The following is a 173,207-nucleotide window of genomic DNA, read 5'->3' on the forward strand; positions in this document are numbered from 1 at the left end:
GAACCGCCCGGCCCCTCGGACCGCCCGGCCCCCCGAACCGCGCGTTGATCATGAAGTTATTGCTCCGACACGCGCCGCGCCGGAAGGCAATAACTTCATGATCAACCGGGGGGACCCGGTGGGACCGGGGGGACCCGGTGGGGGGTTGGGACCCGGGGGGGGTGGGACCCGGGGGGGTGGGACCCGGGGGGGTCCGGGTTAGGGGATGGTGAGGGTGAACTCGGCGGTGTGGACCGTTGCGGCTACCTGGAAGTCGAGGTAGAGGCGGTAGCGGCCGGGGCCGGGGGTGGTCAGCCAGAACTTGACCTGGCCGTCCACGAGTTCCGGTTCGGGGTGCACGTGCAGGTAGCCCAGGTCGCCCTCGCGCAGCGCCACCAGGTGCCCGTACGCCCCGAGGTAGCGCTCCAGCGACGCGGCGCCTCGCGCGGTGTCGACCCGGAACGTCAGCGGCACGGTCGCCCCGGCCTGCGGGCTGCCCTGGTAGTCGACGGTGAACCCGTCCACCGTCGTCGAGGTCGCCGGCGCCTGGAGCGGCCGGGGCTGGTAGCCGCCGGGCGCGACGAGGTCCGCGCCGAGGGTCACCGCGGTCTGGCCGCCGTCGTCGGCGACCACGGTGAAGTCGGCGTACGCCCGCCAGACGCCGGGCTGCGCGAGGGTCAACGGCACCGACCAGGTGCCGTCCGGCGTCATGGTCGGGTGCAGGTGCTGGTAGCCGGCCAGGTCCCGGCGGACCACGACGAGGTGCATCGGCTTGTCGTGCACGACGGCGAAGCGGGTGACCGGCCGGCGCTGCGCGTCGCGCACCTGGAACCGGAGCTGCTCCGGGCGGCCCGCCGGGAACTCGGTGGCCAGTGGAGCCAGGGTGTACCCGGCGGAGCTGACCGACAGGCCGCCCGGCTCCGCGCCCGCGCCCTGGTCCGTACCGGTGGCGTTGCCGTGGTCGTGCGGCTCCGTGCCCGGCGGGTGGGTGTGGTCCGCGGCCAGCGCCGCGCCGCCGGTGCTGGTGGCGCCGCCGGCGTTCATCCGGCCGAGGCCGAAGCCGAGCAGCACCGCGAGCACCAGCCCGCCGACCACCAGCGCCAGCCGGAGCGTGCTCCGGTCCGGCGCGGCGGAGATCCGGTCAGGCACCGCCGGCGTCCAGCGCACAGCCGGCCTCGCCGACGGCCGCCCGCACGGAGTGCTCGCAGGTCATCCCGGAGATGGCGTACGCGCGGGTGGCGGGCGGTTGATCGGTCATGCCGCCCACGGTACCGCCGCGCCGGGCCGGTCCCGGCCGATGCCCGGGCGGCGTGGCGACCGTCGCAATCCGCCCCGCCCGGGAACTTTTCCGTCACCACGGGAAGCGGGCGGATCGGCCAGCGCCACCGCCAGCGATGAACGGACCGTTCCGGACGCCAGCGGAAGCGGAGCGCCCCGGCGGGCGGAGGACGGCGCGGGCGTGCTCAGCCGGCCACGGCGAGGGCGAGCGGGAGCACGTCCGGCGCGCCGGCCCGGCGCAGTGCGCGGGTCACCATCGTCATCGTCCAGCCCGAGTCGACCAGGTCGTCGACGAGCAGCACCGGGCCGGCCAGCCCGGCCAGCGCGTCGGCCAGCTCGGCCGGCACGGTGAACGCGTCATGCAGCGCGCGGACCCGCTGGGCGCTGTTGCCACGCGGCCCGCCGGCGCCACCGGGACCGGTCGGGGAAACCTCGCCGAGCAGCGGCAGTCGCCCCACGGCGGCGATCCGCTCGGCCAGCGAGCCGACCAGTCGGGGCCGCCGCCGGGAACCGACCGCGACCACCGCCACCGGGCGGCGGGGCCACGGGTCGTCGCCGTGCGCCCACGCCTTCAGCACCTCCACCACCGCACCGGCCACGTCGTCGGGCACCGGCGCGTCGGCAGCCTCCGGGCCGACCAGGTCGCGCAGCCGACCACCCCAGCCCAGGTCGGAGAGGCGCCCGACGGCCCGGCCCGGCAGCGCCTGCTCCGCCGGGGGGATCCGGCCCTTCAGGGGTACGCCCACCGCGTCCAGCCCGGTCGGCCAGAGCTTCTTCGGCGCGATCTCCACGCCGGGCCGCCCCAGGAACGTCTGCGCGGCGGTGAGCGCGGCCGTCGAGACGTCCGAGCCGAAGAGCGGGTCGGCGCACCGGTCGCACCGGCCGCAGTCGGCCGCCCCGGTGTCGTCCAGGCACTCGCGTAGATACCGCATCCGGCAGCCGGACGTGGTCGCGTACTCCCGCATGGCCTGCTGCTCGACGGTGCGCGCCTCGGCGACGCGCCGCAACCGTGCCTCGTCATAGACCCAGGGCTCGCCGGTGGCGAGCCAGCCACCGCGCACCCGGCGGACCGCGCCGTCCACGTCGAGCACCTTGAGCATCAGCTCCAACCGGGCCCGCCGCAGGTCGACCAGCGGCTCCAGGGCCTGGGTGGAGAGCGGGCGGTCGGTGTGCAGGGCGGCCAGCACGGCCCGGACCTGCTGCTCGGGCGGGAACGCGAGCGAGGCGAAGTAGCGCCAGATGGCGGCGTCCTCGGCGCCGGGCAGCAGCAGCACCTCGGCGTGTTCGACGGCGCGGCCGGCGCGGCCGACCTGCTGGTAGTAGGCGATCGGCGAGGGCGGCGCACCGAGGTGGACGACGAAGCCCAGGTCGGGCTTGTCGAAGCCCATGCCGAGCGCGCTGGTGGCGACCAGAGCCTTGATCTTGTTGTCCAGCAGGTCCTGTTCGGCGGCCCGCCGGTCGGCGTCGTCGGCCTGCCCCGTGTACGAGGCGACCGGGTAGCCCCGGGTGCGCAGGAACTCGGCGGTCTCCCCCGCCGCCGCGACGGTCAGGGTGTAGACGATGCCGGAGCCGGGCAACTGGTCCAGGTGGTCGGCGAGCCAGGCCAGCCGGTGCGCCGGGCTGGGCAGGCCGAGCACGCCGAGGCGCAGCGACTCGCGGTCCAGCGTGCCGCGCAGGACCAGGGCGTCGCTGCCGTCGCCCGTGCTGAGCTGCTCGGCGACGTCGGTGGTGACCCGGGCGTTGGCGGTGGCGGTGGTGGCCAGCACCGGAGTCCGCTCGGGCAGGTTGCCGAGGAAGGTGCGCAGCCGCCGGTAGTCCGGCCGGAAGTCGTGCCCCCAGTCGGAGACGCAGTGCGCCTCGTCGACCACCAGCAGCCCGGTGGTCGCGGCCAGCTTCGGCAGCACCCCGTCGCGGAAGTCCGGGTTGTTGAGCCGCTCCGGGCTGATCAGCAGCACGTCCACGGCGCCGGCCTGGATCTCGGCGGTGATCTGGTCCCACTCGTCCAGGTTGGCCGAGTTGATGGTGCGGGCTCGGATGCCGGCTCGCGCGGCCGCCTCGACCTGGTTGCGCATCAGCGCCAGCAGCGGCGACACGATGACCGTCGGACCCGCGGGCTCGTCGACGCCGTCGGCCCCGGCGGGGTCGGTACGCCCCCGTAGCAGCGCGGTGGCCACGAAGTAGACCGCCGACTTGCCCCAGCCGGTGCGCTGCACGCAGAGCACCCGCCGCCGGTCGACGACCAGCGCCTCGATCGCCCGCCACTGGTCCTCGCGCAGCCGGGCGTGCTCACCGGCCAGCCGGCGCAGCACCGCCTCGGCCCGCTCCCGTACCGCCGCCCGCTCGTCGCCCATCCGGCATTTCTACCAGCGCCGGGCGTCATTACCCCGGTTCGCACGGGAGGTTCCAGTCACGATCCGGCGGCCCGCCACCGCCAACCTCATGATCGGCTCGGAGGGTGACCCGGGGTCAGCGGCGGGAGGGTGGGAGCAGGGAGCGGCGGAGGAGGGTCAGGCGGGAGGTCAGGCTGGCCAGGCCACCGGGGAAGAAGTAGACGGCCAGGATGAAGAGGGTGCCGAGCACGAAGAGGGGCTGGGAGAGCGGCCGGCTGAGCACGGCGGGCAGGCTCTCCACCGCGTCGGAGCTGCCGAACGCGGTGAGCCGGTGGTCCAGGTACATGTAGAGCACGCCGCCGAGCACCGGGCCCCACCGCGTGCCCGGTCCGCCGAGCACCACCATCACCAGCATCGACAGGGTCAGCTCGGACGAGGTGATGTGTGGCGAGGCGCCACCGACGATCAGGCAGTAGACCCCTCCCCCGGCCGCCGCGAGCCCGCCGGCCAGGGTGAACGCCACCAGCTTGTAGCGGTACGGGTCGAGCCCGAGCACGCCGATCCGGCGCTCGTCGTCGCGCAACCCGGCCAGTACCCGCCCGGTCGGCGAGCTGGAGACCCGGTGCACCACGAAGACCACCAGGGCCAGGTACGCCAGCGCCAACCAGTAGAGGTTGACCGTGTTGGTCACCCCGACCAGCCCGGCGGGCAGCCCGGAGACGTCCAGCGGCAGGCCCTCCTCGCCTCCGGTGAAGCCGCCGAAGTCCCGGGCCACCAGGATCGCCCCGACCTGGGCGAAGGCCAGCGTCACCATGGCGAACGCGATGCCGACCGTACGCAGCGCCACCGCGCCGAGCAGCGCGGCCAGGATCGTCCCGCCGGTGACGGTCAGCAGCGCCGCCTGCCAGAGCGGCAGCCCGGCCTTGGTGACCAGGATGTCCGTGCCGTACACCCCGGCGGCGAAGTAGAGCGCGTGCCCGAAGGAGAGCATCCCGGTCCGGCCGAAGAGCAGGTCGTAACCGGCGGCGAGGCCACCGAAGACCAGGCAGACGGCGAGCACCTGCAGGGTGCCGGGCGAGTTCAGCGGCCCCTCGAAGATCCCCGGCAGGGGCAGCGTCGAGTACGGCACGATCACCGCGAGCACCAGCGCGACCAGTGGCAGGAACGGTCGTACCCGATGCCACCGCCCGCGCTCGGGGGTCAGCTCCGCCGGTACCGCCGCCGGCGGGGCGGGCACCTCGGGACTCTTGACCTCGGTCATGCCGTTGCCACCTTTCCGGCGATGCCCTGGGGACGCAGCAGCAGCACCACGGCCAGCAGCCCGACCACGCACACGTCGCCGAGACCGGAGGGGCCGTAGTAGTTGACGAACTGTTGCAGCAGCCCGACCGCGACCGCCGCGTACGCGGAGCCGACCACCGAGCCCATTCCGCCGATCACCACCACGATGAACGCGAAGATCAGCAGTGAGCCGCCCTGCCCCGGCGAGACCGTGCCGAAGTAGACACCGCCGAGCGCACCGGCCAGCGCCGCGGCGGCCCCACCGATCGCGAAGACCAGGGTGAACGCCTTGCGCACGTCGATGCCGAGCGCGGTGACCATCTCCCGGTTCTCCACCCCGGCCCGGATCACCAGGCCGTAGCGGGTCCAGCGGAGGAAGGCGAGCAGCGCGCCGAGCACCAGCACCGCGGCGATGATCAGCAGCAGACCGCCGTTGGGCACCTGCGCGCCGAGGATCCCGGTCACCTGCCGGGTCCAGTCCGGCCGCGGGAACGGCCGGGCGTCGGCGCCCCAGGTGGCCTGGAGCAGCGCCACCCCGGCGAGCGAGAGACCGACGGTGACCAGCACCTGCTCGATGGTGCGCGAGTAGAGCGGCCGGATCAGCACCAGCTCGACCAGCACCGCGACCAGCGTGCCGGCGGCCACCCCGAAGACGACCGCGAGCACGAAACCGAACCCGTCCGACCCGGCGCCCGGCAGGTTGGCCGCCGCCCACCAGGTCGCGTACGCGCCGACGCCGAGGAACAGCCCGTGCGCGAAGTTGAGCACGTCGGCCAGGCCGAAGACCAGCGACAGCCCGGAGGCGACCAGGAAGTACAGCGCCGCCAGGCCGAGCCCGGTCAACGTCAACAGGATCACGGTGCCCATCAGTGCCCGTCCTTCCCCGCCGCGGCACGACCCGGCTCGGCCGGGTGCTGCGATTCGCCGCTGCCCACGCCCAGCAGGGACCTGGTCAGCGCCGTCTCCAGCAGCAGCTCCTGCGCGTCACCGGTCCAGGCCACCTTGCCGGCGGCGAGCACCACCGCGTCCCTGGCGAGCCGCCGGACCACCGCCAGGTTCTGCTCGACGAGCAGCACCGGCACCGACTCCGCGACCCGTTCCAGCACCTCGGCCACCTCGGTCACCACTTTCGGCGCCAACCCCTTGGTCGGCTCGTCGACCAGCAGCAGCCGGTTGTCGTTGAGCAGCACCCGGCCGATCGCGAGCATCTGCTGCTGCCCGCCGGAGAGCGACCCGGCCCGTTGCCGTCCGCGCCGGTCCAGCTCCGGGAAGAGCGCGAAGACCTTGTCGTACGCGGGGCTGACGCCGCGCCGCTCGGCCAGCCGCAGGTTCTCCGCGACGGTCAGGCCGGCGAACACGCAGCGGTCCTCCGGCACGTACCCGAGCCCGCCGCGGACCAGCCGGTGGGTGGGGCGGGCCAGCAGGCTCTGCGCGCCCATCCGGATGGTGCCGCGGACCTCCCCGGCGGGCGGGGTGAGGCCGACGATCGCGCGCAGCGTGGTGGTCTTGCCGACGCCGTTGCGGCCGAGCAGGACGGTCACGCCCGTGGGGGCGACCGTGAAGGACACCCCCTGGAGGATGTGCAGCCCGGAGATCCGGACCGACAGATCCTCCACGTTCAGGATCGGCTCGGTCATAGCGATTCCCCCAGGTAGGCCTCTTGCACCGTGGGGTTGGCCATCACCGTCTCCGGGGTGTCGCAGGCCAGCAGCGCGCCGTGGTGCATGACGGCGATCCGGTCGGCCAGTTCCAGGATGACGTCCATGTGGTGCTCGACCATCAACACCGCCCGGCCGCTGTCCCCGGTCAACGACTTGATCACCGAGACCAGCTCGGGCACGTCCTCGGCGCTGACCCCGGCCATCGGTTCGTCCAGCAGCATCACCCGCGGTTCGCCGGCGAGCAGCAGGGCGATCTCCAGCTTGCGCTTCTCGCCGTGTGCCAGGGTGCCGGCCAGCGCCGTACCCCGGTGGGCGAGGCCGACCCGGTCGAGCGCCGCGTCGGCGGCGGCGGCCACCTCCCGGTCGGCCGCCGCCCGCCGCCACAGTTTCATCGAGCCCCCGCGGTACGCCTGCACGGCGAGCCGGACGTTCTCCCGCACGCTGAGCGAGCCGAAGACCGACGACGCCTGGAAGGTACGGCCCAGCCCGAGGCGGGCCCGCCGGTGCGGCGGAAGCGCCCCGATGTCCTGCCCGTCCAGGGTGATCCGGCCCTCCGTGGCCCGGCGCAGGCCGGTGATCAGGTTGAACAGTGAGGTCTTGCCGGCGCCGTTCGGCCCGATCACGCCCAGGAACTCCCCGGGCGCCAGGTCGAGGTAGACGCTGTCGACGATGGCGACCTCACCGATCCGCCAGGTCAGACCGCGGGTGGCGAGCATGGGTCAGCCCTTCATGGCCACGGCCGGCGGCGCGGACTCGTCACCGGTGAGGCTCTTCTGCGCGGTCGCCGTGAAGGCGGTGCCGCTGCCGGTCAGCTTGGCCTGGAACATCGGCTGGAGCAGCGCGTGGTCCGCGGCCCGGATGGTCATCTTGCCCTTGACCCCGTCGAAGCTCCAGCCCTCCAGGGCGGTGACCATCTTGTCGACGTCGTCCCCACCCTCCTGCACCGCGCGAACCACCATCTGGGCGGCGGCGAAGCCGTCCGGGTGGAACAGGTCGAGCGTGCCGCCGGGGATCTTCGCCTTCGCGGCCTTGGACGCCTCGGTGTCGCTGGCCCCGTCGAAGTAGTGCGACAGGAAGGAAATCTTCGTGCCGGCGGCGCCGAACGTCGGCCAGGAGGCGCGGATGTCCAGGCCGGTGACGACCGTGGTGGAGGAGAGCACGCCCTGCTGGTCGAGGCTCTGCCACATGGCCGGGGCGGTGGTGCCGGCCCAGGCGACGAAGAGCAGATCCGGCTTGGCCGTTTTGATCTGGCTGGCGAACGGGGTGAACTCGGTGGCGCTGGCCGGGGCCCGGACGCTGCTCACAGTGGCGCCCGCGCCACCGATGACCGTCTTGACCGCCGCCTCGTTCGCGTCGCCGAACGCGCCGTCCTGGGCGAAGACCACGACCTTCTTACCGGCCGGGTCGCCGATGAACGACCTGGCGGTCACCACGTCCTGGTAGGACTGGCGGCCGGAGCGGAAGGTGTACTTGTTCGACCCGGTCACGGCGTCGGTGGCGGCCGGCCCGGAGATGAACAGCACCTTGTTCTGCGCCGCGATCGGCGCGACCTGGAGCGCCACGCCGGAGGCGGTGGAGCCGGCAATGATCTTCGTACCCTTGCCGATCAGGTCCTTCGCCGCGGAGACCGCCTTGGCCGGGTCGCCCGCGTCGTCGACCTCGGTCAGCTCGATCTTGCGGTCACCGACCTTGCCGGTGCCCTGGGTGGCGAAGTCGAGCCCCGCCTTGAACCCCTCGATGTACTGCTTTCCGTAGCTGGCCAGGGCACCCGACTGGGAGTACACCAGGCCGACCTTGACCGGCGCGGCGCTGTCGCCGCCGCCGGTGGCGGTGTCCTGCGGGCTGCCACAGGCCGTGGCGGCCAACGCCGCGGCCATCATCGTGGCGGCGGAGAGGAACACCCGCCGCGTCGTCCGGACCGTCATTGCGACTCCACATGAGGACTCGGAGGGAGAGAACTTCTTCGTGTCGGCTCACGCTAGAAGTGACGTCACCCACGGGCTATGTGGCGGAAACACACAAGTAACAGGAAGGGGGTGGCCGGACGTTACAACCGGCCGCACTACCACCCGAGGGTCCGGCCTCCCGATGGCCCGTACCCCCACGGACCACCCGGCCCCTGTGTCGTCCCGCGCCATCCGCCCTTCGCTCCCGCACTCACCCACCCGAACGACCGCAGGGCCCGTCGTGGCCCGCCGGGCGCGGGCACCGCCGGCGACCGTCGAGCAGGTTGTCGCAGAAGGCCCGATGGCGTACGCACTGCGCATCCTCCTCGGAGACCGTCGTCTCGGCCCGGTCCACGTCGGCGAGGAAGCCCAGCGCCCGGGTGATCGCTCGCGCGAATCGCAGCGCCCCCGGCAGGTCCGCTGCCGTCACCGGCAGGTGCACCACGAACCGCTCCCGACCGCCGCCCAGCACGTCGCCCATGACCACCGTCCTCCGCGCCGATCGGACGGCGCATCCTCGGTCCGCCGCCGTGGAAGGCGGCCCGGCGTGCGGGTAGGGACGCCCACCGGACCGCCCGGCCCCACGCCCGCAGCCCTTGTCGGCGGCGGTACGAACGCGGGACCCACCTCAGGCCCGTACTCCGAGGGTTTGCCGAACCGACCGGAGTCCTCACCATGCCCACAGCAGAAGCCCCATATCGTCGCATCGCCAACGACATCGCCGCGAAGATCAAGAGCGGGGAGCTGAGATCGGGTGACAAGCTGCCATCCACTCGGGAAGTCGCGGAGACCTACGCCGTACACATGAACACGGCCTCGCGGGCGCTCACTGCTCCACGACCGCGAGCTGATCACCGGCCATCCCGGACGCGGCACCTACGTGGCGGACCGCCCCGGGCGGTAGCGTTTCCCGCCTGGTCGACCGACCGCGTCGCGACGGCGACGCCAACGCTCCAGCGAAGATCGGCACAATATCCCTGATGTTGCTGCCTCATGCCGCATCGAGGCAGCAACATCCCCGAAGTTGTCGGACGTCCCGCGAGACCACTACATCCAGGATGAAGCGCGATCTTGGGCGGGCGGGCGGGCGTGCGCCGCCGAGCGACGGTGGATGAACCTCCGGAATGGGCGTTCCCACTCCCACCATGGCGCGAAAACGGAAGATTGTCTGGTGCACCGGTTTTTCCGCAACCCCGTACGGCTGGTGCCGTTGGGGTTCCTGGTGCCGATCCTGCTCGGCACCGGGCTGCTGATGGCCCGTTCGGCGACCGTGGACCACCAGCGCCCGCCCCTGGTCACCGCACTCTTCACCGCCACCTCGGCCGTGTCGGTCACCGGTATGGCCGTCACCGACACCCCCAACTACTGGTCCGCCTGGGGACTGGTGGTGATCACCCTGCTCACGCAGCTCGGTGGCCTCGGCATCCTCACCGTCGCGGCACTGGTCATCCTGGTGGTCGCCCGCCAGCTCGGGCTGCGCAACCGGCTGCTGGTGCAGGCCGAGTCGGCGGACTTCGGCATCGGTGACGTCGCTCGGCTGCTGCGCCGGATCGCCATCACCGTCTTCGCCTGCGAGGCGGTGATGACCGCGCTGGTCGCGGGCCGGCTCTGGCTGGTCTACGACTATCCACCCGGGCGAGCTCTCTGGTCCGGTCTCTTTCACGCCGTCCAGGCCTTCAACAACGGTGGCTTCGCGCTCTACTCCAAGGGCCTGCTGGCGTTCGACCGCGACCCGTGGGTGTCGCTGCCGCTGGCGTTCGGCGCGATCGTCGGTGGGCTCGGGTTTCCCGCCCTGTTCGAGGCGGCCCGCGAGTGGCGCCGGCCGGTGCGCTGGGCGGTGGCCACCAAGCTGACCATCTGGGGCAGTGCCGCGCTGCTGCTGATCGGCTTCGCCGGCCTGCTCGCCGCCGAGTGGACCAACGTCGACACCATCGGCTCGTACGACGTCGGCGGCAAGGTGCTCGCGTCGTTCGCCCAGATCGCGTTGAGCCGCACCGGTGGCTTCAGCGTCCTGGACATCGCCGCCCTGCAGGAGGAGAGCTACCCGCTGCTGATCGTGCTGATGTTCATCGGCGGCGGCAGCGCCAGCACGGCCGGCGGGATCAAGGTCTCCACGTTCTTCCTGCTGGCGTTCACCATCTGGGCGGAGCTCCGCGGCGAGCCCGACGTGACGGTCGGGCGCCGCCGGGTGGCCACCGCCAGCCAGCGGCAGGCCATCACCGTGGCGCTGCTCAGCGTCGCGCTGGTCACGGCCGGAACGATGACCCTGCTGCTGCTCACCGAGGGCCTCCGGTTCGTCGCCGCCCTCTTCGAGGTCACGTCCGCGTTCAGCACCACCGGCCTGACCGTCGGCCTGGCCGGCACACTGCCGGCCAGCGGTCAGCTGGTCCTGACCCTGCTGATGTTCATCGGCCGCGTCGGGCCGCTCACCCTCGGTTCGGCGATCGCGTTGAACACCCGACGCCGGCTCTACCGCTATCCCCAGGAACAACCCATTGTCGGCTAGCAAGGAGGGTCGAGGTGTCGGCTAGGCGAGCGGACGGCAACGGCGTCGTGGTGGTCGGGCTGGGTCGGTTCGGTAGCCACCTGGCCGGGTCGCTGACCCGGATGGAACGCGAGGTGCTGGCCATCGACCGCAACCCGGACCGGGTGCAGCGCTGGTCGGCCCAGCTCGACCAGGTGGTCCAGGCCGACTCGACCGAGGAGGGGGCGCTGCGGCAGCTCGGCGTCGCCAGCTTCGGGCGGGCGGTGGTGGCCATCGGCGCCTCGGTGGAGGCGAGCGTGCTCACCGTACTGGCGCTGGCCGAGCTGGGCCTGTCGCAGATCTGGGCCCGGGCGACCTCGCAGAAGCACGCCAAGATTCTCTCATCGGTGGGCGCGCACCACGTGATCTTCCCGGAGGCGGAGACGGGCGAACGGGTGGCACACCTCATCGTCAGCCGGCTGCTCGACTTCATCGAGTTCGACGACGACTTCGCGATCGCCACCGTCCGCGTGCCGGAGTCCCTGGTTGGGCGCACCGTGCTCGACCTGCGCCCGGACGATCGCTACGGGGTCCGGGTGATCGGCGCCAAGCTGCCGGGCGAGCGCTTCCGGTACGCGTCGGACAGCACGAAACTCCCCCACGGTGGGCTGCTGGTGGTGGAGGGCGGGATCGACCAGGTGCAACGGTTCGCGGGGCTCCGCTGAGCCGCCTCACTTCTTCCCGCCGCCGTGCCCCCTCCCCTCACCCTTGGTCACTTTCCCCCTTTTCCCGAACCACCACCCGGTCCCTTGCCTTTGCCGGGCTTCTCGGGCTTGGCCTTCGTCGGGGCGCCGCCCGAACCGGAGCCGCCCGACCCGGAGCCGCCGGAGCCGCTGCGGACCGTCGCCGCCTTGGGCGGGGCCTTCGTCGTGGCGGCCTTGCTCGGCGGGGCGGTGGACGGCATGCTGCCGGCCACCCCGGAGACCCGTACTCCGCAGCTCGCGTCGCCGAGCCGGAACTCCACCGGCAGCGGGTTCGCCCCGCTGTACTTCCCCACCAGGGTGAGCTTCTCGGCCTCGCCGGGCGCCAGGGTGGTGCGATCAGCCGCCGGCCGGATCAGCACCGTCCGCCCCTGCTGGTGCACCGGGGTCGGCTCCGCCTTCGTCACCCTCTGCTGACCGGGGAAGGTGAAGCTCATCGTCCAGTCACGCAGCGCGCTGCCCCCGGTGTTGGTCAGGGTCAGCTCGGCGGCGAAGTCCTTGCCGGAGTCTGTGCGCAGCGCGTACGCCACCTCGCAGGGCGCCGCCTTCGGCGGACCCATCCGGGCCTCGGTCGGCGGCTGGTCCCCGCCACTGGCCGGGCTGCGCGAGGTGAACCCCCACAGAGCCCCGGTGACCGCGAGCAGGCTGGCGGCGGCCACCCCGGCCTCGATCCGCCGACGTCTGGTCGCCCGCCTGCTTCGGTTGCGGGTGCGCGACAGCGGCAACGCGTCGGTCTCCGCCGACCACGGCAGGATCGTGGTGCCGGCGCAGGCCAGCGCGGCCGGGTCCAGTGGCCCGGCGGCCGGCGAGACCGGCACCGCCGCCAACATTCCGGCCGTCTCGGCGAGGGTCCGGGCCAGCTCGGCGGTGGCCGGCCGTTCCCCGGGCTGCTTGGCCAGGCAGCGCCGCACCAGGTCGGTCACCTCGTCGGGCAGCCCCGACACCTCCGGCATCGGATCGGGGTCGTTGTACATGTGCGCGCGCAGCATCTGGGTGGTCGTGCTGGCCTGCCAGGGCAGCCGGCCGGTGAGCATCCGGTAGAGCAGCAGCCCGACGGCGTACACGTCGGTGGCCGGGGAGACCTGGCCGTTGTCCAGCCGCTCCGGAGCGAGGTACGCGGGCGTGCCCAGCAGCGCCCCGTCCGGCCCCTTCTCACTTTCCCCCACCAGCGCGGAGATGCCGAAGTCGACCACCTTGACCCCGGTCGACGTGAGCATCACGTTGCCCGGGGTGACGTCCCGGTGCACCACGCCCCGGGCGTGCGCGGTGGCCAGCGCCGAGCTGACCTCCGCGCCGACGGTCACCGCCTCCCGCCACGGCAGCCGCCCCTCCCGGCCCAGCCTGCCGGCCAGGGAACCGCCGTCGACAAGCTCCATCACCACGTACGGCACGGTCACGCCGGCCTGCACAGACTCGCCGTAGTCGTACACGTTGGTGATGTTCGGGTGGCAGAGCCGCGCGGCGGCCTGCGCCTCGATGCGGATCCGGTGCCGGAAGGCCCGGTCGGTGGCCAGCCGCGAGGCGAGCACCTTCACCGCGACCTGCCGGCCGAGCACCTCGTCGTAGCCCCGCCAGACCACCGACATGCCGCCCGCGCCGAGCTGCTCGACGAGCCGGTACCGCTCATCGAGGAGTTGCGCGCCGTTCCGGTCCCCACCACCCATGGTGGCCGATGTTGCCCAGGTACGGCCCGACTACACCTCGGGTATCGGAATCGGTCAGGAATGTCACCCGATCAGGCGGTCGCCAGCAGCTGATCCACCGGGGCGTAGTCGTCGGTCAGGACCAGCGCGTCCCCGGTGAAGTCCGTCAGGTCCGCGCCGGACAGCAGGCTGACCCGCCGGTCGACCTCGTCGAGCCGGGCACGGACCGCGGCCAGCGGCAGCGGCGCGTCGGAGGCGACGATGAGGAAGTTCGCGCCCTGCTCCTCGGCGAGCGCTTCCGGCGGGGCGATCAACGCGACGTGCGCGAACTCGGCGGCCACCGTGGCCAGCTCGGCGCGGATGAACCGCAGCGGCGGGTAGTCGATGACGTTCTGCACGTACACCCCGCCGGGGCGGGTCACCCGCCGAACCTCGGCAGCCATCTCCCGGGTGGCCAGGTGCCAGGGCACCACCAGGTGGCCGAACGCGTCACCGACCACCAGGTCGCGACTGTCCGTCGGCTCGCCGACGACCAGCATCCGGGCGTCGCCCACCACCGCCCGCAGCCCCGGCCCCGGGCGTACGCCCAGCTCCCGCTCGCCCAGCTCGACCAGCCCGCCGTCGATCTCGAACACCACGTTGTCGGTGCCCGGGCGGGTCGCGGTCAGGTAGGTCGGCACGGTGAACCCGCCGCCGCCCAGGTGCAGCGCGTCCAGCCGCTGCCCGGCGGGCGCGGCCACGTCCGCGACGGCGCCGATCCACTTGGTGTACGAGTACTCCAGGTGCTTCGGGTCGGCCAAATCGACGTACGAGTGCTGGGCCGAGTTGAGCAGCAGGGTCCGCCCGCTGGGCCGGTCCGGGTCCGACGTCACCCGGGCACAGTGGTACGCCGTCTCGATGTCGCACGGGTTCGGTGCCACGGTGGTCAGCCCCGCCCCGACCAGGCCGAGCACCGCCAGCGCGGCCCGGGTCCGGGCCGGACCGGGCAGCTCGGTGTGCGCCTGCCGGCGCAGGTACCAGCCGAGGCCGATGCCGGCCAGCCCGAGCGCCACCGCAAGCGCCAGCAGGATCACCGTGCTGGGCAGCGCGGCGACCAGCACGAAGCCGGTGAGCAGGGTGGCGGTGATGCCACCCAGGGTGCCGATCCCGGAGAGCCGACCGACCACCTGGCCGGTCCGGCGCAGGTCGGCGAGCTGAAGCTTCACGACCAGCGGGGTGACCGCGGCCAGCAACGCCGCCGGCACGAACACGGCCAGCGCCACCAGCAGCAGGATGGCGCTGGCGGCACCGCCGCGCAGCACCTCACCGGCGTACCGGACCACGGGCAGGGTGACTGCGGTGGCGATGCCGGCCAGCACCAGCGCCGGCGCCAGCAGGCCCCGCGGGTCGCGCCGGTCAGCCAGCCAGCCGCCGGACCACGCCCCGTACGCGATCGCGGCCAGCGCGATGCCGATCACCGAACTGGTCACCTGGAGGGTCACCCCGACGTACGGGCCGACCAGTCGCAGCGCGACCGTCTCCAGCACCAGCACGGCGCCGCTGGAGAAGAAGACCAGGAACGCGGCGAGGCCGTTGGGCAGCGCCCGGCCGGTGACCGGCACGGACGGGACCGGAGAAGACGGCGGCGCCGCTACATCGGACGGTGGGGAGCTCATCGTCGCGATGGTACGCAGCCAAGCTGGTGCTGCGGGTCAGTACATCGAGAGATGAACATGGTTCGTGTGGCTCGCGGCCGGGCTGCCGCTGCCGCTGTACGAGCGCCACCCGGTGCCGGGGTGCCAGATCTGCCTGTACCAGATCACGTAGAGCACGCCCAGCCGATCGGCGTTGCGCACGTGCCAGGAGGCCAGGCTGTCCCCGTACGCCTTGTCGCCGCCGGTCGCGTTGCGGTCCTCGAAGCCATCGGTGGCGGCCGCGAAGTCGCAGGCCCGTCCCTTCGGGTGCTCGCCACCGCCGCCGCTGCGTTTGCAGGAGACGTGCCGCTTGTAGCCGGCCGCCTGGGTCTGCTTGAGCGCGTTGAGAGTGCGCGGGGTGATGCAACCGGACGTGGTCGGGTCCTTCACGGAGCAGGATTCCGACGGCCAGGATCCGTCCGAGTTACGCGGCGCCGGCTTGGCCGAGGCGGAGCTGCCGCCGCTGAAGCCGTTGCTGCTGCCCGAGCTGACCTCGGCGAGCGCCGCCTCGGCCTCCTTCTTCTTCTTCGCCATCACGGCGAGCTGCTTCCGCTGCTCGCGGACCTCCGCGTCGATGGCGAGCTTGGCCTGCTGCGCCTGCTGCCGGGCGTCGGTCAGCGTGCGGAGCCGTTTGCCGTCCCGCTGGGCCATCAGGTCCAGGTCTGCCGCACGTTGCAGGAACATCTGCGGGTCGGCGGAGTTGAGCAGCATCGACACCGGGGTGAGCCGACCCGCGCGGTACGACTGCGCGGCCACCTCGCCGACCTGGGCGGTGAGCTCGACCAGCCGGCCCTCGACGCTCTTCAGCTCGCCGGTGAGCGCCGTCTGCCGACGCTTGGAGTTGTCCAGCTTGGCCTTCGCCTCGATGTGCCCCTTGGCGGTCAGCTCCAGCGCGTCCTGCAATTTCTTGCTGCCGCCCTCACCGGGCTCCGCGTACGCGGGCACCGCGCCACCGGCGAGCACCAGCGCAACGGCGGCGACGAGAGCGAGCAGTGCGCGGCGACCGCGCCGCTGGCTGAGCCTGGTCCTGGGCACGAAAGCGTCCTTCCGTCGACCGCCGGCCCCCGGTGAACCCACTGCGCGGCGGCGTCCCCGCCGGCGCCGATCGGCGGCCTGCTGGCGGAGAACGCCGTCACGATACCGGAAGCCGCCCCGGTGACCAGCCCCGTGAGTGCCCGACGGCTTCGATGTCGACGCAGGGTGCCACCACCGTCGCGGAGTGCGCGGTTCAGGTGCCGAGCAGGGCGTCGTGCACCTCGGCCCAAACCTGCTCGTTGGCCGCGACGAGCAGGCCGTGGCCCTGGTCGGCCGGGTGGTAGTCGACGCCGTCGAACCGGCGGGCGACACCGCCGGCCGCGCGGACCAGCAGGGTGCCCGGGGCGTGGTCCCACGGCAGGGTGCGCCAGAAGAGGGTGAACTGCTGCTCACCGGTGAGGATGTCCAGGTACTCCCGGCCGGCGCAGTGCTGGCCGGGCAGCAACTCACCGAGCCGCCGGCCGCCGGCACGGACCCGGTCCCGCGTCTCCGGCGGCAGGAACCGGGTCATCGCGGCGCCGCGCAGCTCGCCCAGCCCCGGCCCGGAGCCGGTGTCGCCCACCGGCCGGCCGTTGAGCAGGGTGCCGTCGTCGGCCCGGCCGGTGGCCAGGATCCCGGCCAGCGGGTCGAGGATCCAGCCGGCGATCGGCCGCCCGTCGGTCAGCAGCGCCACCATCAGCGCGAACGGCTGGCGGCCGGCGGCGAAGTTGGCGGTGCCGTCGACCGGGTCGACCAGCCACACGTCCCCGCCGTCGCGCAGGTGCCGCAGCAGCCCCGGATCGTCGGCGACGCCCTCCTCGCCGACCACCATCGAGCCGGGCCGCAGCCGGCGCAGCCCCGCGGAGATCAGCTCCTCGGCGCGGCGGTCCGCGACGGTGACGATCTCGCCGGGCGCCTTCTCCGACACGTCGGCTTCGTCGAGCTTGCGGAACAGCGGCACCACGACCTGGTCGGCGGCCTCCCGGAGCAGGTCACCGACGTCGTCGAGCAGAGCGTCAGCCACGCGGCGGCAGCTTGACCACGCTGACGAAGAACTCGTCGATCTGGCGGACCACCGAGATGAAGCGCTCGAAGTCCACCGGCTTGGTCACGTAGGCGTTGGCGTGCAGCTGGTAGCTGCGCAGGATGTCCTCGTCGGCCTGCGAGGTGGTGAGCACCACGACCGGGATCCGACGCAGCTCCTCGTCCTTCTTGATCTCTTCCAGCACCTCCCGGCCGTCCCGACGGGGCAGGTTGAGGTCGAGCAGGATCAGGTCGGGCGTCACCGCGTCGGCGTACTGGCCCTCATGCCGCAGGTAGGCGAGCGCCTCGGCGCCGTCGGACACGACGGTGAGCCGGTTGCGCAGCTTGTGCTCCTCGAACGCCTCCTGGGTCATCAACACGTCACCCGGATCGTCCTCCACGAGCAGGACCTCGATCGGGCTCTTGCCGTCCGCTGGCGCGGTCATCCCACCGTCTCCCTCATGTCACCCGTTCTACCGCCTTCCGGGGATCCGTCGGCCCGGTCCGGCCGGTCCGCCCCGGCGGACTGCTCCGGGGGCGTTGCCGGCGTCTCGTTCGCGGGCGCGGCGTCGCCGCTCGCGGCACCGGCCGCGGGGGCCTGCGGCGGCTCCGGCGAGTCGGTGGCAGCGGCTGCTGCCGCCTCGACGTCCTCGGGCAGCGCCGGCAGGGTGAACCGGATCGCCGTGCCTTCCGGTACGTCCGTGTCCACCCAGACCCGGCCGCCGTGATATTCCACGATCTTCTTGACGATGGCCAACCCGATGCCGGTGCCCGGGTACGCGTCCTTCGAGTGCAGCCGCTGGAAGATCACGAAGATCTTGTCGGCGAACTCCGGCTCGATCCCGATGCCGTTGTCCTGGCAGCTGATCTCCCACTCGGAGCCGACCAGCCGGGCCGAGATGTGCACCTTCGGCGGGGCGTCCGGGCGGCGGAACTTGATCGAGTTGCTGACCAGGTTGGCCATCAGGTTGGTGAGCAGCGGCTCCTCGCCCCGGATCACCGGCAGCTCGGTCCAGGTCAGCTCGGCGTCGGCGTACTGCCGGGCCGCCTCGGTCTGGCCGGCCACGTCGCCCATCACCTTGTTCAGGTCGACCTCGACGAAACCGTTGGTGAGCCGCCCGATCCGGGAGAACGCGAGCAGGTCGTTGATCAACCGCTGCATCCGCTGCGCACCGTCCACCGCGAAGGCGATGTACTGGTCGGCCCGCTCGTCGAGCTGACCGGCGTAGCGGCGCTGCAGCAGCTGGCAGAAGCTGGCGACCTTGCGCAGCGGCTCCTGAAGGTCGTGCGAGGCCACGTACGCGAACTGCTCCAGGTCACGGTTGGATCGGGTCAGCTCCTCGGCCTGCTTCTGCAGCTGACTGTTGACCCACTCGATGCGCTCGCGGGCCTCCCGCACCTCGGCCAGGTCGGAGGCGATCTTCTGGCGCATCGCGTCCACGTCCGCGCCGAGTTGGACGAACTCCGGCGGGCCGGTGGTGGCGATGCCGTGCTGGTAGTCGCCCTTGGCGACCTCGCGGACCTGGTCGGCGAGCCCGATCAGCGGCCGGACCACCATCCGGTCCAGGGAGAGCAGCAGCACCGCACCGGCGACGACCACCACCAGCGCGGCGATGATCAAGAGTGCGACCAGCAGGTTGCTGCTGTTGCGTACGTCAGCTGCGGACTGCTCCCGGGCCGCCAGGATCTCCTCCTGGAGGTCGTCGATCGCCGACCGGACCTCGTCGAACTGCTGCCGGGCCCCTTCGGTGACCAACGCCTGGCCCGCGCTGGTGCCGCTCTGCTCGGTGGTGGTGATGACCGGCACCGCCACCGACTGCCGCCACTGCTCGGCCCGCTCCTCGACGATCCGCAGTTCCTGGCCGATCTCCGGGTAGTTGTCGAGCAGGGCCCGCATCGCGGCGACGACGCTCTTCTCCTGATCGAGTCCCGCCTGGTACGGGCTCAGGTCGTTCGGATCGCCGCTGACCGCGTACCCGCGGACCGCCGTCTCCTGGTCGAGCACCGCGTTGAGCAGTTCCTGCGACTGCACCCGAAGCGGGCCGGTCTCGTTCAGGATGGCGTCGATCTGCGTGCGGTTGCGCGCGGCCATCGCCGCCTCGGCCCCGGCCAGGGCGATCAGCAGCACGCCCACGACGGTGAGCAGGGTGATGACCCGACGGCGCAGACTCCAGCCGCCGACCACCGGCCTCACCGGCCACCGCCACGGCTGACCAGCAGCATGGCCACGTCGTCAGCGAGCGGGCCACCGTTGATCTGCTCGGCCCGGCCGACCAGCCAGGCCGGCAGATCAGGCAGTGCGACCTCGCGGTTGGCCGGCTCGTCGAGCAGCCCGTTCAGACCCGGCACGTCGAGCCGTTCGTCGCCGGCGCCCACCCGCCCCTCGATCAGGCCGTCGGTGTACATCAGCAGGGACCAGTCATCGGTGTCGAACTCCAGGTCGTAGGCGATCGGCCGGCGGGGTCGTACGCCCAGCAGCCGGCCACCGGGCGCGGGCACCGGGGCGACCCGGCCGTTGGCGAGCAGCAGCGGCGGCGGGTGCCCGGCGAGCCGGACGGTGGCCCGGTTGGCGTCCAGGTCCAGGCGGGTGGTGGCCACCGTCGCGAAGATCTCCTGGAGACGGCGCTCGCTCATCAGCACCTGCTCCAGCGCCGGCAGCACCTCGTCGTCCGGCACCTTGGCCAGCGCCAGGGCCCGCCAGGCCACCCGCAGCTCCACGCCGAGCGCGGCCTCGTCCACGCCGTGCCCGCAGACGTCCCCGACGATCAGGTCGAGACGGTCCGGACGGGTCTGCACCACGTCGAAGAAGTCCCCGCCGATCAGCGCGGCGTGCCGGCCCGGCCGGTAGAAGGTGTGCACGGCGACCTGGTCGGTCGTCATCAGCGGCTGGGGCAGCAGGCCGCGTTCGAGCCGAGCAGACTCGGCCTGGCGCAGCTCGACCTCGCGCAACCGGCGGGCGTTCACGTCGGCGCGCTTGCGCTCCACCGCGTAGCGCAGCGCCCGGGTCAGCAGCACCCCGTCCACCTGGCCCTTGACCAGGTAGTCCTGCGCACCCTCGGCGACCGCCACGATGCCCAGGTGCTCGTCTGACCGGCCGGTCAGCACGCAGACCGCGGCGCCACTGGACATCTCCAGCACCTGGCGCAGCCCGTCCAGCCCCTGCGCGTCCGGCAGGCCCAGATCGAGCAGGACGCAGTCGACGTCGGTCATCCGCCGCCGCGCCTCGCTGAGGCTGCTGGCGATCAGCAGGTCGATCATCGAGTTCGTTTCGGCTAGCAGCTCACCGACCAGGAAGGCGTCGCCCTCGTCGTCCTCCACCAGCAGCACTCGCAACCGCTCACCGGGCGGCAGGTTGGCGTGCCGCGCCAGGCCGCCGTGCGGGTAGGGCACCACGGGGGAACCGGTCATGCCGACTCCCCGGTGCGGCCGGGTCACCGCCGCGAGGCGCGGGAGATCGCTGGTGATGTCGGGCTCCTTCCGAGTGCCCTGCTGATCCTGTATTAGACAACGGTCGCACACAACACGACGGCCTCGGCGCGGCCGGGGATGGGCCGCATCACTGTCCCGCCGAAGGACAAACCGGGCGTGCTCAAGGCTCTGGCGTCCGGCCGTCCCACCCGACCAGCCATCCCACCCAGGGGCCGCCGGGAGGCAGGATGATGCCACCCCAGGCCCCACCATCCCCGAGGAGTTCCCGTGGGCGCACCCCCCACCCCCGCCACGACCGGCGTGCCGGTCCGCCCGGGTCCGGGCGTACCCGCCGCCGACCGCGCGCTGGCCCGGCCCCGCCGGCGACTCGCGGCCGCCACGGCCGCCCTCGCCGCGCTGGTCGCCGTCGGCGCCGGCAGCCTGCTCGACCTGCGCACCCCGGCCCCGACGCCGGCCGGCGCGCCCGTCGACGAGTTCAGCGCCAGCCGAGCGTACGAGGACGTCCAGGTCATCGCGGCCCGGTCGCACGTCGCCGGCAGCCCGGCCAACGACCAGGTCCGCGCGCACATCGAGCAGCGGCTACGCGGGCTGGGCCTGGAGACCGGGGTGCAGGACACCGTCGCCCCGGAAGCCGGCCAGCTCAGCGGAGCGGCGGGCGGGGCCACCCTGGCCCGGGTCCGCAACGTGGTGGCCCGGCTGCCCGGCACCGACCCGACCGGCCGGGTCTTCCTGGTCGCCCACTACGACTCGGTGCAGACCGGCGCGGGCGGCAACGACGACGCGGCCGGCACCTCCGCCATTCTGGAGGTCGCCCGGGCGCTGGCCGCCGGTCCCCGACCGCGCAACGACATCGTCTTCGTGCTGACCGACGCCGAGGAGGCGTGCCTCTGCGGCGCGTCCGCGTTCGCCGCCAGCCACCCGCTGGCTGCCGACGGTGGAGTGGTGCTCAACCTGGAGGCGCGTGGCTCCACCGGCCCGGTGATCATGTTTGAGACGTCGCGGAACAACGCGAAGCTGGTGGACGTCTTCGGCCGCGCCGCCCCGCACCCGGTCGGCACCTCGTTCGCGGTGGAGATCTACCGTGCGCTGCCCAACGACACCGACTTCACCGCGTTCCTGGACCAGAGGTTCGTCGGGCTGAACTCGGCGTACATCGACGGTGGCGCGATCTACCACACGCCGCTGGACACCCCCGCGGCCATGGACCGGGGCAGCCTCCAGTAGCACGGGGACAACGCGCTGGGCCTGGCCCGGGAGTTCGGTCGCACCGACCTGACCGACCTGCGCTCCGGGCACGACGCCACCTACTTCCCGGTCCCCGGCGGGCTGGTCCGCTACCCCGGCTGGCTCACCCTGCCGCTGGCACTGCTCGCGGTGCTCGCGGTGGCCGCGCTGGGCTGGTTGACCCGGCGCCGGGGCCGGGCCGGCACCGGCCGGCTCGCCGCCGGCTTCGGGCTGGCCCTGGTGCCGATCGTGGCCGCGCCGCTGGCCGCGCAACTGCTCTGGATGGCGATCACCGCGATCCGGCCGGGGTACGCCGAACTACTCGACCCGTACCGGCCGATCTGGTACCGGCTGGCCGTGCTGGCGCTCGCCGCCGCCATCCTGTTCACCTGGTACGCGCTGACCCGCCGCCGGATCGGGCCGGCCGCGCTCGCCGTCGGTGGGCTCGCCTGGCTGGCCCTGCTCGGGGTGCTGCTCGCTGTCGCGGTGCCCGGCGGCGCGTACCTCACCACCCTGCCGGCGCTCGCCGGCGCCATCGGCGGCCTGCTCGCGCTGCGTACCCGGCAGACCGGGCCGTGGCCGGTGGTGGCGGTGACCGCCGCCGGAGCGGTCGGCGTGGTCATCCTGCTGCCCACCGTGGTGCTGCTCTTCCCCGCGCTCGGGATGGCGATGGGCGGGGTGGCCGCGCTGGTCGCGGTGCTGCTCGGCCTGACCGCGCTTCCGGTGGTCGACCTGCTGCACCCGCAGGCCGGCGGCCAGCGCGGGCTTGTCGCGCTGCGGGCCCGGCGGCTCGCGGTGCTGCCGGCCGGGGCCGCCGCCCTGGCGGCGGCGGTGCTCGCCGGGGTCGGGCTGGCCGTCGACCGGTTCGACGCCGCCCACCCCGCGCCCACCCACCTGATGTACGCGATGGACGCGGGCACCGGCCAGGCCCGCTGGCTGAGCCACGAGAGCGACCCGCAGCCGTGGACGGACGGCTACGTGGACGGGGTGACCAACGTCGGCGACGACTTCCCCGGGCTGGGCGACGGTGAGCTACGGACCGGCCCGGCGCAGCCGGCGAGCCTGCCGGCGCCGAAGCTGGAGGTGCTGGCCGACTCCGGTTCCGGCGGCGAACGGACGCTCCGGCTGCGGCTCACCCCGCAGCGGGCGGTCCGGCTCGCCACCCTGCACGTCGACACGTCGACCGCCACCGTGCTGCGGGCCGAGGTGGCCGGCCGTTCGGTGCCGGTGGAGCCCCGCGAGGGCAAGTGGGGCTTCGGGCTGGTCTTCCACGCCCCGCCAGCGGAGGGGATCGAGGTCACGCTGACCCTGCGGCCGATCGCCGGGCAGGTGGCGCTGCGGGCGATGGACGCCAGTGACGGGCTGGACGCGCTGCCCGGCTTCCGCCCCCGGCCACCGGCCGTCGGCATCGTCGGCTCGCACAGCTCGGAGATGCTGGCGGTCGCCCGCACCTACCCCATCTGACGAGTGGTCCGGTGGTCCGGCGGGCATTTCGCCTCCGCCGGACCACCGGCTCCGCGTACCGACCGGAAATGCCGCGCGCCGTTCCGGTTCGCACGGTGAAATGCGCTCAGCCCACCGCTTCGGGTTGGCCGGCGCCGCTACGGCGCCAGCGGTTTCCGTCGTGATCGGTGAAAGTGAGATCCACCAGAACGGCGTCGGCGGCCGCGCGTAACCGATGCTCCGCCGTGACGGTGACGAACAGTTCGTGACTCTCCCGCCCATGTATCCGGCGGACCTGTTTCGCCCCGGCCAGGTCCGTCGGTGTGCCGTCCGGATCGTCGGACGGGACGAGCCGCGGCAGCACCGACACGTCGAGGACCGGGGCGTCGCTCTCGTTGGCCACGACGACCCGCAGCACCGAGTTGCCGCGGATCTCGGCGACCGCCGAGACCAGCCGGGCCTGGGTGGCCCGGACCCGCAGCTCGTCGGTGCGGCGGGCGCGGATCTCCCGGCGCAGCCCGAGGTAGACGAACAGGACGCTGGCGATGGAGCCGACCGCGCCGAACCAGTCCGGCACGGAACCCCAGTCGGCGGTGTCCTGGTATGGCAACCAGTTCATGCGTCCATCGTGGAGGTACCGCGCGACTGACGAGCACGGCGGATCGGCCCGAATCAACGGCGAAATGGAAATCGCGGCACCGATTCCGGTCGCCCGCGTGGCCTAAACGGAGAGTGTGCAAGCCAGTACGGGCGTGGATACCCTTGCGGTTGACGTGGCGCGGGTGCCAACCCCTCCGACCGTCCACTAGCTGGACCTGATCTATTCGTCGCCCGCCCCGCAGCAATTTCGCCACCGAAGGGGGGTCGCATTGACTGCGGACGTTCCACCCGAGGACCACGGCGTGCCCCGGCCGGCCTACGACCGGCCGAGTCGCGTCTCCGTCGACCCGCCCCTCGGGCGGCTGGACTGCCCTCTGCACGGGCGGGACGACCTGATCGACGACATCATGCAGCCACGACAGGCCGCCGGCGACCGGCCTTCGGTGCACATCCTGTGCGGCATGGGCGGCTCCGGCAAGAGCCACGTCGCGCTGGAGATCGCCCGCCGGGCCCGGGCGGACGGCCGGACCGTCTGGTGGGTGCAGGCGGGCCGACTCAACTCCGGCATGCGTGAGGTGGTCAGCCAGCTCGGCGCCTCGGAGACCCAGGTCGACCAGGCCTGGGCCGGAATGATCAGCGCTACCGACCTGGTCTGGCGCTACCTCAACCAGGCGGGGCAACCCTGGCTGCTGATCTTCGACAGCGTGGACGAGCCCGGCACGCTCGGCCCCACCGACGGGGTGCTCGCCGACGGCACGGGCTGGCTGCGCTCCCCGGAGGCCGAGGACGGCATGGTCCTGGTGACCACCCGGGACGGCAACCGGGCCACCTGGGGCACCTGGTCGACGCTGCACCAGGTGCGCCCACTCGACGCCGACGCGGGCGCGCAGGTGCTGATCGACCGGGCCGGCGCCGGGGCCGGTGACCTGGCCGACGCCCGTGAGCTGGCCCGGGAGCTGGGCGGGTTGCCGCTCGCCCTGCGCGCCGCCGGCAACTACCTGCGATCGGTCAACGCCAGCCCGGTCTGGCGCGGCTCCTCCACCATCACCACGTTCGTCGACTACCGGGCCGCGGTGGAGCGCCGGTTCCGCTCCCCGCGCGACGCCGCCGACGTCGACCTCGACGAGTCGCTCGGCCTGGAGATCGTCCGCGAGGTCGACGACATCTCGCTGGACCTGCTGGCCCGCCGCCAGCTCCAGCAGAGCCGGCCGCTGCTCAACGTGCTGGCCTGCCTGAGTGTCTCCCCGGTGCCCTACGAGGTGGTGCTCAAGCCGGCCATCCTCGCCGGGTCGCCACTCTTCGAGGGGCTCACCGGCCGACAGCGGGTGAAGGTGCTGGAGGGCATCGGCGACCTCGCCCTGGTCGACTTCGACGTCCGGGAGGACGTCACCGACCCGGCCTTCGCGCACGTGCTGTCGCTGCACCCACTGGTGCACGCGATGTTCCGCGACCGGGACGAGGTCCGTGAGCAGATCGCCGAGTACCACCGGGTGGTCATGCAACTTCTGCTCGCCGCCACCGAAGGGCTGAGCCCGGACGACTCGGCCGCCTGGGCCAACTGGGACGTGCTGGTGCCCCACCTGGTCGAGGCGGTGCGGGAATACCTCGCGCCGCAGAAGCAGAAGCACGACCCCGAGACGGTACGCCGAGCGCTGGAGCTGGCCCGGCTCACCGCCCGCTACCTCATCGCGGTCGGCCTGCCCGGCTCGGCCTTCGACATCCTGGACCCGATCGTCCGCGGCTGCGGCGCGTACGACCACGACCTGGACCGGCCGCAGATCCTGGCGCTGCGCCACGAGCTGGGCCGCACCTGGCTGGAGCGCAACCAGCCGGAGATGGCCGAGCGGGTGCTCCGCGACGTGATCGCGGACCGGACCAGGGTGCTGGGCAGCGACGACGCCGACACGTTGGCAAGCCGGCACAAGCTGACCAAGGCGATCATGGCCCAGCGCCAGTGGCCGGAGGCCGAGTTGGAGCTTCGGCAGATCGTCGCCGCGGAGGACCAGGTCCGCGGCCCGGAGCACTGGGACACCATGGTCGTGCGGCACAGCCTCGCGCTGGCCGTGCTCGCCCAGCACCGGGCGGAGGAGGCCGAGGAGATGCTGCACGCGATCCTCGAGGTCCGCTACCGCACCTGGCCGCTCAACCAGCCGGAGACCTGGCAGGCCCGGCACACGCTGGCCCGCTGCATGCAGGCACAGGGGCGGCTCGCCGAGGCGGAGGCCGAGCTGCGGGCCACCCTGGCGACCGTGGAGCCCCGGCACGCCGACCGCAGCGAGGTGCTCGCCATCCGGGCCACCCTGGCCGCGGTGCTGCTGCTCGACGGGCGGCTCGACCCGGCCATCGAGGCGTACGAGCAGCTCCTGGCCGACCGGCGGCGGCTGCTCGGGGACACCCACCTGGACACGCTCCAGGTGGAGCACGCACTGCGCCGCCTGCGCAACGGCGACTGACGGGTCAGTGCGGCGCGGCCGGGCCCAGGTCGCTCGGGTCGGTGTTGCCACCACAGATGATCACGGCGACCCGCTCCCCCGGCTGCGGCACGTACGCTCCGCCGACCAACGCGGCCAGCGCCGCAGCACCGCCCAGCTCGGCCGCGACCCGCAGCTCCGACCAGAGCAGTCGGCGCGCCCGCACCAGATCCTCGTCGCGGACCAGCACGGAGACCACCCCGGTCCGGCGGGCGGTGTCGAAGGCGATCTCGCCGATCCGCCGCGCACCCAGCGAGTCCGTGGCGATGCCACCCACCTCGATGTCGACCGGCCGACCCGCCTTCAGGGCGGAGTGCAGGGTGGGGATCTGCTCGGGCTCGACGGCGACGACGCGCACCGACCCGTCGAACCAACTGGCGATGCCGGACACCAACCCACCACCGCCGACCGCCACCAGCACGGTGTCGATCCCGTCCACCTGCCGCTCCAGCTCCCGGCCGACGGTGCCCTGACCGGCCACCACCTCCGGCTGGTCGTACGCGTGCACGACCAACGCGCCGGTTTCCCCGGCCCGCTGCGTGCTCGCCGCCAACGCCTCGGCGTAGTGCTGACCGACCTGGCGGACCTGTGCGCCCAGCCCGGCCAACCGCTGCACCTTCACCGGCGAGGCGGTGACCGGCACGAAGACCTCCGCCGGAACGCCCAGCGACCGGGCCGCGTAGGCGACGGCGAGGCCGTGGTTGCCGCCCGACGCGGCGATCACCCCGGCTGCCGGCAACGCCCCCTGGAGCATCCGGTTGAACACGCCGCGCGGCTTGAACGAGCCGGTGTGCTGGTGCAACTCCAGTTTGAGGCTGAGCCGCCCTGGCACGCCCAGATCGGCACCGTCGATGGTCAGCACCGGGGTTTCCCGGACCCGCCCCTCGACCAGTGCCGCAGCCGCCTCGACGTCGCTTCTGTCCACCATGGGGAAAACGCCCTTCGCTACGACCAGAGGGCCAGTCGACCGTCGTCGGTGAGCCCGACGAAACATCCTATGGAGATCCGCCGGCCATCCGTCGCCGGACGCACCGTGTGATAGTGCCGAGGATCGAACAGAAAGCCCTCCCCGAGCGTGGGCCGCAACGTCAGGGACTGCGTGTCGGCGGCCACCGACTCGTCGAAGCCGTACCCGCCAGGTATCCGCAGGTCCTCGTCGCTCGGCTGCCAGCGCCGCCGCCACAGCACCGTCTCACCACCGGCGGGTGGCACCCGGATGTAGATGTTGAACGCCAACTGCGCCACCACGTCACCGTCGAGCAGCCGGCCGGCGTACTCCCGGACCGCGTCGTCGAAGTGCACCTGGAGGCCGGCGTTGATCTCGCGGACGATGCCGACGTGCATCTCCCGACCCTGCCGCCGCCCCGGTGCGACGTCCGGCCAGGCGGACCGGAACGCGGCCAGGCACAGCTCCCGTGGCGAATCCGGCAGGCCCAGCGTGGACCAGGTCTTCTCTGCCGCGCGGGCCGCGTCCCAGTAGTCCTCGCGGAGTTCACCAGCGGACCGGTGGTCGTTGATGGCCGGACCGAACTTGGCGACGACGGGAAAGACCCGGCTCTCGTCGTAGCGGTCCATCGGCGCGTTGGCGAGGGCGGCGGTGATCGCCTGGCAGCGGGCCGCGGAGAGCAACCCCGGCACCCGAACGGCGGCCAGCCGCCCCGCGATGAGCCCGGCGACATCCGCCCGGGTGATCGATTCTGATTCGACGGCGACGAACAACGGATCGGTCCTGCTCGAATGCTGCACGGCGGTCCTCCCGTAGCGAAGATCCCTCACCGGACATGTCGCGCCCCCCGATCCGCGCACCGTGCAATGTACAAACCGCCGGCAAGGCCGGGTTTCCGCAGTTCCGGGCGGAGTGGCGTGGCCGTCGCTACCATCGGCGCAACCGGGGTACGCGACACCGAGCCGTACGGCGGGAGCTTTCCACCGATCGGAGAATGGTGACGTTTCCCGGCCCGACGGATGATGCGACTAGTTCGAACGCTGACGAGGAGTTCGATATGGCAGGCGCCGGCCCGACGGATCTTGACATGCACGCCGACCGCCTGGAAATGGCGCGTCGAATAGCCTGGGAAATGATCGAGTCCGATCATCAGGCTCTGGAGCTCGCCGTCCGGCAGCGCCCGCAGTGCTGGTCCCGCCGCCCCGCCGGCCACGGCTCCCGCCCGGAAGCTCTCGCGGGCTGACGTCGCTGTTGCGACAGCGGATACTCCGGCGATGACTCCGTCACCGCCACGCACCGACCTCGCGAACACCGACAAGGCCGACGCGCGCTCCTCGTTCCTGGTGCTGGCCGGCTGGTACGTAGCAGTCGTCGTGTCCTTCGGCCTGTTCCTCAGCACGCTCTCCGACTCGGTCCCGGCGGACTGCGGCGAGGTGTGCGACTCCGAACGATCGGACATGCTGATGTTCGGGCTCTACGTGGCCCTGCCAGCGCTGTTCCTCGCGCTGCTGTTCAGCCTGGCGACGCTCGCGGTCCTCATCTCCCGCACCCGGATCCGCTCGTCGGCCCTGGTGGGCACCCTGTCTGCGGTGCTTCCGCTGGTCGTGTGCGGCCTCCTCGCCGCCAGCCTCTGACCACTGAAAGACCGTTACTGCCCGTAGCTGTACTGCGGACATCAGATCAGCCGCTGGAAAGCCGGGGCTCTTACTTCCAGCGGAAGTGCACGAAGAGGCGGCCGAAGTTCTTCGAGTCCTTCTCCACCCGGTGATAGAGCTGCTTGACGTCCTTCTGGTCGAGGAACCGCAGCACCCGCTTCTTGAGCTGGCCTGACCCCTTGCCAGGGATGATCTCCACGAGGGTGGCCTTCTTCGCCACCGCCTCGTCCATGATCCCGCGCAACGCGCGGTCGATGTCCTGGCCCTTGTTGAAGATCTCGTGCAGATCCAGCTTGAGCTTCATGCCGCAGCCCCCGGCCGGTCAGGTCCCATGTCCGCCATCCTAGGCATGCCCGGCGGCGCGCCCGCCGGACGACGGCGGGGCGGCCCCGAAGGGCCGCCCCGTACACGTCACCGGTCCGCGTTCAGCGCGTGCCGCCCAGGCGGGTCTCCACCCGCTCCAGAGCGACCCGGTAGTCGTCGTTGGCCGCGTACATCGCGGCGGCGATCCGCAGGTGCCGCAGCGCGTCCGAGTGCCGGTTGAGCCGCTCCAGCGTCCGACCCAGCACGTGGTGCGCGTAGTGGTCGCTCGGGTCCCGGTCGACCAGCTCCCGCAGCTGCTCCTCGGCCCGGTTGAGCTGGGCCGACTGGAAGTACGCCCGGGCCAGCAGCTGCCGGGCCGCCGCGTTGCCGGGTTCGGCGTCCACGATCGGCTCCAGCAGTCGGGCCGCTCCGCTCGGGTCACCGGTCTCGAAGAACATGGTCGCCCGCCGGTAGTCCGCCAGAAGATCCATCTGCCCACCTCCTCGGGTCGCGCCGTCACCTGTTCCGACGCTGGCACAACAACGGCCGTTTAGCGACTGTTCCCGGGCGGGATCGCGTCGATTTCGACCCTCGGCGGGTCAGGTGCGGGCGTCCCGGCGCCCGACGGCCAGCTCCCAGGCGCGGACGCCACCGACGATACCCGCGGTGTTGGGCACCACCACGACGTCGTCGCCCATCCGGGCCAGCTGCTCGGGCCGGATCAGCCGGGAGTTGCCCCCGCCCAGGTAGAGCCGGTCCCAGCGGAACACCGGGCGGAGCCCGTCCACCACCTGCCGGATCCGGCGGGACCAGAAGGCGTCGCCGAGCCGGCGGCGCTCCGGCTCGCCCACGTACGTGTCGTAGGTGGTGCCCCACCGCACCGGCGCATGGGACAACTCCAGGTGCGGGGCGAGCACCCCGCCGTCGAAGAGGGCGCTACCCAGCCCGGTGCCCAGGGTCAGAACCAGCTCGCAGCCGGTGCCGGCGACCACCCCGGCACCGTGCACCTCCGCGTCGTTCAGCACCAGCGCCGGCACCCCGAACGCGTCGGCCAGCGCGCCCCGCGCGTCCCAGCCGGACCACTCGGCGAGCAGGGCCGGGTCGACCCGGCTGCGTGGTCCGCTACGGGTCACGTAGTGCGGTGTGGTCACCACCACTCCGTGCCGGATCATCCCGGGCACGCCCACCGTCACCCGGTCGGCAGCCGGCAGCCGCCCGCCCAGGTCGAGCAGGGTCCGGACGAACAGCGCAGGCGGCAGCGGGTACGGGGTCGGCACCCGCAGCGGCCGGGCCCGCATCGTCCCGGCCTCGTCGAGCACCGACGCCTTGATGCCCCCGCCACCGCAGTCGATCGCCAGTGTGGTCACCACGCCGTTGAGTCTGCCCGCTGCCGCCCGGCCGTATGCCGGCGGCCGGATAGGCTGCCGTCCTGATGAGCGCCACGATGATCGTCAAGGACCTGGCCGCCGGGCACGGCGACCGCCCACTCTTCGCCGGGTTGGACCTGGTGGTCGCTCCCGGCGACGTGGTCGGCCTGGTCGGGCCGAACGGCGCCGGCAAGTCGACGCTGCTGCGTACCCTCGCCGGGTTGCTGCCGGTGGAAGCCGGCAGCGTCCGGCTCAGCCCGCCCACCGCGAGCGTCGGACACCTGCCGCAGGAGCCGGACCGGCGGCCCGGCGAGACGGTACGCGGGTTCCTGGCCCGACGGACCGGGGTGACCGCCGCGCAGGCGGCGCTGGACGCCGCGACCGAGGCGCTGACCGCCGGGGCCGCGGGCGCGGACGACGCGTACGGCGACGCGCTGGAGCGCTGGCTCGCCCTCGGCGGCGCGGACCTGGACGAGCGCGCCGAGCAGGTGAGCGCCGACCTGGGGCTCGCCGTCGACCTGGACCACCCGACGACCGGGCTCTCCGGCGGCCAGGCGGCCCGGGCCGGGCTGGCCTCCCTGCTGCTCAGCCGCTACGACGTGTTCCTGCTCGACGAGCCGACCAACGATCTGGACCTGGCGGGGCTGGAGCGGCTGGAGGAGTTCGTCACCGGGCTGCGGGCCGGCACGGTGCTGGTCAGCCACGACCGGGAGTTCCTCACCCGCACGGTGACCCGGGTGCTGGAGCTGGACCTGCCGCAGCAGCAGGTGCACCACTACGGCGGCGGTTACGCGGCCTACCTGGAGGAGCGCGAGGTGGCCCGCCGGCACGCCCGCGCCGACTTCGAGGAGTACGCCGACACCCGGGCCGGGCTGGAGGCGCGGGCCCGCACCCAGCGCGCCTGGATGGAGAAGGGCGTCAAGAACGCCCGGCGCAAGGCCACCGACAACGACAAGATCGGTCGCAAGTTCCGCAGCGAGGCCACCGAGAAACAGGCGGCCAAGGCCAAGCAGACCGAGCGGCTGATCGACCGGCTCGAGGTGGTCGAGGAGCCCCGCAAGGAGTGGGAGCTGCGGATGGAGATCGCGGCCGCACCCCGCGCCGGCGCGGTCGTGGCCACGCTGCGCGGCGCGGTGGTACGCCGCAGCGGGTTCACCCTCGGCCCGGTGGACCTCCAGATCGACTGGGCGGACCGGGTCGCGGTGACCGGGGCGAACGGCTCGGGCAAGTCGACCCTGCTGGCCGCGTTGCTCGGTCGGCTGCCGCTGGACGCCGGCACCGCCTCACTCGGGCCCGGGGTGGTGATCGGTGAGGTGGACCAGGCCCGCGGGCTGTTCCTCGGTGACGCGCCGCTGATCGACGCGTTCCAGGCGGCCGTACCGGAGATGTCGCCGGCGGACGCGCGGACCCTGCTGGCCAAGTTCGGGCTACGCGCGGCGCACGTGCCACGACCGGCGGCCACCCTCTCCCCCGGCGAGCGGACGCGGGCGGCGTTGGCTCTGCTCCAGGGGCGCGGGGTCAACCTGCTGGTACTCGACGAGCCCACCAACCACCTGGACCTGCCGGCGATCGAGCAGCTCGAATCGGCCCTGGCCAGCTACCCGGGCACGCTGCTGCTGGTCACCCACGACCGGCGCATGCTGGCCGCCATCGAGACGAACCGCCGGCTGCGGGTCGACGCCGGGCGGATCGCCGAGGATTGATCCGTGCCGGCGGGCCACCGCAGGGTGAGAATGACGCCATGCTCAAGTGGGAGTACGCGCTGCTGATCCGCCGTCGCCAGGCCGCGACCAACGATCTGGGCTGGGAGGTCGTCTTCGTCTGGTACGGCCCGGAAGGCTCGATGGTCGACGTGACGCCGTACGGCGACACGGCGCTGGCCCACCTGAACCGGGCCGGCGACCAGGGCTGGGAGTTGGTCGCGATGAGCGAGGACCCGTCCCTGCCCGGCAACAACGAGTTGCACCGCTATCACCTCAAGAGGCCGAAGCCGGCCACTCCGCCACCCCGCCAGCGAATGCGTGGCGGCGGTCGGCCGGGCCGCCGCACCCTCTCCGGCTGACCGGCGCGACCGCTGGGCGAACTGACCTCGTTCCGGCCTTGCGGGTCGGTTCCGGCTCGATTGCGCCCGGCCACGCGGGTCCGGCTCGACCCGGCCCCGCCGGGAACGGGTCGCAGTTGAGCCTTATACCTCCGGGTCATCTTTATGACTCTGAGGTATAAGGCTCGCCGCAGTCTCGCCTCGAACACCGCGACACCCGCCGATCGAGCGGCACGCCGACCTGCCGACACGGTAGAACGAGCGGGCATACCGGGCGCGGATCCGGGTAACGCGCGGCGGGAGGTGGCCCGAATGGTCGCTTTGGCACAGACTCCGCCCTCGGCCGACCGGCTGCGGGCGATCGACGGGTTCCTCGCTGAGGCATGGGCGGACCAGGTCCAGCACGACGACCGACTGCGTGGCCTGGCGGTCGAGGTGCGGTTCGACCGGGGTGTCGCCCACCTGAGCGGGGAGGTGACCGACCCCGCCGAGCTGCGGCTGGTCCGGGACCTGGTGGGGCGGTTGGCCGGGGTCTACGGCGTGTGGTGCCGGGTCAGCGTGGGCGGGCGTGAACCTGTGGTGGTGGACCTCGGCTGCGGACCGACCAAGCAGTGGCCGGGCAACCTGGGGCTGGACATCTTTCCGGCACCCGGGGTGGACGCGGTGGCGGACCTCTCCGGCTCGCTGCCGCTGGCCGACAACTCGGTGGACGTCCTCTTCGCGGTGCACATCCTGGAGCACCTGATCGACTTCCTGCCGCTCGTGGACGAGTGCCACCGGGTGCTCCGCCCGGGCGGTGTGCTGCACGTGATGAGCCCCTGGTGGGGGCATGTGAACGCGGTCGCGGACCCGACCCACGTCCGGCTGATGGACGTCCAGACGTTCAAGGGGATCTGTCAACTCCGGCCGCCCGGCACCCCGCGCTGGTACCCACTGCACGCCGGCTGCGACGGCGCCTCCATCTTCGCCGACCTGACCCCGCTACCACCCGACGCCAGCCCCGCCGCCCAAACCCACCTGGCCCGCTTCTTCGACTGACCCCCAGCCACCCCACGCGTTGATCTCATGATCGACGGGGCAGTCCGGCCGGGGGTGGTCCGGCCGGGGGCAGAGGTTAGGGGAGTTGGGTTGATTCGCGGAGTTCGAGGCGGTAGGGGGCGGAGAGTTCGCGGGCGGGGGCGGTGCGGTCGCCGTCGAGGCGTTCGGCGAGCAGTTCGACGGCGAGCCGGGCGATCTGCGCCTTGTCCGGGGCGACGGTTGTCAGCGTCGGGATCGAGAACCGGCCGTCCTCGATGTCGTCGAAGCCGACCACCGCCACGTCCTCGGGCACCCGAAGGCCGGCCTCGTGCAGGGCACGCAGGGCACCCAGGGCGAGCGTGTCGTTGAAGCAGAAGACGGCGTCGGGGCGTACGCCGGAGGTGAGCAGGCCGCGCATGGCGGCCGCGCCGTCCGCGCGGTGCCAGGCCGGCGCGGGCGCCACCAGGGCCTCGTCGTAGTCCAGGCCGGCGGCGCGCAGTGCGTCGGCGTAGCCGGTCAGGCGCAGTCGGGCGCTGGCGCCCTCGGGGGTGCGCTGGGAGCCGATGGCCGCGATCCGGCGCCGGCCGAGCCCGATCAGGTGGCTGGTGATCTCCCGCGCCGCGCCCACGTTGTCGATCACCACATGATCCGCAGGGCCGTGGTCGACGCGTTCGCCGAGCAGCACCATCGGCCTGTTGTCCAGGCCGGTCAGATCCTCCGCCGTGAGCGCCAACGGGCTGAAGATCAGCCCGTCGATCAGGTGGTCGGTGATGCCGGAGGCGACCACCCGTTCCTGCTCGCGCCCACCGCCGGTCTGGTCGATCAGCACCGTCCAGCCAAAGTCGGCGGCTGCGGTGACCACGTAGCGGGCCAGCTCGGCGAAGTACGGGATGTCCAGTTCCGGCACCGCCAGCGCGATCACGCCGGTGCGCCCCTTGCGCAGGTGGCGGGCGGAGAGGTTGGGCCGGTAGTTCAGTTCGGCGATCGCCTCCTCGACCCGGGCCCGGGTGTCCGGCCGGACGTGCACGTAGCCGTTCACCACGTTGGAGACCGTCTTCACCGACACGCCGGCCCGTTCGGCCACATCCTTGAGCCTGTGTCGCACTCCGCAACCTCCCCGATGTAACACTCCGCACCCTACCCCGTCATCAGCCCTTTACAACGTTGCCTACAACGTTGTAGAAAGCAGGGAGGCCGGGTGGGCGGTGACTGCGGTCACCCGGCACCGGCAATGAGGAAAGGTGGCACCCCTTGCGGACCGCGCAGCTGACGATCGACCCAGCCTTCGCGATCGGCCCGGCCGACCGACGTCTCTTCGGCTCCTTCGTCGAGCACATGGGGCGATGCGTCTACGGCGGGATCTACGAGCCAGGCCACCCCAGCGCCGACTCGCGCGGCCTGCGCGGCGACGTGCTGGAGCTGACCCGGGAGCTGGGTGTCTCGGTGGTCCGTTACCCGGGCGGCAACTTCGTTTCCGGCTACCGCTGGGAGGACGGGGTGGGCCCGGTCGGCGACCGGCCGCGCCGGCTCGACCTGGCCTGGAAGACGATCGAGACGAACGCGTTCGGGCTGGACGAGTTCATGACCTGGGCCGCCGAGGCCGATGTCGAGCCGATGATGGCGGTGAACCTCGGCACCCGCGGCGTGCAGGAGGCGCTGGACCTGCTGGAGTACGCCAACCACCCGGGCGGCACGCAGCTCTCCGACCTGCGGCGCAAGCACGGCGCGGAGGACCCGTACGGGGTGCGGCTGTGGTGCCTGGGCAACGAGATGGACGGCCCGTGGCAGGTCGGCCACAAGACCGCTGACGAGTACGGCCGGCTGGCCGCCGAGGCCGCCAGGGCGATGAAGATGATCGACCCGTCGATCAGCCTGATCGCCTGCGGCAGCTCCAACCGGCGGATGCCCACGTTCGCCTCGTGGGAGGCGACCGTGCTGGAGCACACCTACGAGCACGTCGACTACATCTCGGCGCACACCTACTACGACCCGTCCGACGGCGACCAGGCCAGCATTCTGGCCTCGGCCGTCGACATGGACAACTTCATCACGGAGGTGGTCGCGACCGCCGACCACGTGGCCGCCAAGCAGCGGCACAAGCGCAAGCTGAAGATCTCGTTCGACGAGTGGAACGTCTGGTACGAGTCCCGCCTCCAGGCCGACCTGGACCGGCGCGGCTGGGTCGAGGCCCCGGCGCTGATCGAGGACAACTTCACCGCGGTTGACGCGGTCGTCGTCGGTGACCTGCTGATCACTCTGCTCCGCCACGCCGACCGCGTCGGGGTGGCCGCCCAGGCCCAGCTGGCCAACGTGATCGCGCCGATCCGCACCCGCAACGGCGGCCCGGCCTGGCGGCAGAGCATCTTCCACCCGTTCGCGCTGACCGCCCGGTACGCCCGCGGCACCGTGCTGCGCACCGAGCCGGTGTCGCCGCGCTACGACACGAAAAAGTACGGGGACGTGCCGGTGCTCGACACGGTCGCCGTGCACGACGAGGAGACCGGCGAGCTGACCGTCTTCGCGGTCAACCGCGGCTCCACGGACCTCCCGTTGGAGATGGACCTGCGCGGGCTGCCGGGCATGTCCGGTCTGTCCTTCCTGAGCCTCGCTGCCGGGTCTGACCCGTCGGCGATGAACACCGAGGCCGAGCCCGACCGGGTGACGCCCCGGGAAATGCCCACCCCCACCCCCGACGGCGGCCGGTGCACCGTGCGCCTGCCCGCCGTGTCCTGGAGCGTGCTGCGCTTCGGCCCGGCAAACGCCTGAGGTCGCACCGAGTTTGACCGGGCACAATTCATTCCGTCCCCCCTTCAAGGAGATACCAGCATGATCCAGAACGACATGAGCCGGCGCCGCCTGCTCGGCCTCGGTCTCGGACTCGGTGCCGCAGCCTCGCTGACCCTCGCCGGCTGCGGCGGCGGTGACAGCAGCTCCGGCCCGGCCGCCGGCAACGGCGGCAAGGAGTACACCGGTCCCAAGGTCGACCTGAAGCTGTGGAACGGCTTCACCGGCGGCGACGGCGACATCTTCAAGACGCTGGTGAACCAGTTCAACACCGAGCACAAGAACATCGCCGTCTCGGTCGCCACGTACCAGTGGGAGGACTACTACAACAAGCTCCCCGGCGCGGCCTCCAGCGGCAACGGCCCGGACATCGCGGTCATGCACATGGACCAGCTCGCCACCTTCGCCGCCCGCGGTGTGATCACCGAGCTGGACGACGTGGCCAAGAACCTGGAACTCGCCGAGGGCGACTTCGCCCCCACGGTGTGGAAGGGCGGGCTCTACAACAACAAGCGGTACGGCATCCCGCTGGACATGCACCCGCTGGGCTTCTACTACAACAAGGCCGTCATGCAGAAGGCCGGCCTGGACCCGAACAAGCCGCCGACGACCAAGGACGAGTACGTCGCGGCGCTCGCCGAGCTCAAGAAGGCCGGCGTGCAGGGCTTCTGGGTCAGCCCGTTCCAGTTCACCGGCGGCATGACGTTCTACTCCCTGCTCAACCAGTGGGGTGGCACGCTCTTCGACGCCGACGTGGCCAAGGCCACCTTCAACTCCGACCCGGCCGTCGAGGCGTGCACCTGGCTGGTCGACATGATCAAGCAGGGCTACTCGCCGGCCAACGTCGGCCAGGACGCCGACTACCTGGCGTTCAAGAGCGGCAAGAACGCCTTCACCTGGAACGGCATCTGGCAGATCAACGATCTGAAGAAGAGCCCCGAGGTGCAGTGGGGCGTCGCGCCGCTGCCCCAGATCGGCAGCAAGCCGGCGGCGTGGGCCAACTCGCACAACTTCACCATCGTGAAGCAGAGGGCCAACGACGCCAACAAGGTCTCCGGCGCGAAGGTCTTCATCAACTGGCTCAGCGAGCACTCGCTGGACTGGGCGAAGGGCGGCCAGGTGCCGGCCCGTAAGGCGGTCCGTGAGGGCGCCGAGTTCAAGGCGCTGCCGGAGATCTCGTCGCTCGCCCCCGAGCTGGAGTACGCGGCCTTCCCGCCAGCGGCCCCGGGGCTGGGCGAGGTCATGACGACCTTCTACAACTCGTTCAACGAGGCCGCGCTGGGCAAGAAGTCGCCCAAGCAGGCGCTGGACGACGGTGTGGCCAAGGCCAACAAGCAGCTCGAGGACAACCGCAAGAAGTACGGGAGCTGATAGCCCGTGGCGGACGTGATCGAGGTCGGGGCGGCGCGCGATGACGCGCCGCCCCCGGCGGCCAACGCAGCCCGCCGGGGCGCCTCGGCCGGCCGGACCGGACGGGCGACGCCATACCTGTTCCTCGCCCCCTACCTGGTCCTGTTCGGGGTCTTCGGCCTGCTGCCGATCGTCCTCGGCATCTGGCTCAGCGTGCACCAGTGGGACTTCCAGCTGCCCAACCGGCCGTTCATCGGGTTGGACAACTACAAGGACCTGTTCTCCAGCGACTCCGCCATCTACGGCGACTGGTGGGAGAGCGTCCGGGCCACCGCGATCTTCACGGTGCTGTCGGTGCCGCTGCTGGTGGTCGTACCGCTCGGGTTGGCGCTGCTGCTGAACCGCTCCTTCCCGGGCCGGACCTTCTTCCGGGCGATCTACTTCGCGCCGTACGTGCTGGGCGTGGCGGTGATCGGCCTGCTCTGGCGGTTCCTGCTCGACGCCAACCTGGGCCTGGTCAACCGGCTCGCCGGGGCCGTCGGGCTGCCCGCGGACACCCCCTGGGTGACCAACATGCCGTGGGCGTGGATCTCGCTGGTCGGTGTCACGGTCTGGTGGACCTCCGGCTTCAACGCGGTGATCTACCTGGCCGGTCTGCAGGACATCTCGCCGGAGCTGTACGAGGCCGCCCGGATGGACGGCGCCAACGCGTGGCAGCGGTTCCGCAACGTGACCCTGCCCGGGTTGCGCCCGGTGCTGCTCTTCGTGATCACGACGACCGTGCTCGCCTCGGCGAACATGTTCGGCCAGTCGTTCCTGATCACCCAGGGAGCGCCCGGCACGGAGACGCGCACGGTGGTCTGGTTCATCGTCGAGGAGGGTCTGCGGGACAACGACGCCGGTCGCGCCGCCGCGATGAGCATCGTGTTCGCCCTGATGCTGGCCGTCGTGAGCATCGCCAACTTCCGCCTCTTCCGCTACAAGGAAGACTGAGGGGACCGCCATGACGACGCCCACGCCGACCACCCGCGGTTCGGCCACCGCGCTGCGCCGGGTCGTGCTCTACGCCACCCTGCTGGCACTGGCCCTGATCTTCCTGATGCCGCTGGTGTGGATGGTCATCACCTCGCTGAAGACCTACACCGCCGCCCAGCAGATCCCGCCGAGCTGGCTGCCCAACCCGCTGGCGGGCTACGGCTACGAGCAGATCCTCAACAACTCGGCGAACCCGGTGCTGCGCTGGTTCCTCAACAGCATGCTGGCTGCCACGCTGCACTCGCTGCTGGTGCTGGTGACCGCCTCGATGGCGGCGTACGCGCTGGCTCGGCTGAGGTTCCGGGGGCGCGGGGTGAGTTTCGCGTTGATCGTCGGGACGCTGTTCATCCCGCCGACCTCGCTGATCATCCCGAACTTCCTGATCGTCGACCAGCTCAACTGGATCGACACCCTCGCGGTGGTCGTGGTGCCCGGGGCGGCCAGCGCGTTCGGGGTGTTCTTCCTGCGGCAGTTCTTCCTCTCGCTCCCCAACGAGCTGGAGGAGGCCGCCACACTCGACGGCGCCAACCAGTGGCAGATCTTCTTCCGGGTGGTGCTGCCGTTGTCCAAGCCGGCGCTGGCCACTCTGGCCGTGCTGTCGTTCCTCACCAACTGGAACGACTTCCTCTGGCCGATCTTCGTACTGTTCAGCCCGGACAAGCTCACCCTGCCGCCGGGCCTGGGCCTGCTCCAGGGTTCGTACGTCACCGACTACCCGGTGATCATGGCGGGTGCGGTGCTGGCCAGCCTGCCGGTGCTGATCCTCTTCGTGCTGGCCCAGCGGCACATCATCCAGGGTGTCTCGCGCAGCGGTCTGAAGGGATGACCCGCACGACCACGCGGCGACGCGGCGCGGCGGCGACCATCATCGCCGCCGCGTTGCTCGTCGCGGGCTGCACCGACGGCAGCGAACCCACCCCCACGAGCAGCGGGAGCGACCCGAGCATGTTCACCAACCCGGTCGTACGCACCGACGCCCCGGACCCGCAGGCGATCCAGGTGGGCGACACCTGGTACCTGTTCCACACCAACTCCGGGGGCCGCAACGTCCCGGTGCTCACCTCCCCGGACCTGGTCGACTGGACCGAGGCCGGGGACGCCCTGCCGACCCTGCCGGACTGGGCGGACGCCGGCAGGACCTGGGCGCCGGAGGCGATCCAGCTGGCACCGGACCGGTTCCTGCTCTACTACACCGTCGCCGGTCGGGAATCCGGGCGGCAGTGCGTCGGGCGGGCGGTGGCCAGCGCGCCGCGGGGGCCGTACCGGGACGATTCAGCCGGCCCGCTGATCTGCCAGGCCGAGCTGGGCGGGGCGATCGACGCCAGCCCGTTCCGGGACACCGACGGCAGCCTCTGGCTGCTGTGGAAGAACGACGGCAACGCGATCGGGGTGGACACCTGGCTCTGGTCGCAGCGCCTCGCCGAGGACGGCCTGACCCTGGTCGGGGCGCCGACGAAGCTGCTCAAGCAGACCGAGCCGTGGGAGGGCACCCTCGTCGAGGGGCCGTTCTTCCACCGCCAGGACGACCGCCTGCACCTCTTCTTCGCGGCGAACGCCTACGACCGGGCCGAGTACGCCGAGGGCTACGCGGTCTGCGAGAGCCCGACGGGGCCGTGCGTGAAGGCCGCCGAGAACCCGATCCTGAAGAGCAACGAGGCCGCCTCCGGCCCCGGCCACGCCTCGATGGTGGTCAAGGACGGCCGGACCTGGCTGCTGTACCACGCCTGGCCGCCCGGCCAGGAGAGCAGCGTCGAGCCCGGCCGCCAGCTCTGGCTGGACGAGGTCGTCTGGGAGAACGGCAAGCCGGTCGTGAGGGGCCCGAACGGCAAGCCCCAGCCGCGTCCGTGACGTGCCAGGAAGGGCCCCTTGCAATCGCCGGGCGATTGCAGGGGGCCCTTCCTAACGTCCGGTCAGCTGTCTGCGGCCGGTTCGCGGGGGGCCGGAGCGACGGCGGGCTCGTGCCGGGCCAGCCGGTTGCGGCGGTGGCCGTAGCCGAAGTAGATCAGCCCGCCGAGCAGCATCCAGGCCAGGAACCGCAGCCAGGTCTCCACCGACAGGTTGAGCATCAGGTAGAAGCAGGCCAGCGCGGAGACGATCGGCAGCACCGGGGAGAACGGCACCCGGAACGGTCGGTCCAGGTCCGGGCGCTTGCGGCGCAGGATCGGCACCGCGACCGAGACCAGCACGAACGCGCAGAGCGCGCCGATGCTGACCAGGTCGGCCAGGGCGGAGAGCGGCAACAGGCCGGCCAGCAGCGCGACCGCGACCGTCATGATCGCCGAAATCCGGTACGGGGTGCCCCAGCGCGGGTGCACCGTCGCGATCGACGGCGGGATCAGCCCGTCCCGGGCGATGGCGAAGCCGATCCGACCCATCGCCACCAGGTCGACCAGGATGACGCTGGTCAGGCCGGCGACGGCGGCGATGGAGACCAGCACGGCCGCCCAGCCGGCGCCGACCGCCTCGAAGGCCGACGCGATCGGGGCGCCGCGGTCGATCTCGGTGTACGGCACCATGCCGACCACCACCAGCGAGACGCCGATGTAGAGCACCGTGGAGATCAGCAGCGTGCCGAGCAGGCCCAGCGTGAGGTCCCGGCGCGGCTTGCGGGTCTCCTCACCCAGGTTGGCCACCGCCTCGAAGCCGGTGTACGCGAAGAAGACCACCGCGGCGGCGCTGAGCACCCCGACGAAGCCGAAGACCGACGGTTCCAGCCCGAAGAGCGCCTGGGTGACCGGCTGCTTGATGCCGTCGTCGCCGGCTCCGGCGGGTTCGGCCGGCGGGATGAACGGGCTGAGGTTGGCGGCCTTGACGAAGAAGAGTCCGGCGACCACCACGAAGAAGCAGATGGCCACCTTGACCAGCACCAGCAGGTTGGTGATCCGCGCGGACTCGCGGATGCCGACGATCGCCACGATGCCGAGGATCAGCACGATCGCGATCGCGCCGACGTTGACCGTGCTGCCCTCCTCGCCGAACCACCGGGTGGGCAGGTCGAGCAGCTCGGCCAGGTAGCCGGACCACCCGCGGGCCACCACGGCCGCGCCGAGCGCGAACTCCAGCAGCAGGTCCCAGCCGATGATCCAGGCGACGATCTCGCCCATCGTGGCGTACGCGTAGGTGTAGGCGCTGCCGGCGGTCGGCACGCTGCTGGCCAGTTCGGCGTAGCAGAGCGCGGCGAGCAGGGCGACCACGCCGGCGATGGCGAAGGAGATCACCACTCCCGGCCCGGCGCTGTCCCGAGCCTCGATGCCGGTGAGCGTGAAGATGCCGGTGCCGATCACGATGCCGATACCGAAGCCGGTGAGGTCGAGTGCGCCGAGCCGTCTCTTCAGCCCGGGTCGGCCGTCGGTGCCGTCCGCCCCGCTCTGGGCTACCACGTCCTTGATCGGTTTGGTCCGCAGCACGGACACCCGCTCACCCCTCCCGCCGTGCGACCACCACCGTGGCGGCCGGTGACCGGCGTTGCTACCCAGCGGCGCGAGCTGCCAATCGCGCCAACCAACCGGCACGCGGAGTGCGATCCTCGTCACGGCGTGCAACCTGACGATCGACGCGCGGAACGACCCGATACCCGGCGGCCGAATCCAGCGCCTGCGAACCCTTGCGATAACGACCCGAGTGTGAAAATTTCCTTCCAGCGGCAGATAGGCAGCGGCGAATCTTGCCGGGAGTGCCGCGCTGAACACCCGGGAGCCCCAACGAAGGGACACACCGCATGAAGGCAACTCGGCTCGGAACCGCCGGGCTGGTCGCAGCCTTGCTCGGCACGCTCGTCACCGCCACCCCCGCGAGCGCCGCGCCCGGCGCCGCCGGCACCGCCTCCACCGCCACCTGCACCACCGACCCGGCCACCCCGAAGCGGCAGTTCCGGGCGATGTGGATCTCATCGGTGGTCAACATCGACTGGCCCAGCAAGGGTTCGCAGACCGCCCCGGACCGGGTCGCCGCCCAGCAGGCCGAGTACCGCGGCCTGCTCGACCTCGCCGAGCGGCTGAACCACAACGCCGTCGTGGTGCAGGTCCGCCCGACCGCCGACGCGCTCTGGCCGTCGCCGTACGAGCCCTGGTCGGAGTACCTGACCGGAGTACGCGGCCAGGACCCGGGCTGGGATCCGCTGGCCTTCCTGGTCGACGAGGCGCACCGGCGCAACCTGGAGTTCCACGCCTGGTTCAACCCGTACCGCGTCTCCATGCCGGCTCCCGGCGGAGCCGGCGCGGATCTCACCCAGCTCGCTCCCGGCCACCCGGCCCGGCAGCATCCGGACTGGACCTTCGCCTACCCGCCGGCCGGTGTGGCCGGCAGCCGGCTCTACTACAACCCCGGCATCCCGGAGGTCCGCGAGTTCGTGCAGACCGCGATGATGGACGCGGTCAGCCGGTACGACATCGACGGCGTGCACTTCGACGACTACTTCTACCCCTACCCCAGCGGCACCCACCAGGTGCCGGACGACGCCACCTTCGCGGCGTACAACCGGGGCTTCACCGACCGGGCGGACTGGCGGCGGGACAACATCAACCTGCTGATCCAGGAGATGAACGGCAGGATCAAGGCCGCGAAGCCGTGGGTGAAGTTCGGGGTCAGCCCGTTCGGCATCTGGCGCAACAAGGCGGCCGACCCGCTCGGCTCGGACACCACCGGCAGCCAGTCGTACGACATCATCTCCGCCGACACCCGCAAGTGGGTCAAGCAGGAGTGGATCGACTACGTGGTGCCGCAGCTCTACTGGTACATCGGCCAGTACCCGGCGGCCGACTACGCCCGGCTGGTGCCGTGGTGGGCCGAGACGGTGCGCGGCACCCGCGTCCAGCTCTACATCGGCCAGGCCGACTACAAGAGCGGCGAGCCGGCGTACGGGCCGTTCTGGCAGAACCCGCGGGAACTGTCCGACCATCTGACGCTCAACCGGGCGTACCCGGAGGTGCAGGGCAACGTGCACTTCTCCGCCGTCCAGGTGCGGGCCAACCGGCTCGGCGCCACCGACATCTACGCCGCCGAGCACTACTCGCGCCCGGCGCTGGTGCCGGCCATGCCGCACCTGCCGGCCATGCCGCTGCTCTTCCCGGTGGTCACCAAGGCCGCCCGGGAGGCCGACGGAGTGCGGCTGACCTGGCGTCAGCCGGCCGACGGCGTCGGGCCGTTCGGCACTGCCACCTCGTACGCGATCTACCGGTTCGACGGCACCACGCTGCCCAGTCGATGCGGCACCGCGGACGCCGCGCACCTGGTCGACACCGTCCGTGCCACGGCCGGTGGGACGCAGTCCTGGGTGGACACCTCGGCCGAGCCCGGCCGGCGGTACACCTACCAGATGACCGCGCTGGACCGGTTGGCCAACGAGAGCCGGGTCAGCCCGCCGGCCTTCGTCCTGCGCTGACCGTACGACCCTCGCCGGATGCCCCGGGTGCCACCGAGCACCCGGGGCATTCGTCTGTTTCAACGTATGTAACCAATAGTTGGCGAGAGACATACCGATGAGTTGATCAGTTGATTGACACTGATCGACATCCGGTAACCCGCCGGTAACTTACCGCCCCGCCCGCTCACCCCCGCGGAGGTAACCCGTGCCCCGACGTCTCGCCACCCTGCTCGCCTCGGGCGCGCTCGCGCTGCTCGCCACCCTCGCCATCGCCTCCCCCGCCGCCGCCGTCACCCCCCAGCAGCGACTCTCGGTGCTCTCCAGCTGGACCCAGACCAGCGCGAGCAGCTACAACTCCTGGAACAGCGCCCGGGTCAACCGGGCTCCCTGGGCTGAGTACAACTTCAACTGGTCCACCGACTACTGCTCGTCGAGCCCCGACAACCCGCTCGGGTTCACCTTCAACCTGGGCTGCTACCGGCACGACTTCGGCTACCGCAACTACAAGTCGGTCGGTCAGTTCTCCGCCAACAAGTCCCGGCTCGACAGCGCCTTCTACGCGGACCTGAAGCGGGTCTGCGCCACGTACAACGCGGTGGTCCGGCCCGCCTGCCTCAGCCTGGCCTGGACCTACTACCAGGCGGTCAGCATCTTCGGTTCGGTGGCGGCCGTGCAGCAGGCCGACATCGACCGTGCCGCCCGAATGAAGGCCGACGCCGAGCGCCGAGCGGCCGCAAGCTAATCCCAGCCCCTGGCCCCTGGCCGCGTTGATCAAGAGGTTCCGGTCATCGGAAGCCCGCTTCCTGACGCGAACCTCTTGATCAACAAGGCTGTGGGCTCAGGCCCGTTCGGTCCTGGTGGCCGGGTGCCGGTCCGGGTTGGCGGGACGGCGCGGCCCAGGCCGGGACAGCCCGGTGCTGAACCGGGTCGAATCCGCTGCCAGGTCCGGGTGCTCCACGTCCAACGCCAGCGCCGCCGCCTCGTCCAACCCCAGCTCGGCGCCCTCTCCGTACGCGTCGTCGAAGGCCGCGTCACCCAGTACCCCACGCAGCTCCGCCTGCTGGTCGTCCCAGTAGCCGCCGTAGATGCCCGGTGTGGATCGCATACTGGCCCGGGTGGCCTGCGCCGCCCCGAACAGCCGGGCGGCAGTCAACCGGTCCCCACCGGCCGCGCAGCGCACCGCGATCGCGTTCAACGTGTCGCACGCCCGGCCGTGGTAGCCGTGGCCCATCCGGGAGCGCAGCGCCACCAGCAGGTGCTCGTGCGCTGCGATCACGTCCTCCCGGGCCAGCGCGACCATGCCGAGCAGCATGTCCACCGAGCGTCGGCCCCGCTCCACCGGCCGGGCCGCCTCCACCGGACGGACCGCACCCAGCAGGTCCGCCGCCTCCTCCAGCGCGCCCCTTCGCCACAGCAGCTCAGCCAGGCTGAACACCGCGAACAGCGCCTCGCCGACCACGTCCTGCCCGTGCGCCCAGTCGATGACCTCCCGGCACACCCGTTCGGCCTCGACGAACTGTCCCATGTCGACCAGCGGCGCGGCCCGCCCGGCGAGTACCCGGGCCAGCAGACCAGCGTCACCGGCCTGCCGGGCGGCCGCCTCCGCCCGCTGGGAGAAGCGCAGCTCCTCGGCGAACTCGCCGTCCGCGCCGGCGTGCAGCGAATGCATGTGGTACGCCGCCGCCAGCTCAGCCTCCGGGATCCGCTCCCCGGTCTCGGCGATCCGCCCGTACAGCCGGAACAGCCAGAGCCGCCCCTCCCGGGCCAGCCCACGCTCACGCCACCACTGGTCCAGGCCGCCGGCCAGGCGGAGGCCGGCGCGCGCGCTGCCGCCGGTGGTGCACCACCGCAGCGCGGCCCGAAGCTCTCCGGCCAGCGGGTCGAGGGCGTAGAGCGACAGCGTCACCGGCCGGCCGTCCGGGCCCAGGTGAGCCCGCTCCAGCGCGTGCGCCGACCAGGCCACGTGCCGGTCCCGGGCGGCCTGCTCCTCACCCGCCTCGGCCAGCCGCCGCGCGGCGTACGCCCGGATCGGGTCGAGCATCCGGTACGTGCTGCCGGCGGCACGCGGCTCGGCCAGCACCATCGACTTGTCCACCAGCACCGACAGCGGATCCAACGGGTCGTCACCCAGCAGCCACTCCACCGTCGCCAGGTCCACCGGCCCGGCGAAGACGGCCAGCCAGCGCAGCAGCCGGGCGGCCCGAGGCCCCAACGTGCGGTACGACCAGGTGACGGTGGCCTGCATGGTCAGGTGCCGTTCGGTGGCCGAGCGCTGCACCGCCCTGCTCGCCGGGGTGGGCGGCGACGCGCCGGCCGCCGCGGCCACCAGGTCCACGGTGTCCTGCTGGTTACCCGACCAGCCCCGCTCCACCGGCGGCGGCTCCGGGTCCTCCCGGCCGGCGTCCAGCGTGCCGAGCACGTCGTCGAGCCGCTCGGCGAGCTGCCCGACGGAGAGCACCCGCAACCGGGCGGCGGCCAGCTCGATGGCCAGCGGCAGACCGTCCAGCCGCTGCACCACACGACGCAGATCGGCGGACTCGGCCGGATCCGGTTGCCGCCCACCACGCGCAGCCGCCGTACGGTCCAGCAACAGCGCCACCGCGTCGCTCGCCGCGCCGTCCGCCCCCGGATCGACCGAGAGCGGCGGGATCCGCCACACCACCTCACCGGGCAGGCTGAACGACTCGCGGCTGGTGGCCAGCACCCGCACGCCGCCCCCGCCGGAGAGCAGGCGCGAGATGACCTCCGCGCAGGCGGAAGGCTGCGTGTCGCAGGTGTCCAGCACGACCAGCATCCGACGGCCGGCGGCGTATTCGACCAGGGTGTCCAGCATCGGCCGGCCCGGCTCGGGTCGCAGCCCGAGCACCGCGGCGATGGCGAACGCCACCAACCCCGGGTCGGTCACCGCGGCGATGTCGACGAACCAGACCCCGTCCGGGTACGTCTCGACCACCCCGCTGGCCAACTCCACGGCGAGCCGGGTCTTGCCCGCGCCACCCGCGCCCAGCACGGTGACCAGCCGGTGCTCCTTCACCAGCCGGCCCAGCTCGGCCCGCTCGGCCTGCCGGCCGACGAACGAGGTCACCTGGGTCGGCAGGTTGTGCGCCACCGCGTCGGCGGTGCGGGGTCGGGGGAACTGCCGCTCCAGTCCGGGCGCGACCAGCTGGAACAGTCGTTCCCGGTCGTCGAAGCCGCGCAGCCGGTGCAGGCCCAGGTCGAGCAGGGTGGCACCGGGTGGCAGCGGCTCCGCCCGGCGGGCGGTGGGCGCCGAACAGAGCACCTGCCCGCCGTGCGCGGCGGCGGCCACCCGGGCCGCCCGGTGCACCTCGGGGCTGGCGTACTCCCCGTCGCGCGGCTCGGCGTAGCCGGTGTGCAGGCCCATCCGGACCCGAGGCGCCGCTTCCGCGGTCGGCCAGTCATGGCTCGCCAGCGCGCGCTGGGCGGTCAGGCAGGCGGTCAACGCCGCTGCGGCGTCGTCGAAGGCCAGGAAGAACGAGTCGCCCTCGGTCAGCAGCTCCGCGCCACCGGTGCTCGCCAGCGTCCGGCGTAGCAGCCGTCGGTGCTCGGCGAGCACCGGGCGGTAGTCCGGGCCGAGCAGCTGGGCCAGCCGGGTCGAGCCCTCGATGTCGGTGAACACGAAGGTCACCCAACCGCTCGGGAGCTGGATCCGTGGCGACATGCGTGGAACCTCCGCCCGTGACGTCGGGTTCATGCTGCCTGAGTCCGAACGGTCACGCATCGTGAGAACGGCCGGGCAGGTGCCGCCTCAAGGTGCCACTCGGACCCGTTCCCGGCAAGGGCGGCCCACCAAGCGGCCGCGAATTGGCCGGATCAGCAGCCGCAGGCGCCGCCGCAGCAGCCGCCCCCGGTGGCCGCCGGGGCCCCGCCACCCGCGCCCCGGCCGGTGATCGCAATCGCGGAGAGCAGCTTGACCGTGTCGGCGTGTCCCTGCGGGCAGCTGGCGGGCGCGCCAGCCGCCGCCATTGGACGGTTGACCTCGAACGTGTCGCCGCAGGCGCGGCAGCGGAACTCGTACCTGGGCATGGCAACCAGGGTACGTGGACCTGACGTCCAACGGGGCATGGGTGATACTCGACGGGTGGCGGACGGCGAGGACAAAACGCGTGTGCAACCGTTGCGACCGGCCGCGCCGCTGGACGGGCCGCTCCAAGGATCGGGGGCCGCGCCGGATCCGGTGCCACGGGCCGTGCCCCGCCCCCGCCGGCCCTGGCTGAGCGGCAGGGCCGCCGGTGCGCCCAACCCACCGACGGGCACGGCGCCCGCGGCCCCGACCGCCCCCGAACCTGCGGCCGCCAGCCCTGCCGGTGCACCCGAGGCCGACGTCCCCGTCGCGGCCACGAAGGCCGACGCCCCGGCCGGAGACACGAAGGCCGACTCCCCTGCCGGGGGTACGGAGGCTGACGCCCCGGCCGGAGACACGAAAGCCGACGCGCCCGCTGGCGACCTGACCGCGCCGAGCCCGGCCACCGGATCGGACGCGGCGACCACGCCGGCCGGGCCGGATGCCGGGACGTCGGCTGGCGATGCGAAGCCGGTGCCTCTGGCCGGTGCCGCCACGGCAGGCCAGGCTTCGACCACTGTGGACGACCCTGCCAGCGCTCCGAAGTCCGACCCCGGCCGACGGCGGCGGGTCCCGTTCGCGCACGCGCTTCGCCTGCCGCCACGCCAGGCGGCGGTGACCGCGGCCCGGGCGACCCGAGCCTGGGCCCGCCGACCCAGCGGTCGGCTCACCCTGCCCGGGGTCTTCCTGCTCGCCCTGGTGGCCGCGACCGCCGCGGCGGGCGCGCTGCTCGTCCCGGCTGCCATCCGCGCGTCCCGGCCGGTCGCGGTCGACGCCTCCGTCACGCCGACCGCGGCCGTTCCGCCCCCGGTGCTGCCGTCCGGGGTGCCCACCGGCCCGCTGCCGACCGGGTCCCTTCCCACCGGCCCGCTGCCGACCGGGCCACTCCCCAGCGGCGGCGTGCCGACCGGGCCGGTGATCGGTGGGCGCCCCTCGGACGCCCTGGCCGGCTGGGCGCAGCAGGTTGGCGCCAAGGTCGGTGTCCCGCCGGCCGCGATGCAGGCGTACGGCTACGCCGAGCTGGTGCTCGCCCAGACCAACCGCAGCTGTGCGCTGAGCTGGACCACGCTGGCCGCGATCGGTCAGGTCGAGTCCGGGCACGGCGCGGCCAACGGCGCCCGGTTGGGGCAGGACGGCAAGGCCCTGCCGCAGATCATCGGCCTGCCGCTGGACGGGCGCGACGGCCGGATGCGGATCATCGACACGGACCGAGGGCTGCTCGACCAGGACACCTCGTTCGACCGTGCGATCGGGCCGATGCAGTTCATCCCGACGACCTGGCAGGAGATCGGCGCGGACGCGGACAACGACGGCGTCAAGGACCCGCACGACCTGGACGACGCCGCCCTGGCGGCGGGAAACTACCTGTGCAAGAACAACCGCAACCTGAGCATTCCGGGCGACTGGTGGAACGCGATCCTGTCGTACAACGACGTGCGCCGGTACGCCCAGGACGTCTACGACACCGCGAACCGGTACGGACGGGCCAGCCGCACGTGAAGTGATCGTCCGCATACATTGGAGAACTGGACACTTCCCCCGGGCAGCTGTTAGCGGCAAGCTAGACGGGTGATGGTGCGCGAGTGGGACCCCAGGACCGCGTCGTCCGCCGAGATCGCGTCGCTGCTGGAGACGCTGAACGCGGTTCTGGCGGTCGATCTCCCGCAGGATCCGCCGTGGCGGGAGGACTCCCTGCGGGAATACCTCGCCGAGGTGATGCCAGGTGAGCGGCGGATCTCCTGGATCGCCCAGGCCGAGCCGACCGCCCCAGGCGGTCCGGGCGCGGTGCTCGGGCAGGTCCACGTGCTGCTCCTGGGCGACATCGGCGTGCTCGAGGTGCTGGTGCACCCGTCCGCGCGGCGCACCGGGCTCGGCCGCGACCTGGTGCTGCGCGCCGCCCGCCGGGTCTACCAGGAGGGCTTCCGGTCGATCGGGGTCGAGGTGGTCGGCGACACGCCGGCGGTGGGCTTCTACGAGGCGCTCGGTTTCACCCGGGAGTACGTGGAGACGCGCAGCGTGCTCGACCTCGCCACGGTCGACTGGACCGAGCTGGCCGGGATGGCCACCGGCATCGGGGCGGGCTACCACCTGGAGTTCTTCCCCGGCGGGCCGCCGGACGACCTGATCGAGGCGTACGCGCGGGCCAAGGCGGAGGTGCGCGACGTCGACGACGGCGAGCTGCGCCCCAGCTCCTACGACCCGCAGCGGCTGCGGGACAGCCTGGACACGCTCCACCGGCGGGGCATGAAGCCGTACATCGTGCTGGCTCGGCACGAGCAGAGCGGCGAGGTGGCCGGCCTGACCGAGGTGGTGGTGCCGGCACAGCACCCCACCCGAGCCGACCAGTACGACACGATCGTGGCGCAGGACCACCGGGGCTACGGCATCGATCGGGCGATCAAGGCCCGGATGCTGCTGGAGCTGCGCTCCGCCGAGCCGGCGCTGGCCGAGGTGCAGACCTGGAACGCCCAGGCCAACGAGGCGATGCTCAAGGTCAACGCGGAGCTGGGCTACCGGCCCGACCGGGACTGGTGCGAATACAGCGTCGACATCGCCGAGCTGGTGCACCGCGTCGACGCACCACGCTGAGGGAATTCACGAAAGTGTCCAATGGGGGATGGACGATGGACAGCCGGGCACCTTAACGTGCGTTGACTCCCATCCACCCATCGTGGAGGCCCTATGCGCCCGCGCCGCACAATCGCCGCGCTCGCGACCGCCACCGTCGCCGTGACCGTCACGGCCCTCGGCGTCGCACCCACCGCGGCCAGCGCCGCGCCAACCGACCTGTTCATCTCGGAGTACGTCGAAGGTTCGTCGAACAACAAGGCGATCGAGCTGTTCAACGGCACCGGTGGCGCCGTCGACCTCAGCGCCGGCGGCTACCAGCTCCAGCTCTTCTTCAACGGCTCCGGCACGGCGACCACCATCGCGCTGACCGGGACGGTGGCCGCTGGCGACGCGTTCGTGTTCGCCAGCGCCTCGGCCGGGTCCGCCATCCTCGCCCAGGCCGACCAGACGACCGGGGCGAGCTTGTTCAACGGCGACGACGCGATCGTGCTGCGCCGGGGCACCACCGTGCTCGACTCGATCGGCCAGGTGGGCGTCGACCCGGGCACCGAGTGGGGCACCGGAGCCACCAGCACGGCCGACAACACCCTGCGCCGGCTGCCCACCGTGACCGCCGGTGACACCGACCCGTCGGACCCGTTCGATCCCGCCGTGCAGTGGGCCGGCTTCCCGGTCGACACCTTCGACGGGCTCGGCACGCACACCGTGGACGGCGGTGGCCCGGTCGACGCGCCAGCCGCGCTGACCTGCGGCGGGCCAATGGTCACCGCCGCGGGCACGGCGGCGACCCGCGAGGTCACCGCCACCGACCCGGACGACACGATCGTCGACCTGGCGGTGACCGCGGTCAGCCCGGCACCGGCCACCGGCTCGATCACGCGCACCGCGCTCACCCCGGCCGAAGGGGTGGGTGGCACCGCCCGTGCCACGGTCGGCGCGAGCGCCGACCTCGCCGCCGGGGCGTACACCGTCACGGTCACCGCGACCGACGCGGGCGGCGGCACCGCCAGCTGCGCGCTGGTCGTGCAGGTGACGCGGGAGCTGACCGTCGGCGAGGTGCAGGGCCCGACCACCGACGACGAGTCCGGCCCGGCCGACCGGTCGCCGCTCGCACCGGCGAGCGGCAACGGCACCAGCAGCACGCTGTACGACGTACGTGGCGTGATCACCCAGCTGACCCTGGCTCTTACCTCGGCCGGCGCGGAGCAGCACGGGTTCTTCCTGCAGAGCCGCACCGGCGACACCGACGGCGACCCGACCAGCTCCGACGGCGTCTTCGTGTTCATGGGCACCTTCACCTCACTGATCGGCGGTTACGTGCCGACGGTCAGCGACGAGGTGGTGCTCCGGGCCCGGGTGTCGGAGTACTTCAACTTCACCCAGCTCTCCGGCGCCTCGCTGGTCCGGCGGATCGCGACCGGCCTGGCCGTGGACACCACGGTCGCGGTGACCGACGCGGCGCCGCCGGCCGAGCTGACCGACGCGCAGCGCTTCTGGGAGCGGCACGAGGGCGCCCGCCTGCGCGTCCGCGCGGGTAGCGGTGCGGTGAGCGGTCGGGACGTCTTCTCGTCCACGGCCGACGCCGAGCTGTGGGTGGTCGACCGGGACGACCCGCTGCTGGACCGCGCCGACCCGTACGCCCGGCGGGTGTTCCGGGACTCCCACCCGCTGGACAACGACCCGACCCGCCGCTTCGACGACGGCAACGGCCAGCGGGTGCTGCTCGGCAGCATGGGCGTGAAGGGCACCGCCGGGGACAGCACCGCGCTGCTCCCGCCGGCGCACACCTTCGACACGCTGCGCACCGACGCGGTGGGCGGCGTCTACTACTCGTTCGAGAAGTACGGCGTCCAGGTCGAGCGGGCGGAGTTCGCCGCCGGGGCCGACCCGTCGAAGAACAACCCGCCGAAGCCGGCGGACCGGTCGCAGGAGGTGGCTGTGGCCACCTACAACGTGGAGAACCTGTACGACTACCGCGACGACCCCTTCGACGGCTGCGACTTCGCCGGCAACGCCGGCTGCACCGGGGTCAGCCCGCCCTTCGACTACGTCCCGGGCAGCGAGGCGGAGTACCGCGAGCAGCTGGCCGCGCTCGCCGACCAGATCGTCAAGGACCTGCACGCACCGGACCTGATCCTGGTGCAGGAGGCCGAGGACCAGGACATCTGCACGGTCTCCGGGGCTGCGCTGAGCTGCGGCGACACCAACAACGCCGATGGCGCTCCGGACAGCATCCAGGAGTTGGCGCTCACGGTGGCGGCGGCCGGTGGGCCCACGTACGCCGCCGCCTACGACCGGACCGGCGCGGACGCCCGCGGCATCACCGCCGCCTTCCTGTACCGCACCGACCGGGTGTCGCTGGCGGCCGCGACGGCGACCGACCCGCTGCTGGGTTCGGCGCCGACCGTCCAGTACCGGGCTCCGGGTCTGCCGGCCAACGCCGACGTGCAGAACCCGAAGGCGCTCAACGCGGTGCTGCCGTCCGACGTGGACACCTCGACGGGCCGGGACGGTAACAACGTCTTCACCCGGGCTCCCCAGCTGGGCAGGTTCAGCGTGGCCGCGACGCCCGGCTCGACCGAGCGGTTCACCCTGTACGCGCTCAGCAACCACTACTCCTCCGGCCCGGACAGCCGGGTCGGGCAGCGGCGGGAGCAGGCGCGTTACGGCGCGGCGATCGTCACCGCGATCGAGGCGGCCGACCAGACCGCCCGGGTGGTCTACGGCGGGGACCTGAACGTCTTCCCCCGCCCGGACGATCCGATCGCCACCGGCGACCAGCCCACGCCGTCGGACCAGCTCGCCCCGCTGTACGAGGCGGGCCTGCACAACCTGTGGGACAACCTCGTCGCGGACGTGCCGGCCTCCGCCTACTCGTACAGCTTCGAGGGGCAGGCGCAGACGCTCGACCACCTGTTCGTCAACGACGCGCTCTACGGCGACCTGGTGCAGGTGCGGGCGGCGCACATCAATGCCGACTGGCCGGCCGAGTTCAGCGGCGACGGGTCGCGGGGGTCCAGCGACCACGACCCGCAGGTGGCCCGGTTCCGGTCCCGCGCGTCGCTGACCGTCGCCGACACGACGGTGGTCGAGGGCGACAAGGGCACGCGCCAGCTCACCTTCACCGCCACCGTGTCCCGGCCGCTGTCCCGGCCGGTGCTGCTCTGCGCCGCCACCCTCGGGGGTACGGCGCAGGCCGGCTCGGACTTCGACCCGTACGCCGGCTGCCGCACCCTGTCCGCCGGGCAGACCTCAGTGGCCTTCCCGGTCACGGTGCGCGGTGACCGGAAGCGGGAGGCGGACGAGAAGCTGACGCTGGTGGTGGCCGGCGTGCCCGGCCTGCGGCTGGCCGACCCGCTCGGAACAGGCACCATCACGAACGACGACTGATCCTCCGGGCGCCGTGTCAGCGGCCCGTCTTCCAGGTTCACGCTCGGACGGCGGGCCGCTGTCGTTGCCGCCGCCGTCGGTGGCGTCAGTGGTAGTCGTGGACGATCGGTGGGGGTGGCAGGTGGCGGTGTTTCGCGACCCGTACCTCCCACTGGCTACGCCGTCGCCGCGCCTCCCGATCCGCCGAGCTTCGGTGATAGGTCTCGGGCGGTCGGGCCAGCCCGTAGATGTCCCCCCACCACTCCCCCGGCTCGGGGTCGAGGATGGTGTCCAGGTGTGAGGGGTAGCGACGGCCAGCACCGTCGTGGACATCCTCCCGGTCGGCCATCGGCTGGACCAGCTGGGGATCAGGCTGCCCGCTTCGACCCGCCCCACCGTCGATGGCGAAACCTTGGCGAAGCGGGCCATCTGGTGCTTGCTCAGCCGGACGATCCGACGTGCCCGGCGGACGAGACCAGCAATGGGAAACCGACCGACGGTGGGACCGGTGGGAGGAGGAGGATCGAGCGCCGACGCCATTCGACCACAGTCCCCGTAGTGTCACCCAGGCTCAATACCTGTGGATAAACCTGTGGATACCCGACGTGGGCGAGGGGGCGGGGGCGTAGTTGCCGCCCTTTGCGAAGGGGTATCAGGTCTCCCCGAGCGAGTGGTGGGGCTGCCCCCAAGCGGCTACCGCGGCCCCGGCTCCGACTGTGCGGCCTGCTACGGGCCGCTCAGTAGCGCTGGCGGAGCAGTCCGGCGGCCTCGACGGCCCAGTAGGTGAGGATGATCTGTGCGCCGGCCCGCTTGATCGAGGTGAGCGTCTCCAGCATCACCCGCTCCCGGTCGATCCAGCCGTTCGCGGCGGCCGCCTCGACCATCGCGTACTCACCGGAGACCTGGTAGGCGGCGACCGGGACATCCACCGCGGCCCGCACCGCCGACACCACGTCGAGGTAGGGCAGCGCCGGCTTGACCATCACCATGTCGGCGCCCTCGGCGACATCCAGCGCCACCTCGCGCAGCGACTCGCGCAGGTTGGCCGGGTCCTGCTGGTAGGTGCGCCGGTCACCCTCCAGCGCCGACTCCACCGCGTCCCGGAACGGGCCGTAGAAGGCCGAGGCGTACTTCACGGCGTACGCCAGCACCGCCACGTCGGTGTGCCCGGCCGCGTCGAGCGCCCGGCGTGCCACGCCGACCTGGCCGTCCATCATCCCGGACGGTCCGACCACGTCGACCCCGGCGGCGGCCTGGGCCACCGCCATCTCGGCGTACGCGTCCAGGGTGGCGTCGTTGTCCACGTCGCCGCCGGGGGTGAGCAGCCCGCAGTGCCCGTGCGAGGTGAACTCGTCCAGGCACAGGTCGCTCATCACCACCGTGGCGTCGCCCACCTCGGTCACCACGTCCCGGATGGCGACGTTCAGGATGCCGTTCGGGTCGATGCCACCGGACCCGGTCGGGTCCCGATGCTCCGGCACACCGAAGAGCATGATCCCGCCGACACCGGCCTGGACCGCCTCGACCGCCGCCTTGCGTAGCGAGTCCCGGGAGTGCTGGAGCACCCCCGGGAGCGACGCGATGGCCCGGGGCTCGGTCAGCCCCTCCTTGACGAACATCGGCACGATCAGCTCGGCCGGGTCGACCCGCGTCTCGGAGACCAGCCGGCGGATCGCCGGGGTGCGGCGGAGCCGGCGGGGCCGGATCTCGGGGTACGACATGGGAGCCCCTCCTGAAGACGACTACCGGAAGCGCAGGGCGGTCGGCCCCTGCACCTTCGAGCCGCGACGCTGCTTCGCCGGCATGGCGGCGAGCTTCTCGCGCAGCTCGACGGCGTAGGCGGCGAGCGCCTCCACCAGGTCGGGCACCGAGGCGTGCGGCGGCTGGACGTCGACCCGCAGCCCGAACTCCGTCGCGGTCTCCGCCGTCTTGGGCCCGATGACGGCAACAACGGTACGCGCGTGCGGCTTCCCCGCGATGCCGACCAGGTTCCGCACCGTGGAGGACGAGGTGAAGAGCACCGCGTCGAACCCGCCCGACTTGATCGCGTCCCGGATCTCGGCCGGCGGCGGCGCGGCCCGGACCGTCCGGTACGCGGTGACGTCGTCGACCTCCCAGCCGCGCTCGGTGAGCCCGGCGGCGAGCGTCTCGGTGGCGATGTCGGCGCGCGGCAGCAGCACCCGGCCCACCGGGTCGAGGATCTCGTCGTGCGGCGAGAACTCGGCCAGCAGCCCCTCGGAGGACTGTTCCCCGGCGGGGATCAGCTCCGGCTGGATGCCGAACGCGCGAACCGCGTCCGCCGTCGCCTCACCGATGCAGGCGATCTTGACGCCACCGAAGTGCCGGGCGTCCAGCCCGTGCTCGGCGAACTTCTCCCAGACCGCGCGGACCGCGTTCACGGAGGTGAAGATGACCCAGGCGTAGCGGCCGTCGACCAGGCCCTTGACCGCCCGCTCCATCTGCGCCGGGGTACGCGGCGGCTCGACCGCGATGGTCGGCACCTCGCACGGGATCGCCCCGTACGCGCGCAGCCGGGCGCTCATCACGCCGGCCTGCTCCTTGGTCCGCGGTACCAGCACCTTCCAGCCGTACAGCGGGCGGTTCTCCCACCAGCTCAGCTTGTCCCGCTGGCCCACGCCGGCGCCGACGGTGAGCACCACCCGGCCGGTGAAGCCGAGCGCGGCGGCCACGAAGCTGTCGACGGTCGACGTGGTCGTGTACTGGGTCTCGCCGGTGCCGTCGCCGGTCACCCCGACGCCGGTCGTGCCGTCGACCCCGGCGGCCAGCAACCCGTCCCGGACGGCGGCGAGGTCACCGGCGTCCACGGCGACGGCGAGCGAGCCCCGGCCGACGGCTGCGGCCAGCGCCTCGAAGTCCAGCGCGCTGACGTCCTCGACGTCGGCGGCGGTACGCACGCCCGGCAACGGGACCCCCGCGTAGGTGGCCACGCCCTCGGCCTGACCGACCCCGGGCACCACCTCGAAGTGAGCGGCGGTGCGGGCCACCGCCTGCACCTCCTTGACCACCGAGTCGTGGCCGAACGGGTCGCCGGCGACCAGGTGCACCGCGTTCAGCCCGGACCGGGCCGCGGAGATCAGCACCTTCGCCACGTCCCCCGGCGCGCCTTCGGCCGGGGTGAACTCGGCGTCGTCCCTGGCCTCGGCGCGTACGACGGCGAGCAACGACTCCGGGACTCCCCGGTCGTAGATCACCTGGTCGGCGTCGACCAGGGCGTCGTGCGCCCGACGGGTCAGCAGGCCCGGGTCGCCGGGGCCAGCCCCGACGAACGCGATACGGCCGACGGGCTTACGGGTGCGGGTCATTCTGTGCTCCCAAATTGCTGGGTCCCCGAGCCGGTGTGTCCTTCGTGGCCGAGGATCGAGTCGGCGCCGAGGTCGAGGAGTTCGGCGGCGAGTGCCTTACCGATCTCCGCCGCGTCGGCGGGCGTTCCGGTGCGGGACAGCCGGAGGTCACGAGTGCCGTCCGGGCTGATCACCGCCCCGCGCAGGTAGATCTCATCGCCGGCGTCACCTTCGGCGAGTTCCGCATAGGCGGCGACGGGTGCGCTGCACCCGGCCTCCAGGGTGGCCAGCAACGCGCGCTCCGCGGTGACGGCGGCGTGCGACGGTGCGTGGTCGAGCACCGCGAGCAGCTCGACCAGGTCCTGGTCGTCGACCCGGCACTCCACGGCCAGCGCACCCTGGGCGGGCGCGGGCAGCATCAGCATCGGGTCCAGCGTCTCGGTGATCACGTCGGCCCGGCCCAGTCGGGCCAGCCCGGCCCGGGCCAGCACGACGGCGTCGAGGTCGGCCTCGGGGCCGAGCACCCGCGCCAGGCGGGTGTCCACGTTGCCCCGGATGGGGGTGACCTCCAGCTGCAGGCCGAGCGCGTGCAGCTGGGCGATCCGACGCAGCGCGCCGGTGCCCACGGTGGCCCCGGGCGGCAGCTCGGTGAGCATCCGGGCATCCCGGGCGATCAACGCGTCGCGTGGGTCCTGCCGGGCCGGTACCGCCGCGATGTGCAGCCCGCCGGCGGCGGCCGTGGGGAGATCCTTGTAGGAGTGCACCGCGAAGTCGATGGTCCGGGCGGCCAACGCGTCACGCAGCGCGGAGACGAACACCCCGACGCCGAGCCGGTGCACCGGCGCGCTGGAACGGTCGCCAGCGGTGATCACCTCGACCAGCTCGACCGGACGGCCGGTGGCGGCGGTCAACGCCTCGGCGACCTGGCCGGACTGGGCCATCGCCAGGGCGCTGCCCCGGGTGCCGAGGCGTAGGGGGGCGGTCATCGCGCACCTCCGGTGGGCGGGGTCGGGTCGGTGGAGTCCGCGCCGAACAGCGGATCGGTGCCGGTGAACGCCGCACCGAGGTCGGGGGCCAGCACGTCGGGGACGGTGTCCACCGGCGAGGTCTGCGGCACCTGGAGGTCGAACAGCTCGCGCAGCAGGGCCGCGTACTGGTCGCCGCCGGGCTCCGCGGCCAGCTGGCGGACCTTGACGGTGGGCTGGTGCAGCAGCCGCTGCACCACGCGGTGCACCGTGCGGGCCACCTCGGCCCGCAGGTCGTCACCGAGGTCGGGGCGGCGCTGGGCCAGCCGGCGCAGCTCGGCGGTGACCACGTCGTCGGCCCGGCCGCGTAGCGCGGCCACGGTGGGCGCCACATCGGCGCCGCGCAGCCAGGAGAGGAAGCTCTCCACCTCGCCGAGCACGATCCGCTCGACGGCGGCGGCGTCCGCGGCGGCCGGACCGTCGGCGAGCAGCGCCGCCATCCGGTCGATGTCGATCACCTCGACGCCGGAGAGGTCGGCGACGCCCTCCTCGACGTCGCGCGGGACGGCGAGGTCGAGCAGGACCAGCGGGCCCCGGGCCGGGGCCCGCTCGGCCAGCGCCGCGCCGACCACCGCTCGGGTGAGGACCGGTTCGGTGGAGGCGGTGGCGGCCACTACGATGTCCACTGTGGAGAGCGTGTCGGCCAGCTCGACCATCGGCACGGCGCCCGCCCCGTACGACTCGGCGAGCCGCACGGCCCGGTCGGCGCCCCGGTTGGTGACGGTGAGCGGCCCGGCACCCAGCCGGGACAGCGTGGCCACCCCGAGCGAGCCCATCGCGCCGGCCCCGACAACCAGGGCCGGGCGGCCGGCGAGATCACCGTCGAGGTGCCCGGCGGCCAGCTCCAGCGCGGCCGTGACCACGCTCTGGCCGGCCCGGTCGATGCCGGTCTCGGCGTGGGCCCGCTTGCCGACCCGCAGCGCCTGCTGCATCAGCTCGTGCAGCAGCCGGCCGGCCGAGTCCGCGCCGGTGGCCCAGTGGTACGCGTCGCGCAACTGCCCGAGGATCTGCGCCTCGCCGACCACCATCGAGTCCAGCCCGGTGGCGACCCGGAAGACGTGGTCCACGGCGGCGGCGTCGTAGTGCACGTACAGGTGGCTGGCGAGCGCCGCCGGCGAGTTTCCGGCCTGCTCGGCCAGGACGGCGCAGATGTCACCGAGCCCGCCGTGGAAACCGGACACGGCGGCGTAGACCTCCACCCGGTTGCAGGTGGAGACGAGCACCGCCTCGGCCACGTACGGCTGGGCGACCAGGCGGTCCAGGGTGCGGGTGAGGTCCGCGGGAGGCACGGCCAGTTGCTCCAGCGTGGCGACCGGGGCGGTCCGGTAGGACGCGCCGACGACGAGCAGTTTCACGTGCCGATCGCCTCCTGGGTGTCGGTGGCCGCGAGCCCGCCGGGCAGGGCGGTGAGAGCGGACCCGCCGGTGGCGGGAAGCGCGGTCAGTGACGCCTTGCGGTGCTCGTGGAAGGACAGAATCTGCAGCTCGATGGCGAGGTCGACCTTGCGCACGTCGACCCCCTCCGGAACCGAGAGTACGCACGGCGCGAAGTTGAGGATGCTCGTCACGCCGACCGCGACCAGCTGGTCGGCGACCCGCTGGGCGGCGCCGGCCGGGGTGGCGATCACACCGATCGCGATGGACTCCTCCGCGGCGACCGCCGGCAGCTCGTCGACATGCCGGACCACCAGGCCGTTGATCTCTTCGCCGACCCGGGACGGATCGGCGTCGAGCAGTGCGGCGATCCGGAAGCCCCGGCTGGCGAAGCCGTCGTAACCGGCCAGGGCGTGACCGAGATTACCCACGCCGACCAGGGCGACCGCCCTGCGCTGGGTGAGCCCGAGCACGTACTCGATCTGCTCGATCAGCAGCGCGACGTCGTAGCCGACGCCCCGCGTGCCGTACGAGCCGAGGTGGGAGAGGTCCTTGCGGAGCTTGGCGGAGTTGACCCCGGCGGCGGCGGACAGGCCCTCGCTGGAGACGGTCTCGTGGCCGGCGTCGGCGAGGTTGTGCAGCGCGCGCAGGTACTCCGGGAGCCGCGCGACGGTCGCCTCGGGCAGGTCCGGGAGCACCGGTACGGCACCGGCGCGGCCGGGCGCGCCTGGGTGACGATGCTGACTCATGAGACTCCGTGCGGTGCGATCCTCGGCCAACTCCGCTGGTCGGCCGCTTATGGACTCCCGCTGGCGACCGAGATTGCCGGCTGTGCTAGCAGGGCGCGTCGGAACTAGAGAGTAGGCGCTTGTGAAGACGTGCACAAATCGCGATCTTGTCGCTGCGCGGCGCGACCCCACCAGCACCTCCATTCCGCAAGATCGATCCAGCGGCGTACGCCCGCACCGCCCGGCCAATTATTGCTCAATCCCGACTTCTCTGACCAATCCCGCGCCCATGCCGCACAGACGTGCCGGGACGGGTAGGGACAGCACTACGGGGGAGAGGCAGGGCTTCGGGATGGGCTGGCGGACCGGGGCTGCCTAGCCTTTGGGCATGACCGCCGTTGCCGCCACCAGCGACCAGCCGACGCTGGCACCGAGCATCCCCCGCCAGCTCTTCGTCGACTCCGGGTATGTGCTGCTCGGGCTACCCCTGGCCCTGACCAGCTTCATCGTCCTCGTCGTGGGCCTCGCGGTCGGCGTCGGGCTGGTGGTCACCGTGATCGGCCTGCCGATCATCAGCGGCACCCTGTACGCCGCCCGCGGGCTGGCCGACATCGAGCGGCTGCGGCTGCCCGCGGTGCTCCATCAACCCCGGATCCGGCCGCACTACCGGCTGCCGGAAGTGGGAGCGAACGCCTGGCGGCGGATCTTCGTGCCGATGCGGGACGCCCAGTCCTGGCTCGACGTGGCACACGGCGTGCTGCGTCTGATCGTGTCGGTGATCACGTTCGTGGTGGCGCTGGTCTGGTGGGCCGCCGCGGTCACCGGCTCGCTCTACTGGGCGTACGACTGGACGCTGCCGCGCGGCGAGGGCGACAGCGACCTCGCCCAGTTGCTCGGCCTGGGCGACTCGACCACCGCGCGGATCGGGCTGACCACCGCGATCGGAGTGTTCTTCCTGATCACCCTGCCGATCGTGGTCCGGGGCTGCGCGCTGCTCCAGGCCAGCTTCGCCCGGGCCATGCTGACCGGGGTGGCCGAGATGCGGGACCGGATCACCGTGCTGGAGGAGCAGAAGCGCGCCGCCGTCTCCGCCGAGGCGTCCGCGCTGCGCCGGCTGGAACGCGACATTCACGACGGCCCCCAGCAGCGCCTGGTCCGGCTGGCGATGGACCTCAGTCGGGCCCGGCAGCAGCTCGCCTCCGACCCGGAGGCGGCCGGCCGGACCATCGACGAGGCGGTCACCCAGACCCGGGACACGTTGGCCGAGCTGCGGGCGCTGTCCCGGGGCATCGCCCCACCCGTCCTGGTCGACCGGGGCCTGCCCAGCGCCCTGGCCGCGCTCGCCGGCCGGGGGCTGATCCCGATCGAGCTCCAGGTGGACCCGCAGCTCGGCACGCCGGGCGGGCGACTCGACCCGGCGGTGGAGAACACCGCGTACTTCATGGTGGCCGAGGCGTTGACCAACGTCGCCAAGCACAGCCGGGCCACCGAAGCCAGCGTCGCCCTGGCCCGGCAGGGCAGCCGTCTCCTGGTGCGGGTGGGTGACGACGGGCAGGGTGGCGCGCACCTGGCCAAGGGGCACGGGCTGGTCGGCATCGCCGACCGGGTGCGGGCCGCCGGCGGCGAACTGGCCGTCGTCAGCCCGGTCGGCGGGCCCACCGAGATCCGCGCGGAGCTTCCGCTGTGAGCCGGCGAATGCCGCGACGAGCCCTCCCGGCCGGCCGGACGTGGTAGACAACACAGCCATGCGCATCGTGATCGCCGACGACGCCGTCCTGCTCCGGGAAGGGCTGGTGCGGCTGCTCACCGAGAGCGGGCACCAGGTGGTGGCCGCCGTCGGGGATGGCGACGCGCTGGTCGAGGCGGTGGTGGAGCACCGGCCGGACGTGTCGATCGTCGACGTCCGGATGCCCCCGTCGCACACCGACGAGGGGCTGCGGGCGGCGGTGGAGGCCCGCCGGCTGGTGCCGCGTACCCCCATCCTGGTGTTGTCCCAGTACGTCGAGGTCTCGTACGCCGACGACCTGCTGGCCACCACCGGTGGCGCGGGCGGCGGGATCGGCTACCTGCTCAAGGACCGGGTGGCCGCGATCGACGAGTTCCTGGACGCCCTGCGCCGGGTGGCCGCCGGTGGCACCGTGCTCGACCCGGAGGTGGTCGGCCAGCTCTTCGCCCGGCGCCGCCGGGACGACCCGCTGCGCGAGCTGACCCCGCGCGAGCGCGAGGTGCTCGCCCTGATGGCCGAGGGACGCTCGAACACCGCCATCGCCCGCGCCCTGGTGGTCAGCGACGGCGCGGTGGAGAAGCACGTGCGCAACATCTTCACCAAGCTCACCCTGCCGCCGGACACCGAGCAGCACCGGCGGGTGCTGGCCGTTCTCACCTACCTGCGGAACTGACCTCCCGGGCCAGGGTCACGGCGTCGGTGAGGGTGTCGGCCACCGGGTGACCGGAGGCGCGCAGCCGGGCCGGGTCGGTGAAACCGCCGGTGTAGAGCACCGCACGACCACCCACCGTGAGCGCCGCGTCGGCGTCGTCGATGGAGTCGCCGATCAGCACCACCGAGGTGCCGTCCACGCCCAGCTCGGCCAGGTGCCGCTCGAGCGACTCGGCCTTGCGGCCACCGCCGACGGTGGCACGCAGCCCGTCCACCCGGGTGAAGTGGCCGGTCAGCCCGTAGGTGTGCACGGTGGGCACCAGCTCCTCGTGGAACCACATGGAGAGCAGGCTCTGGCTGCCCGGCCAGGCGGCCATCGCGGTCCGCGCGTCGGCGGCCAGCTCGCAGGTGGTCAACCCGCTGCGGTACGCGTCGTGGAAGATCCGGTCCAGCCGGCCGAACTCATCGTCGTCCACGGCCTGGCCGAGCACCTCGGCGTAGTACTCGGCGATCGGCCGACGGAACCGCACCCGGTGCTCGTCGGAGGTGACCACCGGCCCGCCCACGCTGGCGAACGCCGCGTTGGTGGCCGCAACCACGAGGCTTAGGTCGTTGAGCAGGGTGCCGTTCCAGTCCCACACCAGGTGGGGGCGTGCAGGGGTCATCAGAGCACCATAGGCACCGCTCAGAGCTGCGGCGTGGTCAGGTCCCGCAGCAGCCGTTCCTCCTCCACCCGCCAGTAACCGTGCTCCTTACCGTCGAGCATCACCACCGGCAGCCGGTCCCCGTACTCCCGCTCCAGTTCCTCGTCGCCGGTGACGTCCCACTCGACCCACTTGTCCCCGGTGACCGCCACCACCCGTTCGAGCGCCGCCTTTGCGTCGTCGCACAGGTGGCAGCCGGGGCGGGTGATCAGGGCGAGCCGGGCGTCAGTGGACATCGGTTACCTCCGTGCGCGTGTCGGCGTTCGCCGGCGGGTCGGCCGGCGTCGCCGACCGGAGCTGGGTCTTGCGTACCTTGCCGATCGCCGAGTGCGGCAGGGCGTCGACGAACTCGACGGCGGACGGGCACTTGAACCGGGCCAGGTTCCGCGCGCAGTGGGCGAGCAGCTCCTCGCCGGTCACCTGCCGCCCCGGCGCCGGCACAACGTACGCCCGGACAGTCTCGCCGGTCCGGGGATGCGGCACACCCAGTACCGCCGACTCGGCCACCCCGGGATGCCCGGCGAGCACCAGCTCGACCTCGTGCGGATAGACGTTGAACCCGTTGACCAGGATCAGCTCGCCGAGCCGGTCGACCAGGAAGAGGTCGCCGTCCTCGTCGGCGTAGGCCACGTCGCCGGTCCCCCACCAGCCGTCGGTGTCCGGGCCGTCCCGGCCGTCCGGCCAGTAGCCGGTGAAGAGGTTGGGGCCGCCCACGACGATCTGCCCCGGGTCGGTGCCCGGCGCCGCGTCGGAGATGTCCAGCTCATCCGGGTCGTCGTCGGGGACGGCCAGGCCGTCGCGCCAGAGGTCGGCGCCGTCCGCGCCGACCAGGCGCAGCCGCACACCGGGCAGCGGCCGACCGATCGAGCCGGTCTTGACCACCCCGCCGACCAGGGTGGAGGTGAGCACCGGCGCGGTCTCGGTGAGGCCGTACCCGATGTGCACCGGATGCCCGGTGACCTCGGTGAAGCGCGCCGCGACCGACGGCTCCAGCGGTGCCGCGCCACAGACCGCCACCCGGACGGAGGCGGTCGCCGCGCGGGCCTCCGCCGCGCCGGACCAGGCCAGGAACATCGACGGTACGCCGACCAGCACGCTGACCCGGTGCCGGGCGATCTCGTCGAGCCCCGCCGTGGGCCCCAACTCGTCAAGCAGCACGCCGGTCGCGCCATGGTGGACGACCGCGCCGAGCCCCGAGTTGAGCCCGTACGCGTGGAACAGCGGCAGGGCCAGGAGCACGGTGTCCCCCGGGCCGACCACCGGCGGCTCGATCCGGCCAACCTGCTCGTGGTTCGCCAGCAGCGCGTGGTGCGAGAGCATGGCGCCCTTGGGCCGACCCTCGGTCCCGGACGTGTAGAGCAGTACGGCCAGGTCGGCGCCGCCCCGGTGCGGGCGGGTCGGCGGTTCCGGTGCGTCGGCGGCCGACCCTGGCGGCGCGCCGTGCACGGCGGTGAGCGCGGGCAGTTCGCCGGCCACCTCGGCGACCAGGCCCCGGACCCGCTCGGTGCCGATCAACACTGACGCGCCGGAGTCGGCCAGCACGTGCCGCAGCTCCGGGGCGGTGAAGCCGGGGTTGACCGGCACCGCGACCAGCCCGGCGCGCAGGGCACCGAGCCAGCTGACCACGAAGTCAACGGTGTTGGGCAGCGCGATCGCGACACGTGGTGGCGTACCGCCCGGGTCGCTGGGCGGCGCGGTGGCGGTCAGCGCGTACGCGGTGGAGTCCACCGCGGCGTCCAGTTCGGACCAGCTGAGCGTCCGGTCGCGCCAGTGCAGCGCGGCCCGGTCGCCGTGGTCGAGAGCCGCCCGGTGGACCCGGTCGGCGAGGTTCGGCGCGGGGTTTGCCGATGCGTCCTGCACGGTGATCGAGTCTGGCACAGCGGGCGTCGCCAGGCCACGCCCGACGGCCGGGGCAACGGCCGGAGCGCGGTATCGCGAAAGTCCCGTGGGCGGGACCGGCCACTGTGCCACCGGCGATCCGATCAGATCCTGTCGATGGGACGGGTGACGCCACCGTCCGACGATTTGGCCGGGCTCCACCGACCACCCGACGGGACGGGGCATCCGAACGGGCAATGCGCCCTCAACCAGGGAATCCATCCTGGATCATCGCGCCGCTCCAAAGTCAATCGCACACGACGGACAACCGGTCCGCCGACGGCGTGATGGAGCGGGAAATACTTCCGCCCTGTGTAACGGACTTGCCACGCGCGGGTGACGTTGGCCCTATCATCACTCGGGTCGGCTCACCCCATTTGCCGTGAGTCGACACCCCTCAGCCCGAGGAGGCCCCCGTGCCTGTGAGCGCATTGGACCAGCACCTCAAGGGGAACTGCCGCCCGTCGGCACACCCCGGAACCCTTCTGCCCGACCGGAAGCCCGGTCGGTCCGCACCGACGACCCGCAGACCGGCCCGCCCGGCGACCGACGGGACGGGGGCGACGCGGTGACCACCTTCGGTTACGCGGAACGCCCGGCCGGCCTGACCGGTCAGACAACTCGCGCCCAGGTCAACGAGCGTCCGGCGGCCCGCGCTCCGCTGGACGAACCGCACGGCACCGCCCTGCGGGGCGACGGCACGGCGAAACGGATTCGCAACCGGCCACACCACAACGAGCCGCCACCACGACCGGCGGTGCCCGGCGGTAACGCGAAGCCGGCCGGCGGCCGGGTCGCCGTACCGGCCCGACCGACCATGCCGGCCCAGGGCCGACGGGTCAGCGACACACCGGCGGCGACCACCGACCCGTCCGCGGGCGAGACGGCGGTGATCCCGGCGGTGCCGGCCACCACCACCCCGACCGGCTTTCCGAGCCGACCGGACCCGTCCGACCCGGCCACCGAGGTCTGGACGCTGATCGAGCGGGCCCAGGCCGGCGAGTCCGAGGCGTTCGGCCTGATCTACGACCGGTACGTGGACACCGTGTTCCGGTTCGTATACTTCCGGGTCGGCAACCGGCAGCTCGCCGAGGATCTGACCTCGGACACCTTCCTCCGCGCGCTCAAGCGGATCAGCAGCTTCACCTGGCAGGGCCGCGACCTCGGCGCCTGGCTGGTGACCATCGCCCGCAACCTGGTCGCGGACCACTTCAAGTCCGGTCGGTACCGGCTGGAGGTCACCACCGGCGACGTGCTCGACGCCGACCGGGAGGACCGGGGTCCGGAGGGCAGCCCGGAGGCGGCGGTGGTCGAGCACATCACCAACGTCGCCCTGCTCACCGCCGTGAAGCAGCTCAACCCGGAGCAGCAGGAGTGCATCGTGCTCCGCTTCCTCCAGGGCTTCTCGGTCGCCGAGACGGCCCGGGCGATGGGCAAGAACGAGGGCGCCATCAAGGCCCTCCAGTACCGGGCGGTCCGCGCGCTGGCCCGGCTCCTGCCCGACGGCTTCCAGCCGTAGTTTCTTCCAGCGGGACCGATGGGCGTCGATCGACGTCCGGGCAGCTCAGTCGGTCCCGCTCGGTGACGACGATCACTTTCTGTGATTTCCGGCCCGCCGGGCCCGTAACCCGTGCCCGGTCCACGGCGTTTCTCCGGGTGCGACCGGTGGTTGCCCCGGCAGGCCCGGGTCACCGAGGTCCGACCGGCATGCCGGACGGGGCCTCACCTCCGTGGTGTCACACTGCCGCCCGGTCGCTGGCAACGACGGCGGCCGACCGGCCGTGACCAGCGAGAGGAGGTGCCTGCGGTGGACAACATCCTCTTCTCCCGCCGGCGTGCCGAGCGCTTCGCGCAGCTTCTCGACGAGGCCAACGGTGGCCGGCGGCACCACGTCCGGTCCCGGGTGGATGGCCAGCTCGCGCCGCTCGTCGCAGTGGGCCAGCGGCTCAGCGTCGATCCACCGGCGGTCGAGGTCGACCCCGACTTCCGCACCGGCCTGCGGGCGATGCTGCTCGCCACCGCCGTGCGGGACGGTCTGGGCACCACCCCGCCGGCCGGCGAACCGGCCACCGTGCGTCCGGCCGCCACCACCCGCGGTTCGCTGCTCCCGGCGGTCACCGCCCGCCGGGCCCGTGCCCGGGGCGCGATCCTGATCGGCATCGCGGCCGGCGCCATCGCCGTCTCCGGCATCTCCGCCGCCAGCGAGAACGCGGTCCCCGGCGACGCGCTGTACGGCATGAAGCGCTCGACCGAGCGGGCCCAGCTCGCCCTGGCCAGCTCGGACATCAGCCGTGGTCAGCTCTTCCTGGACTTCGCCCGGACCCGGCTCGGCGAGGCCGCCGAGCTGCGCGGTGACCGGATCGGCTACAGCGCCGTCCTCGACGACATGGACGCCGACACCCGCCAGGGTGTCCGCCTGCTCACCGCCGCCGCCGTGCAGCGGGCCGAGCCGGGCAGCCTGGACACCGTCAACACCTTCGTCGCCGGTCAGCGCCGAGCGGTGGGCAACCTGCTCGACGGGACCACCCGGGCCGACCGGGAGCGGACCCGGCGTTCGCTGGTGCTGCTGGACAACATCCGGGAACGCTCGGACGCGCTGCGCGCGGCGATCGCCTGCGGCCTACCGGCGCCGACGGCCAGCGACGCCCTCGGCCCCGCCCCGTCCGCCTGCCCCGGCACCCGCTGACCCGCCCGGGGCGGCCAGCCGCCCCGGCCCACTCCCATACCGCAGGTCCGGCCGGTTGCGCCACAGTTCGCTGTCTGCCCGGCCGGGCGACCATGCTCGCCGGCTACCCTCGCTGGAGGCATCCGTCGCACCCGGCGAGGAAGGGAGACGCGTGACGCGCAGCCGCAAGGTGACGGTCAGCACCGACGCCCATGGTCACACCGCCGGCTGGACGGAGACCGAACTGGCGCCGGCGACCGCGCCAGACCCGACCGCAGCGGCCTTCTTCGACGTGGACAACACGATGATGCAGGGCGCATCGATCTACTGGTTCGCCCGCGGCCTCGCCGCCCGGAACTACTTCACCACCGCCGACCTGGCCCGCTTCGCCTGGCAGCAGCTCCGGTTCCGGTTGCTCGCCCGGGAGCACGCGGGTGACATGTCCCAGGCCAAGGAGGCCGCGCTGGCCTTCGTCGAGGGCTGGCGGGTGGATGACGTGGAACGCCTCACCGAGGAGATCTTCGACGAGCTGATGGCTCCCCGGATCTGGTCCGGCACGCACCAGCTCGCCCAGCGCCACCTGGAGGCCGGCCAGCGGGTCTGGCTGGTCAGCGCCGCCCCGGTGGAGATCGGTCGGGTGATCGCCGCCCGGCTCGGCCTGACCGGCGCCATCGGCACGGTGGCCGAGGTGGTGGACGGGGCGTACACCGGGCGGCTGGTGGGCGACCTGATGCACGGGCCGGCGAAGGCCGAGGCGGTCACCCAGCTCGCGGCCGTGGAGCGGCTGGACCTGGCCCGCTGCGCGGCCTACAGCGACTCGGCCAACGACCTGCCGCTGCTCTCCGCCGTGGGGCGGGCGGTAGCGGTCAATCCGGACGGCACCCTGTTGCGGCAGGCCCGGCAGCGCGGCTGGGAGGTGCGGGACTTCCGCACCGGCCGCCGAGCCGTCAAGATCGCCGTACCGTCGACCGCGGCGGCCGGGCTGGTCGCCGGCGCGGTCACCGCCGGCCTGGCGTTGCAGCGCCGCCGCCGCAGCGGCTGACCGGCGGCAGGCTCAGGGGCCGAACGGGTCCGGCCGACGCTCCAAGAGCGTGTGCAGGGTCTGCTGGATGGTCTCCCGCACCTGGTCAGCGAGGTTGAAGACCACCAGCGGGTCGTCCGCCGAGTCGGTCAGGTGCGCGGTCGGGATCGGTGGGCAGAACTGGATCAGCCACTTGCTGGGCAGCGGCACCATGCCCAGCGGCCCGAGCCACGGGAAGGTCGGTGTGACCGGGAAGTACGGCAGCTTGAGGAGCCGCGCGAGGGGCTTGATGTCGGCGAGCATCGGATAGATCTCCTCGCCGCCGACGATGGCGACCGGCACGATCGGGGTGCCGGTGCGCAGCGCCGCCGAGACGAAGCCGCCCCGGCCGAACCGTTGCAGCTTGTACCGGTCGGCGTAGAGCTTGCCGATGCCCTTGAAACCCTCGGGGAAGACACCGACCAGATCGCCGCCGCCGAGCAGCCTCTCGGCGTCCGGGTTGCAGGCCACCGTGCCACCGGTCTTGCGGGCGATCTCCGACACCACCGGCATTCGGAAGACCAGGTCCGCGCCGAGCAGGCGCAGGTAGCGATGAGCGGGATGCTTGTCGTGCAGTGCCGCCGAGAGGATCAACGCGTCCAGCGCCACCGTGCCCGAGTGGTTGCCGACCACCAGGGCGGGCCCGTCGACGGGCACGTGCTCCACCCCGCTGACCTCGGTGCGGAACCAGTCCCGGTAGAGCAGCCGCAGCAGCGGGTGGAAGACCGCGTCGGTCAGCTCCGGGTCGAAGCCGAACTCGTCGACCTCGTAGTCGCCGGAGAGCCGCCGACGCAGGAACGCGAGGCCGTTCGCGACCTTCCGGTCCCAGTGGTCACCCGGCCGATCCGGAACGGCCGGCTCGGTGCCACCACGCTCGCCGTCGGTGACCGGAGCGCCCGCGCCGGCCCGCTCGTCGGTGACCGGGTCGCCCATCTCGGCCGGCTCGTCGGTGGCCGCGGTGTCGACCTCGTCGGCCGGCGCCGGGGTCGGCGCGACCCGGGCCGTCGGCCGGTGTCCGTTGTGCCGCGCCGGCTCCGCCGCCGGTCCGGTCGGCCCCTGCGGTACGTCGAACCGCCCGCCGCCCGCTGGGTCACGCCCCTCCCCCGGCCCGGTCACGACCGCTCCCGCATCGCGGAGCGGACCTGCCGGATGCCGTCCAGGACGAGTTGCTCAGCGGTGGCCAGGTGGTCCCGGGTGACCACCACCCCTCCGTGGTGGGCGCGGATGAAGTCGTCGAAGGCCGCGGCGGTGGAGCGGGGCGTGAAGCCGTACTCCCGCTCCAGTCGGGTGGTGTCGACCACCCGGCCGTGCACGAAGAGGTCGACCTGGTCCAGGCCGTAGCGGCCGAAGCCCATGCTGCGGGCCAGCGCGGCGGCGCCGGAGAGGCCCGGCTCCAGCACCGGGACGGCCACACGACCGGCGCGCCGGATCGCCTGTGACAGCGAGAGCACCCCCGGCCCGGCGACGTTGTAGGTGCCGGGGTGGTCCTCCACGATCGACCGGTGCAGCACCTCCAGCGCGTCGTCGAAGTGCAGGAACTGCAAGCGGGGATCGCGGCCGAAGACGGTGGGCACCAGCGGCTGCGCGAAGTAGCGGGTCAACGTCGTGTCGGCGGTCGAGCCGATGAACGGCGCGAAGCGCAGCACCGTCGCGGTGACGTCGGATCGACGACGCCGGAAACCGCGGACGTACCCCTCGACGTCGAGGATGTCCCGGCCGAAACCGCCGCGCGGCACCTCGCGTGGCTCGGTCTCCTCGGTGAACACCGCCGGATCCCGGAACGACACGCCGTACGCGGCGGTCGACGAGCGGACCACCAGCTTGCGCAGCCTGGGAGCCCGTTGGCAGGCGGCGAGCAGCTGCATGGTGCCGATGACGTTCTGGTCCTTCATGGCCGACCGGCCACCGTGCTGCGGGTCGGGGGCGCTGACCAGCGCGAGGTGCACCACCGCGTCGACGTCCAGGTCGGCGAGGAGCCCGCCGAGCGAGCCGGCGTCGACGCGGATCCGTTCGACGCGGTCCAGCAGGTCGGTGAACTCGGCGCCGGGGTCCGGCGCGTCCACCCCGATGACCCGCTCGATGCGCGGGTCGGCGGCCAGCCGGGCCGCCACGTGGGCGCCGAGGTAACGACCGACCCCGGTGACGACGACGACCCCCGGAGCACCTGAGGTGCTACCGGGGGTCATCTGACACACCTACCCCGGCAGGAGTGATCGAGCCGGGACGACCACGGCCTGATCACCTGAGCCTCCGGAGGTCGACAGGTGGCAAGTGACGCCGGATGCCGGGCCGTGAGCCCGGCGGCGATCACTTGCCGAGACGGCGACGCTGGACGCGGGTCTTGCGCAGCAGCTTGCGGTGCTTCTTCTTAGCCATGCGCTTGCGGCGCTTCTTGACCACCGAGCCCATACGACAGCCTTTCGATACAACGTGCGGGGCGGACCGGATGACACCACGCAGGTGGCGACGGCGACCGCTTGCGGACAACGGACCGGACCAGTCTGGGCGGCGGGGCGCACCGGTGGGGTCTCGGTCGGGCTCCAGGGTAGCCGGAGAGCGTCAGCAGGACCAACGCGCCCCCGTCGATGCCGCTTTCCGGGCGTGGCCGCGGGGCCCGCGAGCTTTCGCTACGTCGCGCTCGGTGAGCGCGGCGGTGGCTCAGGCGGTCTCCTGAAACGCACCCCGGAGATATTCGTGCACCGCGTGCTCAGGCACCCGGAACGACCGACCGACCCGGACCGCGGTGAGCTCACCGCTGTGCACCAGGCGATAGACCGTCATCTTCGACACCCGCATCACCGTCGCCACCTCGGCAACGGTGAGGAACTTGACCTCCGACAGCCGTCCGTCGGACTGCGACCCGGCCATGGCTCACCGACCCATCCCATGCCCGGCGCGTGCCAACCCGACGGATGCTCCGGGCCGGGCCGGCGACGCGCGTGTTACCAGTACGGTAGCGGGGCGGCTGTGACCGGCGCGATCCCTTCGTACAACTGATCATGTCCCGGTCGCCGGTTCACCCGATCCGCGCTCCCGGTATCTCCCCGCCTGCGCCCGACGTCCGGTTGCGGCGGTCCGGCGCGGTCGTGGCTCACTCCGCGCGCAGCGCGACCACCGGGTCGAGCCGGCCGGCGCGCTGCGCGGGAACCACCCCGAAGACGATGCCCACCGCCGCCGACACGCCGAATGCGAGCGCCAACGACCACCAGGTGATCGCCGCCGGGATCGGTGACAGCGCGTCCACCAGCAGTGCCGTACCCACGCCGAGCGCCATCCCGGTCAACCCGCCGATCGTGGTGAGCAGCACCGCCTCCAACAGGAACTGCACACCGATGTCACGGGGGCGGGCACCGACGGCCTTGCGCAGCCCGATCTCCCGCGTCCGCTCCCGGACGCTGACCAGCATGATGTTGGAGACGCCGACCCCGCCGACGAGCAGCGAGATGCCGGCGATGGCCGCCAGCACGCCGGTGAGCACACCGAGGATGTCGCCGAGCACGCCGAGGATCTGCTGCTGGGTGACCGCGCTGAACTCGGTGTCCGGATGCCGGCGGTTGAGCTCGGCGACGATCCGCTCGCCCAGCTCGTCGATGCGCTCCCGGTCGGGCGCCTTCACCGCGATGCCGTCCACCCGCTGGGTGCCCCAGAGCCGCTGCGCGGCGGTCACCGGCACGTGCACCTCGTCGTCCCGGTCGACGCCGAGGCTCTGCCCGAGCGGCGCGAAGACGCCGATCACCCGGAACCGCACACCGGCCAGCGTCACCTGCTGCCCGAGCGGGTCCCGGTCGGGAAAGAGAGCGCGGGCCACCGAGTCGCCGAGCACGGCCACCCGCCGGCTGGTGTCGACGTCGGTGCCGGTGAGATAGCGGCCGCGGACCAGCGACCGGGTGAACACCGCCGGGGTGGTCTCCAGTACGCCCTGCACGGTGGTGAAGTCGGAGCGGGCACCGGCCCGCGCGGTCGCCCCGGAGGCGATGGTGACCGCCACCCGATCGGGATCTCCCACCACCCGGGTGACCGCGTCCACGTCCTTGAGCGTCAGAGGCGAGACCACCGGCGCGGTGCCCACCTCGATCCTGCCGGGGACGACCAGCAGCAGGTTGGAGCCGAGCCCCTCGACCTGCTGCTCCACCTTCTGTTTGGTGCCGGTGCCGATGGCCACCAGCAGCACCACCGAGGCCACCCCGATGATCACCCCGAGCATGGTCAGCGCACTGCGCAACCGGTTGGCCCGTAACGCGTCCAGCGCCACCCGCCATGCCTCGGCGACCCTCACGACCCGCTCCCGTCGCCGGTCACCACGCCGGCGTCACCGGTCCCACGGTCGTTGACCGGTGGGTGCGGAAGGCGCCCGGTGGCTCCGGCGGCGCCACCAGAGCCACCGGACGGGTGCCCCGGGCCGCTTCCGGACACGGACCGGGGCTCCGCGCTGGGAGCGGGGACCAGTGTCGCAGGTCGACCATGATCAACGGACAGCGGTCGATCATGCAGGTGGGTGGCATCGTCGTCGGTCGCGCTGTCCGCCACCACCACACCGTCGCGCATGGTGATCCGGCGGCGGGCCCGAGCCGCGACCTCCTGGTCGTGGGTGACCATCACCAGCGCCACCCCGGACTCGGCGTTCAGCCGCTCCAGCAGCTCCAGCACCGCCGCGCCCGTGACGCTGTCCAGGTTGCCGGTGGGTTCATCGGCGAGCAGCACCGTCGGCTCGGTGACCAGCGCGCGGGCGATGGCCACCCGCTGCTGCTCGCCGCCCGACATCTGGTTGGGCCGGTGGTCCAGCCGGTGCCCGAGGCCGACCCGGCCGAGCATCGCCGCGGCCCGCTCCCGGCGCTGCCGGGCTGGCACGCCCCGGTAGACCAGCGGCAACGCCACGTTCTCCACCGCCGAGGTACGCGGCAGCAGGTGGAACGCCTGGAAGACGAAGCCGATCGTCTCGTTGCGCAGGGTGGCCATCTCCGGCGGAGACAGGGCGTTGACGTCCCGACCGCCGATCACCAGCCGGCCACCGGTGGGCCGGTCGAGCCCGCCGAGGAGGTGCATGAGAGTGGACTTGCCCGACCCGGACGGCCCGACCAGCGCCACGTGGTCACCCGGCTGCACGACCAGCGACACGCCGCGCAGCGCCTCGACCGACACCCCGTCCAGCTGGTACGTCCGGGACACGTCCACCGCCTCGATCGCCGGCGGGGAGCCGGTCACCGCACCTCCTGGCCGTCGCGGACCTGGTCGGCGCCGCGTACCACGACCCGGTCGCCGGCCTGCACACCGTTGAGGATCTGCACCAGGTCCGATCCTTGGACGCCGACGGTCACCGGTGCCCGGTCCGCCCTGCCGTCGCGGACGACCCAGACGGCGTCCCGGCCGTCGGCCGAGAAGACCGCCGAGGCGGGGACGGTCACCGCGTCGGCGGCCTCGCGCACCCGCAGGTGGACGATCGCGTTCATGCCGGGGCGCGGCATCGGGGCCGGCTCGTCCTCGGCCAGCTTTCCGGCGCCCAGCGTCAGTCGTACCCGGTAGGTGACACCGCCCTGGGCGGAGTTGGTGGGGAGCACGTCGACCGAGCGGACCGTGGCGTCGTAGCTGGCACCGGTGACGGCGTCCAGCTCGACCGTCGCGGTCACGCCGGCCCTGACCAGCAGCACGTCGGTCTCGTCCACCTCAGCCAGCAGGCCCAGCTGCCCGGTGTCCACCACGGTGAGCACCGGCGTGCCGGCGCCGACCTGGCCGCCCACCGCGACCGCGTCGTCCACCCCTGCGGGCGGCCCACCCTGATCGGGCGCCAGCACCGACGGGTCGATCCCGGCCGACTGGGCACCACCAGCCTGCTCGAGCAGCCCGGCGAGGCCACCGGTCGGACTGCCGCCGGCCCGGGTGCCGCCCGGCTGCACCACCCCGGCGATCGGGGCGCGCAGGGTCAGCGCGTCGACGGTCGCCTTCGCCAGGTCGTACGCCTGCTGGGCCTGCAGCCGTTGGGCCGCGGAGAGCGCGCCGACGGCCGAGTTCAGCCCGCTGATCCCCCGCTGCACCGCGCGGACGGCCTGGTCGGCGGTGCGCGCGGCGGCGGCGTACTGCCGCTGGGCGGAGGTCACCTGGGTGAGCAGCGCGTCCCGCAGCCGTGGGTCGGCGATCTTGTCGGCGGCCTTCCGGGCGGCGTCGAACGCGTCGTCGGCAGCCTTGTCGGTGCCGCGCCGGCTGCCGGTCAGATCGCCGGTGGAGACACCCCGGCCGGCGCGCCTGGCGGCGTCCAGCGCTTCCCGGGCCTGGCGCAGCCGGGCCTGCGCCGACGGGGAGGCGACCACGGCGAGCACCTGGCCTCGCTTCACCCGCTGTCCAGGCTCGACGCGCAGGCTGGCCAGGGTGCCGTCGGCGGGGGCGGTCAGGGTGGCGGCGGCGCGGGCGGTCACCGTCGCCGGCGCGTCGATCACCTCGGTGACCGGGTTGCGCGCGGCCGAGGCGAGCGTGACGGACGGCTGGTCGTCGCCGCACGAGGCGGCGGTGGTGGCGGTGAGGACGGCGACGGCGGTCAGGGCGGTGAGCAGGCGGGGCCGCGTGACGTGGGTAGGCCGCGGCGACTGGGTGCGGCGCACCCATCGATCGTACGGCTCACCGTCACGACCCCCACGACCCGCTCGACGCGTGCGCAGCGGCCACCGGCGGTGCCGTGGCGGCGTGGCCGTCAGGCGGCGGCGGCGCGGACGTACGCCACGCACTCGTCGTGCAACGTCGACCACTGCTCGCCGAACGCCTGCTCGGCGGCGACCGGGAACGCCTTGCGCTCGTGCACCACGGCCTTGAAGAAGGCGAGCAGCCGCTGCGGCCCGTACCGGTCGACGAGATGCCGGACGGCGAGGTAGCCGACGCCGTAGCTGCCGCCGACCCGATCGGCGGGGGCGTCGTCGGCGGGGGTGATGCCCTCCAGCCGGCCGTCCCAACTGCTCCGGACCAGCTTCCGTACCTGGGCGAGCCCCTCGTACCGGTCGACCGGCTGGCCACCGGCGCCCGCGTACTCGGCCAGCCCCTCCACCAGCCACCAGGTCGTCTTGCCCGGATAGCCGCGCTCCGGCAGCGACGCTGCGTGGGTCAGCTCGTGCCGGAGCAGGTCGTCGGCGCCGCCGCTGGGCAGCCCGTCGGCGTTGAGCACCACCTCGTGGTGGCCACCGCCCACCGTCACCGCGTAGCCGCCGGTCCACTGTGGCCGGTCGCCGCCGTACCAGCGCTGCCACTCGCTGCGCCCGGCATAGAAGATCCGGTACCGGTCCGGTGGCGACCCGGCCACCACGTACCCGTCGGCGACCCTGGCCGCCGCCTCGGCCTGCGCGAGCAGGCCGGGCAACTTGCCGCGCAGCGCCGGAGTGGTCGCCACGATGGTCCGCGGGCCGATCGCCACGGCCAGCTCGCTAATCTCCCAGGGCCGGGTGCCGGTCTCCGCCGACTTGGACTCCTCCAGGGCGACCAGCAGGGGCTGGGCGCCGTTCTCCCGCCAGCGGGTGCCGATCAGCACCGGGCTGGGGCGGCAGTCCGGGGCCACGAAGCAGTACTGGAAGCGCACCAGGAACCGCCACTCGCCCGGTTTGCCGACGACCGGCACCGGCAGGCCGCTCGGCTCAGCCCGCCAGACCGTGACCTTGAGCGCGCGCAGCGCGGCGAAGCGGCGGCGCAGGTCGGTCTGCGCGGCGGGCTCGGCGACGGCGAGGAAGCCGGCCCGGTCCCCGCCGAGCAGCGCCGTGGACTGCCGCTGGAGTTGGGCGGTCATCCGGTCGGTCAGCCCTCGGGCGACCGCGGTGGCCGGATCCTCGGTCGCCGAGGCGCCGATGCGTCCGACGGTGGCCCGGCCGCCGGCCTCCCGCACCACTCCCACCACGAGCAGCGCCGGCACGCCGCAGCCCAGCAGGAGGACGAACACCACGAGCCCGGTCCACAGTGGCCAGAGCCGCCGCAGTGATGGCTGATGCACCCCGTCGGTCACCCGGCGAAGGGTACGACCTGTCGGCCGATCGGGCGAGGCCGGCACGGCCCCGGCCCACCCCGCGGACCACGGCCAGGGACGCCGGGCCCGGCCAGGGACGCCACTCAGGCCGGGCGGCCGGCGGTGGGTGCGTCCAGGGACCAGCCCCAGCGGGCACCGATGGCCAGGACGGCCAACTTCAGCAGGCAGAGCAGGAGCAGCCCGAACGCCCGGATCACGGCTGGTCCGCCTGGTCGGCGGTGCCCCGAGCGCGCGGCCAGGACTGGAAGGCGAGATCCATCCCGGCGACCAGTCGGTGGTACGAGCGATCCACCTCCCGGGACAGGCCGAAGCCGCCCGCGGCCTCCAGGGAGACGAACCCGTGCAGGGCACTGCGCAGCGCCCGGGTGGCGTCCACCGCGTCGTCGCCGGTGAGCCCGTACCCGCGCAGCACCGCGTAGATGGCACCGACCGCCCGCTCGCCCGCCACGACGTGCTCCGGGTCGGCCGGGTCGGGCACCTGCTGCGTGGCCGGGTAGCGGCCGGGGTGCCGGCGGGCGTAGTCGCGGTAGGCGTCGGCCATCGCCCGGAGCGCGTCGCCGCCGGCCCGGCCGGCGGCGGCGGTGGTCAACTCGGTGGCCAACTCGGCGGTGGCCAGAGCGGAGAGCTTCCGGGCCAGCGCGTCCGCCCCCCGGACGTGCTTGTAGAGGCTGGGCAGCGCGACGCCGAGCCGGCCGGCGAGCGCGGCGAGGGTGAGCTGCTGGTAGCCGACCTCGTCGGCCAGCCGGGCCGCCTCCCGCACCACGGTCTGCTGGTTGAGGCCGACCCTAGGCACCGGCGCACACCGCCAGGAACCCGAGCATCTCGTCGGCGGTGCGCTGCGGCCGGTCGGCGTGCGGGTAGTGGCCGGACTCCTCGATCATCCGGGCCTCGGCGGTGCGGAACAGCCGGCGGGCCGCCCGCGCCTCGGCACCCGGGTCGGGGAAGTCCGGGTCCTTCGCACCCATCAGCACCAGCACCGGTTGCCGGACCTGCGGGGCGCGGGCGGTCCAGTGCGGCTCGACCGGGACCACCACGCCGCGCACCGCGGCCATCCGCCCGGGCTCGCGCAGGTTCGCCACCATCGACCGGCGGTATGCCGCGTCGTCGGCGGGCCGGTGCACCGGGAAGAGCGCCTTGTGGAACATCCCGAACAGTCGGGGCCTGCGCAGCACCAACGCCAGCGCCACCCGCATCACCGGGTTGAGCTTCGGCTGACCGACGAACGCGCCGATCTGCACGATGCCGACGACCAGGTCGGGCGCGGCGGTCGCGGCGAAGACCACCGCCGCCGCGCTCGATGAGCTGCCGACCAGCACGGCCGGCCCGGCGTCGAGGTCGCGGACCACAGCCAGCAGGTCGGCGCCGACCTCCGCCGGGGCGTACGTCGGCCAGCCGACGCTGGACTCCCCGTGCCCCCGGACGTCGACCGAGGCGACCCGGTGACCGGCGGCGACCAGCAGTGGCACCAGGTGCCGGAAGCTCGCCCTGTTCTCGCCCATGCCGTGTGAGAAGACGACCAGCGGACCTTCCCCGTGCACCTCGTACGCGATGTGTCCGCCGTCCCGCCGCACCCGGCTAGTTCTCATAGCCATAAAGCTAATCCCATTAGCCGCGATCGTCAACCCGGATACGCGAACGGGCCGGCGGGACCACAGGGGTCACCGCCGGCCCGTCGGCCGGTCCGTCCGGGGTTACTTCTTGGAGATCAGGGAGCGGCAGAAGAAGACCAGGTTGGCCGGGCGCTCGGCGAGCCGGCGCATCAGGTAGCCGTACCACTCGTCGCCGTAGGGGACGTAGGTGCGCACGGTGTAGCCATCGTCGACCAGCCGCTTCTGCTCCTCCGGACGGATGCCGTAGAGCATCTGGAACTCGAAGCGCTCCGGCCCCCGGTCGAACCAGCGGGCCCGGTCCTCGCCGATGGCGATCATGCGGGGGTCGTGGGTGGCCAGCATCGGGTAGCCGTCGCCGGACATCAGGATGTTCATGCAGCGGACGTATGACTTGTCCACCTCCCGGGCCGACTGGTACGCCACCGACTCCGGCTCCTTGTAGGCGCCCTTGCACAGCCGTACCCGCGACCCCGCCGAGGACAGCTCCCGGCAGTCCGACTCGGTCCGGCGCAGGTACGCCTGGAGCACCGCGCCCGTCGACGGGAAGTCCTTGCGCAGTTTCTCCAGCACCTCCAGCGTCGAGTCGGTGGTGGTGTGGTCCTCCATGTCCAGGGTGACCGTGGTGCCCGCCGCGTCGGCGGCCGCGCAGATCGCCCGCGCGTTGTCGTACGCCAGCTGCTCGTCGAACAGCTGGCCGAGAGCGGAGAGCTTCACGCTCACCTCGGCGGCCGGGGTCAGCCCGGCGCCGCCGAGCATCTTCAGCAGCTTCAGGTATTCGTCCCGGGTGGCGGTGGCATGCTCGGGAGTGACGGTGTCCTCACCGAGATGGTCGAGGGTGACCGCCAGACCGTCGTCGACGAGTCCGCGGGTCGCGCGCAACGCGTCGTCGGTGGCGGCGCCGGCGACGAACCGGCGGACGACGTCCCGGGTGAACGGGGCGGTCGCGACGAGCCGCTCGACCTGGGATGACCGGGAGGCGGCGAGGATGACGGAACGGAGCATGAGCCGAGCGTAACGCCCCTGCCAGGGCCCCCGCCGAGGGGCAGCCGGGGCTGCAGCGGTGGCGTCGATCGGCTACAACGATGCCGTGGACCAACGCCCCCGCCGCCGGCTCCGGTCGGCCTCCGTGCAGCTCGGCGCGCTCACCGCTCTCGCGCTCGCCCTTTCCGGCTGCAACATGACCTCGGACGACGATGATGACGACGACTGCGCCCTCGGGCCGGTCGGCGGCGGCGACACGGTCGCGCTCGCGATGCGGGTCGCCGACCCGGCCGCCGGCCGCGCCGCCCCGGAGCCGACGGCCGCGGCCCTGCCCGAGCGTGGTGGGTTCGGCACCCACCTCGCTGCCTGCGGCGGCTGAGGTGCGCCGCGAGCAGGTCGCGCCGCGACCCGACTGGGACGCCACCATCCGCGCTCAGGGGCTGGTCTACGTCGACACCGAGCTGCCCGACGGCGGCATCATGTCGTACTGGGACGAGACCGCCGCGTACGCCTTCGACCTGGACGAGGTGCTGCGGCTGGAGGAGGCCACCGAGGAGCTGCACCGGATGTCGGTGGCCGCCGCCGAGCACGTGGTGGCGCACCGCCGGTACGCCGAGTTCGGCATCCCGGCCTGGGCGGCCGAGGCGGTGGCCCGCTCGCTGCGCGAGGCGCCACCCACCCTCTACGGGCGCTTCGACCTCGCCTACGACGGTGTCTGGCCGCCGAAGCTGCTGGAGTACAACGCGGACACGCCGACCGCACTGGTCGAGGCGAGCATCATCCAGTGGTACTGGCTGGAGCAGACCCGGCCGGAGCTGGATCAGTGGAACAGCCTGCACGAGCGTCTGGTCGGCGCCTGGGCGAAGATCGGGGCCGGGCTGCACGACCCCCGGGTGCACGTGCTCTGGTCGAACGAGGAGGAGTCCGGCGAGGACCACATGACCGCCGGCTACCTGGCCGAGACCGCCCGGCAGGCCGGCCTGGCCGTCGAACTGCTGCCGATCCAGGAGATCGGCTGGGACGGTCGGCGCTTCGTCGACGCCGCCGACCGCCCGGTGACCACCTGCTTCAAGCTCTATCCGTGGGAGTGGATGCTGGCCGAGCCGTACGGGCCGCCCGCGCTGGCCCCGGGCACCCCCACGACCTGGATCGAGCCGGCCTGGAAGCTGCTGCTGTCCAACAAGGCGCTGCTCGCGGTCCTGTGGGAGCTGTACCCCGGCCACGAGTACCTGCTGCCGGCGTACCTCGACTCGCCGCGTGACATGCCGGAGTACGTGGCCAAGCCGCTGCTGGGCCGGGAGGGCGGCTCGGTACGCATCGTCACCGCCGAGCAGGAGATCACCAACCCGGGAATCTACGGCGACGAGGGCTGGTGCTATCAGGAGTTCCGGGCGTTGCCGCAGTTCGATGGCCATCGGATGGTGCTGGGCAGCTGGATCGTCGACGGCGAATCGGCGGGGGTGGGGGTACGGGAGAGCGCGAGTCTGATCACCGACGGCTACGCGCGGTTTCTGCCGCACTACATCGACGCGCCGCGCACCCCGTGAGTCGTCTACCGTTGGGGGCGTGAACTTCGACGCGTACGCCCGGACCGGCGTTGACCTGGTCAACGCCCGCCTGGACGACCTCGACGACCTGCGGGCCATCTTCCCCGACGAGAACGCCTGGATGCGCGACGAGGTCGCGGAACGGGATGTCGTGATTTTCCGGCGGGCACAGAAGCGGTTGCGCGACGTCTTCGAGTACGGCACCTCGGGGCGGGACGGCCAGGCGGTCACGGAGCTGAACGCGCTGCTCGAGGCGTTCCCGGTCCAGCCGCGCATCTCCGGGCACGACTCCAGCGACTGGCACATGCACGTGACCAGCCGGGGCGCGTCGGTCAGCGCCGAATACCTGGCCGGCGCGGTCTGGGGGCTGTCGGTCTGGCTCTGCGAGTACGGCAGCGCCCGGTTCGGCGTCTGCGCTGACGAGCGGTGCGGCAACGTCTACCTGGACACGTCGTCCAACTGCTGCCGGCGGTTCTGCTCCGAGCGCTGTGCCACCCGCTCCCACGTGGCGGCGCACCGGGCCCGCAAGCGGGCCGCGGTCGGCGAGCAGGTGACGGTCGCCGCGCAGCCGACGGCGGGCGCCGACTCGCTCACCCCGGTCAGCTGACGTCGTACCGGTCGACGCCCCCCGACGGGGTCAGGCGTCGACCGGGGACGGCGCGGTCAGGTGCTGGCGGGCGAACTCCAACGCGGCGCGCAGGTCCGCCTCGCGCACCGCGCGGCTCTTCGCGCCCCGGGTCGCCACCTCCACCGCCACCGCACCGGTGAAGCCCCGACCGGCCAGCGAGGAGAGCAGCTCCCCGCAGGGTTGGGTGCCGCGCCCGGGCACCAGGTGCTCGTCGCGGCCCTCGCCGGTGCCGTCGCCGAGGTGCACGTGGGCCAGCCCGGCGCCCATCCGGTCGGCCATCTCCAGCGGGTCGCTGTGCGAGGCCGCGCAGTGCGAGAGATCCAGGGTGTACGACGGGTAGCCGGTGTCGGTGGGATCCCAGCCGGGCACGTACGGGACGAACCGCCGGCCCGCCATCCGCACCGGGTACATGTTCTCCACCGCGAACCGCAGCCCGGTGAACCGGTCCGCCACGGCGGCGAGCCCCTCGGTGAACCGGCGCGCGTAGTCGCGCTGCCAGGTGAACGGTGGGTGCACCACGACGGTCGGGGCCTCCAGCGTCTCGGCCAGCTCGGCGGCCTTGCGCAGCCGCTCCCACGGGTCCGGGCTCCACACCCGCTGGGTGACCAGCAGGCAGGGCGCGTGCACCGAGAGCACCGGCACGTCGTAGTGCGTGGAGAGGCCGCGCAGCGCGCCCGCGTCCTGGCTGACCACGTCGGTCCAGACCATCACCTCGACGCCGTCGTAGCCGAGCGCCGCGGCCAGCTGGAACGCCGCCGCGGTCGGCTCGGGGAAGACCGACGAGCTGGACAGGAGCACCGGAACGCGGGAAGTCACATCAGCCAGGGTAGCCCGGCGACGCCGACGCCATCGTGACGAGCGCCGGCAAACCACCCGTAACCACCCGCCCCGGTCAGATCGGTTCGAGTTGATCGAGCCGGCGGAGGATGACCCCCTCCCGCAGCGCCCAGGGGCAGATGTCCAGCGACTCCAGATCCAGACGGCGCATCACCGCCTCGGCGACCACCGCGCCGGCCAGCAGCTGGTGGGCGCGGCCCGCGCTGACCCCTTCCAGCTCCATCAGTTGGGCCGGCGGGATGTGCCGGATGAAGCCGATGACCTGCCGCAACCCGGCGCGGGGCAGGCTGCGCCGCGTCCAGAGCCCGGCACCGGACGGCGCCGCCCCGGCCAGCCGGGCCAGGGTGCGGAACGTCTTCGACGTGGCCACCGCCCGGTCCCAGCCCACCTCGGTCATCTGGTCGACCACCTTGTCCAGCCGGTCGTCCACGTACTCCCGCAGTTTGTCGACGGCCTCCGCGGACGGCGGCGCCGCGCTGGTCGGGTCGACCCGCAGCCGCTCCCGGGTCAGCCGGCCGGCGCCGAGAGGCAGTGAGATCGCGGCGTCCGGGTCCTCGTCGATCCCGGCGGCGATCTCCAGCGAGCCGCCCCCGATGTCCAGCACCAGCAGCCGCCCCGCCGACCAGCCGAACCAGCGCCGCACGGCCAGGAAGGTCATCCGCGCCTCGTCCGCACCGGAGAGCACCGCCAGACGTACGCCGGTCTCGTCGCGGACACGGGCCAGCACCTCGGCCGCGTTGGTGGCGTCACGTACCGCGGAGGTGGCGAACGCGATCAGGTCGTCGGCCTCCAGCCCGGCCGCCGCCGCCTTCGCCATGCCGACCGCCTTGACCAGACCGTCCGCGCCCGCGTCGGTCAGCGCACCGTCGGGGCCGATCTGCTCGGCCAGCCGGAGCACCACCTTCTCCGAGTGCGCCGGCCACGGGTGCGCGCCGTGGTGGGCGTCGACCACCAGCAGGTGCACCGTGTTGGATCCGACGTCGAGGACACCCAGTCGCATGATGAAGACCCTAGGTGCAACACGTTTGCGCGGCTCGCCGGCCCGCGGAGGGGACCGCGCGTACGCTGGGCCGGGTGACGATGGAGCTCCGCGTACTGGTGGACGATCCGGGTGACCCGCGCAGCCGCGAGGTGCCGCTGGACTTTCCCCGGGAGTGGATCGAGTTCGCCGACCCCGCGGACGAGACCCACCTGATCCGGGCCGACCTGACCTGGTTGCTCTCCCGCTGGACCTGCATCTTCGGCCGGGGCTGCCACGGCATCATCGCCGGCCGGTCCGCCGACGGCTGCTGCTCCCACGGAGCGTTCTTCACCGACTCTGACGACGAGAAGCGGGTCCGCAACGCCGTCAAACTGCTCACCCCGTCGACCTGGCAGCACTTCCGGCGCGGGGTCAAGAACTGGACCGACAACGACACCATCGACGGCAAGAACCCGGCCCGCCGGACCGCCACTCAGGGTGCCGATGGGCCGTGCGTCTTCCTCAACGACGCCGACTTCGCCGGCGGGGGTGGCTGCGCGCTGCACGCCCAGGCGCTGCGCGACGGAGTGCACCCACTGGAGTACAAGCCGGACGTCTGCTGGCAGCTGCCGATCCGACGGGACCAGGACTGGGTCAAGCGTCCGGACAACAGCAAGGTGCTGGTCTCCACCCTGTCAGAGTTCGACCGGCGGGGCTGGGGTGCCGGCGGGCACGACCTCGACTGGTGGTGCACCTCCTCGACGGATGCGCACGTCGGCACCGAGCCGATGTACCTCTCGTACGGGCCCGAGTTGACCGCGCTGATCGGCGCCGCGGCGTACGAGCGGCTGGCCGAGCTGTGCGCGGCGCGCATCAAGCAGGGCCTGGTCGCCCCGCACCCCGCCGATCAGCTGTGATGCTCCCACCCGACGACGACCCGGCACAGCGAGACGCCACGGATTTCGGCGGCCTCGCGGACGAGATCATCGGACGCCACGCCACACTGCTCACTCGCCTACAGAGCGACGCCACGACGGCTGCGGACCAGGAGCCGGGGGCATCGGGTGGGACGCCTTTGGAGCTGACTCGTTTACGACATCGGCGGATGACTCGTTTGTGACATCAGCTCCAAAGGCACTCCAGCCGACTCCCATGCCCCGGCGCGCAGCGTCGCCGTCAGCTCTCGGAACTGGCTCGCTGAGCAGGCGCGGACAGCCCGAAGGGGGCCTGCGTCGAACGCAGACCCCCTTCGGGTACGCCGATCACGGCTCGAACTTGTAGCCCAGGCCCCGGACGGTGACGATGAAGCGCGGCGCGGACGGCTCCGGCTCGATCTTGGAGCGCAGCCGCTTGACGTGCACGTCCAGCGTCTTGGTGTCACCGACGTAGTCGGCGCCCCAGACCCGGTCGATCAGCTGACCCCGGGTCAGCACCCGGCCGGCGTTACGGAGCAGCAGCTCCAACAGCTCGAACTCCTTGAGCGGCAGCTGTACGGCACCACCGTCGACGGTCACCACGTGCCGCTCGATGTCCATCCGCACCGGGCCGGCGGCCAGGGTCGGCGCACCCGAGTCGGTCACCTCCGGGCTCTGCCGGCGCAGCACCGCCCGGATCCGGGCCACCAGCTCGCGGGGCGAGTACGGCTTGGTGACGTAGTCGTCGGCGCCGATCTCCAGGCCGACCACCTTGTCGATCTCGCTGTCGCGGGCGGTGACCATGATGATCGGAACGGCCGACCGCTGCCGGAGCTGCCGGCAGACCTCGGTCCCCGACATCTCGGGCAGCATCAGGTCGAGCAGCACGATGTCAGCGCCGGTTCGGTCGAACTCGGTGAGGGCGTCGGTGCCGGTCGCGGCGACCGAGACCTCAAAGCCCTCCTTACGGAGCATGTACGACAGGGCGTCGGAGAACGACTCCTCGTCCTCGACCACCAGAACGCGGCTCAACGGGGATTTCCTTTCCATTGCTGTCAGACCTGCCGTAGCTCGGCCGGACCGGCCTCGATCCCAGCCGGCGGCAGTGTCGCCAGCAGGTCGTCCGGTGGACGGGCGGGCAGCCGGAGGGTGAACGTCGATCCACCACCAAGAGTGCTCGACACCTCCACCCGTCCGCCATGGTTGCTCGCGATGTGTTTGACAATGGCCAGGCCGAGCCCGGTGCCGCCGGTGGCACGCGAGCGGGCCTGGTCGGCCCGGTAGAACCGCTCGAAGATCCGGTCCACGTCCGTCGGGGCGATGCCGATGCCCTGGTCAGCGACGGCGATCTCGATGTGTTCGTCGTCGCCGTGGATGGTGACCCGGACCGTGGTGTCCGCACCCGAGTAGTTGATGGCGTTCTCCACCAGGTTCGCCACCGCGGTGGCGAGTTGGGTGTCGCTGCCGTACGTGGTGAGGCCGCGCTCCCCGGCCACCGACACCTCGACGCCCCGGGCGGAGGCCGTGGTGCGGGTCCGGTCGACCACCTCGGCGATCACCCAGTCCAGCGCGACCGGTTCCGCGGGCGGCTGCGGCTCGGCGCCCTGCAACCGGGTCAGCTCCAGCAACTCCTGCACCAGCCGACCCAGTCGGGTCGACTCGTGCTGGATCCGTTCGGCGAACCGGCGGGCGGCGACCAGGTCCTCGGAGAGGTCAGGTGCCGCGGCCTCGGCCGGCTCGGTGGCGTCGAGCAGCGCCTCGGCGAGCAGCTGAAGCGCCCCGATCGGTGTCTTGAGCTCGTGGCTCACGTTGGCCACGAAGTCACGTCGTACCCGGGTCAGGCGGTGCGACTCGGTCACGTCGACCGCTTCCACGGCGATGAAGCCGTTGCCGAGGCCCATCGCCCGCAGGTGCACGCCGAGCGGGTTCTCCCCCGCGCTGTCGCGACCCCGGGGCAGGTCCAGCTCGATCTCGCGCCGCACCCCGGTGCGCCGCACCTGACCGGCGAGGGTACGGATCAGCGGGTGCGCGGCGATCGAGCCCGGGGTGCTGCCGGTACGCAGCAGACCCATCGCGCGGGCGGCCGGGTTGATCAGCACGGGCACGTCGTCGTTGTCCAGCACCACGACACCGGCCCGGAGCGAGTCGATCGTCCGGCGGCCGAGCCCGGTCTGCTGCTCGTCGGCTATCGCGGGCCTCCCCCTGCTCCAGCGGGAGCCTGCGCTCCCCGTCGAGGTGGAGAGGCCCTCTCGCGCCGGCCGGAACCGGGACAGCAGGAAACCGGCGGCCAACCCGGCCACCAACGCCACGGCTACCACGACCGCCACCGCCCACTCCACCCGGCGATCGTAGGGTCATTGTTAACCTGGCTACCACACAGACCGGGACGAATCACCCTCACTTTCGCAGATGTTCACCCCTGCGTCTGGCGTCGTTCACCGGAGTTCATCAGGGGTCCGCCCGCGCCACCTACCGTTGGCGGCGCACCTGCTCAACCCCTGCGCCGGCACCCGTCGGCGGCGACCGACCACAGGACGTGATGATGCGCGACGAGTTCCGGGCCGACCTCCAGATCGTCAGCCAACTGCTGGTGGACATGGCGGAGGGCGTCCGCGCCGCCATGCGCCAGGCCACCCGGGCCCTGCTCACCGCCGACCGGCAGGCCGCCGAGACGGTCATCGAGCGGGACGCCGAGATCGACGACCTCTACCGGCACGTTGAGGAGCGGGTCTGTGACCTGCTCGCCCGGCAGGCTCCGGTCGCCTCCGACCTCAGGGCCATGATCACCGCACTGCACGTGGCCGCCGACCTGGAGCGGATGGGCGACCTCGCCGACCACGTGGCGAAGACCGCGCTGCGCCGGCACCCCTCGCCGGCCGTACCGGCGGAGCTGCGGACGATCTTCACCGAGATGGCGGACATCGCCGACCGGATGGCGGTGAAGATCGGCTCGGTGCTGGCGAAGCCCGACGCCGACCTCGCGGGCGAGCTGGACCGCGACGACGACGCGATGGACGAGCTGCACAAGAACCTGTTCGCGGTGCTGCTCGGCGACGACTGGCCGTACGGGGTGGAGACCGCTATCGACGCCACCCTGCTGGGCCGCTTCTACGAGCGCTTCGCCGACCACGCGGTCAACGCTGGTGAGCACGTGGTCTACCTGATCACCGGGGAGACCTCCCCCACCAGCAGCTGACCTGCAAGGAAGGGCCCCTTGTTATCGCACAGCGATAACAAGGGGCCCTTCCTAACGTCTAGCGGCCCTGGTTGGCCACCGCGGCGGCGGCCGCCTTGGCGGCGGTCGGGTCGAGGTAGGTGCCGCCCAGGGTGAGCGGGCGCAGCTGCGGGTCGAGGTCGTAGCGCAGCGGGATGCCGGTCGGGATGTTCAGCTTGGCGATCGCCTCGTCGGAGATCTGGTCGAGGTGCTTGACCAGGGCCCGCAGCGAGTTGCCGTGCGCGGCCACCAGCACCGTCCGGCCAGCCAGGACGTCCGGCACGATCGAGTCGTACCAGTAGGGCAGCATCCGCTCGACGACGTCCTTGAGGCACTCGGTACGCGGCATCAGCTCGGTCGGCAGCAGCGCGTACCGCGGATCGCCCACCTGCGACCACTCGTCATCGTCGGCGATCGGCGGCGGCGGGGTGTCGTACGACCGGCGCCAGAGCATGAACTGCTCCTCGCCGTACTCGTCCAGGGTCTGCTTCTTGTCCTTGCCCTGCAGGGCGCCGTAGTGCCGCTCGTTGAGCCGCCACGACCGGCGCACCGCGATCCAGTGCCGATCGGCGGCGTTCAGCGCCAGCTCGGCGGTGCGGATCGCCCGGCGCATCACGCTGGTGTGCACGACGTCCGGCAGCAGGCTGTGCTCGCGCATCAGCTCGCCGCCGCGCCGCGCCTCACCCTCGCCCTTCTCGGTCAGGTCGACGTCCACCCAACCGGTGAAGAGGTTCTTGGCGTTCCAGTCGCTCTCGCCGTGCCGCAGCAGGACCAGCGTCCCGACGGTGGGCCCCTCGCTCGCAGTCATGCGGATCATCCTGCCTCAACCGCCGCCGGGACACGCAGGCACCCGTCGTGACGACCACCACGTGAAAAAGCTGGTGACCAGCGACTCCGCGCCCGACTAGTTTGTAAGGCGCTGAAGTCACATCGGTCATTACTTGCAAGCGGGGGCGTCACGTGCGGACGATGCGGAGCTGGTTCCGGGACACCACCGGCGGCCTGCCAACCACTTTCTGGTACCTGTGGACCGGCACGCTGATCAATCGGCTCGGCTCGTTCGTCCTCGTCTTCCTCGCCATCTACCTGACCCAGGAGCGCGGCTTCTCCGCCTCCCAGGCCGGTCTGGTGCTGGGCCTGTGGGGCGTGGGCGGCGCGGTCGGCACCACTGCCGGCGGCACCCTCGCCGACCGGTGGGGGCGGCGACCCACCTTGCTCACCGCACACGTGGGCGCGGCCGCCATGATGCTCGCCCTCGGGCTCGCCAAGGACCTCTGGGCCGTGGCGTTGGGTGCTCTCCTGCTCGGCATGTTCGCCGAGGCGGCCCGGCCCGCGTTCGGGGCCATGATGATCGACGTGGTGCCGGCGAAGGACCGGCTGCGCGCCTTCTCCCTCAACTACTGGGCGATCAACCTGGGCTTCGCCTGCGCCGCCATCCTCGCCGGCCTCGCCGCGCAGGCCGACTACCTGCTGCTGTTCGTGGTCGACGCGGCCACCATGCTGATCACCGCGCTGATCATCTTCACCCGGGTGCCGGAGACCCGGCAGAGCGGCCGTGCGGCCGCCGCGGCGAAGGCGCCGCGCGGCGCCCTGCGGACGATCCTCACCGACCGGGTCTACCTCGGCTTCGTGGCACTGAACCTGTTGGCCGCCCTGGTGTTCCTCCAGCACATCTCGATGCTGCCGATCGCCATGAGCGACGACGGCCTCAGCCCCGCCACCTACGGCTCGGTGATCGCGCTCAACGGCGTCCTGATCGTGATCGGCCAACTCTTCGTCCCCCGGCTGATCCGGGGCCGCAGCCGCTCGCACGTGCTCGCCCTGGCCGCCGTGGTGATGGGCGCCGGGTTCGGGCTGACCGCGTTCGCCGGCACCGTCTGGCTCTACGGGCTGACCGTGTTGATCTGGACGGTCGGCGAGATGCTGAACTCGCCGTCCAACTCCACCCTGATCGCCGAACTTTCCCCAGCGGAGCTGCGCGGGCGCTACCAGGGCGTGTTCTCCCTCTCGTGGCAGATCGCCGGCGCCTGTGCGCCGATCCTCGGCGGCCTGGTGCGCGAGCACGCCGGCAACGCCACGCTCTGGCTCGCCTGTGCCGGGATCGGCATCGTCACCGCGGTCGCACATCTGGTGTCCGGCCCGGCCCGGGAGCGGCGCGCCACCGCCCTGCGCCGCACCGGCGAGGCGCTGGCACCGGTCGGCGCCACCCCATCGCCAGCGGCGCAGCCCGAGGCGGCGTCCGCCTGACCGTGGCCTGATCGCCGCGCCGCAGGGCCCATGATCAGGTAATCGAGTGGCGGGACCCGCCGTGGTTTCCTACCGTTCAGGGGAAACAGTTAGGAAACCGAAGTGTCGGGAGGTCGGGTGCACGCCCTGCGGCGCTGGTGGCACGACACCGCGGGTGGACTTCCCGCCACCTTCTGGTACCTCTGGGCCGGCCTGCTCATCAACCGAGCGGGCGCGTTCGCCATGCTCTTCCTGTCGCTGTACCTCACCAACGCGCGAGGAGCCAGCGAAGCGCTCGCCGGCACGGTGGTCGGCGCGTACGGGGCCGGCGGGGCGGCCGGCGTGCTGCTCGGCGGGGTGCTGGCCGACCGGTGGGGCCGTCGGGCCACCCTGCTCGCCGCGCACCTGGCCACCGCCGTCCTGATGGTGGCGCTGGCCTTCAGCCAGCCCCTGCTGTTGATCGCGGTGCTCTCGGCGCTGGTCGGCGTGGTGCACTCCATGCCGAGCCCGGCCTTCGTCGCGGCGATCGTGGACGTGGTGCCCGCGCAGCGCCGCTCACGCGCGTTCAACCTCCAGTTCTGGGCGTTCAATCTGGGCATGGCGGTCGCCTCGGTGCTCGCCGGCGTGCTGGCCGAGGCGAGCTTCACCGCGCTGTTCCTGGTCGACGCGGCCGCCACCCTCGCCGCCGCCGCCGTGATCGGCTGGAAGGTGCCGGAAACCTTGCGGCGGAGCGCGCCGCCGCCCGCGCCGCCGACGAAGAGCCCCGTCCGGACCCGGGGACCGGGACTGCACACCGCACTCACCGACCGGACCTTCCTGGTCTTCGTCGGGCTCACGTTCGTGCTGGCCGTGCTCACCCTGCAAACCCAGACGATCATGCCGCTGGCGATGCGCGCGGACGGCCTGGGCCCCTCGGCGTACGGGCTGGTCGTGGCGCTCGGTGGCGCGCTCATCGTGCTCGGGCAACTGTTCGTGCCCCGGCTGATCGACCGGCACCGCAAGGACGTCGTGCTGGCGGCCTCCACCGCCCTGCTCGCGGTCGGCTTCGGCGTGCTCGCGGTCGCCGACGAGCTGGCCGTCTACCTGGGCGCCGCAGTGGTCTGGACGGCCGGCTCGATGCTCGCCGCCCCGCCCAACGCGCAGATCAACGCGGACCTGGCACCGCCGCAGCTGCGCGCGCGGTACCAGTCGGTCTTCTACCTGACGTTCCCGGCCGCGGCGTTCGTCGCACCCACGCTCGGCGGGGTGAGCCTCCAGTACCTCGGCGACCGGCACTGGCTGATCGTGGGCGGGCTCGGCCTGCTGGCCGCTATCGGGCACCTGCTGGCCGGGCCGCCCCGGGAGCGGCACGTCGCCGCGCTGCGCCGGGCCGCCGACCGGGAGCCGACACCGCCCGCGGATCGCGTGCCGGCCGCCTGACCGCCAACCCACCACGGGGTACGACATACGCAAAGCGCCCACCACGGCCGAATGGTCGTGGTGGGCGCCTGCCGGCGGGGCCGGCGGCGGCGGGCAACACTCACCCCCGTAAGCGTCGCCCGCTCGCGCCGCCGGTCCAAACAGGTGGGCACCGTCCCCCAACGGTTGATCCACCCGTCCCCTCGCGCCTCGCCTGGTGCGCGGATCTGTTCGATCCGCCGCTCCCCCGAACGTTTCCAAGCGTGGCGCGGTGCAATAAAGTTAGTTCGCCCGGATTCTGGATTCAACTCAGACCGCTGTCTCGCCGGTCACAACTCGCGAGTATCCGCAGTTCGGGCCTCGGTGTGTGGCAACAGCCGCATACCCCTCGCGCATTCCCGCAAACACCTCAACCGTCCTCCCGATCGGGTGATTCGGTCCGGAAAAAGTTGCTCTGCCGGCCGTCGCGCATCTGCTCCTGGTAGATCAGGTTCAGCCGGCGCAGGTCGAAGGTGTGGAACCACTCATCCCAGGTGATCTCACGAATCCGGCTGCTCTCCCGGTAACCGGGGATGTTGAAGGTCAGAACCCCCGCGCGGCCCTCCCGCTCGGTGCCGGTGATGGTCGCCGGCTTCGCCCCGCGCTCCCGTGCCCAGCGCTGGATGACCTCGTGATTCGCGGTGATCAGGCTCCGTCCCGGGCGCTCCGGCCGGTCCGCGATCGACGAGATCACCTGCGAGCTGCGAACCGACCGTCCGGTACCCCGGCCCGTCCGGATCCCGCCAGCCGCCGTACCGCCGCCGGCCGGCCGGGTCGTCGCCGCCGGCTTGGCGGGCGCCGCCCGCTTCGCCGCCGACGGCCGGGCCGGGGCCTTCTTGGCCGGCGCCTTCCGCGCGGGGGCGGTCCGGGCCGTCGTCGTCTTCCGCGCCGTCGTCGACTTACGCGCGGCCGTCGCCTTGCGGGCCGCCGCTGTCTTGCGGGCGGCCGTCGACTTCGCCGCTGTCGTCTTCTTCGCCGGCGCCGTCGTCCTCTTCGCGGCGGTCGTCTTCTTCGCGGCCGTCGTCTTCTTCGCGGCGGTCGTCTTCTTGGCCGCCGCAGTCGTTCTCTTCGCGGCGGTCGTCTTCTTGGCCGCCGCAGTCGTCCTCTTCGCGGCGGTCGTCTTCTTGGCCGCCGCACGCTTCGCGGGGGCGCTCTTGTTCGCCGGCGCGGCCTTCGCGCGGCTCGGCGCCGCCCGCGTCGCCGACTTCTTCGTCGCGGCGGCACGACCCGCCGACGCCCGGGTGCCGGCGGCCCGACCTGCCGGACCGGTGCTGTGTCGGCCCGCGCCACCGCTCTCGGCGCGCAGCGAGCGCACCAACTGTTTCACCAGGTCGGGCTTGCGCAGTGCGGAGATCCCGGAGACCCCGCGTTTGCGCAGTTGCCCCCGGATGTCGTCCACCCGCATTCCGGAGATCTCCGACTCGGAGATTCCCGGAGTATTCGGCGTCTGGTTGCCGGTCTGTCGTTTCGTCCTGGTCGCAGTCCCGCCGCGACCTGAGCTGTTCCGCTGAGCCATGGGACGCTCACGCTCCTCGACACTCCGTCCTCGGCGCGCGGGGGTCCCTTGCCGCACCGCGCGGTGCGGCATACCCGTCAGGACCGCTCCGAACCACCAGCCGGCAACCCGCCTCGGGCGCCAGCGGTCAGGCCGGGGTACGACGACGGGCGGTCAGGCCGGGTCGGAGCCGGAGCCGGAGGGCTCGAAGAGGTGCGCGAAGGCGGCCAGGTTGGCGGTCGACTCGCCGCGCTTGACCCGCCACTCGTACTCCCGCCGGATGGAGCTGCCGAAGCCGATCTCCAGCATGGTGTCGAAGGACTCGTCGGCGTACGTGAGCACCGCACCGAGAAGGCGGTCCAGCTCGTCGGCGTCCACCCCGGCCGGGTTGACCCGCCCGGTCAGGTACACGTCGCCGACCGCGTCCGTGGAGAAGGAGACTCCGTACATCCGTGCGTTGCGCTGCAACAGCCAGGCCCACAGCTCCTCACGCCGCTCGTCCGGCTGGCGCATCACGAACGCCTCGATCCGCAGCGCGTGCTCGCCGACGATCAGGTTGCAGACCGTCTTGAGCTTGTGGATGCCCGGCAGGGTCACCGCGTACGAGCCCGGCCCGGTCGACTCGCAGGCCAGCTCGCGCTCGGCACAGACGGACTCGATCAGACTCGCAAGATCGCTCTTTGGGCTCACCGGACCCACTCTACGACCGGCCCGGCCGGAGCACCGGGTGGCGACCAGCGCCTCCGATCACCAGGAGCAGGAGAGCGCGGGGTTGCCCGCGAGGTCGGCGACGAGGCGGGCGCGGTGCGCAGCGGTCGCCTCGCCGTAGACGGCGAGCAGGCCGGCGACCGTGCGGTCCCAGGAGAAGTGCCGGGCGTGCTGCTCGGCGCCTCGGGCCAGCGCCGCCCGCCGGGCCTGATCGGGCAGCAGGCGGGCCAATGCGACGGCCCAGTCCGCCGGGTCGTGCCCGTCGATCAGCACCCCGCTCACCTGGTCCCGTACGGCGGTGACCAGCCCGCCGACGGCGGCGGCCAGCACCGGCGTACCGCAGGCCTGCGCCTCCAGGGCGACCAGCCCGAACGACTCGTTGTGCGACGGCACCGCGACCAGGTCGGCGGCCCGGTACAGGGCCGGCAGGTCGTCCCCGGTGAGCGGCGGCAGGAAGCGCACCCGGTCGGCTACCCCGAGCGTGGCGGCCAGCTCGATGAGCGCGGTCGGCCGGTCCAGCCCGCTGCCGCTGGGCCCGCCGCAGATGGCCACGGTCACCTGGTCGGCCAGCGCCGGATCGCGCTCCCGCAGTGCGGCGACCGCGCGAATCAGCACGTCGGGTGCCTTGAGCGGCTGGATCCGACCGACGAAGGCCACCACGTACCCGTCGACCGGCAGCCCCAGCCGCTGGCGGGTGGCCCGGGCGACCACGGACCGGTCGCCCGGCGCGGGCCGGAACCGGTCCAGGTCGACGCCCGGCTGCACGACGGCGACCTGGTTGGGGTCGGCGTCGTACCGCTCGACGAGGTCGCGGGCCTCCACCCGTGTGTTGGCGACCAGCCGGTCCGCCTCGGCGACCACCTGCTCCTCGCCGATCACCCGGGCCTTGGGCTCCGGCCGGTCACCGGCCGCGAGCTGAGCGTTCTTGACCTTTGCCAGGGTGTGCGCGGTGTGCACCAGCGGCACCCCCCAGCGCTCCTTGGCCAGCCAGCCGACCTGTCCGGAGAGCCAGTAGTGGGAGTGGATCAGGTCGTAGTGCCCGGGCGGGCGGGACGCCTCGGCGCGCAGCACACCGGCGGTGAAGGCGCAGAGCTGACCGGGCAGCTCCTCCTTGGTCAGCCCCTCCAGCGGGCCGGAGGTGATGTGCCGGACCTGCACGCCGGGGGCCATCTCAACCACCGGGGGCAGGTCGCCGGAGGTGGCGCGGGTGAAGATCTCCACCTCGACGTTGGCCTCGGCGAGCCGCCGGGCGACCTCCAGGATGTAGACGTTCATCCCACCCGCGTCGCCCGTGCCGGGCTGGTGCAGCGGGGAGGTGTGCACCGACAGGGTGGCGATGCGGCGGGGCCGGGGCCACGGTTGGGCACCTCGCTGACGACCGACGCCGGTGTGCAGTTCCGCCACGTCCGCTCCTCTTGTCACGGTGATGCCGTCTCGCACGACCGGCGCTTCTCGGTCAACCCGTACGCCGGATCTCATCTTCCCCATCGGCCTACGGAAATTCTTCGCCGCGGCCCCCCGGCGTGACGGACCTCATCACCGCCGACCCTCCCGCCCGCTGGCGGCGGCCCGCCACGCCCGCCCGGATCGGGTCGGAGTGCCGGGGTGACAATGACGGGATGACCTCTGTCGCCATCGTGACCGGAGCCTCCAGCGGGATCGGCGCGGCCACCGCCCGCCGGCTCGCCGCCGAGGGTTTCCACGTGCTCGCCGCCGCCCGCCGCGCCGACCGGCTCGCCGGTCTGGTCGCCGAGATCGCCGCCGCCGGCGGGCAGGCCACCGCGGTGACCTGCGACGTCACCTCGGACGAGTCGGTGGCCGGGCTGGTCGAGGCCGCCACGCGGGCGCCGGGGCCGGTCACCCTGCTGGTCAACAACGCCGGCGGCGCGCGCGGACTGGACCCGGTGGAGTCCGGTTCGATCGACGACTGGCAGTGGATGTACGACGTCAACGTGCTCGGCACGCTGCGGGTGACCCAGGCGCTGCTGCCGGCGCTGGAGGCGTCCGGTGCGGGCACGATCGTGGTGGTCTCCTCCACCGCCGGCCTGACCGTCTACGAGGGCGGGGGCGGCTACACCGCCGCGAAGCACGCGCAGACCGCGATCGCCGGCACGCTCCGGCTGGAGCTGTGCGGGCGACCGCTGCGGGTGATCGAGATCGATCCGGGCATGGTGAAGACCGACGAGTTCGGGCTGATCCGCTTCGACGGCGACGCGGATCGGGCCGCCGCCGTCTACGCCGGCGTGCCCGGGCCGCTGGTCGCCGAGGACGTGGCGGACTGCATCGCCTGGTGCGCCACCCGCCCTGAGCACGTCAACGTGGACCGGCTGGTGGTCCGGCCCCGGGCGCAGGCCGCCCAGCACAAGGTGCACCGGGTCGGGCAGTGAAGCGGGAGGAGTGAGCCAGTTTTGCGAGCCCCGCGGTCGCGAACCGAGGGCCACAGTGAAGCGGGAGGAGTGAGCGGGGCGGCGCGACGTCGGCCGCTCGGCGTGGTCACCCGGGGCACGACCAACCCGAACCGACTCCGCCGGGTGGACAACTGGATCGTCTCCACCTGTGCCGACCGGCTACGGACGGCGGCCGTTCCGCTGGTGGTCGACCTCGGCTACGGCGCCACCCCGGTGACCGCGGTGGAGCTGCGGGCCCGGCTGGCCGCCGGGGTCCGCCGGGACGTACGGCTGGTCGGGCTGGAGATCGCCCCGGAGCGGGTGGCAGCCGCGACCCCGGCCGCCGACCCACCCGGGCTGACCTTCGCCCGGGGCGGATTCGAGCTGGCCGGGCTCCAGCCGGTGCTGGTCCGCGCGTTCAACGTGCTGCGCCAGTACGACGAGCGCGAGGTGCCGGACGCCTGGCGGACGATGACCGCCGCCCTCGCCCCCGGCGGGGCGCTCATCGAGGGCACCTGCGACGAGCTGGGCCGCCTCGCCGGCTGGCTGCTGATCGACGCGGACGGGCCCCGGACGCTGACCCTGGCCGCGAAACTCACCACCCTGGGCAGCCCCGCCGAGCTGGCCGAGCGGCTACCCAAGGCGCTGATCCACCGCAACGTCCCCGGCGAGCCGGTGCACGAGCTGATCCGGGCGCTGGAGGGCGCCTGGCAGGCCGCCGCTCCGTACGCCACCTTCGGCCCCCGTCAACGCTGGCTACGCGCCGTGACCCAGCTCAGGGACACCGGCTGGCCTGTCCTCGACCGCCCGCACCGCTGGCGCCACGGCGAACTGACCCTGCCCTGGCTTAGCGTCGCCCCCCGCCCCTGACCGGGCCGGGCCGGGGTCAGAGGGCGCAGTTGATGAGCACGGGTTCGGGGTGGAGGGTCACGCCGAAGCGGGTGTGCACGGTGTCGCGGATGTCGCCAGCGAGGGTGAGCAGGTCCGCCGTACTGGCTGTGCCGCTGCGGTTGGTGAGGGCCAGGGTGTGCTTGCCGGAGATCGCCACGCCGTCCGGGCCGGGGTGGCCCTTGGTGAAACCGGCCTTGTCGATCAGCCAGGCCGCGCTCACCTTGACCGTGTCGTCGTGGCCGGGCCAGGCCGGCGGCTCGCCCAGCTCGGCGGCGCGCTCCCGGAGCAGCTCGTATTCCGCCCGGTCGAGCACGGGGTTGGTGAAGAAGGAGCCGACCGAGCGCGTGTCCGGGTCGGTGGCGTCGAGCACCATGCCCTTCCCGGCGCGCAGCCGCAGCACCGCCGCTCGGGCAGCGGCCAGCGACACCTGCTCGCCCACCTCGACACCGAGCGCCCGAGCCAGTTCGGCGTAGCGCACCGGGCCGGAAAGCGGGGATCGGGCGAGCCGGAAGTCGACGGAGAGCACCACCATCCGGTCCCGGTACTTGAAGATGCTGCCCCGGTAGGCGAACCCGCAGTCGGCGGCGGGGATGAACTGGCGGGTGTCCTCGGCCCGGTCGTACACCTCGACGCCGGTGATGGTCTCGGCGACCTCCTGGCCGTACGCGCCGACGTTCTGGATCGGGGTGGCACCGGTCGAGCCGGGAATGCCGGACAGGCACTCCAGCCCGGCCCAGCCGTTGGCCACCGTCGCGGCGACGAGGTCGTCCCACGGCTCGCCGGCCTCGACCCGTACCGTGACCGAATCAACGTCCTCGGCGACGATCCGCAGGCCGCGGGAGCGCACCAGGACGACCGTTCCGGGGAAGCCGGCGTCGCCGATCACCACATTGCTGCCGCCCGCCAGGATCAGGAGCGGGTCGTCCGCGGCCCGAATGGCCCGGACGATCTCGTCGGCACTGCCCGCGGCCACGATCCGCCCGGCCGGCCCACCCATCCGCAGCGTGGTGTAGCTGGCCAGTGGACCAGGGATGGCACGATCGGCTTCGGTTGTCGGCTGGGCGTAGGCGTCTGACACGTCTTTCACCTTAGGCTGAGGGGCAGCCGTGGCACCCACTGGTGGCCCGGCACCCCCGGGAGGATGGCGATGAGCAGACTGCAGGGCAGCAAGGATTTCTGGATCGGTGCGCTCCGGACGGAGGGCCCGGCCTTCGCCTCGGCGGTGGCCGAAGCGCCGCCGGAGACGCCGGTGTTGTCCTGTCCGGGCTGGACGGTCAACGATCTCACTCTGCACCTCGCCGGCATCTACCACTGGGTTTCTTCGTTTGTCGGCTCCGGCCTGACCACCGCGCCGGCCGGCCGGGAACGGTTCGAGGCGGACCCGGGCCGGAGCCCCCTCCAGCTCTGGCAGCAGGGGTACGACCAGCTGATGACCCTATTCGACGGGCTCGACGCGGAGGCCCCGGCGTGGAACTGGGCCCCGCAGCCGAAGAAGGCGGGTTTCTGGCCGCGCCGGATGGCGCACGAGACGGCGGTGCACCGCTGGGACGCCCAGCTCGCCATCGCCGCCGGTGAGCCGGTGGAGGCGAAGCTCGCCGCCGACGGGGTGAGCGAGGTGCTGGACACCTGGCTGCCCGCCGGCCGTCGACGGGGCCCGGGCGAGTGGCACGGGGTGGTGCAGCTCTCCGCGACCGACGCGGCGCAGGAGTGGTATCTGCGGCTGCGCGGCGAGGGCGTGGCGCTGCTCGACACGGCGACGATCTTCGACCACGACGACCACCACGCGCGGGCACAGGTCAGCGGCAGCGCGAGCGACCTGCTGCTGGCGCTCTGGGGCCGGGTCAGCTTCGAGACGCTGGACGTCACCGGCGACCGCAACCTGCTGGACGGCCTGCGCACCCACTGACCACCACCCGGCCTTCCCGGGACGACACGACCGAGGGCGTCACCCCAGGGGTGGCGCCCTCGGTCGTGTCGGCGTCTCACATCGCGATCGGATATCGACGAGAGAGCGCTCTCTTGACAGCGCGGGGACGGCCCACCACCCTGTCGTGAGAGCGCTCTCTTGGCCATCCGCCACCACCCGACCACCTTGAGAGGGGTCCGAATCCCATGGCTGTCTTCCCGCGCCGCCGCCTCGCCGCGGTGGCCCTCGCCGCCGCCACCGCCCTGCTCGTCACCGCCGGCTGCGGTGGCGGCGACGAGGCGGACGGGGACGGGCCGGTCACGCTGACCGTCGACGTCTTCGGCCAGTTCGGCTACGAGCAGCTCTACCAGGAGTACATGGCCGCGCACCCCGACGTGAAGATCGTCGAGCGCGGCACCGGCACCAACCTCGACGAGTACTCACCGAAGCTGACCCAGTGGCTCGCCGCCGGCCGAGGCGCCGGCGACGTGGTGGCCATCGAGGAAGGCCTGATGGTCGAGTACAAGGCGAACCCCGGCAACTTCGTCAACCTGCTGGATCACGGCGCCGCCGACCTCAAGGGCAACTTCCTCGAATGGAAGTGGAACGCCGGGCTGACCGCCGACGGCAAGCAGCTGATCGGCCTCGGCACCGACGTCGGCGGCATCGCCATCTGCTACCGCAAGGACCTCTTCGCCAAGGCCGGCCTGCCCACCGAACGGGACGCGGTCTCCCAGCTCTGGCCCACCTGGCAGGACTACATCGCCACCGGTGAACGGTTCGTCGCGGCCAAGACCGGGGCGTCCTTCCTCGACGCGGCGACCAACACCTTCAACACCATCCTGCTGCAGACCGCCGGCAACACGAGCGGCTACAGCTACTACGACACCAGCGGCAACCTGGTCGTCGACAGCAACCCGGCCGTACGGCAGGCCTGGGACACCACCATGGACATCATCGACTCGGGCCTCTCCGGAAAGTACGGCTCCTGGTCCGAGGAGTGGGTCTCCGCCTTCAAGCAGTCGAAGTTCGCCACCATCGCCTGCCCCGCCTGGATGACCGGGGTCATCGAGGGCAACGCCGGCCCGGCCGCCAAGGGCAAGTGGGACATCGCCAAGGTGCCCGGCAACGGCGGCAACTGGGGTGGATCGCACCTCGCCGTACCCAAGCAGAGCAAGCACCAGGCCGAGGCGATCGAGCTGGCCAAGTTCCTGACCAGCGCCAAGGGCCAGATCGGCGCGTTCAAGGCCAAGGGTCCGCTGCCCTCCTCGCCGCAGGCGCTCGACGATGTGGCTATCACCGGAGCCACCAACGCGTACTTCTCGGGGGCCCCGGTCGGCGCCATCTTCGGCACCGGGGCGAAGAGCCTGAAGCCGGTCTACATGGGCCCAAAGAACCAGGCCGTCCGCACCGAGGTGGAGAACGCCGTACGAACGGTGGAGCTAGGCCAGCGCAACCCCGAGCAGGGCTGGACCGACGCGGTGACCAACGCGAAGAAGGCCGCCGCCAAGTAGCCCCTTCCCTCTCCCCGCCGATCTAGGGCGAATCGCCGTGCTCAGAGATCGACTGACCACGACATGCCCTAGATCGGCGCGGGAGGGGAGGGCGGGAAGGAGTCCTCGCGCATGACCGTCCAGCTCGACGCCCGACCGCCGGTCGTACCGACGACCGGTGGCCACCGCCGATTTTCGGGTCGGCTCAGCCGGCTTGACACCCGGCTCTCGCCGTACCTCTACATCGCCCCGTTCTTCGTGCTCTTCGCGGTCTTCGGGGTCTACCCGCTGGTGTACACCTTCTGGGTCTCGCTGCACGACTGGGATCTGCTGGGCACCGACCACCCGTTCGTCGGCGCGGAGAACTACACCCGGCTGCTGGCCGACGTCGACTTCTGGCACGCGGTGGTCAACACGCTGGGCATCTTCGTCATCTCCACCGTCCCGCAGCTGCTCGCCGCGCTCTGGCTGGCCAACCTGCTCAACCGGGGGCTGCGGGCGCGCACCGGCTGGCGGATGGCGGTGCTCGTCCCGAACGTGACCTCCACGGCCGCCGTCGCGATCGTGTTCGGGGTGCTCTTCGGTCGCGAGTTCGGCATGGTCAACTGGCTGCTCGACCTGGTCGGGCTGGACGCGGTCCAGTGGAAGTCCGACCGGGTCGCCTCCTGGGTGGCCATCTCGGCCATGGTCGACTGGCGGTGGACCGGCTACAACGCGCTGATCCTTCTGGCCGCGATGCAGGCCATCCCCCGCGACCTGTACGAGTCGGCGGCGATCGACGGCGCCAACCGGGTCCGGCAGTTCTGGTCGATCACCGTGCCGCTGCTCAAGCCGACGATCATCTTCTGCGTCATCATCGCCACCATCGGCGGGTTGCAGCTGTTCACCGAGCCCAGGCTGTTCCACTCCGGCACCAACCCGATCCGGGGCGGACCGCTCCGCGAATCACAGACAGTGACCATGTACATGTTCGAGAACGCCTTCGCCCCGCACTACAACTTCGGGTACGGCTCGGCGGTGGCCTGGCTGCTCTTCGCGCTCATCGCCATCGTCGCGGCCGTCAACGTCCTGGTCCTGCGTCGGCTGGGCGGCGGACCGGACGCCAGGAAGGGAGCGGCCCGATGAGCCGGCTCTGGCGGGCCAGCCCGCTCACCTACCTGGCCCTGGTGGTCGCCGCCGGGATGTCGATCTTCCCGATCTGGTGGATGTTCGTGGTGGCCAGCCGCTCCAGCGACGCGATGGGTCAGCTGCCGCCGCCGATCACCCCCGGCGGCAACCTGGGTGCCAACATCTCGCGACTGTTCGACAACACCGACGCGTACTTCCTGACCGGTCTGATCAACTCGACGATCGTGGCCGGCACGGTGACCGTCTCCGTGGTGTTCTTCGCCAGCCTGGCCGGCTTCGCCTTCGCGAAGCTGCGGTTCCGCGGCCGCAACGCCCTGCTGCTCGTGGTCATCGCGACCATGATGGTGCCGACGCAGCTCGGTGTGATCCCGCTGTACATGCTGATGACCCGACTGCAGTGGAACGACCGGCTGCCAGCGGTGATCGTGCCGGCGCTGGTCACCGGGTTCGGGGTGTTCATGATGCGGCAGTACGCCGGCCAGGCGGTCAGCGACGAGCTGATCGAGGCCGCCCGGATGGACGGCTGCGGCACCGCCCGGGTCTTCTGGCACGTGGTGGTGCCCGCGCTGCGCCCGGCCGCCGCCGTGCTCGGCCTGCTCACGTTCATGACCACCTGGAACGACTTCCTGTGGCCGTACGCTGTACTGAACGACCCGGCGAACCCGACCGTGCAGCTCTCCCTGCGGGCGCTGTCGGACGGGTACTACCAGGACATGTCGCAGGTGTTCACCGGGACGGCCATCGCGACGCTGCCCCTGCTGCTGGTCTTCGTGCTGTTCGGCCGGCAGATCATCGGCGGGATCATGGAAGGTGCGGTCAAGGCGTGAGCGAGCGGAGCGAGCGAACCAGCAGGCACAGCAGCGAGGCGCTCGCGCCGCCGCCAAGCGGCGGCGCGGGTGAACTCCGGTTTCCCGAGCACTTCCTCTGGGGAGCGGCCACCGCCGCGTACCAGATCGAGGGCGCGGCCCGCGACGACGGACGCGGCCCGTCCATCTGGGACACCTTCAGCCGGACGCCGGGCAAGGTGTACCAGGGCCACACCGGCGACGTGGCCTGCGACCACTACCACCGGTACCCCGACGACGTGGCGCTGATGGCCGAGCTGGGGCTGCGGGCGTACCGGTTCTCGGTCGCCTGGCCGCGGATCCAGCCGGACGGCACGGGCCCGGCCAACCCGCGCGGGCTGGACTTCTACGACCGGCTCACCGACACGCTGCTCGACCGGGGCATCGACCCGATCGTCACCCTCTACCACTGGGACCTGCCGCAGGCGTTGGGCGACCGGGGCGGCTGGACCAACCGGGAGACCGCCGAGCACTTCGCCACGTACGCCACGGCGGTGTACGCCCGGTTGGGCGACCGGGTGGACGTCTGGACCACGCTCAACGAGCCCTGGTGCTCGGCGTACCTCGGCTACGGCAACGGGGTGCACGCCCCGGGCGAGCAGGACCCGGCGGCGGCCTTCACCGCCGTACACCACCTGCTTCTCGGGCACGGCCTGGCGGCGCGGGCGCTGCGCGCGGCCGGCGCGCGCAACGTGGGCATCACCCTCAACCCCGCCGACGTGCGGCCGGCCGATCCGCAGAGCGCGGCCGACGCGGCCGCGGTCCGCCTGGTCGACGGCCTGCACAACCGGATCTTCCTCGACCCGCTGCTGGCCGGCGGCTACCCGGACGACGTGCGGGAACACGTGGCGCGCATCGTCGAGCCGACGTTCATCCGGGACGGCGACGAGAAGCTGATCGCCGCCCCGATCGACCTGCTCGGGATCAACTACTACTCCCCCAGTTACGTCGCCGGCCGGCCCGACGGTGCCGGCAACGGCGCGTACCCGGGCACCGAGGGCGCCGTGCAGTTCCTGCCAGCGGCCGGGCCGCTCACCGACATGGGTTGGATGATCGAGCCGGCCGGGCTGACCCGGCTACTGGAGCGGATCGCGACCGACTACCCCGGCGTGCCGCTGCTGATCACCGAGAACGGCGCGGCGTTCCCCGACAAGCCGGGTGCGGACTCGCCCGACGGGCCGGGGCAGGTGATCGACACCGACCGGATCGCCTACCTCGACGGACACCTGCGGGCCGCGCACGAGGCGATCTCCCGGGGCGTGGACCTGCGCGGCTATCTCGTATGGTCGTTCCTGGACAACTTCGAGTGGGCGGAGGGCTACCGCAAGCGGTTCGGGATCGTGCACGTCGACTACCTGACCCAGCGGCGCACACCGAAGGCCAGCGCCCGGTGGTACCAGGAGGTGATCTCCCGGAACGGGCTGTGACGAGCGGGGGGAAGTCGCGATGACGACGGCGCAACGGCCGACGCTCGAGGCGGTGGCGGCGCGGGCCGGGGTGTCCCGGGCCACCGTTTCCCGCGTGGTCAACGGCTCCACCACCGTCGCCCAGCCGATCCGCGAGGCGGTCAACCGGGCGGTCGCCGAGCTGGGGTACGTGCCCAACCTGGCCGCCCGCAGCCTGGTCACCCAACGCACCGACTCGATCGCCCTGGTCATGCCGGAGGCGGCCACCCGGGTCTTCTCCGACGACCAGGTCTTCCCCGGCATCATCCGTGGGGTCAGCCAGGAGCTGGAGGCGGCCGACAAGCAGCTGGTGCTGATGCTGGCCGGCTCACCGGCCGGGCACCACCGGGTCGAGCGGTTCACCACCGGACGGCACGTCGACGGGGTGCTCTTCGCCTCGCTGCACGGCGCCGACCCGCTGCCCGGCACCCTCGCCCGGCTCGGCATCCCGGTCGTGTGCAGCGGTCGGCCACTCGGAGACGTGCCCGTGCCGTACGTCGACGTCGACCACGTCGGCGGGGTGACCGCGGCCGTCCAGCACCTGATAGACAGCGGTCGCCGGCGGATCGCAACCATCGCGGGGCCGCAGGACATGGTGGCCGGGATCGAACGGCTCACCGGCTACCGGACCACGATGGCCGCCGCGGGGATGCCCGAGCTGGTCGCGATCGGGGACTTCACCCGGGAGTCCGGGGCGGCGGCGATGCACCGGCTGCTCACCGAGCATCCCGACCTGGACGCGGTCTTCGCCGCCTCCGACCTGATGGCGCACGCCGCCCTGCGAACCCTGCGCGAGGCCGGCCGGCGGGTGCCGGAGGACGTCGCGGTGGTCGGCTTCGACGACATCGAGACCGCCGCCTACACCGAGCCGCCGCTGACCACCGTCCGGCAGCCGATCGTGGAGATCGGCCGGCGGATGACCCGGCAGCTGCTCCGGCTGGCCGCCGGCGAGACCATCGAGCCGGCGGTCATGCTCCCCACCGAGCTGATCCTGCGCGACTCGGCCTGACCCGTCACGCCGGCGCCGCGCCGCACCGCACCCCGCTGGCAAGATCCGCGCAACATCAGGGAAAGAGTGCCCTCACGGTGCCCGGAGGCCACTCTTTCCCTGATGTTGCTGCCTGCCGCGGTTAATGCGTCGCCCCGGCACCCGATCCCCGTTAGCGTCGCCGACATGCCGGATCCCGTCGCGCTGCTGCACGTTCCCGCCCTCTCCGATGTCGCCGAGTACGCGTACGCGGCCACCGTCGACCCGCCCGCCCGGCTGGTGTTCACCGCCGGCGCGTGCCCGCTCGACGCGGAGGGACGTACCGTTGCGCCGGGCGACCACGCGGCGCAGGCCCGGCAGGTGATGACGAACCTGGAGACCGCACTCGGGGCCGCCGGCGCCCGGCTGACCGACGTGGTCAAGACGACGGTGTACGTGGCGTCGTCCGAGCAGGCCGATCTCGTGAAGGCCTGGGAGGTGGTCCGGGACTCCTTCGGCGACCACGACCCGCCCAGCACCCTGCTCGGGGTGGCCGTGCTCGGATACACCGACCAGCTCGTCGAGGTCGAGGCCGTCGCCGCCGTACGGATGGCGGCTTGACATGCGGATCCGTGTGGCGCAGCCCGACGACGCCCCGGCCGTGGTGGCGTTGCGGGCGATGGTCTACCCGTACCTGGTGCGCGGGGTCGAGTCGACCCGGAAGATGATCGCCGAACCGCCACCGGAGGAGGGCTGGACCGCCTTCGTGGCCGAGGTGGACGCCCGGGTGGTCGGCTGGGTGTCAGCGCAGTGCGCGGGTTGGACCTCCACGCCGGACTTCGGCGACATCTCACTGCTGCACGTGCATCCGGAGCACCGCCGACGCGGAATCGGCACTGCGCTGCTGACGGCCGCGACCGACCATCTCACCCCGCTGGGGGTTCGCCGGGTACGCGCCTGGGCGCAGCCGGACGCGCTGCCGTTCGCCCGTCGGCACGGCTTCGAGCCCAGCCGCGAGCTGCGCTACTCCGCGCTCGACCTGGATCCGGCGCCCGTGCTGCCCGACCCACCGCCGGGCGTACGACTGCGCCCGATCGCCGAGCTGGACCCGCACCTGCTACACGAGGCGGACGCCGCCTCGGCCGTCGACGAGCCCGGCGACGTGCCGGTCGACACGATCAGCTACGAGAGCTGGCAGTACGACGTCTGGGACAACCTGGGCCTGGACAAGACGGCGAGCACCGCCGCCGAGGTCGACGGGGAGATCGCCGCGTTCAGCCTGGTAAAGCGGGACGGGGACCGGATGTGGTCGGACTACACCGGCACCGTCCCCGCATACCGGGGTCGGGGGCTGGCCGGGCTGGTCAAGACGGCGGCGCTGCACTGGGCCGCCGCCGGCGGCGTCCGCGTCGCGTACACCTCGAACGACGAGGCGAACGGGCCGATGCTGGCGATCAACACCAAGCTGGGCTACCGGCCGGTCGCGGCCCAGTGGTCCTGCCTGGCCGAACTGACCTGAGCGGCGTCAGCCGACGCGGGGAAGGACCCAGACGAGGAACCGTTCGACGTACGCCACCGGGTCGGGTGTGAGGCCGAGCTTCACCGCGTCGGCGAACGCCTCGTCGAGGAGCATCGTCAGCATCAGCACCATGCCGGCCCGGTCGCCTCTCCAACGGGAGAGCAGCGACAGCCGTGCCGGGGAGCACGGCCACGGGGCGCCGCACCGGGTGCAGCGCCAGTGCGGTGCGCCGGGATGATGCGGGGGTACGCCGCGACTCACGCCCCCGCCCTCACCGGTGTGCGTCCGACGGGCCGACGGGTGGCCGACTGTGCCGTGTTCGTCGGGGCCGGGGTCAGTACCCGGACTCCCTCACGCAGCAGGAACAGCTCCCGCTTCGCCAGCGCCATTCCGTTCCGGCCCAGCTCATAGCCTTCGACCCAGACCCATCCGTGGTACGTGTGCCGGTCGGCCAACTCGCGGATGACCCGGATCATCAACGGGCGCACGAACTGCGGACTGGCGGCACGGGTCAACCTGATCACGTCGCCGGCCCTCAACGCCCCGATCACCGCGACACCCAGCGGTGCGCGGGGACGAGTTTCCCGGCGAGGCGACCCGGCGCCACGGAAGGGCGGGATGAAGGCCCTGTCCGACCCGGGACAACAGCCCGAGCCGACGGTGTCGGTGCCGGGCGCGTCGACTTCGGCTCCGGTGGCACTGGTTTCGGTCGCTCCTCGGACATCTCTCCCCCTCCTGTCGGCTGGGAGGGGCCGCCCGTCCCCTTTTACCCGGTGCGACCCCGCGGCTAGCACCACCACCGGGCATGCCTCCACCAGCGGCGCCACCCCATCGGACGGTCGCAGGGAGTAGCAGACGTCTGCACCGTCCGGATGCAACCATCAAGGGACGTCTAGGAAAGGTCCCCTACGATGTCGCGGAACGACGCCCTTAGACACGCCCTCCGATCGGCAGGGCTGACCGTTGCTGAACTTGCCGAGAAATGCGATGTGGACGCGAAGACGGTTGAGCGGTGGCTCAGCCGGGGCCGCGTTCCTCACCCCCGCTCTCGGATGCGGGCAGCCGGGGTGCTGGGGCAGGATGTAGAAGTGCTATGGCCGGAAGTCGTCCGCCGCGCTGTCAAGGTCGGTTCAGACCGTGAGCTGGTCGGCGTGTACGCACGCCGCTCCGACCTTCCCCGTTCGCTGTTCCGCGAGTTGATCGACCAGGCCGGCACGCGGTTGTGGTTCGGCGGGTACACGAGTTACTTCGTGTGGCTTGAGGTGCCCAATGCCGCCGCCACGCTCGGCGCGAAGGCCCAGGTCGGTGCCGATGTGCGTTTCCTGCTCGGTGACCCGGGCAGCGCCGGCACCACGGCGCGGGAGCGTATCGAGGCAACGCCCCTCACGCTCGCGACCCGTATAGCCATGAGTCAGGCGGAGATCGCGAAGTCACCGGAACCCCTCGCTGTCCGGCTGTCAGACCGGCACATCGCCATGTCGGTCTGGGTCTTCGATGACGAGGCGATTGTGGCGACGCACATCGGCGCGGGGCTGGGGCAGGATTCGGTGACGATGCACCTGCAACGCCGGGAGGCCGGCGGCCCGTTCGATCGTTACGTGGAGCACTTCGAGTCACTATGGGCTGACGCGCGGGCGGCATAGCCCGGGGAGACCCGACGCAGCCATGGAACGGTCGGTGATGGCGCCGTCGACCCCGCCGCCACCGAGCAGGGACGAGTTCGCGGCGTTCACCATCGCGTCCAGCGGCGGCAGGCCGGACCCTTCGTCATCGCCATCACCGAGGACGGCGATGTGCGTACCTCGATGCCAGGCGGCCGGCAGATTGACCAATGAGACAGCCGCCCTCTGGTCCATCTGGGATACGCTCCGGTCGGTGGCTTTCCACGCGCCAGACCATCGACTTCCTTAGAAGGCAAGATCATGGCTGACCTGAGCGGCGCCGAATGGCGCACCAGCACCCGCAGCAGCTCCAACGGCGGCGACTGCGTCGAGGTCGCCGACAACCTGCCCGGCGTCGTCGCGGTGCGCGACTCGAAGAACCCGGATGGCGGCACGCTGCGGTTCGACCCCCAGGTGTGGCACGGGTTCATTGACCTGGTGAAGTCCACCAGCTGACCGCTACAACGCCAAAGCCCCCGGCGCTCCGGGGGCTTTTCGCTATGCCGAGGCGTCGGCGTCGAAAACCCGGCGCGCGGTGGAGTGGGTGTCGGCGCCGAAGAGCACCAGGCGGGCCTCGGTGACCGTGGCCGGCGTAGCCGCGCGCAGCACCGACAGCGCCTGGCGGACCGCATCCTCGACCGGCCAGCCGTAGATACCGGCGGAGATCAGCGGGAACGCCACGGTGGCCGCGCCCAACTCGTCGGCCACTCGGAGGCTGTTGGCGTAGCAGTCGCGCAGCAGCGCCGAGCGGTCCTCGGTGGCCGACCAGACCGGCCCGACGGTGTGGATCACCCAGCGGGCCGGCAGCTCCCCGGCCGTGGTCGACACCGCCTGGCCGGTCGGCAGGCCCCGGCCGTACCGGGAGGCCCGCAGCGCCCGGCACTCAGCCAGGATGGCGGGACCGCCGCGCCGGTGGATGGCTCCGTCCACCCCGCCGCCGCCGAGCAGGGACGAGTTCGCGGCGTTCACGATGGCGTCCACCCGCTGGGTGGTGATGTCCCCCTCGACCAGGGTGATCTCCATGTCAGCGCTCCTCGATCGGCTGGCCGAGCGAGCGGCGAGCCAGCAGGGTGGCACCGGCCACCGCCGCCGGCATGACCAGCACGGCGCCGAGCGGGATCAGGAAGCAGAGGAACACCGCCACCCCGAAGCCCAGCGCGGCGGGCCGGTCGGCCTTGAGGATCGACCGGCGCTGCGGTAGCCGCATGCCGCGGCGGTAGAACGGGGCGCCGACCAGCTCCACGGCGAGGAACCAGCCACCCACCGCTGCCCCGATCACCGGGACCACCGTCTGGCCGACCACCGGGATGAAGCCGGCGAGGAAGAGCGGGATGCCGACCAGCGCCGTGAGGGCCACCAGCCGTACGGAGTCGGCGAGGCTGCGGCGCAGCGACGACCAGAAGGCCACGTCCACCGAACCCGGCGTGCCGCCGTACCGTTCCTCCACCCGCTCGGAGATCTTCTCGTAGAACGGGTCGCCGATGACCAGGGTGACGGCGGTGAAGCTGACCACGGCGAGCAGGCCGCCGAGGCCCAGGAAGGCCAGCCCGGCGATCACCCGGAGCAGGTTGCGGGCGGTGGTCGACCAGTCGTCGGCGAACGGGGTGACCACGGCGGCGATGTCGTCCACGAAGTACACCAGGGTCGCGAACGCGCCCACGAAGAGCACACCGGAGATCAACGCCGGCACGATGCCGAGCAGCATCAGCTTCGGGCTGCGGACGTAGAGGCCGAGCCCACGCAGGAGCAGCCCGGCCCCCGCGAAGAAGCGTCCGACGGCCCCGGTGACCGGGTTGGCGATTCTGCTGGCGTCCACGATCGAGCAGCCTAGCGATCGGTGGGTACGGCCGCCGGGCGGTGCGTTGAGGCAGCGCGTCGACACGGATCCCCTCCTTGCGCATCAACCGGTTGGTGGATCGCCGGGGTCAGCCGCTGTCACGAAAGGTCATCAACGGCTGGTCGATCCGCGCCCGAGCAGCAACCGCCAGGCTGCTGGGGTACGGATGCAACGGCGGAAGGCGGCACGATGCCGGTCATCGAGGTGACCAACCTGCACAAGCGGTACGGCGACCTGGTGGCCGTGGCCGACGTGTCGTTCACGGTCGAGGCCGGGGAGATCTTCGGGGTCCTCGGCCCGAACGGTGCTGGCAAGACCACCACCGTGGAGTGTGTCGCCGGGCTCCGCGTCCCGGACGGGGGCGGGGTGTCGGTCCTCGGGCTCGACCCCCGCCGGGACGCGGCCCAGCTCCGCCAGCGGGTCGGCGTGCAGCTCCAGGAGAGCCAACTGCCGGACCAGCTGCGGGTCTCCGAGGCGCTGGAGCTGTACGCCTCGTTCTACCGCGACCCGGCTGACCCGGCGGACCTGATCGACAGGTTGGGTCTGGGTGACAAGCGGAACACCGCGTACAAGAAGCTCTCCGGCGGTCAGAAGCAGCGGCTGTCGATCGCGCTGGCGCTGGTCGGCAACCCGAGCGTCGCGATCCTGGACGAGCTGACGACCGGGCTCGACCCGCAGTCCCGGCGGGACACCTGGGCCCTCATCGAACAGATCCGGGACAGCGGCGTGACGATCGTGCTGGTCACCCACTTCATGGAGGAGGCCGAGCGGCTCTGCGACCGGGTCGCGGTGATCGACCGGGGACGGGTCGTCGCGCTGGACAGCCCGGCCGGCCTGGTGTCGACGGTGGTCCCGGAGCAGCGGATCCGGTTCCGGCCGTCCGCCCCGGTTGACGACCGGCTCCTCACCGATCTGCCCGAGGTGACCGCCATGCAGCGCACCGGCAGCCAGGTGGTGGTGACCGGCACCGGTGATGTGCTGCACGCGGTCACCTCGGTGCTCGCCCGCAACCAGATCATCGCCGCCGACCTGCGGCTGGAGCAGTCCACCCTCGACGACGCGTTCGTCGAGCTGACCGGGCACCGGCCCGCCGAGTGAGGGAGAGCGACATGCACGCCTTCGGGCAGATCCTCAAGATCGAGACGCGGCTCTTCCTGCGGGACTTCGGCTCGCCGCTGACGACTGTCGTGTTGCCACTCGCGCTGTTGCTGGTGTTCGGGCTGATCCCGGCGATGCGCGAGCCGGATCCGCAGTACGGCGACGTGTCCTTCGTCCAGTACTTCGCCCCCTCGTTGCTGGTGATCACGCTCGCCATGTCGGCGGTGAACATCCTGCCCACGGTGCTGGCCACCTACCGGGAACGTGGTGTGCTCCGCAGGCTTGCCACCACCCCGGCCAGCCCGGCCGCGCTGTTGGCCGCCCAACTGGTCATCTCGCTCGCCACCATCCTGGTCAGCGCCGTGCTGCTCATCGCGGTCGGTCGGTTGGCGTTCGACGTGCCGCTACCCCGGCGTCCGCTGGGCTTCACGCTGGCCCTCATCCTCGGTACGGCCGCCCTGCTGGCGCTGGGCCTGCTGGTGGCGGCGGTGGCGCGGACGACCAAGTCGGCGCAGGGGCTGGCCGTGCCGTTGTTCATGGCGGTCATGTTCTTCGGCGGCGTCTACGTGCCCCGGTTCCTCCTGCCGGACTTCCTGGTCCAGATCGGCGACTACACGCCACCCGGGGTGCAGGCGCTGCTCGACGCCTGGACCGGGACGTCGCCACACCCGCTGCACCTGGGGATAATGGCGGCGGTCGCGGTGGCCGCCGGTGCGATCGCCGCGAAACTCTTCCGCTGGGAGTGAGCGACAACTGATGACCAGCACCGCGGAACAGGTCGACCGGCTTGCCGTGTGGGAGGCGCGCGAGGCGAACGTCTACCGGGTTGCGCCCTTCCTCGGGCTGCTCGTCGGGACCGTGCTGGCACGCTTCGCGCCAGCCCCGGGCAGCCTGCCGTTCCCACCGACCCTGGCCGTTGCCGTGGGGGCCGGTTGCTGGGTCACCTGGTTCATCACTCTGCATCCGCAGTGGATCACCCGGCGTGCGCTGATGGCGGCCTACTACGTCGGGCTCCTCGCCTTCAGCGCCGTGCTGGTGCTGGCCAGCCCGTGGTATGGCTTCTTCGCCTGGGTCGGCTTCGTGCACGCGTTCCTCGTGCTTCCCGGCCGGTGGCGGTTCGCCGGGGTGGCTGTCACCGGCGTGCTGGTCGCCACCGCGCAGAGCGCGGGCCCACCCACCTCGGCGGGGCACTGGCTGCTCTGGTCGGTGCTGGTGCTGTTCAACGCCGGGGCGGCCGGCGCGGTGAGCTGGTTCGGCACCGTCACCGAGCGGCAGAACGCCAACCGCAAACTCCTGGTGGAGGAGCTGGCCGGGGCGAACCGGAAGCTCGCCGACACGGCCCGGGAGAACGTGGGGCTACACGCCCAACTGCTCACCCAGGCCAGGGAGGCCGGCGTGCTGGACGAGCGCCAGCGGATGGCCCGGGAGATCCACGACACTCTGGCCCAGGGGTTGACCGGCATCATCACCCAACTGGAGGCTGCCGAGCAGACCCGCGACCGCTCGGCCGACTGGCGTCGGCACGTGGACAACGCCCTCGCCCTGGCCCGGGAGAGCCTCACCGAGGCCCGTCGCTCGGTACGGGCGGTCCGCCCGGAACCGCTGGAGACGGCCCGCCTGCCGGACGCCCTCGCCGAGCTGGGAGGGCGCTGGTCGACCCTCAACGGGGTGGCCGCCGAGGTCGCCACCACCGGCACGCCTCGCCCGCTGCACCCGGAGGTCGAGGTGACCCTGCTGCGGGCCGCACAGGAGGCGCTGGCCAACGTGGCCCGGCATGCCGCCGCGTCGCGGGTCGGGCTGACCCTGTCGTACATGGAGGACATGGTCACCCTGGACGTCCGTGACGACGGGACGGGATTCGACGTCATCAACCAGCCGACGCCCCGGGAGCCGGGCGGCGGGTACGGGCTCACCGCCATGCGGCAACGGGTGACCCGGGTCGGCGGCGAGTTGGCCGTCGAGTCCGAGCCGGGCGTCGGCACCGCCATCTCGGCCTCCGTGCCCGCCCTCGCCGGGAGTGCCGGATGACCGGCCCGGTCCGGCTGCTGATCGTCGACGACCATCCGGTGGTGCGGGACGGACTGCGCGGCATGTTCACCGGCGATCCCGGGTTCGAGGTGGTCGGCGAGGCCGCGGACGGGGCCGAAGCGCTGGCCCTGGTCGCGACGCTGCGTCCCGACGTGGTGCTGATGGACCTGCGGATGCCCGGGATGGACGGGGTGACGGCCATCGGTCGGCTGGCCCGCGCCGGCAGCGCCTCCCGGGTACTGGTGCTCACCACCTACGACACGGACGCGGACGTGCTGCCGGCGATCGAGGCCGGCGCCACCGGCTACCTGCTCAAGGACGCGCCGCGCGAGGATCTGGTCCGGGCGGTACGGGCCGCCGCCCGCGGCGAGTCGGTGCTCTCGCCGAGCGTTGCCGGCCGGCTGATGGGCCGGCTGCGCGCCCCGGCCGAGGAACCGCTCAGCCAGCGCGAGCTGGAAGTGCTCACGCTGGTGGCCCGCGGTGCCTCGAACCGGGAGGCGGCGGCCCGGCTGTTCATCAGCGAAGCCACCGTCAAGACGCACCTGCTGCACGTGTACGCCAAGCTCGGGGTCAACGACCGAGCTGCGGCGGTGGCCACCGCGTACGACCGGGGGCTGCTGACGCCCGGCGGACGGTGAGTGGCACCGGGCAGGATGGGCGGGTGCGTGCCTCCCGACTGATCTCGCTGCTGTTGCTGTTGCAGGCACGCGGGTCGATGACCGCGGGCGAGCTGGCGCGCGAGCTGGAGGTCTCTGAGCGGACCGTCTACCGGGACGTGCTGGCGCTCTCCGCCGCCGGGGTGCCGGTCTACGCCGACCGGGGGCGGGCCGGCGGGTACCGGCTGCTCGGCGGCTACCGGACCAGGCTGACCGGGCTGACCAGGGACGAGGCGGAGGCGCTCTTCCTCGCCGGGCTGCCCGGGCCGGCCGGCGACATGGGGCTCGCCGACGCGGTCGCCGCCGCCGAGCTCAAGGTGCTCGCGGCGCTGCCGCCCGCGCTGCGGGACGCCCCGGCCCGCGCCGGACAGCGGTTCCACCTGGACGTGCCGGGCTGGTTCCGGGAGACCGGACCGCCGCCGTGGCTGACCGAGCTGGCCCGGGCGGTCTGGCGGGACCGGGTGGTCCAGTTGCGCTACCGGCGCGGCGATCGGGAGGTGACCCGCCGGGTGCAGCCGTACGGGCTGGTACTCAAGAGCGGGGTCTGGTACCTGGTCGGCCGCGTCGGTGCGGATGCCCGCACCTACCGGGTGGACCGGGTGACCGGGGTCGAGGTGGGCGAGGAGAGCTTCGAGCGGGACGAGGCTTTCGACCTGGCCGTGCACTGGCGCGAGCAGGCCGGGTCGTTCCTGCGGACCATGCTGCGGGCGGAGGTCACCGTCCGGCTCAGCCCGGCCGGCCTGCGCCAGCTCCGACATCTGGTGGACGCCCCCTTCGTGTACGACGAGGTGGTCGCCACCGCCGAGGGGCCCGACCGGCAGGGGTGGGTCGTGACGCGCCTGCCGGTCGAATCCGTCGGGGTGGCGTACCACCAACTGCTCGGGCTCGGCCCCGAGGTCGAGGTCCTCGATCCGCCCGAGCTGCGGGAGCTGTTCGCCGAGGCGGCCGACCGGCTCGGCGCGCTCTACCGGTAGCCGGTGACGTCCGCCGGCTTGCCGGCGTCGACCACCTCGACGATGTACCGGAAGGCCTCCGGTTGGCTGCCGTCGACATCGGTGAACCCGTACACCTTCGAGAGCGTGCCGGCGTCGACGGACATGCCGGTCCAGCGGGCCTTCTCGTCGTCCGCGGCGAGCGCGGCCACCGTGCGCCCGACGAAGGCCGGCGTCTCGGAGATGAGGAAGTGCGGGTCGGTGGCCGCTCCGTCGCGCCAGTTCTCCTCGGTCACGCCGAAGTGCTCCAGCATGGCCTCGGAGCGGATCCAGCCGGGGGTGAGCGCGACGGCGGTGCCGCCGTGCGGCTTCAACTCGTGCGCCTGGCTGAAGGCGAGGCGATTGACCGAGGTCTTGGCCAGGTCGTAGAAGACCGACAGCCGGTAGTTCTCGTCGTTGTACGCCTTGGTGCCGTCGCCGATCTCCACCACCAAGCCGCCGGGCTTGCGGATCAGCAACGGCAACGCGAAGTGGCTGGTGATGATGTGGGTGTCGACGGCCAGCCGCAGGGTGCGGAACCCGGCGTCGAGTGGCTGCTCCCAGACCGGCTTCTCCCAGGTGACCAGCGGGTCGCCGCCCCAGATGTCGTTGACCAGCACGTCGAGGCGGCCCTGTTCGGCTTCTATCCGGGCGACCAGGTCGCGGACCTGCTCGGGCACCAGGTGGTCGACCCGGACCGGGATGCCGACGCCGCCAGCGGCGGTGACCAACTCGGCGGTCTCCTCGATGGTCTCCGGCCGGTCCATCTCGGAACGGCCGGCGCGGCTGCTGCGGCCGGTGGCGTAAACGGTGGCACCGGCGGCGCCGAGCTGGACGGCGATCTGCCGCCCGGCACCCCGGGTAGCGCCGGCGACGAGCGCGATCTTTCCTGTCAGCGGTTGCGTCATGCCTGCGACGTTGTCAGGAATACCTGACAGCCGCCGTCCGAATTACCGGAAAGGTTGGTGAGCGGTGGGGCGGTCAGTCCACGAGCCGGACGCGGACCCGGCGGTTGGCCCGGCCCTTGCTCTCCACCTTGACCACCTGCACCTTGCCGATCTGGGCGGTGGAGGCGACGTGGGTGCCGCCGTCGGCCTGCACATCCAGCCCGACGATGTCGACGATCCGGACCTCCTGCTCGTCCGGCGGGATGAGGTTGGACTGAGTACGGATGATGTCCGGCAGGGACAGCGCCTCGGTGCGCGGCAGCACCCGGACGGCGACCGACCGATCGGCGGCGATCTCGGCGTTGACCAGCTCCTCGATCCGGCTCTTGAAGTCGGCCGGCACCTCGGGGAGGTTGAAGTCCATCCGGGCCTCGCCCGGCTCCATCGAGTTGCCGGTGACCAGCGCGCCGAAGTCGCGGAGCACCACCCCGCAGAGCACGTGCAGCCCGGAGTGGGTGCGCATCAGACGGGTGCGGCGCTCGTCCTCCACCGCGCCGACGACCTCGGTGCCGGCCGGCGGCAGCGGGTCACCCTCGGCGGGGATCAGGTACGGGTCGTCGCCCTTGCGGGTGCCGACGATCCGGGTCTGTACGCCCTGCCAGAGCAGCACGCCGTGGTCCGGCGGCTGCCCGCCGCCACCCGGGTAGAACGCCGAACGGTCGAGCACGACGCCCTGCTCCGGGTCGGCGTGCAGGACCGTGCAGGTCCACTCGCGCAGGGTCGGGTCGGCGAGGTCCAGTCGGTGAGTCCGACCATGCTGTGTGACGCCCATGGCAGGGCACGTTACTCGTTCAGGAAGCCGGAGATGCGCTCCCGCAGATCGGCGCGTTCCGTCCAGAGCACGCCCGGCCGGTCGTACACGTGCAGGGTGGCCTGGGGAAGCGCGCCGGCGAGCTGCTCGGCGACCTCGACCGGATGCAGGTCGTCACCCGCACAGCCGATCACCAGCGCCGGCGCGGTGACCGCTGACAGGACGCTGGCGTCGCGCAGCGGCGCCTGCTCCGGCAGGGTGGCCAGACCGTCGGCGAGCCCGTCGCGGAGCAGCTGGTCGAGCCGCTGCCGCAGGTACGACCAGCCGGCCGGAGTGTTACGGACCGCCGTCGGCAGCTCCAGCGAGACCACGTCGGCGACCGCCGAGGCGTCGCCGCTCTCGACCGCCTCCAGCAGGTCCGTGAAGCGTTCCCGGGCGACCGGGCCACGCGGCTGGTCGAGCACGGCCGGCAGGAAGAAGACGAGCTTCTCGAAGCGCTCCGGGCTCTCGGCCAGCAGCCGGCAGAGCGCCCCCGCGCCGAGGCTCGCCCCGAACGCCCGGCTGGCCCCGCCGAGATCGGCGATGGCGCGCAGGTCCCGGGCCAGGTCCAGGTAGTTCCACGGACCGGCCGGCGCGTCGGAGCGGCCGTGCCCACGGAACTGGAAAAACACCTTGCGGCCGGTCACCCCACTGCCGAACGGACGCGTGGTGGCGATGCCGTTGCCAAACCCGTGCGCGAACACGGTGACCGGATCACCGGTGCCGGTGACCAGCCGCTCCAGCCGTACGCCGTGCGGGGTGGTGACCAGCTCGGTCTCCGGCTCCGGCAGCGCCGGCCGACCGGTACGCGGCCCACCCGGGCCGGGCCCCCAGGTGCGGGGCCCGCCGTCCGGCGGGGGTGGCCAGCGGAAACCTCTCACCAGAACCCTTTGCCGTCACTCAGGTCGCGCAGGCCGACCCGGACGTCGAGCAGGTAGATGAGCGCGGCAGCGATGCCGATCAGTCCGAAGAGGCTGATCGGACCGAAGCCGAGCAGGGTCAGCACCAGGCAGACCGCCAGGATGGCGATCCAGCCACCCTTGGGCAGCGTCCCGATGGCGGGGAAGGCGTCGGAGCGCTGCGTGACGGCGTGCACCAGCGCGACACCCTGGATGATCAGCGCGAAGACGAGCAGGATCAGCTCGATCACGTAGCGGACTTCGAACGCGAAGATCGGCGCGGCGTTGGCCATGCCGGCAAGCTTATGTCGACGACCCCGGCTACGTCCGACAAGGACGCCGCCGGGGTCGTCGACACCACGAACTACTCGGCCGCCGGACGGGTCCGCTTGGTGGCCCGGGGCAGCTTCGCCGACGGGGTCGCGGCGGGCTTCGCGGCCTTCGGCGCCCGAGCGGCCTTCTTGACGGCGGCCGGCTTGGCCTCGGCGATCTCGGCCACGTCGGCCGGGGTCGGCACCTCGGCCGGGGCGGTGGCCTCGACCGGGGGCGCGGCCGGCGTCACGGCCTGGGTCGCCTCGATGTCGGCGTTGACCGTCTCGGCGGCCTCCAGCACGCCGACGCCGACGACACGCTCACCGCGGGCGACCAGTGCGCCGTACGCGGCGAACGCCCGCTCCTGTGCGGCCTGGGCACCGGCGACGACCACGGCGGCGTTGCGGGTCGCGGCGGCGCGCAGCCGGTCCAGGTCGGTGACCTCGCGCAGCTTGGCCAGGTCGGCGGACTCGCGGAGCTTGGCCAGATCCAGCTCGGCCTGCGCCCGGCCGCGCAGGGTCTCGGCGGTCTCGTTGGCGGTACGCAGCGTCTCGGTGGCCTTCTGGCGCAGCTCGAAGCCGGTCAGCACGGCCCGGCCGCCCAGGTCGGCGACGACCCGGGTGCCGAGGATGCCGACTGCGGCCGGCAACTTGCGCAGCTGCTCGAGGGCCAACTCCCCGGCGCCGGCGGCGGCGTAGATCGGGGCGGGGATGCGGTTGGTCTTCGGCTCGGTCATGAGGTCTCCTCCTCGGCCGCCTCGGCGGCCTTCCGGACCGCCGGACCGGCGGCCTTCTTCTCGGGGGTGCTGGTGCTGGTGCTGGTCGGGGCGGGTGCGGTGCCCGCCTCGGTGACGGCGACCGACTCGAGAACGGCCTCGGTCGGGGTGCCGCCCGCGGTGGTGGGGCCGGTGGCGGCCAGGTTGGCCACGTCGGCCGGCTGATCGGCGACATCGGTCGGGGTGGTCACCCCGGCCGCGCCGCCGGCGCTTTCCTCGCTGACGCCCTCGGCGGCGGCCTGGGCCTCGGCCAACCGGGTGTTCTCCCGGCGGAACGTCTCGTAGATCTGGCTCAGCGACTGCTTCTGGGCCATCGTCAGGTCGGTGTCCACCGCGATGGCGGCGAGCACGCCGTGGCCCTCCTTGTCGTCGAGCAGCCCGGCGCGCAGGTACATCGCGGGAGTGGAGACCCGCAGCGCGCTGGCCAACTGCTGGAGCACCTCGGCGCTGGGCTTGCGCAGGCCGCGCTCGATCTGGCTGAGGTACGGGTTGCTGACCCCAGCCTGCTCGGCGAGCTGCCGCAGCGAGATCTTGGCGTTGCGCCGCAGATCGCGGATGAACCCGCCGACGTCGGGGAGGTCCTTCGGTGTGGCCATGACAGCGACGCTAACCGCCCCTGCTAACTCCTGCAAGCAAAACGCTAGCCACAGTTAGCAAGGTCTCAGCATCCTGTTTGCGTGCGGCTCGTGCGATTCCGTACCGTCCGTTCGTGCACAAGATCACAGTCAATGGAGCAGTCATCGCGTACGACGAGGCCGGCACCGGTTCGCCCGTCGTGCTGCTGCACGCCGGCATCGCCGACCGGCGGATGTGGCGGAACCAGCTGCCCGCGCTCGCCGCCCGGCACCGGGTGATCGTCCCGGACCTGCGGGGTTATGGCGACTCCGAGCTGCCTCCGGCGCCGTTCGCCCACCACGACGACGTGGCCGGTCTGCTGGACGCACTCGACCTGCCCCGAGCCGCCCTGGTGGGCTGCTCCTTCGGCGGGTCGGTCGCCATCGACACCGCGCTGGCCCACCCGGACCGGGTGAGCGCGCTCGCGCTGTTCGACACGGCGGTCTCCGGGAACGAGTGGTCCGAGGAGGCCAACGACCTCTGGGACGACCTGGTCGGCGAGGTCGACCCCGACGACTTCGTCGCCGGGGCGGCCGGCGAGGTGCGGTTCTGGGTGGTCGGCCCGGGTCGCCAGCCGGCCGACGTCGACCCCGGGCTGGTCGCGTTCGCCCAGGAGATGGACCAGGGCGCGCTCGCCGCCGAGCTGGCGCTCGGCGCGGTGGAGGTGGGCGAGCTGACACCGCCGGCCATCGGCCGCCTCGGCGAGCTGCGGGTGCCCGTCCTGGTCACCGCCGGCGCCGCCGACGTGCCCGACATCAGCCGCCTCGCCGACCGGATCGCCGCCGAGGTGCCCGGCGCGGTACGGCTGCCCGACGTGCCGGACGCCGCGCACCTGCTGCCGCTGGAACGCCCCGAGCCGGTCAACGCCGCCCTGCTCGACTTCCTGAGCTGACCCACCCGGCTCCTCCCGCCGGCCCGGCGCCAGACCGGACCGGCGGGCCGGCGGTCACCAGAGCGGGCGGACCGCGCCGACCGGAACGCCGCCGCCGAAGAGCGGCACCTCGGCGTACTCCGCCAGCACCGGGGCGTCCACACCGAGCCGGCGCAGCGCGGAGGCCAGCACCGGCGTCCTGGCCCGATCGGCCCCATCGTCGATCTTCAGCGCGATGGCGCCGACGCCCGGCAGCCCCACCGCGATCACGCCCTCGGCGCCGACCTTGGCCAGCAGGCCCGGTACGCCGCGCATCAGCCTGGTGTCGTCGGCCCGGGTGCCGCCGACGATCTCCGGGTGGGCGCGCATGGCATCCGCGACCGCGCGCGGCACCGAGCCGCGCTCGGCGTCGACGAGCCGGAGGTACGCCCCGGCCAGGCCGGTCAGCGACACCGCGAGCACCGGAGCTCCACAACCGTCCACTCCCACCGCCGCCGCCTGCTCACCGGTGAACTCCTCGATGGCCGCCCGCAGCCGCTGCTGCAACGGGTGCTCCGGACGCCAGTAGCCGTCCAACGGCCACCCGGCCGCCTGGCAGGTCAGCAGCATGCCGCTGTGCTTGCCGGAGCAGTTCATCTGCACCCGGGTCGGGCCGCCCCCGGCGCGCAGCACGGCCTCGCGGGCCGCCGCTCCCACCGGCAGGTCGGGCGGGCAGTGCAGGGCCGAGGCGTCCAGCCCCGCCCGGTCCAGCAACGCGCCGACCCGAGCCAGGTGGAACTCCTCACCCGCGTGGCTGGCCGACACCAGCGCCAGGTCGGCCGGGTCGGTCAGCGGCAGGCCGGCGCGGAGCATCCCGACCGCCTGCAGCGGTTTGCTGGCCGAGCGGGGAAAGATCGGTGCGGTCACGTCCCCGGCGGCGGCAACCGGCACACCGGCGGCATCCAGCACCACCACCGAGCCGCGGTGCATGCCCTCGACGAACCCGGACCGGACCACCTCGGCGAGCGGCGCGCCGCCCTCGTACGTCTTTCCCACGTGCTGGACGGTACCGACGGTCCGAGGGTGCCCGTCGGCGGGGTGACCTGGTCGTCCACCTCCCGGGTGACAGGGGTGCCGGACAGGCTCGACCTTACAGCCCCAGCAGCTCGCGGGCCTCGGCGGTGGTCAGCGGGGGACGCTGGGCGAGCTGGGCGAAGCCGACCGCGCGAGCGACCAGTTGCATGTTGGACTCCACCGGGCGGCCCTTGGCGTACGTCACGGTGTCCTCCATGCCGACCCGCAGGTGCCCGCCGGTCGACAGCGAGGCCAGCATGACCGGGATGGTGCTGCGGCCGATGCCGGTGGCCGAGAAGGTGGTGCCCTCGGGCAGGTCCCGCAGCATCCGGTGCGCCGCCACCAACGTCTCGGTGGTGCCCGGCATGCCGCCCGGCACACCCATCACGAAATCGACGTGCACGTGCCCCCCGGCCGGCGGTCCGTACTTGCCGAGCAGCCGCTGCAACGCGGACAGGTGACCGAGGTCGAAGATCTCGTACTCCGGCACGATCCCGCGTTCCTGCATCCGGGTGTGCAGGTCGACGATGAACTCCCAGCGGTTGAGGAAGACGTCGTCGCCGAAGTTGACCGTGCCCATGGTGCACGAGGCCATGTCCGGCGCGGCGTCGAGCACGGCGAGCCGGGAGGCTTCCGGGTCGGTCACCGCGCCGCCGGAGGAGAGCTGCACGATCAGGTCGGTGTTCTCCCGCAGCGCCGCGACCGTCTCCCGCAGGCGCACCGGGTCGAGGGTCGGCCGCGCAGCGTCGTCGCGGATGTGGACGTGGATCACGGCGGCGCCGAGCGCCTCGCACTCCTTGGCGGTGCGCACCAGCTCGTCGAGGGTCACCGGCAGCGCCGGCACCTCCGCCTTGGCCGACTCCGCGCCGGTCGGGGCCACCGTGATCAACGTCCCTGTCGTCATGCCGGCGATCCTAGACGGCCCGGTCAGGACGGGTCGATCGCCAACCGTTAGGAAGGGCCCCTTCCTATACACCAGGCGTTAACAAGGTGCCCTTCCTTACAGGGGGTCGATTGCTGCGGCGGTCTCGTTGATCAGCAGGGTGGCGTTCTCCGGGACGTTCCGCTTCAGCACCGCGAGCGCGATCTGGCCCAGCTCGTGGTGCAGCACGGCGGTGCCGACGAAGCCCACGGCCCGCCCGTCGAGCGTCACCGGCGTGCCGGCGGTCGGCGGCTGGTCGGTGGTCACCCCGTCCAGGTGCAGCAGCACCAGGCGGCGCGGCGGCCGGCCCATGTTGTGCACCCGGGCCACCGTCTCCTGGCCCCGGTAGCAGCCCTTGTCCAGGTGCACCGCCGGGCCGATCAGGTCCACCTCCGCCGGGATGGTCCGGTGGTCGGTGTCCACCCCGACCCGGGGTCGCCGGGCGGCCACCCGGATCGCCTCGTACGCCCAGAGCCCCGCGACCGGCACGCCCGCGCCGCGCAGCTCCGCCACCACCTGGTCCATCGCCGACCGCGGCACCAGCAGATCCACCCCGAGCGGGCCGCGCCGGGCCCAGCCACCGGCCGGCAGCGGGCGTACGTCGTAGCGCACGGTCGCCCGGGGCGGCACGGCGCCGGCGGCGAACTTCGGGCCGGGCACCGCGACCAGGTCCGGTGCGGCCAGCCCGGTCACGCCGAGCGTGCCCAGCACGTCCGGCGCCGCCGGCCCGACCAGCGACAGCAGAGCCCGATCAGCGGTGGCGTCGCGCGGCTCGACCTTGCTGAAGAACCGCATCTTCTCCAGGTACGCCAGCAGGCCGGCGGTCGCGCCCGGCTCGGTGTCCAGCCAGGTGGTCTCGCCGTCCTCGGCGACCAGGGCGTGCTGCTCGACGTGCCCGTGCGGGGAGAGCACCAGCAGCTCGGTGCCCTCGCCGGCGGCCAGCGTCGCCAGGTGCTGCGAGGTGATCGTGTGCAGCCAACCGGCCCGTTCCTCCCCGGGCACCGCGACGACCCCCCGGTGCGACCGGTCGACCAGGCCGACCTCGGTGTCCAGGATGCGCTGCTCGCGCAGCGGGTCGCCGTAGTGCGCGGCCACCCCCCGCACGCCGGCCGCGGCGTGCGCCGGCTCCGGCTGGTCGCGGCTGGCCTCGTCGATGCTCTGGACGGCCACCGCTCCCGCGATGTCGATCATTTCTGGTCCCCGTTCTCGCAGCGTTCGCAGACGCCGAAGAGCGACACGTGCCCGATGTCCACCCGGAACCCCCGTTGCGCGGCCAACTGGTCGGCGAGCGGGCGGAGCAGCTCCGGATCGATCTCGTCGATCGCGCCGCACTCCCGGCAGACCAGGTGGACGTGTTGGTGCTCACCGGCCGCGTGGTAGGTCGGCGAGCCGTGCGAGAGATGGGTGTGGGTCACCAGGCCGAGCCGTTCCAGCAGCTCCAGCGTGCGATAGATGGTGGTGATGTTGACGCCGGCGGCGACCTCCCGGACGGCGGTGTGCACCTGCTCCGGGCTGGCGTGGCCCAGATCGAGCACCGCCTGGAGGACGAGCTGCCGCTGGGCCGTCAGCCGCAGCCCACGGGCCCGGAGCATTTCCGCGAGGGAGGATTCGGACACCGTCCGATCATAGTTCGGCAACCATGCCAACCTCCGCACGCCGACGAACCGCCGCTACGCTCGACGGTCATGGTGATGTCGTCCGTCGGGAAGGTCGCGGCCGATACGACCGCGCGGATCGCATTGCTCGGGCGCGGCCCCGTCCCGGCCGGCGAGCCCGTGCTCCGCGGCGACGACCTCGGCGTGCTCCGCGGCGACGGCCTCTTCGAGACCATGCATCTGCGCCAGGGCCGGCCGTGGTTGCGCGACGAGCACCTGGCCCGGCTGGCCACGGCGGCTGCCGCCGTCGAACTGCCACTGCCACCCGCCGCCGAGCTGATCGATCTGCTCGACACGGTGCGTGCGGGGTGGCCGGCGCAGGTGGAGGGAGCTCTGCGACTGGTCTGCACCCGCGGCCCGGAGGCCGGCGGACCACCGACCGTCTACGCCACGCTGACCGAGGTGCCGGCGTCGTCCCGCGCGGCCCGCCGGGACGGGATCAGGGTGGCGACCCTGCCGCTGGGGGTGCCCGCCGACGCGCGCAGCGGGCTGGACTGGCTGCCGGCCGGGATCAAGTCCACCTCGTACGCGGTCAACAGCGCCGCCCGCCGCTGGGCCCACCGGACCGGGGTGGACGACGTGCTCTGGACCTCTTCCGACGGGTATGCGCTGGAGGGCCCCACGGCCAACGTGGTGTGGCTCACCGGCGGCATGCTCTGCACCGTGCCCGCCGCCACCACCGGCATCCTGCCCGGGACGACCGCCGCCTGGCTGCTCGGCCACGCCGGCGAGCTGGGCCTGACCGCGGCCGAGCGGATGGTCACCCCGGCCGAGCTGCACGGGGCGGACGGCATCTGGTTCAGCTCGTCGGTGCGCGGGATCACCGAGGTCCGCACCCTGGACGGGGTCCGCCGCGACCGATCCCCGCGCACCCCCGACCTGCACACTCTGCTGGGCTTCCCCGTTGCCTGAGGGTCAGCCGCCGACCCGAACGAGCCGGGCGGAGAGGTGGGCGCTGAGCGGGTGCCCCAACGCGGCCATCTCCTGCGCGTAGAGCAGCGCGCCCTCGACGATGCCGAAGAGCCGGTGCCCGCCGGTGACCTCCTTGGCGGTCGGCGTCCGGACCACCGCGTCGGTGGCGAACTCGACCTGGGTGCCGGTGCGCTTGCCGAGGTGCAGCTCCATCACCCCGGACGGGGTGGTCAGGAGGGCCTCCAGCTCGTCGGTGGCCCGGCCGTCCACCAGCACCGGCCGCCACCAGCCGACCTCACGCCCGGCCGGGCGGACCGGCTGGCTCTGCTCGTCGAGGATCCAGGCCCGCGACTCGTAGTGCAGGAACGGCCGGCCGTCGTGGCTGATCCGGATCTCCTGCGCGTAGTCGAAGTCCTCGATCGTGGGGAAGCCGCCCTTGCCCCGGCCGCGCCACAGCCCGATGTAGGGCAGCAGGCCGTCCAGCGCGGGGTGCAGCTTCGGCCCGACCCGCAGGTCGTGACTCTCCTCGAACGGGTACGGGTCGACCGGCGGCGCGTTCAGCCACGGGGGCTGCAGCGGGTTCTCGTCGCTCACCAGTGTCACCAACGTCCTCTCGATATGCGTACGGCGAGGTAGACCAGGCCACCGGCGAGCCCGCCGAGGCCGGCGACCAGCAGGCTGACGAACCCGATCTCGGTAACCATCCCGACCATCCTATGCTGGGCCCCATGGCCCGCACTCTCGTCGTCAAGGCCACCGCTGGGGCGGACGCCCCGGAGCGGTGCGCACAGGCGTTCACGGTCGCCGCGACGGCGGTCGCGGCCGGGGTGGACGTGTCGCTCTGGCTGACCGGCGAGTCGACCTGGTTCGCGCTGCCCGGCCGCGCCCAGGAGTTCGAGCTGCCGCATTCGGCGCCGCTGGCCGAGCTGCTGCACGTCATCCTGACCAGTGGCCGGGTGACCGCCTGCACCCAGTGCGCGGCCCGCCGGGAGATCGGCCCGGACGACGTGCTGCCCGGCGTCCGGATCGCCGGTGCCGCGGTCTTCGTGGAGGAGTCCCTGGCCGAGGGAGCGCAGGCGCTGGTCTACTGACCGGCGGCACCGCTCCGCGGCCGGTCGGGGCGGAGTGCGGATACCGACCCGACATCTCGGGCGGCTGCCTACGATTCGGTTGTGACCGAGGTGACGGAGAGGTTCTTCGAATCACTGCCGGCGCGCGCCCCGGAGATCCTCGGTGGCCTGGCGGACGGGGCCCTTCAGATCGACCTCACCACCGGCGACAGGACCGAGCACTGGCTGGTCCGGATGCGGCCGGGTTCGGTCCACGTCAGCCGGCACCGCGGGCCGGCCGACGCCATCTGGTACAGCAGCATGGCCCTGTTCGACCGGCTGGTGACCGGCGAGGCCCAGGGGGTCGCGGCGGTGCTGCGCAACGAGAGCACGTTCAGCGGGAACGTGGTGCTCTTCCTGGCCTTCCGGCGGTTCTTCCCGGACCCGCCGGGCACCCGTGACCCGCGCGAGGTGGCCCGGGAAGAGGCCGGGCGGCAGGCGTGAAGGATCTGGTCAGCATCCTGGACGGCAACACCTTCCTGGTCAGCGACCGGACCGGAGACATCGAGCCGTCCTATGACTTCCCGACCGGGCTGTTCTCCTTCGACACCCGCTTCCTCTCCAACTGGGTGCTGACCCTGAACGGCGAGCGGCTGCACGCCCTCTCCATGGACGACGCCGAGTCGTACGGGACCCGGTTCTTCCTGGCCCCCGGTGAACCCACGCACTACCTGGACGCCAAGGCGTCGGTGATCCGCAACCGGGCGATCGTGGGCAGCTTCGAGGAACAGCTGACCGTGCTGAACCACGCCGGCGAGGAGGTCGAGTTCACCGTCCGGATCGAGATGGCGGCCGACTTCGCCGACCTGTTCGAGATCAAGAACGCCCGGCGGAAGCTCGGTCGGGCGACCGCCTCGACAGCCGACAACGAGCTGCGGCTGACGTACCGGCGGGAAGCGTTCCACCGCGAGACGGTGATCAGCTCGAGCGCGCCGGCAATGGTCGACGCCGCCGGGATGACCTTCCAGATCCGGGTACCGCGGAACAGCGAATGGAGCACCACCCTGCACGTGTCCACCATCGTCTACGGGGCGCAGGGGGAGGACATCCGCGCCACCCTGCCGTACGGCGGCAGCCGTAGCGCGGACGCCATCCGCGCCGAGCAGCAGGAGCTGATCGACCGCGCGCCGAAGCTCGGCTGCGACTGCGAGCCGTTGGCCGGGGCGTACCGGCGCAGCCTCAACGACCTGGCCGCGCTGCGATACGAGTCGATCGCCCTGGGCGTTCGGCTGCTCGCCGCCGGGCTGCCGTGGTTCATGACCCTGTTCGGCCGGGACAGCATCATCACCTCGTTGCAGGTGCTGCCGTTCCTGCCCGAGCTGATCCCGCCGACCATCATCATGCTGGCCGGCTTGCAGGGGCACCGGGTGGACGACTTCCGCGACGAGGAGCCGGGCAAGATCCTGCACGAGCTGCGATACGGGGAGACGGCCGGTTTCGAGGAGCAGCCACACTCGCCGTACTACGGGTCGGCCGACTCGACGCCGCTGTTCATCATCCTGCTCGACGAGTACGAGCGCTGGACCGGCGACGCCCAGCTGATCCGACGGTTGGAGCCGCAGGTGCGCGCGGGGCTGGAGTGGATCGACACCTACGGCGACCTGCTCGGCACCGGCTACGTCTGGTATCAGACCCGCAATCCCGAGACCGGCCTGGGGAACCAGTGCTGGAAGGATTCCTGGGAGGCCATCTCGTACGCCGACGGCCGGATGCCCGGCTTCCCCCGGGCCACCTGCGAGTTGCAGGGCTACGCGTACGACGCGAAGATCCGGGCCGCCCGGATGGCCCGGATGTTCTGGGGAGACCCGGCCTACGCCGACCGGCTGGAGCGGGAGGCGGCCACCCTCAAGCAGCGGTTCAACCACGACTTCTGGATCGCCGACCGCGAGTACTACGCGCTCGCCCTGGACGCCGACGGCCGGCAGGTCGACGCGCTGTCGTCGAACATCGGGCACCTGCTCTGGAGCGGCATCGTCGACGAGTCCCGGGCCGGCAAGGTGGTCGAGCACCTGCTCGGGCCGCGACTGTTCTCCGGCTGGGGGGTGCGGACCCTCGCCGAGGACCAGGGCCGGTACAACCCGATCGGCTACCACGTGGGCACGGTCTGGCCGTTCGACAACTCGATCATCGCCTGGGGGCTGTGGCGGTACGGCTTCCGGGACGAGGCCGGGCAGATCTGCGACGCGATGCTGGCCGCTTCCCGCTACTTCGGCGGGCGGCTGCCGGAGGCGTTCGCCGGCTACGCCCGTGACCTCACCGACTACCCGGTGGAGTACCCGACCGCGTGCATCCCGCAGGCCTGGTCGACCGGCACCCCGCTGCTGCTGCTGCGGGTGATGCTGGGGCTGGAGCCGCAGGGCGAGCACCTGATCATCGATCCGGCCGTGCCGCCGGGGATGGGCCGGATCGAGCTGCTGGACATTCCCGGCCGGTGGGGTCGGGTCGACGCGCTGGGCCGCAGTCGCGACCCGGAGGAGCCGCTGGGCGGCTGACCGGCGGAACGCCGGGCTCAGCCCGGGCAGCCGACGGTGGCGGCGAGCCGGGCGGCGTCCGGGGTAAGTTCGGCCAGCACCGTGACCAGGCCGGCGCGGTACGCGTACACCGGGGGGTTGTCCAGCAGTGGGGCGCCGCCGGCCAGCGGGGTGAGCCCGCCCGCCGACCCGACCGTGCCGGAACCGGCGGTGGAGCGCGCGGTACGGGCCAGCACGCCGCCCGGGCACGGCGCGGTGACCAGATCCGGCGCTGCGTCGGCAGGCCGGCCGAGCGCTCGCAGCGCGGCCGTCAGGGCGGCGGCCTCCGGGCCGGCGTCGGTGGCCGGCGGCGGGGCGTAGCCGGAGCCGACCGGCCGGCAGCCGGTGTCGACGGTCAACCGGATCCGGCCGTCGCCGGTTGGCCGCCCCTCGACAGCGACGAACTCCCCGGCGTCGGCGCGCAGCTCCGGGCCGTCCAGCCCGGGCCCGACCCCGGCTCGCCAGCTTGCGGGAAGGCGATCGGCGATCCCGGACAGCACGGCCCGCTCGGTGCCGACGGCCGCGAGCACGCCGACCTCACGCCGCAGCGCGGCGCCGTCGGCGAACGGCGTGACCCGGCAGCCCGATTCGACCCGTGCCGGCCCCAGCTCCAGCAGCCCGGCCGCGCCGGACGCCCGGGCCAGCTCCCCGACCGCCCGGTCGACCACCGGACCGGCCTGATCGAGGGAGCGCTGCTCCCGCACGGTCGGTGGGTCGTCGCGGACCGACGTCCAGACGAGCGCGGTCAGCAGTACGGCCCAGACCACGGTCGCGACCAGCAGCCAGCGCCGCCGCCGGGCAGGCGCCGGGGCGGCGGGACCGGTCGACGGGGTCCACCCCGTCCGGACAGCTCCGCTCACCCGGCCATGGTGTCACGGGCGGCCCGGCGGCGATCGGCGGCGTCGGGCACGCCCGCGGTCAGGTGGACTGGGGCGGCGGATCGATGCGGTAGCCGACCCCCCGAACGGTGTGCACCTGCGGCACGCCCGGCAGGCCGCGCAGCTTGCGCCGGAGTCGCTTGACCGCGGAGTGCAGGATCGCGGTGTCGCCCAGGTACGCGCCGCTCCAGACCGCGGCGAAGAGCTGCTCGTAGCTCCACACCACCAGTGGCGGGCCGATCAGCCGGGCGAGCAGCTCCCGCTCGGTGCGGGTGAGCGGGAGCGGCTCGCCGCACCAGGTGACCACGTGCCCGGCGGGGTCGACCACCAGCTCACCCCAGCTGACCGGCCCCTGCTGTTCCGCGGGTGGGGTGACCGGCGCGACGGTCGGGGCCTCATCCCGCGGTGGCGACGGGAACAACATCGCGCGCAGCTCGGTCAGGTCGGCGCAGCTCACCACCGGGCCGACCCCGTCGAGCTGGCGCACCACCCGCTCGCGCACCGAGACGTCCGCGCTCACGCAGACGACGATCGGGACCTCTCCACCGGACACACCGCCTCCACCCGCACCAACCGTATTGAGCGTGAATTCCACCCGACGATAGTGACGCATGCCAATGGATTCCGGGGGCCGGCCCGGTTCACCCCCCTGCCGCCAACCGGAGCGGGATGCGGGCCTACCGAACCGTCGGGAGCGGCTGGGGCCGGTCACCCGCGAGGGTGACCGGCCCCGGACCGATCGGAGGGTGGGCTGTCAGGCGACGGTGACGCTGACCTCGTTGATGCCCCGGCCGGCGGTGACGGCGGTGTCGCCGTTGCCGTGCCGGGAGAGCGCACGCAGCGTCCAGGCGCCCGGCGCGGCGAAGAACCGGAACTGGCCGGCCGCCGAGGTGACCACCTCGGCCGTGAACTCACCGGTCGAGTCGAGCAGCCGGACGTACGCGCCCGGCACGGCCTCGTCCGCCGCCGAGCGGACGACGCCGGTGATCACGGTTTCCTTCTCCAGGTCCAGGGTGGCCGGCAGCGGCGCGGCCTGATCGGGTGCGGCGCAACCCGCAGCGGTGGGAGCGGTCATGGGAATCAGGCCTCCCCGGGCTCGTCGCCGAGCGCGACCGGCACGCCGACCAGCGAGCCGTACTCGGTCCAGGATCCGTCGTAGTTCTTGACGTTGCGGTGACCGAGCAGCTCCTGGAGCACGAACCAGGTGTGCGAGGAGCGCTCACCGATGCGGCAGTAGGCGATGGTCTCCTTGCCGTCGTCGAGGCCGGCGTCGCCGTAGATCTTGCGGAGCTCGTCGTCGGACCGGAAGGTGCCGTCCTCGTTGGCCGCCTTGGACCACGGGACGCTGATCGCGGTGGGGATGTGACCGGCACGCTGCGCCTGCTCCTGCGGCAGGTGGGCGGGGGCGAGCAGGCGACCGGCGAACTCGTCGGGGCTGCGCACGTCGACCAGGTTCTTGGTGCCGATCGCGTCGACGACCTCGTCGCGGAAGGCCCGGATGGAGGTGTCCGGCTCCTGCGCGACGTACTGCGTCGCCGGGCGGCTCACCGTCTCGGTGACCAGCGGGCGGGCGTCCAGCTCCCACTTCTTGCGACCGCCGTCGAGCAGCTTGACGTCACGGTGGCCGTAGAGCTTGAAGTACCAGTAGGCGTACGCGGCGAACCAGTTGTTGTTGCCGCCGTACAGGATGACGGTGTCGTCGTTGCTGATGCCCCGCTCGGAGAGCAGCGCCTCGAACTGGGTCTTGTTGACGAAGTCCCGGCGGACCTGGTCCTGCAGGTCGGTCTTCCAGTCGATCTTGATTGCACCGGCGATGTGGCCGGTGTCGTAGGCCGAGGTGTCCTCGTCGACCTCGACGAAGACGACGCCCGGGGCGTCGAGGTTCTTCTCGGCCCACTCGGCCGAAACGAGTGCGGTGTCGCGACTCATCGAATCACTCCCTGGTGAGGATGGTTGGTGAGCCAACGCGCGAGATCGATGGATGTATCTGTCGCACCACGCGCGGGACCCAGCGGAAGGACGGGATCACGGGTTCGTGCGACGGCGCCGCTGCCGGGCTTTCGGTGGGATCACCGGAGGGTGCGAGGACCCTGCGTGCCGGTGGCCGCCGTCAGGCGGCCGGAAACAGCCCCGCCGTCAGATGACGGGGCGACACAGGCAGGTGGCCACGCGGCACAGGTCGACCGCGCGCCGTTTGGTGAGGTGGGTCCCCATGGCCAGGGAGCCTACCAGCCAGTGACCGGGCTGCCACCAGGCCGACCAGCATCCGGGAATCGCGCGTGCGGCCTCCAGGGCTGGCATCCGACCGCCGGCGGCCTGCTCAACCCGCGGAGTTGATCGGCACGTTCTTCGCGTCGGCGGTGACCGCCAGCCCCTCCGGCAGCGGCCGGACCTCCCGGACGGCGAGCTGGAACGGCAGGTCGGGCAGCGGCACGTCGACGGAGATGCCCTTGGCGTAGTTGTTCAGCAGAGCGCGGGCCAGCGGCAGGTTCGGCAGGCCCGCAGCGTCCAGATCGTTGAAACGCAGGGCGACGGCGCCGCTCTCGGCGACGGTGACGTCCGCGGTGCCGCTGACGGTGAGCTTCTGGCCGAGGATGTCGACCGGGGCGGTGACGGCGAGCTTGCCGCCCTGCTCGCCGAGGGTGAGCCCGGGCCGGTCCAGCAACGCGGCGAGACTGTCGTAGCTGATCGTGCCGGTGCCGTTGACGGTGTCCGCCACGACGTCGCCCTGGCCGGTACGCAGGGTGTCCAGCGACGCCCGCACGTTACGGGCGTCCACATCCAACACCGGCAGCCGCACGGCGTCGCCCTCCACCGAGGCCTGCACGTCCCGCAGCTTGATGGAGATCCGCTGGTAGCGGCCGTCGATCACCTGGGTGAGGAACGGAGTGCCACCGACCTGGACGTCGGGCTCGGCGGACTGCGCGCCCTGCTTGGTGACCTCCTGGCGGACCCGGTCGGCGATGGCCCGCTCGGCCACCCCGACCGCCACCCGGTCGGCGACCACCAGCAGCCCTGCCACCACCAGGAGCAGAACGACCAGGCCGATGAGCAGCTTGCGACCGCGCCGTCGGGGGCGGGCCTCGTCCGCCGGATACTCCTGGGCCACGCCGCCTCCTGTCTCCGCCCGCCGCGGTGCGGCGGGTCGTCCATACCGGCGCCGCAGGGCGGCGCACCCGTAGGTACCCGACCGGCTCCAGGCTCAACCGTTGCTCAGAGGAACAGCATGCACATGGCGTACGCGGCCGGCGCGGCCAGGGCGAAGCCGCCGAGTGGACCCTGCATGTGCCGGGCGACCCACATGGTGGGTGGTTCGCCGGCCATCAGCCGGCCCGCCTCGGCGTACCCGACGGCGAGGTCGGAGAGCACGGCGGTGACCGCCGCGACCAGGCCGATCACCGCGGCCCGTGTGGGCGTGAAGGGGGCCACCAGGTAGCTGCCGAGGACCGCGCTGATCAGCGTGCCGACCATCGCGCCGACGACCACGCCGGCGGCGCCCCGCGGAACCTGCGGGGCCAGCCGGGGCCAGGGCAGCACCGCGTCGGTGAGCCGGGCGACGGTCAGCGCGACTCCGCTCGCGGTGAGGCAGACCGTGATCGCCTGGGTGCCGGCCGGGATCCGGCTGAGCACGATCAGGGTGCCGAGGGCCACGACTCCGACCACGATGAGCAGCGTGGCGCCGAGCGAGTCGGTGACCCGGACCCGGTCGACCCGACGGACCAGCTGACCGAGCACCGCGGCGAGGAAACCGCCGGCTGCCAGGTAGCCCAGCGGCGCCAGGCCGGCGATGTCGGTCTGCACCGCGGCGATGTCGGCGACCGCGGCGACCGCGGCGCTGATCCCGGCGACCAGCAGCAGCGCGGGTGGTCGCATGGCCATCGTCCAGGCGAGCACGAACAGCAGCTGGACGCCGAAGATGATGAAGGCGAACGGCAGCCGGTGACCGGGGCCCGAGGTCTGCGCCCCCAGCACCAGGCCGACACCGAGCAGTGCCGCGAAGCCGGCGATCGTCAGCGCCAGCGGGCGGCGCACCTCGACCGCGGGTACGACCTCCTCCTCCGGCTCGTCGATCTCGTCCTCGGAGCGGCGGGCCGGCTCCCCGGCTCGGCGGGCACGGCGAGGCCCACCCCGTTCACGGCGTTCGCCGTCGGTGACGGGTGGCCCGGTGCGCGGCGCGGGCGGGTGGCCACGGGTCGGGGCGGCCGGGCCCGTGCGGGCCCCGTCGGGCCACGATTCGCGGCCGGCGTCGGGCGAGGTGGAGGGAAACACGCCCCGATCGTGCCAGACCGACCGCCCAACGCGGTGGTTACGGGTTTCAGCAGCGTTAAAACCTGCGCCACGATCAGGGGCAAGGTGGACAAACGGGAAATGACCTGACGGCGCAACCGAGGCGATCGGTTACGCTCAACCCGCTACCCGCCCGTCAGCGACGCCGGGACCACGCAAATTCTCAGCGCACTTTCCGTAAGTGTGTCTGGTCGCGTGCGGCCACGCGCCGCCGGGACGGAGGTGATCGTGGAGATCCTGCTGCTGGTGACCGCACGCGCAGGGGAACCGTCCGCTGTGCTGCCGGCACTCGACCTGCTGCCGCACTCGGTCCGCACCGCGCCGCGCGACGTCCGCACCCTGGTCGCCGGCCCCAGCCCGGACGCGGTGATGGTGGACGCACGGTCGGAGCTGAGCGAGGCCCGCGCGACCTGTCGAATGCTGCACGCCACCGGGCTCGGGGTGCCGCTGGTCGCGGTGGTGACCGAGGCCGGTCTGATCGCGTTGAACGCCGACTGGGGGGTCGACGACGTCATCCTCGCGTCGGCCGGCCCCGCCGAGGTGGAGGCGCGGCTGCGGCTCGCGGTGGGCCGGCTGAGCAACGCGACCGCCGGCGCCGGCGGCTCGATCCGGGCGGGCGAGCTGACCATCGACCCGGACACCTACGCCGCGAAGCTGAAGGGGCGCCCGCTCGACCTCACCTACAAGGAGTTCGAGCTGCTGAAGTTCCTGGCGCAGCACCCGGGCCGGGTGTTCACCCGGGACCAGCTGCTGCGCGAGGTGTGGGGGTACGACTACTTCGGCGGCACCCGGACGGTGGACGTGCACGTCCGGCGGCTGCGCGCCAAGCTCGGCTCGGAGTACGAGTCGATGATCGGCACCGTCCGCCAGGTGGGTTACAAGTTCGTCGTTCCGCCGTCGCGGTCGCTGCCCGAGGCGGAGCACGCGCCGCTGCCCGTCTGACCTCAGGCCACTCGGGGCCGATTCCCCATATGCCCTTTTTGCGCAGCTCGTCGGTTCTATTCTGACTGCCGGGTTTGTCGGAGAAAGGGGTGACGGTGCGCGCAGTGACCACGGGGGCGACGGGCCGGCGTGACCGGTCGGCCGGGCGGAAGCCGTGACGCGGGTCAACTCGACCGCCCGGGCAGCGGGAATCGTGACGTTGGTGGCGGCGGCCCTGCTCGGCTCGGCGTACGTGCTGGGCCGCAGTCTCGTCCCCGACCAGCCCCAGCGGCAGGCCACCGGGGTCACCACGAACGCCGACGGACCGCACTACGCCGACCAACCCACCGGCGACGAGCCGAGCGGAGCCCCGACCGCAGGTCCCAGTGGCGGCCCCACCGAGGCCGGTCAGGACGGGTCGGGGCGGGACGCGCAGGGTGACCGGCTGTTCGGCGCGCACTCCACCACCGGCAACGCGCGGCTCGCGCTGACCTTCGACGACGGGCCGGACCCGCGCTACACCCCACAGGTCCTCGCCACGCTGCGCGAGTTCGACGTCAAGGCCACGTTCTGCGTGGTGGGCGAGAACGCTCAGTACCATCCCGACCTGATTCAGGCGATCGTGGCCGACGGGCACACCCTGTGCAACCACTCCTGGCACCACGATGTCACGCTGGGCAACCGGTCGGCGGACATGATCCGTGCTGACCTGTTGCGGACCAACGAGGCGATCCGGGCAGCGGTGCCGGACGCGCCGATCGTCTGGTACCGCCAGCCCGGCGGCGCCTGGACCTACCCCGTGGTGTCGGTGGCGCAGCAGCTCGGCATGACTCCGCTGCACTGGTCGGTGGACCCGTCCGACTGGGAGGCACCCGGTGCCGGCAAGATCGCCGCGTCGGTCATCACCCAGGTCGAACCGGGCTCGGTGGTGCTGCTCCACGACGCTGGTGGAGAACGGCAGGGCACGGTGGACGCACTGCGCCGGATCCTGCCCGACCTGACCCAGCGGTTCGAGCTGGAGGCGCTGCCCGCCGATCCGACGTGAGCCGGCCCCGCACCGCGGCCGGGGTCCCGGCGGCCCGCCGTTCCCTGCGGCTACGGTGACGGGATGAGCAGCGCCGAGGCGACCAGCGACCAGGTGACCCGGACCGACCGACCGACTCCGGCGGAGATCGCCGACGTGTTGGCTCTGGCCCGATTCGCGGGCGACACCGACGGCGCGGACCCGCTCGACGAGCACGTCCTGCTCCGGCTGCGCGACCCGGACGCCCCGGCCGTGCACCTGATCGCCCGCGGCGACGACGGCGTGCTCACCGGGTACGCGCACCTGGACACCTCCGACCCGGTGGGCGGGATCGGGGTGGAGTTGGTGGTACACCCCGCGTACCGGCGGCGGGGCACCGGACGGGCACTGGCCCGGGGCGTGCTCGCCTCTGCCACCGGGCCCCTGCGGGCCTGGGCGCACGGTGACCACCCCTCGGCCGCCGCGCTCGCGGTCGACCTCGGGTTCACCCGTGCCCGGGTGCTCTGGCAGCTGCGCCGGCCACTGGCCGCCCCGCTTGCGGAGCCGCGACTGCCCGACGGGGTGGTGCTGCGCCCGTTCCGGCCGGGGGTCGACGACGCCGCCTGGCTGGCCCTCAACGTGCGGGCCTTCGCCGAGCACCCCGAGCAGGGTCGGTGGACGTCGGACGACCTGCGGGTCCGGCTCACGGAGCCGTGGTTCGACCCGGCCGGCTTCCTGCTCGCCGAGGAGACCGCCACCGGCCGGCTGCTCGGCTTCCACTGGACCAAGGTGCACGAGCGCCCGGGGTCGGCCCGGATCGGCGAGGTGTACGTGCTCGGCGTGGAGCCGACCGCGCACGGTGGTGGGCTCGGCCGGGCGCTCACCACCGCCGGGCTGGCGTACCTGCGGGACCGGCGCGGGCTGGACCGGGTGATGCTCTACGTGGACGAGTCGAACACCGGTGCGGTCGCGCTCTACGAGCGGATCGGCTTCGCCCGCTGGTCCGCGCACATCAACTACCACCTCGGCTGACCGGCGGTCGCCGCCGCGGCCGGGTCACCGGCGGGTAACGACCGAGCGTCGGCGGGATAACACCCTACCGGAAACATGCCCATACATCCGACAGGCGTACCCGGGTTCACTTAACGGACAACTCACCCTCAGCGAGCAGTCACCTCAAGGGCCGTACGTGTTCACCTCGCGTTCACTCGCGACCGGCGAACCGGCTACCTGGCACTTCTAACTTTCGTATCAGCCGGTCAGTGCCGGTTCTCGGCCCCTGGGATCGGGGCGCCAAGTCAGACGCGAAGGGAAACCCCTCAGGTGAAGCTCCAGCGGTACGGCACTCTTGCCTGCCTCGCTCTCGCCGCGACGCTCGGCCTCAGTGCATGCGGCTCGGACAACAACGAGCCCGCCACCGGCGCCAGCGCCTCCGGCTCGGCCGCCGCGGTCGACTGCGCCACCGGCACGCTGAACACCCAGGGCTCGTCCGCCCAGAAGAACGCCATGGACGAGTGGATCAAGGCGTACCAGCAGAAGTGCTCCGGCGCCAAGATCAATTACGAGCCCTCCGGCTCGGGCGCCGGCATCCAGGCCTTCATCGCCGGCACCGCCGACTTCGCCGGCTCCGACTCCGCGCTCAAGCCGGAGGAGCAGCCGCAGGCGGACGCCAAGTGCGTCGACGGCAAGGCCATCCACCTGCCGATGGTGATCGGCCCGGTGGCCATCGCCTACAACCTCGACGGCGTGGACAACCTCCAGCTCAAGCCGACCACCCTGGCGAAGATCTTCGCCGGCAAGGCGACCAAGTGGGACGACGCGGCGATCAAGGCCGACAACCCGGACGCCAAGCTGCCGTCGACCGCGATCAACGCGGTGCACCGCTCGGACTCGTCCGGCACGACCGACAACTTCACCAACTACCTCAGCAAGACCGCTGAGACCGACTGGACCTTCGGCAAGGCCAAGGAGTGGAAGGCCCCGGGCGGTACCGGTGCCGCCAAGTCCGACGGCGTGGCGAGCGCGATCAAGGGCCAGGCCGGCACCATCGGCTACGTCGAGTGGTCGTACGCCGAGAACGGCGGCCTGAAGATGGCCAAGGTCGGTAACGGCAACGGCGAGTTCGCCGCGCTGACCGCCGAGTCCGCTGGCAAGACCATCGCCGGCGCCAAGGTCGAGGGTCAGGGCGACGACCTGAAGATGTCGATCGACTACAACACCAAGGAGGCCGGGGCCTACCCGATCGTCCTGGCGACCTACGAGATCGTCTGCGGCAAGGGTCTCGCCGCCGACAAGCTGCCGCTGGTCAAGGGCTTCCTCGCCCACGCCGCCAGCGCCGAGGGCCAGGCGGCTCTGACCGAGCTGGGCTACGCGCCGCTGCCGGAGACGGTCCGCACCAAGGTCGAGGCCGCGGTCAAGAACCTCTCCTGACCAAGACACCACTTCCGCAATCGAATCGAGCGAGCAGATGGGTGAAACCCCCCACCGCTCGGCCGACGCCGGCACCGGCGGGACCCGCGTGACCGAGAGTCACGAGTGGCCCGCCGGTGCCTCGGCGCGTGTGGCCGAAGCACCAGTCAGCACCCGTACCCCGGGCGGCACCGGGCTGGGCGGCGGCGGCGCGCTGCCCCGATCCCGCAAGTTCGGCGCCGAGCGGGCCTTCCGCGGCCTCACCCTGGCCGCCGGCACCGCCGTCCTGGTCATCATCGCGGCGATCGCGGTCTTCCTGGTCGCCAAGGCGACGCCGGCCCTGCGCGCCAACACGGAGAACTTCTGGACCTTCGAGGGCTGGTTCCCCAACGACGCCGAACCGAAGTTCGGCATCGGCGCGCTCGCCTTCGGCACGGTGCTCACCGCCGCCCTCGCACTGCTGGTGGCGGTGCCGATCGCCCTGGGCATCGCGCTCTACCTCTCGCACTACGCGCCGCGCCGGTTGGGCACCACACTCGGCTTTCTGATCGACCTGCTCGCCGCCGTCCCCAGCGTGGTCTTCGGTCTGTGGGGCCGGGAGGTCTTCCTGAAGCCGGTGCAGGACCTGTCCGTCTGGCTGAACAAGTACTTCAGCTGGATCCCGCTGTTCGGCGGCGACGGTCCGTTCGGCAAGTCGATCCTGCTCGGCTCGCTCGTACTGGCGATCATGGTGCTGCCGATCATCACCTCGCTCTCCCGCGAGGTGTTCCTGCAGACCCCGACCGCCAACGAGGAGGCCGCCCTCGCCCTCGGCGCGACCCAGTGGGAGACGATCCGCACCGCGGTGCTGCCCTACGGACGGCCCGGCATCATCGCCGCGGTGATGCTCGGCCTGGGTCGCGCGCTCGGCGAGACCATCGCGCTGGCGATGACCCTCGGCATCACCTTCGGCATCTCGTTCAACCTCATCGAGAACGGCGGCAACAGCATCGCCGCCAACATCGCCAACACGTTCGGCGAGGCGAACGAGACCGGGCGGGGCGCCCTGATCGCCTCCGGCCTGGTGCTCTTCGCGATCACGCTGATCGTCAACATCACCGCGCGCGTGATCATCTATCGCCGCCGGGAGTTCACGGAGTCGGCCGCATGAGCACCACCGTCACCTCCCACCGCCCCCGCCCACCGGCCGAGCCCACCTCGCTGCGGGCCCGGAGGCTGCCCGCGTACACCGCGCCGGCCGTCGCCGTGGCGGCCCTGGCGCTCGCGGCCGCGATCGTCTACGGCGCCGGCATCGGCGGCCCGGTCCTCGTGGTGGTCCTGGGCGCGGTGCTCTACCTGGCCGGGCTCTTCGCCGCCGCCAACGCCGTCGAAGGGCGGCGGTCGGCCCGCAACCGCACCTGGAGCGCGCTGATCCACTCCGCGTTCGTACTGGCCGTGCTGCCGCTCGCGTCGGTGGTCTGGACGCTGTTCAGCAAGGGCGCCGAACGGCTGGACGTGAACTTCTTCCAGACCTCGATGAACAACATCGGGGCCCGCGACCCCGAGGGCGGCGCGTACCACGCGATCGTCGGCACGCTCGAACAGGTCGGCATCGCCACCCTGATCACCGTGCCGCTCGGCATCCTCTGCGCCATCTACATCGTCGAGTACGGCCGAGGCCGGTTCGCCTTCGCGATCCGGTTCTTCGTCGACGTGATGACCGGCATCCCGTCGATCGTCACCGGCCTGTTCGTGCTGGCGTTCTGGGTGCTGATCGTGTCGCCGTGGTTCAACGACGGCCGGCCGGGCTTCTCCGGCTTCGCCGCCGCGCTGGCCCTCGCGGTACTCATGCTGCCCACCATCGTCCGGTCCACCGAGGAGATGCTGCGCCTCGTCCCGGCACCGCTGCGCGAGGGCGCCTACGCACTCGGCGTACCCAAGTGGAAGACCATCCTGCGGGTGGTGCTGCCGACCGCACTGCCCGGCATCGTCACCGGCGTCATGCTCGCCATCGCCCGCGCGGCCGGCGAGACCGCACCGGTGCTGCTGGTCGCCGGTGGCGGCGCCGCGATCAACACCAACCCGTTCGAGAACAACCAGTCGTCGCTGGCCCTCTTCGTCTACCAGCAGGCCGGTGACGCGTCGAGGTACGCGCCGGCACGGGCGTGGACCGCGGCACTCACCCTGGTCACCCTCGTGCTGATCCTGACGATCGCGGCGAAGCTGCTGGCCCGCCGTAACCGGCTCAGCCGATGAACCCCGGAGGTACCACCATGGCCAAGCGCATCGAAGCCTCGAACGTCACCGCCTACTACGGTGCCTTCAAGGCCATCGAGAACATCAACCTGACCGTCGAGCCGAAGACGGTCACCGCCCTGATCGGCCCGTCCGGCTGCGGCAAGTCCACCTTCCTGCGGTCGATCAACCGGATGCACGAGGTGCTGCCGGGGGCCCGGGTCGAGGGCAGCCTCACCATCGACGAGCAGGACATCTACCACCGGGACGTCGACGTCACCGCGGTCCGGCGCACGATCGGCATGGTCTTCCAGCGGCCGAACCCGTTCCCCACCATGAGCATCTTCGAGAACGTGGTGGCCGGGCTGAAGCTCAACGGCGTCCGCCGCAAGTCGATCCTGGAGGAGGCGGCCGAGAAGGCGCTGCGCTCGGCGAACCTGTGGGACGAGGTCAAGGACCGGCTGGGCAAGCCCGGCGCGGGCCTCTCCGGGGGTCAGCAGCAGCGGCTCTGCATCGCCCGGACCATCGCGGTCGAGCCGCAGGTGGTGCTGATGGACGAGCCCTGCTCGGCCCTGGACCCGATCTCCACGCTGGCCATCGAGGACCTGATGTTCCAGCTCAAGGACAAGTTCACGATCATCATCGTGACGCACAACATGCAGCAGGCCGCTCGGGTGTCGGACCGGACCGCCTTCTTCTCCATCGAGAAGACCGGCGACCCGGGCCGGCTGATCGAGTACGACAACACCCAGAAGATCTTCAGCAACCCGAGCGTGAAGAAGACCGAGGACTACATCACCGGCCGCTTCGGCTGAGCCACCGAACAGTCCGGAAGGGGCGCCGGACCGGCGCCCCTCCCGCACGCCCCGCCCCGCCCGCCCCCGCCAACGCCCCACACGCGTCGATCTAGGGCAGGTTGCTGTGCTCAAAGATCGACTCGCAGCAACGTGCCCTAGATCGACGCGCGTGGAGAGAGGGCGGCGACGGCGTTACGTCAGCCGAGGACGAAGCGGGGCTCGCCGTCGGGCGGCAGGTCCAGGCGGGGGGTCACGGGGGTGGCCGCGTCCCGGTCGGCCGACGCCTGTGCCACCCCGGCCAGGTCGCCGGCCGCCGCCACCTGGGCCAGCGTGACGAGGGTCGGCGGCAGCATGGTCAGCTCGCCCGCCTCGGCCCGGGCCAGCGCGTCCGCCGGGCGGATCCACAGGGTGTGGTCGGCCTCTCCGGAAACGTCCCGGGTCCGCTGGCCCGCCGGCAGCAGGGCGACGAAGAAGTACGTGTCGAAGCGGCGCGGCTCGAACTCCGGGGTGATCCACCGGCTCCACGGCAGCAGCAGGTCCGACCGCAGCGTCAGCCCCCGGCCGGCGAGCAGTGCCGCGAAGCCCAGCCGGCGCCCCTCCAGATCCTGCCGGGCCGCCTCCCAGTCATCGCCGCTCACGTCGCCCACCACGGTCGTCCGGTCCGGGCCGGCGAGCAGCACGCCGGCCTCCTCGAAGACCTCCCGGGCGGCCGCGCAGACCACCGCCTGGGCGGCGTCCGGGGCCACCCCGAGCCGCCCCGCCCACTCACCCGGTGCCGGGCCGGCCCAGTCCAGATGTGCGGCGGAGTCGGAGCGGTCCACGCCGCCCCCGGGAAAGGCGTACATCCCGCCGAAGGTCATCGCGGCGACCCGGCGGATGACGTACACCTCGAAGTCAGCGCCGGTTGGGCGGAGCAGCAGCACAGTGGCCGCGACCCGGGGCACCGCCGGCAGGCCGCCCTCTTCCCGGAACCGGCGGGCGTGCTCGACCAGGGCGGCCGGGGCGGCGAAGCCGTCGCTGTCGATCGTCATGCCGCGAGCCTAGTTCCCGCACCGGGCGGCGGTGTCCCGGCGGATGGGCCGGCCGGTGGACCGGGCACGGGGTGGTTCAGCTGGCTCGGTTAGCGTGCCGACATGACTCGTTGGGGCATCCTGGCCACCGGCCACATCGCCAGCCGTTTCGCCGAAGACCTCCGGCTGGTGCCGGACGCCGAACTGGTCGCGGTCGGCTCCCGTGCCGCGGACAGCGCGCAGCGCTTCGCCGACAAGCACGGCGCGAAGCGCGCCTACGCCTCCTGGGTAGAGCTGGCCGCGGATCCGGAGGTCGACGTGATCTACGTGGCCACACCGCACGCCGCGCACTACGAGGCGGCGATGACCTGCCTGACTGCCGGCCGACCGGTGCTGCTGGAGAAGCCGTTCACTCTCGACCTGGCCAGCAGCACCGAGCTGGTGGACACCGCCCGCGCCGCCGGGGTCTTCCTGATGGAGGCGATGTGGATGCGGACCAACCCACTCATCCTCCGGGCGGCCGAGCTGATCGCGGAGGGCGCGATCGGCACGGTGAGCAGCATCCGGGCCGACTTCGGGGTGTCCGGGCCCTTCCCGCCGGAGCACCGGATGCGGGCCCTGGCGCTGGGCGGAGGCGCCCTGCTCGACCTGGGTGTCTACCCGGTCAGCCTGGCCCATTTGCTGCTCGGCATGCCGCAGCACATCCGGTCCTGGGCGCAGCTCGGCCCGGAGGGGGTGGACGAGAACACCGGCATCCTGTTCGGCTACGACACCGGCGCGCTGGCCACCCTGAGCTGCGGCATGGTCGGCTCGAGCGGGCTGTCCGCCTCGATCACCGGCAGCACCGGCCGGATCGACCTGCCGGAGCCGTTCTTCCGGCCGGGTTCGCTGACCCTGCACCGGGACGGCGCGGAGCCGGAGACGATCACCGCCGACATGGCCGGCAAAGGTTACCAGTACGAGGCGATCGAGGTGCAGCGCTGCCTGGCGGCCGGGCTGACCGAGAGCCCGCTGGTGCCGCACACCGTCACCCTCGAGGTCATGGCCCTGCTGGACGCGGTACGCGAGCAGATCGGCGTGCGGTACGCCTGACTGGTGGCCCAGACCGCCGCGGATGCGCGGCGGGTCGGGGTTTGGACGGGCGGCGCCCAGCAGCCGACCAGATCGGCGAAGGCGAGGACCAGCAGGCCGGGCGCCGACCGGGGCGTCACAGGTAAGTCTTATCCCCATATCGGCGGTGTATGGATTGTGGGCTGGATTCCCCGGAGCGAAGTGCAGTCGGCGAGTGATCATCTGGACGAGGTGGCACCGCCGGGGTGCGAGGTAGCAGCCTGAAAACGGTGGGTCGTTTGCTTCTCCCAGGCGACTCTCCCGTCCGCGCGGCGCCGGAGCCGCCGCAGCGTAGGAGGGGACAGCAGTGGCCTCGGAATTTCCTGCGCGAGCGGACCGCATATCCCGTGTGGGGACGTAGGTCGAGCGACTCCCCGCAAAGTTCCGGGGGTGCGCCGTGGCTGGGTACATGACTGACGGTCCCGATTATCGCGATGGAGTGGTGTCCACCGGCCGGAAGGGATTCGAGCGAAGGAAGGGCACATTACCGACGCACAGTGCGTCGGTAATGTGCCCTTCCTTCGTGGCGCCGTGCCGGGGCGGGTCAGCCGAAGAGCGGGCGGACCAGCAGGTAGGAGATGCACGCGAAGAGCGCGGCGGCCGGGAACGTGATGATCCAGGCGATCACGATGTTGCCGGCGACGTTCCAGCGCACCGCGGAGAGCCGCTTGGTCGCGCCCACGCCCATGATCGCCGAGGTGATCGTGTGGGTGGTGGAGATCGGGGCCTTCAGCACCAGGGCGTTGAAGTAGAGCACCGCGCTGGCCACCGTCTCGGCGGCGAAGCCCTCCGGCGGACCGAGGTCGATGATCTTGCGACCGAGGGTGCGGATGATCCGCCAACCGCCGGCGTACGTGCCCAGGGCCAGCATGGTCGCCGAGGTCCAGAACACCCAGCCGGGGATGTGCGTCTTGTCGTCCTGGAAGCCGCCGGTGTAGAGCGCCAGCACCACGATGCCCATGGTCTTCGCGGCGTCCTGCATGCCGTGGCCGACCGACATGGCCGCCGCCGAGGCGGTCTGCGCCCAGCGGAAGCCCCGGTTGAGCTTGCCCGGCTGCCCCTTCCGGAACAGCCAGAGGATGGCCAGCATCAGCAGGTAGCCGAGGGTGAGGCCGACGATCGGCGACAGCACCATCGGCAGGAGGACCTTCTCGCCGATGGTGACCCACTGCACGACACCGCCGGTGGACAGCAGGGTCGCGCCGACCAGGCCACCGAAGAGCGCGTGCGAGGACGACGACGGGAGGCCGAAGTACCAGGTGATCAGGTTCCAGACGATCGCGCCGAGCACCCCGGCGAAGACCACCCCGAGGCTGCTCACCCCGGTTGGCAGGATGACCAGGCCGTCACCGACGGTCTTGGCCACCCCGGCGCCGAAGTGCGCGCCGACGAAGTTGCCCACAGCGGCGAGCAGCAGGGCGATCCTGGGTGTCAGCGCCCGGGTGGAGACGCTGGTCGCGATCGCGTTGGCAGCATCGTGGAAGCCGTTGGTGTAGTCGAACGCCAGGGCCACCGCGATCACCGCCAGCACGGCGATGAGTTCGGGTGTCAGAGTCACCGGCTCAGGACTCCTTGACCGCGATGGTCTCGACGGTGTTGGCCACGTGCTCGAAGGCGTCGCAGGCGGCCTCCAGCTCGTCGGCCACCTCCTTCATCTTCAGCACCGTCAACGCGTCGTACTCACCGGAGAAGAGGCGGACCAGCAGCTGCCGGTTGATCCGGTCGCCCTCGTTCTCCAGCCGGTTGCACTCGATCCAGTAGTCCTCGAGGTCCTTCATCGACTTCAGCCGCGGCATCGCGTCGGCGGTCAACTTGGCCTGCTGGTCGAGCACGTTCACCATCTCGTGCAGCTCGCGGGGAAGCGCCGGGAGTTCGGTCAACCCGTACAGGTAGAGGAGGTCCCCGACCGCCTCCAGGTGGTCCATCACGTCGTCCAGCAGCGAGCCGAGCCGGTAGATGTCCTCCCGGTCGAACGGCGTGATGAAGGTGGAGTTGATCTTTTTGTACAGCTCGTGGGTGATCTGGTCGCTGTCGTGCTCGACCTCGGTCAGCCGCTCGCTGACCGACTGCACGTCGACGCCGGGCAGGGCCAGTTCGTTCAGCAACGCGGTGCCCCGGACCAGGTTCTGCGCGGCCCTGGTGAAGAGCTCGTAGAAGGCGCCCTCGGTGGGGCGGAAGGAAAACTTCACAGCACAGACCTCGTCGCGTCGGTGGAAGGGTGGCGGTACCCATCGGGTGCCCGCTTCGTGAATGCTAGGAAACGCCAGAACCGCGAATTCGTCGGCCCACCCCTGGTCAGGCCTCATTCACCGGTCGTTCACCTGCCGTTCATCTCGGCCGTCCCATGCGCCACCGCTCCCCCAGCACGCAGCCGTTCGCGCTCGTGGGCCACGTCGAAATCGGCAGGCGGATACCCCAGACTGAGGGTGTCGAACGTCTCCCGCAGCAGGTGGGCCACCGCCCAGTCGCGGTACCATTTCCGGTCCGCCGGCACCACGAACCACGGCGCGGCGTCCGTGCCACACCGGCTCAGCGCCTCGGCGTACGCGGCCTGGTAGTCGTCCCAGCGGGCCCGGGAGTCGACGTCCGAGGGGTTGTACTTCCAGTGCTTGCGGGGGTCGGTGAGACGCTCCAGCAGCCGCTCGCCCTGCTCGGCGTACGAGATGTGCAGCATCACCTTGACCAGGGTCACGCCGCCCTCGACCAGCTCCCGCTCGAAGGAGTTGATCTCGTCATAGCGGGCCCGCCAGGTGGCCTCCGGCACCAGCGAGCCGACCCGGGCGATCAGCACGTCCTCGTAGTGCGACCGGTTGAACATCCCGACGTACCCCGGCGGCGGCAGTGCCCGGCGGATCCGCCACAGGAAGTCGTGCCGCAGCTCCTGCGGAGTGGGCGGCCCGAACGAGCGGATGTGCAGGCCCAGTGGGTTCATCGCGCCGGCCACCCGCTTGATCGTGCCGTCCTTGCCACCACAGTCCATCGCCTGGAGCACCAGCAGCACCCGGTGCTCCGGCCCGTCCGAGCCGGCCTTGGCCATCGCGAAGAGCATCTCCTGCTGTTGGCCGAGCTCACCGCCGACCAGCTCCACCTGCCCGCGGGCCCAGGCCTTGCGGTGCTCCCCGGTCACCTCCGTCCCGGGCAGGCCGGGCGTGGACCGCGGGTCGATCTCCCCGAGATCCACCGGTGCGGTGACCCGCAGCAACTCCCGCACCGGGCCGCCGTCGGGCGCCACGATCCGCGCTTCCTGGGGTGCGTTCATCCTCGGATCATCGCCCACCCGCCGACCAACCGCCCGCCGAGAGCCGTCCGGCCCCGGCAGGCTGTCACGTTCGGGGCTGCCGGAACGTCCTGTTGGCGGGAGGATGTACGCCGGGAAGACGCCGGCCGGGGAGGGGTGGGTCATGCGGGACCTGGCGACGGAGTTCGAGGTCGAGCGGGGCCGGCTGCTCGCGGTGGCCCACCGGATGCTGGGCAGCCGCAGCGAGGCCGAGGACGCGGTGCAGGAGACGTGGCTGCGCTACGCCGGGGCGCTCGCCGATCCGGCGGCCCGCGCCGAGATCCGCGAGCTGCCCGCGTGGCTGACCACCACCTGCGCCCGGATCTGCCTGGACGTGCTCCGCTCGGCCCGGGTCCGGCGTGAGGCGTACCCCGGGCAGTGGCTGCCGGAGCCGGTGGTGAGCCCGGCGGGCGCCGCGGCGCCGACCGACGGGTACGCCCCCGACCCGGCGGAGCGGGCGGTACGCACCGACCAGGTCGGTACGGCGCTGCTGGTGGTGCTGGAGCGACTCGCGCCGGAGCAGCGGGTCGCCCTCGTGCTGCACGACGTGTTCGCGGTGCCGTTCGCCCGGGTCGCCGACGTGCTCGGCACCACCGAGGTGGCCGCCCGGCAGCTCGCCTCCCGGGCCCGACGGGCGGTCACCGCACCGGACGTTCCCCGGCACACCGCCGACCCGGGCGAGCAGCGGCGCGTGCTCGAAGCGTTCGTCGCCGCCACCGAGTCCGGCGAACTGGATCCACTGCTCCGGCTGCTCGCGCCGGACGTGGTTTTCATCGGCGACTCGGGCGGGCACTTCCCGGCGGCCCGCCGGCCGGTGGTCGGCGCAGACGCGGTGGGTCGCTTCACGCTCGGCCTGTTCGGCCGGGCCGGCCGGTACGCCCACCGGGTGCTGGCGCGGCCGGTGCTGGTCGACGGTGTGCTCGGCCTCCAGTTGGAGACGGTGCACACCGACGGCCGGCCGATCCGCATGGTCACCGCGCTCGCCGTGCACGAGGGCCGGATCACCGGCGTGTTCAACCAGCTCAATCCGGAGAAGCTGACGGACCTGCCGCCGTTGGGCGACGACGACCGGTGGCCGCCGCGCTGGTGAGCCGGTCGGTCGGGCACCTGAGCGGGCTCAGACCACCAGGGCCAGCCACTTGCGGTACGAGGTGGCGAACGGCTCGGTGCCGTCGCCGAGTGCGCCGAACAGCCAGCGCGCCGCCGCCTCGGCCTCGACCACCACGTCCTCCGGGTAGCCGTACCGGGCCCGGTGCTCAGCGAACTCGTCCTCGTCGAGCAGCTCCACCAGGCCGGTGGCCCGGCGCCGGACAACGTCCAGGTCCAGGTCGATCAGGTGGACGACGTCGTCGGACTCCCAGTGGGCCGGGGTGGCGATGTCGCAGTAGACCTCGCTGGTCCGCGGTGGCGGGTTGAACATTCCCGTCCACCACGCGTGGTGCGGCACCAGCAGGACGAACGGGATCTTCTCCACCGACGGGCGGCCGTGGTAGACCGACTCGGTGCCGGCCGGCACGCCGAGCCAGATGCCGAGGTCGTCCTCGGCGAGCCGACGGGCCGGGTAGTCACGGTGGGCGCTGCCGTCGTACTTGCGGTAGATCACTCGGACCACGTCGCTCGGCATGATTCGCACCCTAACCGATACTGCCCACGCGTCGTAGCGCGGCCGTAACCGGACGCTGCCGGACGCAGCGGCGGACCGACCGGCACCACGCCACGCGGACGGATGGGCGCAGCCCGTGTCGGCCGCGACGGGTACCGTCGCACGGTGACTCCGCCCCGCACCGCCACCGGTTCCGCCACCCCGTCGGCCCGTGCCGGAAGCCGGCGACGGGGCGCCCGGCCCAGCGGGGCGGAGCTTCTCGCGGCGGCGGTCGGCGCGGTGCCCGGCGGCGCGGCGCGCCCCGGCCAGCAGGAGATGACCACGGCGATCGAGGAGTGCGTGACCAGCGGCGAGCACCTGCTCGTTCAGGCGGGCACCGGCACCGGCAAGTCGCTGGCCTACCTCGCGCCGGCGCTCACCGTGGACGGCCCGGTGGTGGTGTCCACCGCCACCCTGGCGTTGCAGTCCCAGCTGGTCGACCACGACCTGCCCCGGATGGCCGACGCGGTCGAGCCGCTCCTCGGCCGCCGGCCCACCTTCGCGGTGCTCAAGGGCCGCCACCACTACCTCTGCCTGGCCCGGCTGGACAACTCGACCGCCGAAGAGCCGGAGGACACTCTCTTCGACGCCCCGGCCACCCGCCCCGGCAGCGGGACGAAGTGGCTCGGCGAGGCGGGCCGGATGGGCAAGCAGATCGAGCGGCTGCGCGACTGGGCCGAGCGGACCGCCACCGGCGACCGGGACGAACTGGACCCGGGAGTCGACGATCAGGCCTGGCGGCTGGTGTCGATGCCGGCCCGGGAGTGCGTCGGGGCGACCCGCTGTCCGTTCGGGGCGGAGTGCTTCGCCGAGGCGTCCCGGGCCCGCGCCCGCGAGGCCGACATCGTGGTGACCAACCACAGCCTGCTCGCCGTCGACATGCTGGCCGACCGCCACATCGTGCCGCCGCACAAGCTGCTGATCGTGGACGAGGCGCACGAGCTGGCCGATCGGGTCTCCTCGGCGGCCCAGGCGGAGCTGGTGCCGGAGCTGATCGACCGGTCCACCCGCCGGGCCCGCCCGCTGCTGCGGCCGGAGACCGCCGAGGCGCTCACCGCGGCCGGCGACGCTCTCGCGGTCGGGCTGGCCGAAGCGCCGGCCGGGCGCCTCACCGCCGGGCTGCCGACGCCGCTACGGGAGGCGTGCACGCTGCTCGACGCGGCCACCCGCGCCGCACTGGACGCGATCGGCGAGGTCAAGTCCGACGACCCCGACCCGGTCCGCAAGCAGCAGGCCAAGGCGGTGCTGGACGAGCTCTCCACGACCGCCCAGCGGCTGCTTGAGGAAGCCGATCACGACGTGGCCTGGGTGGAGAAGAACGACAGCGGCAGTCGGCGGGCGCTGGTGGTCGCGCCGCTGTCGGTCGCCGGCACCCTCGCCACCCACCTGTACGACGAGCGCACCGTGGTCGCCACCTCCGCCACCCTGGCGCTGGGTGGCCGGTTCGACACGGTGGCCCGCGCTCTCGGGCTGGACGCGCCGCCGCCCGCTCCGCCGTCGCCGGCCGCCGCCGCGCTGGCCGCCCGCACCGGTCCGGGCCGCCCGGCGGCCGAGGCGCCGGGCCGCCGGCTGGCCGGCGACGCCGCACCCGGTGCCGTCGTGCCGGCGACCGAGGGTCCGGGCTGGCGGTCGCTGGATGTGGGATCGCCGTTCGACTACGCCCGGCAGGGCATCCTGTACGTCGCGGCGCACCTGCCCCGGCCAAGCGTCTCCGGGCTTCCGGAGGCGGCCGGGGAGGAGCTGCTCGCGCTGGTCGAGGCGCTCGGTGGTCGTACTCTCGGGCTCTTCTCCTCCCGGCGGGCCGCGCAGCAGGCGGCGGAGCTGCTGCGCGCGCGGACCGACCTGCCGGTGCTGCTGCAGGGCGAGGAGGCGCTGCCGCTGCTGGTCCGCCGGTTCCGCGAGGAGCGCTCCAGCTGCCTGTTCGGAGTGATGTCGCTCTGGCAGGGGGTGGACGTGCCGGGCGACGCCTGTCAGCTCGTGGTCATCGACCGGCTGCCCTTTCCGCGGCCGGACGAGCCGCTGGCGGCGGCCCGCGCGGCAGCCGTGGACGCGGGCGGCGGCTCCGGCTTCGCGGCGGTCAGCGTGCCGATCGCGGCGGTCCGGCTGGCGCAGGGCGTGGGCCGGTTGATCCGGGCGACCGGTGACCGGGGGGTGGTCGCGGTGCTCGACTCCCGGCTGGAGACCGCCCGCGGCTACGGGCCCTTCCTGCGTCGCTCACTGCCGCCGTTCTGGTACACCACCCGTCCGGAGGTGGCCCGCGGTGCGCTGCAACGCCTCGCCGGCTCCTGACCGCCCGCGCCGTCCCCGCCGTCGCTCTCCCGGGGCGGGCCGCGCCGGAGGCTGACTCGCACAACATCAGGAAAAGAGCGACCTCCGACAGCGCGGAGGCCACTCGTTCCAGGTGTGGATCTTGGGGTGGGGCGCCGGGTCAGGGAGCCTGCGCGGCGACGACCACGGCGTCGGGCGGGGTGTCCGGGACCGTCCGGGCGGCCAGCCGGCGGACCGCGGTGTTCAGCACCGCGATCAGCGGCACGGACACCAGCGCGCCGGTGATCCCGGCGAGCACCACTCCGGCGGCGATACCGATGATCACCGCGAGCGGGTGGATGGCCACCGCCCGGCCCATGATCAGCGGCTGGAGCACGTGCCCCTCCACCTGCTGCACGCCGATCACCGCGCCCAGGATGATCAACGCGGTGACCGGACCGCTGTCCACGAGCGCCACCAGCACCGCCACGCCACCGGAGAGTGCCGCACCGACGATCGGGATGAACGCGCCGAGGAAGACCAGCGCGGCCAGCGGGAAGGCGAACGGGACATCGAAGATGACCAGGAAGATGCCGATGCCCACCGCGTCGATGAAGGCCACCAGCACGGTCGCCCGGACGTAGGCACCGAGCGTGTGCCAGGAGGCGCGGCCGGCGTCATCGACCTTCCAGCGGGCGGCCACCGGCAGCAGCCGGACCAGGAAGCGCCAGATCCGGTTGCCGTCGCGCAGGAAGAAGAACGTCGCGAAGAGCACCAGCAGCGTGCCGGTCAGCACCTCGGCCAGCGTCGCCGCGGTGCTCAGCGCGCCGCTGGTGAGGTCAGAGGTGTTGGAGTTGATCCAGTCCTGCGCCTCGTCGATGTAACGGTCGAGCTGGGTGTCGGAGAGGTGCAGCGGGCCCGTCTTCAGCCAGTTCTGAATCTGCCGGACGCCCTCCGAGGACTTCTGGCTCAGCTCCGGCGCCCCCCGGATGAACTCGTTGACCACCAGGGTCAGCGTGCCGATCACGCCGGCCAGGCCGCCGACCAGCACCACCGCCGTCGCCAGCGACCGGGGCAGCCGGGCCCGCAGCAGCCAGCCCACCGCCGGCGCGAGCAGCGCGGAGAGCAGCAGCGCGATGGCCAGCGGGATGATCACGATCTTGATGGTGCCGACGATCCGGAGCAGCGCCCACGCCACCAGGCCGATCACGATCAACCGCCAGCACCAGGCGGCGGCGATCCGCAGCCCGTGCGGAACGTCGGCGTCGTCCCGGCTGGCGGTCGAGGGGTGCAGGTCCGCCGGAGGTTCCGTGCCGACGACCGTGGCCGACGGCGGCGCGGTCGGGCCCGGCGCCGCGGGCGAGGCCACCCGGGCCGGCTCGGAGGCGTCGCTCGAAGCCTTCCGATCCGCGCGTACCGACTCCCGTGACGACTGGTAGGCGCGGCGGAGCCGCCCGCGTACCCGCTCGAAGCGGCTCAAGCGCACCTCCTGGCAGAGAACGTCCGCCCACAGCGACAGGTCGGACAGCTTACGTCCGTTCCCGACACCATAGGGCAGTTCCGCCACACATTGCCCGGGCCGCCTCGGGCGTAACCACCGTCGGGCCAGCCGTCGCCGACACGGTAGCGTCTGCGGCGTGACCGCCGACCAGGATCTCGACGCCGGCCTGCCGATCCGCCTGCTGCACGACCGTGTGCTGGTGCGGATGGAGGGCAGCGAGGGCGAACGTCGCTCCACCGCCGGCATCGTCATCCCGGCGACGGCCGCGGTCGGCAAGCGCCTCGCCTGGGCGACCGCCGTCGGAGTGGGTCCGAACGTCCGCGCCATCGTGTCCGGCGACCGGGTGCTCTTCGACCCGGACGAGCGCTCCGAGGTCGAGCTGCACGGCCGGGGGTACGTGCTGCTGCGGGAGCGGGACGTCCACGCCGTTGCCGCCGAACGGATCGAGAACGACTCCACCGGCCTCTACCTCTGACACGACTCCCCCGGCCACCGCGCCGCGCCGCGCGCCGTTTGCCGGGCCGCACGGCGGGAAGCCATCCGGCGACCGTGGCCCTGGGGAGGGACGATGCCGGTATTCGTGAAGAAGCTGCTGGCCTGGGGCAGCGTCGCGTTCCTGATCTACTTCATGGCGTTCCGGCCGGACGGCGCCGCGCAGATGTTCAAGGCGATCGGGGCGGCGCTGGTGGCGATGGCCCAGGGCCTCGGTGACTTCCTCACCACCCTGATGACCTGAGCCGTCACCGGTGACCGGACGGCCAGGGCGCCGCCGGTGGGGGGCCGTACCAGCCCGGCGGGGCATATCCCACCGGAGGCGGCGGCGGGGCCAGCACCACCGGGATCGGCACCACCGGCTCCTCCGGCGCGGCCACCGGACGCTGCGAGCCGTCCGGGAAGCGCAGGTGGTAGCGACTGCCGTCCCAGACCCCGGCCGGGGCCTGCGGGTCCCGCCCCACGAAGAACGACCGGTACGCGGTGATCGCCTCCAGCAGCTCCCGCTCCTCGGTGGCCGTCCGTTCCTGGTCGGCGGGCTTGCGATCCAGGCCGCGCAGTGACCCGTCGCGCAGCAGGGCCAGTCGGGTGGCGGCGAACTGGTACCCGCGCATCGCGCGCACCCCGGCGTCCCCGGCCACCCGGCGGGCCCAGCTGCGGGCCGCGTGCCGGCGACCGAGACTGCTCAGCGCGGCCACCTCGGGCGGGCTCAGCCAGCCGGCGCGCACGTAGTCCGGCAACGTCCGCTCGGTGAGCCGTCCCTCCCAGGCGCGCAGCCACACCGCCAGCCCCACCATCGCGAAGAAGATCGGCACCATCAGGCCGAGGAAGCCGTACAGCATGATCAGCGCCTCGCCGGTGGCCTGGGTGAGCGTCGGCAGCAGGTTCCAGGTGCCGTGCAGCATCATCGCCAGCAGCAGACCGGCGACCGGGGCGAGCACCCGCACGCGCCGGTCGGCGGTGCGGGCCGCGACACCGAGCCCCACACCGGTCATCGAGGTGAACAGCGGATGGGCGAACCCGAACAGCAGGATCCGGACGATGAAGATGGCGATGACCTGCTGGGTGCCCGTCGCCGGGCCGTACCGGTCGGCGCCGGTCGCGTAGCCGTACCCGCCCAGGTAGAGGATGTTCTCCACCATGGCGAAGCCGACCGCGGAGAGCCCGCAGTAGACCAGGCCGTCGGTGATCCCGGACCACTCCCGGCGGCGGAACACCAGCAGCAGGATCGGGCCGAGGGCCTTGGTCAGCTCCTCGATGAACGGCGCCACCAGCACCCCGGTGAGCGCGGCCGGCAGCCCCCAGTCGGCGAACCGGGCCGCGGCGAACTCGTTCACGGTGAGCGAGGCGGCGGTGGAGACGAACGCTCCCCAGGCGAAACAGAAGATCAGGTACTTCAGCGGCTCCGGCTCGTACCGGTCCAGCCAGAGGAAGCAGGCGACCAGCACCGGCACCGGCAGGATGGCGGCGACCACCCCGATCAGCAGTGCCCGTACGCCGAGCGACTGGCCGAGCGTGAAGACCATGAACACCGCGCACCCGGCGATGAACAGCACCACCCCGGCCAGCACCAGGAACCGCCGCCAGCCCAGTCGGCGCAGCGGCATCCGGGGCGCCTCGCCGGAGGACGGGGCTGCGGGCGCGGGCGGCGACGGCAGAGGTGCACCGGGCGGGGTGTCGGCCATGCGGTCAGCGTAGCCATCCGTCGCCGGCTGGTCCGGGCCCATCGGCAGCCGGTATGCTGCCGACAGGTCACGAGCGCCAGCGTCAAGCCCCGGCTTGCTGGCCGGCAACCCTCGTCGAGTTCGCGGTGGGGTGCCCCGGGTGATGACCGGGCCCAGCCCGATCGGCGTGCTGGGCAAGCGCGGACCCCGTCCCGACATCGCACCCGGGGTCCCTGACCCCGGAGGTTCCGGCGTGTCCGTCACCCTCGTACCCTCGCTGCCCACCCGGTCCGGCACCGCGCCCGGGCCGGCCCCGTCGCGGCCGCTCGACGTGCTCGGCGTACCGGGTGAGATCAACCTGGACTACGCGGCCAGCGCGCCGTGCGCGCGGGCCGCCGCCGACGCGGTGGCCGAGCTGCTGCCCTGGTACGCGAGCGTGCACCGGGGCGCGGGAGCGCTGTCCCGGCGCTGCACGCTGGCCTACGAGCGGGCCCGGCAGACGGTGGGCGACTTCTTCGGCGCCCGCGCGGACGACCACTTGATCTTCACCCGCAACACCACGGACGCGCTCAACCTGCTGGCGCGGGCGGTGCCCGCCGGCACGACGGTGGTCACCTTCGCCGGCGAGCACCACGCCAACCTGCTGCCCTGGCCGCGTGGCTCGGTGCGGCTGCCGGTGCCCACCGATCCCGCCGGGGCGGTACGCGCCCTCGCCGCGGCCCTCACCGAGCTGCGCCGGGACAGCAACGCCGCGCTGCCGGTGCTGGTCGCGGTGACCGGGGCGAGCAACGTGACCGGCGAGCGCTGGCCGGTCGCCGAGCTGGCCCGGGTGGCCCACCGGCACGGGGCCCGGATCGTCCTCGACGCCGCGCAGCTCGCCCCGCACACCCCGGTCGACCTGCTCGCGCTCGACGTGGACTACCTGGCCGTCTCCGGCCACAAGCTGTACGCGCCGTTCGGCGCGGGCGTGCTGGTCGGCCGGGCGGACTGGCTGGACGCCGCTCCGCCGTACCTGGCCGGCGGCGGCGCCACCAGCCACGTCGGGCCGGCCACACACGACGTGACGTGGGCGACCGGCCCGGCACGGCACGAGGGCGGCACGCCGAACCTGCTCGGCGCGGTGGCGCTGGCCGCGGTGTGCGCGGCGCTGGCCGGGGCGGACCGGGCGGCGCTGGCCGCCAGTGAGCAGGCGTTGCTGACTCGGCTGCGGAACGGCATCGCCGCCCTGCGGCACGTGGTGGAGCTGCGCACCTTCGGCCCGGACACGCCCCGCGTCGGCATCGTCTCGTTCGTGGTCGCCGGGCGGGACTCGGCCGAGGTGGCCGCCCGGCTGGCCGCCGACCACCGGATCGGCGTCCGGGACGGGCTGTTCTGCGCCCACCCGTTGGCGCGGCGGCTGCTCACCGAGGCGGCGGGGCGCACCGGCCGGCGGGACCTGCCGCCCACCGCACTGCGCGCCAGCATCGGCCTGGGCAGCACTTCCGCTCAGGTGGACCGGCTGCTCGCCGCGCTCGCCACGCTGGGCTGAGCCGGGCCGGCCACCCTCTCAGCCGACCGGCGGGGCGGTCGGGGGTTTCGGCGTCTCACCGGGCTCGGCCGGTTCACCGACCGGTCGCTCCTGCTCCCCGAAGGCGGTGCGGATGCACCGGTTCGCCTCCTCCTGCTCGATTCCGGAGGCCACCAGCAGGTCACTCGCCGTGGTGCGGATCTGGGCGACCACCACGCTGCCCGAGAAGCCGACCCCGGCGCCGTACGCCCGACCGGCCTCGCTGACCGCCCGCAGCGACCGCTCCCGGGCCTTCTCTGGCTCCTCGCCCACGGCGAACTCGTGCTTGAGCAGACGGACCGACTCGGCGAGGTGGCTGATCGCGTCGGGCATCGGGTCCGGCACCGGTTCCTCGTCCTCGATCAGCGTGACGGACCGGCGGATCAACGTGCCGGTGTTGCGCATCGCCCGGTCGATCGGTTCCGCCGCCTCCGCGTAGTGGGTCAGCTCGTCGCGCCGGTGCCAGCGGGCCGGGGAGAGGGTGGCGGTCTCCTTCGCCCCCTCGATCGCCTCGCCCAACGTGGCCAGTTCCTCCTTGTTGTTCCGCAGCCGCTCCAGTGCCTGCTGGACGGCGGCCCGGTCCCGGTTGCGCAGCCCCTCCGCGGTGGCGTCGAGCTGGCCGGCCAGCAGGTCCAGCGCCGGTCGGGCGGCGCGATTGATCACCCGCAGCGGATTCAGCGGCAGCAGCACCGCCGTCACCAGCAGCGCGATCCCACCGCCGAGGAACGCGTCGACGAAGCGCGGAATCTCCAGATTCTGGGTCGACGGGCTCAGCGTGACGATCAGCACCGCCGTGGCCGCCGCCTGGATGACGATGGCCACGCTGGCCCCGGCGAAGATGGTGAGCAGGATCGCCACCGTGACCACCAGGCCGAGCTGCCACGCCCCGGTGCCGAGCAGGTAGATCAGGAAGTCGCCGATGGCCACCCCGATCCCCACCCCGGCAATCAGCTCCACGGTCCGGCGGAACCGCTGGCCGACCGACGCGGCCAGGGTGCCGACCGCGGAGATCGGCGCGAAGACCGGCTGCGGGTTGCCGAGCAGCCGGTGCGAGATGAAGTACGCCAGCCCGGCGGCGAGGCCGGCCTGCAGGGCCAGCCCGCCGGCCATCCGCACCCGGTGCAGCCGGTCGTGCAGGCTGGCCCGGCCGCGATGCCGCAGCTCCTCGGTGGCCTCAGCGATCCGCGCGCCGTCGACGTCCACCAACCCTTCGCGCAGCGCGGTGCGCCGCACCAACGGAGGTCGTTTGTCCCGGGCCACGGCCATGGGCGCGACTACCCGTGGCGGGCCCGCTGAATCCTCCCGCCCCGCACGTGGCGGGCGGATACGGCAGACTCGGGCGGTGGCCGATCTGCTGGAGCGGTGGCGGGCGGCGGCCCGGGGCGCCGGGGCGAGGCCCGACGCGGGCTCGACGCGGGCCGGGGAGCAGCTGCTCGCCCGCTGGCGGGAGCCGCACCGGCGCTATCACACGGTGGCCCACCTGACCGCCGTGCTCGACGTGGTGGACCGGCACGCGGGGCTGGCCGACCGGGCCGACCTGGTCCGGCTGGCGGCCTGGTGCCACGACGCGGTCTACGACCCGCGGGCCGCCGGCGACGCCAACGAACGGGACAGCGCCACGCTGGCGGGGACCGTGCTCACCGGGCTCGGGTTGCCGGCGCCCGCGGTGGCCGAGGTGCGTCGGCTGGTGCTGCTCACCGCCGGGCACGCGGCGGCGCCGGGCGACCGGGACGGCGCCCTGCTCTGCGACGCGGACCTCGCCGTGCTGGCCGCGTCGCCGGCCGCGTACGACCGCTACGCGGCCGCCGTCCGGCAGGAGTACGCACACGTGCCGGAGCCGGCCTTCCGGGCCGGGCGGGCCGCAGTGCTCACCGGGCTGCTGGCGCTGCCCGCGCTGTTCCGGCTGCCGCCGCTGGCGAGCCGGTGGGAGCAGCCGGCCCGGGCCAACCTGCGCCGCGAGCTGGCCACCCTCACCGGGTCGCCGGCGGGCGCGGGCTGACCAGGTGCTTCGGGCGACGCAGGTCGGCGTCGCGGAGCAACCGGACCAGCTCCCGGCTCGGCACCACCCGGGCCCCGAGCCACACCGCCGCCGCGAACCGGTCGGCCGGGATGTCGTAGTGGTCGCGGTCGAAACCGCGCCGGGGCGCGCCCAGCGCCTCCGCGAAGGCGTGCAGCTCGGCGTACGAGACGTCGCTGATCAGATGTGACCAGAGCCGACCGCGCCACGGCCAGGCAGGCCGGTCCAGGTAGAGCATGGTGCCCAAGCTAGCCCGCGCAGTCGATCATGTTGATGATCGGCGGCCGGCGACCTAGCCTCAGCTGCATGGCCCCCACCCCACTTCTCGACGAGCTGCGCGCCGCACTGGGCGAGAACGCCGTGCTCACCGACCCGGACCTGCTGCGCGTGCACGAGCGGGACGAGGCCGACCTCTGCGCGGCCGGCACCCCGCTCGTGGTGACCCGTCCGCGCAGCACCGAGCAGGTGGTCGCGGTGGTCCGGGCGGCGGCCCGACACGGCGTACCCGTGGTGCCGCAGGGCGCGCGGACCGGGCTGGCCGGCGCGGCGAACGCGATGGACGGCGCGGTGGTGCTGAGCACCGTCGCGATGGACGAGATCCGGGAGATCGACCCGGTGAGCCGGATCGCGGTGGTCCAGCCCGGGGTGGTCAACGCGACGCTGGCTGCGGCGGTCGGCAGGCAGGGCCTCTGGTACCCGCCGGACCCCGGCTCCTGGGAGTCGTCCACCATCGGCGGCAACGTGGCCACCAACGCCGGCGGCATGTGCTGCGTCAAGTACGGCGTGACCACCGAGTACGTGCTCGGCCTGGAGGTGGTGCTCGCCTCCGGCGAGGTGCTGCGCACCGGCCGGCGTACCGCCAAGGGAGTGGCCGGCTACGACCTGACCCGGCTCTTCGTCGGCTCGGAGGGCACCCTCGGGGTGATCACCGAGGTGACCGTGGCGCTGCGGCCCGCACCGGCCGACTCGCTGACCCTGGTGGCGGTCTTCCCGTCCACCGCGGCGGCCGGCGCGGCGGTGGCCGCGATCGCCGCCCGGGGGCTCACTCCCAGCCTGCTGGAACTGCTCGACCAGACCCACCTGCGGGCCATCGAGGCGTATCAGCCGATGGGGCTGCGGACGGACGCGCAGGCCCTGCTGCTGGCCGCCGCGGACACCGGCAGCCGGGCCGCCGACGACCTGGCCGGCCTCGCTGAGGTGTGCGAGGCGGCCGGCGCCGACGAGGTCTACGCGGCCACCGACGCGGTGGAGGCGGCGGCGCTGTTGCAGGCCCGGCGGCTCGCCCACCCGGCGATGGAGAAGTTCGCCGCCGACGCGTACCCGGATGGCAACGGCGGTCTGGTGATCGACGATGTGGCGGTGCCGCGCGGTTCGCTCGCCGCGCTGCTGGACGGGGTGGCCCGGATCGCGGCGGAGTGCGAGGTGCCGATCGGCGTGGTGGGGCACGCCGGGGACGGCAACATGCACCCGAACATCGTGGTCGACCGCGCCGACCCGGCGAGCGTGGAGCGGGGTCGGCGGGCGTTCGACGAGATCATGCGACTCGGCCTGGATCTGGGCGGCACGTGCACCGGCGAACACGGGGTGGGGCTGCTCAAGCGGGACTGGCTGGCCCGGGAGATCGGCCCGGTCGGGGTCCGGGTGCACCAGGCGATCAAGTCGGCGCTGGACCCGGCGGGCCTGCTCAACCCCGGCAAGGTGCTCTGACCAGGTCGGGGTGCGACTCGGCGCCCCGGTGCGCGATCAGCCGACGACCTCGGCCGGGGTCGCCTGGGTGAGCAGCAGCAGGATCTCCCCGGCGACCGGCGGGCGCTCCTCGCCCGGGCAGTCCTGCGAGGTGATCAGCCCGGCGGAGGTGAGCAGGCTGGAGGTCAGCGCGTCGATGCAGGTGACCCGGTACTGCCGGACCTGATCGGTCTCCTTCGCCAGCTTCGGGTCGGCCAGCAGGACCTGGAGCCGTTCGGTCTGCTCCGGGGCGAGCGTGCCGCGGGAGGTGACGCCGTCACCAGCGCAGTCGAGGCACTGCCACGTGCCGTCCCGCTCGACGCTCAGCGTGCGTATCGGGCCGTCCGCGCCGAGCCGCTGCAGGAGGCTGACCTGACCCGCGGCGACCGTCGTCGGGATCTCGGGCACCGGCCCGCCGGCTGCCGTACCGACCGGCGGTTGCGCATTCGGAGTGTCCCGGGTGTCCCGGTCGAGCAGCGAACACCCGGTGAGGGCACCGGCGAGCGCCGTGGCGAGAAGCGGAATGAGCAGGCGGGAGCGCGCGCGGGAAAGCACGCGCGGAAACCTACCCCACCGTGGATAGCAGCCGAAACCACCATCCGGGCCGGTATCGATGGTTACCCTTCGGTAACGTTTCTTTTCGTCACCGAGCGGACGGGCGCAACTCGGCCTGATCGTCATCGCCACCCCGGTCGGCCGCGTAACCCCGCACATCCGGGGCGCCCAGCCGGGCCGCGTCCGCGGCAGCGTCGTCCGGCATCAGCTGTGACTGCCGTTCCGCCTCCACCCGGGCGCGGTAGTGCTCGACCTCGCGGGCCCGGGTGGCCGCGTCCCACCCGAGCACCGCGCCCATCAGCTCGGCGGTGTGCTCCGCCGACTCGAGCCCCCGGTGGCTGGTCTCGAAGGAGATCCGGGTACGCCGGGTCAGCACGTCCTCCAGGTGCAGTGCGCCCTCGGCCCGCGCCGCGTAGGCGACCTCCGCGGCCAGGTACTCCGGCGCGCCGGCCAGCGGAGAGGCGAGCAGTGGGTCGGCGTCGATCAGCGCGAGCAGATCCAGGGTGAGGGTGCCGTACCGCTCCAGCAGATGCTCCACCACGCCCACCGGTACGCCGTGCCGCCGGGCCAGGTCGGCCCGGTCCCGCCACATGGCCGGGTACCCGTCCGCGCCGAGCAGCGGCAGGTCGGCGGTGCGTGACGGGCGGGCTCCGCCCAGCCGGCGGGCGGCCCGGTCCACCACGTCGGAGGCCATGACCCGGTACGTCGTGTACTTGCCACCGGCGACCAGCAGCAGCCCGAGCATCGGCTCGAAGACCGCGTGCTCGCGGGAGAGCTTCGAGGTGGAGTCGGCCTCACCGGCCAGCAGCGGCCGCAGCCCGGCGTAGACACCCTCGATGTCGGCGGTGGTCAGGGGCCGGTCCAGCACGGCGTTGACCTGCTGCAACAGGTAGTCGATGTCGCGGGCCGACGCCGCCGGGTGGGACCGGTCCAGCCGCCAGTCGGTGTCGGTGGTGCCGATGATCCAGTGCCCGCCCCACGGGATGACGAAGAGCACCGAACTCGCCGTACGCAGGATGAGCCCGGTCTCGCCGGTGATCGCCGAGCGGGGCACCACCAGGTGCACCCCCTTTGAGGCGCGCACCCGGACGCCGGGCCGCAGGCCCACGTCGTTGAGCATCCGGGACATGTCGTCGCTCCACACGCCGGTGGCGGCGATGACCGTGCGGGCCTGCACCTCGAACTCGGCGTCCGGAGAGCCGGCCGGCGCCTCCAGGTCGCGGACCCGGACGCCGGTCACCTCGCGGGCCTGCCGGATCAGCCCCACCGCGCGGGCGCTGCTCACCACCGTGGCGCCGAGGCTGGCCGCCGTGCGGGCCAGGGTGACGACCAGCCGGGCGTCGTCGACCTGCCCGTCGTAGTAGCGGATCGCTCCGGCCAGCGCGTCGGCCCGCAGGCTCGGGAAGATCCGCCGGGCCCCCTCCCGGGTCAGGTGCCGGTGCAGCGGCATACCGCGGCCACCGCCGAAGACACCGGCGAAGGCGTCGTAGGTGGCCACGCCGGCGCCGTAGTACGAGCGGCGGAAGATGCGGGCGGGCAGACCCCGCAGCCCGCTGTCGGCCGGCAGCGGCACCAGGAACGGCACCGGGCGGACCAGGTGCGGCGCGAGCCGGGTGGCCAGCAGGCCCCGCTCGGTGAGCGCCTCGTGGACCAGATGGAACTCCAACTGCTCCAGGTAGCGCAGGCCGCCGTGGATGAGCTTGCTGGACCGGCTGGAGGTGCCCGCGGCGAGGTCGCGCGCCTCGACCAGTGCCACCTTCAGACCCCGGGACGCCGCGTCCAGGGCAGCGCCGGCACCGGTCACCCCACCCCCGATGACCAGCACGTCGAAGCGCTCCGCGCGGAGTCGGCGCAGGTCGGCGGCCCGGCGCACCGGCGAGAGCTGCCCGGCCACGGAGCGGGAGATGTTGGGGTCGCGCACCTGTCCACCGTAACCGCCGTGGCCAGCGTGTCGACATGCGCCGCCCGCCCCGTACTGTGCGAGTCATGCAGGTCGGCTCTCCGTCACCCGCTGGTCAACCGCCGCCCTACCAGCCGTCGCTCCCGAGCCGGTCCAACCCGTGGCCGGTGGTCGCGGCCGTGCTGGCCGGCGGCTGGACAGTGGCGGTGACCGTGGCCACCCAGGCGGGTGGCTGGGTCACCGACCAGGTGCTGCTGGGCTTCGGGCGGGACCAGGTGGGCTGGCTCTGGCCGGTGCTGGGCCTGGCCACCGTCGCACTGGTGGGCACGCCGGCGCTGCTGCTCGCCCTGCTGCCCCGTTCGGCCGCGGTCCGGGCCACCGGGCGAGCCTGGCTGGCCGCGGCGCTCGCGCTCGGGGTGCTCACGCTGCTGCGGATCGTGCCGCCGGTGCACCACGAGGCGTACCTGGCCGCGCTGGCCGGTGCGGCGGCGCTCACCGCGCTGGTCCTGCGCTGGTCGGCACGCCGGTCGGCGTCCGCCGGGCCGGCCGGCCCGGGAGCCCGCGCGGCGACCGGCCCGGTGCCGCTGCTCGCGGTCGCCGCCGGGCTGGCGCTGCTGCTGCCCTGGGTCTGGCTGGGCGCGCTCGGTGGGCTGCTGGAGACCGCGCTGGCCCTGTTGGCGGCGGCCGCGCTGGGGGTGCTCGCCGCGACGCTGCTGGACGCCCCCTTCTGGTCCCGGTTCGCGGTCGGCGAGCCGCCCCGGCCGGCCCGGTTGGTGCTGGTCGGCGGCCTGGTCGCCGGGGTGGCGCTGCTGCTGCTCGCCGCCGGCGCCGGCCAGTCCGGTGCGCAGCTACCCGCGTTGCTGACCGTGCCGCCGGTGGGTTTCGCACTGGCCGCCCTGTGGGCCGCGACCTGGCGACCGGCCGCCGACGGGGCGGCGGACGCGCCCGACCGGGCGACGGACGCCGTGCACGCCGGCCGGGCCGCTACCGGCTGGCTGGTGGGTCTGGCCATGATCGGCCCGCTGGCCTTCACCGACCCGGAAGAGATCACCCTGCTGTTGATCGGCACCCGCGACGTGCCGTTCTGGGTGGCGGCCGCCGCCGGTGCCGGGCTGGCCGCCGCGGCCCTGGTCGCCATCGGATACGCGGTGCTGCTGGCCCGACCGGGGGCCCGTACCCCGAACCGGCGGGTCGCCGCGTTCACCGCGGTGGTGCTGCTGGTCGCGGTGGGCGTGGTCGACCTCGGGCCCGGTCAGCCCGGCCTGCACGGCGAGCGGCTGCTCGTGGTGCTGCGCGAGCAGGCCGACCTGACCGGCCTGCCGGCGGGCGCACCGGGCCGGGCCGGACGGGACACCCGGGCGGCTGAGGTGTACCGGCGACTCGTGACCACCGCCGACCGGAGCCAGACCGACCTGCGCCGGGAGCTGACCCGTCTGCGACTCGATCCGGTGCCGTACTACCTGGTGAACGCGGTCGAGGTGGACGGCGGTCCGGCGGTGCGGGCCTGGCTGGCGCGCCGTCCGGAGGTGGCACGGGTGCTGGTCAGCCAGCGACTGCGGCCACTGCCGGCCCCGGCCGGGCAGAACCGGGGTACCGCGGCCGCGCCGACCGGCCCGGAGTGGAACATCCGCCAACTCGGCGCCGACCGGGTCTGGTCGCAGCTCGGCGTGACCGGCGCGGGCATGGTGGTGGGCAGTTCGGATTCGGGTGTGGACGGCACCCATCCGGCGCTGCGGGCCGGGTTCCGCGGCGCGGACGACTCCTGGTACGACCCGTGGGACGGCACCCGGACCCCGACCGACCAGGGCGGACACGGCACCCACACGGTGGGCAGCGCGGTCGGTCGGGGCGGCATCGGGGTGGCGCCCGACGCGCAGTGGGTGGGCTGCGTCAACCTGGACCGAAACCTGGGCAGCCCGGGCCACTACCTGGACTGCCTCCAGTTCATGCTGGCACCCTTCCCGACCGGCGGCGACCCGTTCACCGACGGCCGGCCGGAACGGGCCCCACAGGTGCTGACCAACTCGTGGGGCTGCCCGCCCATCGAGGGCTGCGACCGGACCGTGCTGCGGCCGGCCACCGCCGCGCTGGACGCCGCCGGGATCTTCGTGGTCGCCGCCGCCGGCAACACCGGCCCGTGGTGCGCGTCGATCGACGACCCACCAGCGCCGTATTCGGACGTGCTGACCGTGGGCGCGGTCGACGCACAGCGGCGGGTGGCCCAGTTCTCCTCGCGCGGGCCGGTGCCGGGTGGCCCGGGCAAACCGGACGTGCTGGCGCCGGGCGTGGGCGTGGTGTCGGCCATGCCGGGCGGCGGGTACGCCGCACTCGATGGCACCTCGATGGCGACCCCGCAGGTGGCCGGGGTGGTCGCGCTGATGTGGTCGGCCAACCCGGCGCTGGTCGGCGACCTGGCCCGGACCCGGCAGATCCTGCGGGACACCGCGACGCCGGCCGTGCCGACCTACCGCTCCAGCAACCCGGCCGACGCCTGCGGCGGCCCAGCGAACGTCACGGGGGCCGGCCAGGTCGACGCGTACGCCGCCGTCCGCGCCGCCCAGCAGTAAGGAAGGGCACCTTATTGACGCCTGCGGTAGTAGAAGGGCCCCTATTGACACGACGGGCGGAAGTACGAACCAACACCCGGTGATCTAGGGTCGGCCACCATGGACGCCGACATCACCGTTACCGAGCTGACCCCCGACCTGGCTGCCGCCGCGGTGCGGCTCTGTACGCAGGCGCTCGATCTGCCCGAGGACGCCGTCGAGGCCGCCTCCATCGTGGACGCGCTCTGGCGGCGGGCCGCCGCCGACCGGCTGGTGGTCGGGCTGGGCGCGTACCGGGGGACGGATCTGGTCGGGGTGCTGCTCTGTTCGGTGTCGTCGGCCGACCCGACTCTCGGGCACGTGGACCTGGTCGCGGTGCTTCGCGAGCACCGTCGTCGGGGCGTCGGACGGGCACTGCTGAAGCGGGCCGAACGGGTGCTCGCCGAGCTCGGGGTGACCGAGGTGCTGCTGGCCGGGAACCCGCCGTACTACGCCTGGCCGGGCATCGACGTGCGCTACACGCCGGCGGTCTGCGCCGCCCTGGCGCTCGGCTACCAGCAGGACCGGACCGCCTGGAACATGACCGCCGACCTGTCGTACGACGGGTCGCCGGCGTTGCGGTCCACCGAGGCGGCGGAGCGGCGGCTGGCCGGGCGGGGGATCACGGTACGCCGGGCGGAGCCGACGGACCTGCCGGCGCTGGCGGCGTTCGCCCGGTCCACCTTCGGGGGTGCGTGGGACGGCGAGTTGGCCGGGTCGGTGGGTCGCGACGGCGCCGGTTGCCACCTGGCGGAGCGGGAGGGCGAGCTGCTCGGTTTCGCCGCGTACGGGTCGTCCCGGCCGAGCTGGTTCGGGCCGATGGGCACCGCGCCGGCCGCCGAGGGTTCGGGCATTGGCGGGGTGCTGCTGCGTCGCTGTCTGCGTGATCAGCGGGAATCGGGGCTGGACCGGGCCCAGATCGGCTGGGTGGGGCCGGTGCCGTTCTACTCCGGCAGCGCCGGCGCCCGGATCGAGCGGGTCTTTTTCCTGTACCGGCGGACACTGGACGCTAAATAAGGGCGAATAGGATATAGACCCAGATAATGCCATTCGCCCGCGTCGGGCATCGACGCCCCCTACCGTTTCGGTAGAGGAGGCAGCCATGACCACGGATGACGACCAGACCGAGGACGGCCCGCCCGTCACCTGGAAACCGGTCGGCGAACTCCCCGGCCAACTGCCGTGCGACCGGCTCGACTACGGCGACGCCGAGCAGTTGGCCGAGATGAGCACCAACGGCGAGCCGGTGGCCGAGGAGCCACAGGAAATGGTGGACGCACCGATCCAACTGCCCCCGCCGTACGACCGGGCGCATAAGCGGCGCAATCAGCGTCCGCTACCCACCTGACGACGAACGGGGCGGACCGCGTCAGCGGCCCGCCCCGTTCCGTGTCGGAACTGGACTCAGAAGTCCATGTCCCCGCCACCCGGGCCAGCCGGGGCAGCCGGGGTCTTCTCCGGCTTGTCCGCGACGACGGCCTCGGTGGTGAGGAAGAGCGCCGCGATGGAAGCGGCGTTCTGCAGCGCCGACCGGGTCACCTTGGCCGGGTCGATGATGCCCGCGGCCAGCAGGTCGACGTACTCGCCGTTGGCGGCGTTGAGGCCGTGACCCGCTTCGAGGTTACGAACCTTCTCCACCACGACGCCGCCCTCGAGGCCGGCGTTGACGGCGATCTGCCGCAGCGGGGCGTCCAGCGCGACCTTGACGATGTTGGCACCGGTCGCCTCGTCGCCGACCAGGTCCAGCTTGTCGAAGGCGGTCTTGCCGGCCTGCACCAGCGCGACGCCACCACCCGGGACGATGCCCTCCTCGACGGCAGCCTTCGCGTTGCGAACGGCGTCCTCGATGCGGTGCTTGCGCTCCTTGAGCTCGACCTCGGTGGCCGCGCCGACCTTGATCACCGCAACGCCGCCGGCCAGCTTGGCCAGCCGCTCCTGCAGCTTCTCCCGGTCGTAGTCGGAGTCGCTCTTGTCGATCTCGGCCCGGATCTGGTTGACCCGGCCCTGGATCTGCTCGGCGTCGCCGGCACCGTCGACGATGGTGGTCTCGTCCTTGGTCACCACGACCTTGCGGGCGCGGCCCAGCATGTCGACGCTGGCGGCGTCGAGCTTGAGGCCGACCTCCTCGCTGATGACCTGGCCACCGGCGAGGATGGCGATGTCGGTCAGCATGGCCTTGCGGCGGTCACCGAAGCCCGGCGCCTTGACGGCGACCGACTTGAAGGTGCCCCGAACCTTGTTGACCACCAGGGTGGCCAGGGCCTCGCCCTCCAGGTCCTCGGCGATGATCAGCAGCGACTTGCCCGACTGCATGACCTTCTCGAGGATCGGGAGCAGGTCCTTCACCGACGAGATCTTGCTGTTGGCGATCAGGATGTACGGGTCGTCGAAGACGGCCTCCATACGCTCCGGGTCGGTCATGAAGTAGGCCGAGATGTAGCCCTTGTCGAAGCGCATACCCTCGGTGAGCTCCAGCTCCAGCCCGAAGGTGTTGCTCTCCTCGACGGTGATGACGCCTTCCTTGCCGACCTTGTCCATCGCCTCGGCGATGATCTCGCCGACGGTGCCGTCGCCAGCAGAGATGGAGGCGGTGGAGGCGATCTGCTCCTTGGTCTCGACGTCCTTGGCGAGCTTGGACAGCTCCTCAGAGACGCTCGCGACCGCGGCCTCGATGCCCCGCTTCAGGGCCATCGGGTTGGCGCCAGCGGCCACGTTGCGCAGGCCCTCGCGAACCAGGGCCTGGGCCAGGACGGTCGCCGTCGTCGTGCCGTCACCGGCAACGTCGTCGGTCTTCTTGGCGACCTCCTTGACCAGCTCAGCGCCGATCTTCTCGTACGGGTCCTCGAGCTCGATCTCCTTGGCGATGCTCACACCATCGTTGGTGATGGTGGGGGCACCCCACTTCTTCTCGAGCACGACGTTGCGGCCCTTGGGGCCGAGGGTCACCTTTACGGCGTCGGCGAGCTGGTTCATGCCCCGCTCGAGGCCGCGGCGCGCCTCTTCGTCGAACGCGATCATCTTGGCCATACGGCGTTGTCCTCCTGGACACTCACGGGCCACCCGAGATGTTTCCCCCCGGATGGGCCGCCTGGTGTACGCACCTTGGGACGTCGCCACCTGGCGACGACGACGTCCTTCGGCCGGGCCGGATAGCCCGCGACGACCGGCCATGTGTCACCCCGGCGTCTCCGCGCCGGCGCGACCGTGGCCCCACCGTCCCGACCATTGGCACTCACGGTATGCGAGTGCCAATGACTTGTTTAGCACTCTCCCCTGCCGAGTGCAAGCACGATCGCCTCGGTCAGCCGAGTTCCGCGGCTAGTCCGGCGGCGTTCACCGGCCCCTCCTGGGCCCGTTGCTCGGCGTACGTCACCAGCAGCCCCACCAGTTGCACGAGATGAGCGGGAAGGGCCAGCACCGCGCTGACGGCGATCACCAGCACCACGCCGATCGCGGAACCCGGGGTGGCGAGTGGATCGACCCCGAACGGAGCGCTGCCGACCCCCTCCAGCACGCTGGCGACCAGAGTGCCGACGATCACCGCCGCCGCCACCAGCGCCACCCGTCCCAGCAGCAGCCCCAGCCGGTCGTGGAACATCCGGAACGACCGGCCGATCGGGTTCTGCCGCTCGAAGAGATAGACCGGCCCGGCCATACTGAGCGCGAAGGCGAGGTAGATGCCGGGCAGGACGCAGAAGCAGACGCCCACGCCGATGATCACGCCGATCAGGAGCGTCCAGCCCCAGAGCCCGAGCGCGCGGCGCAGGCCGTAGCGCAGCGCGTCGCCCAGGCTGACCGGCTCACCGGCCGCCTGACGGGTGATCACCCAGGTGCCGGCCGCCCAGCCCACGGCCTGCACCAACCCGATCAGCAGGCTGCCGCCGATGAGCACCAGGAACATGGTGGCCAGGTCGATGAAGAAGGTGTCGGGCAGCGAGGTCGACTCCTCGGCGGCGGTCGTCTCCCACTTCGCGGTCGGGTCCAGCCCGAGCGAGAGCACCGACAGCACCGCCGCCGGCAGCACCTGCGTGAGCAGCAGGATGGGCAGCAGCAGTCTCCAGCCGCGCCGGACCGCGCCCGCGCACCGGTCGAACCACCCGCTCAGCCCGGCCCCGGGTGGGGTGACCAGCCGGTCGGCCGGATCGAGCCCGGGCGGATACCACCCGGCGGCCGGCGGCCCCGGGTACCAGGGCTGCCCGCCGTACGGCCCGGCGCCGATCGGGTAGCCGCCGGTGGGCGGGAACACCCAGCCCTGCGGCGGCGCGCCCGGTGGCGGCCCCCACGCGGATGGCACGCTCGGGTCCCAGCCGGGAGGGGTGCCCGGCGGCGGGCCTTCGGCCGAGGGCACGCTCGGGTCCCAGCCGGGAGGGGTGCCCGGCGGCGGGCCCCAGGGGGACGGCCCGGTCGAATCACCAGTCGGAGGCGGACCCGTCGGGCCCCGCTCGTCCGGGTGCGGGCCGGACGGGTTGACGCCACCGGAATGCGGACCGGGCGGGTCGGGCTGACCCGGGGGTGGGGCGGCCGGGGGCGGCTGGTCGGACATGAACCCTCCTCAGCGACGGCTGGAATGGTTCACGATCTTCCAGGGTCCGGCCGCGTGACGCAGTCCCGGCCCCTCAGGGCCTCGCTGGCGTTGGCCCACTCAGGCGATGACGCGCACCCGCTCCGCCTGCGGGCCCTTCTGGCCCTGCGCGATATCGAACTCCACTCGCTGCCCGTCGTCCAGCGCCTTGTAGCCGTCCATCTCGATCGCAGAGAAGTGGACGAACACGTCCTGACCGCCGTCGACGGCGATGAAGCCGTAGCCCTTTTCGGAGTTGAACCATTTAACGGTGCCCTGTGCCACGGTGCACTTCCTCACTCTGCGCGGCGTTGCCTGCCCAGGCGCGCGGCACGGCCGGGCGCCTCCGGGCAACCGCTCCGGCGATCGATGACGGCCGCTGAAACGGGTGACCGAAATCGCACGCTACACGAGGAGTGACGGCCACGCACGACCACAAATCGGGCATATTTCGATCGCGTCGACGCCATTCCGGGCGGCGGTGGTGGACCCGGTTTCCGATCAGCCGGATTCACGCCCATGACTGTGCCGGCTGAGGGCGACCGGCGCGGTCGGGGTCGCGGCCGCCGCTGTGGTAGGCATGCGGGCATGACCACCGATCCGCGCGGGGCCGCCGCACGGCAGGCGGAGATTCGCCGGGTCCGGCCGGCGGACGCCGCACGGATGCGTGCGCTGCGCCTGGAGATGCTCGCCGACGCGCCGCTGGCCTTCCTGGAGACCGTGGCCGACGCGGCGGCCCGACCGCACGCCGACTACGCCGCCCGGATCGCGTACACCTCGGTCGGATCCGACACCGCGCAGTTCATCGCCGACCCGGGCGGCCGGCTGGTCGGGCACGCCGGAGGCACGGTCACCCCGACCGAGTCCGGCCTCACCGTCATCTACGCGGTCTACGTGACCCCCGGCTGGCGGGGCGGCGGGCTGCTCGCGGAGCTGGTCGACGCGGTGGCGGCCTGGTCACGGGCGTGCGGGAGGCCCGAGCTGATGCTGGAGGTGGTGGTCGGCAACGACCGGGCCTACCGGGCGTACCAGCGGATCGGCTTCGTCGACACCGGCGTGCGGGTGCCGCACCCCACCATCCCGGCGCTGACGGAACTCCAGATGCGCCGACCCGCCTGACCCGAACCTCGAAAACCATTCCAGAGGCAAGACCCCGGTGATGTTTCCAAGAGCCGGCTGCGTCCGACCGAACGTGCCCCGAGAGGGTTTCCGGGGGGAGCCCGCCCGCGGAAGGATCAAGCCTGACCGCCTGGAGCGGGTGGGCTCCCCCCGGAAACCCCAACAGCAACCAAGAACCAGGATCAGACCGGCCGACGCGACTGCACGATCCGGAACCGGTTGGCCACGTACGCCCCGTCGGTCAGCGCGGAGTTGGCCGCCGGGTTGGCGCCGCTGCCGTGGAAGTCGGAGAAGGCCGCCGACTGGTTCACGAAGACCCCGCCGGTCAGGTTGCAGGACAGGTGCACCCCGACCTCGACCGCCACCGCCTCGGTCGCGTCCAGCACCGCCTCGTCGGTGGAGTAGACACCCGCGGTGAGCGCGCCCATCTCGCCGACCGTCCGGCGCAGCAGCTCCAGGCTGTGCGCCGTGGACTCGGTGGCGATGGCGAACGAGATCGGCCCGAACCACTCACGGCCGTAGGTCTCCGCGTCGTCCGCGGCCAGCTTCACGATGGTCGGGGTACGCACCACCGCGTCGGCGTACGCCGGGTGCGCCACCGCCCGGGACTCCAGCACCGGCTCGCCGACCTTGGTCACCTCGGCCAGCCGCTCCAGCACCCCGTCGTTGACGATGGCGCCGGTCAGCTCCACGCCCCGGGCCGGGTCGGCGGTCAGCTTGCCGACCGCCGCGGCGATCCCGCCGGCCACCTCGTCGAAGCTCTTGTGCCCCTGGTCGGTCTCGATGCCGCCGGCCGGGATGAGGATGTTCTGTGAGGTGGTGCACATCTGGCCGCTGTAGAGGGTCAGCGTGAAGCCGAGGTTGCGGCACAGGCCGGCGAAGTCGTCGGTGGAGTCGATCACCACCGTGTTCAGCCCGGCCTTCTCGGTGTAGACCGCCGCCTGCCGGGCGTGCGTCTCCAGCCACTCGCCGTACTCGGTGGAACCGGTGAAGTCGACGATCTTCACGGACCGGTGCAGGGCCAGGTCGCTGGCGAGCTTCTCGCCGGGCGCCTCGGCGGCCAGCATGATCAGGTTCGGGTCGAAGCCTGCCTCGGCGAGCACCTCCCGGGCGTACTTCACCGTGATGGCCAGCGGCAGCACCGCGCGCGGGTGCGGCTTGACGACCACCGGGTTGCCGGTGACCAGCGAGGCGAACAGCCCCGGGTACGAGTTCCAGGTCGGGAAGGTGTTGCAGCCGATCACCAGCGCCACCCCACGCGGCACCACGTGGAACGTCTTGGTCATCCGCAGCGGGTCGCCCTTGCCGGCGGCCTTCTCCCAGCCGGCCGTCCCCGGGTGCCGGGTCATCTCGGCGTACGCGTACGCCAGCGCCTCCAGGGCCCGGTCCAGCGCGTGCGCGCCGCCGGCCTGGAAGGCCATCACGAACGCCTGCCCGCTGGTGAACTGCACCGCGTTGGCCAACTCGAAGATGTGCTTGTGCAGCCGGTCGAGGATCTCCAGGCAGACGCCCACCCGGACCTGCGGGCCGGCGTCGCGCCACGACGGGAGCGCGGCGGTGGCGGCGGTGACCAGCTCGTCGGGGCCGGCGTGCGGGTAGCGCACCGCCAGCTCCACGCCGAACGGGCTCGCCTCGGTGGCGACCCGGTCGCCGGTGCCCGGCTGGTCGAGCGGGAAGTCGCCACCCAGGTACGCCTCGAAGGCGGCCTTACCGTCGGCGGCGGCGGTCTCGCCGTACACGCGAGGGCTGGGGGACTCGGGATAGGCGGACCAGTAGCCCCGCTCCGTGATCGCGGTCAGCGCACGGTTGAGGGTGTCGGCATGCCTGTCGTACAGGGGATGCGGGGTCTCCGTCATGCCCGCCATCATGCCGCAGCCGTGTCCGGGAGCAGAAGCGCCAATGCCCGACAGCGCAGCAGCCGGCATCCCCGGCCAGCGGATGGGCTGACGGCCGTCGCCACGCGGGGCTGTTCCGGTGCCCGGCCGCGCAGTGCCGCGCGGAGGACCGGGGTTGGCCCCGGCGGCAGCGGGTATCCGCCGGGCTCTGGCCAGGAAAGGGCGACGCGTGGGGATCCGGGACCTGGCCACCTTCTGGCCGCGCGCCGCGCACCCGCTCGCCCCGCCCTGCTACGTCGAGCGGGCGGTCCCCAGAGCCACGGCAGCGTGCTGAGCGCGGTGACCGTGCTTCAGCTCCCCGAGGAGTGCCGGCGACGGGTCGCGCTGCTCACCTACGCCTCCCCCCCCTGGGGAACCGGTACTGCCGGGTCTTCCCGGTTCGCCCCGACGCCCGCCACGCCCGACGATCCGGCGGTCCGGGTGGACCGCCGGGTACGGGATCCCGAGGGCCTGCTCATCCCGCCGACCGACACCGTGCCGCCCCCGGTGCACGGGCACCGGTTCATCCCCGACGAGGACTTCCACGTCGCGATCCGCGACCTGACCGGACAGTTGGACCGGCCGGACGGGTGACCGCCCGGATCAGAGGGTGAGCTGCCAGTCGGTCCAGGAGTCCACCGGGCGGAAGCCGAGCCGCTCGTTGATCGCCACCATGTAGCTGTTGCTGGCCGCGTTGAAGGTGTCGATCACGCGCACCGCCGGCTCGTGAGTGAGCAGGTGGTGCAGGTTTTCGATCTTGGTGAGCAGGCCGAGGCGGTGCCCGCGGTGGTCCGGATCGACGATGGTGATCTGCTGGAACGCGTGCCAGTCCGCGGACGCGCCCACGTCCAGCAGGGTCCAGGCGACCAGCCGGCCGGACGCCTCGTGCCGCACCCCGAGGTGGTAGCGCCGCCGGCCCCGGGCGTCCAACGCCCGCTCGGTGCCCCGGACCCGCTCGGCGTCCACCCGCTCCGGCTCCCACTGCACGTCCCCCATGGGCGCGTCCATGAGCAGCCGGCCGTCCAGGTAGGCGACGTCCGCGACGTACTCCTGCGGGGTCGCGCCCTGCCAGCAGACCGACTGGTAGCCCCCGGCCAGGGTGTGGGCCTCGGCCAGCGCCGCCCTCAGCGCGGCCCGGTCGATGTTGTCGACCTCGAGCCGGCGGCGCACCTCGGTCAGGGCGGCCTGAGCTCCCGTCGCGGCGGCGAACGCGTCGCCGGCCACCGATCGGGCAGGCCCGCCGGGCAGCGTCGAGACGGTCATCGCGACCACCCGCTTGCGTCCGTGCTCACGCAGCAGGCGCACCCCGTACTCGTGGAGTGCCCGGCCGAGGCCCCGCCGCCGCAGCTCCGGATGCACCATCAGCTCGGCGGTGGCGTTGTCGGTGTTGTCGAGCTGCGGCAGCTCGAGCTGGAGGTAGCCGGCCGGCACGCCGTCCAACCGGGCCAACGCCCAGAGGGTGTCGGGGCCGGGCATCGGCGTGTGGAAGAACGCGTCGAAACGTCGCCGGCAGAAGGGCGGGAAGTCCGGCAGGTCGGCGTCGTTGGCCGCCGCGCCGATCCGGTACGCCTCGTCGACCGCGGCCCGGTCGGCGCCGTCGAACGACGCGATGGTGATGGTCATGCCGCTGAGCGTGCACCCCGGAAAAGCGATCGGGCCAGCGAATTTAATCGCTGGCCCGATCGGACGTGGTCGGGAGGGACACTCGCACAACGCCTCCGGCGTTGGGTCGCAAGAACTTCAAAAGTCTCCGGCGAAATGCCCTCCCGCACGGAGCATCTTGCGCCGTCCGGTTCCTGCCGTCAAGTCCAGAGCGGCGGGTTTTCCACACTCACAGCGAAAAGCCAGTTACCCGGCGGATCAGCCCGATCCCCCATCCGGGCGATCCCCCCTCCCCCACCCGCCCACCC

General features: G+C 72.6%; 165 protein-coding genes, 4 pseudogenes and 1 riboswitch. Of the genes and pseudogenes, 75 read left to right on the forward strand and 94 right to left on the reverse strand.

The window, feature by feature from the left end:
• Positions 1–198: 198 nt before the first annotated feature.
• The 8 genes from KBX63_RS18285 to KBX63_RS18320 all read right to left on the reverse strand — a co-directional run bounded on the left by KBX63_RS18285 (position 199) and on the right by KBX63_RS18320 (position 8,956).
• A complete protein-coding gene (locus tag KBX63_RS18285) occupies positions 199–1,128 on the reverse strand; it encodes a hypothetical protein (RefSeq protein WP_210912445.1) in 930 nt (309 codons plus the stop codon).
• Between the two features lie 314 nt (positions 1,129–1,442).
• The gene (locus tag KBX63_RS18290; protein ID WP_210912446.1) at positions 1,443–3,608 is read right to left on the reverse strand and encodes a RecQ family ATP-dependent DNA helicase; all 2,166 of its coding nucleotides are present in this window, start codon (positions 3,606–3,608) and stop codon (positions 1,443–1,445) included.
• A gap of 115 nt (positions 3,609–3,723) precedes the next feature.
• The gene (locus KBX63_RS18295; protein ID WP_210912447.1) at positions 3,724–4,848 is read right to left on the reverse strand and encodes a branched-chain amino acid ABC transporter permease; all 1,125 of its coding nucleotides are present in this window, start codon (positions 4,846–4,848) and stop codon (positions 3,724–3,726) included.
• Complete coding sequence (locus KBX63_RS18300) at positions 4,845–5,735, reverse strand: branched-chain amino acid ABC transporter permease (protein WP_210912448.1); 891 nt, start codon at positions 5,733–5,735, stop codon at positions 4,845–4,847. Before KBX63_RS18300 ends, KBX63_RS18295 begins: the two co-directional genes overlap by 4 nt.
• Positions 5,735–6,505, reverse strand: a complete 771-nt coding sequence (locus tag KBX63_RS18305; RefSeq protein ID WP_210912449.1) for an ABC transporter ATP-binding protein — start codon at positions 6,503–6,505, stop codon at positions 5,735–5,737. Before KBX63_RS18305 ends, KBX63_RS18300 begins: the two co-directional genes overlap by 1 nt.
• A complete protein-coding gene (locus tag KBX63_RS18310) occupies positions 6,502–7,245 on the reverse strand; it encodes an ABC transporter ATP-binding protein (RefSeq protein WP_210912450.1) in 744 nt (247 codons plus the stop codon). Before KBX63_RS18310 ends, KBX63_RS18305 begins: the two co-directional genes overlap by 4 nt.
• A 3-nt stretch (positions 7,246–7,248) precedes the next feature.
• Positions 7,249–8,454 carry a substrate-binding domain-containing protein gene (locus KBX63_RS18315; RefSeq protein WP_210912451.1) on the reverse strand — a complete coding sequence of 402 codons (1,206 nt, stop codon included), beginning with the start codon at positions 8,452–8,454 and terminating at the stop codon, positions 7,249–7,251.
• Between the two features lie 232 nt (positions 8,455–8,686).
• Positions 8,687–8,956: a hypothetical protein gene (locus KBX63_RS18320; RefSeq protein WP_210912452.1), complete on the reverse strand. Its 270-nt coding sequence runs from the start codon at positions 8,954–8,956 to the stop codon at positions 8,687–8,689.
• A 194-nt stretch (positions 8,957–9,150) separates the two neighbouring features.
• On the opposite strand from KBX63_RS18320, the gene KBX63_RS18325 reads away from it, so the two are divergent.
• From KBX63_RS18325 to KBX63_RS18335, 3 genes are all read left to right on the forward strand, one after another.
• On the forward strand, positions 9,151–9,456 hold the full coding sequence (locus KBX63_RS18325; protein WP_247662631.1) for a GntR family transcriptional regulator: 306 nt from the start codon (positions 9,151–9,153) through the stop codon (positions 9,454–9,456).
• 190 nt (positions 9,457–9,646) lie between these two features.
• Positions 9,647–10,981, forward strand: a complete 1,335-nt coding sequence (locus tag KBX63_RS18330) for a TrkH family potassium uptake protein (protein WP_210912453.1) — start codon at positions 9,647–9,649, stop codon at positions 10,979–10,981.
• Between the two features lie 14 nt (positions 10,982–10,995).
• A complete protein-coding gene (locus KBX63_RS18335) occupies positions 10,996–11,664 on the forward strand; it encodes a TrkA family potassium uptake protein (RefSeq protein ID WP_210912454.1) in 669 nt (222 codons plus the stop codon).
• 47 nt (positions 11,665–11,711) lie between these two features.
• Here KBX63_RS18335 and KBX63_RS18340 read toward each other — a convergent pair whose 3' ends face one another.
• The 7 genes from KBX63_RS18340 to KBX63_RS18370 form a co-directional block, all read right to left on the reverse strand.
• Positions 11,712–13,364, reverse strand: a complete 1,653-nt coding sequence (locus tag KBX63_RS18340; RefSeq protein ID WP_210912455.1) for a serine/threonine-protein kinase — start codon at positions 13,362–13,364, stop codon at positions 11,712–11,714.
• Positions 13,365–13,435: 71 nt separating this feature from the next.
• A complete protein-coding gene (locus tag KBX63_RS18345; RefSeq protein WP_247662633.1) occupies positions 13,436–14,998 on the reverse strand; it encodes a fused MFS/spermidine synthase in 1,563 nt (520 codons plus the stop codon).
• A 36-nt stretch (positions 14,999–15,034) separates the two neighbouring features.
• The gene (locus tag KBX63_RS18350; protein WP_210912456.1) at positions 15,035–16,051 is read right to left on the reverse strand and encodes a hypothetical protein; all 1,017 of its coding nucleotides are present in this window, start codon (positions 16,049–16,051) and stop codon (positions 15,035–15,037) included.
• Positions 16,052–16,244: 193 nt separating this feature from the next.
• Complete coding sequence (locus tag KBX63_RS18355) at positions 16,245–17,054, reverse strand: inositol monophosphatase family protein (protein WP_210912457.1); 810 nt, start codon at positions 17,052–17,054, stop codon at positions 16,245–16,247.
• Positions 17,047–17,499: a response regulator gene (locus KBX63_RS18360; protein WP_210912458.1), complete on the reverse strand. Its 453-nt coding sequence runs from the start codon at positions 17,497–17,499 to the stop codon at positions 17,047–17,049. Before KBX63_RS18360 ends, KBX63_RS18355 begins: the two co-directional genes overlap by 8 nt.
• Positions 17,496–19,247, reverse strand: coding sequence for an ATP-binding protein (locus KBX63_RS18365; protein ID WP_210912459.1), 1,752 nt, complete (start codon positions 19,245–19,247; stop codon positions 17,496–17,498). The genes KBX63_RS18360 and KBX63_RS18365 overlap by 4 nt, the downstream gene beginning before the upstream one ends.
• Positions 19,244–20,461: a PP2C family protein-serine/threonine phosphatase gene (locus KBX63_RS18370; protein ID WP_247662634.1), complete on the reverse strand. Its 1,218-nt coding sequence runs from the start codon at positions 20,459–20,461 to the stop codon at positions 19,244–19,246. The genes KBX63_RS18365 and KBX63_RS18370 overlap by 4 nt, the downstream gene beginning before the upstream one ends.
• Positions 20,462–20,749: 288 nt before the next feature.
• Between KBX63_RS18370 and KBX63_RS18375 the strand changes: the two are divergent.
• Positions 20,750–23,170, forward strand: a pseudogene (locus KBX63_RS18375) (M28 family peptidase).
• A gap of 106 nt (positions 23,171–23,276) precedes the next feature.
• On the opposite strand, the gene KBX63_RS18380 reads toward KBX63_RS18375, so the two are convergent.
• Positions 23,277–23,768: a hypothetical protein gene (locus KBX63_RS18380; protein ID WP_210912461.1), complete on the reverse strand. Its 492-nt coding sequence runs from the start codon at positions 23,766–23,768 to the stop codon at positions 23,277–23,279.
• 283 nt (positions 23,769–24,051) lie between these two features.
• Between KBX63_RS18380 and KBX63_RS18385 the strand changes: the two genes are divergently transcribed.
• The gene (locus KBX63_RS18385) at positions 24,052–26,202 is read left to right on the forward strand and encodes a tetratricopeptide repeat protein (RefSeq protein WP_210912462.1); all 2,151 of its coding nucleotides are present in this window, start codon (positions 24,052–24,054) and stop codon (positions 26,200–26,202) included.
• A gap of 4 nt (positions 26,203–26,206) precedes the next feature.
• Here the strand turns inward: KBX63_RS18385 and KBX63_RS18390 are convergent, their stop codons facing one another.
• Both KBX63_RS18390 and KBX63_RS18395 read right to left on the reverse strand, forming a co-directional pair.
• Positions 26,207–27,148, reverse strand: coding sequence for a threonine/serine dehydratase (locus tag KBX63_RS18390; protein ID WP_210912463.1), 942 nt, complete (start codon positions 27,146–27,148; stop codon positions 26,207–26,209).
• Positions 27,149–27,165: 17 nt separating this feature from the next.
• Positions 27,166–27,966, reverse strand: a complete 801-nt coding sequence (locus KBX63_RS18395) for a hypothetical protein (RefSeq protein WP_210912464.1) — start codon at positions 27,964–27,966, stop codon at positions 27,166–27,168.
• A gap of 194 nt (positions 27,967–28,160) precedes the next feature.
• On the opposite strand from KBX63_RS18395, the gene KBX63_RS18400 reads away from it, so the two are divergent.
• Together KBX63_RS18400 and KBX63_RS18405 are read left to right on the forward strand one after the other, a co-directional pair.
• On the forward strand, positions 28,161–28,409 hold the full coding sequence (locus tag KBX63_RS18400; protein WP_210912465.1) for a hypothetical protein: 249 nt from the start codon (positions 28,161–28,163) through the stop codon (positions 28,407–28,409).
• A 31-nt stretch (positions 28,410–28,440) separates the two neighbouring features.
• A complete protein-coding gene (locus KBX63_RS18405; RefSeq protein WP_210912466.1) occupies positions 28,441–28,800 on the forward strand; it encodes a hypothetical protein in 360 nt (119 codons plus the stop codon).
• 70 nt (positions 28,801–28,870) lie between these two features.
• On the opposite strand, the gene KBX63_RS18410 is transcribed toward KBX63_RS18405, so the two are convergent.
• The 3 genes from KBX63_RS18410 to KBX63_RS18420 all read right to left on the reverse strand — a co-directional run bounded on the left by KBX63_RS18410 (position 28,871) and on the right by KBX63_RS18420 (position 30,494).
• On the reverse strand, positions 28,871–29,125 hold the full coding sequence (locus tag KBX63_RS18410; protein ID WP_007465523.1) for a Smr/MutS family protein: 255 nt from the start codon (positions 29,123–29,125) through the stop codon (positions 28,871–28,873).
• A gap of 121 nt (positions 29,126–29,246) precedes the next feature.
• Positions 29,247–29,615, reverse strand: a complete 369-nt coding sequence (locus tag KBX63_RS18415; protein ID WP_210912467.1) for a M48 family metallopeptidase — start codon at positions 29,613–29,615, stop codon at positions 29,247–29,249.
• Positions 29,616–29,723: 108 nt separating this feature from the next.
• Positions 29,724–30,494, reverse strand: a complete 771-nt coding sequence (locus KBX63_RS18420; protein WP_210912468.1) for an ROK family protein — start codon at positions 30,492–30,494, stop codon at positions 29,724–29,726.
• Positions 30,495–30,556: 62 nt separating this feature from the next.
• On the opposite strand from KBX63_RS18420, the gene KBX63_RS18425 reads away from it, so the two are divergent.
• The 3 genes and pseudogenes from KBX63_RS18425 to KBX63_RS18435 all read left to right on the forward strand — a co-directional run bounded on the left by KBX63_RS18425 (position 30,557) and on the right by KBX63_RS18435 (position 33,570).
• A complete protein-coding gene (locus tag KBX63_RS18425; protein ID WP_210912469.1) occupies positions 30,557–32,194 on the forward strand; it encodes an ABC-F family ATP-binding cassette domain-containing protein in 1,638 nt (545 codons plus the stop codon).
• A gap of 38 nt (positions 32,195–32,232) precedes the next feature.
• A pseudogene (locus KBX63_RS18430) lies at positions 32,233–32,478 on the forward strand (hypothetical protein); the annotation flags it as partial.
• A gap of 366 nt (positions 32,479–32,844) precedes the next feature.
• Positions 32,845–33,570: a methyltransferase domain-containing protein gene (locus KBX63_RS18435; protein WP_210912471.1), complete on the forward strand. Its 726-nt coding sequence runs from the start codon at positions 32,845–32,847 to the stop codon at positions 33,568–33,570.
• Between the two features lie 76 nt (positions 33,571–33,646).
• On the opposite strand, the gene KBX63_RS18440 is transcribed toward KBX63_RS18435, so the two are convergent.
• Positions 33,647–34,654: a LacI family DNA-binding transcriptional regulator gene (locus tag KBX63_RS18440; RefSeq protein WP_210912472.1), complete on the reverse strand. Its 1,008-nt coding sequence runs from the start codon at positions 34,652–34,654 to the stop codon at positions 33,647–33,649.
• 146 nt (positions 34,655–34,800) lie between these two features.
• On the opposite strand from KBX63_RS18440, the gene KBX63_RS18445 reads away from it, so the two are divergent.
• From KBX63_RS18445 to KBX63_RS18465, 5 genes are read left to right on the forward strand one after another with little or no spacing between them, the layout of a single operon-like run.
• Positions 34,801–36,315, forward strand: a complete 1,515-nt coding sequence (locus KBX63_RS18445) for an alpha-N-arabinofuranosidase (RefSeq protein WP_210912473.1) — start codon at positions 34,801–34,803, stop codon at positions 36,313–36,315.
• Between the two features lie 60 nt (positions 36,316–36,375).
• A complete protein-coding gene (locus tag KBX63_RS18450) occupies positions 36,376–37,704 on the forward strand; it encodes an ABC transporter substrate-binding protein (protein ID WP_210912474.1) in 1,329 nt (442 codons plus the stop codon).
• Between the two features lie 6 nt (positions 37,705–37,710).
• Positions 37,711–38,676 (forward strand): carbohydrate ABC transporter permease, encoded by a 966-nt coding sequence (locus KBX63_RS36430; protein WP_210912475.1) that lies wholly within the window; start codon positions 37,711–37,713, stop codon positions 38,674–38,676.
• Positions 38,677–38,686: 10 nt separating this feature from the next.
• The gene (locus tag KBX63_RS18460) at positions 38,687–39,544 is read left to right on the forward strand and encodes a carbohydrate ABC transporter permease (protein WP_210912476.1); all 858 of its coding nucleotides are present in this window, start codon (positions 38,687–38,689) and stop codon (positions 39,542–39,544) included.
• A complete protein-coding gene (locus KBX63_RS18465; RefSeq protein WP_210912477.1) occupies positions 39,541–40,566 on the forward strand; it encodes a glycoside hydrolase family 43 protein in 1,026 nt (341 codons plus the stop codon). The genes KBX63_RS18460 and KBX63_RS18465 overlap by 4 nt, the downstream gene beginning before the upstream one ends.
• A gap of 62 nt (positions 40,567–40,628) precedes the next feature.
• Here the strand turns inward: KBX63_RS18465 and KBX63_RS18470 are convergent, their stop codons facing one another.
• Complete coding sequence (locus tag KBX63_RS18470; protein ID WP_210912478.1) at positions 40,629–42,131, reverse strand: amino acid permease; 1,503 nt, start codon at positions 42,129–42,131, stop codon at positions 40,629–40,631.
• Positions 42,132–42,436: 305 nt separating this feature from the next.
• Here KBX63_RS18470 and KBX63_RS18475 point away from each other — a divergent pair, with 305 nt between their 5' ends.
• Positions 42,437–44,098: a glycoside hydrolase family 10 protein gene (locus tag KBX63_RS18475; RefSeq protein ID WP_210912479.1), complete on the forward strand. Its 1,662-nt coding sequence runs from the start codon at positions 42,437–42,439 to the stop codon at positions 44,096–44,098.
• Positions 44,099–44,285: 187 nt separating this feature from the next.
• A complete protein-coding gene (locus tag KBX63_RS18480; protein WP_210912480.1) occupies positions 44,286–44,822 on the forward strand; it encodes a phospholipase in 537 nt (178 codons plus the stop codon).
• 96 nt (positions 44,823–44,918) lie between these two features.
• Here KBX63_RS18480 and KBX63_RS18485 read toward each other — a convergent pair whose 3' ends face one another.
• Together KBX63_RS18485 and KBX63_RS18490 are read right to left on the reverse strand one after the other, a co-directional pair.
• Positions 44,919–47,759 carry an adenylate/guanylate cyclase domain-containing protein gene (locus tag KBX63_RS18485; protein ID WP_210912481.1) on the reverse strand — a complete coding sequence of 947 codons (2,841 nt, stop codon included), beginning with the start codon at positions 47,757–47,759 and terminating at the stop codon, positions 44,919–44,921.
• A 152-nt stretch (positions 47,760–47,911) separates the two neighbouring features.
• Complete coding sequence (locus KBX63_RS18490) at positions 47,912–48,124, reverse strand: zinc ribbon domain-containing protein (protein WP_210912482.1); 213 nt, start codon at positions 48,122–48,124, stop codon at positions 47,912–47,914.
• A gap of 37 nt (positions 48,125–48,161) precedes the next feature.
• Here KBX63_RS18490 and KBX63_RS18495 point away from each other — a divergent pair, with 37 nt between their 5' ends.
• The 3 genes from KBX63_RS18495 (at position 48,162) to KBX63_RS18505 (ending at position 54,122) form a co-directional block, all read left to right on the forward strand.
• Positions 48,162–49,661, forward strand: a complete 1,500-nt coding sequence (locus tag KBX63_RS18495) for a lytic transglycosylase domain-containing protein (protein WP_210912483.1) — start codon at positions 48,162–48,164, stop codon at positions 49,659–49,661.
• A 72-nt stretch (positions 49,662–49,733) separates the two neighbouring features.
• Positions 49,734–50,750 carry a GNAT family N-acetyltransferase gene (locus tag KBX63_RS18500; protein ID WP_210912579.1) on the forward strand — a complete coding sequence of 339 codons (1,017 nt, stop codon included), beginning with the start codon at positions 49,734–49,736 and terminating at the stop codon, positions 50,748–50,750.
• A 93-nt stretch (positions 50,751–50,843) separates the two neighbouring features.
• A complete protein-coding gene (locus KBX63_RS18505) occupies positions 50,844–54,122 on the forward strand; it encodes a lamin tail domain-containing protein (protein WP_210912484.1) in 3,279 nt (1,092 codons plus the stop codon).
• Between the two features lie 85 nt (positions 54,123–54,207).
• Here KBX63_RS18505 and KBX63_RS35280 read toward each other — a convergent pair whose 3' ends face one another.
• The 6 genes from KBX63_RS35280 to KBX63_RS18535 all read right to left on the reverse strand — a co-directional run bounded on the left by KBX63_RS35280 (position 54,208) and on the right by KBX63_RS18535 (position 60,550).
• On the reverse strand, positions 54,208–54,450 hold the full coding sequence (locus KBX63_RS35280; RefSeq protein ID WP_247662690.1) for a hypothetical protein: 243 nt from the start codon (positions 54,448–54,450) through the stop codon (positions 54,208–54,210).
• A gap of 388 nt (positions 54,451–54,838) precedes the next feature.
• On the reverse strand, positions 54,839–55,822 hold the full coding sequence (gene hemB / locus KBX63_RS18515; RefSeq protein ID WP_210912485.1) for a porphobilinogen synthase: 984 nt from the start codon (positions 55,820–55,822) through the stop codon (positions 54,839–54,841).
• A gap of 21 nt (positions 55,823–55,843) precedes the next feature.
• Entirely contained in the window at positions 55,844–57,424 is a 1,581-nt protein-coding gene (locus tag KBX63_RS18520; protein ID WP_210912486.1) for a uroporphyrinogen-III synthase, read from the reverse strand.
• Positions 57,421–58,389 (reverse strand): hydroxymethylbilane synthase, encoded by a 969-nt coding sequence (hemC, locus tag KBX63_RS18525; protein ID WP_210912487.1) that lies wholly within the window; start codon positions 58,387–58,389, stop codon positions 57,421–57,423. The genes KBX63_RS18520 and hemC overlap by 4 nt, the downstream gene beginning before the upstream one ends.
• The gene (locus KBX63_RS18530; protein ID WP_210912488.1) at positions 58,386–59,783 is read right to left on the reverse strand and encodes a glutamyl-tRNA reductase; all 1,398 of its coding nucleotides are present in this window, start codon (positions 59,781–59,783) and stop codon (positions 58,386–58,388) included. The genes hemC and KBX63_RS18530 overlap by 4 nt, the downstream gene beginning before the upstream one ends.
• Complete coding sequence (locus KBX63_RS18535) at positions 59,780–60,550, reverse strand: redox-sensing transcriptional repressor Rex (protein ID WP_210912489.1); 771 nt, start codon at positions 60,548–60,550, stop codon at positions 59,780–59,782. The genes KBX63_RS18530 and KBX63_RS18535 overlap by 4 nt, the downstream gene beginning before the upstream one ends.
• A gap of 367 nt (positions 60,551–60,917) precedes the next feature.
• Here KBX63_RS18535 and KBX63_RS18540 point away from each other — a divergent pair, with 367 nt between their 5' ends.
• Positions 60,918–62,216 (forward strand): sensor histidine kinase, encoded by a 1,299-nt coding sequence (locus tag KBX63_RS18540; RefSeq protein WP_210912490.1) that lies wholly within the window; start codon positions 60,918–60,920, stop codon positions 62,214–62,216.
• A gap of 58 nt (positions 62,217–62,274) precedes the next feature.
• Entirely contained in the window at positions 62,275–62,928 is a 654-nt protein-coding gene (locus KBX63_RS18545) for a response regulator transcription factor (protein WP_074314799.1), read from the forward strand.
• Here KBX63_RS18545 and KBX63_RS18550 read toward each other — a convergent pair.
• The 3 genes from KBX63_RS18550 to KBX63_RS18560 are packed head-to-tail and all read right to left on the reverse strand — an operon-like array spanning position 62,909 to position 65,470.
• Entirely contained in the window at positions 62,909–63,571 is a 663-nt protein-coding gene (locus KBX63_RS18550) for an HAD family hydrolase (protein WP_210912491.1), read from the reverse strand. The two genes, KBX63_RS18545 and KBX63_RS18550, sit on opposite strands and share 20 nt — an antisense overlap.
• 20 nt (positions 63,572–63,591) lie before the next feature.
• Entirely contained in the window at positions 63,592–63,846 is a 255-nt protein-coding gene (locus KBX63_RS18555; RefSeq protein ID WP_210912492.1) for a glutaredoxin family protein, read from the reverse strand.
• Positions 63,836–65,470, reverse strand: a complete 1,635-nt coding sequence (locus KBX63_RS18560; protein WP_210912493.1) for an AMP-binding protein — start codon at positions 65,468–65,470, stop codon at positions 63,836–63,838. Before KBX63_RS18560 ends, KBX63_RS18555 begins: the two co-directional genes overlap by 11 nt.
• A 586-nt stretch (positions 65,471–66,056) precedes the next feature.
• On the opposite strand from KBX63_RS18560, the gene KBX63_RS18565 reads away from it, so the two are divergent.
• The 3 genes from KBX63_RS18565 (at position 66,057) to KBX63_RS18575 (ending at position 69,195) form a co-directional block, all read left to right on the forward strand.
• Positions 66,057–67,007 carry an ECF subfamily RNA polymerase sigma factor, BldN family gene (locus KBX63_RS18565; RefSeq protein WP_210912494.1) on the forward strand — a complete coding sequence of 317 codons (951 nt, stop codon included), beginning with the start codon at positions 66,057–66,059 and terminating at the stop codon, positions 67,005–67,007.
• Positions 67,008–67,295: 288 nt separating this feature from the next.
• Positions 67,296–68,174 (forward strand): DUF5667 domain-containing protein, encoded by an 879-nt coding sequence (locus KBX63_RS18570; protein ID WP_210912495.1) that lies wholly within the window; start codon positions 67,296–67,298, stop codon positions 68,172–68,174.
• A gap of 151 nt (positions 68,175–68,325) precedes the next feature.
• The gene (locus KBX63_RS18575; RefSeq protein WP_210912496.1) at positions 68,326–69,195 is read left to right on the forward strand and encodes an HAD family phosphatase; all 870 of its coding nucleotides are present in this window, start codon (positions 68,326–68,328) and stop codon (positions 69,193–69,195) included.
• Positions 69,196–69,207: 12 nt separating this feature from the next.
• On the opposite strand, the gene KBX63_RS18580 is transcribed toward KBX63_RS18575, so the two are convergent.
• The 11 genes from KBX63_RS18580 to KBX63_RS18630 all read right to left on the reverse strand — a co-directional run bounded on the left by KBX63_RS18580 (position 69,208) and on the right by KBX63_RS18630 (position 79,815).
• Complete coding sequence (locus tag KBX63_RS18580; RefSeq protein WP_374102245.1) at positions 69,208–70,146, reverse strand: lysophospholipid acyltransferase family protein; 939 nt, start codon at positions 70,144–70,146, stop codon at positions 69,208–69,210.
• Between the two features lie 179 nt (positions 70,147–70,325).
• Complete coding sequence (locus KBX63_RS18585) at positions 70,326–71,399, reverse strand: NAD-dependent epimerase/dehydratase family protein (protein WP_210912498.1); 1,074 nt, start codon at positions 71,397–71,399, stop codon at positions 70,326–70,328.
• A 121-nt stretch (positions 71,400–71,520) separates the two neighbouring features.
• Positions 71,521–71,622 (reverse strand): 30S ribosomal protein bS22, encoded by a 102-nt coding sequence (locus KBX63_RS18590; protein ID WP_007465623.1) that lies wholly within the window; start codon positions 71,620–71,622, stop codon positions 71,521–71,523.
• A 249-nt stretch (positions 71,623–71,871) separates the two neighbouring features.
• Positions 71,872–72,081: a helix-turn-helix domain-containing protein gene (locus KBX63_RS18595; protein WP_007465625.1), complete on the reverse strand. Its 210-nt coding sequence runs from the start codon at positions 72,079–72,081 to the stop codon at positions 71,872–71,874.
• A 223-nt stretch (positions 72,082–72,304) separates the two neighbouring features.
• Positions 72,305–73,489, reverse strand: a complete 1,185-nt coding sequence (locus tag KBX63_RS18600; RefSeq protein WP_210912499.1) for an ABC transporter permease — start codon at positions 73,487–73,489, stop codon at positions 72,305–72,307.
• Complete coding sequence (locus tag KBX63_RS18605) at positions 73,486–74,415, reverse strand: ABC transporter ATP-binding protein (RefSeq protein ID WP_307871755.1); 930 nt, start codon at positions 74,413–74,415, stop codon at positions 73,486–73,488. The genes KBX63_RS18600 and KBX63_RS18605 overlap by 4 nt, the downstream gene beginning before the upstream one ends.
• The gene (locus tag KBX63_RS18610) at positions 74,412–75,803 is read right to left on the reverse strand and encodes an efflux RND transporter periplasmic adaptor subunit (RefSeq protein WP_307871756.1); all 1,392 of its coding nucleotides are present in this window, start codon (positions 75,801–75,803) and stop codon (positions 74,412–74,414) included. Before KBX63_RS18610 ends, KBX63_RS18605 begins: the two co-directional genes overlap by 4 nt.
• An 89-nt stretch (positions 75,804–75,892) precedes the next feature.
• Entirely contained in the window at positions 75,893–77,182 is a 1,290-nt protein-coding gene (locus KBX63_RS18615) for a hypothetical protein (RefSeq protein WP_210912500.1), read from the reverse strand.
• Positions 77,183–77,396: 214 nt separating this feature from the next.
• A complete protein-coding gene (locus tag KBX63_RS36440) occupies positions 77,397–77,996 on the reverse strand; it encodes a TetR/AcrR family transcriptional regulator (protein WP_210912501.1) in 600 nt (199 codons plus the stop codon).
• On the reverse strand, positions 77,989–78,789 hold the full coding sequence (locus tag KBX63_RS18625; protein WP_210912502.1) for an alpha/beta fold hydrolase: 801 nt from the start codon (positions 78,787–78,789) through the stop codon (positions 77,989–77,991). Before KBX63_RS18625 ends, KBX63_RS36440 begins: the two co-directional genes overlap by 8 nt.
• Before the next feature lie 105 nt (positions 78,790–78,894).
• Positions 78,895–79,815, reverse strand: a complete 921-nt coding sequence (locus KBX63_RS18630) for a proline dehydrogenase family protein (RefSeq protein ID WP_210912503.1) — start codon at positions 79,813–79,815, stop codon at positions 78,895–78,897.
• Positions 79,816–79,900: 85 nt separating this feature from the next.
• Here KBX63_RS18630 and KBX63_RS18635 point away from each other — a divergent pair, with 85 nt between their 5' ends.
• Genes KBX63_RS18635 through KBX63_RS18645 form a run of 3 tightly spaced genes read left to right on the forward strand, consistent with a single transcriptional unit; the run spans position 79,901 to position 81,948 of the window.
• Positions 79,901–80,173, forward strand: coding sequence for a hypothetical protein (locus KBX63_RS18635; protein ID WP_307871757.1), 273 nt, complete (start codon positions 79,901–79,903; stop codon positions 80,171–80,173).
• Between the two features lies 1 nt (position 80,174).
• Entirely contained in the window at positions 80,175–81,341 is a 1,167-nt protein-coding gene (locus tag KBX63_RS18640; protein WP_210912504.1) for a glutathionylspermidine synthase family protein, read from the forward strand.
• Between the two features lie 19 nt (positions 81,342–81,360).
• Positions 81,361–81,948, forward strand: coding sequence for a CGNR zinc finger domain-containing protein (locus KBX63_RS18645; RefSeq protein WP_210912505.1), 588 nt, complete (start codon positions 81,361–81,363; stop codon positions 81,946–81,948).
• Between the two features lie 30 nt (positions 81,949–81,978).
• Here the strand turns inward: KBX63_RS18645 and KBX63_RS18650 are convergent, their stop codons facing one another.
• Positions 81,979–82,785, reverse strand: a complete 807-nt coding sequence (locus KBX63_RS18650) for a sugar phosphate isomerase/epimerase (RefSeq protein WP_121653585.1) — start codon at positions 82,783–82,785, stop codon at positions 81,979–81,981.
• Between the two features lie 76 nt (positions 82,786–82,861).
• The gene (locus KBX63_RS18655; RefSeq protein WP_210912506.1) at positions 82,862–83,806 is read right to left on the reverse strand and encodes a Ppx/GppA phosphatase family protein; all 945 of its coding nucleotides are present in this window, start codon (positions 83,804–83,806) and stop codon (positions 82,862–82,864) included.
• An 80-nt stretch (positions 83,807–83,886) separates the two neighbouring features.
• Between KBX63_RS18655 and KBX63_RS18660 the strand changes: the two genes are divergently transcribed.
• A complete protein-coding gene (locus tag KBX63_RS18660) occupies positions 83,887–84,684 on the forward strand; it encodes a hypothetical protein (RefSeq protein WP_210912582.1) in 798 nt (265 codons plus the stop codon).
• Positions 84,685–85,029: 345 nt separating this feature from the next.
• On the opposite strand, the gene KBX63_RS18665 is transcribed toward KBX63_RS18660, so the two are convergent.
• Together KBX63_RS18665 and KBX63_RS18670 are read right to left on the reverse strand one after the other, a co-directional pair.
• Positions 85,030–85,713, reverse strand: a complete 684-nt coding sequence (locus KBX63_RS18665; RefSeq protein WP_210912507.1) for a response regulator transcription factor — start codon at positions 85,711–85,713, stop codon at positions 85,030–85,032.
• Positions 85,714–85,736: 23 nt separating this feature from the next.
• Positions 85,737–87,020: a cell wall metabolism sensor histidine kinase WalK gene (locus KBX63_RS18670; protein WP_210912508.1), complete on the reverse strand. Its 1,284-nt coding sequence runs from the start codon at positions 87,018–87,020 to the stop codon at positions 85,737–85,739.
• A 203-nt stretch (positions 87,021–87,223) separates the two neighbouring features.
• On the opposite strand from KBX63_RS18670, the gene phoU reads away from it, so the two are divergent.
• Positions 87,224–87,877 carry a phosphate signaling complex protein PhoU gene (phoU, locus tag KBX63_RS18675; protein ID WP_210912509.1) on the forward strand — a complete coding sequence of 218 codons (654 nt, stop codon included), beginning with the start codon at positions 87,224–87,226 and terminating at the stop codon, positions 87,875–87,877.
• 58 nt (positions 87,878–87,935) lie between these two features.
• On the opposite strand, the gene KBX63_RS18680 is transcribed toward phoU, so the two are convergent.
• Positions 87,936–88,703, reverse strand: coding sequence for a phosphoglyceromutase (locus KBX63_RS18680; protein ID WP_210912510.1), 768 nt, complete (start codon positions 88,701–88,703; stop codon positions 87,936–87,938).
• 161 nt (positions 88,704–88,864) lie between these two features.
• Here KBX63_RS18680 and KBX63_RS18685 point away from each other — a divergent pair, with 161 nt between their 5' ends.
• Together KBX63_RS18685 and KBX63_RS18690 are read left to right on the forward strand one after the other, a co-directional pair.
• The gene (locus tag KBX63_RS18685; RefSeq protein WP_210912511.1) at positions 88,865–90,142 is read left to right on the forward strand and encodes an MFS transporter; all 1,278 of its coding nucleotides are present in this window, start codon (positions 88,865–88,867) and stop codon (positions 90,140–90,142) included.
• Positions 90,143–90,259: 117 nt separating this feature from the next.
• Positions 90,260–91,540 (forward strand): MFS transporter, encoded by a 1,281-nt coding sequence (locus tag KBX63_RS18690; protein WP_210912512.1) that lies wholly within the window; start codon positions 90,260–90,262, stop codon positions 91,538–91,540.
• Positions 91,541–91,928: 388 nt separating this feature from the next.
• Here the strand turns inward: KBX63_RS18690 and KBX63_RS36745 are convergent.
• A pseudogene (locus KBX63_RS36745) lies at positions 91,929–92,318 on the reverse strand (hypothetical protein); the annotation flags it as partial.
• Between KBX63_RS36745 and KBX63_RS36750 the strand changes: the two are divergent.
• Positions 92,200–93,069 (forward strand): hypothetical protein, encoded by an 870-nt coding sequence (locus KBX63_RS36750; RefSeq protein ID WP_247662636.1) that lies wholly within the window; start codon positions 92,200–92,202, stop codon positions 93,067–93,069. The pseudogene KBX63_RS36745 and the gene KBX63_RS36750 sit on opposite strands and share 119 nt — an antisense overlap.
• 158 nt (positions 93,070–93,227) lie before the next feature.
• Here the strand turns inward: KBX63_RS36750 and KBX63_RS18700 are convergent, their stop codons facing one another.
• Both KBX63_RS18700 and mshA read right to left on the reverse strand, forming a co-directional pair.
• Complete coding sequence (locus KBX63_RS18700; RefSeq protein ID WP_210912513.1) at positions 93,228–93,743, reverse strand: YbjN domain-containing protein; 516 nt, start codon at positions 93,741–93,743, stop codon at positions 93,228–93,230.
• Between the two features lie 57 nt (positions 93,744–93,800).
• Positions 93,801–95,165, reverse strand: a complete 1,365-nt coding sequence (gene mshA / locus KBX63_RS18705) for a D-inositol-3-phosphate glycosyltransferase (RefSeq protein WP_210912514.1) — start codon at positions 95,163–95,165, stop codon at positions 93,801–93,803.
• A 215-nt stretch (positions 95,166–95,380) separates the two neighbouring features.
• On the opposite strand from mshA, the gene KBX63_RS18710 reads away from it, so the two are divergent.
• Together KBX63_RS18710 and KBX63_RS18715 are read left to right on the forward strand one after the other, a co-directional pair.
• The gene (locus KBX63_RS18710) at positions 95,381–96,148 is read left to right on the forward strand and encodes an SDR family oxidoreductase (RefSeq protein ID WP_210912515.1); all 768 of its coding nucleotides are present in this window, start codon (positions 95,381–95,383) and stop codon (positions 96,146–96,148) included.
• Positions 96,149–96,217: 69 nt separating this feature from the next.
• The gene (locus tag KBX63_RS18715; RefSeq protein ID WP_210912516.1) at positions 96,218–97,018 is read left to right on the forward strand and encodes a class I SAM-dependent methyltransferase; all 801 of its coding nucleotides are present in this window, start codon (positions 96,218–96,220) and stop codon (positions 97,016–97,018) included.
• A gap of 16 nt (positions 97,019–97,034) precedes the next feature.
• Here the strand turns inward: KBX63_RS18715 and KBX63_RS18720 are convergent, their stop codons facing one another.
• A complete protein-coding gene (locus KBX63_RS18720) occupies positions 97,035–98,117 on the reverse strand; it encodes a UDP-N-acetylmuramate dehydrogenase (RefSeq protein WP_210912517.1) in 1,083 nt (360 codons plus the stop codon).
• Between the two features lie 69 nt (positions 98,118–98,186).
• Between KBX63_RS18720 and KBX63_RS18725 the strand changes: the two genes are divergently transcribed.
• From KBX63_RS18725 to KBX63_RS18760, 8 genes are all read left to right on the forward strand, one after another.
• Positions 98,187–98,945: a maleylpyruvate isomerase family mycothiol-dependent enzyme gene (locus KBX63_RS18725; RefSeq protein WP_210912518.1), complete on the forward strand. Its 759-nt coding sequence runs from the start codon at positions 98,187–98,189 to the stop codon at positions 98,943–98,945.
• 206 nt (positions 98,946–99,151) lie between these two features.
• Positions 99,152–100,459 (forward strand): ABC transporter substrate-binding protein, encoded by a 1,308-nt coding sequence (locus KBX63_RS18730; protein ID WP_210912519.1) that lies wholly within the window; start codon positions 99,152–99,154, stop codon positions 100,457–100,459.
• A gap of 111 nt (positions 100,460–100,570) precedes the next feature.
• A complete protein-coding gene (locus KBX63_RS18735; RefSeq protein ID WP_210912520.1) occupies positions 100,571–101,563 on the forward strand; it encodes a carbohydrate ABC transporter permease in 993 nt (330 codons plus the stop codon).
• A complete protein-coding gene (locus KBX63_RS18740) occupies positions 101,560–102,393 on the forward strand; it encodes a carbohydrate ABC transporter permease (protein WP_210912521.1) in 834 nt (277 codons plus the stop codon). Before KBX63_RS18735 ends, KBX63_RS18740 begins: the two co-directional genes overlap by 4 nt.
• Entirely contained in the window at positions 102,390–103,838 is a 1,449-nt protein-coding gene (locus KBX63_RS18745; RefSeq protein ID WP_307871758.1) for a GH1 family beta-glucosidase, read from the forward strand. Before KBX63_RS18740 ends, KBX63_RS18745 begins: the two co-directional genes overlap by 4 nt.
• Before the next feature lie 19 nt (positions 103,839–103,857).
• A complete protein-coding gene (locus KBX63_RS18750) occupies positions 103,858–104,865 on the forward strand; it encodes a LacI family DNA-binding transcriptional regulator (RefSeq protein ID WP_210912522.1) in 1,008 nt (335 codons plus the stop codon).
• Positions 104,866–105,030: 165 nt separating this feature from the next.
• Positions 105,031–105,444, forward strand: coding sequence for a RidA family protein (locus KBX63_RS18755; RefSeq protein ID WP_210912523.1), 414 nt, complete (start codon positions 105,031–105,033; stop codon positions 105,442–105,444).
• A gap of 1 nt (position 105,445) precedes the next feature.
• Positions 105,446–106,342, forward strand: coding sequence for a GNAT family N-acetyltransferase (locus KBX63_RS18760; RefSeq protein ID WP_210912524.1), 897 nt, complete (start codon positions 105,446–105,448; stop codon positions 106,340–106,342).
• 6 nt (positions 106,343–106,348) lie between these two features.
• On the opposite strand, the gene KBX63_RS36005 is transcribed toward KBX63_RS18760, so the two are convergent.
• Positions 106,349–106,474: a hypothetical protein gene (locus tag KBX63_RS36005; RefSeq protein ID WP_256443116.1), complete on the reverse strand. Its 126-nt coding sequence runs from the start codon at positions 106,472–106,474 to the stop codon at positions 106,349–106,351.
• Between the two features lie 125 nt (positions 106,475–106,599).
• Entirely contained in the window at positions 106,600–106,893 is a 294-nt protein-coding gene (locus tag KBX63_RS18765; protein ID WP_307871759.1) for a hypothetical protein, read from the reverse strand.
• Between the two features lie 516 nt (positions 106,894–107,409).
• On the opposite strand from KBX63_RS18765, the gene KBX63_RS18770 reads away from it, so the two are divergent.
• Positions 107,410–107,985 (forward strand): XRE family transcriptional regulator, encoded by a 576-nt coding sequence (locus KBX63_RS18770; protein WP_307871760.1) that lies wholly within the window; start codon positions 107,410–107,412, stop codon positions 107,983–107,985.
• A 27-nt stretch (positions 107,986–108,012) separates the two neighbouring features.
• On the opposite strand, the pseudogene KBX63_RS36755 reads toward KBX63_RS18770, so the two are convergent.
• A pseudogene (locus KBX63_RS36755) lies at positions 108,013–108,078 on the reverse strand (macro domain-containing protein); the annotation flags it as partial.
• Between the two features lie 186 nt (positions 108,079–108,264).
• Between KBX63_RS36755 and KBX63_RS18775 the strand changes: the two are divergent.
• On the forward strand, positions 108,265–108,459 hold the full coding sequence (locus tag KBX63_RS18775) for a DUF397 domain-containing protein (RefSeq protein WP_210912525.1): 195 nt from the start codon (positions 108,265–108,267) through the stop codon (positions 108,457–108,459).
• A gap of 42 nt (positions 108,460–108,501) precedes the next feature.
• Here KBX63_RS18775 and KBX63_RS18780 read toward each other — a convergent pair whose 3' ends face one another.
• Positions 108,502–109,026, reverse strand: coding sequence for an O-acetyl-ADP-ribose deacetylase (locus KBX63_RS18780; RefSeq protein ID WP_210912526.1), 525 nt, complete (start codon positions 109,024–109,026; stop codon positions 108,502–108,504).
• A gap of 1 nt (position 109,027) precedes the next feature.
• Positions 109,028–109,819: an EI24 domain-containing protein gene (locus tag KBX63_RS18785; RefSeq protein WP_210912527.1), complete on the reverse strand. Its 792-nt coding sequence runs from the start codon at positions 109,817–109,819 to the stop codon at positions 109,028–109,030.
• Positions 109,820–110,029: 210 nt separating this feature from the next.
• On the opposite strand from KBX63_RS18785, the gene KBX63_RS18790 reads away from it, so the two are divergent.
• From KBX63_RS18790 to KBX63_RS18810, 5 genes are read left to right on the forward strand one after another with little or no spacing between them, the layout of a single operon-like run.
• Positions 110,030–110,938 carry an ABC transporter ATP-binding protein gene (locus KBX63_RS18790; RefSeq protein WP_210912528.1) on the forward strand — a complete coding sequence of 303 codons (909 nt, stop codon included), beginning with the start codon at positions 110,030–110,032 and terminating at the stop codon, positions 110,936–110,938.
• An 11-nt stretch (positions 110,939–110,949) separates the two neighbouring features.
• Positions 110,950–111,684: an ABC transporter permease gene (locus KBX63_RS18795; protein ID WP_210912529.1), complete on the forward strand. Its 735-nt coding sequence runs from the start codon at positions 110,950–110,952 to the stop codon at positions 111,682–111,684.
• A 10-nt stretch (positions 111,685–111,694) separates the two neighbouring features.
• Positions 111,695–112,966, forward strand: coding sequence for a sensor histidine kinase (locus tag KBX63_RS18800; RefSeq protein WP_210912530.1), 1,272 nt, complete (start codon positions 111,695–111,697; stop codon positions 112,964–112,966).
• Positions 112,963–113,604 (forward strand): response regulator transcription factor, encoded by a 642-nt coding sequence (locus KBX63_RS18805; RefSeq protein ID WP_210912531.1) that lies wholly within the window; start codon positions 112,963–112,965, stop codon positions 113,602–113,604. Before KBX63_RS18800 ends, KBX63_RS18805 begins: the two co-directional genes overlap by 4 nt.
• 23 nt (positions 113,605–113,627) lie before the next feature.
• The gene (locus tag KBX63_RS18810) at positions 113,628–114,596 is read left to right on the forward strand and encodes a YafY family protein (RefSeq protein ID WP_210912532.1); all 969 of its coding nucleotides are present in this window, start codon (positions 113,628–113,630) and stop codon (positions 114,594–114,596) included.
• Here KBX63_RS18810 and KBX63_RS18815 read toward each other — a convergent pair.
• From KBX63_RS18815 to KBX63_RS18840, 6 genes are all read right to left on the reverse strand, one after another.
• Positions 114,587–115,501, reverse strand: coding sequence for an SDR family oxidoreductase (locus KBX63_RS18815; protein ID WP_210912533.1), 915 nt, complete (start codon positions 115,499–115,501; stop codon positions 114,587–114,589). The genes KBX63_RS18810 and KBX63_RS18815 overlap by 10 nt on opposite strands.
• A gap of 73 nt (positions 115,502–115,574) precedes the next feature.
• Complete coding sequence (locus KBX63_RS18820) at positions 115,575–116,312, reverse strand: alanyl-tRNA editing protein (protein ID WP_210912534.1); 738 nt, start codon at positions 116,310–116,312, stop codon at positions 115,575–115,577.
• Positions 116,313–116,323: 11 nt separating this feature from the next.
• Complete coding sequence (locus KBX63_RS18825) at positions 116,324–117,211, reverse strand: alpha/beta fold hydrolase (RefSeq protein WP_210912535.1); 888 nt, start codon at positions 117,209–117,211, stop codon at positions 116,324–116,326.
• On the reverse strand, positions 117,208–117,522 hold the full coding sequence (locus KBX63_RS18830) for a DUF2516 family protein (protein WP_030327754.1): 315 nt from the start codon (positions 117,520–117,522) through the stop codon (positions 117,208–117,210). The genes KBX63_RS18825 and KBX63_RS18830 overlap by 4 nt, the downstream gene beginning before the upstream one ends.
• Before the next feature lie 71 nt (positions 117,523–117,593).
• Positions 117,594–118,277, reverse strand: coding sequence for a hypothetical protein (locus tag KBX63_RS18835; protein ID WP_210912536.1), 684 nt, complete (start codon positions 118,275–118,277; stop codon positions 117,594–117,596).
• Positions 118,274–118,912: a helix-turn-helix transcriptional regulator gene (locus KBX63_RS18840; protein ID WP_210912537.1), complete on the reverse strand. Its 639-nt coding sequence runs from the start codon at positions 118,910–118,912 to the stop codon at positions 118,274–118,276. Before KBX63_RS18840 ends, KBX63_RS18835 begins: the two co-directional genes overlap by 4 nt.
• 113 nt (positions 118,913–119,025) lie before the next feature.
• On the opposite strand from KBX63_RS18840, the gene KBX63_RS18845 reads away from it, so the two are divergent.
• Positions 119,026–119,823, forward strand: a complete 798-nt coding sequence (locus KBX63_RS18845; protein ID WP_210912538.1) for an alpha/beta fold hydrolase — start codon at positions 119,026–119,028, stop codon at positions 119,821–119,823.
• 54 nt (positions 119,824–119,877) lie between these two features.
• Here KBX63_RS18845 and KBX63_RS18850 read toward each other — a convergent pair whose 3' ends face one another.
• The 4 genes from KBX63_RS18850 to KBX63_RS18865 all read right to left on the reverse strand — a co-directional run bounded on the left by KBX63_RS18850 (position 119,878) and on the right by KBX63_RS18865 (position 123,393).
• Positions 119,878–120,837, reverse strand: coding sequence for an asparaginase (locus KBX63_RS18850; protein ID WP_210912539.1), 960 nt, complete (start codon positions 120,835–120,837; stop codon positions 119,878–119,880).
• Between the two features lie 94 nt (positions 120,838–120,931).
• The gene (locus tag KBX63_RS18855) at positions 120,932–121,759 is read right to left on the reverse strand and encodes a 3-keto-5-aminohexanoate cleavage protein (RefSeq protein WP_210912540.1); all 828 of its coding nucleotides are present in this window, start codon (positions 121,757–121,759) and stop codon (positions 120,932–120,934) included.
• Positions 121,760–121,855: 96 nt separating this feature from the next.
• Positions 121,856–122,968 (reverse strand): folate-binding protein YgfZ, encoded by a 1,113-nt coding sequence (locus KBX63_RS18860; RefSeq protein WP_210912541.1) that lies wholly within the window; start codon positions 122,966–122,968, stop codon positions 121,856–121,858.
• Positions 122,965–123,393: a Fur family transcriptional regulator gene (locus KBX63_RS18865; RefSeq protein WP_121653550.1), complete on the reverse strand. Its 429-nt coding sequence runs from the start codon at positions 123,391–123,393 to the stop codon at positions 122,965–122,967. The genes KBX63_RS18860 and KBX63_RS18865 overlap by 4 nt, the downstream gene beginning before the upstream one ends.
• 75 nt (positions 123,394–123,468) lie before the next feature.
• On the opposite strand from KBX63_RS18865, the gene KBX63_RS18870 reads away from it, so the two are divergent.
• On the forward strand, positions 123,469–124,344 hold the full coding sequence (locus tag KBX63_RS18870) for an aminotransferase class IV (RefSeq protein ID WP_210912586.1): 876 nt from the start codon (positions 123,469–123,471) through the stop codon (positions 124,342–124,344).
• 3 nt (positions 124,345–124,347) lie between these two features.
• On the opposite strand, the gene KBX63_RS18875 is transcribed toward KBX63_RS18870, so the two are convergent.
• Entirely contained in the window at positions 124,348–124,938 is a 591-nt protein-coding gene (locus tag KBX63_RS18875) for an FABP family protein (RefSeq protein WP_210912542.1), read from the reverse strand.
• Between the two features lie 5 nt (positions 124,939–124,943).
• On the reverse strand, positions 124,944–125,048 hold the full coding sequence (gene mtfM, locus KBX63_RS36260) for a small membrane protein MtfM (protein WP_030327764.1): 105 nt from the start codon (positions 125,046–125,048) through the stop codon (positions 124,944–124,946).
• A 12-nt stretch (positions 125,049–125,060) separates the two neighbouring features.
• On the opposite strand from mtfM, the gene KBX63_RS18880 reads away from it, so the two are divergent.
• From KBX63_RS18880 to KBX63_RS18890, 3 genes are all read left to right on the forward strand, one after another.
• Positions 125,061–125,435, forward strand: a complete 375-nt coding sequence (locus tag KBX63_RS18880; protein ID WP_074314889.1) for a DsrE family protein — start codon at positions 125,061–125,063, stop codon at positions 125,433–125,435.
• An 81-nt stretch (positions 125,436–125,516) separates the two neighbouring features.
• Complete coding sequence (locus tag KBX63_RS18885; protein ID WP_210912543.1) at positions 125,517–125,897, forward strand: SCP2 sterol-binding domain-containing protein; 381 nt, start codon at positions 125,517–125,519, stop codon at positions 125,895–125,897.
• Positions 125,894–127,945 (forward strand): amylo-alpha-1,6-glucosidase, encoded by a 2,052-nt coding sequence (locus tag KBX63_RS18890; protein ID WP_210912544.1) that lies wholly within the window; start codon positions 125,894–125,896, stop codon positions 127,943–127,945. The genes KBX63_RS18885 and KBX63_RS18890 overlap by 4 nt, the downstream gene beginning before the upstream one ends.
• A gap of 17 nt (positions 127,946–127,962) precedes the next feature.
• On the opposite strand, the gene KBX63_RS18895 is transcribed toward KBX63_RS18890, so the two are convergent.
• The 7 genes from KBX63_RS18895 to KBX63_RS18920 form a co-directional block, all read right to left on the reverse strand.
• Positions 127,963–128,823 (reverse strand): hypothetical protein, encoded by an 861-nt coding sequence (locus tag KBX63_RS18895; RefSeq protein WP_210912545.1) that lies wholly within the window; start codon positions 128,821–128,823, stop codon positions 127,963–127,965.
• Between the two features lie 58 nt (positions 128,824–128,881).
• Entirely contained in the window at positions 128,882–129,394 is a 513-nt protein-coding gene (locus KBX63_RS18900) for a winged helix-turn-helix domain-containing protein (protein WP_307871761.1), read from the reverse strand.
• Positions 129,395–129,595: 201 nt separating this feature from the next.
• Positions 129,596–129,916 carry a DUF1416 domain-containing protein gene (locus KBX63_RS18905; RefSeq protein WP_210912547.1) on the reverse strand — a complete coding sequence of 107 codons (321 nt, stop codon included), beginning with the start codon at positions 129,914–129,916 and terminating at the stop codon, positions 129,596–129,598.
• A gap of 5 nt (positions 129,917–129,921) precedes the next feature.
• Positions 129,922–130,770, reverse strand: a complete 849-nt coding sequence (locus KBX63_RS18910) for a sulfurtransferase (RefSeq protein WP_210912548.1) — start codon at positions 130,768–130,770, stop codon at positions 129,922–129,924.
• Between the two features lie 207 nt (positions 130,771–130,977).
• On the reverse strand, positions 130,978–131,142 hold the full coding sequence (locus KBX63_RS36760) for an Ms5788A family Cys-rich leader peptide (RefSeq protein ID WP_374102243.1): 165 nt from the start codon (positions 131,140–131,142) through the stop codon (positions 130,978–130,980).
• Between the two features lie 19 nt (positions 131,143–131,161).
• Positions 131,162–131,950 carry a DUF2993 domain-containing protein gene (locus tag KBX63_RS18915; protein ID WP_210912549.1) on the reverse strand — a complete coding sequence of 263 codons (789 nt, stop codon included), beginning with the start codon at positions 131,948–131,950 and terminating at the stop codon, positions 131,162–131,164.
• A 104-nt stretch (positions 131,951–132,054) separates the two neighbouring features.
• Positions 132,055–133,110, reverse strand: coding sequence for a hypothetical protein (locus tag KBX63_RS18920; protein WP_210912550.1), 1,056 nt, complete (start codon positions 133,108–133,110; stop codon positions 132,055–132,057).
• 240 nt (positions 133,111–133,350) lie between these two features.
• Between KBX63_RS18920 and KBX63_RS18925 the strand changes: the two genes are divergently transcribed.
• The 7 genes from KBX63_RS18925 to pstB all read left to right on the forward strand — a co-directional run bounded on the left by KBX63_RS18925 (position 133,351) and on the right by pstB (position 140,490).
• Positions 133,351–134,070: a response regulator transcription factor gene (locus KBX63_RS18925; RefSeq protein ID WP_181518701.1), complete on the forward strand. Its 720-nt coding sequence runs from the start codon at positions 133,351–133,353 to the stop codon at positions 134,068–134,070.
• Positions 134,071–134,224: 154 nt separating this feature from the next.
• Positions 134,225–135,094 (forward strand): polysaccharide deacetylase family protein, encoded by an 870-nt coding sequence (locus tag KBX63_RS18930; RefSeq protein ID WP_210912551.1) that lies wholly within the window; start codon positions 134,225–134,227, stop codon positions 135,092–135,094.
• Positions 135,095–135,157: 63 nt separating this feature from the next.
• Entirely contained in the window at positions 135,158–136,084 is a 927-nt protein-coding gene (gene mshD, locus KBX63_RS18935) for a mycothiol synthase (RefSeq protein ID WP_210912552.1), read from the forward strand.
• Positions 136,085–136,375: 291 nt separating this feature from the next.
• The gene (gene pstS, locus KBX63_RS18940; RefSeq protein ID WP_210912553.1) at positions 136,376–137,482 is read left to right on the forward strand and encodes a phosphate ABC transporter substrate-binding protein PstS; all 1,107 of its coding nucleotides are present in this window, start codon (positions 136,376–136,378) and stop codon (positions 137,480–137,482) included.
• Positions 137,483–137,519: 37 nt separating this feature from the next.
• Entirely contained in the window at positions 137,520–138,611 is a 1,092-nt protein-coding gene (gene pstC, locus KBX63_RS18945) for a phosphate ABC transporter permease subunit PstC (protein ID WP_210912554.1), read from the forward strand.
• Positions 138,608–139,696 (forward strand): phosphate ABC transporter permease PstA, encoded by a 1,089-nt coding sequence (pstA, locus tag KBX63_RS18950; protein ID WP_210912555.1) that lies wholly within the window; start codon positions 138,608–138,610, stop codon positions 139,694–139,696. Before pstC ends, pstA begins: the two co-directional genes overlap by 4 nt.
• Before the next feature lie 17 nt (positions 139,697–139,713).
• A complete protein-coding gene (gene pstB, locus KBX63_RS18955) occupies positions 139,714–140,490 on the forward strand; it encodes a phosphate ABC transporter ATP-binding protein PstB (RefSeq protein WP_210912556.1) in 777 nt (258 codons plus the stop codon).
• A 179-nt stretch (positions 140,491–140,669) separates the two neighbouring features.
• Here the strand turns inward: pstB and KBX63_RS18960 are convergent, their stop codons facing one another.
• A complete protein-coding gene (locus tag KBX63_RS18960) occupies positions 140,670–141,503 on the reverse strand; it encodes an NUDIX domain-containing protein (protein ID WP_210912557.1) in 834 nt (277 codons plus the stop codon).
• A gap of 102 nt (positions 141,504–141,605) precedes the next feature.
• Here KBX63_RS18960 and KBX63_RS18965 point away from each other — a divergent pair, with 102 nt between their 5' ends.
• Positions 141,606–142,574, forward strand: coding sequence for a Gfo/Idh/MocA family protein (locus KBX63_RS18965; RefSeq protein ID WP_210912558.1), 969 nt, complete (start codon positions 141,606–141,608; stop codon positions 142,572–142,574).
• Between the two features lie 562 nt (positions 142,575–143,136).
• On the opposite strand, the gene KBX63_RS18970 is transcribed toward KBX63_RS18965, so the two are convergent.
• From KBX63_RS18970 to KBX63_RS18980, 3 genes are all read right to left on the reverse strand, one after another.
• A complete protein-coding gene (locus tag KBX63_RS18970; RefSeq protein WP_210912587.1) occupies positions 143,137–144,144 on the reverse strand; it encodes an inorganic phosphate transporter in 1,008 nt (335 codons plus the stop codon).
• Between the two features lie 10 nt (positions 144,145–144,154).
• Entirely contained in the window at positions 144,155–144,781 is a 627-nt protein-coding gene (locus tag KBX63_RS18975; RefSeq protein WP_030327784.1) for a DUF47 domain-containing protein, read from the reverse strand.
• 128 nt (positions 144,782–144,909) lie between these two features.
• Positions 144,910–145,851, reverse strand: a complete 942-nt coding sequence (locus tag KBX63_RS18980) for a PPK2 family polyphosphate kinase (protein ID WP_210912559.1) — start codon at positions 145,849–145,851, stop codon at positions 144,910–144,912.
• Between the two features lie 142 nt (positions 145,852–145,993).
• On the opposite strand from KBX63_RS18980, the gene sigJ reads away from it, so the two are divergent.
• Positions 145,994–146,959: an RNA polymerase sigma factor SigJ gene (gene sigJ, locus KBX63_RS18985; protein WP_210912560.1), complete on the forward strand. Its 966-nt coding sequence runs from the start codon at positions 145,994–145,996 to the stop codon at positions 146,957–146,959.
• A 27-nt stretch (positions 146,960–146,986) separates the two neighbouring features.
• Here the strand turns inward: sigJ and KBX63_RS18990 are convergent, their stop codons facing one another.
• On the reverse strand, positions 146,987–147,493 hold the full coding sequence (locus KBX63_RS18990) for a DUF402 domain-containing protein (RefSeq protein WP_210912561.1): 507 nt from the start codon (positions 147,491–147,493) through the stop codon (positions 146,987–146,989).
• 102 nt (positions 147,494–147,595) lie between these two features.
• Between KBX63_RS18990 and KBX63_RS18995 the strand changes: the two genes are divergently transcribed.
• The gene (locus tag KBX63_RS18995) at positions 147,596–149,800 is read left to right on the forward strand and encodes an ATP-dependent DNA helicase (protein WP_210912562.1); all 2,205 of its coding nucleotides are present in this window, start codon (positions 147,596–147,598) and stop codon (positions 149,798–149,800) included.
• A gap of 139 nt (positions 149,801–149,939) precedes the next feature.
• Here the strand turns inward: KBX63_RS18995 and KBX63_RS19000 are convergent, their stop codons facing one another.
• The gene (locus KBX63_RS19000; protein ID WP_374102246.1) at positions 149,940–151,286 is read right to left on the reverse strand and encodes an AI-2E family transporter; all 1,347 of its coding nucleotides are present in this window, start codon (positions 151,284–151,286) and stop codon (positions 149,940–149,942) included.
• Between the two features lie 109 nt (positions 151,287–151,395).
• Here KBX63_RS19000 and KBX63_RS19005 point away from each other — a divergent pair, with 109 nt between their 5' ends.
• Positions 151,396–151,734: a co-chaperone GroES gene (locus KBX63_RS19005; RefSeq protein ID WP_074314920.1), complete on the forward strand. Its 339-nt coding sequence runs from the start codon at positions 151,396–151,398 to the stop codon at positions 151,732–151,734.
• 93 nt (positions 151,735–151,827) lie between these two features.
• Positions 151,828–151,995 (forward strand): hypothetical protein, encoded by a 168-nt coding sequence (locus KBX63_RS19010; protein ID WP_210912563.1) that lies wholly within the window; start codon positions 151,828–151,830, stop codon positions 151,993–151,995.
• 4 nt (positions 151,996–151,999) lie between these two features.
• Here KBX63_RS19010 and KBX63_RS19015 read toward each other — a convergent pair whose 3' ends face one another.
• Entirely contained in the window at positions 152,000–153,478 is a 1,479-nt protein-coding gene (locus tag KBX63_RS19015) for a PrsW family intramembrane metalloprotease (protein ID WP_210912564.1), read from the reverse strand.
• A 23-nt stretch (positions 153,479–153,501) separates the two neighbouring features.
• Positions 153,502–153,622: riboswitch (SAM riboswitch) on the forward strand.
• Positions 153,623–153,692: 70 nt separating this feature from the next.
• Between KBX63_RS19015 and KBX63_RS19020 the strand changes: the two genes are divergently transcribed.
• On the forward strand, positions 153,693–154,943 hold the full coding sequence (locus KBX63_RS19020) for an aminotransferase class V-fold PLP-dependent enzyme (RefSeq protein WP_210912589.1): 1,251 nt from the start codon (positions 153,693–153,695) through the stop codon (positions 154,941–154,943).
• An 18-nt stretch (positions 154,944–154,961) separates the two neighbouring features.
• Here the strand turns inward: KBX63_RS19020 and KBX63_RS19025 are convergent, their stop codons facing one another.
• On the reverse strand, positions 154,962–156,164 hold the full coding sequence (locus KBX63_RS19025) for an FUSC family protein (protein WP_307871762.1): 1,203 nt from the start codon (positions 156,162–156,164) through the stop codon (positions 154,962–154,964).
• Between the two features lie 139 nt (positions 156,165–156,303).
• Here KBX63_RS19025 and KBX63_RS19030 point away from each other — a divergent pair, with 139 nt between their 5' ends.
• The gene (locus KBX63_RS19030; RefSeq protein WP_210912565.1) at positions 156,304–156,960 is read left to right on the forward strand and encodes a metal-dependent phosphohydrolase; all 657 of its coding nucleotides are present in this window, start codon (positions 156,304–156,306) and stop codon (positions 156,958–156,960) included.
• On the opposite strand, the gene KBX63_RS19035 is transcribed toward KBX63_RS19030, so the two are convergent.
• Positions 156,932–157,216 (reverse strand): DUF4031 domain-containing protein, encoded by a 285-nt coding sequence (locus tag KBX63_RS19035; protein ID WP_210912566.1) that lies wholly within the window; start codon positions 157,214–157,216, stop codon positions 156,932–156,934. The two genes, KBX63_RS19030 and KBX63_RS19035, sit on opposite strands and share 29 nt — an antisense overlap.
• A gap of 68 nt (positions 157,217–157,284) precedes the next feature.
• On the opposite strand from KBX63_RS19035, the gene KBX63_RS19040 reads away from it, so the two are divergent.
• Positions 157,285–158,685: an FAD-binding oxidoreductase gene (locus KBX63_RS19040; protein WP_210912567.1), complete on the forward strand. Its 1,401-nt coding sequence runs from the start codon at positions 157,285–157,287 to the stop codon at positions 158,683–158,685.
• A gap of 36 nt (positions 158,686–158,721) precedes the next feature.
• Here the strand turns inward: KBX63_RS19040 and KBX63_RS19045 are convergent, their stop codons facing one another.
• Positions 158,722–159,258 (reverse strand): hypothetical protein, encoded by a 537-nt coding sequence (locus KBX63_RS19045; RefSeq protein ID WP_210912568.1) that lies wholly within the window; start codon positions 159,256–159,258, stop codon positions 158,722–158,724.
• 88 nt (positions 159,259–159,346) lie between these two features.
• Positions 159,347–161,164, reverse strand: a complete 1,818-nt coding sequence (locus KBX63_RS19050) for a glycerol-3-phosphate dehydrogenase/oxidase (protein ID WP_210912591.1) — start codon at positions 161,162–161,164, stop codon at positions 159,347–159,349.
• 80 nt (positions 161,165–161,244) lie between these two features.
• Between KBX63_RS19050 and KBX63_RS19055 the strand changes: the two genes are divergently transcribed.
• The 3 genes from KBX63_RS19055 to KBX63_RS19065 all read left to right on the forward strand — a co-directional run bounded on the left by KBX63_RS19055 (position 161,245) and on the right by KBX63_RS19065 (position 165,091).
• Entirely contained in the window at positions 161,245–163,725 is a 2,481-nt protein-coding gene (locus KBX63_RS19055) for a S8 family serine peptidase (RefSeq protein ID WP_210912569.1), read from the forward strand.
• Between the two features lie 99 nt (positions 163,726–163,824).
• Complete coding sequence (locus KBX63_RS19060; protein ID WP_210912570.1) at positions 163,825–164,760, forward strand: GNAT family N-acetyltransferase; 936 nt, start codon at positions 163,825–163,827, stop codon at positions 164,758–164,760.
• Between the two features lie 85 nt (positions 164,761–164,845).
• Entirely contained in the window at positions 164,846–165,091 is a 246-nt protein-coding gene (locus KBX63_RS19065) for a hypothetical protein (RefSeq protein ID WP_210912571.1), read from the forward strand.
• A 56-nt stretch (positions 165,092–165,147) separates the two neighbouring features.
• Here KBX63_RS19065 and groL read toward each other — a convergent pair whose 3' ends face one another.
• From groL to KBX63_RS19080, 3 genes are all read right to left on the reverse strand, one after another.
• Positions 165,148–166,770, reverse strand: a complete 1,623-nt coding sequence (gene groL / locus KBX63_RS19070; protein ID WP_210912572.1) for a chaperonin GroEL — start codon at positions 166,768–166,770, stop codon at positions 165,148–165,150.
• A gap of 274 nt (positions 166,771–167,044) precedes the next feature.
• The gene (locus tag KBX63_RS19075; protein WP_247662641.1) at positions 167,045–168,037 is read right to left on the reverse strand and encodes a hypothetical protein; all 993 of its coding nucleotides are present in this window, start codon (positions 168,035–168,037) and stop codon (positions 167,045–167,047) included.
• A gap of 348 nt (positions 168,038–168,385) precedes the next feature.
• Positions 168,386–168,589 (reverse strand): cold-shock protein, encoded by a 204-nt coding sequence (locus KBX63_RS19080; protein ID WP_089018748.1) that lies wholly within the window; start codon positions 168,587–168,589, stop codon positions 168,386–168,388.
• Positions 168,590–168,892: 303 nt separating this feature from the next.
• Here KBX63_RS19080 and KBX63_RS19085 point away from each other — a divergent pair, with 303 nt between their 5' ends.
• A complete protein-coding gene (locus tag KBX63_RS19085) occupies positions 168,893–169,423 on the forward strand; it encodes a GNAT family N-acetyltransferase (protein ID WP_210912574.1) in 531 nt (176 codons plus the stop codon).
• Positions 169,424–169,605: 182 nt separating this feature from the next.
• Here KBX63_RS19085 and paaN read toward each other — a convergent pair whose 3' ends face one another.
• Complete coding sequence (gene paaN / locus KBX63_RS19090) at positions 169,606–171,279, reverse strand: phenylacetic acid degradation protein PaaN (protein ID WP_210912575.1); 1,674 nt, start codon at positions 171,277–171,279, stop codon at positions 169,606–169,608.
• A 318-nt stretch (positions 171,280–171,597) separates the two neighbouring features.
• On the opposite strand from paaN, the gene KBX63_RS19095 reads away from it, so the two are divergent.
• Positions 171,598–171,891 carry a hypothetical protein gene (locus tag KBX63_RS19095; protein WP_210912576.1) on the forward strand — a complete coding sequence of 98 codons (294 nt, stop codon included), beginning with the start codon at positions 171,598–171,600 and terminating at the stop codon, positions 171,889–171,891.
• 9 nt (positions 171,892–171,900) lie between these two features.
• Here KBX63_RS19095 and KBX63_RS19100 read toward each other — a convergent pair whose 3' ends face one another.
• A complete protein-coding gene (locus tag KBX63_RS19100; protein ID WP_210912577.1) occupies positions 171,901–172,920 on the reverse strand; it encodes a GNAT family N-acetyltransferase in 1,020 nt (339 codons plus the stop codon).
• Positions 172,921–173,207: the final 287 nt, after the last annotated feature.

Source organism: Micromonospora sp. U21 (assembly GCF_018070045.1).
GTDB lineage: Bacteria > Actinomycetota > Actinomycetes > Mycobacteriales > Micromonosporaceae > Micromonospora.

Excerpts from the sequence above, each read along its gene's own strand:
- KBX63_RS18290 (WP_210912446.1), bottom strand. The coding sequence starts at position 3,608 with ATGGGCGACGAGCGGGCGGCGGTACGGGAGCGGGCCGAGGCGGTGCTG.
- KBX63_RS18295 (WP_210912447.1), bottom strand. The coding sequence starts at position 4,848 with ATGACCGAGGTCAAGAGTCCCGAGGTGCCCGCCCCGCCGGCGGCGGTA.
- KBX63_RS18300 (WP_210912448.1), bottom strand. The coding sequence starts at position 5,735 with ATGGGCACCGTGATCCTGTTGACGTTGACCGGGCTCGGCCTGGCGGCG.
- KBX63_RS18305 (WP_210912449.1), bottom strand. The coding sequence starts at position 6,505 with ATGACCGAGCCGATCCTGAACGTGGAGGATCTGTCGGTCCGGATCTCC.
- KBX63_RS18310 (WP_210912450.1), bottom strand. The coding sequence starts at position 7,245 with ATGCTCGCCACCCGCGGTCTGACCTGGCGGATCGGTGAGGTCGCCATC.
- KBX63_RS18315 (WP_210912451.1), bottom strand. The coding sequence starts at position 8,454 with ATGACGGTCCGGACGACGCGGCGGGTGTTCCTCTCCGCCGCCACGATG.
- KBX63_RS18320 (WP_210912452.1), bottom strand. The coding sequence starts at position 8,956 with ATGGGCGACGTGCTGGGCGGCGGTCGGGAGCGGTTCGTGGTGCACCTG.
- KBX63_RS18325 (WP_247662631.1), top strand. The coding sequence starts at position 9,151 with ATGCCCACAGCAGAAGCCCCATATCGTCGCATCGCCAACGACATCGCC.
- KBX63_RS18340 (WP_210912455.1), bottom strand. The coding sequence starts at position 13,364 with ATGGGTGGTGGGGACCGGAACGGCGCGCAACTCCTCGATGAGCGGTAC.
- KBX63_RS18345 (WP_247662633.1), bottom strand. The coding sequence starts at position 14,998 with ATGAGCTCCCCACCGTCCGATGTAGCGGCGCCGCCGTCTTCTCCGGTC.
- KBX63_RS18360 (WP_210912458.1), bottom strand. The coding sequence starts at position 17,499 with ATGACCGCGCCAGCGGACGGCAAGAGCCCGATCGAGGTCCTGCTCGTG.
- KBX63_RS18370 (WP_247662634.1), bottom strand. The coding sequence starts at position 20,461 with ATGACCGGTTCCCCCGTGGTGCCCTACCCGCACGGCGGCCTGGCGCGG.
- KBX63_RS18380 (WP_210912461.1), bottom strand. The coding sequence starts at position 23,768 with ATGAACTGGTTGCCATACCAGGACACCGCCGACTGGGGTTCCGTGCCG.
- KBX63_RS18390 (WP_210912463.1), bottom strand. The coding sequence starts at position 27,148 with ATGGTGGACAGAAGCGACGTCGAGGCGGCTGCGGCACTGGTCGAGGGG.
- KBX63_RS18400 (WP_210912465.1), top strand. The coding sequence starts at position 28,161 with ATGGTGACGTTTCCCGGCCCGACGGATGATGCGACTAGTTCGAACGCT.
- KBX63_RS18405 (WP_210912466.1), top strand. The coding sequence starts at position 28,441 with ATGACTCCGTCACCGCCACGCACCGACCTCGCGAACACCGACAAGGCC.
- KBX63_RS18410 (WP_007465523.1), bottom strand. The coding sequence starts at position 29,125 with ATGAAGCTCAAGCTGGATCTGCACGAGATCTTCAACAAGGGCCAGGAC.
- KBX63_RS18415 (WP_210912467.1), bottom strand. The coding sequence starts at position 29,615 with ATGGATCTTCTGGCGGACTACCGGCGGGCGACCATGTTCTTCGAGACC.
- KBX63_RS18425 (WP_210912469.1), top strand. The coding sequence starts at position 30,557 with ATGAGCGCCACGATGATCGTCAAGGACCTGGCCGCCGGGCACGGCGAC.
- KBX63_RS18435 (WP_210912471.1), top strand. The coding sequence starts at position 32,845 with ATGGTCGCTTTGGCACAGACTCCGCCCTCGGCCGACCGGCTGCGGGCG.
- KBX63_RS18450 (WP_210912474.1), top strand. The coding sequence starts at position 36,376 with ATGATCCAGAACGACATGAGCCGGCGCCGCCTGCTCGGCCTCGGTCTC.
- KBX63_RS18460 (WP_210912476.1), top strand. The coding sequence starts at position 38,687 with ATGACGACGCCCACGCCGACCACCCGCGGTTCGGCCACCGCGCTGCGC.
- KBX63_RS18465 (WP_210912477.1), top strand. The coding sequence starts at position 39,541 with ATGACCCGCACGACCACGCGGCGACGCGGCGCGGCGGCGACCATCATC.
- KBX63_RS18475 (WP_210912479.1), top strand. The coding sequence starts at position 42,437 with ATGAAGGCAACTCGGCTCGGAACCGCCGGGCTGGTCGCAGCCTTGCTC.
- KBX63_RS18485 (WP_210912481.1), bottom strand. The coding sequence starts at position 47,759 with ATGTCGCCACGGATCCAGCTCCCGAGCGGTTGGGTGACCTTCGTGTTC.
- KBX63_RS18490 (WP_210912482.1), bottom strand. The coding sequence starts at position 48,124 with ATGCCCAGGTACGAGTTCCGCTGCCGCGCCTGCGGCGACACGTTCGAG.
- KBX63_RS18495 (WP_210912483.1), top strand. The coding sequence starts at position 48,162 with ATGGGTGATACTCGACGGGTGGCGGACGGCGAGGACAAAACGCGTGTG.
- KBX63_RS18500 (WP_210912579.1), top strand. The coding sequence starts at position 49,734 with ATGGTGCGCGAGTGGGACCCCAGGACCGCGTCGTCCGCCGAGATCGCG.
- KBX63_RS18505 (WP_210912484.1), top strand. The coding sequence starts at position 50,844 with ATGCGCCCGCGCCGCACAATCGCCGCGCTCGCGACCGCCACCGTCGCC.
- KBX63_RS35280 (WP_247662690.1), bottom strand. The coding sequence starts at position 54,450 with ATGGCCGACCGGGAGGATGTCCACGACGGTGCTGGCCGTCGCTACCCC.
- hemB (WP_210912485.1), bottom strand. The coding sequence starts at position 55,822 with ATGTCGTACCCCGAGATCCGGCCCCGCCGGCTCCGCCGCACCCCGGCG.
- KBX63_RS18520 (WP_210912486.1), bottom strand. The coding sequence starts at position 57,424 with ATGACCCGCACCCGTAAGCCCGTCGGCCGTATCGCGTTCGTCGGGGCT.
- hemC (WP_210912487.1), bottom strand. The coding sequence starts at position 58,389 with ATGACCGCCCCCCTACGCCTCGGCACCCGGGGCAGCGCCCTGGCGATG.
- KBX63_RS18535 (WP_210912489.1), bottom strand. The coding sequence starts at position 60,550 with ATGAGTCAGCATCGTCACCCAGGCGCGCCCGGCCGCGCCGGTGCCGTA.
- KBX63_RS18540 (WP_210912490.1), top strand. The coding sequence starts at position 60,918 with ATGACCGCCGTTGCCGCCACCAGCGACCAGCCGACGCTGGCACCGAGC.
- KBX63_RS18545 (WP_074314799.1), top strand. The coding sequence starts at position 62,275 with ATGCGCATCGTGATCGCCGACGACGCCGTCCTGCTCCGGGAAGGGCTG.
- KBX63_RS18550 (WP_210912491.1), bottom strand. The coding sequence starts at position 63,571 with ATGACCCCTGCACGCCCCCACCTGGTGTGGGACTGGAACGGCACCCTG.
- KBX63_RS18555 (WP_210912492.1), bottom strand. The coding sequence starts at position 63,846 with ATGTCCACTGACGCCCGGCTCGCCCTGATCACCCGCCCCGGCTGCCAC.
- KBX63_RS18580 (WP_374102245.1), bottom strand. The coding sequence starts at position 70,146 with ATGGGCGACCCGGTCACCGACGAGCGGGCCGGCGCGGGCGCTCCGGTC.
- KBX63_RS18585 (WP_210912498.1), bottom strand. The coding sequence starts at position 71,399 with ATGACCCCCGGTAGCACCTCAGGTGCTCCGGGGGTCGTCGTCGTCACC.
- KBX63_RS18590 (WP_007465623.1), bottom strand. The coding sequence starts at position 71,622 with ATGGGCTCGGTGGTCAAGAAGCGCCGCAAGCGCATGGCTAAGAAGAAG.
- KBX63_RS18595 (WP_007465625.1), bottom strand. The coding sequence starts at position 72,081 with ATGGCCGGGTCGCAGTCCGACGGACGGCTGTCGGAGGTCAAGTTCCTC.
- KBX63_RS18625 (WP_210912502.1), bottom strand. The coding sequence starts at position 78,789 with ATGAGAACTAGCCGGGTGCGGCGGGACGGCGGACACATCGCGTACGAG.
- KBX63_RS18630 (WP_210912503.1), bottom strand. The coding sequence starts at position 79,815 with ATGCTCCGTTCCGTCATCCTCGCCGCCTCCCGGTCATCCCAGGTCGAG.
- KBX63_RS18655 (WP_210912506.1), bottom strand. The coding sequence starts at position 83,806 with ATGCGACTGGGTGTCCTCGACGTCGGATCCAACACGGTGCACCTGCTG.
- KBX63_RS18660 (WP_210912582.1), top strand. The coding sequence starts at position 83,887 with ATGGAGCTCCGCGTACTGGTGGACGATCCGGGTGACCCGCGCAGCCGC.
- phoU (WP_210912509.1), top strand. The coding sequence starts at position 87,224 with ATGCGCGACGAGTTCCGGGCCGACCTCCAGATCGTCAGCCAACTGCTG.
- KBX63_RS18680 (WP_210912510.1), bottom strand. The coding sequence starts at position 88,703 with ATGACTGCGAGCGAGGGGCCCACCGTCGGGACGCTGGTCCTGCTGCGG.
- KBX63_RS18685 (WP_210912511.1), top strand. The coding sequence starts at position 88,865 with ATGCGGAGCTGGTTCCGGGACACCACCGGCGGCCTGCCAACCACTTTC.
- KBX63_RS18710 (WP_210912515.1), top strand. The coding sequence starts at position 95,381 with ATGACCTCTGTCGCCATCGTGACCGGAGCCTCCAGCGGGATCGGCGCG.
- KBX63_RS18725 (WP_210912518.1), top strand. The coding sequence starts at position 98,187 with ATGAGCAGACTGCAGGGCAGCAAGGATTTCTGGATCGGTGCGCTCCGG.
- KBX63_RS18730 (WP_210912519.1), top strand. The coding sequence starts at position 99,152 with ATGGCTGTCTTCCCGCGCCGCCGCCTCGCCGCGGTGGCCCTCGCCGCC.
- KBX63_RS18735 (WP_210912520.1), top strand. The coding sequence starts at position 100,571 with ATGACCGTCCAGCTCGACGCCCGACCGCCGGTCGTACCGACGACCGGT.
- KBX63_RS18740 (WP_210912521.1), top strand. The coding sequence starts at position 101,560 with ATGAGCCGGCTCTGGCGGGCCAGCCCGCTCACCTACCTGGCCCTGGTG.
- KBX63_RS18750 (WP_210912522.1), top strand. The coding sequence starts at position 103,858 with ATGACGACGGCGCAACGGCCGACGCTCGAGGCGGTGGCGGCGCGGGCC.
- KBX63_RS18755 (WP_210912523.1), top strand. The coding sequence starts at position 105,031 with ATGCCGGATCCCGTCGCGCTGCTGCACGTTCCCGCCCTCTCCGATGTC.
- KBX63_RS18760 (WP_210912524.1), top strand. The coding sequence starts at position 105,446 with ATGCGGATCCGTGTGGCGCAGCCCGACGACGCCCCGGCCGTGGTGGCG.
- KBX63_RS36005 (WP_256443116.1), bottom strand. The coding sequence starts at position 106,474 with ATGGTGCTGATGCTGACGATGCTCCTCGACGAGGCGTTCGCCGACGCG.
- KBX63_RS18775 (WP_210912525.1), top strand. The coding sequence starts at position 108,265 with ATGGCTGACCTGAGCGGCGCCGAATGGCGCACCAGCACCCGCAGCAGC.
- KBX63_RS18780 (WP_210912526.1), bottom strand. The coding sequence starts at position 109,026 with ATGGAGATCACCCTGGTCGAGGGGGACATCACCACCCAGCGGGTGGAC.
- KBX63_RS18790 (WP_210912528.1), top strand. The coding sequence starts at position 110,030 with ATGCCGGTCATCGAGGTGACCAACCTGCACAAGCGGTACGGCGACCTG.
- KBX63_RS18795 (WP_210912529.1), top strand. The coding sequence starts at position 110,950 with ATGCACGCCTTCGGGCAGATCCTCAAGATCGAGACGCGGCTCTTCCTG.
- KBX63_RS18800 (WP_210912530.1), top strand. The coding sequence starts at position 111,695 with ATGACCAGCACCGCGGAACAGGTCGACCGGCTTGCCGTGTGGGAGGCG.
- KBX63_RS18805 (WP_210912531.1), top strand. The coding sequence starts at position 112,963 with ATGACCGGCCCGGTCCGGCTGCTGATCGTCGACGACCATCCGGTGGTG.
- KBX63_RS18815 (WP_210912533.1), bottom strand. The coding sequence starts at position 115,501 with ATGACGCAACCGCTGACAGGAAAGATCGCGCTCGTCGCCGGCGCTACC.
- KBX63_RS18820 (WP_210912534.1), bottom strand. The coding sequence starts at position 116,312 with ATGGGCGTCACACAGCATGGTCGGACTCACCGACTGGACCTCGCCGAC.
- KBX63_RS18830 (WP_030327754.1), bottom strand. The coding sequence starts at position 117,522 with ATGGCCAACGCCGCGCCGATCTTCGCGTTCGAAGTCCGCTACGTGATC.
- KBX63_RS18835 (WP_210912536.1), bottom strand. The coding sequence starts at position 118,277 with ATGACCGAGCCGAAGACCAACCGCATCCCCGCCCCGATCTACGCCGCC.
- KBX63_RS18840 (WP_210912537.1), bottom strand. The coding sequence starts at position 118,912 with ATGGCCACACCGAAGGACCTCCCCGACGTCGGCGGGTTCATCCGCGAT.
- KBX63_RS18855 (WP_210912540.1), bottom strand. The coding sequence starts at position 121,759 with ATGACGACAGGGACGTTGATCACGGTGGCCCCGACCGGCGCGGAGTCG.
- KBX63_RS18860 (WP_210912541.1), bottom strand. The coding sequence starts at position 122,968 with ATGATCGACATCGCGGGAGCGGTGGCCGTCCAGAGCATCGACGAGGCC.
- KBX63_RS18870 (WP_210912586.1), top strand. The coding sequence starts at position 123,469 with ATGTCGTCCGTCGGGAAGGTCGCGGCCGATACGACCGCGCGGATCGCA.
- mtfM (WP_030327764.1), bottom strand. The coding sequence starts at position 125,048 with ATGGTTACCGAGATCGGGTTCGTCAGCCTGCTGGTCGCCGGCCTCGGC.
- KBX63_RS18880 (WP_074314889.1), top strand. The coding sequence starts at position 125,061 with ATGCTGGGCCCCATGGCCCGCACTCTCGTCGTCAAGGCCACCGCTGGG.
- KBX63_RS18905 (WP_210912547.1), bottom strand. The coding sequence starts at position 129,916 with ATGACCGCTCCCACCGCTGCGGGTTGCGCCGCACCCGATCAGGCCGCG.
- KBX63_RS18910 (WP_210912548.1), bottom strand. The coding sequence starts at position 130,770 with ATGAGTCGCGACACCGCACTCGTTTCGGCCGAGTGGGCCGAGAAGAAC.
- KBX63_RS36760 (WP_374102243.1), bottom strand. The coding sequence starts at position 131,142 with ATGCCAGCCCTGGAGGCCGCACGCGCGATTCCCGGATGCTGGTCGGCC.
- mshD (WP_210912552.1), top strand. The coding sequence starts at position 135,158 with ATGAGCAGCGCCGAGGCGACCAGCGACCAGGTGACCCGGACCGACCGA.
- pstC (WP_210912554.1), top strand. The coding sequence starts at position 137,520 with ATGGGTGAAACCCCCCACCGCTCGGCCGACGCCGGCACCGGCGGGACC.
- pstA (WP_210912555.1), top strand. The coding sequence starts at position 138,608 with ATGAGCACCACCGTCACCTCCCACCGCCCCCGCCCACCGGCCGAGCCC.
- pstB (WP_210912556.1), top strand. The coding sequence starts at position 139,714 with ATGGCCAAGCGCATCGAAGCCTCGAACGTCACCGCCTACTACGGTGCC.
- KBX63_RS18960 (WP_210912557.1), bottom strand. The coding sequence starts at position 141,503 with ATGACGATCGACAGCGACGGCTTCGCCGCCCCGGCCGCCCTGGTCGAG.
- KBX63_RS18965 (WP_210912558.1), top strand. The coding sequence starts at position 141,606 with ATGACTCGTTGGGGCATCCTGGCCACCGGCCACATCGCCAGCCGTTTC.
- KBX63_RS18980 (WP_210912559.1), bottom strand. The coding sequence starts at position 145,851 with ATGAACGCACCCCAGGAAGCGCGGATCGTGGCGCCCGACGGCGGCCCG.
- sigJ (WP_210912560.1), top strand. The coding sequence starts at position 145,994 with ATGCGGGACCTGGCGACGGAGTTCGAGGTCGAGCGGGGCCGGCTGCTC.
- KBX63_RS18990 (WP_210912561.1), bottom strand. The coding sequence starts at position 147,493 with ATGCCGAGCGACGTGGTCCGAGTGATCTACCGCAAGTACGACGGCAGC.
- KBX63_RS18995 (WP_210912562.1), top strand. The coding sequence starts at position 147,596 with ATGGGCGCAGCCCGTGTCGGCCGCGACGGGTACCGTCGCACGGTGACT.
- KBX63_RS19010 (WP_210912563.1), top strand. The coding sequence starts at position 151,828 with ATGCCGGTATTCGTGAAGAAGCTGCTGGCCTGGGGCAGCGTCGCGTTC.
- KBX63_RS19015 (WP_210912564.1), bottom strand. The coding sequence starts at position 153,478 with ATGGGCCCGGACCAGCCGGCGACGGATGGCTACGCTGACCGCATGGCC.
- KBX63_RS19035 (WP_210912566.1), bottom strand. The coding sequence starts at position 157,216 with ATGCTCTACCTGGACCGGCCTGCCTGGCCGTGGCGCGGTCGGCTCTGG.
- KBX63_RS19040 (WP_210912567.1), top strand. The coding sequence starts at position 157,285 with ATGGCCCCCACCCCACTTCTCGACGAGCTGCGCGCCGCACTGGGCGAG.
- KBX63_RS19055 (WP_210912569.1), top strand. The coding sequence starts at position 161,245 with ATGCAGGTCGGCTCTCCGTCACCCGCTGGTCAACCGCCGCCCTACCAG.
- KBX63_RS19060 (WP_210912570.1), top strand. The coding sequence starts at position 163,825 with ATGGACGCCGACATCACCGTTACCGAGCTGACCCCCGACCTGGCTGCC.
- KBX63_RS19065 (WP_210912571.1), top strand. The coding sequence starts at position 164,846 with ATGACCACGGATGACGACCAGACCGAGGACGGCCCGCCCGTCACCTGG.
- groL (WP_210912572.1), bottom strand. The coding sequence starts at position 166,770 with ATGGCCAAGATGATCGCGTTCGACGAAGAGGCGCGCCGCGGCCTCGAG.
- KBX63_RS19085 (WP_210912574.1), top strand. The coding sequence starts at position 168,893 with ATGACCACCGATCCGCGCGGGGCCGCCGCACGGCAGGCGGAGATTCGC.
- paaN (WP_210912575.1), bottom strand. The coding sequence starts at position 171,279 with ATGACGGAGACCCCGCATCCCCTGTACGACAGGCATGCCGACACCCTC.
- KBX63_RS19100 (WP_210912577.1), bottom strand. The coding sequence starts at position 172,920 with ATGACCATCACCATCGCGTCGTTCGACGGCGCCGACCGGGCCGCGGTC.